This is a genomic window from Microcoleus sp. FACHB-1515, assembly GCF_014696105.1.
Taxonomy (GTDB): domain Bacteria; phylum Cyanobacteriota; class Cyanobacteriia; order Elainellales; family Elainellaceae; genus JAAUTJ01.
This window is the reverse complement of sequence record NZ_JACJPO010000038.1, coordinates 57157-287842: the sequence shown is the minus strand read 5'-3', so window position 1 is coordinate 287842 and position 230686 is coordinate 57157. Positions and strand designations below refer to the sequence as shown.

The 230686-nt window shown below is 53.1% G+C and carries 212 protein-coding genes, 4 tRNA genes, 1 pseudogene and 1 riboswitch (2 of these 218 running past the window's edge); of the genes and pseudogenes, 109 read left to right on the top strand and 108 right to left on the bottom strand.

All coding sequences use genetic code 11. The features are described 5' to 3' along the window. The 5 genes in view from H6F67_RS13870 to H6F67_RS13850 are tightly spaced (at most 18 nt apart) and all read right to left on the bottom strand, a layout consistent with a single transcriptional unit that may run on beyond the window. Positions 1–282: the beginning of a response regulator gene (locus H6F67_RS13870; RefSeq protein ID WP_190767186.1), read on the bottom strand. It extends 2394 nt beyond the left edge of the window; only the first 282 of its 2676 coding nucleotides appear in the window; it begins with the start codon at positions 280–282; the stop codon falls past the left edge of the window. 11 nt (positions 283–293) lie between these two features. Beyond that, positions 294–983 carry a chemotaxis protein CheW gene (locus tag H6F67_RS13865; protein ID WP_190767185.1) on the bottom strand — a complete coding sequence of 230 codons (690 nt, stop codon included), beginning with the start codon at positions 981–983 and terminating at the stop codon, positions 294–296. A gap of 1 nt (position 984) precedes the next feature. Beyond that, a complete protein-coding gene (locus tag H6F67_RS13860; RefSeq protein WP_190767184.1) occupies positions 985–2592 on the bottom strand; it encodes a methyl-accepting chemotaxis protein in 1608 nt (535 codons plus the stop codon). Between the two features lie 18 nt (positions 2593–2610). Then, entirely contained in the window at positions 2611–3810 is a 1200-nt protein-coding gene (locus H6F67_RS13855) for a protein-glutamate O-methyltransferase CheR (protein ID WP_190767183.1), read from the bottom strand. After that, positions 3791–4306 carry a chemotaxis protein CheW gene (locus H6F67_RS13850; protein ID WP_190767182.1) on the bottom strand — a complete coding sequence of 172 codons (516 nt, stop codon included), beginning with the start codon at positions 4304–4306 and terminating at the stop codon, positions 3791–3793. Before H6F67_RS13850 ends, H6F67_RS13855 begins: the two co-directional genes overlap by 20 nt. Before the next feature lie 239 nt (positions 4307–4545). On the opposite strand from H6F67_RS13850, the gene H6F67_RS13845 reads away from it, so the two are divergent. Beyond that, on the top strand, positions 4546–6771 hold the full coding sequence (locus tag H6F67_RS13845; protein WP_313926827.1) for a SulP family inorganic anion transporter: 2226 nt from the start codon (positions 4546–4548) through the stop codon (positions 6769–6771). A 301-nt stretch (positions 6772–7072) separates the two neighbouring features. Here the strand turns inward: H6F67_RS13845 and H6F67_RS13840 are convergent, their stop codons facing one another. Continuing rightward, on the bottom strand, positions 7073–7681 hold the full coding sequence (locus tag H6F67_RS13840; protein WP_190767180.1) for a MarC family protein: 609 nt from the start codon (positions 7679–7681) through the stop codon (positions 7073–7075). A 334-nt stretch (positions 7682–8015) separates the two neighbouring features. On the opposite strand from H6F67_RS13840, the gene rplI reads away from it, so the two are divergent. Beyond that, positions 8016–8474 (top strand): 50S ribosomal protein L9, encoded by a 459-nt coding sequence (gene rplI / locus H6F67_RS13835; RefSeq protein WP_190767179.1) that lies wholly within the window; start codon positions 8016–8018, stop codon positions 8472–8474. A gap of 45 nt (positions 8475–8519) precedes the next feature. Then, positions 8520–9869: a replicative DNA helicase gene (gene dnaB / locus H6F67_RS13830; RefSeq protein WP_190767178.1), complete on the top strand. Its 1350-nt coding sequence runs from the start codon at positions 8520–8522 to the stop codon at positions 9867–9869. Positions 9870–10085: 216 nt separating this feature from the next. Here the strand turns inward: dnaB and H6F67_RS13825 are convergent. Both H6F67_RS13825 and H6F67_RS28130 read right to left on the bottom strand, forming a co-directional pair. Continuing rightward, positions 10086–10158, bottom strand: a tRNA-His gene (locus H6F67_RS13825). A 53-nt stretch (positions 10159–10211) separates the two neighbouring features. Next, complete coding sequence (locus H6F67_RS28130; protein WP_277874590.1) at positions 10212–10343, bottom strand: hypothetical protein; 132 nt, start codon at positions 10341–10343, stop codon at positions 10212–10214. 103 nt (positions 10344–10446) lie between these two features. Between H6F67_RS28130 and H6F67_RS13820 the strand changes: the two genes are divergently transcribed. From H6F67_RS13820 to H6F67_RS13810, 3 genes are all read left to right on the top strand, one after another. Further along, a complete protein-coding gene (locus H6F67_RS13820) occupies positions 10447–11595 on the top strand; it encodes a histidine kinase (RefSeq protein ID WP_190767177.1) in 1149 nt (382 codons plus the stop codon). Between the two features lie 121 nt (positions 11596–11716). Continuing rightward, positions 11717–14392: a chloride channel protein gene (locus H6F67_RS13815; RefSeq protein ID WP_313926826.1), complete on the top strand. Its 2676-nt coding sequence runs from the start codon at positions 11717–11719 to the stop codon at positions 14390–14392. A 172-nt stretch (positions 14393–14564) separates the two neighbouring features. After that, positions 14565–15326 (top strand): DUF928 domain-containing protein, encoded by a 762-nt coding sequence (locus H6F67_RS13810; protein WP_190767176.1) that lies wholly within the window; start codon positions 14565–14567, stop codon positions 15324–15326. Between the two features lie 6 nt (positions 15327–15332). Here the strand turns inward: H6F67_RS13810 and H6F67_RS13805 are convergent, their stop codons facing one another. The 4 genes from H6F67_RS13805 to H6F67_RS13790 all read right to left on the bottom strand — a co-directional run bounded on the left by H6F67_RS13805 (position 15333) and on the right by H6F67_RS13790 (position 20323). Beyond that, on the bottom strand, positions 15333–16544 hold the full coding sequence (locus H6F67_RS13805) for a lipopolysaccharide assembly protein LapB (RefSeq protein ID WP_190767175.1): 1212 nt from the start codon (positions 16542–16544) through the stop codon (positions 15333–15335). 81 nt (positions 16545–16625) lie between these two features. Continuing rightward, positions 16626–18086: a glycosyltransferase family 2 protein gene (locus H6F67_RS13800; RefSeq protein WP_190767174.1), complete on the bottom strand. Its 1461-nt coding sequence runs from the start codon at positions 18084–18086 to the stop codon at positions 16626–16628. Positions 18087–18091: 5 nt separating this feature from the next. Next, complete coding sequence (locus H6F67_RS13795) at positions 18092–19546, bottom strand: acyltransferase (RefSeq protein ID WP_190767173.1); 1455 nt, start codon at positions 19544–19546, stop codon at positions 18092–18094. Positions 19547–20092: 546 nt separating this feature from the next. Continuing rightward, complete coding sequence (locus tag H6F67_RS13790) at positions 20093–20323, bottom strand: hypothetical protein (RefSeq protein ID WP_190767172.1); 231 nt, start codon at positions 20321–20323, stop codon at positions 20093–20095. On the opposite strand from H6F67_RS13790, the gene H6F67_RS13785 reads away from it, so the two are divergent. The 4 genes from H6F67_RS13785 to rdgB all read left to right on the top strand — a co-directional run bounded on the left by H6F67_RS13785 (position 20322) and on the right by rdgB (position 24201). After that, on the top strand, positions 20322–21875 hold the full coding sequence (locus tag H6F67_RS13785; RefSeq protein ID WP_190767171.1) for a sensor domain-containing diguanylate cyclase: 1554 nt from the start codon (positions 20322–20324) through the stop codon (positions 21873–21875). The two genes, H6F67_RS13790 and H6F67_RS13785, sit on opposite strands and share 2 nt — an antisense overlap. 13 nt (positions 21876–21888) lie before the next feature. Continuing rightward, entirely contained in the window at positions 21889–22023 is a 135-nt protein-coding gene (locus H6F67_RS28125; RefSeq protein ID WP_277874589.1) for a hypothetical protein, read from the top strand. A 13-nt stretch (positions 22024–22036) separates the two neighbouring features. After that, entirely contained in the window at positions 22037–23479 is a 1443-nt protein-coding gene (locus tag H6F67_RS13780; RefSeq protein WP_190767170.1) for a phosphoglucomutase/phosphomannomutase family protein, read from the top strand. 131 nt (positions 23480–23610) lie between these two features. Then, entirely contained in the window at positions 23611–24201 is a 591-nt protein-coding gene (gene rdgB, locus H6F67_RS13775; RefSeq protein ID WP_190767169.1) for an RdgB/HAM1 family non-canonical purine NTP pyrophosphatase, read from the top strand. Between the two features lie 69 nt (positions 24202–24270). Here the strand turns inward: rdgB and H6F67_RS13770 are convergent, their stop codons facing one another. From H6F67_RS13770 to smc, 3 genes are all read right to left on the bottom strand, one after another. Continuing rightward, complete coding sequence (locus tag H6F67_RS13770; RefSeq protein ID WP_190767168.1) at positions 24271–24609, bottom strand: P-II family nitrogen regulator; 339 nt, start codon at positions 24607–24609, stop codon at positions 24271–24273. A gap of 227 nt (positions 24610–24836) precedes the next feature. Next, positions 24837–25862: a PRC-barrel domain-containing protein gene (locus H6F67_RS13765; RefSeq protein WP_190767167.1), complete on the bottom strand. Its 1026-nt coding sequence runs from the start codon at positions 25860–25862 to the stop codon at positions 24837–24839. Between the two features lie 91 nt (positions 25863–25953). Further along, positions 25954–29568, bottom strand: coding sequence for a chromosome segregation protein SMC (smc, locus tag H6F67_RS13760; RefSeq protein WP_190767166.1), 3615 nt, complete (start codon positions 29566–29568; stop codon positions 25954–25956). A 260-nt stretch (positions 29569–29828) separates the two neighbouring features. Here smc and H6F67_RS13755 point away from each other — a divergent pair, with 260 nt between their 5' ends. Beyond that, positions 29829–30161 (top strand): hypothetical protein, encoded by a 333-nt coding sequence (locus tag H6F67_RS13755; RefSeq protein WP_199304400.1) that lies wholly within the window; start codon positions 29829–29831, stop codon positions 30159–30161. A gap of 23 nt (positions 30162–30184) precedes the next feature. Then, on the top strand, positions 30185–30751 hold the full coding sequence (locus H6F67_RS13750; protein ID WP_190767165.1) for a PepSY domain-containing protein: 567 nt from the start codon (positions 30185–30187) through the stop codon (positions 30749–30751). 7 nt (positions 30752–30758) lie between these two features. Here the strand turns inward: H6F67_RS13750 and pcrA are convergent, their stop codons facing one another. Then, positions 30759–33104, bottom strand: coding sequence for a DNA helicase PcrA (gene pcrA / locus H6F67_RS13745; RefSeq protein ID WP_190767164.1), 2346 nt, complete (start codon positions 33102–33104; stop codon positions 30759–30761). Here pcrA and H6F67_RS13740 point away from each other — a divergent pair. From H6F67_RS13740 to H6F67_RS13720, 5 genes are all read left to right on the top strand, one after another. Further along, positions 33075–33242, top strand: a complete 168-nt coding sequence (locus H6F67_RS13740) for a hypothetical protein (protein ID WP_190767163.1) — start codon at positions 33075–33077, stop codon at positions 33240–33242. The genes pcrA and H6F67_RS13740 overlap by 30 nt on opposite strands. A gap of 29 nt (positions 33243–33271) precedes the next feature. Beyond that, a complete protein-coding gene (locus H6F67_RS13735; RefSeq protein ID WP_190767162.1) occupies positions 33272–34450 on the top strand; it encodes a benzoate/H(+) symporter BenE family transporter in 1179 nt (392 codons plus the stop codon). A gap of 332 nt (positions 34451–34782) precedes the next feature. After that, positions 34783–35034 (top strand): hypothetical protein, encoded by a 252-nt coding sequence (locus H6F67_RS13730; protein WP_190767161.1) that lies wholly within the window; start codon positions 34783–34785, stop codon positions 35032–35034. Positions 35035–35043: 9 nt separating this feature from the next. After that, on the top strand, positions 35044–36174 hold the full coding sequence (locus tag H6F67_RS13725) for a murein transglycosylase A (protein WP_190767160.1): 1131 nt from the start codon (positions 35044–35046) through the stop codon (positions 36172–36174). Positions 36175–36319: 145 nt separating this feature from the next. Beyond that, a complete protein-coding gene (locus H6F67_RS13720) occupies positions 36320–38221 on the top strand; it encodes a sodium:proton antiporter (RefSeq protein WP_190767159.1) in 1902 nt (633 codons plus the stop codon). Here H6F67_RS13720 and H6F67_RS13715 read toward each other — a convergent pair. Next, a complete protein-coding gene (locus tag H6F67_RS13715) occupies positions 38218–38862 on the bottom strand; it encodes a cytochrome b N-terminal domain-containing protein (protein ID WP_190767158.1) in 645 nt (214 codons plus the stop codon). The genes H6F67_RS13720 and H6F67_RS13715 overlap by 4 nt on opposite strands. Before the next feature lie 241 nt (positions 38863–39103). On the opposite strand from H6F67_RS13715, the gene H6F67_RS13710 reads away from it, so the two are divergent. The 5 genes from H6F67_RS13710 (at position 39104) to H6F67_RS13690 (ending at position 44486) form a co-directional block, all read left to right on the top strand. Further along, on the top strand, positions 39104–39298 hold the full coding sequence (locus H6F67_RS13710; protein ID WP_190767157.1) for a DUF2795 domain-containing protein: 195 nt from the start codon (positions 39104–39106) through the stop codon (positions 39296–39298). Between the two features lie 71 nt (positions 39299–39369). Then, positions 39370–41031 carry an alpha-amylase family glycosyl hydrolase gene (locus H6F67_RS13705; RefSeq protein ID WP_190767156.1) on the top strand — a complete coding sequence of 554 codons (1662 nt, stop codon included), beginning with the start codon at positions 39370–39372 and terminating at the stop codon, positions 41029–41031. A 195-nt stretch (positions 41032–41226) separates the two neighbouring features. Continuing rightward, positions 41227–42684 (top strand): uracil-xanthine permease family protein, encoded by a 1458-nt coding sequence (locus H6F67_RS13700; RefSeq protein WP_190767155.1) that lies wholly within the window; start codon positions 41227–41229, stop codon positions 42682–42684. A 123-nt stretch (positions 42685–42807) separates the two neighbouring features. Further along, the gene (locus H6F67_RS13695) at positions 42808–43452 is read left to right on the top strand and encodes an RNA polymerase sigma factor (RefSeq protein WP_190767154.1); all 645 of its coding nucleotides are present in this window, start codon (positions 42808–42810) and stop codon (positions 43450–43452) included. Beyond that, entirely contained in the window at positions 43449–44486 is a 1038-nt protein-coding gene (locus H6F67_RS13690) for a tetratricopeptide repeat protein (protein WP_190767153.1), read from the top strand. Before H6F67_RS13695 ends, H6F67_RS13690 begins: the two co-directional genes overlap by 4 nt. On the opposite strand, the gene H6F67_RS13685 is transcribed toward H6F67_RS13690, so the two are convergent. Continuing rightward, positions 44483–44902 (bottom strand): hypothetical protein, encoded by a 420-nt coding sequence (locus H6F67_RS13685; RefSeq protein ID WP_190767152.1) that lies wholly within the window; start codon positions 44900–44902, stop codon positions 44483–44485. The two genes, H6F67_RS13690 and H6F67_RS13685, sit on opposite strands and share 4 nt — an antisense overlap. Positions 44903–45080: 178 nt before the next feature. Here H6F67_RS13685 and H6F67_RS13680 point away from each other — a divergent pair, with 178 nt between their 5' ends. Both H6F67_RS13680 and nadA read left to right on the top strand, forming a co-directional pair. Beyond that, positions 45081–45836 (top strand): hypothetical protein, encoded by a 756-nt coding sequence (locus H6F67_RS13680; protein ID WP_190767151.1) that lies wholly within the window; start codon positions 45081–45083, stop codon positions 45834–45836. A gap of 425 nt (positions 45837–46261) precedes the next feature. Beyond that, positions 46262–47224, top strand: coding sequence for a quinolinate synthase NadA (gene nadA, locus H6F67_RS13675; RefSeq protein WP_190767150.1), 963 nt, complete (start codon positions 46262–46264; stop codon positions 47222–47224). An 86-nt stretch (positions 47225–47310) separates the two neighbouring features. Here nadA and H6F67_RS13670 read toward each other — a convergent pair whose 3' ends face one another. After that, positions 47311–48237, bottom strand: coding sequence for a hypothetical protein (locus tag H6F67_RS13670; protein ID WP_190767149.1), 927 nt, complete (start codon positions 48235–48237; stop codon positions 47311–47313). A 258-nt stretch (positions 48238–48495) separates the two neighbouring features. Between H6F67_RS13670 and H6F67_RS13665 the strand changes: the two genes are divergently transcribed. Beyond that, positions 48496–49173 carry a TVP38/TMEM64 family protein gene (locus H6F67_RS13665; protein ID WP_190767148.1) on the top strand — a complete coding sequence of 226 codons (678 nt, stop codon included), beginning with the start codon at positions 48496–48498 and terminating at the stop codon, positions 49171–49173. A 23-nt stretch (positions 49174–49196) separates the two neighbouring features. Here the strand turns inward: H6F67_RS13665 and patD are convergent, their stop codons facing one another. Beyond that, complete coding sequence (gene patD, locus H6F67_RS13660; protein ID WP_190767147.1) at positions 49197–49556, bottom strand: heterocyst frequency control protein PatD; 360 nt, start codon at positions 49554–49556, stop codon at positions 49197–49199. Between the two features lie 309 nt (positions 49557–49865). On the opposite strand from patD, the gene H6F67_RS13655 reads away from it, so the two are divergent. Genes H6F67_RS13655 through H6F67_RS13645 form a run of 3 tightly spaced genes read left to right on the top strand, consistent with a single transcriptional unit; the run spans position 49866 to position 54007 of the window. After that, positions 49866–52139, top strand: coding sequence for a bifunctional (p)ppGpp synthetase/guanosine-3',5'-bis(diphosphate) 3'-pyrophosphohydrolase (locus tag H6F67_RS13655; RefSeq protein WP_190767235.1), 2274 nt, complete (start codon positions 49866–49868; stop codon positions 52137–52139). A gap of 2 nt (positions 52140–52141) precedes the next feature. Next, a complete protein-coding gene (locus H6F67_RS13650) occupies positions 52142–53125 on the top strand; it encodes an NADPH:quinone reductase (protein WP_190767146.1) in 984 nt (327 codons plus the stop codon). 51 nt (positions 53126–53176) lie between these two features. Beyond that, positions 53177–54007, top strand: coding sequence for a TlyA family RNA methyltransferase (locus H6F67_RS13645; protein WP_199304399.1), 831 nt, complete (start codon positions 53177–53179; stop codon positions 54005–54007). Here H6F67_RS13645 and H6F67_RS13640 read toward each other — a convergent pair. Then, the gene (locus H6F67_RS13640; protein ID WP_190767145.1) at positions 53979–54902 is read right to left on the bottom strand and encodes a DUF4432 family protein; all 924 of its coding nucleotides are present in this window, start codon (positions 54900–54902) and stop codon (positions 53979–53981) included. The genes H6F67_RS13645 and H6F67_RS13640 overlap by 29 nt on opposite strands. A gap of 181 nt (positions 54903–55083) precedes the next feature. Here H6F67_RS13640 and H6F67_RS13635 point away from each other — a divergent pair, with 181 nt between their 5' ends. Further along, positions 55084–55533, top strand: coding sequence for a hypothetical protein (locus H6F67_RS13635; RefSeq protein WP_190767144.1), 450 nt, complete (start codon positions 55084–55086; stop codon positions 55531–55533). A 150-nt stretch (positions 55534–55683) separates the two neighbouring features. On the opposite strand, the gene H6F67_RS13630 is transcribed toward H6F67_RS13635, so the two are convergent. The 6 genes from H6F67_RS13630 to H6F67_RS13605 all read right to left on the bottom strand — a co-directional run bounded on the left by H6F67_RS13630 (position 55684) and on the right by H6F67_RS13605 (position 61145). After that, positions 55684–56313, bottom strand: a complete 630-nt coding sequence (locus H6F67_RS13630) for a 2OG-Fe(II) oxygenase (RefSeq protein ID WP_190767143.1) — start codon at positions 56311–56313, stop codon at positions 55684–55686. Positions 56314–56349: 36 nt separating this feature from the next. Beyond that, entirely contained in the window at positions 56350–57063 is a 714-nt protein-coding gene (locus H6F67_RS13625) for an ABC transporter ATP-binding protein (protein ID WP_190767142.1), read from the bottom strand. A 19-nt stretch (positions 57064–57082) separates the two neighbouring features. After that, complete coding sequence (locus tag H6F67_RS13620) at positions 57083–58300, bottom strand: ABC transporter permease (RefSeq protein ID WP_190767141.1); 1218 nt, start codon at positions 58298–58300, stop codon at positions 57083–57085. A 359-nt stretch (positions 58301–58659) separates the two neighbouring features. Then, positions 58660–59991, bottom strand: a complete 1332-nt coding sequence (locus H6F67_RS13615) for an efflux RND transporter periplasmic adaptor subunit (protein ID WP_242020622.1) — start codon at positions 59989–59991, stop codon at positions 58660–58662. 32 nt (positions 59992–60023) lie between these two features. Then, the gene (locus H6F67_RS13610; RefSeq protein WP_313926825.1) at positions 60024–60545 is read right to left on the bottom strand and encodes a MarR family transcriptional regulator; all 522 of its coding nucleotides are present in this window, start codon (positions 60543–60545) and stop codon (positions 60024–60026) included. A gap of 246 nt (positions 60546–60791) precedes the next feature. Then, the gene (locus H6F67_RS13605) at positions 60792–61145 is read right to left on the bottom strand and encodes a helix-turn-helix transcriptional regulator (protein WP_190767138.1); all 354 of its coding nucleotides are present in this window, start codon (positions 61143–61145) and stop codon (positions 60792–60794) included. A gap of 281 nt (positions 61146–61426) precedes the next feature. On the opposite strand from H6F67_RS13605, the gene H6F67_RS13600 reads away from it, so the two are divergent. Continuing rightward, positions 61427–66646 (top strand): translocation/assembly module TamB, encoded by a 5220-nt coding sequence (locus H6F67_RS13600; RefSeq protein WP_190767137.1) that lies wholly within the window; start codon positions 61427–61429, stop codon positions 66644–66646. Here H6F67_RS13600 and H6F67_RS13595 read toward each other — a convergent pair. From H6F67_RS13595 to H6F67_RS13585, 3 genes are all read right to left on the bottom strand, one after another. Then, the gene (locus H6F67_RS13595) at positions 66643–67995 is read right to left on the bottom strand and encodes an EcsC family protein (protein WP_190767136.1); all 1353 of its coding nucleotides are present in this window, start codon (positions 67993–67995) and stop codon (positions 66643–66645) included. The two genes, H6F67_RS13600 and H6F67_RS13595, sit on opposite strands and share 4 nt — an antisense overlap. A gap of 104 nt (positions 67996–68099) precedes the next feature. After that, positions 68100–68444, bottom strand: a complete 345-nt coding sequence (locus H6F67_RS13590; RefSeq protein ID WP_242020621.1) for a hypothetical protein — start codon at positions 68442–68444, stop codon at positions 68100–68102. Positions 68445–68664: 220 nt separating this feature from the next. Continuing rightward, positions 68665–69513, bottom strand: a complete 849-nt coding sequence (locus H6F67_RS13585; protein ID WP_190767232.1) for a M48 family metallopeptidase — start codon at positions 69511–69513, stop codon at positions 68665–68667. A 157-nt stretch (positions 69514–69670) separates the two neighbouring features. On the opposite strand from H6F67_RS13585, the gene H6F67_RS13580 reads away from it, so the two are divergent. Further along, positions 69671–70201 carry a DUF4330 domain-containing protein gene (locus tag H6F67_RS13580; protein ID WP_190767135.1) on the top strand — a complete coding sequence of 177 codons (531 nt, stop codon included), beginning with the start codon at positions 69671–69673 and terminating at the stop codon, positions 70199–70201. Between the two features lie 95 nt (positions 70202–70296). Here the strand turns inward: H6F67_RS13580 and lipB are convergent, their stop codons facing one another. Next, complete coding sequence (gene lipB, locus H6F67_RS13575; RefSeq protein ID WP_190767134.1) at positions 70297–71001, bottom strand: lipoyl(octanoyl) transferase LipB; 705 nt, start codon at positions 70999–71001, stop codon at positions 70297–70299. Positions 71002–71163: 162 nt separating this feature from the next. On the opposite strand from lipB, the gene hpf reads away from it, so the two are divergent. Continuing rightward, on the top strand, positions 71164–71787 hold the full coding sequence (hpf, locus tag H6F67_RS13570) for a ribosome hibernation-promoting factor, HPF/YfiA family (RefSeq protein ID WP_190767133.1): 624 nt from the start codon (positions 71164–71166) through the stop codon (positions 71785–71787). 154 nt (positions 71788–71941) lie between these two features. After that, positions 71942–72613 (top strand): GvpL/GvpF family gas vesicle protein, encoded by a 672-nt coding sequence (locus H6F67_RS13565; RefSeq protein ID WP_190767132.1) that lies wholly within the window; start codon positions 71942–71944, stop codon positions 72611–72613. 13 nt (positions 72614–72626) lie between these two features. Here H6F67_RS13565 and H6F67_RS13560 read toward each other — a convergent pair whose 3' ends face one another. The 4 genes from H6F67_RS13560 to H6F67_RS13545 all read right to left on the bottom strand — a co-directional run bounded on the left by H6F67_RS13560 (position 72627) and on the right by H6F67_RS13545 (position 81691). Then, the gene (locus H6F67_RS13560; protein WP_190767131.1) at positions 72627–73685 is read right to left on the bottom strand and encodes a hypothetical protein; all 1059 of its coding nucleotides are present in this window, start codon (positions 73683–73685) and stop codon (positions 72627–72629) included. A gap of 94 nt (positions 73686–73779) precedes the next feature. Next, positions 73780–76476 (bottom strand): CBS domain-containing protein, encoded by a 2697-nt coding sequence (locus H6F67_RS13555; protein ID WP_190767130.1) that lies wholly within the window; start codon positions 76474–76476, stop codon positions 73780–73782. A gap of 163 nt (positions 76477–76639) precedes the next feature. Beyond that, a complete protein-coding gene (locus tag H6F67_RS13550) occupies positions 76640–79462 on the bottom strand; it encodes a DUF4347 domain-containing protein (RefSeq protein ID WP_190767129.1) in 2823 nt (940 codons plus the stop codon). A 552-nt stretch (positions 79463–80014) separates the two neighbouring features. Next, on the bottom strand, positions 80015–81691 hold the full coding sequence (locus tag H6F67_RS13545; protein WP_190767128.1) for a SpoIID/LytB domain-containing protein: 1677 nt from the start codon (positions 81689–81691) through the stop codon (positions 80015–80017). 175 nt (positions 81692–81866) lie between these two features. Here H6F67_RS13545 and H6F67_RS13540 point away from each other — a divergent pair, with 175 nt between their 5' ends. Both H6F67_RS13540 and H6F67_RS13535 read left to right on the top strand, forming a co-directional pair. Next, positions 81867–82538 (top strand): glutathione S-transferase family protein, encoded by a 672-nt coding sequence (locus H6F67_RS13540; RefSeq protein WP_190767127.1) that lies wholly within the window; start codon positions 81867–81869, stop codon positions 82536–82538. A gap of 123 nt (positions 82539–82661) precedes the next feature. Next, positions 82662–83561, top strand: coding sequence for a CPBP family intramembrane glutamic endopeptidase (locus H6F67_RS13535; RefSeq protein WP_190767126.1), 900 nt, complete (start codon positions 82662–82664; stop codon positions 83559–83561). A 63-nt stretch (positions 83562–83624) separates the two neighbouring features. On the opposite strand, the gene gyrB is transcribed toward H6F67_RS13535, so the two are convergent. Beyond that, positions 83625–85562 carry a DNA topoisomerase (ATP-hydrolyzing) subunit B gene (gene gyrB / locus H6F67_RS13530; RefSeq protein ID WP_190767125.1) on the bottom strand — a complete coding sequence of 646 codons (1938 nt, stop codon included), beginning with the start codon at positions 85560–85562 and terminating at the stop codon, positions 83625–83627. Positions 85563–85724: 162 nt separating this feature from the next. On the opposite strand from gyrB, the gene miaA reads away from it, so the two are divergent. Next, positions 85725–86714 (top strand): tRNA (adenosine(37)-N6)-dimethylallyltransferase MiaA, encoded by a 990-nt coding sequence (gene miaA / locus H6F67_RS13525; protein ID WP_190767124.1) that lies wholly within the window; start codon positions 85725–85727, stop codon positions 86712–86714. On the opposite strand, the gene H6F67_RS13520 is transcribed toward miaA, so the two are convergent. Next, the gene (locus tag H6F67_RS13520) at positions 86689–86919 is read right to left on the bottom strand and encodes a helix-turn-helix transcriptional regulator (RefSeq protein WP_190767123.1); all 231 of its coding nucleotides are present in this window, start codon (positions 86917–86919) and stop codon (positions 86689–86691) included. The genes miaA and H6F67_RS13520 overlap by 26 nt on opposite strands. Before the next feature lie 233 nt (positions 86920–87152). Between H6F67_RS13520 and H6F67_RS13515 the strand changes: the two genes are divergently transcribed. Beyond that, a complete protein-coding gene (locus H6F67_RS13515) occupies positions 87153–87341 on the top strand; it encodes a hypothetical protein (RefSeq protein WP_190767122.1) in 189 nt (62 codons plus the stop codon). Between the two features lie 110 nt (positions 87342–87451). On the opposite strand, the gene H6F67_RS13510 is transcribed toward H6F67_RS13515, so the two are convergent. From H6F67_RS13510 to H6F67_RS13500, 3 genes are all read right to left on the bottom strand, one after another. Next, on the bottom strand, positions 87452–88042 hold the full coding sequence (locus tag H6F67_RS13510) for a Uma2 family endonuclease (protein ID WP_190767121.1): 591 nt from the start codon (positions 88040–88042) through the stop codon (positions 87452–87454). 155 nt (positions 88043–88197) lie between these two features. Beyond that, a complete protein-coding gene (locus H6F67_RS13505; RefSeq protein WP_190767231.1) occupies positions 88198–88545 on the bottom strand; it encodes a YbaB/EbfC family nucleoid-associated protein in 348 nt (115 codons plus the stop codon). Positions 88546–88857: 312 nt separating this feature from the next. Further along, positions 88858–89067 carry a hypothetical protein gene (locus H6F67_RS13500; protein WP_190767120.1) on the bottom strand — a complete coding sequence of 70 codons (210 nt, stop codon included), beginning with the start codon at positions 89065–89067 and terminating at the stop codon, positions 88858–88860. Positions 89068–89448: 381 nt separating this feature from the next. Between H6F67_RS13500 and H6F67_RS13495 the strand changes: the two genes are divergently transcribed. Further along, a complete protein-coding gene (locus tag H6F67_RS13495) occupies positions 89449–89868 on the top strand; it encodes a hypothetical protein (RefSeq protein ID WP_190767119.1) in 420 nt (139 codons plus the stop codon). A 30-nt stretch (positions 89869–89898) separates the two neighbouring features. After that, positions 89899–90393 carry a thermonuclease family protein gene (locus H6F67_RS13490; protein WP_190767118.1) on the top strand — a complete coding sequence of 165 codons (495 nt, stop codon included), beginning with the start codon at positions 89899–89901 and terminating at the stop codon, positions 90391–90393. Here H6F67_RS13490 and H6F67_RS13485 read toward each other — a convergent pair. After that, positions 90390–91151 carry a hypothetical protein gene (locus tag H6F67_RS13485; RefSeq protein WP_190767117.1) on the bottom strand — a complete coding sequence of 254 codons (762 nt, stop codon included), beginning with the start codon at positions 91149–91151 and terminating at the stop codon, positions 90390–90392. The genes H6F67_RS13490 and H6F67_RS13485 overlap by 4 nt on opposite strands. A 370-nt stretch (positions 91152–91521) precedes the next feature. Between H6F67_RS13485 and H6F67_RS13480 the strand changes: the two genes are divergently transcribed. The 11 genes from H6F67_RS13480 to H6F67_RS13430 all read left to right on the top strand — a co-directional run bounded on the left by H6F67_RS13480 (position 91522) and on the right by H6F67_RS13430 (position 104043). Then, positions 91522–94158: a DNA polymerase III subunit alpha gene (locus H6F67_RS13480; protein ID WP_190767116.1), complete on the top strand. Its 2637-nt coding sequence runs from the start codon at positions 91522–91524 to the stop codon at positions 94156–94158. A 9-nt stretch (positions 94159–94167) separates the two neighbouring features. Then, on the top strand, positions 94168–95490 hold the full coding sequence (locus H6F67_RS13475; protein WP_199304398.1) for a hypothetical protein: 1323 nt from the start codon (positions 94168–94170) through the stop codon (positions 95488–95490). Positions 95491–95510: 20 nt separating this feature from the next. Beyond that, the gene (locus H6F67_RS13470; protein ID WP_190767115.1) at positions 95511–96095 is read left to right on the top strand and encodes a Uma2 family endonuclease; all 585 of its coding nucleotides are present in this window, start codon (positions 95511–95513) and stop codon (positions 96093–96095) included. A gap of 16 nt (positions 96096–96111) precedes the next feature. Then, positions 96112–97440, top strand: coding sequence for an OB-fold nucleic acid binding domain-containing protein (locus H6F67_RS13465; protein WP_190767114.1), 1329 nt, complete (start codon positions 96112–96114; stop codon positions 97438–97440). A 35-nt stretch (positions 97441–97475) separates the two neighbouring features. Then, positions 97476–98435, top strand: coding sequence for an ADP-ribosylglycohydrolase family protein (locus H6F67_RS13460; RefSeq protein ID WP_348251726.1), 960 nt, complete (start codon positions 97476–97478; stop codon positions 98433–98435). A gap of 272 nt (positions 98436–98707) precedes the next feature. Then, positions 98708–101227 carry a nitrite reductase large subunit NirB gene (nirB, locus tag H6F67_RS13455; protein ID WP_190767113.1) on the top strand — a complete coding sequence of 840 codons (2520 nt, stop codon included), beginning with the start codon at positions 98708–98710 and terminating at the stop codon, positions 101225–101227. Positions 101228–101298: 71 nt separating this feature from the next. After that, complete coding sequence (nirD, locus tag H6F67_RS13450) at positions 101299–101649, top strand: nitrite reductase small subunit NirD (protein WP_190767112.1); 351 nt, start codon at positions 101299–101301, stop codon at positions 101647–101649. A 77-nt stretch (positions 101650–101726) separates the two neighbouring features. Beyond that, positions 101727–101939 carry a hypothetical protein gene (locus H6F67_RS13445; protein WP_190767111.1) on the top strand — a complete coding sequence of 71 codons (213 nt, stop codon included), beginning with the start codon at positions 101727–101729 and terminating at the stop codon, positions 101937–101939. A gap of 69 nt (positions 101940–102008) precedes the next feature. Then, positions 102009–102758, top strand: a complete 750-nt coding sequence (locus tag H6F67_RS13440) for a WecB/TagA/CpsF family glycosyltransferase (protein ID WP_190767110.1) — start codon at positions 102009–102011, stop codon at positions 102756–102758. Between the two features lie 47 nt (positions 102759–102805). Further along, positions 102806–103522 carry a cell division ATP-binding protein FtsE gene (gene ftsE / locus H6F67_RS13435; RefSeq protein ID WP_190767109.1) on the top strand — a complete coding sequence of 239 codons (717 nt, stop codon included), beginning with the start codon at positions 102806–102808 and terminating at the stop codon, positions 103520–103522. A 47-nt stretch (positions 103523–103569) separates the two neighbouring features. Beyond that, positions 103570–104043, top strand: a complete 474-nt coding sequence (locus H6F67_RS13430) for a hypothetical protein (protein ID WP_190767108.1) — start codon at positions 103570–103572, stop codon at positions 104041–104043. 36 nt (positions 104044–104079) lie between these two features. Here the strand turns inward: H6F67_RS13430 and H6F67_RS13425 are convergent, their stop codons facing one another. Continuing rightward, positions 104080–105240 carry a helix-turn-helix domain-containing protein gene (locus H6F67_RS13425; protein ID WP_313926824.1) on the bottom strand — a complete coding sequence of 387 codons (1161 nt, stop codon included), beginning with the start codon at positions 105238–105240 and terminating at the stop codon, positions 104080–104082. A gap of 226 nt (positions 105241–105466) precedes the next feature. On the opposite strand from H6F67_RS13425, the gene H6F67_RS13420 reads away from it, so the two are divergent. Further along, positions 105467–107272: a M3 family oligoendopeptidase gene (locus tag H6F67_RS13420; protein ID WP_242020620.1), complete on the top strand. Its 1806-nt coding sequence runs from the start codon at positions 105467–105469 to the stop codon at positions 107270–107272. 10 nt (positions 107273–107282) lie between these two features. On the opposite strand, the gene H6F67_RS13415 is transcribed toward H6F67_RS13420, so the two are convergent. The 6 genes from H6F67_RS13415 to H6F67_RS13390 all read right to left on the bottom strand — a co-directional run bounded on the left by H6F67_RS13415 (position 107283) and on the right by H6F67_RS13390 (position 112246). Beyond that, the gene (locus H6F67_RS13415) at positions 107283–107435 is read right to left on the bottom strand and encodes a hypothetical protein (protein ID WP_190767106.1); all 153 of its coding nucleotides are present in this window, start codon (positions 107433–107435) and stop codon (positions 107283–107285) included. Between the two features lie 78 nt (positions 107436–107513). Next, complete coding sequence (gene uvrC / locus H6F67_RS13410; protein WP_190767105.1) at positions 107514–109421, bottom strand: excinuclease ABC subunit UvrC; 1908 nt, start codon at positions 109419–109421, stop codon at positions 107514–107516. Between the two features lie 103 nt (positions 109422–109524). After that, positions 109525–110244: an energy-coupling factor ABC transporter ATP-binding protein gene (locus H6F67_RS13405; RefSeq protein WP_190767104.1), complete on the bottom strand. Its 720-nt coding sequence runs from the start codon at positions 110242–110244 to the stop codon at positions 109525–109527. 23 nt (positions 110245–110267) lie between these two features. After that, positions 110268–111023, bottom strand: a complete 756-nt coding sequence (gene cbiQ / locus H6F67_RS13400; RefSeq protein ID WP_190767103.1) for a cobalt ECF transporter T component CbiQ — start codon at positions 111021–111023, stop codon at positions 110268–110270. An 18-nt stretch (positions 111024–111041) separates the two neighbouring features. Continuing rightward, positions 111042–111692, bottom strand: coding sequence for a cobalt transporter CbiM (gene cbiM / locus H6F67_RS13395; protein ID WP_190767102.1), 651 nt, complete (start codon positions 111690–111692; stop codon positions 111042–111044). A gap of 20 nt (positions 111693–111712) precedes the next feature. Further along, positions 111713–112246, bottom strand: coding sequence for a carboxypeptidase regulatory-like domain-containing protein (locus H6F67_RS13390; RefSeq protein WP_190767101.1), 534 nt, complete (start codon positions 112244–112246; stop codon positions 111713–111715). A 143-nt stretch (positions 112247–112389) separates the two neighbouring features. Between H6F67_RS13390 and H6F67_RS13385 the strand changes: the two genes are divergently transcribed. Next, complete coding sequence (locus H6F67_RS13385; RefSeq protein WP_190767100.1) at positions 112390–112782, top strand: VOC family protein; 393 nt, start codon at positions 112390–112392, stop codon at positions 112780–112782. Between the two features lie 99 nt (positions 112783–112881). Here H6F67_RS13385 and H6F67_RS13380 read toward each other — a convergent pair whose 3' ends face one another. Next, positions 112882–114273 carry a GTP-binding protein gene (locus H6F67_RS13380; RefSeq protein WP_199304397.1) on the bottom strand — a complete coding sequence of 464 codons (1392 nt, stop codon included), beginning with the start codon at positions 114271–114273 and terminating at the stop codon, positions 112882–112884. A gap of 164 nt (positions 114274–114437) precedes the next feature. Between H6F67_RS13380 and H6F67_RS13375 the strand changes: the two genes are divergently transcribed. Beyond that, complete coding sequence (locus tag H6F67_RS13375; RefSeq protein WP_190767099.1) at positions 114438–114632, top strand: heavy-metal-associated domain-containing protein; 195 nt, start codon at positions 114438–114440, stop codon at positions 114630–114632. A 71-nt stretch (positions 114633–114703) separates the two neighbouring features. On the opposite strand, the gene H6F67_RS13370 is transcribed toward H6F67_RS13375, so the two are convergent. After that, complete coding sequence (locus tag H6F67_RS13370; RefSeq protein ID WP_190767098.1) at positions 114704–115033, bottom strand: hypothetical protein; 330 nt, start codon at positions 115031–115033, stop codon at positions 114704–114706. Between the two features lie 399 nt (positions 115034–115432). On the opposite strand from H6F67_RS13370, the gene H6F67_RS13365 reads away from it, so the two are divergent. Next, positions 115433–116194 (top strand): SDR family NAD(P)-dependent oxidoreductase, encoded by a 762-nt coding sequence (locus H6F67_RS13365; protein ID WP_190767097.1) that lies wholly within the window; start codon positions 115433–115435, stop codon positions 116192–116194. A 53-nt stretch (positions 116195–116247) separates the two neighbouring features. On the opposite strand, the gene H6F67_RS13360 is transcribed toward H6F67_RS13365, so the two are convergent. Beyond that, positions 116248–116460 carry a helix-turn-helix transcriptional regulator gene (locus H6F67_RS13360; protein ID WP_190767096.1) on the bottom strand — a complete coding sequence of 71 codons (213 nt, stop codon included), beginning with the start codon at positions 116458–116460 and terminating at the stop codon, positions 116248–116250. Positions 116461–116629: 169 nt separating this feature from the next. On the opposite strand from H6F67_RS13360, the gene H6F67_RS13355 reads away from it, so the two are divergent. Further along, positions 116630–116812 (top strand): hypothetical protein, encoded by a 183-nt coding sequence (locus H6F67_RS13355; RefSeq protein ID WP_190767095.1) that lies wholly within the window; start codon positions 116630–116632, stop codon positions 116810–116812. Here H6F67_RS13355 and H6F67_RS13350 read toward each other — a convergent pair. The 4 genes from H6F67_RS13350 to rpsF all read right to left on the bottom strand — a co-directional run bounded on the left by H6F67_RS13350 (position 116809) and on the right by rpsF (position 119410). Then, positions 116809–117420, bottom strand: coding sequence for a hypothetical protein (locus tag H6F67_RS13350; protein ID WP_190767094.1), 612 nt, complete (start codon positions 117418–117420; stop codon positions 116809–116811). The two genes, H6F67_RS13355 and H6F67_RS13350, sit on opposite strands and share 4 nt — an antisense overlap. After that, positions 117421–117969: an Npun_F5560 family protein gene (locus H6F67_RS13345; RefSeq protein WP_190767226.1), complete on the bottom strand. Its 549-nt coding sequence runs from the start codon at positions 117967–117969 to the stop codon at positions 117421–117423. Beyond that, complete coding sequence (locus H6F67_RS13340) at positions 117963–118973, bottom strand: NAD(P)/FAD-dependent oxidoreductase (RefSeq protein WP_190767093.1); 1011 nt, start codon at positions 118971–118973, stop codon at positions 117963–117965. Before H6F67_RS13340 ends, H6F67_RS13345 begins: the two co-directional genes overlap by 7 nt. Before the next feature lie 122 nt (positions 118974–119095). Continuing rightward, the gene (gene rpsF, locus H6F67_RS13335; RefSeq protein ID WP_190767092.1) at positions 119096–119410 is read right to left on the bottom strand and encodes a 30S ribosomal protein S6; all 315 of its coding nucleotides are present in this window, start codon (positions 119408–119410) and stop codon (positions 119096–119098) included. Between the two features lie 140 nt (positions 119411–119550). Between rpsF and H6F67_RS13330 the strand changes: the two genes are divergently transcribed. Then, the gene (locus tag H6F67_RS13330; protein ID WP_190767091.1) at positions 119551–120336 is read left to right on the top strand and encodes a fumarylacetoacetate hydrolase family protein; all 786 of its coding nucleotides are present in this window, start codon (positions 119551–119553) and stop codon (positions 120334–120336) included. Here H6F67_RS13330 and H6F67_RS13325 read toward each other — a convergent pair. From H6F67_RS13325 to H6F67_RS13315, 3 genes are all read right to left on the bottom strand, one after another. After that, on the bottom strand, positions 120329–120811 hold the full coding sequence (locus H6F67_RS13325; RefSeq protein WP_190767090.1) for a Tic20 family protein: 483 nt from the start codon (positions 120809–120811) through the stop codon (positions 120329–120331). The two genes, H6F67_RS13330 and H6F67_RS13325, sit on opposite strands and share 8 nt — an antisense overlap. 84 nt (positions 120812–120895) lie before the next feature. Next, entirely contained in the window at positions 120896–121093 is a 198-nt protein-coding gene (locus H6F67_RS13320; protein ID WP_190767089.1) for a hypothetical protein, read from the bottom strand. A gap of 373 nt (positions 121094–121466) precedes the next feature. Further along, positions 121467–121853 (bottom strand): hypothetical protein, encoded by a 387-nt coding sequence (locus tag H6F67_RS13315; protein WP_190767088.1) that lies wholly within the window; start codon positions 121851–121853, stop codon positions 121467–121469. A gap of 299 nt (positions 121854–122152) precedes the next feature. Between H6F67_RS13315 and glyA the strand changes: the two genes are divergently transcribed. From glyA to larE, 6 genes are all read left to right on the top strand, one after another. After that, positions 122153–123436, top strand: coding sequence for a serine hydroxymethyltransferase (gene glyA, locus H6F67_RS13310; RefSeq protein WP_190767087.1), 1284 nt, complete (start codon positions 122153–122155; stop codon positions 123434–123436). Positions 123437–123698: 262 nt separating this feature from the next. Further along, a complete protein-coding gene (locus tag H6F67_RS13305) occupies positions 123699–124745 on the top strand; it encodes a glycosyltransferase family 4 protein (protein ID WP_190767086.1) in 1047 nt (348 codons plus the stop codon). Beyond that, a complete protein-coding gene (locus H6F67_RS13300; RefSeq protein WP_190767085.1) occupies positions 124732–125997 on the top strand; it encodes a competence/damage-inducible protein A in 1266 nt (421 codons plus the stop codon). The genes H6F67_RS13305 and H6F67_RS13300 overlap by 14 nt, the downstream gene beginning before the upstream one ends. A 166-nt stretch (positions 125998–126163) precedes the next feature. Further along, positions 126164–126301, top strand: a complete 138-nt coding sequence (locus H6F67_RS13295; protein ID WP_190767084.1) for a hypothetical protein — start codon at positions 126164–126166, stop codon at positions 126299–126301. Positions 126302–126307: 6 nt separating this feature from the next. After that, on the top strand, positions 126308–126748 hold the full coding sequence (gene aroQ / locus H6F67_RS13290) for a type II 3-dehydroquinate dehydratase (RefSeq protein ID WP_190767083.1): 441 nt from the start codon (positions 126308–126310) through the stop codon (positions 126746–126748). A gap of 71 nt (positions 126749–126819) precedes the next feature. Then, the gene (larE, locus tag H6F67_RS13285; protein ID WP_190767082.1) at positions 126820–127635 is read left to right on the top strand and encodes an ATP-dependent sacrificial sulfur transferase LarE; all 816 of its coding nucleotides are present in this window, start codon (positions 126820–126822) and stop codon (positions 127633–127635) included. A 127-nt stretch (positions 127636–127762) separates the two neighbouring features. Here the strand turns inward: larE and H6F67_RS13280 are convergent, their stop codons facing one another. Genes H6F67_RS13280 through H6F67_RS13270 form a run of 3 tightly spaced genes read right to left on the bottom strand, consistent with a single transcriptional unit; the run spans position 127763 to position 131147 of the window. Then, entirely contained in the window at positions 127763–129142 is a 1380-nt protein-coding gene (locus H6F67_RS13280) for a cytochrome c biogenesis protein (RefSeq protein WP_190767081.1), read from the bottom strand. A gap of 6 nt (positions 129143–129148) precedes the next feature. Continuing rightward, the gene (locus H6F67_RS13275) at positions 129149–129892 is read right to left on the bottom strand and encodes a cytochrome c biogenesis protein CcdA (protein WP_190767080.1); all 744 of its coding nucleotides are present in this window, start codon (positions 129890–129892) and stop codon (positions 129149–129151) included. Between the two features lie 25 nt (positions 129893–129917). Continuing rightward, positions 129918–131147, bottom strand: a complete 1230-nt coding sequence (locus tag H6F67_RS13270; RefSeq protein ID WP_199304396.1) for an FtsW/RodA/SpoVE family cell cycle protein — start codon at positions 131145–131147, stop codon at positions 129918–129920. Positions 131148–131311: 164 nt separating this feature from the next. On the opposite strand from H6F67_RS13270, the gene H6F67_RS13265 reads away from it, so the two are divergent. Both H6F67_RS13265 and H6F67_RS13260 read left to right on the top strand, forming a co-directional pair. After that, positions 131312–132493, top strand: coding sequence for an RtcB family protein (locus tag H6F67_RS13265; RefSeq protein WP_190767079.1), 1182 nt, complete (start codon positions 131312–131314; stop codon positions 132491–132493). Between the two features lie 39 nt (positions 132494–132532). Next, positions 132533–132606, top strand: a tRNA-Arg gene (locus tag H6F67_RS13260). A 22-nt stretch (positions 132607–132628) separates the two neighbouring features. Here the strand turns inward: H6F67_RS13260 and H6F67_RS13255 are convergent. Both H6F67_RS13255 and thiC read right to left on the bottom strand, forming a co-directional pair. Then, positions 132629–133729: an SMI1/KNR4 family protein gene (locus tag H6F67_RS13255; protein WP_190767078.1), complete on the bottom strand. Its 1101-nt coding sequence runs from the start codon at positions 133727–133729 to the stop codon at positions 132629–132631. 258 nt (positions 133730–133987) lie between these two features. Further along, entirely contained in the window at positions 133988–135355 is a 1368-nt protein-coding gene (gene thiC, locus H6F67_RS13250; RefSeq protein ID WP_190767077.1) for a phosphomethylpyrimidine synthase, read from the bottom strand. A 7-nt stretch (positions 135356–135362) separates the two neighbouring features. Next, positions 135363–135460: riboswitch (TPP riboswitch) on the bottom strand. 269 nt (positions 135461–135729) lie between these two features. On the opposite strand from thiC, the gene H6F67_RS13245 reads away from it, so the two are divergent. After that, positions 135730–136293, top strand: coding sequence for a hypothetical protein (locus tag H6F67_RS13245; RefSeq protein ID WP_190767076.1), 564 nt, complete (start codon positions 135730–135732; stop codon positions 136291–136293). Positions 136294–136360: 67 nt separating this feature from the next. Here the strand turns inward: H6F67_RS13245 and H6F67_RS13240 are convergent, their stop codons facing one another. Then, on the bottom strand, positions 136361–136927 hold the full coding sequence (locus tag H6F67_RS13240) for a hypothetical protein (protein ID WP_190767075.1): 567 nt from the start codon (positions 136925–136927) through the stop codon (positions 136361–136363). Positions 136928–137157: 230 nt separating this feature from the next. Between H6F67_RS13240 and H6F67_RS13235 the strand changes: the two genes are divergently transcribed. Then, on the top strand, positions 137158–137490 hold the full coding sequence (locus H6F67_RS13235) for a DUF565 domain-containing protein (RefSeq protein ID WP_190767074.1): 333 nt from the start codon (positions 137158–137160) through the stop codon (positions 137488–137490). Next, positions 137490–138497, top strand: coding sequence for a glycerate kinase (locus H6F67_RS13230; protein WP_190767073.1), 1008 nt, complete (start codon positions 137490–137492; stop codon positions 138495–138497). The genes H6F67_RS13235 and H6F67_RS13230 overlap by 1 nt, the downstream gene beginning before the upstream one ends. Here H6F67_RS13230 and H6F67_RS13225 read toward each other — a convergent pair. After that, positions 138433–139107, bottom strand: a complete 675-nt coding sequence (locus H6F67_RS13225; protein WP_190767072.1) for a bifunctional 4-hydroxy-2-oxoglutarate aldolase/2-dehydro-3-deoxy-phosphogluconate aldolase — start codon at positions 139105–139107, stop codon at positions 138433–138435. The two genes, H6F67_RS13230 and H6F67_RS13225, sit on opposite strands and share 65 nt — an antisense overlap. Positions 139108–139389: 282 nt before the next feature. On the opposite strand from H6F67_RS13225, the gene H6F67_RS13220 reads away from it, so the two are divergent. The 3 genes from H6F67_RS13220 to H6F67_RS13210 all read left to right on the top strand — a co-directional run bounded on the left by H6F67_RS13220 (position 139390) and on the right by H6F67_RS13210 (position 142117). Then, on the top strand, positions 139390–140448 hold the full coding sequence (locus H6F67_RS13220; protein WP_190767071.1) for a DUF2382 domain-containing protein: 1059 nt from the start codon (positions 139390–139392) through the stop codon (positions 140446–140448). Positions 140449–140591: 143 nt separating this feature from the next. Next, positions 140592–141575, top strand: a complete 984-nt coding sequence (locus H6F67_RS13215) for a DUF2382 domain-containing protein (RefSeq protein ID WP_190767070.1) — start codon at positions 140592–140594, stop codon at positions 141573–141575. Next, on the top strand, positions 141572–142117 hold the full coding sequence (locus H6F67_RS13210) for a YsnF/AvaK domain-containing protein (protein ID WP_190767069.1): 546 nt from the start codon (positions 141572–141574) through the stop codon (positions 142115–142117). The genes H6F67_RS13215 and H6F67_RS13210 overlap by 4 nt, the downstream gene beginning before the upstream one ends. A gap of 72 nt (positions 142118–142189) precedes the next feature. Here H6F67_RS13210 and ftsH3 read toward each other — a convergent pair whose 3' ends face one another. Beyond that, positions 142190–144028, bottom strand: coding sequence for an ATP-dependent zinc metalloprotease FtsH3 (gene ftsH3 / locus H6F67_RS13205; RefSeq protein WP_190767068.1), 1839 nt, complete (start codon positions 144026–144028; stop codon positions 142190–142192). A 131-nt stretch (positions 144029–144159) separates the two neighbouring features. On the opposite strand from ftsH3, the gene H6F67_RS13200 reads away from it, so the two are divergent. From H6F67_RS13200 to H6F67_RS13185, 4 genes are all read left to right on the top strand, one after another. Next, positions 144160–144306, top strand: coding sequence for a hypothetical protein (locus H6F67_RS13200; protein WP_190767067.1), 147 nt, complete (start codon positions 144160–144162; stop codon positions 144304–144306). A 37-nt stretch (positions 144307–144343) separates the two neighbouring features. Beyond that, positions 144344–145159 (top strand): FAD-binding domain-containing protein, encoded by an 816-nt coding sequence (locus tag H6F67_RS13195; protein ID WP_190767066.1) that lies wholly within the window; start codon positions 144344–144346, stop codon positions 145157–145159. 12 nt (positions 145160–145171) lie between these two features. Next, positions 145172–145585, top strand: coding sequence for a hypothetical protein (locus H6F67_RS13190; protein WP_190767065.1), 414 nt, complete (start codon positions 145172–145174; stop codon positions 145583–145585). 153 nt (positions 145586–145738) lie between these two features. Further along, a complete protein-coding gene (locus tag H6F67_RS13185) occupies positions 145739–146257 on the top strand; it encodes a vitamin K epoxide reductase family protein (RefSeq protein ID WP_190767064.1) in 519 nt (172 codons plus the stop codon). A 177-nt stretch (positions 146258–146434) separates the two neighbouring features. Here the strand turns inward: H6F67_RS13185 and arsS are convergent, their stop codons facing one another. The 4 genes from arsS to H6F67_RS13165 all read right to left on the bottom strand — a co-directional run bounded on the left by arsS (position 146435) and on the right by H6F67_RS13165 (position 149845). Then, positions 146435–147568 (bottom strand): arsenosugar biosynthesis radical SAM (seleno)protein ArsS, encoded by a 1134-nt coding sequence (arsS, locus tag H6F67_RS13180; protein WP_190767063.1) that lies wholly within the window; start codon positions 147566–147568, stop codon positions 146435–146437. A 2-nt stretch (positions 147569–147570) separates the two neighbouring features. Then, positions 147571–147903 carry an arsenosugar biosynthesis-associated peroxidase-like protein gene (locus H6F67_RS13175; RefSeq protein ID WP_190767062.1) on the bottom strand — a complete coding sequence of 111 codons (333 nt, stop codon included), beginning with the start codon at positions 147901–147903 and terminating at the stop codon, positions 147571–147573. Between the two features lie 85 nt (positions 147904–147988). Continuing rightward, positions 147989–149086, bottom strand: coding sequence for a septal ring lytic transglycosylase RlpA family protein (locus tag H6F67_RS13170; RefSeq protein ID WP_190767061.1), 1098 nt, complete (start codon positions 149084–149086; stop codon positions 147989–147991). 327 nt (positions 149087–149413) lie between these two features. Further along, entirely contained in the window at positions 149414–149845 is a 432-nt protein-coding gene (locus H6F67_RS13165) for a hypothetical protein (protein ID WP_190767060.1), read from the bottom strand. Between the two features lie 143 nt (positions 149846–149988). On the opposite strand from H6F67_RS13165, the gene H6F67_RS13160 reads away from it, so the two are divergent. Further along, on the top strand, positions 149989–150387 hold the full coding sequence (locus H6F67_RS13160; RefSeq protein ID WP_190767059.1) for a histidine kinase: 399 nt from the start codon (positions 149989–149991) through the stop codon (positions 150385–150387). Here H6F67_RS13160 and H6F67_RS13155 read toward each other — a convergent pair. Both H6F67_RS13155 and argJ read right to left on the bottom strand, forming a co-directional pair. Next, positions 150371–151231 (bottom strand): glycosyl hydrolase 108 family protein, encoded by an 861-nt coding sequence (locus H6F67_RS13155; RefSeq protein ID WP_190767058.1) that lies wholly within the window; start codon positions 151229–151231, stop codon positions 150371–150373. The genes H6F67_RS13160 and H6F67_RS13155 overlap by 17 nt on opposite strands. A 121-nt stretch (positions 151232–151352) precedes the next feature. Then, positions 151353–152693, bottom strand: a complete 1341-nt coding sequence (gene argJ / locus H6F67_RS13150; RefSeq protein WP_190767057.1) for a bifunctional ornithine acetyltransferase/N-acetylglutamate synthase — start codon at positions 152691–152693, stop codon at positions 151353–151355. Positions 152694–152837: 144 nt separating this feature from the next. Here argJ and H6F67_RS13145 point away from each other — a divergent pair, with 144 nt between their 5' ends. From H6F67_RS13145 to H6F67_RS13130, 4 genes are all read left to right on the top strand, one after another. Further along, on the top strand, positions 152838–154520 hold the full coding sequence (locus H6F67_RS13145) for a serine/threonine-protein kinase (RefSeq protein ID WP_190767056.1): 1683 nt from the start codon (positions 152838–152840) through the stop codon (positions 154518–154520). Positions 154521–154546: 26 nt separating this feature from the next. Beyond that, on the top strand, positions 154547–155677 hold the full coding sequence (locus H6F67_RS13140; RefSeq protein ID WP_190767055.1) for a hypothetical protein: 1131 nt from the start codon (positions 154547–154549) through the stop codon (positions 155675–155677). Between the two features lie 50 nt (positions 155678–155727). Next, positions 155728–155798, top strand: a tRNA-Gly gene (locus tag H6F67_RS13135). 266 nt (positions 155799–156064) lie between these two features. Then, on the top strand, positions 156065–156496 hold the full coding sequence (locus H6F67_RS13130; protein WP_190767054.1) for an SRPBCC domain-containing protein: 432 nt from the start codon (positions 156065–156067) through the stop codon (positions 156494–156496). Positions 156497–156651: 155 nt separating this feature from the next. Here H6F67_RS13130 and H6F67_RS13125 read toward each other — a convergent pair whose 3' ends face one another. Further along, positions 156652–157455 (bottom strand): WecB/TagA/CpsF family glycosyltransferase, encoded by an 804-nt coding sequence (locus H6F67_RS13125; RefSeq protein WP_190767053.1) that lies wholly within the window; start codon positions 157453–157455, stop codon positions 156652–156654. 95 nt (positions 157456–157550) lie between these two features. Further along, positions 157551–157775 (bottom strand): annotated as a pseudogene (locus tag H6F67_RS28500) (DUF3473 domain-containing protein); the annotation flags it as partial. Positions 157776–158646: 871 nt separating this feature from the next. On the opposite strand from H6F67_RS28500, the gene katG reads away from it, so the two are divergent. Continuing rightward, entirely contained in the window at positions 158647–160842 is a 2196-nt protein-coding gene (katG, locus tag H6F67_RS13115; RefSeq protein WP_190767051.1) for a catalase/peroxidase HPI, read from the top strand. A 130-nt stretch (positions 160843–160972) separates the two neighbouring features. Here katG and H6F67_RS13110 read toward each other — a convergent pair whose 3' ends face one another. Then, the gene (locus tag H6F67_RS13110; protein ID WP_190767050.1) at positions 160973–161158 is read right to left on the bottom strand and encodes a hypothetical protein; all 186 of its coding nucleotides are present in this window, start codon (positions 161156–161158) and stop codon (positions 160973–160975) included. Positions 161159–161400: 242 nt separating this feature from the next. On the opposite strand from H6F67_RS13110, the gene H6F67_RS13105 reads away from it, so the two are divergent. After that, positions 161401–162183 (top strand): M48 family metalloprotease, encoded by a 783-nt coding sequence (locus tag H6F67_RS13105; RefSeq protein ID WP_396797917.1) that lies wholly within the window; start codon positions 161401–161403, stop codon positions 162181–162183. Positions 162184–162234: 51 nt separating this feature from the next. Here the strand turns inward: H6F67_RS13105 and H6F67_RS13100 are convergent, their stop codons facing one another. Beyond that, entirely contained in the window at positions 162235–162816 is a 582-nt protein-coding gene (locus H6F67_RS13100; protein ID WP_190767049.1) for an Npun_F5749 family FMN-dependent PPOX-type flavoprotein, read from the bottom strand. Positions 162817–162970: 154 nt separating this feature from the next. On the opposite strand from H6F67_RS13100, the gene H6F67_RS13095 reads away from it, so the two are divergent. The 3 genes from H6F67_RS13095 (at position 162971) to nrdJ (ending at position 166493) form a co-directional block, all read left to right on the top strand. Next, a complete protein-coding gene (locus H6F67_RS13095; protein WP_242020619.1) occupies positions 162971–164170 on the top strand; it encodes a hypothetical protein in 1200 nt (399 codons plus the stop codon). A gap of 355 nt (positions 164171–164525) precedes the next feature. Further along, positions 164526–165416 (top strand): NUMOD3 domain-containing DNA-binding protein, encoded by an 891-nt coding sequence (locus tag H6F67_RS13090; RefSeq protein WP_190767048.1) that lies wholly within the window; start codon positions 164526–164528, stop codon positions 165414–165416. A gap of 9 nt (positions 165417–165425) precedes the next feature. Then, positions 165426–166493 (top strand): ribonucleoside-triphosphate reductase, adenosylcobalamin-dependent, encoded by a 1068-nt coding sequence (gene nrdJ / locus H6F67_RS13085; protein WP_206753908.1) that lies wholly within the window; start codon positions 165426–165428, stop codon positions 166491–166493. 88 nt (positions 166494–166581) lie between these two features. Here the strand turns inward: nrdJ and cpdA are convergent, their stop codons facing one another. Then, positions 166582–167382, bottom strand: coding sequence for a 3',5'-cyclic-AMP phosphodiesterase (gene cpdA / locus H6F67_RS13080; protein WP_190767047.1), 801 nt, complete (start codon positions 167380–167382; stop codon positions 166582–166584). 453 nt (positions 167383–167835) lie between these two features. On the opposite strand from cpdA, the gene H6F67_RS13075 reads away from it, so the two are divergent. Together H6F67_RS13075 and H6F67_RS13070 are read left to right on the top strand one after the other, a co-directional pair. Next, positions 167836–168684 (top strand): sulfotransferase, encoded by an 849-nt coding sequence (locus H6F67_RS13075; protein ID WP_190767046.1) that lies wholly within the window; start codon positions 167836–167838, stop codon positions 168682–168684. Positions 168685–168690: 6 nt separating this feature from the next. Then, entirely contained in the window at positions 168691–170109 is a 1419-nt protein-coding gene (locus tag H6F67_RS13070; RefSeq protein ID WP_190767045.1) for a sulfotransferase family protein, read from the top strand. Between the two features lie 61 nt (positions 170110–170170). Here the strand turns inward: H6F67_RS13070 and H6F67_RS13065 are convergent, their stop codons facing one another. From H6F67_RS13065 to bchL, 3 genes are all read right to left on the bottom strand, one after another. After that, complete coding sequence (locus tag H6F67_RS13065) at positions 170171–171577, bottom strand: ferredoxin:protochlorophyllide reductase (ATP-dependent) subunit N (protein WP_190767044.1); 1407 nt, start codon at positions 171575–171577, stop codon at positions 170171–170173. A gap of 15 nt (positions 171578–171592) precedes the next feature. Next, on the bottom strand, positions 171593–171988 hold the full coding sequence (locus H6F67_RS13060; protein ID WP_190767043.1) for a DUF5331 domain-containing protein: 396 nt from the start codon (positions 171986–171988) through the stop codon (positions 171593–171595). 64 nt (positions 171989–172052) lie between these two features. Continuing rightward, on the bottom strand, positions 172053–172919 hold the full coding sequence (gene bchL / locus H6F67_RS13055; protein WP_313926822.1) for a ferredoxin:protochlorophyllide reductase (ATP-dependent) iron-sulfur ATP-binding protein: 867 nt from the start codon (positions 172917–172919) through the stop codon (positions 172053–172055). Positions 172920–173519: 600 nt separating this feature from the next. Between bchL and H6F67_RS13050 the strand changes: the two genes are divergently transcribed. Next, entirely contained in the window at positions 173520–173750 is a 231-nt protein-coding gene (locus H6F67_RS13050) for a hypothetical protein (RefSeq protein ID WP_242020618.1), read from the top strand. A 303-nt stretch (positions 173751–174053) separates the two neighbouring features. Here the strand turns inward: H6F67_RS13050 and H6F67_RS13045 are convergent, their stop codons facing one another. Then, positions 174054–174323, bottom strand: a complete 270-nt coding sequence (locus H6F67_RS13045) for a GlsB/YeaQ/YmgE family stress response membrane protein (RefSeq protein WP_190767041.1) — start codon at positions 174321–174323, stop codon at positions 174054–174056. 366 nt (positions 174324–174689) lie between these two features. Here H6F67_RS13045 and H6F67_RS13040 point away from each other — a divergent pair, with 366 nt between their 5' ends. From H6F67_RS13040 to H6F67_RS13015, 6 genes are all read left to right on the top strand, one after another. After that, positions 174690–175658 (top strand): SGNH/GDSL hydrolase family protein, encoded by a 969-nt coding sequence (locus H6F67_RS13040; protein WP_190767040.1) that lies wholly within the window; start codon positions 174690–174692, stop codon positions 175656–175658. A gap of 30 nt (positions 175659–175688) precedes the next feature. Next, positions 175689–176747 (top strand): M42 family metallopeptidase, encoded by a 1059-nt coding sequence (locus H6F67_RS13035; RefSeq protein WP_190767039.1) that lies wholly within the window; start codon positions 175689–175691, stop codon positions 176745–176747. Between the two features lie 98 nt (positions 176748–176845). Continuing rightward, positions 176846–177310 carry a CBS domain-containing protein gene (locus H6F67_RS13030; RefSeq protein ID WP_190767037.1) on the top strand — a complete coding sequence of 155 codons (465 nt, stop codon included), beginning with the start codon at positions 176846–176848 and terminating at the stop codon, positions 177308–177310. A 46-nt stretch (positions 177311–177356) separates the two neighbouring features. Beyond that, the gene (gene nblB / locus H6F67_RS13025) at positions 177357–178016 is read left to right on the top strand and encodes a phycobilisome degradation protein NblB (protein WP_190767035.1); all 660 of its coding nucleotides are present in this window, start codon (positions 177357–177359) and stop codon (positions 178014–178016) included. A 304-nt stretch (positions 178017–178320) separates the two neighbouring features. Continuing rightward, positions 178321–178464: a hypothetical protein gene (locus H6F67_RS13020; protein ID WP_190767033.1), complete on the top strand. Its 144-nt coding sequence runs from the start codon at positions 178321–178323 to the stop codon at positions 178462–178464. A gap of 20 nt (positions 178465–178484) precedes the next feature. After that, positions 178485–178790, top strand: coding sequence for a hypothetical protein (locus tag H6F67_RS13015; protein WP_190767032.1), 306 nt, complete (start codon positions 178485–178487; stop codon positions 178788–178790). On the opposite strand, the gene cbiD is transcribed toward H6F67_RS13015, so the two are convergent. Next, positions 178776–179888 carry a cobalt-precorrin-5B (C(1))-methyltransferase CbiD gene (gene cbiD, locus H6F67_RS13010; RefSeq protein WP_396797946.1) on the bottom strand — a complete coding sequence of 371 codons (1113 nt, stop codon included), beginning with the start codon at positions 179886–179888 and terminating at the stop codon, positions 178776–178778. The two genes, H6F67_RS13015 and cbiD, sit on opposite strands and share 15 nt — an antisense overlap. Before the next feature lie 125 nt (positions 179889–180013). Between cbiD and H6F67_RS13005 the strand changes: the two genes are divergently transcribed. Both H6F67_RS13005 and moaA read left to right on the top strand, forming a co-directional pair. Next, the gene (locus tag H6F67_RS13005; RefSeq protein ID WP_190767029.1) at positions 180014–180475 is read left to right on the top strand and encodes a hypothetical protein; all 462 of its coding nucleotides are present in this window, start codon (positions 180014–180016) and stop codon (positions 180473–180475) included. Positions 180476–180533: 58 nt separating this feature from the next. Further along, entirely contained in the window at positions 180534–181520 is a 987-nt protein-coding gene (moaA, locus tag H6F67_RS13000; RefSeq protein WP_190767027.1) for a GTP 3',8-cyclase MoaA, read from the top strand. Positions 181521–181670: 150 nt separating this feature from the next. Here the strand turns inward: moaA and H6F67_RS12995 are convergent. Beyond that, positions 181671–181762, bottom strand: a tRNA-Ser gene (locus tag H6F67_RS12995). Between the two features lie 210 nt (positions 181763–181972). Between H6F67_RS12995 and H6F67_RS12990 the strand changes: the two genes are divergently transcribed. Beyond that, positions 181973–183841 carry a CheR family methyltransferase gene (locus H6F67_RS12990; RefSeq protein WP_190767025.1) on the top strand — a complete coding sequence of 623 codons (1869 nt, stop codon included), beginning with the start codon at positions 181973–181975 and terminating at the stop codon, positions 183839–183841. Between the two features lie 33 nt (positions 183842–183874). Here H6F67_RS12990 and H6F67_RS12985 read toward each other — a convergent pair whose 3' ends face one another. Both H6F67_RS12985 and H6F67_RS12980 read right to left on the bottom strand, forming a co-directional pair. Next, positions 183875–184804, bottom strand: a complete 930-nt coding sequence (locus H6F67_RS12985; RefSeq protein WP_190767023.1) for an alpha/beta fold hydrolase — start codon at positions 184802–184804, stop codon at positions 183875–183877. Positions 184805–185007: 203 nt separating this feature from the next. Next, entirely contained in the window at positions 185008–186117 is a 1110-nt protein-coding gene (locus H6F67_RS12980) for a glycosyltransferase (RefSeq protein WP_199304394.1), read from the bottom strand. Between the two features lie 394 nt (positions 186118–186511). On the opposite strand from H6F67_RS12980, the gene H6F67_RS12975 reads away from it, so the two are divergent. Further along, a complete protein-coding gene (locus tag H6F67_RS12975; protein ID WP_190767021.1) occupies positions 186512–187135 on the top strand; it encodes a TMEM165/GDT1 family protein in 624 nt (207 codons plus the stop codon). A 58-nt stretch (positions 187136–187193) separates the two neighbouring features. Here the strand turns inward: H6F67_RS12975 and H6F67_RS12970 are convergent, their stop codons facing one another. After that, positions 187194–187889: an aldehyde oxygenase (deformylating) gene (locus H6F67_RS12970; protein WP_190767019.1), complete on the bottom strand. Its 696-nt coding sequence runs from the start codon at positions 187887–187889 to the stop codon at positions 187194–187196. A gap of 222 nt (positions 187890–188111) precedes the next feature. On the opposite strand from H6F67_RS12970, the gene H6F67_RS12965 reads away from it, so the two are divergent. The 3 genes from H6F67_RS12965 to H6F67_RS12955 all read left to right on the top strand — a co-directional run bounded on the left by H6F67_RS12965 (position 188112) and on the right by H6F67_RS12955 (position 190529). Beyond that, a complete protein-coding gene (locus H6F67_RS12965; protein WP_190767017.1) occupies positions 188112–188909 on the top strand; it encodes a carbohydrate ABC transporter permease in 798 nt (265 codons plus the stop codon). Between the two features lie 7 nt (positions 188910–188916). Continuing rightward, on the top strand, positions 188917–189711 hold the full coding sequence (locus H6F67_RS12960) for an MOSC domain-containing protein (RefSeq protein WP_190767015.1): 795 nt from the start codon (positions 188917–188919) through the stop codon (positions 189709–189711). A 107-nt stretch (positions 189712–189818) separates the two neighbouring features. Then, the gene (locus H6F67_RS12955; protein ID WP_190767014.1) at positions 189819–190529 is read left to right on the top strand and encodes a tetratricopeptide repeat protein; all 711 of its coding nucleotides are present in this window, start codon (positions 189819–189821) and stop codon (positions 190527–190529) included. Positions 190530–190534: 5 nt separating this feature from the next. On the opposite strand, the gene H6F67_RS12950 is transcribed toward H6F67_RS12955, so the two are convergent. Further along, positions 190535–190798, bottom strand: coding sequence for a hypothetical protein (locus H6F67_RS12950; RefSeq protein ID WP_190767012.1), 264 nt, complete (start codon positions 190796–190798; stop codon positions 190535–190537). 796 nt (positions 190799–191594) lie between these two features. Between H6F67_RS12950 and H6F67_RS12945 the strand changes: the two genes are divergently transcribed. After that, positions 191595–194297 (top strand): response regulator, encoded by a 2703-nt coding sequence (locus H6F67_RS12945; RefSeq protein WP_190767010.1) that lies wholly within the window; start codon positions 191595–191597, stop codon positions 194295–194297. A 272-nt stretch (positions 194298–194569) separates the two neighbouring features. Here H6F67_RS12945 and H6F67_RS12940 read toward each other — a convergent pair whose 3' ends face one another. The 6 genes from H6F67_RS12940 to H6F67_RS12915 all read right to left on the bottom strand — a co-directional run bounded on the left by H6F67_RS12940 (position 194570) and on the right by H6F67_RS12915 (position 204848). After that, positions 194570–195208: a histidine phosphatase family protein gene (locus tag H6F67_RS12940; RefSeq protein WP_190767008.1), complete on the bottom strand. Its 639-nt coding sequence runs from the start codon at positions 195206–195208 to the stop codon at positions 194570–194572. Further along, positions 195205–196380: a transaldolase gene (locus H6F67_RS12935; protein ID WP_190767006.1), complete on the bottom strand. Its 1176-nt coding sequence runs from the start codon at positions 196378–196380 to the stop codon at positions 195205–195207. The genes H6F67_RS12940 and H6F67_RS12935 overlap by 4 nt, the downstream gene beginning before the upstream one ends. A gap of 335 nt (positions 196381–196715) precedes the next feature. Further along, entirely contained in the window at positions 196716–199253 is a 2538-nt protein-coding gene (locus H6F67_RS12930; protein ID WP_190767004.1) for a glycogen/starch/alpha-glucan phosphorylase, read from the bottom strand. Positions 199254–199467: 214 nt separating this feature from the next. Continuing rightward, entirely contained in the window at positions 199468–201099 is a 1632-nt protein-coding gene (locus tag H6F67_RS12925; protein ID WP_190767002.1) for an alpha-D-glucose phosphate-specific phosphoglucomutase, read from the bottom strand. A 157-nt stretch (positions 201100–201256) separates the two neighbouring features. Next, a complete protein-coding gene (locus H6F67_RS12920) occupies positions 201257–202120 on the bottom strand; it encodes a polyphosphate kinase 2 family protein (protein WP_190766999.1) in 864 nt (287 codons plus the stop codon). A gap of 283 nt (positions 202121–202403) precedes the next feature. Next, positions 202404–204848, bottom strand: a complete 2445-nt coding sequence (locus H6F67_RS12915) for a phosphoketolase (RefSeq protein WP_396797945.1) — start codon at positions 204846–204848, stop codon at positions 202404–202406. A 426-nt stretch (positions 204849–205274) separates the two neighbouring features. Here H6F67_RS12915 and H6F67_RS12910 point away from each other — a divergent pair, with 426 nt between their 5' ends. After that, complete coding sequence (locus H6F67_RS12910) at positions 205275–205877, top strand: superoxide dismutase (RefSeq protein WP_190766995.1); 603 nt, start codon at positions 205275–205277, stop codon at positions 205875–205877. A 194-nt stretch (positions 205878–206071) separates the two neighbouring features. On the opposite strand, the gene H6F67_RS12905 is transcribed toward H6F67_RS12910, so the two are convergent. Next, the gene (locus H6F67_RS12905) at positions 206072–206560 is read right to left on the bottom strand and encodes a restriction endonuclease (RefSeq protein ID WP_190766981.1); all 489 of its coding nucleotides are present in this window, start codon (positions 206558–206560) and stop codon (positions 206072–206074) included. Beyond that, on the bottom strand, positions 206557–206796 hold the full coding sequence (locus H6F67_RS12900; protein WP_190766979.1) for a helix-turn-helix domain-containing protein: 240 nt from the start codon (positions 206794–206796) through the stop codon (positions 206557–206559). Before H6F67_RS12900 ends, H6F67_RS12905 begins: the two co-directional genes overlap by 4 nt. Positions 206797–206876: 80 nt before the next feature. Here H6F67_RS12900 and H6F67_RS12895 point away from each other — a divergent pair, with 80 nt between their 5' ends. Continuing rightward, positions 206877–207908, top strand: a complete 1032-nt coding sequence (locus H6F67_RS12895) for a site-specific DNA-methyltransferase (RefSeq protein WP_190766977.1) — start codon at positions 206877–206879, stop codon at positions 207906–207908. Positions 207909–208371: 463 nt separating this feature from the next. Next, a complete protein-coding gene (locus tag H6F67_RS12890; RefSeq protein ID WP_190766975.1) occupies positions 208372–208686 on the top strand; it encodes a hypothetical protein in 315 nt (104 codons plus the stop codon). 137 nt (positions 208687–208823) lie between these two features. Here the strand turns inward: H6F67_RS12890 and rpsD are convergent, their stop codons facing one another. Next, positions 208824–209432: a 30S ribosomal protein S4 gene (rpsD, locus tag H6F67_RS12885; protein WP_190766973.1), complete on the bottom strand. Its 609-nt coding sequence runs from the start codon at positions 209430–209432 to the stop codon at positions 208824–208826. A 372-nt stretch (positions 209433–209804) separates the two neighbouring features. Here rpsD and H6F67_RS12880 point away from each other — a divergent pair, with 372 nt between their 5' ends. Beyond that, positions 209805–210026, top strand: a complete 222-nt coding sequence (locus tag H6F67_RS12880; RefSeq protein WP_190767221.1) for a DUF4327 family protein — start codon at positions 209805–209807, stop codon at positions 210024–210026. Between the two features lie 62 nt (positions 210027–210088). Here the strand turns inward: H6F67_RS12880 and H6F67_RS12875 are convergent, their stop codons facing one another. Further along, a complete protein-coding gene (locus H6F67_RS12875) occupies positions 210089–212299 on the bottom strand; it encodes an ATP-binding protein (RefSeq protein WP_190766971.1) in 2211 nt (736 codons plus the stop codon). Positions 212300–212393: 94 nt separating this feature from the next. Next, complete coding sequence (locus tag H6F67_RS12870) at positions 212394–214649, bottom strand: DUF3488 and DUF4129 domain-containing transglutaminase family protein (RefSeq protein WP_190766969.1); 2256 nt, start codon at positions 214647–214649, stop codon at positions 212394–212396. Positions 214650–214801: 152 nt separating this feature from the next. Between H6F67_RS12870 and H6F67_RS12865 the strand changes: the two genes are divergently transcribed. Continuing rightward, entirely contained in the window at positions 214802–215248 is a 447-nt protein-coding gene (locus tag H6F67_RS12865) for a response regulator (RefSeq protein WP_190766967.1), read from the top strand. Between the two features lie 26 nt (positions 215249–215274). Here H6F67_RS12865 and H6F67_RS12860 read toward each other — a convergent pair whose 3' ends face one another. The 4 genes from H6F67_RS12860 to H6F67_RS12845 all read right to left on the bottom strand — a co-directional run bounded on the left by H6F67_RS12860 (position 215275) and on the right by H6F67_RS12845 (position 222149). Further along, a complete protein-coding gene (locus H6F67_RS12860; protein ID WP_190766965.1) occupies positions 215275–215946 on the bottom strand; it encodes a biopolymer transporter ExbD in 672 nt (223 codons plus the stop codon). 24 nt (positions 215947–215970) lie between these two features. Continuing rightward, complete coding sequence (locus H6F67_RS12855) at positions 215971–216687, bottom strand: MotA/TolQ/ExbB proton channel family protein (RefSeq protein WP_190766963.1); 717 nt, start codon at positions 216685–216687, stop codon at positions 215971–215973. 253 nt (positions 216688–216940) lie between these two features. Next, positions 216941–218437: an MFS transporter gene (locus H6F67_RS12850; RefSeq protein ID WP_313926820.1), complete on the bottom strand. Its 1497-nt coding sequence runs from the start codon at positions 218435–218437 to the stop codon at positions 216941–216943. 208 nt (positions 218438–218645) lie between these two features. Beyond that, positions 218646–222149, bottom strand: a complete 3504-nt coding sequence (locus H6F67_RS12845; protein WP_190766961.1) for a response regulator — start codon at positions 222147–222149, stop codon at positions 218646–218648. A gap of 420 nt (positions 222150–222569) precedes the next feature. Between H6F67_RS12845 and H6F67_RS12840 the strand changes: the two genes are divergently transcribed. Next, positions 222570–223292, top strand: a complete 723-nt coding sequence (locus tag H6F67_RS12840) for an N-acetyltransferase (protein ID WP_313926819.1) — start codon at positions 222570–222572, stop codon at positions 223290–223292. Between the two features lie 386 nt (positions 223293–223678). Next, entirely contained in the window at positions 223679–224287 is a 609-nt protein-coding gene (locus H6F67_RS12835) for a hypothetical protein (protein WP_242020617.1), read from the top strand. Here the strand turns inward: H6F67_RS12835 and yvcK are convergent. From yvcK to lpdA, 5 genes are all read right to left on the bottom strand, one after another. Then, positions 224284–225633, bottom strand: coding sequence for a gluconeogenesis factor YvcK family protein (yvcK, locus tag H6F67_RS12830; RefSeq protein WP_190766959.1), 1350 nt, complete (start codon positions 225631–225633; stop codon positions 224284–224286). The genes H6F67_RS12835 and yvcK overlap by 4 nt on opposite strands. 230 nt (positions 225634–225863) lie before the next feature. Continuing rightward, entirely contained in the window at positions 225864–227054 is a 1191-nt protein-coding gene (locus H6F67_RS12825) for a hypothetical protein (RefSeq protein WP_190766957.1), read from the bottom strand. 150 nt (positions 227055–227204) lie between these two features. Further along, entirely contained in the window at positions 227205–227456 is a 252-nt protein-coding gene (locus H6F67_RS12820; RefSeq protein WP_190766955.1) for a DUF5340 domain-containing protein, read from the bottom strand. Between the two features lie 33 nt (positions 227457–227489). Next, positions 227490–228380: an indole-3-glycerol phosphate synthase TrpC gene (trpC, locus tag H6F67_RS12815; RefSeq protein ID WP_190766953.1), complete on the bottom strand. Its 891-nt coding sequence runs from the start codon at positions 228378–228380 to the stop codon at positions 227490–227492. Between the two features lie 4 nt (positions 228381–228384). Beyond that, the gene (gene lpdA, locus H6F67_RS12810) at positions 228385–229839 is read right to left on the bottom strand and encodes a dihydrolipoyl dehydrogenase (RefSeq protein ID WP_190766951.1); all 1455 of its coding nucleotides are present in this window, start codon (positions 229837–229839) and stop codon (positions 228385–228387) included. Positions 229840–230078: 239 nt separating this feature from the next. On the opposite strand from lpdA, the gene H6F67_RS12805 reads away from it, so the two are divergent. Further along, positions 230079–230255, top strand: coding sequence for a hypothetical protein (locus H6F67_RS12805; protein ID WP_190766949.1), 177 nt, complete (start codon positions 230079–230081; stop codon positions 230253–230255). Here H6F67_RS12805 and H6F67_RS12800 read toward each other — a convergent pair. Beyond that, a protein-coding gene (locus tag H6F67_RS12800) for an RNA methyltransferase (RefSeq protein WP_190766947.1) crosses the window boundary here: on the bottom strand, positions 230252–230686 show its 3' portion. Its footprint extends 345 nt past the window's final position; the window shows 435 of its 780 coding nt (coding positions 346–780); the start codon falls outside the window, past its right edge; the stop codon is at positions 230252–230254. The genes H6F67_RS12805 and H6F67_RS12800 overlap by 4 nt on opposite strands.

The following is a 230686-nucleotide window of genomic DNA, read 5'->3' as shown; positions in this document are numbered from 1 at the left end:
AATTTCAATTAGCCAATCACTTGCTTGTAGCAGTTGATCGATCGCCATTTCATCTAACAATTGTCCTTCTGCCAGTTTAGACTGCATCGCCTCAGTTAAAGTAACTGCTGCTTCGACTTCCACCATTTGAGCAATTCCCTGAATGGCGTGAAGCGCTTGCAGAGCATTTTGGCGATCGATCGCTTCCGGTTGCTGTTTCAGCATCGCCAATTGCTGCTTCAAGTTGGCAACTTGAATCTCTACTTCTTGACGAAATAAATCCAGCATCGAGTAGTTGGACATGGCAGCTTTTGCTAAAGCAGGCGGCGATCGATCGCGTCAAGCAAACGGGTCGCATCTAGATAATTGACTTTTTCTTGCTGCCAGTCAATGATGCCTTGGGTATAAGCTTGTGACGCCTTGGCAATTACAACGGGCACGGCTTGCAGTTCGCTGACATGAAATCGATGAACACGATGCACTTCATCAACCGGAAACACCCAACGGCTTGCTTGTCCAACGACGATCATGCACCGAAGATTAATTCGGCTGTAGGTCGGATCGATCGGCATCTCTACACTCAAAATCTGACTCAAAGAAGCACAAGGCAAAATTTCACCGCGAATGTTTACCAATCCTAAAAACAACTCATTGCTACGGTGCGGCAAAACGTGAATCTCAGCCGGACGAGTAATTTCTTGTAGAACAGAAACAGGCAGGGCAAATCGCTCGTTTCCCAAGCGAAAAATCATCACGGAGAGCGTGTCCTGATTTTGTCCAATCTTAAGCGAATCTTGCTGAATTGCTGTGGCGATCGCGCTCGTTTCAGTGGCTAATGCCTGCGTGGTTTCCTGAAGGTAATCGATCGGAATTTCACGATCTAGTAAACTGCGCCCGGCACAGATATAGACGGGGCAATTGAAGCAGTGCAAAGCGGTTTCGAGGCGATCGCACGATCGATCGCCATTCACGCCAATTTCATCCCAGCAAGCCTCCGTCTTCATCTCAAACCTTGAATTGAGAAATTTCTCGCTGCAATCCTTGTGCCGCATCATCTAACTGCGTCAAAGCCGTATTCGTTTCCTGCAAAGACTGCATAGTTTGATAGGAAGCATCACTGAGTTGGGCGATCGCCGTGCTAATTTGTTCGGCTCCGCGATACTGCTCATCCATACGCTGACTAACAGTTTCAAAGCGGGGTGACAGTCCTTGAACATCCTGAATGAAACTGGCAATCTGCTGACTAATTCCACCCACTTCTTCCACATATTTTGCAACTTCTCGGCTGAACTTATCCATTTCCATAACGCCTGTTGAAACCGATGTTTGCATTCCTTTCACCATCTGTTCAATTTCCAATGTGGAAACCGCAGATTGGTCAGCTAAACGCCGAATTTCTCTCGCAACAACGGCGAATCCGGCTCCATATTCTCCGGCTTTTTCAGCTTCGATCGCCGCATTTAATGATAATAAATTTGTTTGATCTGCAACTTTAGTAATCGTTGTCACAACGTTGTTAATGTTATTTGCCTTCTCATCCATTGCCTTCAACTTGGATGAGATAGAACTGGTCGCCAATACCAAATTTTGCATTGCTGACTGAATCTTATCCAGATTCGTTTGACTGTTAGAAGCAGCGAGTGCAGTAGCTTGCGCGGTTTCGGTAACTTCATCCATTGCCTGCGCCAGTTCGCCCGCAGTCGAAGCAATTTGTCGAGAAGTCGCTTTAACTTCATGCATTGATGCTGCCTGTTCGTTCACGGTTGCTTCAAGCTGTCGCCCTGCTGCCGCAATTTGCGTGGCTGAAGTGCTAATTTGAATGCCCGATCGCTGCGCCTGCGTAATTAGGCTGTTCAAACTTTTCACCATTTCTTGAAATGCATTTAAGAGCCGTCCAACTTCAGTTGAATCTTTGCCCGCTTCGATCGATTGCGTTAAATCTCCGTTTGCGATCGCTGTTGCTGCGTCCACTACTCTGGGAAGCTGTCGCCGCAGTGCCAATGTTGAAAATAGTCCGGTTAGCAGCGTAATTAGAATGGTTAATCCAGTGCCAATAATAATTAAACGCAGTAAGGCTTGCTGCGAATTGCGGACGGCTTGATTGTTTTGATCGAGTTCATCTTGCAGTTCACTGAGCAGGCGATCGCGCTGGGCGATGACTTCAGCAATTCTTGGTCTCGTTACTTCTTCTCGCGCTTGAGAAATTTGATTTTGGTCAACTAAACGAAATACATTTTGCAGTATTCGCTCGTATTCCTCGCCAAGCTGATTCAAATCGTTCACAAGTTCTCGCGTTTCAGGATCGGCAACGGTTGAAATCTCGTTAATGCTTTCAGTGAAATCTTCTTGCGCTTCATTGTAGGTTCTGACATAATTTTGCTCTCCTGGGAACAGCAAATAGGCACGGGCGCTTCCAATCATACGATTGAGTCCATCCACCATCAAATTTGTATTGCGGATGTACTGTTCGGTTTGATTGCTGATCTGCTCTTGTTGAAAAGCGCGAGTCGTAGAACTGTAAACAAAAGCGCTTAATCCTAATAGCGCCAACAGCGGAATAGAGTAACCTAACAGAATGCGATTCGTGACGCTATTCAAAATCGATCGAGCCATAATACCGCCCAATTCAACCTATTTTTGAGAGTTAACAAGCCGCTGTGCCCGCTGTTTCAATCGCTGTGCTGCCGATCGATCGCCCTGCTGCTCTTTTAATAATGCCAGATGAATGAGTGCTTCATACGCTTCAGGATTAAGATAAATTGCTTTTTGAAAATTCTGCTCTGCCTGTTTAGGCTGATTGAGACCTTGATAAACTTCACCCAACAGCAAATAGGCATTTGCCTGGGTTGGATTCGTTCTCAGAACCGCTTCACACAATTGAACAGCATCGCGAAGCTGTCCGCGATCGGCAAGCTGTTTTGCGGTTTCCAAGGATGAAAGTTCAGGCGGAGAATCGATTACTGGTGGTGCTGGAAGCTGCGGTAAAGGACGAATCGCTTTGGATGGAGCGATCGCTACTTTTTTGCTCGCCGGAATAGGCGTAGCAGGTCGTTCTTTGCGAAAGGCAAACGCAAAGGGATGGTCAATTGGTGTATAGGGTTTACCCCTAAGCTGCGATGTTTCTACTGCTCCTAAAAATAGAATTCCGTTATCCATCAAGGCAGTATCTAGTGACTGGATGAGGCGATCGCGAGCTACTTGGTCAAGGTAGATGAATAGATTGCGGCAAAAGATAATTTGATATTTCTTCTGTGTCAAGAACCGAGGTTCTAGAACATTTCCTCGCATGAAATCTACCGATTCTCGCACGATCGATTGCACCTCATATCCTGCCCCTACTTCCCGAAAATAACGCTGAATAGTTTGCGCCTCAACACCTCGAAAAGATGTTTTGCTATAAACGGCTTGCTTCGCTTTTGATAGGGCAACCTGGCTAATATCTACCGCATCAATGTGAAACTGACGAGGCGAGAGTCCAGCATCGAGCAGCGTCATCGCGATCGAATAAGGTTCTTCACCTGTTGAACAAGGAGCGCTGAGGATATGTAGCTTGCTAGAAGCGAGCGATCGCCATTCATGAACATACTGACGCAGATAAGCAAACGGTTCTTTGTCTCGAAAGAACCAGGTTTCAGGAACAACGACTGCCTCAATTAAACAGTTGAATTCTTGTGGAGAAGATTGTAGAAGTTTGAGGTAGGAAGCGCGATCGCTTAGGTGGCAAGCGGCCTGTCGCTGCTTAACAGCGCGATCGATAATTCGCGACCCAATGCTGTTCGGATCAAGTCCTAACTGCTGACGCAGAATTTCCTCAATTGCGTCCTGCACCATTCGCCTGATTTCCGCCTTCTGTCAACAATGCAGCTTGATGAGCTTCTGACACAAGATACTGCCAATGCACCTGTTGAATCATACCTTGCTCATCAAGAAATGGCTCGCTCAAGTAAGGAACTGTGCTAATTTGTTGAGCGTTTCCAAGATAATCCTCACTGATTTTCAATGTCTCCGTAACTCGTTCTGCCATCAGTCCGAGCAGGCGAGTAGCGAATTGGCGATCGCCTTTTCTTGTTGGTTCTACTTCCGCTGCTCCTGCAATCGAATTCACAATCACAACGCGGGTACTGTAACAAGCTTGGCAGGCAGTTCCTCGAATAAGTTGACACAAATCAATTACCGGAACGATGCTGCTGTGGTAGTTGAAAACTCCGGCAATGTGAGCAGGCGCAGCCGGAATTTTTGTCAGCAGTACCATCGGCACAATTTCAGCAATATCCGCCGTATCGATCGCATATCGATTTTCACCAAGCCGAAATAGCAGCAACAGCATCGCTTGAAATAGAGCTAATAGGAACAGCAGTAATGCGATCGCTCTTCTATCTTGTTACAGTAGCGAAATTGATTTTTTTATGCATCTTCCTAAGGTTCAAACTGGAAACAGAGCAGTTTTTGACTTCTCGATCGCCTTCATCTATCTCGAAAGTCAGAAGTTTGAGGTTGAGCGAAGTAAATTCCTACAAAGTTTTGTAGAATAAGGCTGCAATTTTTGCAATTTTATTCAAGCTAGAAGTGGCTCACATCGTATACCCTAAGCCTACTGCGAATCCTGTCGTCTCTGATCTGATTTCAGGCGGCATCATGGGGCTGTTGACTGTCACCAGTGCTGTATCGTTTGGTACGGTGATCTTCTCAGGCGATTTAGCACCTGCGCTGCCCTTTGGAATCGGGTTGCTGCTGTTTAGCTCGGTTGTGATTAGCGCGGTCATTACTTCCTTTAGTTCTTATCCGGCGATCGTCGCCACCATTGCTGAATCAACCGTGCCAATCTTTAGCCTGGTTGCGCGGCAGATTGTTGAGCTGATGCCGGACGCTCCGATTGAACAGAAACTGCTCACGGTTGTCGCGACGATCGCGCTCAATAGCTTGATTGTTAGTGCTATTTTTTTCGCGTTAGGCTTTTTCAAGCTTGGCAGTTTTGTTCGTTTCATTCCCTATCCGGTTGTTGGCGGTTTTCTAGCAGGAACCGGAGTGCTTTTATTAATCGCAGCCTTCCAATCTGTTTCAGAACTCAACTCATCCTCGATCGCGGCTTTTTTCCAACTAAATGCCCTGCTGCAATGGGTTCCGGGCTTAATCTTTGCTGCGGTCATGTTCTTAGTGCCTCAGCGAATCACGCATGTGGCTGTTTATCCGAGCATCTTGGCGGTTGCGGTTGCCCTTTTTTACATTGGACTCGCGCTCACGGGAACGCCGATCGCTGAGGCAAATGCCCAAGGTTTGCTGCTGGGTAGCGTTCCTTCTGGAGGGCTGTACCAATTCGCGACCTTCAGCGCGATCGCCCAGGCGGACTGGAACGTTGTGATTCAGCAAATTCCCACACTGGCAGCACTTTGGCTCGTAGCGACGATCGCGCTTTTGCTGCATGGAAACGGCGTTGAACTCGTCGCTACTCGCGACCTGAATTTTAATCGTGAACTCAAAGTAGCTAGCTTGGCGTGGCTGCTTTCGGGTGTAGGTGGTGGCGTGGGTGGATTTGCTAGCGCGGGTGAAAACGCATTAGCAAAACAGTTGGGAACAACCGGACGGTTGACCGGATGGATCGTTGCTGCCATTTGTTTAGCAATGGTGCTAGGCGGCGCACCGATTCTGTCCCTATTTCCCAAATTTATTTTGATTGGAATGCCACTGTTGGTGACGCTGGAGTTTTTCAACGAATGGCTTTACGAAGCCTGGTTCAAATTCTCACGTTCGGACTATGCAATTATCGTTTTAATTGTGCTGGTGACGGCAACGGTTGGCTTTCTGCAAGCGATTAGCGTTGGCCTACTGGCCGCGATCGTTTTATTTGTGATTAACTACAGCCGCTTAACCGTCGTTCGGCGCATTAGCACTGGAACCTATCATCACAGTAACGTTTTAAGAACTTCCGAAGAAATAGAAATTCTTGAAGCAGAAGGCGACCAAGCCTACATTGTTGAACTGCAAGGACTAATTTTTTTTGGAACTGCCAACAAGCTGCTAAATCAAGTGCGCGATCGCATCAATCACGCCGATGCAAAACCTGTTCGCTGCGTTGTTTTAGATTTTCGATTGGTCAGCGGACTCGACGCTTCTGCGGTTTTAAGTTTTGCCAAACTCAAGCAGGTTGCAACCCAAAAGCAAGTTCATCTGCTCTACACAAACTTGTCCGCTGAGGCAATGCAGCGGCTTAAGCAAGGAGATTGCATCGAGGAAGATGATCCCTACTGCCACATTTTTGCCGACCTAGATCGAGGCTTAGAGTGGTATGAACAGCAAATTTTGCAGCAGTACTACCAGCCTGAAGAGCAGCCACAGTTTGACTCGCCCGCAGCCGCTTTAGCTGAACAGTTAAAAACGGATTTCTCTGATCCTAAACAGGTCGATCGCCTCCTTTCCTACCTCGAAATTCATCACCTTGAAGCAGAAGAATATTTGTTTCATCAAGGCGATCCGTTTGATGGACTTTACTTTGTTGCTTCTGGGCAAGTTAGCGTCGTGCTGAAGCTGGGCGACCATACGACAAAGCGGATTCGCACCTACACGATCGGCAATACGATCGGTGAAATGGGACTCTATCGCAGAACGCTTCGCATGGCTTCAGTCGTTGCCGATAAACCCAGCACGCTGTATTTTCTCTCAACAGAAACGTTTGAAAAAATTGAAGCAACCGACCCGCTTTTAGCCTCCAATATTCATCGATTCATCGTCAATTTGCTGGCCGAACGTCTCCAGCATCGCGAACAGGAACTCAAGAACCTCTTGGAGTCTGCCTAACCAGCCTTAAAGCGGCTGCTTCGCAATTCGATCGATCGCTTCTAAAAATAACAATTACGCTTGAGTCTGTTGTACGAATCTGGATGAGTCGTTTGTAAAAGCTACGCCATTGCATCAGAAGCGGCTGCTTCGGCTGATGAATAAGCATCGATCGCGGCACGATTGACAAGACAGAGGGCGATCCGTAAACCTGCTCTAATGTCAGCACTGGAGAAGATTGAACAATGCTTGAAAGCGCTTTAGTACTCTACATAAGCTTTAGGTGTTAGGAATCGGCATATAATCTTTCCAACTTTATTCCTTAATTGAGCCATTGTTGAACACCGATCGCCTCCATAATGAGTTCGATAGCCAGTGCAGCTAAAATCATGCCTGTAACACGCTCTAAGATTGCAGCACCATTGTTGCCGATGATCCGTAAAATTGGTTCAGCCAGCAGCATCAATCCGTAAGTAATAGACATAATGCAGACAACAACACAAGCTGTTACTATCTGTGATGAAATTGAATAAATTTGATTGTCCGTTAGCAGAACTACAGCCATAATTGCTTCTGCTCCTGCAATAGACGGCACTGCCAGCGGAAAAACTGCAATATCGTGTCCCTTTTCAGGGGTTGTTGGTCGTTCGTGTGAGAAATCAAAAATCATTTGTAAGGCAAACAAGAACAAGATCAAACCGCCTGCAACTTGCAAAGAAATCAACCGAATTTGCATTGCTGACAGAATTGCTTGTCCTACCACAATAGATCCTAATAGAATGATTGTGGAGTAAAAAACAGCCTTAAACGCGACTCTACGACGCTGCGTTTGGGGTAGATGTGCAGACAATGCAGCAAAAAGAACAACCGTTCCAATCGGTTCGATTGTTACCCACAATGTCAGGAGATCGTTCAGCGCTTTATCAGCCATGTCCAAAGTTTACATGGTTTAGCCTTGGTAGGCTCTGGAAAGCTACGCACGCGAGGTAAAACGATGTAGTAAACCGTTATTCTCCAGCCACAGCCGAAGTGACTAGAGCAATTACTATTTATGGGGTTTGGTAAATTTAGCTGCGTTTGCCCTACCCCCGAACTCGATCGCGCTTGCCTTTGCGTCCCGAATTTCGCTAGGATAGTGTGTCTGCCTTTTCTCAAGGTCGAATGGGGGTTAAATCCCCCGAATTGCTGATCAGTCATTGGCTGTTTAACAGAATGGCTGAGCAGTCATTTCTTTTGTGTAAATCTTGCCCTCATCGATTAGAACAATGGCAAAGCGCGTTCAACTGGTCTTAAACGAATATGTCTACAAGCTGGGTCAGGCAGGCGATCTCGTCGAAGTCGCACCCGGCTATGCCCGCAACTTCCTGTTGCCCAAAGGTCTTGCTGTCCGCACGACTCCGGGCGTCCTCAAGCAGGTGGAACGGCGGCGCGAAATCGAGCGGCAGCGCTTAGCGGAACTGAAAGGCGAAGCCGAGAAAATTAAGGCCACGCTGGAAAAATCGCCGCGCTTCTCGATCTCCAAGCAGGTTGGTGAAAACGATGCAATTTTTGGAACCGTCACCGATCGCGAAGTGGCCGAACTGATTCAATCCGCCGTTGGGCAGGAGATCGATCGACGCGGCATCACCGTTCCCGAAGTTCACAAGCTCGGCTCCTACAAGGTGGAGATTAAGCTGCATCCTGAAGTGACGGCTACGGTTGAAATTCAGGTGGTTCCCAACTAAGCTAGCGAAACCCCTTGTCAACTCGCTCCCGGAATCGCGCTTGTTATGGTGCAAGAACTTAATTTTCAAGCTGCTAGCGATCGACTGCCGCCGCAAAACATCGACGCTGAAGAAGCGATTCTGGGCGGCATTTTGCTTGACCCTGAAGCGATCGGGCGCGTTTTGGAAATTCTGCGCCCCGAAGCTTTCTACATCAGTACCCATCAGGAAATTTTCAAGGCGGCGATCGCCCTCAATCAGGCAGGCCGACCGACCGACCTGATGAGCATGACCACGTGGCTGCACGATCAGAAATTGCTCGATCGCGTCGGCGGACAGGCACGACTGGCACAACTGGTCGATCGCACGATCAGCGCCGTTAACATTGACCAGTACGCCCAACTGGTGATGGACAAGTTTCTGCGCCGCAATTTGATTAAAGCGGGCAACGAAGTCGCGCATTTGGGCTACGAAACGAATACGCCGCTGGAAAAAATCCTCGATCAGTCCGAGCAAAAAATCTTTGGAATCACGCAGGCTCGCCCGAATCAAAGCTTAGTTGCCACTGCCGATATTTTGACTTCGACCTTCATGGATATCGAAAGTCGATCGCTCGGCATGGCGATCCCCGGCATTGCCTGCGGATTTTACGACCTCGACGCGCTGACGCAGGGCTTCCAGCGATCGGACTTGGTTATTGCGGCAGGAAGACCCTCAATGGGCAAAACAGCATTCTGTTTGGGAATGGCTCGCAACATTGCCCATCAGCTTCCGGTCGCAGTTTTTAGTTTGGAAATGTCGAAAGAGCAACTGGTGTATCGTTTGTTGTCAAGCGAAGTGCAAATTGAAAGCGGTAGATTGCGATCGGGTCGCATCTCTCAAACCGAATGGGAACCTTTGACGCACGCGATCGGAACTCTATCTCAGCTTCCAATTTTTATTGACGATACGCCAAATATTTCAGTTAGTGAAATGCGATCGAAAGCCCGTCGCCTTCAAGCAGAACAAGGCGGTACGTTGGGTTTAATTTTGATCGATTATCTGCAATTGATGGAAGGTACGGGCAGCGAAAACCGAGTGCAGGAACTGTCGCGCGTGACACGATCGCTCAAAGGACTGGCTCGCGAACTGAACGTTCCAATTATTGCGCTTTCGCAACTGAGTCGCGGTGTTGAATCGCGCACCAATAAACGTCCGATGATGTCGGATCTTCGTGAAAGCGGTTCGATCGAGCAGGATGCGGATCTCGTGATGATGCTGTATCGCGACGAATATTATAACCCAGATACGCCCGATCGCGGTATTGCAGAAATCATCATCACGAAACATCGAAATGGGCCAGTTGGCACAATTAAACTGTTGTTTGAACCGCAGTTTACGCGCTTCCGAAATTTGGCCGCTCCGAATCGACCTTGATTAACTTTAATTAGAAAGAATTGAGCGGTGGGCAGCCAGTTCGATCGAAAGTCAGCGCTTTTGTTGCGATCGATTCTGTGTTCTATCCAGCTAACGGATCGATCGCGCCCCCTTCTCCAGCGAGTGGATGAATGGATTCCAGCCTATTCCTACCTAATAGAGCCTAATAGAGAGCAGTTGGCTCTTAGGAACCATTGGCTTAAGAACCATTTAGAGGGCGAACGATGGGACTCGAACCCACGAGTGGCGGGACCACAACCCGCTGCCTTAACCACTTGGCTACGCTCGCCATTGCTCCGATTATAGCACTGCAAACCGCCACTCGATCGCCACAGCACTGAGTCAATCTTGATTCCCTTTTCGCAAACTGCCCGATCGCGATAGGCTATAGATGGTGAAGAAAAGCTGAAGTTTTTCGATCGAAGCGCGATGCCGCTGGGCGATCGAGCGGATGCTTTGGATGCCAAACCGCAAAGCGTGGCAGAAATTCGCACGCTGTCTCGCGCAATCCTCAAATCTTGCGGGATAACTGTTGGCTGTAGTTTTTTGCCGTTGCGTCCTGTTAGAGAAACTGTGCATGGAGGCTTCGCTCAAATTGGGTTCTGATTCGGATGCGCCTTTGCAACTGTTGCTGTTTGTGGACAAGCGGCCAACGTCGAGCGAAAAAATTCGCCGCATTCGTGCCTATCTGGATGAACTGCGAGCAGGCTATCCGTTCGATTTGCAGATCGTTGATGTTAGCGAACAGCCGCATCTGGCCGAACATTACAGGCTAATCGCAACGCCAACCTTGATCAAAGTTCATCCGGAACCGCGTCAAACCCTGGCAGGCAGCAACCTAGTTGCCCAGCTTGAAACCTGCTGGACGCGCTGGCAGCGATCGGCAGAAGAATTCACGGCGCAGCAAGCCGAGGCGATGCAGCCAATTCAGTCGATCGCGCTGTCGAGCGAACTGATGCGGCTTTCGGACGAAATTTTTCGACTCCAGCAGGAAAAAGAAGAACTCCAGGCGCAGGTGCAGTTCAAAGACCGCCTGATCGCGATTTTGGCGCATGATCTGCGTAATCCCCTGACTGCCGTGTCGATCGCGCTGGAAACGATGGCGATGGGCATCGAGCTAAAGCCGGATGGAACCGCGCGGCTCACGCCAACGATGAGCGCTCAACTGCTCAAGCACGCCCGCACGCAGACCAAAGCGATCGATCGCATGATCACCGAAATTTTGCAGGCGGCGCAGGGCGCAGAAGGCAATTTGCAGATTCAGCCGCAAAAGGTAGATTTGCGATCGCTCTGCCTGGAAGTTGTGGCTCACCTGCACGAGCATTTCCAGACCAAATCGCTGCAAATCCACACGGATCTGCCTAGCGGGTTGCCGTCGGTGCTGGCAGATTCGGCTCGCGTCCGTCAGGTGCTGATGAATCTGCTAGACAACGCAATCAAATACACGCCCGAACACGGCAAGATTCATCTTTCCACGCTGCACCGCACCACGCAAAAAGTGCAGGTGAGCATTTGTGATACAGGTCCCGGCATTCCCGAAGCCGACTGCGATCGCATCTTTGAAGACCACTATCGCCTAGAGCGCGATACCGACAAGGAAGGCTATGGCCTCGGATTGGCCTTGTGTCGCCGCATTATTCGTGCTCACTATGGGCATATTTGGGTGGATTCCACACCCAATCAAGGAAGCTGCTTTAACTTCACGCTGCCAGTTTTTCGCACTTGAGCGGAAGAATTGAGTGGAAGGCTTCTCGCGTCTTCGAGCGCAGGTGTGCGAAGTGACAACCTTGCCTCAGTAAAGATGCTGCTTTACCGTGAAGAGGAACGGAGCATCTAGAATTTGCGATGTGGAATTGCTCGATCGATCGAATTTCGCATCGGTGCGTATGAAGCTGACGGCCTTTTCTCGGCAACTTCCAAATCAACTGCGGCAACTGCTACTCGGATCACGCCGACTGGCAATTTTTGAGGCGATCGTCATCGGCATCGTTTCCGGCTTAGCGGCTGTGCTGCTGAAAAACGGCGTCGGCTGGATTGGCGGCTTTCGGGTGCAGGCGTCCTATGCGTTTTCAATCGCGATCGCCCTGCCTGCGATCGGGTTCGGCGGCGGCGCGATCGCTGGAGTGCTGGTTGAGCGATTCGCTCCTGAAGCGGCAGGCAGCGGCATTCCGCAGGTGAAAGCAGCCTTGGCGAACGTGCCGATCGCTTTGAATTTGCGCGTTGCCCTGGTGAAGCTCGCCAGCGTAATGCTGACGCTGGGTTCCGGCTTCAATTTGGGACGGCAGGGGCCAACGGTGCAGGTCGGGGCGGCTCTTGCTGCCCAGCTTAGCCGCTGGATTCCTACCTCGCCCGAATATCGACGACAACTGATCGCGGCAGGCGCAGCGGCAGGCTTGGCAGCCGGATTTAATGCACCGATCGCCGGAGTGCTGTTTGTGGTTGAGGAGTTTCTGCAAGATTTTTCCGGCTTGGCCTTGGGAACGGCGATCTTAGCTTCTTTTGTGGGAGCCGTTGTCTCGCGAGTGCTGGGCGGACAAGGACTCAGCCTCAATTCCGAAGTGACCAGCTTTCAGGCCGGAGCGTCGCTGCAAGATGTTCCGTTTTTTCTGCTGTTGGGCTTGCTGGCAGGTGGCTTGGGAGCGCTGCTGAGCGAAGGGATTTTTTGGAGCTTGGCGATCTATCGGCGATCGCGTCTGAGCCTGCCGCTGAAAATGGGATTGGCCGGATTGGTGTCGGGCACAATCGCGATGCTGCTGCCTGCCGCCTTTCGCGACAACACCAGCCTTCAAGATGCGGTGATTACCGGAGAAGCAGGCTGGCAGGTGACGCTGCTGACGTTTGGCGTCAAGTTTTTGCTGACGATCGTGGCCTTTGGGTCGGGTGCGCCGGGTGGCTTGTTTGCGCCTGCGCTGATTCTCGGTTCGGCCTTGGGCTATCTGGTCGGCCTTTCGGCGGGGGCGATCGAACAGTCGGTGGGCGCGGCGATCGGTTTGCCTCCGGGCGTCGGTTCGTCCACCACCTACGCGCTGGCCGGAATGGGCGCATTCTTCAGCGGTGTCACCAGAGTACCGATCACGGCGATCGTGATTGTGTTTGAGATTACGACAGATTTTAACTTGGTGCTGCCGCTGATGATCGGGTCAGTGGTTGCCTCGCTGGTGGCCGATCGGATCGGGCATCGCCACGAAGGATCAATCTACACGCGACTGCTCGCCTGGAACGGCATCAAGCTGGAACCCGCAGCAAGACGCGATCCCTGGCAGGAACTTACTGCCGCCGCTTTGATGCAGCCGCGCGTTGAAACGCTATCGAGTACGTTGCAGGTGAATGAAGTTGTGGAGGCGTTTGCCCGATCGCACCATCGCGGCTTTCCGGTCATGCAGGGCGATCGACTCGTGGGCATTGTGACGCAAAGCGATTTGGCCGATCGATCGCGCTACTTGAGCGGCGAAGCGACCACGCTGGCCGACTTGATGACGCCGCAGCCCGTCACGGTCAGCCCGCGCGATCCGCTCAGTCACGTTCTGTTTTTGCTCAATCACTTTAAGCTCAGCCGTCTTCCCGTCACCGAGGGGCAAAAGCTGGTCGGCATCATTACCCGTGCTGACATTATTCGTGCCGAATCCGATCACCTCAATCAGTCCGGGCAAAAACTAGGTCCCAAAGCCGAACCGTCGTATGTGGTTTATCAAACGCGATCGCCCGCAACGGGAAAAGGTCGCCTGCTTGTGCCACTGAGCAATCCGCAAACTGCGCCGATGCTGCTGAAGCTGGCGGCAGCGATCGCCCACGATCGAAACTATGAACTGGAGTGCCTTCAGGTAATGATTGTGCCGCGCAGCAGTTCTCCGGCTGAAGCTTCAGTCAGAACGACCCACAGTCGGCGGCTGTTGCGGCAGGCGGAATCGATCGCCCGCGAGTGGGAAATCCCGATTCACACGCAAATTCGCGTCGCGCATGATGCGGCACAGGCGATGCTGGAAGCGATTGGCGATCGACACATCAACTTGATTTTGATGGGCTGGAAGGGCAGCACAACCACACCGGGGCGCGTGTTTGGCAGCGCGGTGGATACGATCGTGCGGCAGGCAAGCTGTGAAGTTTTGCTGGTGAAGTTGGGCGATCGAATCGGGTACGATCGCTGGCTGGTGCCGATCGCAGGTGGTCCCAATTCGCAATTCGCGCTGCAACTGCTGCCCGCTCTAACGCAGATTAGCAAAACGCCGATCGTTCGTTTGGCGCAGGTGTTCGATCCGCTGCTGACCGCGCTGGATTTGAACTTGCTGCGGCAGGCGACTCAAACGATCGCGCCGCAAATCAACTGTCCGGTCATGCCGCGCCCGCTCCGGTCGATCTCGGTGGCGGATGCGATCGTGGATCTTGCTAAGCAGGACGGCTGCGACATTATTATGCTGGGTGCAAGTCGGGAAGGACTGCTTCAGCAAGCGATCAACGGCAATATCCCGGAGGCGATCGCTAGACAGAGCAACTGCACGGTGATTTTGGTACGCAGCCCTATCTAATGGAGCGGGAACAAAGTTGCGGCTTTCGGGTTCTGATCGACTCTTGACGATCAAGCGGATTGCCGTCGATTCGATCAACAGCGCGGTGCTGCATCCTCACGCAGAATTGCGCTTGCGAAATCGTCACCCCTTGAGCTTGTAGCATAAGTTATTGCATGGGAGGATTCTACAAGTGCAGCACACCTCAACGCCAAACTCTTCTGATCACAAGCGGCCTCCGATCAAACCGATCGCACTCGGTTTGGCGATCGCGCTGGCAGCCAGCTTTAGCTGGGAATCGATCGCGCTGGCGCAGGAGTATGTGCCGCCCCCAAACGTGGGCATTCCCGGACGCCGCCGCGCAGCGGGAACTCGCGCTCCCAGTTGTGTCACAGGCGACATTCCCCTGACCGCCTTGCAGCCAGAAAACAGCTACGGACTGAAAATTGGCGAGAGTCCGACTTGGTTTTGGTACAAGCCTGAGACGAGCGTGACGACAGCAGAATTTTCCTTGCTCGATGCAGCGGGCAATCCAGTGTATGAAACAACGCTGTCGCTGCCTGCTGAAGCACAAATTGTCAGCTTCACGCTGCCCGAAGCGGTTTCGATCGCCGCCGATGCCGAGTACCAGTGGTATTTTTCGATCGTTTGCAACCCGGACGATCGAGCGCAAGACATCTTCACCGAGGGCTGGATTCGCTCTGTCGCACTCAGTCCGGCATTGCTCGAAGAACTGGCGTCCGACACAGATGAAGTTTCACCAGAAAGCGCCGCCGCCAACGGCTTTTGGTACGACGCCCTCTTTGCGATCGCCGCTCAGCGTCGTCAGCCATCGCCGTTTGATTCGTCTGCTGAAACAGCTTGGCGATCGCTGCTTGAATCCGTTGATCTGGGCGATCTTGCTGATGTTCCGCTCAGCGAAACTGATCTATCCGTTCCGCCCGCTCAGCCCTAGCTCCCCTCACTGCGGTAAATTGGTCGGCGGCGAATTGATCTGCTGAATCTGCGTGGCGAAATAGGCGGTGCGGTAGTTTAGCTCCTGCGCTAGGCTGAGGCCGCGCTGGAAAGCCGCGATCGCCTGTGCAGTGTCGCCCTGCGATCGATAAAGCTGGCCGATTTGGTCATAGGTGTCCATCAGTCCGTAGGTGTTGTAGGACTGCTGATGCACGTCTAGAAGTAGCTGATACACCGTTAGCGCATCGTTGGGGCGATCGATCGATTGATACAGATTTGCCAGTCGTTGCAGCGCATCGGCAGCGTAGGCGTACTGCTGAGTCGATCGCGACACGGCAAACGCTTCTTGATAGCTGGGTGCAGCGAGATCCGGGCGATTCAGCGCGATGTAGCTATCGCCGATCGCCAGCTTCAATGGCGGAATTTCAACGTACTGCTCTTGCTGTTCATAGACTGTCACAAGCTGCTGCTGTGCGTCGATCGCCTGCTGCGGCTGATTGCCCTGCTGATAGCTGTAGGCAAGCTGCTGCAAGTACTGCGTTTGACGAAGGGGATCGTTGGAAACAAGGGCGAGTAGCTGCTGATAGACGTTGGCAGCATTGGCATAGTCAAACCAGGCCAGATGTAGCTGCGCCATTGCTTCTAGGGTTTGCAGTTCGCGATCGCGATTTTGCTCTTGCTGTGCCCGCACCAAAATATCTTGGTAGGCGGCCAAAGCCGGATCGATCGCCCGCATGGACTGATAGGCTTGGGCGATCGTCAGCAGCAAATCGTAATTTAAGGGTGTTTGCGCCCGCAAATCAACTTCGATCTGCTGAAGCCGCTGCGTGATCAATCGCACCTCGGTCGTTTGATTTTCGCGCCATGCGATCGCTCCCACGCGGCTGAGCGACTCAACTTCCTGCTCAGTTCCCAACACGCGCCGCAGCCGCAGCACGCGCAGCCACAGTTCAAACGCGCCTGCTGGATTGCCCGCATCGAATTCAAGCTGAGCTTGGCGATCGAGTTCATCAACAGCCGCCGTCAGCGTACTCAGCTCTTGCGGACTGAGCGGGCGATCGACCAGCAGGCGGGGCAACAGCGGATCAGGCTCGCTCATCTCTAAGGGATTCGGCGGAAACGTGTCTTGCGCTAAACTTGCGGCGGCTGTTCCGCCCCACAGCAGCATCAAGACGGCGCTTTGTGCGCCTACTCGTCGCCAATCGTTGTGCCACACCATTGCCCTTGCCTTTGCTTCTTAGAGCGCTAAAAGCCAAACTTCTTCCAGCCTATCCTCTGTCGAGTCGATCGCCTAGATCCGTTAATGGCGTCCGCCTGTGGTGAGCGCGGCTTCTCGATCGCGCAGCTTCGATCGCCCAGTTTGGCGACTGCGGGGCGTAATCAGCCAGGAGGTATTGCCTTTGATGTGGTCGTAGAAGCCGACGATCGCGATCGAATTCTTCAGCGCAACGAACAGGTAAATCAAAGCGGCGTGCTGAAGAAAATAGTAAAGCGGATAGCGTCGGGAAGCGATTTTGGCGGCGATGACCGTTTGATAAAGGCCGCTAAAAATCGCAATCACGCTGCTAAACCATAGGTAATGATTGTGTGACTGGGGGATGAAGCCGTGAAACAGCAATTCACTCAGCGAAATTGGAATAATTTGAATGGCAACCAGCGTATAAAGCTCGGCAAAATACAGCAAATATGTCCAGTAGGCTTTTTGTAGAAACGTGAATTGACTGGATTTCCAAATGCGTCGCTGATATTTCAAACTGACTTCTAGCCAGCCTTGCGCCCAGCGTTTGCGCTGAAACCAAAACGATCGCAAATCTGCCGGAGCCAGTTCGGTTGTGACAATGCTGCGATCGTGCAAAATCCGATAGCCGTTCAGCAAGGTTCGCATCGATGCATCAATATCTTCGGTCAGCATCGTCGGATTAAAGCGAATTCGCTTCAAAACCGAGGTGCGCCAGTAGCCATTGGAGCCACCAAAAATACTCGTATCGGTCAGAAATGATTTGGCCGGATGACACACGCCGTAGATCATTTCAAACTCGATCGCAATATTTTCAGTCAGCAAATTCTGGCGATGATTGCGAATAATATTGCGGCCTTGCACCACGTCGTAGCCGCGATCGAGCCAGCGCCACGCCCGTCGAAAGCAGTCGGCAGCCGGATGATGATCGGCATCAAGGACGCAAACAATTTCTCCGGTCACTTCATCCAGGGCAGCGTTGAGGTTTTCCGCTTTCGATCGACTGCCTTCAACGCGCAATAGCTTCAAATTCGGCTGACGTTCGGCCAAGCGTTCGAGGTCATCTTCAACGGGCAAATCGATCGGCGTGTTGTACGCCAAAATCACTTCCAGCCCGCCTGCGGGAATTTCAACTTGCTCTAGCAGATGTTTGAGCGTATCAAGAATAATGTCTTGCTCGTTTGGCAAATAGGCAGCCACAAGAAATGAGCATTTCGGGACAGGAACAGACGGCTCTGGCAGCCGCGCTCCGCCCACACCCAGCTTTTGCTTGAGGCGATCGAATCCTTTTTCCCAACTGGACTTTGGAACGGCTTCACGTGTGGCGTAGCGGCGAAAGCTCGATACGGTCGCTTCCACAATCAGCACGATCGAGCTGATCACATAAAAAGTGGCGATCGACATGTGGATGCCTGTTAAGCTCCAGCCGCCGCGCCTGAGACAGTAAAAGAAAATTGTCGGAATGCCGATCAGCACAATATGCGTGAAAATCAGCTTGTAAAGTTCAGCCGTCCACTTCCTCACTTGTATTATTCTCCAGATTCAGATGGATACGTTGGGTCGAAGGGGTTAGGAGCACGATTCGATCGAGCCGGAGAGCGATCGTCTTCGGGAAAAACGTCGGGGTCAAGCACAAGCTCGTCTTCGCTCTGCCACATTGTCCTATGCCCATCCCAGATTTGACATAGGTAGCAGGCGTGATCATCTAATAGCTGTTCCACTTTGATGATTGCCCAGCCAGATTCACCCCGATAGCGAACGCGATCGCCCACCTTGGGCTGCCAAATGCGCGATCGCGGCTTGGTTTTGCTCAAGACATAATCCAGGTCACGCCCGATTGCCGCCATCACTCGCTTGAGCAACGGCGTAATGGCATCGGCCAGCACAGCCAACACCAACGTTCCTGCCATCATCGCGGGCAGCAGCAGCCAAAAGCGTAAGACGTTGACGCCGACGATGAGATGAATCGTGCGATCGACCACGAAGTTGTGAATCAAAAAGTAGCTGTAGCTGTGCGCCCCCAGCCAGATCATTGCCGTCGCCAGTTTGCGATTTTGCGCGAGAAATCGAAAGATCACCATCGCACAAAGCAATAGCCCGATCGGAAGCAGCAAATCTGCAATGATCCACCCTGTCCAGTAGAACTGACAGATGAATCCAACAACATAGAAGCCGATTCCGTAGCGCAGAGCGCGACCTGCCGACCAAAAGATGGGACCGCGTCTCGCTTGATAGGCACGAGCGACCACCATGCCAACAACAAACGTGCTGAGCTTTGCCATGAATGACACGAACGGCAGCCAGCTTGAGGGCGTATCGAGCGCCACATAGGTCGGATGACCACCAAAGGCAAACACTCCCAGCAGGCGATACACGATCGTCACAATTACGCTCATGATCAGCAAATTGCGATCGCCCCAGCGCGCCTGCAAGTAACAGAGAAACGGAAAGACGATCGCAAAGCTCAAAATCAGCGGAATCGACCACCAGGGACCGCTAGTCGGCAGCAGCAAATCGCTGGCGTAGTCGAACAGGAGAGGAAAGCTAGCTCCCGCAAAGATGTGCCAGCGATCGGGAATGTAGCTGTTCGTTGCCGTGCCGATCGCCCACAAAACCGGATACGAGAGCCACGCAACCGTCCAAAACGGCCACAGGATACGGAAAAAGCGGTGGCGGATAAATAGCAGCGGATCGATCGATCGACTCCGGAGCGACAGCACCAAGCTAAAGCCGCTAATTAGCACAAACACATCCACAAACTGATAGCCAAACCACAGCGGAATGCTCAATCCACTCAGCGCTCCTAGGCGACTGCTCGCTTCACTGAGCGATGTAAGATTGCTGACAATTCCGGTCGGCTGCGGCGTAAAAGCATAGTTGGTGAAGAGAAGCTGAGCGTGGTAGGGCACGAACGCGATCGCGGCGAGAATGCGAATTCCCTCGATCCACGCAATGCGCTGTGATGTTGAGGCGGGGCTGGTCATGAACACTCCATCAAAAACTGCTAGCAATTCGCAGGTCGTTTCTCAGACGGTGGAAGCTCAAATCAATGCTTTCCAGTGCTTCTTAGGATGCGTTGGCTGTTACGCGAGCGATGCAATTTTGCTAAAGTTGCCCGCTCGCTGACCCGCCGATTTCAGCTAGCTTTTTTGATATCAAGCATTGTTAATCGATTGAATTGATTGAAGTCTCGGATGCAGCGCGATCGCGGTTCATCCAGTTTATCTTTCTTAATCTAGCGCTCTTGGCTGACAGGTTCGTGAAATTTGAGGGCAATTCAGGCAGTTTCAAGTGAGCAAAGCCGAAATTTCTATCTTTTGATTTAGCAAGCTGATTGACTGCGATCGATGCGCTCTCGTTCCACAAAGCAAAATGAGTCAGCGGTTGGCTCGACAACACATTCGATAGCACCGTTGTAGTAACAGACGATTGTGGAATTTACCTGTATGATTTGTAATATCGCTACAGCAAAGTGTTGAGTCTTGCTAGCGCTTTGGCGGGTCGCTGGGTTGTCTTCATGACCGTTGTTCTCATAAGCGATCGTGCCAGCAAGCTTGCCTCGGAATTGGTTTTGGCAGTGCAGTTGCGTCGCAGTTTGTGCCAACCGTAACACTATGAATCGTGAGCGGAAACTTATTGGGTCTTAGGGCGTGTCTTCCATTGTGTTCGGATTGTGCGATCGCCAGTCGATCGCAGCATTCTTCTTTATCAGCGTGCGGTAAAGTTTGAGTTTTACCGTCGGCGCTGTTCACTTTCTCCATGAAATCTACCTGGAAATCGATATATTCCGGCATCAAAGCGGCGGTCGTTGACCTTGATTCGATCGATTCACTTCTGCGGCAAACCGTTCGCTCGATCGCACTGGCCTATCGTGCCGACTGCCTGCTGTGGACAGTTCTAGAAGCAACGCCGCGCCTGTATGCCTCGCAGGGCTGGTGGGCTGCCCTGGAGCAGAACGCGATAGCTTCGCCTCTGGGCGCGATCGATTCAGCCAGCGATGTGCGGCTGTATGAAACGCAAACCATTCCCGCTTGGCTCACTCAGCATTCGCAGCTCCACGAAACCGCTGAAGGCGATTTGCTCGTGCCCATTCCCCAAGAATCGAGCGGCGAGCCGCTTCGCTTTGTGCTGCAAATTCGCCGTGCGGTCAGCCCAGGCTGGAGCAAGCCGGAGCTTGAATCGATCGAAATTGTGTGCAGCCAGCTTGAGATGGCCTACAGCGCGTTATTTTGGCGCGATCGGCTAGAACAGTCAAGAGCACAGGCGGCACTGGTCGGGCGGATTGCTCGGTTGCTCAACTCCAGCCTCAACCCGGATGAAATTGTGGAGCGCATTGTTGCGGAACTGGGACAAGGGCTGCACTGCGATCGCTGCGTTCTGATCGATTTGCGGCATGATCCGGTCAGCGTGTTGGCAGTTTGGGACGGCGACTCGGCGATCGAACCGCTGGAGTCGCGGCAGATCGATCGATCGGTGTGGCAAGAAGTGATCGAGATGTTTTTGCAGGCGGGCGCTTCGTTTCTCGCTTTTGATCTCGACAGCGAGCCTGACCCGCTGCAAGACTGGCTGCGCGACATTCAAGCCGCTTCAGTTCTGTTGATTCCGCTGTTTACGCAGTCGGAATTTTTTGGCGCGGTTGCCTTGCTGGAGTATGGGCAAACGCGCACCTATCAAATTGACGAACTGCAAACGATCCGCCAAGTTGCCGATCAAGCGGCGATCGCCCTGACAAACGCTCAGCACTATCAAAGCTTGTGGTTCAAGCAAGAAGCGCTGAGGCTGCAAAACAATTCGCTTCAGCAAGAAGTGATTCGCGATCAACTGACGCACCTGCTGAATCGGCGATCGCTAGAGCGCGAACTGTCTCAACTGAGCGCTCGCGCCGTTTGGACGGTGCAGCCCGCCTTTAGCATCATCGTTTGCGATATCGACTATTTCAAACTCGTCAACGATACGCACGGCCATCCGATCGGCGATCAGGTGCTACACAGCGTTGCGGCGCGACTGCAAAAACAACTCCGCCGCGAAACGCAAGCCTACCGCTATGGCGGCGAAGAATTTGTTGTGATTTTGACCGAAGCAACCTTGGAAAAGGCGATCGATGTCGCAGAACGCTTGCGGCAGGCAATCTGCACAACGCCAATCTCAACCAGTGTAGGCTCAATCCGCGTGACGGCTAGCTTTGGCGTTGCCCAGCAAGATTCGCTTGGCGATCGCACTGCTTGGGACGTGCTGCAACGTGCCGATCGCGCCCTCTACCTAGCAAAACGAGCCGGACGCGATCGCGTGGAGGCGTTGGGGCAACCTTGTTAAAATTCAAGCGGCTATGCCTGAAGGGGCGTCGAAATCGGAATCGGCAGAACAGCGCAGATCGCCCGAATTTGCTCAAGCAGTCGATCTGATGCGATCGCCCAAGCTGTTGCCGCCACCCGATGTCCAACACCTGATACCCAACACCTAAAATTCAACACCCTATGGCAGTTCCTCTTTCTCCTGCGCTGCTCGCCACCAAACCGATCGCCTTTGGCACCGACGGCTGGCGCGGCATCATCGCCGCTGACTTTACGTTCGATCGCGTCCGCCAAGTTGCGCCACTTGCAGCACAAGCCTTGGCCGAACAAGCTGGCGTCGAAAACGGCCTAATCATCGTCGGATACGATCGCCGCTTTTTGTCGCCAGAATTTGCTCAAGCCGCTGCCGAGGCGGTGCGATCGGCAGGCTTTGATGTGCTGCTCTCAGAAGGCTATGCGCCGACTCCGGCGTTTAGCTGGGCGGCCAAAGCGCAAGGGGCGCTAGGAGCGATCGTGATTACCGCGAGCCACAATCCCGGTATTTATTCTGGGCTAAAAGTGAAAGGGAGCTTTGGCGGTTCGGTTTCGCCTGCTGTCACCGAACGGATTGAGGCGATGCTGAAGTCCGGCGAACAAATCAGCGGCGAGGCCGGAACGATCGGCACGTTCAATCCCTGGACGAGCTATTGCCAAGAACTCCGCAGCAAGGTGGAAATCGATCGACTGCGCGAGGCGATCGCAGCGGGCAAGCTCACCGTTTTTGCAGACGTAATGCACGGTGCAGCCGCGACAGGACTCGAACAGTTGTTGGGCGTTCCGATTCGCGAACTGCACAGCAATGCCGACCCGCTGTTTGGCGGCGGCGCACCCGAACCCTTGCCGCGCTATTTGGGCGAACTCTGTGAGGAGATTCGATCGCACACGACAAACGGCCTAAAAGTCGGACTTGTGTTTGATGGTGACAGCGATCGCATTGCGGCAGTGGATGGAGCCGGAAATTTTCTCAGTTCGCAAATTTTGATTCCGATTTTGATCGACCACTTGGCGGCTCGAATGCAGGGCGAAGTGATCAAAACGATTAGCGGCTCGAATTTGATTCCGGCTGTTGCCAAGCTGCACGATCGCTCTGTTTACGAAACGCCGATCGGCTACAAATACATTGCCGATCGAATGTTGAGCGCTTCCGTCCTAATTGGCGGCGAAGAATCTGGCGGCATCGGCTACGGCAACCATATTCCCGAACGCGATGCGCTGCTGTCTGCCCTGTATGTGCTGGAGGCGATCGTGCAGTCCGGCCAAGATTTGTCCGATCGCTACCGTCAGCTTCAGGAACAAACCGGATTTTTCTCAGCGTATGACCGCATCGACTTACCGCTTGCCAGCATGGACGTGCGATCGCGCCTGATCGCACAGCTTCAAACCAATCCGCCAGCGGAAGTTGCAGGCGCAGCCGTGACGGACGTAAACGCGATCGACGGCTTCAAATTTCAACTGGCAAACGCTAGCTGGCTGCTGATTCGCTTTAGCGGAACGGAACCTGTTTTGCGCCTGTACAGCGAAGCGCCTTCGATCGAGCAGGTGCAGCAAAATCTCGCTTGGGCAGAAGCTTGGGCGAACGCGATTTAGGGCAACAGGGATCAGGTGTTGGATGAAGTGGATTTGCAGGATTGCCGTTGTGGATGTAGCGTTGAATTGCGGTTCAGCCTGCTTTTCGCTGGCGGTTTGCCGACGTTCAACACCTGACACCTGATACTCCCATGACTACCCTTGTCGTCGCCACTGGCAACCCCAACAAGGTACGCGAAATGCAAGCCTACCTGATTGATACCCACTGGGAACCTGTGCTGAAGCCGGACTCGATCGAGGTTGAAGAAACCGGGACGACCTTTATGGCAAACGCGCAGCTTAAAGCCAGTCAGGTGGCAGCAGCAACGGGGCAGTGGTCGATCGCAGATGATTCAGGAATGGCGGTTGAAGCCTTGAATGGCGCACCTGGACTGTATTCGGCTCGCTATGCGCCGACGCCAAAAGAAGCGATCGAGCGTGTTCTGCGCGAAATGGAAAACGAGACCAACCGCCACGCCAAGTTTATCTGTGCGCTGGCAGTGGCCGATCCGACTGGGGCGATCGTGCTTCAGGCGGAGGGGGTGTGTGAAGGTGAAGTGCTGACGGCTCCTCGCGGCAGTGGCGGTTTCGGATATGACCCGATTCTTTATGTGCCAGAGTATCAGATGACCTTTGCCGAAATGCCGCCCGACCTCAAGCATCAAGTCAGCCATCGTGGATTAGCTTTTGCTGTCTTGCTGCCGCAGTTGCGATCGCTGCACGAAGAAATTGGACGCAGTTAAAGCCAAAAAGCAAAAAGGGCACACAGTTGTGTGCCCCAGGCAAGCGGTTTGCGGAATTTACATTCAGCGTTAGATCGCTTCGAGATTCTTCTCGCCTGTGCGGATGCGGATAATCTGCTCAACGGGCGAGATGAAGATTTTGCCGTCGCCAATTTCGCCGGTGCGGGCAGCCACCACAATTTTGTCAACCACCATATCCACCTGGTCATCTTCGACCACGATTTCCACCTTGAGCTTTTGCAGAAATTCAACTGTGAATTCTGAGCCGCGATAGCGCTCGGTCTGCCCTTTTTGACGGCCAAAACCACGCACTTCTGAAACGGTCATGCCCACGATGCCCGCATTGACAAGAGCGATTTTGACTTCATCGAGCTTAAAGGGACGAATAATTGCTTCAACCTTTTTCATAAACTGTCCTCACTCCTTACCATCATCAATTCTGCTGATTTGTCGCATGAATGTTTCTAGCACCGCTGCCGCTCTAGATTAAGTAGCACAAGATACATTCTGTCTATCAGAAATTATCTCTCGATTGTGTCACGAGAACGGCCTGAGAAAAATCAAGAAATTCTGATAAATATCTCCACAGCAAAATGGGCGATGTTCGATCGAACATCGCCCGCTAGAAATCCAATTTAGTAGTCGGTTTCTTCTTCGTATTCGACTACTTTTTTGCGTTCAGGCAGATTGATTTCCGGAGCTTGATAGGGCTTCGGGTTTTCGTCATCTTGCCAAGGATCGTCGTTGCTCGCTTCCGGTTCGACCTCGGCCTGCTGATATTCCACATAGGGAACTTCTTCCACGTCGTCTTCCGGTGTCGTCAAAGGAGCCTGCATGTACTGATAGTCAGCTTCAGCTTCGCCCCAGTTTTCTTCTTCGCGATCGTCATAGTAGGCTGGCTCCGGCTCTGGCATCCGCTGGCGCAGCGGTTCACGGATCGGGCGGCGTTCGTCTTCGTAGGTGTCGTCGTCCCAAGTTTCCAGTTCGCGCTCTCGCACAGGCGCAACCGCTTGGAACGGCTTCGGCTCAACGCGCTGACCTGTGCCAAGCTGGTTGGCGGGCGAGGCGGGCATGACATAGTAGTCGTCTTCGCCGTCGCGATCCCAAGGTGGCCGACCGATGCCCAGACGTTCGAGCAGGCCGACTGTAAGCTGCTGAAGTTTTTCTTCTGACCCTTCAAAGACAATCAGGCGATCGGGGCCGCTGCTGACGACTTCATCGATCGAAAGCTCATAGGTGCTGACGACCTGATCGGGGATCAAGGGAATGCCGAGCGAGGCGATGACGAGCGAAACGAGTTTGCCGTTGTTGGCGTTGAAGCGGAAGCCTCGGACTTTGCCTAACAGTTCGCCCGTTTCGGTGATCACTTCGCAGTTGATTAGGGTGCTGTAGGCTTCAACATCGAGATCTTCTTCGATCGCCTCACTGTCATCGACGAGAACTACATCGCCAATCTGCCGGATGCTGCTGAGCAACATCATTTGCTGCGTGTTGGAGAGAACGCCAGAGAGCATACTTTCGCGCAGACCCAGGGCGACGACTTCGCGGCGATCGATATCCACCCAAAGCTGACTAATCACACCCAGCCGTCTGCCCCCTGTGCGGGTGATGACCTGGGTTCCCAAAAATTCCGAGCGTTGACGAAGTTGTTCAGATGTCATTTTCGAGTCCTAATCTCGAAGCGGGCTGAGGTATCCGATCTTTACAATATTGATACCCCATCGATACCAATATTAATAGATATTCATGAATTCATACTGACGCTGGCGAGCGCAGATTGATTCCCAAAACCTGGGTGTATGCGCCGCGAGCTTGCGTGACGCCGATCGTGCGATCGGCAGATTCGATCATCGGACGACGCAGACTGACGACGATGAACTGTGCCTGCTGCGCTTGGTGTCTGATCATTTTAGCCAATCGCTCGACGTTTGCCCCGTCCAGGAACATATCGACTTCATCGAAGGCGTAGAAGGGCGAGGGGCGATAGCGCTGGAGCGCAAAGATGAAGCTCAGGGCGGTCAAAGATTTTTCGCCCCCCGACATCGAAGCGAGGCGGCGAACAGGCTTACCCTTCGGATGGGCGACGAGGTTTAGGCCGCTGGCAAATGGATCTTGAGGATCATCAAGCTGCAAGTGTCCATCGCCGTCTGACAGTTCAGCAAAGATCGCCTGAAAGTTTTCGTTGACGGCATCAAACGCTTCTTTGAAGGCAATTTGCCGCAAAGTTGTAAAGTTTTCGATTCGCAGCAAAAGTTCGGTGCGTTCTTCTTCCAATGTGCCGAGCTTTTGGCTGAGTTCGTCCAGTCGAGCTTGAGTGCGATCGTACTCCTCAAGGGCGAGCATATTTACAGGCTCCATCGCCTGAAGCCGCTTTTGCAGCGATCGCAATTCTTGCTGTAGCTGCTCCAATCCCAAATCCGGCGGCACATCGGGCAGGGGATCGGGCAGTTCCGCTTGCTTTTGTGCCAGTTGTTCTTCAAGTTCTGCTAGCTGTTCGCGACGAGCTTGCAAACTTTCCTGGAGTTTTTGCCGCTGCCATTGCTGCTGTTGCTGCTGGGTTTGCTGATCGCGCAACTGCCGTTCGGCTCGATCGCGCTCTTGTTTCTCTGCCGCCAACGTTTGCTCAAGGTTGGCAATCTGCGTTTTCACCTGAGCAATCTGAGCGCTGATCTCGGACTGTTGCTGCGCGAAGGCGGCTTGCTGGTTGTGCTGATGGGTTTGCTGCGATCGCAATTCCTGCACTTTCTGCTGAGCCGTCTGAATCTTCTCCCCGATGCGCTGCTGCTGAAGATCCAGATCTTGCAGACACGATTCGACGTTGCGGAGGGCAAGTTGGCGATCGCTCAGTTCCCCTTCCAATCGCCGCAGGTTCGCCTGAATCTGCTGCCATTCGCTGTGCGCTTGAGACTGTTCGAGTTCTGCGAGAATTTGTCGCTGCTGCTGAAGGTCGGTTTCGAGGTTGGGGAGCGATCGATTTAGCTCATTGAGTCGATCTTGTGCCGTCGCGAGTTCTTGATTTTGCTGACCGAGTTGAGTTCGCAACTGCGCTTCTTGTGTGACAAGCTGGCGGATTTGCTGCTGAATTTGTTCGCTGCGAAGCTGAATTTCGCGCTGCTGCTGACGAGTTTCGTTGAGGGCTTGCGAGTGAGTTTTAACCGCAACGCTGGCTTTGGCAATCGCGCCTTCACAGCGTCCCAAGATGCGATCGATCTCCTGTAATCGATCTCTTAGCTGCATGGCCTCAGCCGATTCCGCAGGCGCGACCGTACCAAATCTCAGCGATCCCGATCGCCCCGATACGCTACCTCCGGTCATTGCGCCACTGGTCTCCAACAGTTCACCGTCCATCGTCACGATGCGGTATTGTCCCATCTGGCGGCGGGCGGCTTCCATGTTGGCAAAGACGACCGTGTTGCCGAAGACGTAGGCGAAAATGTCGCGGTAGCGATCGTCGCAGTCGATTAAATTGGCGGCGTAGTCGATGAATCCTTGCGGGCGGTTCCACTTGGAGACAGGGTTGAACTGCGGGGCGCGGATTTTGTTGAGCGGCAGGAAGGTGGCGCGTCCGGCGCGTTTGCGTTTGAGCAGTTCGATCGCTGCCGCCGCGATCCCGTCATCCTCGACAACCAGAAAGCCTAATCGTCCACCTGCTGCAATTTCGAGAGCAAGCTGATACTGTGAATCGACGCGACCCAATTGGGCGACGAGTCCGCAAATTCCCGGAATTCCGGCATCGATCAAGACTTGAGTTGCGCCTGTACCTTGAGCTTCCTGCATCGCTTGCCGCTGGGCTTCGAGCTTGTCAAGCTGGCGCTGTTTGTCGCGCTGTTCTTGTAGGAGTCGGGTTTGGGTTTCCTGCTGAATCTGCAATTCCTGTTCGGCTTGGGCGAGGCTGGCGGCAAGCGTTTGGACTTGCGCGATCGCCTCTCCTGCATTCACGCGATCGCCTTCCGCCTGCTTTTCCGCCAACGCCTGCACCACTTCGGTTAAGCTGGCCGATTGCGTCTGGATATTTTGCTGAAGCTGGCTCGATCGCTCTTGAAGTCGGGCTTGCTCTGTCCGCTGAGGTTCGATCGACTTCAGGAGCGATTCGATTTGCTTGCGGACGGCGGCTTGTTCTTGCACCGATTCATCGGAGGCAGACGCGATCGCATCGGCATCGGCACGGCGGCGATCGAGTTGTTCCTGCGCGGCTTTGCATTCGGCCTGACGTGCGCCGAGTTCGAGTTGTGCTTGCTGGCGGGTTGAGGCGAACTGATTGATTTGCTGCTGATGTTCGTGCAGTTCGCGCTGAGTGCGATCGATTTGCGTCGTCGTCTCTTGCGCTGTCCAGTCGAGGTCTTGGGCTTGGCGCTGGAGCGATCGCAGTTCGGCTTCTCTGGTTGCCAGCGTGGATTGCAGGGCTAACTGTTCTTCTTCACCCAAAGCTTTGACGCGCCGATTCAGTTCGTCAAGAGTCGTGGTCGATTGAGCAATCTGTAAGTTGAGCGTGTCGAGTTCCTGGTTGATTTGCGTGATGGCGGACAGGTCTTGGTTGATGCCCGTTGTGATGCGATCGCGCTGCTGCTGCTGCATCCGCCAAATCAGAACGCTTTCCCACTGCGATTTGTCTTGGAGTTCTTGACGCAAGCGCTGATATTTTTCGGCTTTGAGGCGGTCTTGGGCGAGGCGATCGCGCTGCACGATCAGTTCTTTTTCGACGATGCGGAATTTTTCTTCGTGTTCTTTGACGGCATCGAGCTTGTCTTTGGCCTGATTGATTTTGCGATCGAATGCGCCAACGCCTGCTAGTTCGTCAATAATTTCGCGCCGTTCTCGCGGATTCATCGAGATGATGCTGGTGACATCGCCTTGCAGCACGACGTTGTAGCCTTCCGGGTAGATGTGGAGGCGGTGAAGCTGCTCGTGCAGGTCGGTAAGGGTGCAGGGTTCGCCGTTGATGTAGTAGTTGGAGGTGTAGGTTCCCTGCTGGGTGACGCGCAGTTTGCGGGTGACACTCCATTCAAGGAGTTGGGGATCGGCGATCGAGTGTCCGTTGCCGTTGCCGTTGCCGTTTCCATTGCCGTTTTCGATTGCTTCTTCCTCATCTGCCTCCAGAAAATCTTCGTCGAGGGAGAAGGTGACGGTGACGCTGGCTTCGACGGTGCGGCCTCGACTGGATTGGTTTTGGTTGACCAGATCGGGGAGGCGATCGGCTCGCATTCCCTTAGAGCTTGACAGGCCGAGGGCGAATAGGAGCGCGTCAAGAATGTTGGATTTGCCGGAACCGTTGGGGCCGGAAATCACGGTGAATCCGGGCAGCAAGGGAACTTGGGTCGTGCCGCCGAAGGATTTGAAGTGGGAGAGTTCGACGCGCTTGACGTACACAAAAGCCTCTGGGAGCGGGGCAGTGGGACGCTTTAATACAAATATACTAGCTTGGGCGTCATTAACCAGTATTTTTAGCAGAAAAAGGAACTTTCTGCACGTGATTTTGAAATTGGATTGTGGTTCTGTAAGGAATTGATTGTTCTTTGAACTCCTTTCGATTTTCCGAGCCAGTGGAGGCTAGGGGCGTTGCCCCACACACACCTCCAAAATTAATACCTGAACTTGGAAAAGCGCAGTAGTCTGGAGCAATAGGTTGATTGACGTTGCGGCATTTGATTTTGATGGAAAATATTGATCTAGATACAACGATCGCCACTCTGAAAAATGGCGTTACCTCGCTTGCACCGGATGCGGCGTTTGGCATGATTGACGATTGGCAGCAGCAGTTGCAGGGCACTGAAATTGGTAAGTTGCTGGAAGAATTGAAAGCGACGTTGAACGGGTCGAGTAATCGACGGGCGCTCGCGGAAATTTTGAGCGAGTTGGGCGCACAAACGACGAGCGCGGCGGGAAATGCCAGCGGCGATTTGGCGGCCAAGCTTGCAGAATTAGGCTCGTTGCTTGCACAGGCGGGCACTTCGCTTCCCTAACCTCGTCTCGAACTTAAAAAACAATGCAGGATACCAAGCGCAATTTTCGGCAGTTTCATCGCAAAATCGCGCCGATCGTCTTTTTGCCTTTGCTGGCGACGGCGCTAACAGGCGTTGTTTATCGAGTCGGGAGAAGCTGGTTTGGCTTGCCCAGATCGATCGCTGGAGTGGTGATTTCAATTCACACAGGCGAGTTTTTGGGCGATCCGCTGGTTCCGTTTTATGTGGCGATCGTTGGCCTGAGTCTGATTGCCATGATCGCGACGGGTCTGACGATGATTCGCTGGCGGCGCGGCACTTCGCAAAAGCTGACAGGCCGCAAAATTCACCGTTGGCTCACGCCAATTTTGTTTTTACCGCTGGCAATTTCTGCCGTCACGGGCATCATTTATGAACTCGGTCAAGACTGGTTTGGCTTGTCTCCACAGCAGGCCGCGATCTTTTTAGGAATTCATCAGGGAGCTTACCTCGGTTCGTTCCTGCGGGTCGTTTACGTGCTGCTGATTGGCGTCGGACTAGTCGCCTTATTAATTACGGGAATCAACATGACGGGCATTTTTCGCCACAGGCGCAGATCGACCGAGACATAAAATCGCTTCACTCAACTCGCTGCAACGGTGTCAGCTTCGGGTCAACAATTTTTTGTCCAATGCCAGGGAACTTGACCGCCAGGCAAATCTTGTTTCCGGCTCCAAAAATATGCGTGACTTGACCTGCACCAAACGCTTTGTGAATGATGCGATCGCCCACCGTCCAATCATCTTCATGCGTATTTGGCAAGTCTTTCGCCTGCTCTCGAATCTCACGAATCGGTTTTGTAAAGCGGGTTGGAATTGCGGTTGCCGTATTACTTAGCAGCAAATCTCTAGGCAGTTCACCTAAGAACAAAGACGGGCTAGCAGGTTCGCGATTTCCATACAAACGACGTTCGCGAGCATATGTGAGGAAGAGCCGTTCTTGAGCACGAGTGATGCCCACATAGGCAAGACGGCGTTCTTCTTCGATCGCGATCGGGTCTTCAAGCGATCGAAAGTTTGGAAACAAACCCTGTTCCATTCCCACCAAAAATACAACCGGAAATTCCAGTCCTTTTGAGGAATGCAGCGTCATCAAAGACACTTGTTCTTTCGATTCTTTCAGGTTGTCAAGCTCAGAAGCTAGTGAAGCATTCGCAAGGAATAATGCCAAATTAGTTTCTTCATTTTCCTCTTCAAACTGCAAAACAGCATTGTAAAGTTCCTGCACGTTTTGAATGCGATCGGCAGCTTCATCGGTATCTTGCATCCGCAGATCTTTGAGATAGCCCGAATCCTCTAAAACCTCCTGCACAATTTGAGAAGCTGAAGTATTTTCCACCTGTTCTTGCAGTCGTGCGATCATACGAGCAAAGGCTATCACAGGCTTGGCCGATCGCCCCGCTAAAGACTGTACCGAAGTTTCATCCGAAATAATTTCCCACAGCGAAACGTTCAGTTCACGAGCGGCAGTTTCCAAACGATCGATCGTTGACTTACCAATTCCACGACGAGGCGTATTGATAATTCGCTTCAGGCTGAGCGTATCGGAGGGATTGGCGATCGCTCTGAGGTAAGCAAGCACGTCTTTGATTTCTTTGCGATCGTAAAAGCGCAATCCGCCAACTACCGTATAAGGAACTGCATAACTCACCAGCACTTCTTCAAAGGCGCGAGATTGAGCATTGGTGCGATATAAAATGGCAAAGCTGCCCCAATTGAGGTTGCGATTGGTGAGTTCAAGCTGACGAATTTGACTGACAACGTAATTGGCTTCAGCAATTTCATCGTCAGCACGATAACAGTAGACCGATTCGCCTTGGTCGCGAGTTGGACGCAGAATCTTATCGATGCGTTCGGTGTTATTTTCAATTAGGTGATTGGCAACTTGCAGAATATTTTCGGTCGATCGATAGTTCTCCTCCAGCTTCACCATCGTCCGCGTATCGTCATCAGGCAAGCCGTCGCCAAAGTCATCTTGAAAATCCATCAGAATGCGGAAGTCGGCCATTCTGAACGAGTAGATTGACTGATCCGCATCGCCAACGACAAAGATCGATCGATTATTCCAATCATGAAAGTTTTTCGAGTCTTCGCCATTCGTCACCAACAGACGAATTAGATCGTACTGCGTGCGATTGGTATCTTGATATTCATCTACCAAAATATGGCGAAAACGGCGATGCCAGTAGCCTAAAACCTGTTCGTTCTGGCGAAATAGCTGAACGGGAATAAGAATTAAATCATCAAAATCCAGCGCATTATTGGCAGCAAGTGCAGCTTGATATTCTGAGTAAACGTTGGCGATAACACGACCGCGATAGTTAGGCTGCTCGCGCTCTAGATCGCTGGGTGTCCAGCCTTGGTTTTTGGCGTTGCTAATGGCATAGCGAACCGATCGCGGGTCAAACTTTTTATCGTCCAAATTAAGCTGATTTTGCACAATATCTTTCACCAGACTTTGTGCATCCGATTCGTCAAAAATCGAAAAGCTGCGGTTCCATTTGCGGCCTTGGGCGTCCTGATATTTCTCAATGTCAAAGCGCAAAATTCGAGAGCAAAGTGCGTGGAACGTACCAATCCACAATTCTTTTGTAATCGATTTATAGACTTGCGATCGCAATCTCGTCTGCTCCAACATCGGCAATTCTTCCAGCCGTTTGCCGTGTTTGGAAAAAGCTTCTCGATCAGCAAATAGCTTTTCAATCCGCTCTTTCATTTCGCGGGCAGCTTTGTTCGTAAACGTCACCGCCAAAATATTTTCGGGATCAACGCGATGCGTCAAAACGAGATTGGCAATTCGATAGGTGAGCGCTCGCGTTTTGCCCGACCCTGCGCCCGCCACAACAAGCAGGGGGCCGCAAAAATGCTCGACCGCTTGCCGCTGAGAAGGATTGAGATGACTGAGGAAGCTGGTGGTTTGGGTCATGAATCGGAGGCGATCGCGTATCTAGTCAAGAGTATCGAAAATTCGGGCGAATTGGGCGCAAGCTGCGGTACGGTTCACCCACGAAAAGCGGCAAAAGACAGCAATTTTGTTCAATCCGATCGCGCTCGGTCTGCCTAGACTAACTTTCATTTGCTCGATCGAAAGACATGGCTTTCCTCAAAGATTTTTCAGCATCGGCAGCGATCGCAGGCTTCGTCACCGTCCTCGTCGGCTTCACGAGTTCCGCCGTGATCGTCTTTCAGGCGGCTCAAGCGTTGGGTGCTTCTCCTGCCGAAATTGGCTCCTGGATGTTTGCGCTCGGCTTGGGTATGGGACTCACCTGCATCGTGCTGTCGCTACGCTATCGCATTCCCGTCGTGACGGCTTGGTCTACTCCGGGTGCGGCGATGCTGATCACGGCGGCGGCAGGCATTCCTCTGACGGAAGCGATCGGTGCATTCTTGATCTGTGGCCTCCTGATCACAATCAGTGGCTTCACAGGCTGGTTTGAGCGGGCGATCGATCGCATTCCGATTTCGATCGCATCCGGAATGCTGGCAGGTGTCCTCCTGCGCTTCGGGCTGGATGTGTTCACCGCAATGAAAACGCAGTTTGTAATGGTGTTCGCGATGTTTTGCGTGTATTTGGTGATGCGCCGTCGTCTACCGCGCTATGCCGTTGTGTCCGCGCTGGCACTGGGGATCGCGATCGCTGCCCTGCAAGGACTCCTACACCTTGAAAATATCCGCTTACAGTTCGCCCAGCCGATTTTGACGCTGCCGCAATTTTCCTTTCAGGGACTGATCGGCATTGCCCTCCCCTTATTTGTCGTCACGATGGCTTCGCAAAACGTTCCTGGCGTTGCGGTAATTCGAGCATCCGGCTACTCCGTCCCGATTTCACCGCTAATTGGCTGGACGGGTGCCGCCACGATCGCCCTCGCCCCCTTCGGCGCATTCGCCCTCAATCTTGCTGCGATCACAGCGGCAATCTGCCTTAGTCGCGAAGCTCACGAAGACCCAAATAAACGCTACGTCGCCGCCATTTTCGCCGGACTTTTCTACCTGCTGGTCGGACTGTTTGGCGCAACCGTCACCGAAGTTTTCGCCGCCTTTCCCAAAGAGCTTGTATTAGCGATCGCCGGCCTCGCCCTTCTGGGCACGATCGGCAACGGCCTCGCCACCGCACTCACCCACGAAAAAGAACGCGAACCCGCCCTGATCACGTTCCTCGTCACAGCTTCCGGCGTCACGCTCTTTGGCATTGGATCAGCCTTTTGGGGATTGGTGGCGGGAGGGTTGGCGATCGCAATTTTGCAGGTGAAGCGATCGGGAAAAGCCCCCTAAATCCCCCACTGGTGGAGAACTTTGAGGATGGTTTGCTGGATGCAATGACCGTTGGGAAAGCAGATCGCACGAGGGTCGCGGCGGGTAAGCAGATGCGTAGCGCCACATTGACACTCATAGATATGACCTTTGGGAGTCCAGAGGGTGGCCTTTGGTCGGGGTTGGAGGTTTGTGTGGGGGTGGCCCTAGCCTCCAAGGGTTCGGAAAATCGAAGGCAAGTCAAAAGGCGATCGATCCCTCAACTTAAAGCAATCCATCACCAAAAAAACAATCCCTTCATTTTTTTCCCCACCTCTGGGAATATTGACTCCAGTGCCATACCGGAGGCAACCATGCCCAGAACCCCCAGCGAAATCGCCGTCTACATCATGATGGAAGGCGGCCACCGCGAAGAAGTCCGCTTTCCCACAATCGAAGACTTCCAAAAATGGTACAGCGGCCAGCTCGTACCCAAATCCAGCTCCGACGAATTCATCAGCGTCCCCATCCGCAACATCCAAGGCGAATACATGGTCGTGCGCCCCTCCCGCGTCATCAGCATTCGCGTGGAACCGATCTTCTCCGGCAGCGTCGATCGCTACTAAAAAACCGGAATGCTCAACCGATTCGCGCTGTTCACGCTTGGTCTGATTGCCGTCCTGCTGCTGGCGATCCCCGTTCGATCGCAAGCCCTGCTCGTTCTGCAACCTGCAACGCCTGCCATCGCGCAAGACACATCACTCATCGATCGATCGAGCCGTCCAGCCCTGATGCGATCGATCGACCACTCCCTCACCTACCTGCGGACAGCAAACGCCCAAACCGACTATCAAGCGTTGGCAATACCGGGGATCACTCGCGATCGTGTCCAGCGCAGCCTGATTCGCTTTCGGCAACTGCTGCAAACAACCCGCTCTCCTGCTGACCTGCAAGCCGCTGTGCAGCGCGAATTCGAGTTTCATCAATCGATCGGGCGCGACGGACAAGGAACCGTCGATTTCACAGGCTATTTTGAACCCGTTTTCGCGGCCAGCCGCACCCCAACAGCGGAATTTCGCTATCCGATCTATCGCGAACCGCCGGATCTTGCCAGTTGGCCGCAGCCACATCCGACACGCATTCAACTAGAAGGCGTAGACGGCTTGCAGGGATCGCAAGGGCGACTGCGCGGATTGGAACTGGTTTGGCTACGCGATCGCCTCGACGCCTTCCTAATCCAGGTGCAAGGCTCAGCAAGACTACAACTCACCGACGACAGCATCATGACAGTCGGCTATGCCGGACACACCAACTATCCCTATACGGGGATCGGGCGAGAACTCGTGCGCGACGGCAAGCTATCAGCGGAAGGCTTGACGCTGCAAAACGTGGTCGCCTACTTCCAACAGCATCCCGAAGAGTTAAGCCAGTATTTGCCCAGAAACGATCGCTTCGTCTTCTTCCGCTCCACACAAGGCGCACCCGCAACAGGAAGCCTCAACGTCCCTGTCACGCCAGAAAGATCGATCGCTACCGATCGATCGCTGATGCCTCCGGGCGCACTTGCCCTCATCCGAACCCAGATCCCTAACACGCAACTTCAACTCGAATCCGTCAGCCGCTATGTCCTCGATCAAGACACAGGCGGCGCAATTCGTGGAGCCGGACGAGTCGATATTTTTATGGGCAGCGGCGAATTGGCGGGCGATCGCGCTGGCCTAATCAACGCACCCGGACAGCTTTATTACCTGCTGCTGAGGGAATGAGGCTTTCAGAGGATTGAAAAAGCGAAGTACAATGAGGCTCGATCGCTTCAGCGCTCCCGGAACGGTATTGCTTTAGCGCTCTCGGAACGGTATCGCTCTCGCTTGCGGTACAAAATCGCTCCGCTCACCCTGACGCAGATTGCCGATGGATGCAACGCTTGAACTAACTCTGCAAATCGTTTTCACCGTTCTCGTCGGCATTGCGGCGCAAGTGGTTGGGGATTTTCTAAAAATTCCCAGCATTGTTTTTCTGCTGCTGTTCGGCATTCTGCTAGGTTCAGACGGCTTGAATTTGCTGCATCCGCAAATGCTGGGCGACGGTTTAGAAGTCATCGTCGGACTTGCTGTTGCCCTCATTTTGTTTGAGGGCGGCTTGAATTTGGAACTGCGCGATCTCGGTCGCGTGTCCGGCAGTCTGCGAAATCTAGTGACGATCGGAACGCTGATCACGCTGTTGGGCGGCGGCGTGGCAGCACACTGGCTCGGTGAATTCCCCTGGGGAATCGCCTTCCTTTATGCTGCACTCGTTGTTGTCACTGGCCCCACCGTGATCAGCCCGCTTCTGAAACAGGTGAAGGTCGATCGCCAAGTCGCCGCGCTGCTAGAAGGCGAAAGCGTTTTGATCGACCCGATCGGTGCAATTTTGGCGGTTGTCGTTCTGGATGTGCTCCTAAACGGCGATGCTGATTTTCAGCTTGTCATTGGCGGGCTGTTGGTGCGCCTGGGAATCGGCGCAAGCATCGGGGCGATCGGCGGCTGGCTGCTCAGCTTGTTTCTCAAACGCGCCAGTTTTTTAGCAGAAGAGCTGAAAAATCTTGTCGTTTTGGCAGGCGTCTGGGGGTTGTTTGGCTTGGCGCAGTCGATTCGCAGCGAAGCCGGACTGATGACAACCGTTCTGGCCGGAATTGTGATGCGGGCGTCATCGCTGCCGGAACAGCGCTTATTGCTGAGATTTAAAAGCCAGTTGACGATTTTGGCCGTGTCGGTGCTGTTTGTGCTGCTGGCAGCAGATTTGTCGATCGCCAGCCTCTTCGCTTTGGGCGGCGGCGCACTGCTGACGGTTGCCGTTCTGATGTTTCTGGTACGACCCCTCAACATCTGGATTTGTACTTGGAATAGCGACCTCAACTGGCGACAAAAACTTTTCCTGTGCTGGGTTGCGCCTCGCGGCATTGTGGCGGCTTCGGTAGCTTCGCTGTTCGCGATTTTGCTGACCGAGCGCGGAATCAGCGGCGGCGCGGCGATCAAGGCGATCGTCTTCCTCACCATCATTTCCACCGTACTGCTGCAAGGCGTGACAGCGCGATGGGTGGCGAAACTATTGCGTATCACGTCGTCTGAAGCCACAGGCGCGGTGATCGTCGGCTGCAATCCGCTCAGTCGCTTGTTAGCCCGATTGTTTCAAGAGCGGGGTGACTCGGTTGTCTTGATCGATACCGATGCGGAAGCTTGTGCCGAGGCAGAAGCAGAAAATCTCAAGGCGATCGCCGCCTCTGCCCTCGACACCGAAGTTCTTGAATCCGCCGGACTTGCCACAGTCGGCACTTTTTTAAGCATGACGAGCAATGCCGAAGTCAATCTCGTCCTCGCCCAGCGAGCCGCCGAAGAATTCAAACCGCCTCGCGTTTTTGCCTTGATGCCTGCCGAGGCTGCACCCTCCAGCAAAATTCAGCCCGCCTTTTTGCCACAGATGCCGCTGAAGATTTGGAATCAATATCTGCGCGATCGCACCGTCAAGCTGGGCGAAACCGTACTGCGGGAAATTGGCTTTGACTTTCAGCAGGTTCACTTGGAAGCTTTAATTCGATCGGGCGAACTCCTGCCCCTGCTAATCGATCGCGACGGATACCTACAGCTTGTGCCTCCGATCGAAGAGTGGCAGGCGGGCGATCGCCTCATCTATCTGCTGCATGACCCGAAACCGCTGCTGCTCCGCAGATTGGCAGGCGGCGTCAGCCAAGCGCCACTGACCGTCGAAAAACTTCCAGCGATCGAAGAAATTCCGGTTGCCAGTCTGCTGCCTCCCGTTGAAGAAGTCCGCTCCTAGCTGCCCACGCCAGTCGGCACAGGTGCGTCTTCCTGCACAGGAGAGGCTTGTTCTTGGGCAACCGGACGAGCAGCCAGAATCGATGCAGCAAGGTGAACGATCGCCAGCAGCACTGCGCCTGCCGACAGCAGGTAGCTGTGAATGGTGTAGAGATGTTCAACTGTTGTCGTGTTGACGCTGCCACCGCCGACGAGGATGTCGCGCAGCGTCCCGCCAATGACCGGAATCGCTTCGATCGTGCCCAGTTCAATGCGGAATCGCCAGTAGCCAAGCTGATCCCAGCCCAAAATCATCGCAGTCCAGCCCAGGCCGATCGCCGTCAGCGTCAGCAAAATGCCGCTAATCCAAGTGGTCAGCCAGCTTCTTGTAAAGCGGCGACCGAGAAACATTAAGATGATTTCGATCAAAGCTACACCAATTAGCCCATGCCCCGCATAGTTGTGCAAACCCAAGATGAGCTGACCATTTTGCACATCATTCACAATTTCTTGCAGCGAGGTGTAGGCTCGACCTGCGGCAGGCTCATAGTAAAACGCCAGCAATACGCCTGTCACGCCCGCTACCAATGTCAACGTCAGGACGATGACAGCAAGAACCGTTGCCGTCCGCCGCATCCCAAGCTCAAAAGAAAGATTCTGCATCGATCGCAACAAAGTTTAATAATCCACCTTTTCGTTTTAAGAAATGGTGAACTGACCAGCCTCAGTCGATCGAGAGAGATCGCGACTGAAATCAGAATTTGATTTTTCTAGCATCTGCATCGAGATAGACCTGCTTCAAACTGCAAACAATGCCTGAGAATGAAGCTTCTTAAACATATTAGCGTTTACATTTCTACTGTTCAGTTTCAGTAATGTATTCAATTGTTTTTAAGAGGCAAATATGGCAAAGGTGAACCCGATCGAACTGCAAAAGCACTTGAAAGGTCTTGACTATCCTGCAAGCAAAGAAGACGTGATTAATCACGCAGAAAAGAACGGTGCAGACAAAGACATGAAGTCGATTTTAGAGCAGTTGCCTGACGAAGAATTTGAAACACCAACGGATGTAAATAAAGCCGTTGGCGAACTCGAATAGATTGTTTTTAGCCCTTCAAGCAAATTGTTTGAAGGGTTTTTCAGCAACATTTACAGCAAAGGATTGGGTTAATGGCGGACGGAATTGAATTTCAGCTTTTTGCACCGCGTTTGTCTGAAGTGAAACTTATCGGTTCATTTTCCAACTGGGAAGAAATTCCGATGCAGAAAGGCGAAGACGGCACCTTTCGGACAACCATAAAGCTGGAAGACGGCGTTCATCACTACAAATTTCGCGTCCAGTCACTCACCGAACCCGCAGGCCGAACCGTTGAGGTCAACGATCCCTACGTCACAGCGATCGATCGCGAAACGCAAAACGGCACCGTTTTGGTGAAATCTGGCAAGCGATTTAGCGATACCTACACCTGGCAATATGACGATCGCGAACTTGCTGCCAACAAAGATTTAATCATCTATGAAATGCATCTGGCGGACTTTTGCGGCAAAGATTTGGGAACGCACAAAACGCGACTGCAACATGCGACTGACCGACTTGATTATTTAGCAGAATTGGGCGTGAATGCGATCGAGTTGATGCCCGTTACCGAGTATGCCGGAGATTACCGCTGGGGCTATTTGGTGCGTGATTATTTTGCTTTGGAATCGAGCTATGGAACGCCACAGGAATTCAAGCAGTTTGTGGATGAATGTCACGGTCGCGGCATTCGCGTCTTGATGGACGGAATTTATAATCACAGCGATGAAAATAATCCGCTGGTGCAGATCGATCGCGACTACTGGTTCTATCACGAAATGCATTATCCGGATGATCCAAACAACTATTGGGGGCCAGAATTTAACTACGACAATTATGATGAGCAGCTTGATATTAAACCCGCCTGGAAATACGTTGGCGATGTGGTGCGATTTTGGGTAAGCAACTACCATCTCGACGGTATTCGCTTTGATGCGGTGCGGCAGCTTGCGAACAATAATTTCCTCAAGTGGATTGCCCAAGAAGCCACGAATGCCGCAGGTGAAAAACCGTTTTACAACATTGCTGAACATATTCCTGACAGTCCAGCAATCACGACAGCACAAGATGGGCCACTAGAAGCTTGCTGGCATGAAAGCTTTCGGATTTTCGCGATCGATGCGATTAGCAACGTAGTCAATTTTGACAAACTGAAAGAATCAATGAATCCGCCGCAGCAAGGCTACAAAACGGCGGCGAATGTAATTAACTACATTGCCAGCCACGATCGCGAACATCCCTTGGTGGAGCTGAGCGATCGCCAAATCACCGGAAAAGAAGCATTCGATCGCGCTAAATTAGGTGTTGTCCTGCAAATGACGGCTGTGGGTGTGCCGATGATTTGGATGGGCGATGAGTTTGGACAAGATACGCGCAAAGCTGAGAACGTCACAAATCCAAATCCACTCAAATGGCATTTGCTAGAGCAAGAATTGAACCGCGATCTATTCGAGTTCTATAAACAAATCATCGAGCTACGCAAGCAAACTCCAGCCTTGCGAACCGACAATATTGACTTCTTTCACGAAGATGTTGATAACAACGTTTTAGCCTATCGTCGCTGGGATGATAGCGGTTCGCAGGTGGCGATCGTCGTCAACTTCTCTAACCAGGAGTTGAAGCGGTATCAATGTCCAAACTTCTTTGCAAATACAGTCTGGAAAGTTTGGCGATCGAATCATGAAGTGAAGTTAGAAGGCGAGCGTTTAACGATCGATTTGCCCGCATTCACGGCTGCTATTTTTGTCAACAGCTAGCAAAGTTGAGAATTTTAATACCTGCTAGTTAGGTACTGCCCAAAGCGATCGCTCTGGAAAACTGACGAGTACCGAGTTTGTTGTGTAGCTTGAGTTACTTTTCGAGTCTTTGCTCACCTTTACAATGCAAAGATTCATTTTTGACAAGCTTTTGCAACTCATTATTCGCAGCTATCGAGGAGGCGATCGCCCAATATGACGCAGCGTAACAAAATTGACGTATCACAAGCGCATGATCTACCCGAAGCGCAAGGATTTCCAGAGCTAAAAACAGGCTCAGAACTTATCTATGGACTGTACGATAAGCCACCCGTCGCAGAATCAATTTTTGTGGCGATTCAGCATGTGCTCGCTGCATTTGTTGGCATCGTCACACCGCCGCTAATTATCAGCACCAGTCTGGGACTCGATCCAACCAACACCAGCTTCATTATCAGTATGTCGCTGCTTGCTTCGGGCATTTGCACCTTCATTCAGTGCAAAACCTTTGGTCCTGTTGGATCAGGCTTGTTGAGCTTGCAGGGCACAAGTTTTGCGTTTTTGGGCGCAATTTTGGGCGTGGGCGGCACGGCAATTCAAGGCGGCAGAACGCCAGAGCAGGCGTTGGCGCTGATTTTTGGCGTTTGCTTTTTCGGCGCATTTGCGAATGTCATTCTCAGCCGCTTTTTGCATTTGCTCAGCAAAATTGTGACGCCGATCGTATCCGGAACGCTCGTGATGCTGATCGGATTAAGCTTGCTGAAAACGGGCATTACCAGCATGGCAGGCGGCACAGCAGCGTTGCAGAACAACACGTTCGCGAGTGCCCAAAACATTGCGCTCGGCGGCGGCGTTTTTCTGATTGTGATTGTGCTAACGCTGGCAAAAAATCAGTACATTCGTATGGGAGCGATCGCGATCGGTTTGTTGGTGGGCTACATTGCTTCTGCGTTTATGGGCTTAGTGGATTTTAGTATTTTTAGCCGACTTCCAATTATCAGCCTGCCCGTTCCGTTTCGCTACGGCATGAGTTTTGATTTTGCCGCCCTGATTCCCTTTTTGATTCTCTATCCGCTGACGGCGATCGAATCGGTTGGCGATATGACTGCCACTTCAGTAGTGTCCAAAGAGCCGATTACAGGCCCAGTTTACTTTCGCAGAATCAAAGCGGGCGTATTAGCCGATGGTCTCAATTCTTCGCTGGCTGCGTTGCTGAATACCTTTCCAATTACCACATTTAGCCAAAACACCGGAGTCATTCAAATGACAGGTGTAGGCAGTCGCTATGTTGGATTTTTTGTAGCTGGAATTCTGGCACTGTTGGGACTGTTGCCGATCGTTGGCGGTGCATTTCAATCGATTCCGCAGCCTGTTCTAGGCGGCGCGACAACGGTGATGTTTGGCTCGATCGCGGTTGCCGGAATTAAAATCCTAGCAACCGAAAATCTCGATCGCCGCGCCACGATTATTATTGCAGTTTCGCTGGGTTTGGGTCTGGGCGTCGTCTTTGTCCCCGAACTATTTAACAATCAGCCTGCGCTGATCAAAAACATGTTTGCCTCGGCGACCTCGACAGGCGGCCTAACGGCGATTTTGCTCAGTTGGCTGCTGCCGCAAAATCCGACTGCTGAAGAATCGATCGTGGCAGAAGATGGCGAAATTGTAGACGTTTAACCTTCTGCTGAACCTAGGGGCGGTTCGCGAATTGCCCCTCCAAAAATTTTTCTTTAAGATCTGTGCAGTCCGCGCGACAGTCTGTATATTGAGAGCTATTCTTTTCGCGTGGAATCGTCGCCTGTGCAAATTCCAACTTTCCCAGAGTGCAGCCATCCGCTGATTTCCTCGCTGGCGCACTATAGCGATCAAGAGCTTTTGACGCAGTTTCAGCGGCATCCGGAAACCGGACAGTATTTTACGGCGATCTTTTGCCGCTACAGTTCGATCGTCTACACGCTGATTCGCCACTCCGCCAAATCGCCCGTTCAAGCGGACTATTTGTTCGCAATTACTTGGCGGCACATTCATCACGAACTGGGCGGACTCGATTTGCGGCAGGCGTCCAAGCAAACCGAAATGACGCTGCAAAGCTGGATTATCAACCTTACCGCTGTCTGCATCAATCGCGCTGAGCTGCCGCCTGTCGAGGAAATCCACTATTCGCTGCAAGCCGCTCCGCCGCCCCTGTGGTGCTACGTTGAGCAGGCGCTTGACCAACTGCCGCCGACCCAGCGCTTAATTGTCGTGATGGCGCAGACTTTCCGCTGGAGTGAAACCCGCATTGCCGCTTACTTGCAGGCAGAAGGCGAAGTGATTTCGCCTAAGCAGGTGCGCGAGCAGTTGCGATCGAGCTACGAGCAGCTTGAGGCCGCTCTTCCCGAAGACATTCGCGCCATCTACCTCGAAAACCGCAGCCTCAGCGATCAATCTGTTTCCGTCTCATGAATTACCGTTTGCTGATCGCCCTGAGTTCGATCGCAATTGCCGTTCCCGCTCAGGCGCAAAGCCTCACCGAGCAGTTTGCACCACCGAGGGAAACGCTGACCGAGCAGTTGAATCGGCAGCCTCAGACCGATGAAATCTCGGTTGTGCTGCGATCGATCGCGGATCAAAATTTCCAGTACGGTCGCGAAGAAGCCGCAGTGGGACGGTTTGACGAAGCGATCGCCGCTTGGCAGCAGGCCGCGCTGGACTATGAGCAGCTTCAAGATGCTTCCGCGCTGGGCAGCGTTTACGAAAATTTGGCGACGCTCTACACGCAGCTTGGGCGATCGCTCGAAGCGGAAGATGTGCTGCGTCGGCGATTGGCGATTGCTCGCGACACCGAAGATGAACTCGGCCAAATCTTTGCGCTCAATCGGCTTGCTGCGATTCTGCTGGTGCGGGGAAATCCCGGTGCGGCGCAAATTCTTTCCCTGGAGGCAAACCGAATCGCGCAGCAGATTGGCGATCCGGCGGGTCAAGGTTTTGCGCTCAGCAACTTGGGCGCGATTTCGCTGCAACTGGGTCAAACCGAAGAAGCGATTAAACAGCTTGAAGTGGCGATCGACTTTCTCCGCCGCACCCGTGAAGCTGCCGTTGCCATCCGCGCTCGCAACGTTCTGGGCGATGCGTATCGCACGGCCAATCAGCCGCAGGACGCTCTGCGAAACTATTTAATTGCGCTGGATTTGTCAGAATCGATCGACGATCGCGCCAGCCAGTTTCGAGCGATCGATGGCCTGATTGCCGTCTACAGCACACTCGGACAACCGCAAACCGCGCTCGATCTTTTGCGCGATCGCCTCAACTTGGCACAGGCCAATTCGCAGCAGCAGCTTAACACCGCTCGCTTGCTGGCCGAATTTTTTGTCCAGCAGGGCGATCGCGCTCAGGCCACGCTATATTTTCAGGCGGCCATTGCGATCGCCCGCTACCTTGAAGACCGTCAGCAGGAAGGCTTGCTGGTTAGTCGGCAGGCCAGTTTAGGCTTGCGCTAGTTAAGAAACACGCCACCCTGTTCGTCGATCGTCAGCGCTGTGCGATCGCGACCAAAATCCGTTGTGGCGCTGAGGCGGAGTTCTAATCCCGTCGTCAGCGATCGCAGACTGGCCTGAAGCAAGCCGCCGTCTTGTCGGCGAAAGGTAAGCGTGGTCGGCGTGGCGAGGCTTTGCAGCGTAATTGCCTGATTGCCGCCCAGCGTTCGATACTGCGTGTCACCAATCACTTCGTAGTCGATCGCCGCTCCGGTTTCATTGATCATCCGAATCGAAATGCGAGCGTTCACCGGGGTCACGTTCAGCAGTGGTGGCGGCGCGGGTGCTGAAGGCACGATTTGAGGAAGCGTTTGGCTTTGGGCGATCGCAGGCAGCGGAATCAGCAGCAAGCCGCTCAGCAAACAGACGAAAGTTTTCATACAGCAAAAGAAATCGTTATTGGCAATTTACGCTGGTTGTGCGGTTTGAACCGTGCATTTCACAAAAATTTTAGGGACATCTACTGAACTAGCAGGGCGATCGCTTCGGCTAGATTACGTCTAAGGGCTGCTGTTCTACCGAACTGAGAAAAAGAATTGCACCCAGGAGATTTTTTCAATGTTGAATCGCTTAAAGATCGCTGGAATCGCGGTTGCGATCGCGTGCGCCAGCTTGATGCCCACATCCGCAACCGCTCAAACAGCCGTTCAAACTTCAGTCCGCGAGGCCGTCACCTTCTCCTGTCGCGATTCCGAAGCCGCAATTCGCCGTAAGGGTGGCGCAGTGGTCGCAGTCGGACAAACCCGCTTCTACATTGGCTACCAGCAGGTCAACGCCAACAACCAAAACCCCATCCTGATACGCTTTGACAACGGACGGCGCACCTGGTGTCAAACCACTTATGAAACCAGCAATGATGACAGTCGCGGCTACGGCCTGGTGTGGAACGGACAGGGTGTGCTGTATGCCGTCTTTTCTTCAACAGGCACACAAGGTACACCTAGCCAGGATTTTCGCCGTTTTGCCACACGTGGATGGCTGACGAGCTACGGCAACGGCGGCGGCGCAAAAGCTGCCGTCCTTGCTCGCATCAATCCTGCAACGGGCAACGTCACAGCCGCCACGTTTCTCTCCAGCGTCCTGACTTCAGGCCGTACAAATTCGATTCAAGTGACAGCGCTGAACTTGCGGGGCGATCGCGAAGCGCTCCCGGAACGGTATCGCCTCGTGGTCGAAGCCGACTCTTGGTTTGCACCACGCCGGATCGATCGCCAGCCAATGCAGTGTACAGGCTCATCTCCATTCCGCTATCGCCTCGAATTTAGCGGAAATTTGCAGTCGGTGATTCGGGCAAGTGCCGATCGCTGTTCTTAGCTCCAAGATCGGCCACCGCCACCAAAGCTGCCGCCCGTGACGCTGTGAGAATCGGAGATTGCAGGAATGACTTTTGTAAATTCCTGGTGATGGCCGTAATTTTGGCAATTTTTAATGCGAACTTCCAAATCAGTTTGGCTTTCCAGAAGGGGAAAAAGGTTGATTTCCGTTGTTTGCTCAACCGCTTCAATAAGTTCGATCGACTTGGAAGGGCGATCGCAACTCCGCTAGTCATCTGAACAGAATTTTGAGGGTGATGCGGAGGTGAATTCTCCTACTTCCGACAAACCTGCGCCTGATGCCCTCTGATTGTGGAACATCCAATCGGGCAGAGTGTTCCTGCTCGATCGCTCGTTTCATTTTTGGTGAAAAGAACTATAATTTGAACTTGGAATCCTAGTTCTTTTCACTCAAACTTAACCGTCGTGCTGATTACCGCTCCGGCTCGTGCCCCGATCGATCGCCTGCCCACCGATTTATTTGCTGCCATTGCCGACCTCAAGCGCGAACTGAATGCGGTCGTCCTGGCGCACTACTATCAAGACCCGGATATTCAAGATATTGCCGACTATCTGGGCGATTCGCTTGGTTTGTCTCAGCAGGCCGCGAGTACGGATGCTGATGTGATTGTGTTTGCCGGAGTGCATTTCATGGCAGAAACGGCAAAAATTCTCAACCCCGACAAGCTCGTGCTGCTGCCCGATCGCAACGCTGGATGCTCGCTGGCCGACAGTTGCCCGCCAGTGGAATTCGCTCAATTCAAAGCCGCGCATCCCGATCATTTGGTGATTTCTTACATAAATTGCACAGCAGAAATCAAAGCGATGAGCGACATCATCTGCACCAGTTCTAACGCCGTGTCGATCGTCAATCAGATTCCTGCCGACCAGCCGATTATCTTTGCGCCCGATCGCAACCTTGGGCGCTATGTCATGCAGCAAACCGGACGCGACATGGTGCTGTGGCAGGGAAGCTGCATCGTCCACGAAACCTTTTCCGAAAAAAGCCTGATCCAACTGCGAACTGAGCATCCCGACGCTGCTGTGATCGCCCATCCCGAATGCGAAGCCGCACTGCTGCGTCATGCGGACTACATCGGTTCCACAACCGCGCTGCTGAAATACGCGCAGACTTGCGATCGCGGCACATTCATCGTTGCCACCGAACCGGGCATTATTCACCAAATGCAGAAAGCCGCACCGCACAAACGTTTCATTCCCGCGCCTGCGCTCAACAACTGCGCCTGCAACGAATGTCCGCACATGCGCCTAAACACGATCGAAAAGCTGTATCTGGCAATGCGCGATCGATCGCCGGAAATCACGCTGCCCGAATCCATTCAGCAAGCCGCACTCAAGCCGATTCAGCGCATGTTGGCGATGAGTTGATGCAGAGCGCCAGGTCGCCAATGTCCAGAAATCCGCGTGATGGGTTGACACCACGCGGATTTTTATGAGCGATCGCAATTCAAACCTTAGGCAGCTTCTGCACTCGGCAGCGCTCTTTGAGCATTCCCAAGTCGATTGCCATAAAGATCAGCAAATCGCTTGAACAGCCACATGCTTTCGTGGTTGGACACTTTGCCCTGCTTGACGACGCGCTCCAAATTGCGCTCGGCCAGCTTTTGCATGTATGGCAGATCTTCAAACAGCGTTAAGCAGGCGGCAAAGTGCAAAATCGGCTGAATCAGCAGCTTCGGCCAGCCCAAATTACTGTAAATGTCGATGAAGAATTTGTGTTCGTTGTTGTTGAGCGGAATCGCATTAAAGATGACGACAATACGCTTGTCGTTGTAGACCGGAATGTTGAGTTCGACCGTATAGGGCGTAAGCAGCGTTAGCTCGACCTCAACGATCGGTTGTCGCCAGATTCGCAAAACGTTGTATGGCGACTCCAGAACCGTCTGAAATCGCACCTTGCCGCCCAGTGCGGTCGGCTCAGAATTCACAATCTTGACAACTTTCAAATTGTTGAGGCTGAAGCCATGCACGGTTTCGAGGTGTTTCAGGTTCAGCAAGTGATAGATCTGGCAGATGTAAGGAATCGGCAGAATGTATTCCTGCGTAATCAGGTGATGTTCTTGCAACTCGGTCATCCGCTGCTGTGCCCGCCGCAAATAAACATCGTGCTGAGGCAGAAGCGCGTCAGATTCACAAGCGGCCAGCAGCTCACTACTGCCACTGCTGAAGCTCGCTTCGGGCTTGAGATACAGCCAGCTAATGAAGAAGAACGAGGCCATCAGCAATTGAGCAAGCTCGATCGCCGTCAGATAGCCATCGGCAAAAGCGGCAACGGTGCGATCGCCCAGCCCAAACAGCCAAGAAGGAATGCCGATCGTCCAAATGTTGTTGCGGATTTTGGTGATAGAAAGGGGGATTTCTGCGAGCTGGTTTTGCATCATGTCACGATCGCCATTTCAGTAACGGACTGCCGGACTCCTCACGCCGCACTTGGGGAAGGCCCGAATGCAAACTTTTGTTGCATGTCTATTCACAGTAGCAACAGGATATGCTGTTCGCCCTCTACCGAAAGTAAAGCCGAATACCAATGAAGGGATTACCTGTCAAGTTGTCGATCGCAACTTGAAACCATTTTTAACCAAAGAAAGAGCAGACGGCGGACAAGATAGAGTGAAGACGGCGATCGAGCAATTCTACTTATGCGACCGAAACTTCTGCGCCTCCTGACGCATCTCAACAGCCTTGCCCTGCTGGTTCTGGCCTTGTGTTTGCTGACAAGCTGGCGACTGGTGCAGAACCGCAATCCGATCGACTGGATTCGATCGATCGCCGCGCTGGGTTTTGCTGGCAAGCTGGCCTATGTCGGAATTTTGATGCTGGCGATCGTCTTTAGCCCGATTCCCGGAACGCCAATCGTTGTGGCGGCGGGCGCAGTTTGGCAACCGTTGACAGCGGCAATTTACGGCACGATCGGCATTTTTGTCGGCTGCTTGATGGCTTACTTTTTGGGGCGGACATTGGGACGATCGGTGATTCGATCGCTAACGGGAAAAATGCTGCACCTCTCGACGCATCGCGGCGAACTTTACCTCGGCTGGGTGGTTTTCATCACGCATCTCTTGCCGATCGCGCCCTTTGACCTGATCAGCTATGCGGCAGGAATGGCCGGATTGTCATTTGGAATCTATGCGATCGCAACGCTGCTCGGCACAATTCCCTGTGTCTTTTTTCTTGCTTACATGGGCGCAAGTTTCACCGTCAATTTGACTGTGGGACTGGCGATCGCTGCCGTCTTCCTCATCTTGCTGGTCGTTTTGCCGTTCGGCGTGCAGCGCTACAACTGGTTTGGGATCAAGGACAGCATTCGGATTGAGTAAGTTGACAGAACCAGAAACAACAGTCAAGTCGGCTCAGCGGAAATTGCGGACAGCACCGTTTCACAAAAACCTTTCAGCATTTCCACGCGATCGAGCAGTTGCGATCGGCGATTGTCAGCAGTTGTTGACAATCTGGCGGCCTGCAAATACATCACGTCCATGCCGAGCAGTCGTAACTGTTTGCTGATCTCGGTTTGGCAGGCGGGGATCGGATGCGGCAGATCGATCGCGTCAAACTGCTGTACGATTTGCTGAAAGTCTTGCTGAATACGGGCGAAGCTGGTTCGCATCCACTGGGGATCGTCCTGCACCGCAATCGCCTGAAACTGCTCTAGCTGCTGGTGCAACGCGGCGTAGGACTGCCGAAAAGCGTCTATCGACATGGGTAGAGTCACTCGATCGAAAGGTTGTCAATCTCTAACTTGCTGAAGAATTAACCTGAGAAACATTGTCTATACTGAAATCAATCAGAAATTTCTCAATTTTCAATTGTCCGATAATCAGCGCTTTCGGCGTCGATTCTCAATCGATTTCAGGGTTTGAGCACAAGCGATCGCGCGACGTGCTGTTTTTTGCATCTCTGTCTTTCGACAGACGCAGATTTTATCAAAGCCGTATCCTGAATCACTTTAAATACCGTAAAATCAGCAACACATCTACTTGAAGCCCTCTTGAACAAAGGCAAGACCAGCATGAACGTAACGGCTTCCACGCTTCCGACTGATGTAATGCTTCCTGAATGGCTTCAGGACTGCTTGATCTCGCAGCGTTCCCCGATCGCCTGCGAAATCGATTCCAGCGAAGTCGATTCCACCCTGGTCTGTCAAGCCTTTGAGTTTGCCTACTGCCTCCACAAAGGTCAAACTCGCGCATCGGGCGAACCCTACATTGCTCATCCTGTCGCAGTCGCCGGACTGCTGCGCGATTTAGGCGGCAGCGGCGCAATGATCGCGGCAGGCTTTTTGCATGACGTGGTGGAAGATACCGACGTGACAGCCGACGAGATTGAAGAACGCTTCGGGATCGAAGTTCGTCGTCTGGTCGAAGGCGTTACCAAGCTTTCAAAGTTCAATTTTTCGAGCAAAACCGAACGACAGGCCGAAAACTTTCGCCGCATGTTTTTGGCGATGGCGACGGATATTCGCGTCATCGTCGTCAAGCTGGCCGATCGCCTCCACAATATGCGAACCCTAGAGCATCTGCCGCCCGACAAGCAAAAGCGCATCGCTCAGGAGACAAAAGAAATCTTTGCACCGCTGGCAAACCGCTTGGGGATCGGGCGATTCAAATGGGAACTGGAAGATCTGGCGTTTAAGTATCTCGAACCCGAAGCATATCGGCAGATGCAGCGGCTAGTGAGTGATAAACGGGGCGATCGCGAATCCCGCCTGAGCAATGTCACCGCCACCTTACGCTATCGCCTCGAACAGTTGGGGATCGAATGTTTGGACATCAGCGGACGCCCCAAGCATCTTTACGGCATCTACGAAAAGATGCAGCGGCAGCAAAAAGAGTTTCACGAAATTTTTGACATCGCCGCCATTCGCGTCATCGTCAACAGCAATGACGAATGCTATCGCGCTCTCGCCGTCGTCCATGATGCCTATCGCCCGATCCCCGGTCGCTTCAAAGACTACATTGGCCTGCCGAAGCCGAATCGCTATCAGTCGCTTCACACGGTTGTGATCGGCACGAGCGGACGCCCGATCGAAGTCCAAATCCGCACGCTTGAGATGCACCACGTCGCCGAATACGGAATCGCGGCACACTGGAAGTATAAAGAATCCGGCGGCAGCACCAGCCGCATGACCGCCACCGACGACAAGTTTACCTGGCTACGGCAGCTCCTGGACTGGCAAAGCGAATTCAAAGACGCGCAGGAATATCTCGAAAACGTCAAAGACAACTTGTTCGATGACGATGTGTATGTGTTTACGCCGCAGGGCGATGTCGTCTCGCTCAGTCGCGGCGCTACAACGATCGATTTTGCCTACCGCATTCACACCGAAGTCGGCAATCACTGCGCTGGCGCAAAAGTGAACGGGCGGATGGTGACGCTGGACACAACGCTGCACAATGGCGATATTGTCGAAATCATCACGCAGAAAAATTCGCATCCCAGCCTTGACTGGCTCAACTTTGCCGTCACAACCGGAGCAAAAAATCGGATTCGCCAGTGGTACAAGCGATCGCGCCGTGACGAGAATGTGCTGCGCGGACGGGAACTGCTTGAAAAAGAACTCGGCAAAAAAGGCTTTGAAGCGCTGTTGAAATCTGACCCGATGCAAACGGTCGCGCTGCGATGTAACTACCACAGCGTTGAGGATCTGCTTGCTGCTTTGGGCTACGGCGAAATGACGCTGAATCTGGTGATCAACCGTTTGCGCGAAACGATCAAAGCCAAGCAGACGATCGCCCCTGCCCCCGACAAAGATAAAGACAAGGACATCGCAACGCTGCTGCCGCCGCCGTCTGCGCCGCGATCGACTCCGCGCATCAGCGATTCTCCAATTTTGGGCGTCGAGGGCTTGCTGTATCATCTGGCGGGCTGCTGCAATCCGGTTCCCGGTGAAGCAATCATCGGTGTTGTCACGCTCAGCAGTCGCGGCATCTCGATTCATCGTCAAGGCTGTAGCAATACCGACAGCATTCCGGGCGATCGCTTGATCCCCGTGAGTTGGAATCCCAACGAATCCTGCCAGGGACGCAGCCAAACTTATCCGGTGCAGATTCATATTGAAGTTCTCGATCGCGTCGGCGTTCTCAAAGATATCTTGATGCGCTTAAGCGACTACAACATCAACGTCCGCAGCGCTCAGGTAAAAACGGTTCCCGGCCAAACCGCGATGATTCACTTGGGGATCGACGTACAGGATCATCAGCAGCTCGATCGCACCTTCAGCCAAATTCGCAAAATGAGCGACGTGATCAGCCTGCATCGCGTCAGTCAGGCTGAGGATTCCTAGCGATGCAAGCCGCTTGGTACACGCAGCTTGGTTCCGCTTCAGATGTTCTCACCGTTGGTGAAACAAATTTGCCTTTGGTGAATGCGGGCGAGGTGCGAGTGCGAATTCGCGCATCGGGGATTAATCCCTCGGATGTCAAGCAAAGAAGCGGTTGGGGCGGCTTGACGATGCGCTTCGATCGCGTCATTCCCCACAACGACGGCGCGGGGATTATCGAAGCGGTCGGCGAAGGTGTGTCGATCGATCGTCTGCATCAGCGCGTCTGGATCTACGAGGCGACTTTACGCAGCGGTCAAGGCACAGCCGCCGAATTTGTCACCGTTCCCGCCCATCAAGCCGTTCCGCTGCCCGACAACACTGATTTTGCGGCTGGGGCTTGCCTTGGTGTTCCCGCAATGACCGCGCACTACAGCGTTTTTTGCGATGGGGTGGTGAGCGGACAAACGATTTTGGTGACGGGCGGCGCAGGCGCAGTTGGCAACTACGCGATTCAGCTTGCCAAATGGGGCGGCGCAACCGTGATTACAACCGTGAGTTCACCAGAAAAAGCCGAAGTCGCGAAAGCTGCGGGAGCCGATCGCATCTTCAACTACAAAACCGAAGATGTCGCCGCTGCTGTTAAAAACGAGTTTCCCAAAGGCGTCGATCGCGTCGTGGATGTGGATTTTGCTGCAAATCTCGCTGTGAATTTGCAAATTCTCAAGCGCAATGGAGCGATCGCCTCCTACGCCTCCGACTCAAATCCACAGCCGCAAATTTCCTTTTACGACTTGGCCTACAAAAATTTGCGCGTCCACACCGTCTTGGTCTACACGATGAACTCAGCCGCTCACGCCGCTGCTGCCCGCGATATTACTGCCGCACTGACCGAGGGAGCGCTGAAGCATTCGATCGCTCAGCGTTTTCCCCTAGCGGAAATTGCCCAAGCGCATGAACTGATGGAGAGCGGACGAGCGATCGGCAACATCCTCCTCGAAATTCCCTAACCGCTTTGCGCTCAAACACAACGCTGACAAGAATGCGTAAGATCAAGCTGCATGATTTTGTGGCCGCTTGTGGTTAAAGTCCGACTGGATACGCTTTTGGTCGATCGCCAGCTTTGCACGTCTCGCCAACAGGCGCAGCGCTTGATTCGGGCGGGCGAGGTGCGCGTCAATCAGCAACTTGTTGATAAACCCGGAACGGAAGTTGCGCCCGAAGCTGAAATCGAGCTGAAAACGCGATCGCCCTTCGTGTCCAGAGGTGGCGAAAAGTTAGCCAAAGCGCTAGCGGAATTTGACATTGCGGCAGTCGATCGCATCTGCCTCGATGCCGGAATTTCAACGGGCGGCTTCACCGATTGTTTGTTGCAGGCAGGCGCAGCGCGAGTTTACGGCGTGGATGTCGGCTATGGGCAAGTTGCGTGGGAAATTCGTCAAGATGCGCGGGTGATTTTGCGCGAACGAACAAATTTGCGGCACTTGCAGCCCGATCAGCTTTATCCAGTCGGGGAACCGATCGCCGACTTGGGCGTGGCCGATGTTTCCTTCATTTCGCTCACCAAAATTCTTCCGGCTTTGTGGAATTTGCTGCGATCGCCTCGTGAAGTCATTTTGCTGGTCAAACCGCAGTTTGAAGTCGGGCGCGATCGCGTCGGCAAAAAAGGCGTTGTCCGCGATCCCCGCGATCATGCGGATGCGATCGATTCGGTGTTGAAAGCGGCGATCGCTCAAGGCTGGCGCTACCGGGGATTAACTTGGTCGCCGCTGGTTGGGCCTGCGGGAAATATTGAGTATCTGCTGTGGCTGAGCGAAACGGGAACAGAACCGCCAAATTTGCAGGCGATCGAGCAAGTTGCACTCAGCGCCCAGCAGCATTTTCGCAGTTAAATTCGCTCAATTCAACCGTCAGCGCAAGGTGTCGAGTCGCGTTTGGAGCAAGCTGGGCGATCGTTCCATTCTGGCTGGCAATTTCCAGGTCATACGGCATTGTCGTACAAGGTTCCATCACCAAAACATAGTGGTCTTGCCAGCCGCCGTAGCTCTGAAATACCCAAACATAGGGAAAATCCGATCGCTCAAATCGCATTCGCAGCGTTGATCCCGTCCGGGCGCGACGAATGCCGCATTCGCCTTTTGCCAAGTCAAAACTGTAGTAAAACTCTTGCAGCCCAGACGATCGACTCGGCGCAAACCGCAAATCCACTTCCTGCCCGTCCGCGCCGATCGCCTTGGGAAATCGCGTTTTTCCTTCCTGCCCGATAATTTTGCTAAAGCCCAGTGCAACAGGTTCGATCGTGCAGTCTGGAAGCAAGATTTCGTCGCCTGCTTCGATCGCGATCGCACAGTGCTGTTTGAGTAGAAACGGAATCGTCTCGTCGCTGTGATTTTGCAGATCGTAGTCGATGCGAAACTGCGGTTCGGTTGGATGAAGGGCGATCGATTTTGTCACCGTCACCGGGACGGTTTGGCAGTCGCGCACCAGCGTAATTTGCGTTTCAGAAGCATCCGCCACCTCCCACGCTTGCGACCAGAGTTCGCCGTGATCGACCAGTTGGCGACCTTGAAATTCTCCCGCTGCATCGTTAGGAAAGATTTCGTCCCAGCCGCCCGTCCAGTTAGCGTCAAACGATGCCCCAACTGCAAGCGAGCGCGTCGCCTCCTCGTAATTTGCTGGATGCCACAGCCAGTCTTGTTGAGATTTCAGAGAGTGGAGGCGATCGATCCGGCCACCGAGATCGGGACGAACGGTCAATTCCAGGTGTGGATTTTTTAGCGTCATCATCAGCGTTATCAATTCAGCCTTGCGAACAAGCGATCGAGTCCGGAGTACGGAGGCGATCGCAAACAAAATTATCAATCACTTTATGGAACCAATATCAAGAAGCTGTAGTAATTGACACCTTCTTCACAAGCACAATGCTAGTAATGAAGCTTCACCTGTAGTCTATACGTTCTCAAGACAGATGAATATTTTCAAAACTTCCGCTACCGTTTTCGCTGCTTGCGCGTTTGGAGCAAGTGCCGTTGTTGCCATGCCGCAAGCGGCTCGCGCTGACTATCAAAGCTTCAACCTTGCACCTGGATTTATGCCTGATCCCGCTGTGGGAACGGGACTTTCGGGGGGTAGCCGCGCCACAAACGACTGCGGCTATGTGGATGCTGCCAATGCGCCTGATCATGTGGTGACGCTGACTCGCCCGTTTCAGTTTTTGCGTGCCAGCGTCGAAGCAGAAGGCGACGTGACGCTGCTGATTACCGGACCAGATGGTCGCTACTGCTCAGACGATGCGAACGGCTTGATGCCGGAAGTGTCTGGCTTTTGGCCTGCGGGAACCTATCAGATCTGGGTTGGCGATTTTGTCGGCGATCGATCGGGCACATACCGCTATGAACTTTACCTGAGCGAAGAATAATCCGGATTTGCCGTTCAACCTGAGTGAAGAATGATCCAGGTTTGCTGCTAAAATCTCAGCTTCACAGCAAAAAGACATTAAATGCAATTGGGCAAACTGTCCACTTCAGACGTGCTGCGGCGCGTCTTTTTCATGGCTTGAAGTTCATGGTTAGGAGCGCCGCCCGTTCACCAGCTTCTTGTTGTTCGATCGCTTCACGGCTCTCGATTCGATCGCAAAGCTGGGAATTTGCCGCAGTTCCTCCGCACTGAGGCTGTACTGCTCACACACCAAACTCAAGCGCGTTCCAATGCTGTTCACAGCATTCACCGAATGAGTTAAATCGCCCTGAAAGTGAATCAGCAAGTTCGTTTGCGGCTTGATCTGTGCGATCGCCTGCTTACGATTTTTCAACATTAGTTCGCCGCCTTGCAGTCCAGTGGGAACCTGAACGTACAAAACGCTGACGATCGCGGGCGGCTCAACCGTTTTGCAGTAGGAGCGCAAGGATCGATCGATGTGTGGATCAACTCGCGACCCTTGCCTCAGCAGCAGCGGATTCAGGTAAAAAGCGTTGCACTCTGGCTCTAGGGCGAGGTTGAGATAGTCCGCGAAAAAGGGAAATTGTTCGGTGACGGTGGCGAGGTGCGATCGCCTGAACACGATCGAGAAGCCTTGGGTTTCCACAAAATCGCGATTCAAATTGTTGACCGCCAAGTACGGACAGGCCAAAATTTCGCCCTGCAACCTGTGCAGATATTCGGGTGGAAGAACGTTGGCTCGCTGACGATAGTAGGGCACGGCGCGATCGAGGAATTCACTATAGCAATTTTGACCTTAAACTGCTGCAACCTGCGCCAGTTCCGTCGGCGCGAGATGCGAGTGAATCACTTGACCATCACGGAACCAGACGACGCGATGCGTCAGGCGAGCGACTTCCGGTTCGTGCGTCACCATCACGACCGTCATGCCGCTGGCGTTGAGTTCGGCAAAAATGTTCATCACTTCTTGCGTCGTGTGCGAATCGAGTGCGCCCGTTGGTTCATCCGCCAGCAGCAAAACCGGACGATTGACGATCGCTCGTGCAATCGCGACCCGCTGCTGCTGTCCGCCCGATAGCTGATTGGGTCGATTGTTCAGCCGATTTGCCAATCCCACACGGGTTAAGGCTTCGGCGGCTCGATCGCGCCGTTCCTGCGTGGGAACTCCGGCATACACCATCGGCAGCATCACGTTTTCGATCGCGCTAAGCTGCGGCAGCAAATGAAATTGCTGAAACACAAAGCCGATTTTGCGGTTGCGAATATGGGCAAGCTGGTCGTCTTCAAGCTGGGCAACATCTTCGCCGTCGAGGTAATACTGGCCGTCGGTGGGGCGATCGAGACAGCCAATCACGTTCATCGCGGTTGATTTTCCTGAACCGGATGGCCCCATGATCGCGCAGTATTCGCCGGATTCGACGATTAAATTTACGTCTAGCAGGGCGCGGACTTCGGTATTGCCTGCACCGTAGATTTTGGAAATATGTTCAAGCTGAATGATTTTTTGCATGGCTGTTTGCTTAGAAGGCTTAGGCACTGCGAAGGGCAACGATCGGGTCAAGTTTTGCGGCTTGGCGGGCGGGCACAACGCCAAAGAATAAGCCGATGCCGCCAGAAACGCCGACTGCCAAGGCAACGGCGATCGGGGAAACGCCTGCTTCAAGCGGGGTGAACATGCCAACCAAGGTGACGCCACCAACGCCGATCGCAGTTCCGACCAAGCCGCCCAAGGCGGAGAGAATCACGGCTTCAATCATGAACTGCACCAGAATGTCTTGCTGGGAGGCACCGATCGCCTTTCGCAGACCGATCTCCTGCGTCCGTTCGCGCACGGAAACCAGCATGATGTTCATGATGCCGATGCCGCCGACGAGCAGGGAAATGGCGGCGATCGCGGCCAGCATTAGCGTCAAGGCGTTGGTGACGTTGCCGACAATTTCGAGCGCGTCTTGTTGCGATCGCACGGTGAAGTCATCTTCATTCACGATTTGGTGACGCAGGCGCAGCAAATTTTCGATTTGAAACTGTGCGGCTTCCATTGATTGTTCGTCGCGGGCGGTGGCCGAAATGAAGGTGACGGCGGTTCCGTAGGGCGACGTGTTTCCGGTAATTCGGCTGGTCATCGTCGTGATCGGAATGAAGGCAACATCATCCTGGTTGTCTCCCAAAAATGCGCCTTTCGAGGCCATCACGCCGACGACTTCAAAGCTGATGTTTTTGATGCGGATTTGCTCTCCGATCGGATTGGTGCTGCCAAACAAGTTGCGGGCGAGGTCTGAACCGAGGGCGACGACGCGATTGCTGCGCTGGACATCGAGATCGCTCAGGAAACGACCGCGATCGACTTCAAAGCTGCGGACGATCGAGAAGTCGGGAACGGTTCCGGTAATGATCGAACTGGTGGTTCTGTTGCGGAAGCTAAGCTGCTGTTGCGATTGAAGCTGCGGGGCGACAGCGCTGACGGTGGGAACTTGGGCGGCGATCGCGTTCGCGTCTTCAAGGGTGAGCGATCGAATTTCGTCGTTCGATCGAACATCGTCTTCGTCGCTGCCGGGAATGACGAACAGGACGTTTGGTCCCAAAGATTCAAATTGTCCGGCTGCGTAGCGCTGTGCGCCTTGTCCAACTCCGACCATTGTGATCACGGAGGCGTTGCCGATGATGATGCCCAACATGGTGAGGCTGCTGCGGACGCGATTGGCGGTCAAGGTTTTGACAGCCATTTTCATGCTTTCGAGGATGTCCATAGTGTGGCGACTTTTAAGAATTCACGTTCAATCAATTTCTTCCTGCAATCAAACAAATCTCAAGTTCAAAGTCCCCCATTCATGGGGGATTTAGGGGGCTTTCCAGGGTTTCAAACTTCAGATAACAAATTTTTCGAGGTTGGATTGCTTTTGGTTTCCGAGCCAGTGGAGGCTAGGGCCACCCCTCCTCCACACCTCCAACCCCGGCAGGGAGAGTCCTCCCATGCACCCTACGCAAGGGGCTACTCGTGGGTGGCAATGTGGCGCTTCGCATTGGCTGTGCCGACCGCGACCTGGGTTTTCCGAACCGTTGCCTGTTGGTCAGTCTGCCTTTACGCCCACACCCCACACCCACACCCCTACTCTTCCACCTTCGCCGGATCGATATCCTCAATGCTCCATCCGGGCGGCGGGGCGGTGAAGATGCGATCGCCCGGTTGCAGTCCTTCGAGGATTTGGGTTTGGTCTCCGACTGCCGTGCCGAGGGTGACGGGGCGAAAGGTGGCTTCGTTGTTTTCGTCGGGGACGAGGACTCCGGTTTGACCTTGGGCGGTGACGATCGCGCCGATCGGAACAGTAATCGCGTTATCGACTTCTTCGCCTAGGAAGGTGAGATCGACGTTCATGCCGGAGAGCAGTTTGTCTTGTCCGGTTTCGAGGGAAACGCGCACTTCAAAGGAGGTGACGTTTTGGCGAACGACGGCTTCGGGGGCAATCAGGCGGACGCGACCGCGAAAGACATCATCGGGAAAAGCATCCGCGACGATTTCGACGGGCTGATTGGGTCGAAGCTGCTGAATGTCAACTTCGGGGACTTCTGCAACGACTTCAAGCCCCTGGGCAAGGGCGACGATCGCGGTTGAAGTTCCGGACTGTTCGGCAGAAGCAGACGTGGCGGGCGAAACGAATGCGCCTTCGCTGGCATAGCGCTGGGTAATAATTCCCCCAAAGGGAGCGCGAATCACCGTGTCCGATTGGCGGACTTCGACGGTTCGCAGGTTGGCGATCGCTTCTTGCAGTTGCGCTTGGGCTTCTTGGATTTCCTCAGCGCGGCTGCCGCTTTGCAACAGTTGCAGGCTTTCGCGCGATTCGCGGACTCCGGCTTGCAGTTGGGTGACGGTGGCGCGGGCGGTTTCGGCTTCGCTGATCACCTGGTTGAGCGTGTCTTGCGAGATGGCTCCGGCGTCAGCAAGCGATCGATTCCGCTCAACGCGATCTTCGGCCAGCGCCAGTCGCGATTGCGCTTCTCGGACTCTCGCTTCGGCTTGGGCAACGGCGGCTTGGCCTCTGGAAATTTCTTCGGGTCGATTGCCCGATCGCACCTGACTGAGTCGCGCTTGGGCTTGGGCAACTCTGGCTCTGGCCTGCTCAATTTCAGCGACGATGTCTGCGTTTTCCATGCGGGCAATGATTTGCCCTTGGGAAACGCGATCGCCCTGCTGCACATAAAGCTCAGCGAGAATTCCGGCGCTTTTGGGACTGAGGTTGACGGTTTGGATGGGTTTCACGTCGCCGCTGGCCGTAATTCGCACGGTTAAGGGCTGCGACTGCACGGACTCAGTGAGCGCAGCAATGTCTGGGGTGGCGTTGCGGTTGCGAATCACGATCGCGCCAGTGGCGGCACTGCCAATCAGACCGATCGCCAGCAGACCCGCCAGCCAAGGAGTCGGGCGACGTTTTTTGTCAAACATAGAGAGTTGCATGAGCCGTGTGAGGTAGGGAATTATTGAGAGTCGGAAGTTTGCTCGCGCAGCCAGCGATCGTGCAGAAGCGGCAGTTCGCGCTCCCAGAACGCATGAATGTCGCGCATTTCTTGGAGTCGCATTTGCTGATGTGGGCCTTGGTCGGCCAGCAGAGCGAGTCCGCGATCGGCCAGTTCTCGAAAAGCGGTAATTTGCGTCATCCGCTGCTGCGACATCTGTGTCCAGGCGTGCGGTTTAATCTGAAAATAATCGCGGCGATCGCCGGGTAGACTAATCCGCTCGATCAGACCCACTTGAATGAGCAAGCGCGTCATCATGCTGATCGAGCCTTTGCTCGCCTGCAATACTTCGGCAATTTCGCTGAGCGACTGCTGAGCGGGAACTGAAACCAGCAGCCAGCCCAAAATTCGTCCGGCCATGCGCGGCAGTCCAACGGCTTCAAACATGACGCCGACATCTTCCACGAACTGCGCTTGCGGCGATCGTTCGGGTGGCGGCTCGATCGAGGCGGGTGCAACAGACGATAGCTCTACAGGCTTCACGTTAAAAATCTTTATAATTTGTGATGTTTCTATTCTAGCGATGTTCATTTCGTTCAGTAAATACTAAACGCATTGAATCTATCAATAGTTAGAATCATGCTGTGGCAGCAAAATTACGAACGCCCACAGGCGGAGATCAAGCGTGCAAGGCTCAACCTCTCATGAATTGATTGAATTGCAGCCGGAACGATCGCGCCTCACCTTTGCGAGAGACGCTTGCTGCTTTGGGGAACGAAACGCGATCGCTTACTGGTTGCGGCTGAGCGTAAAGGCGCGGAAATAGCGGGCTTGCTCTTCGATGCGGGTGGCAATGCGATCGCACACCAGGTTGCAAAGCTCAAAAATCAAATCGTCTTCTACTCGGTAATAGGCAGATGTGCCTTCGCTGCGCCGTGTGAGAATCCCCGCTTGCAGCATGACTTTGAGATGCTTGGAAACGTTTGCCTGACTGGTCGCGGTCGCTTCAACTAAATCCTGAACGCATTTCTCGCCGTCTCGAAGCAGATTGAGCAGCCGCAGTCGCATCGGTTCACTCAGAACGCTGAAATATTCAGCTACTTGCTGCACAACTTCTGACGGTACAGAATCGCCTGGTTCCATGCAATCTCCGACGTTTAGAGCGTTGATCCCCAGATTGTATCAGTCTACGCCTCGATAGCGATAGAGCGATCGATGACCCTTAGGAAAGATTTTGCAAGAAAAAACGCTTGCTCGACTGCCAGAATTCTTCAAACAGGTAAATTTCACTAAGTTGCAGAATCCACATGCAACGCGGCGTTCTAGGTTAAATTTTTAAGCGAATCGATTCATCACTCAATCGAAGTAGATTTAGTGTTTCGTTCCCCGGATGCCCGATCGTCTTCTGTTGATGTCCCAACCGCATGCCGCATTCTTCACCGCCTGACCAAGAGCCACAACCCCATTTCCATCGCTGGCGGCTGATGCTGCTGCGAGCCGCCCTGATTTCTGGAGGTGTAACGCTAGCTGCGGGCGCGATCGGCGCGTGGTGGGCATGGACGTTTATTCAAGAGCGCCTCGCTCCGCTGGTCGAAACCAATCTGTCGCAAACCCTCAATCGTCCGCTGGATCTCGGAGAAGTGGAGCAGGTAACGCTGACCGGATTGCGGTTTGGCGAATCAATTCTGCCGCCAACAGCGAATGACCGCGATCGCGTCACTGTCGATGCGGTTGAGGTCAGCTTTAATCTGTGGGATGTAATCTGGACGCGCCGCCTCGGTCTGGACATCACGCTGCTGCGCCCCGATATTTTTGTCGATCAAACGCCGGACGGTCGCTGGATCAGTACGCAGGTGACAACTCAAGATTCACGCGGCATCATCAAAACCGAACTCGACACGATTCGATTTCGTCAGGCCACCTTGACGCTTGAACCGTCGCCTGCCGTGAGTGCCGAGGCGAATGAACCGGGAGCAACCGCTCGCACCATCACGCTGCAAAACGTCAACGGCAGCGCCAATCTGCAAAACCAAAATCAAAAAATTTTCTTTGAAGCGAACGGCGCGATCGCGACGGGTGGCAGCTTAACCCTGAAGGGCGAAACCGATCGCACGATCGATCGCACTCGCGTCTCCATCCAGGGAGAAAACTTGCAGGCCGCCGATGTCAGCGCCTTATTGCCCCTGCCGATTCGCTTGCAGGCCGGACAGGTTGGCGGCAACTTGACGATCGACTATCAGCCCGACAATCCGATCGCCGTCAACGGCACGGTGCAGGGACAAGGCGTGTCGGCCAAAATTGCCGAAGTGCCGAACGAATTTCGGCAGGTGGCAGGCCGCTTGCGATTTGTCGATCAGCGAATTTTCTTTGAAGAACTGAGCGGGCTGTATGGCGAAATTCCGGCTGAACTCAGCGGTAGCCTTGACTTTGAGGAAGGCTATGACCTGAGGGCGCAAGCGGCATCGGTGACGGTTCCCAACCTGCTTCGCACCTTTAACTTGAAAACGCCGATCGCCCTTTCCGGTGTGTTTCAAGGCGATGTCCGCATCACGGGAGAAATTGATCGCCCGCTGCTGACCGGAACAGCGCGATCGATTCGTTCAGCTCAGGCCGATCGCCTCCGCTTCGATCGCCTCACCACCAACTTTCGCGTCACGCCACAAGCGCTAACGTTCGATCAAATTACGGCGGTTCCCAGCGGCGGCGGCGTGGTGCAGGGCAGTGGCACGATCGGCTTTCGCGACGAAACGGTTGCCTTTCGCTTCAACACGACCAACGCGCCCGGAGATGCGATCGCCCGCAGCTACGGCTTCAACAATCCAAATGTAAGATTAGGCGCGATCGCCGCCACAGCCAGCGTTGAGGGCACGTTCAGCAATTTTCAAACGAACGTGCGCTTTCAGGCGTTGCAGGCCACCTACCCGACAACGGGCGAAGCGCAAATTCGCGGCAGCAACGTCCGCTTTCGCAATACCGAAATTCGCGTGGCGGGCGGGCGCATCTTGGGCGAAGGCGAAGTTGCCAATGGTCGCTGGAATGCCAACGGCCAAATTGCCCAAGTGCCGCTGAATCAATTTCGATCGAACCTCTCTGGCGCACTCAATGGCGACTTTCAGCTTGCCGGAACGCTCACCAACTTCAGCCCCGACACGATTCGCGGCAGCAGCAACTTTCGCATTGACAACTTCGCAGGCGGACGCATCGTCGGGCAGGGCACGATCGCCAATGGCCGCTGGAATGCCGTTGCCTCTGCCAGCCAAGTTGCCCTCAATCGCTTTAATCCAAGCCTTGCTTCTGGCTCACTCGGCGGCAATTTTCGCGTCGCTGGACGGCTGAGCGACTTTTCGCCCAACGCAATTCAGGCGCAAGGCCAATATCAAATTGCGAACTTGGCAGGCGGGCGCGTAGCGGGCAATGTGGCGATCGCAAGTGGCCTCTGGAACGCGACCGTACAAGCGAGCAACGTCGCCCTTGCTGCTTTCTCTCCCAATCTGCGCGGCGAACTTGGTAGCAATCTACGTGTCAGCGGCACACTCGCAAATCCGTCTCTCGCAACGATTCGGGCGGCGGGTCAGGTGCAACTGTCGCAAGGCTTGGCACAGATTGATCGTCCGCTCACCGCTTCAATTCGCTGGCTGGGCGATCGGCTGCAAATCGATTCCGCCACCGCTCCCGGCCTCAGAGCCAATGGCGTTGTCTTTGTGGCAACCCAAACGCCCGCCATTTCTCGCTTTGACATCAATCTCGGCCTGCAAGATTACAACCTGGCCGATCTACCTGTCACCCTGCCCAACAACGTTCAGGTTGCGGGACTCGCTGATTTCCAAGGCCGGATCAGCGGCACACCTAGCGCACCTGCCGCCATTGGTCAGTTGGCTTTGCAAAATCTCGTCGTCAACAACAGCCTTGCCTTTGAAGATCGATTGGCGGGCAGCGTCCGCTATGGCGGACAAACTTCAGTGGTCGATTTGCGCGGCGATCGCGATCGCATCTATGCCCAGCTTGATTCACGCAACCGCCCGATCGAATTTCTGATTCAGCAAGACACGACGATCGCGCAGGGGCGCACAGTGGGCGATCGGCTGATTGCCTCGGTCGCAAACTTTCCGCTGGACGTGCTGAATTTGCGTCCTGTTGCAACGTTGGGCACAATTGGCGGCACGCTCAACGGCGACTTCAATGTCAACCTCAACACGTTTGCGGCAGAAGGCCGGGTGGCGATCGCACAGCCGCGCTTGGGCTATCTCAACGCGATTCAAGAGGAATCTACACCGGACAGCTTAGTGGCCGAATTTCGCTACGCCAACGGCGCGGGCGTCATTTCCAACGGAGAACTGCGCTTCAACAACAGCCGCTATTTGCTGGCCGGAAACTTTTCTGGCGGCAATGATCCACAGTTTCAAGGCAAAATCACTGCCGACCAAGGACGAATTGAAGATATTCTCACTGCCCTGCAATTTTTTGACTACGAAGATTTTGGACGCGGACTGGAACTGCCCACCTACGATTCCGCCGATGCGCTTGACCTTGTTCCAGTCGGTTCACCCGGCGCCGCGCTGATTACCCAACTGCGCCGCTTGGCAGAAATCGACGTTCTGCGAGCGCAGCGACAACAGCAAGAAGACGCGCAAATCCTGCCAGATCTGGCAACGTTGAACGGTGCATTCACAGGCGAAATTGACATCGCCGCTTCAGCCCGATCGGGCATTATAGCCAGCTTCAACCTGGAAGGTCAAGACTGGCGCTACGGCGAATATGGAGTCGATCGCGTCATCCTGGCAGACGGCACGTTTGAAAACGGCGAGTTGACCGTGTTGCCGTTGCGCTTGCAGGGCTTTAGCTATCTGGAGGCGGGCGATCGCGTTGAAAATCCCGATTCGTTCCTCAGCTTTTCGGGCAGCGTCGGCGGCGAAGCGCAGTCCGGACAGCTTCAGGCGCAGCAGGTTCCCGCCGCTTTAGTGCGCGACTTCTTTGACACGCCGCTGGATGTTGACGGTCAGATCAATGCAACTGCAACCGTTTCAGGCAGCTTCCGCAATCCGCAGGCAACCGGAGAATTTAGCTTGGCGGAGGGCAGCCTCAACGGTACGCCTGTCCAAGAAGCCACCAGCTTCTTTAGCTACAACGATGCGCGATTGAACTTTGAGGGGCGCGTGGTTGTCGAGGAACCGCAGCCCTTGACGATCGCAGGCAGCCTTCCCTACCGCTTTCCGTTCATGACCGTGTTTCCCGACAGCGACGCGATCAGCCTCGATGTGAACGTGCAGGATGAAGGACTCGCGCTGCTCAACCTCTTCCAAAATCAGGTGGCCTGGGAAGGCGGCGAAGGCAGCGTTAATCTGCAAGTGCGCGGCACGGCATTGAATCCGATCGCGGAGGGAACTGCCCGCTTCGAGAACGCCACCTTCACGGCTCAAGCCTTACCCGAACCGCTCACCAACGCTTCTGGGCGCATCCAGTTCAACCGCAGCCGCATTCAGGTGGAAGCCTTTCGCGGTGACATTGGCAGCGGCTTTGTTACCGCGATCGGTGTTTTGCCCATCTTCGATCCCAACGACGCTCCTACTTCCGATACCGTTTCGCCGCTTATTGTTAAGCTAAACGACCTCACACTCAACTACAAAGGACTCTACAACGGCAACGTCAGCGGAGAAGTCAACATTGCTGGAGCCGCGCTTGCTCCGCTGATCGGCGGCAACATCACCCTCAGTCAGGGGCGCGTTTCCCTGCCGGATACTGCCGCCCCCGCCACGACAGAAACCCCAACTGCTGAAGCCAACGCCCCGCTCTTTACGGCTCCCGCGCTCAACAATCTGCAAATCACCTTGGGCGATGCGCTGCTGATTACGCGTCAGCCCGTTCTAAATTTTCTAGCCAGAGGCGATCTGCTTGTCAACGGCTCGCTCGACAACTTCCGCGACCTCGAAGCCAACGGCACGATCGAACTGCGCGGCGGGCAGGTGAATTTGTTCACAACGCAGTTCAACCTCGATCGCCGCTTTCCCCAAACCGCCACTTTTACCCCGAATCAAGGCCTCGATCCAGAACTCAACATCACCCTCGTCACCTCTGTTCCCGAAGTTACCAGTACGCCCACACAGATCACGTCTTTCACGCCGTTTGCCTCGTCGGAAGTTAGCGCGATTCCCGCTAGCGAATTTGGCTCACTGCAAACGGTGCGCGTGCAGGCAAGAGTTACAGGCCGCGCCAGTCAGCTTGGCCGCAACTTGGAGCTAAGCAGCAGTCCGGGGCGATCGCAAAACGAAATCCTCGCCTTGATCGGCGGCAGTTTCGTCGATACGTTGGGTCGAGGCGACACGACCTTGGCACTTGCCAACCTCGCCGGATCAGCGCTGCTTACGCGCGTCCAAAACTTCATCGGCAACACGCTTGGCCTCAGCGAATTCCGCTTGTTCCCCACGTCAATCACCAACGACGAAGGCCAAGCCAACTTTGGCCTCGCTGCCGAAATTGGCGTAGACATCACGCCCAATCTATCCGCCTCCGTGCTGCAATTTCTCACCACGCCCGAACCCACTCAGGTCGGTTTGCGCTATCGCCTCAGCGATGAATTTCTGCTGCGTAGCTCAACGAATTTCTCTGGGGAATCGCGAGTCGTCCTAGAGTTTAACCGCCGCTTCTAAATCTGCTGCGGCAGATCAAAGCGCTGCTCGATCGCGCTCAAAATTTCTGCTTCTGCGGCATTGATCTCGCGATCCATCTGCATCACTCGTTGGCACTGAACATAGAGCGGCGCAGCAAATTCTGGATCAAGCTGGTCAAGCAGTTGATCGAGCGGTTGAGGAGAACGCAAACTATCAGAAATCTGCTGAATCGATCGATCGCTAAGCTGCAAGCGATCGAGTTCCGGCTGAATTTCTCGCCAGGTTTTGTTGGGATAGCTCGCTAACAGCATTCGGGCCAAAACTTGGTCAGTAATCTGCTGCTGCTCGATCGCCTTTTGCAAATAGCGATCGCTTTCCTGCTGCAAATTTGCCAGGTTCGCTTCGATCAATTCTCCGCTCTGCTTCGCTTCATAGAACCGACAGGCCGCATAGCCCAATGTATACATCATCGTCGCATTCGTTCCCGCCCCGATCATCGCTCCGGCCAGCGGCACATTGCGTAGAAAACCCAGCCCTGCCTGAAGCGCTTTGCTGCCGCCCAGAGCCAGCCCAAAAATCGCCAGAACTTCACCTTTACGGCCTGGATCTTTCAAATCCAGGCCATAAGCAGCAGCAATTTGATAAACCATTTCGGTTTGCAGTGCAGTCGTCGCCGCCAGATCGATCGCCAAAAGTGCCAAAGCCGCACCGGGAACCAAGCTGCTGACCACACCTGTTCCTGCCGCATACATTGCCTTCTCAACCATGATGCGATGCGCGATTTCGCGGGATGACTCGTCCGGATATTTCGCTTGCAGTTGTTCGACAACCGCTTGCGCCTTTTGCAGGTCAATGCGATCGCTGATGCCTACCAGCCAGTCGATTCTCAGCAAGCCCGACAGTCGGCGCACCAAGCTGTTGTTGCCAAGTGCGGTAACGGCGTACCCTGTACCCTTGGTCGCTTGGTCAACCCACTGATAGCCTTGCTTGACCGTAGCCTCGCCCATCCAAACCACGAGATCGCTCGCCCAAGTTGCAAAATCGATCGCCGTTTGGCCGACATGCGTCGAGGTTTTGCCGACGATCGAACCGATGGCGGCAGCAGTGTCGATCGCGCTTTTGCTCGTCTGAGCGGTCGTGTGGCCTAAAATTTCGCCCAGTCCGGCAGCGGTTTCGACAACAGTTTTGCCCGTTTGCTGCGCGGTTGCGGTCATGGCCGTACCGAGTCCCGCCGCTGTTTCAACCGCAGCTTTCCCCATGCTCAAGGCAGTGCTGCCAACTGTTTCACCCAGCTTCGCGCCCAAGGATACGATCGATTCCGACTCGGCCTTGGGCGGCTGGGATGCGATCGGGTCAGTCGAATTGCTAACATCTGGTTCCCGATTCATAAGTGTTTGAAGTTAATGTGTTTGTGCAGAGAATACTCTCTGATTAATGGGTGAAAATATAAGAGAAGCAAACTGCGGCAGCATCAACTCCTGCCGCTTCAGCATTAGTGCTGATCGCCTAAATCGCCAGGTTCGTTGACATAAATTTGCGGTTCAACGGCGAAATTGTTGATCAAACCGCCTTCATCAATCACGTAGCCATGCGTCGTGTGAATCGGTTCGGGATCTTCAGCTTCTTCTTGAGCGTCTTCAGCTTTAATGTTTTTGATGTTTTTCTCAACATCCACATTGTTGGGAATAATTGCATCCGGCGCATTCACATCGGTCGGCTGAGCCGTTTGCACACCAAATTGGTCGCCAGGTGCGCCACGTCCGGGTTCAGCTTCAGTCGGGTCGCCAAGGCGAACATCCTGCATTTCTTTTCCGGTCATATCTGCTTCATTTGCCATAGTTAAACTTCCTGTGTATCAATTTGCTGTTAAACAACTCTGCTTGAGTTGATAGCCATAAACTACCCTGTTTCGATCGCTCCTCGATTCCTTCTAGAGACAGGAACCCGAAGCGCGATCGCTCTTTCCTGCGGAGAATTTCGTATTGAATCGCACCCTCTGTAGAATCAGCCTGTGGTGCGATCGCAAGCGTGAAGGAGCGATCTTGTTTTGCTAAAGCTTACCGGAGTGCCTGAATGCGCGATCGATAGGCGGCATCATCCTGACCGATGCCTTGATCGGCAGTAGCCGGATTGATTTGGCGCTGGAGGGCAGCGATGCGATCGCTCGTCGCCGGATGCGTACTCAAAAATGTGGGCACAGAACCTTGACCGACCAGCTTTTGCATGAAATCAACCATTGCCCCCGGTGCATATCCAGCACTGGTGATGTTTGCCAAGCCGAGCTGGTCAGCTTCCAGTTCCGCTTGACGACTGTGGGGACGACGGATTGCCAGTTCGACACCCAAGTTGACCGCAGTGTTGCGATCGAGTCCCGCCGCAGTGACTAGGCCAGAAGCGATCGCCGCTTCGCGCATTTGTTCGACTGCATGACGAGCGGCAATGTGGCCGATTTCGTGGCCGATGACGCTGGCAAGTTCCGCTTCGTTGTCAGCTAGACGCATCAAGCCTGTGGTGACGTAAACATAGCCGCCCATCGTGGCGAACGCATTCACCTGCTCGCTTTCAACGGCTTGAAAAACATAGGGAATGTTCGGGCGGCTGCTGGACGGTGCGAGTCGCTGGCCGATTTGATCGACGTAGTCGCGAATGTTGGAGTCGCGGACAAGGCGAAATTCTTGGCTGGTGAGCTGGTCGTTGATGCGGCGACCAAGTTCGACTTCTTGGCGATCGCCCAAGTTGGAAAGCTGAATCACCTGGACGCCGCGCAAAATCAAGTCTAGCCAAGGAATTGCTGGACTCGGCTGAGCCGTTGACAAAATCAAGCTCAGCGCTACTAAAGCCGAGACCAAGCCGTACAGCCAGCGGCGGCGCAGTCGATCGATCGATCCAAGCAGAGTTTGAAGCATCATAGACTGTTGGCTGAAAGTTGAACAGGGGAAACGATAAGCAGGGCGACGATCGCGATCGCGATTTTGTTGCCTGTCAAATTTCACAAAATTTGTGCGCTCTGCGGAGCAAAGCTGCTAGAGTGCCTTCTGGAGATGCATGTTTTGGTAAAGCGGTATGGCAATTCTCGATTCTCAAGGACGACTATTCGGCAAAGTTAGCCTGCTCGATATTGGCGCGGCACTCGTGATTTTGCTGGTCATTTTTGGCGTGTTCTTCTACCCTGGCACGGCTGGCTCAGTGGCGCAAGTGGGCGCTCAAACCAAAGCGATCGAAGTGGATGCCGTCGTGCGCGGTTTGTCGGTGGCGCAACCCCAGCAGCTTATGACCGACATCAAAACAGCCCAAAAAACAAATATCATCATCCGCAACCAGCCCTACGGCCAAATCAACGTCAAGGATGTCAAGCCACTACCGCGCACCGTCACGGTTTCACAACCGGACGGCAGCGTGAGAGCTTTGCCCGATCCACGTCCTGAAATGGCCTACAGCACCGACATGTTAATGACTTTGGGTGGCAACGCAAATATTACGGACGATGGTCCGGTTTTGGGAAACAACAAAATCAAAATTGGCACACCGATCGAACTCGAAGGTCAAACCTACCGCTTCAACGCCACCATTGTCGAAGTCCGCATTCCCCAGTAGCGATCGAGACCCCTCGATCGATCAGGACACTCTCGATCGCTTTGAGCCACTGCTGCATCTGGAACGGATTCTTGACAAAGAACGCAGCAATACCTTTACCAGCGCTTTGTCTCAAACGGCGATTCAACAAGCTGCACTTCAAACACTTCGCTAAAAGCACGAGCGACCTGCTGCTGAACGGCAGCAAACTCGATCGCGCCAAACTGCGCTAGGCTGCCGACGGGTCGATCGTCAATGCCGCACGGAACGATCGCGCCAAATCCAATTAAATCTGGACACACGTTGATGGCGAAACCGTGCATCGTAATCCAGCGGCTGACCTTGATGCCGATCGCCGCCACCTTGTAGCCTTCTACCCAAACGCCTGTTAGTCCAGAAATGCGCTCACCCACCAAACCAAACGGGGCGATCGATCGAATCACGACTTCTTCAAGCTGACGCAAATACCAGTGCAAGTCCGGCTGATAGCGACGCAAATTCAAGATCGGATAGCCGACAAGCTGCCCCGGACAGTGATAGGTCACTTCGCCGCCGCGCTCGACTCGACACACTTTTGCCGCCGACCGCGTGGCATCAAATTTGACAAACTCCCAGCTTGCGCCTTGACCGAGCGTGTAGACGGGCGGATGCTCCAGCAAAATGAGTAAATCTTCAAGGTCAGGATTCGATCGCCGCTGCTCGACAAGCGATCGCTGCCACTGCCAAGCGGTTTCATAGTCCATCAATCCGACCTGGTAAAGTTGGCAGCGCAGTTGCGATCGAATCAGTTCGTGCGGAGAAGACGTGTTTTTTAGCACCATTCAGTAAAATTTCAAGCGGGATTTAACACAATTTTCGGTTCAAGCGCTGAGCAACAAATCAAGAATAGTGAACAGATGCAAATGATTCTAAAGTGGTCTGTTCTACAGAATACAAAGTGTTAGGGTAAAAGTATCACCCCCATCCTCTAGGGAGGCAGCTTTATGAAGCTTGTGATTCAGGGCAAGAATATCGAAATTACTGATGCAATCCGCGAATACGTCCATCAGAAAATCGAAAAGGCCGTCAACCATTTTCAAAATTTAACCACAGAAGTTGACGTTCACCTTTCTGTTGCCCGCAATCCTCGAATCAATCCTCGCCAAACCGCAGAAGTGACGATCTATGCTAACGGTGCAGTCGTCCGGGCTGAAGAAAGCAGCGAAAATCTTTACGCCAGCATTGACATGGTTGCCAACAAGATTTGTCGCCAACTCCGCAAATACAAAGAAAAGCGCCAAGAGCAAATTCAAGCACCCGTGAAAACCGTTGAAGTGCTGGACGAATCAGCCGTTGGTGATTTGGTGAGCGATCGCGCCCCCAGTCTGCCTTCCCAAGTCGTGCGAACCAAGTATTTTGCGATGCCACCCATGACCGTTGAGCAAGCTCTAGAACAGCTTGAACTGGTGGATCATGATTTTTATATGTTCCTCAATGCCGAAACGCACGAAATCAACGTGATCTATGAGCGCAATCACGGCGGATATGGCGTAATTCAACCTCGTCATCCCAACGGCAAAGGCAAGGTTGAACACAGCAAGTCAGCCGTTCATGCGGCCAAACGCTAGCAGCGAAACATCGATCGACAGGTCTGCGCTAGCGCCATTTGCACAGTAGAAATCCTGTTTTACGATGAGTAATCAAACGTGCCGATTTCACCTGCTGACCAGGCAAAATCGGCACGTTTGATCGCGTTTCATCATCACTAACGGTGCGAATCGAGTGATATATGCCTACACCTTTTTGGCGAGTTCCACCCGATCGATTCTGACGTTGCCAGCCGGATTTGCGGGGAATTTGGCGATCGTTTCTGCGGCTGAATTGGTCGCCGTTGTTGAACCCGAATTAGATTTGGAAATGCTTCAGCGCAGCGACGAGCAACTGATGCAGGCCGTTTTGAATCACGATCGCGTCATTCGCGAACTATTTGAGCAAACAACGCTGCTGCCTTTACGGTTCGGTACTTGCTTTGTCTCAGAAGCCGGACTAGTTGAGCATTTGCACACGCACCAGCAAGCCTATCTGAACAAGCTCGCCGCGCTGACCAATCAAGTGGAATACAGCCTGAAATGCTCGCCGCTTGCAGCCTCAGACCGGGCGATCGAGCCTGACCTGAAGGGCAAAGATTACTCTCTGGCAAAAAGCGCTGGTTTTTTGCAGGAAACGCAGCGGCAGCAAATGCAGCAATCGCAGTTGCGATCGCTTCAGGCCACGATCGCGCAATCCTATCCGGTCACGATCGGTGAGGTGCAAGATGGCGTGGAGCGATTGTATTTGCTGGTGGATCAATCGATCGATGCACAGCTTCAGCAGCAGTTTCAGCAGTGGCAAGCTGACGCTTTCCTGTGGCAGTTGAGTCTGGGAAACGGGTTGCCACCCTATCACTTTGTTTAGCGCCATAGGCCGTCTACTGCGAAATGGGTTCGGCAGGTGGTGCAAGCTGAACTTTGGGACTGGGAACTTCGACAGGATCGGGCGCGGGCGGTTCGGGCGCAACCGGAGTCGGATCGGGCAGAGGTGCTTCCGGCTGTGGAACTGGATCGGGCAAGCTTTCGACCTTTGGCGCTTCGATCTCTGGCTTGGATTCGACCTGTGGCTGATCTTCGACTCGCGATCGCGATCGCTCTGGTTCAGACCGCTCGACTTGGCGAGAACGCGATCGCGGGCGCGGCTCATAATATTCGGGTTCCGGTTCGATCGCTCGTCGCTGCCGCGTGGTGCTGCGCCGCTCGATCGCTGGACTTGCTGAATCAAAGGAATCGTCTCCGCTGTCGCTGTCGGCATATGGATCTTCGCCGAGCCAGTCAGTTTTCTCAGGAAAAGACTGTTCGCGACTAAACAAAGCAGGTGCGCTTGCCGATGCCGCACCGTTGCGGAGCTTCCAGCCGATCGCAGCTCCGCTCAAGCCTGCGAAACCTGCGGTGAGCAGCAGGGCGATCGGCAGCCAGCGCGAAAAGCGAGAAGTCGAAGGTGCGGGAACAACGGGTGGCGGTGGCGGCAGTGGCGCGATCGCCTGAGCGGGCAGTGAGGGAAGCTGAGGCGCAGCGGCGACAGGAGCGGGAGCAGGAGCAGGCGGAGCGATCGCTGGAACCGCGATCGAAGGGGCGGTATTGCCACTTTCGGCAGGCGCACCCAAGACGGCAGGCGTCAAAAACGGCATCCAGTCTGTGAGCTTGATGGGAGTTGAAGCGGGTTCCAGGACAACGTAGGGCAGGTTGTTTTCTTCAAAGCAGTCCCGCACGATCGCAGCTTTGAGTTTGCCCTGCTTCACAGTGGCGAGAAATTGCTGCCGCAGCGCATCAAATCGGAACGACTGCTGCAAGCTCGGATTGAGCGTGTGAATCACGACGGGATGATTCAAGCTAGTGTGGGTCGCCTGATAGCTGACGGTGGCATCGGTTTGATGCAGCAGCTTGTGAATCAAGTATTTGCCGTTTTGCAGCGTTGCGCCAGCCGTCAAGCTCATACAGAAATTTTGTGAAATGGCTCTGCCGATTCTACCTTATGGGGCTTGGAGATTGAGCGTCAACTATCGGGGATTGACCGTTCCCCTTGCGCCCTCAAAGCGGAAACCGTTCTGCCAAAAACGCTTCGGCTGAAGCGCGATCGCTCACCTCACCATCCAGCGTGGCGGCTTGCAGTTCACTCAACATGAATTTGAACTGTTGACCCGGACGGTAGCCAAGCTTTCGCAAATCGTTTCCGTCGAGCGGTGGCTTGATGGTTGACCAAACGGTGAGATATTGCCAGATCGCTCGGCGGATCGATCGCGAACTGCGGACGGCAACGAGAACGAGCGTCGCGATCGACAACGCCTGTAGCTGCTGCACAATTTGGCTGGGACGATATCCTGCGGGCAATTCGGCCTGCAAGCGTGCTTCGATCGCGTCAAGCTGAGTCAGGCGATCGATCGTCTCAGCGGGAAGCTGAAGATTTTTGGCAACTGGGGGGCGGTCGGGCGGCGAAAGCTGAGCGAGCAGCACTTCGAGCAGAACGAGCCAGTGTTCCAGCGATTGAGCGCGATCGAAGCGTTTGAGCCAGCGATCGGCACGGCGAAGTTGCAGATGCAACTCAGGCGTCATTTCCAGGTCGGGATGCAAACAGCGCAGTCCACCCAAATCCGAGAGCAAGCTGAGTGCAGGCTGCCAGTAGGCCGCTTCGAGCAAATATTTAAGTTCGCGCCGCAGTCGAGTTTGCAGGGCAGGCGTTTTTTCCATCTCGGCCTGGATGCGATCGAACACGCCGCTGGCGATCGCGTGGCGGATATAGCCTTCGGTTTGCGGATCGATCGTGAAGTGTAAGCGGGTGGCAAAACGAACGGCGCGGTAGATGCGCGTCGGGTCTTCAATGAAGCTGTTGCTGTGCAGAACGCGAATGCGCTTGGCCTGCAAGTCGAGCAGGCCGCCAAAAAAGTCGAGCAGTTCACTGGTGCGGGGAGCCGTCAGGCGAATTGCCAGCGCGTTAATGGTGAAATCGCGGCGGTATAAATCTTGGCGAATCGAACTGGCTTCGACTTCCGGATTGGCAGCGGGATACGGATAAAACTCGGTGCGGGCGGTGGCAATGTCGAGGGCAAGATTTTTCTGTGAATCGGCGGAGCGATGCGGCCACAGCAATGCTGCCGTCTGAAATTTGCCGTGTACCTGAAGTCGCGTGTCGGGAAAGGTTTGCTGAAGGGCGCGAGCCAGTTCTACGCCTGCTGCGGCATCTGCCGATCGATGAAAGCCATCCACAACCAAATCGATATCGACCAGTTGCAGCGCTCCCGAAGCGGGATCGCTCAGCAGCAAATCGCGCACTGCGCCGCCCACCAGGTAAAGCTGCCAGCCGCGCTGTTCGGCTTGATTGGCGGCCATTTTGAGGACGGCTTGCAGTTCTGGTGAAAGCCGCTTCAGCAGTTGCGCGATCGCGGCAGGTGGCGGGACAACAAGTCGGGCAGTCGGGCGATCGATCGTCCTGCCCTGATGCAACTGCCGCAACACATCAGTGCGCGTCACAATTCCCACAAGCTGGTCTTGGTCAAGAACGGGCAAACGGCCAATGTCATACGTCACCATCAGCGCTTCGATTTCCGGCAGCGTACTGTCGGGCGCGATCGTTTTGAGATTCGTACTCATGTAGCCTTTGACGGGCGCGTGGCTAAAGCCGTGATGCAGGGCGATATCGAGATCGCGTCGCGAAATCACGCCAACTAGTCGATCGCTCGCATCCACAACCGACAGGCCAGCATGTCCATAGCGCAGCAAAATTCGCTGCGCCTCAGCGATCGTCGTGTCAGGGCGAATCGTCCGCACTGGAGAAGACATGATCTCGCGAGCGGTCAAAGGGTGCGGCAGGCGATCGCGCAAATCTTGCCGCAGTTGCGCCATCACCGCTTCAGGATCTTCTGTTCGCAAAGAAGCCGAAGCCGCTTTTGCATGACCGCCGCCGCCGAATGGTTTCAGCAGTGCCGCGAGATTTACGTCTGCGCGGGCACGACCCACGATCGTCATGCGGCACTCTGCCTCGGTGCGATCGCTGGCAGCAGCAAACAGCAGCACGTCCGCTTCCGTCAGGCGCATCAGGCGTTCCGTCACGCTCGACAGTCCGATCGGCAAGGTGGGCAGATGCAGCAGGACGGAGGCGAGGCTGAGGCCGAATTGCGTTTCGGTTTGAAGCTGTTCGATCGCACAGGCCAGCACCTCTTGCAGTTGTGGAGAAAGGCCGGGTTGGGCGTACTGCGCGATCGCGCTGATGCTTGCACCTTGCGCCATCAGCCAGGTGAGCGCCGCCGCATCGCGGACAGTGGTTTGATCGAAGGTGAGCGATCCGGTGTCGGCATGAATGCCCAAGGCCATCACGGTTGCTTCGCTGACGGTGAGCGCAATTTCGGCAGCCTGAAGCTGCTCGGCAATAAAGGTGGTGATCGCCCCGACTGGCTCTTGATGCAGGCAGGCAGTGGGAATGTCGCCTGCTGAGGCCAGGTGATGATCGTAGATGCTGATTTTAACGTTGGGCAAATCCAGCCATTCTGCCGCCACCCCAACGCGATCGCGCCACTGCGTATCCACCAAGGCGATCGACTGAATCTCGTCTACGTTGACAGAACGGCGATCGATCAAAGCGTATTCGTCGCGATGCAATGCCAAAAATTCGCGCACGATCGGGTCGCAGCCGCCCGTCAGCACAATTCGGGCACCGGGACGCAGCCGACTGAGGCCGACGGCAGCACCAAGCGTATCAAAATCGGCGTTGATGTGGCAGCAGATTAACTCCATGCGGCGAGCAGGTGATGGGGCTGTCGGGGATCGAGTGTGAGCGATGAACTTCTGTCGATCGCCGTCGATCGATTTTGGTCACAATCAGCCTGTCCATTATGACGGTAGACAAGCGGATTGCGACACGATCGCGGCGGCTTGACCCGCCCCCTTTTCCACCAAGCTAGACGATGAAGTTGCGAGCCGACATGCTGCTGCGGTTGACGCCAGCCAGCGTGATGAAGGTCTCGAAGCCGCTGCTGCGATCGCCATTCACATCGAGCAAAACGAGCGTGTCTGAGCCGGACTGCTGAAGGCGGACATATTGACGGAACGGACGCTCGCCACCGTAGCCGCTGCGGGCAAAGATGCGGCTTAAATCAATTTGGTCGGCTGCACTAGCAAAGTCCAAAACGCGATCGCCGCCTTCATCCGTATTGCGATATTCAAAGCGATCGCGTCCGCCACCTCCTCTGAGCGCATCGGTGCGTCGTCCACCAATTAGTCGGTCTGCACCGCCACCGCCAATGATGCGATCGATGCCCAATCCGCCGTTGAGCACATCCGCTTGCGCGCCGCCTTCCACGCGGTCTGCACCGCCACCCGCAATGATCTGATCGCGTCCGGCTCCACCAAACAGGCGATCGGCTTGTGCCCGCCCCAGCAAGCTGTCATCGCCATTACCCGCCACAAGCACATCCAGGCCTAAGTCGCCATTCAGCCTGTCGTTGCCATTGCCGCCAAACAGAACATCATTGCCGCGCCCGCCCTCTACCAGGTCGCTGCCTGCACCGCCGCCCAAGCGATCGCGTCCTAAATTGCCGCGCAGCCTGTCGTTGCCGCGATTGCCGTTGAGCCGATCGTTGTCAAGCCGCCCGAACATCACGTCGTTTTCGCGGTTGCCGCGCATCACGTCATCGCCGTTGTTGCCCACCATGCGATCGGCTCCGGCTCCACCCAACAGGCGATCGCGCCCGCTGCCACCGCGCAGCGAATCGTTGCCAATGCTGCCCAGCAGGGTGTCGTTGCCCAAACCGCCATTGAGTCGATCGCGTCCTTCACCGCCATTGAGTCGATCGTTGTTCTGGTTGCCTTGCAGGTTGTCTCTGGCGTTGCCGCCGCGCAGCAGGTCGCGCCCGCGATTGCCAATTAGCGTATCGGGACAGCCAAAGCCGCGCAGGACATCTCTGCGACCACCTCCGGTCAAGCGGTTGATGTCGTTGTCGCCCAGCAAGCGGTTATCGCGATTGTTTCTGCCGCGCCGATTGATGCCGCGAACGCAACCAATATCTGTTTGGTCGCTATCAGTGTTGTCCTCTGGATTGGGATCAATCACACCCGGTGGAACAATCACTTGAGCCGTATTTTCGAGCGTGGTGCCAATCAGCGCATCGGGGTCAACCGTGCCGCGCACCGTGTAGGTCAGCGTGGCCTGCGCTGCCAGGTTAAATCGCACGTCGATGTCGCCCGTACCAATTTCTGCGCCAGGGAAGAAGCTGTTGAGATCACCAGGAATTCCACCTGTAAATACACCTGACCAGGTGACACCGTTGACTCCGGTGATGAAATCGGTGAGGCGAATGTCTGCCAAACTGCCAGTGGGAGATGTGTTGGTGACGGTGATGGTGTAGACAATTTCTTCGCCTGGTTGAATCGAGTCTAGCCCGTCTGTTTTGGTCAGCACCAAGTCAACTTGCGGCGTGACAGTCGGCAGCGTGGCAAAGTCATTCAGACGAGCGATCGGACGAACGCGATCGGCATCGACAACGATTCCAGTGTCCGGATCAACTTGAAACAAACGACTACTAGCCGTTATTTCACCGATATCTGATGTGAGGTAGAGAAAGCCATCTTGCCCAAACGCAAGCGACCCCGATCCGGCATCACTGAGAACAATTCCATTTGGCAAGCGTACATCGCCCACAAAGGTTGCAGGCAGACCTGGAGCACTAACATCAACCGTGTAGAGTTGAAAAACATTGGTACTGCTGTCAGGCCGCGTCACCGTCACAAACAAACGGTTTGGATTTTCGGGGTCAAAAGCAATATCACCGCCACCAAACGGCAGCGGATCACCGTTGGCTAGGGTGATTGCCCCCAGATTTGTTGCAATTCCGGCAGTGTCTCCTTCAACCGCGATCGAGAACAAATTCGGCGTCGAACTGTTCATCGCGTAGATGATGCCGCTGCCCGCCTGCTGCGCCAGCTTGACAAACTGGGACGGTGGCGCTCCTGCTCCGGCATCGTCAAAGACGCCTGTGCGGTTCAGCAGCGTCACGTTTTGTCCGGTTCTCGTATCGTAATAGGCAACCCGACCGTTTTCCCCAGTTTCCACGTAGTAGAGGCGGCCTGTTCCAGCTTGCCGAGCCAGGGCAAACGTTTGAAACGCGAGCGGTGCAATGATTTGGGAATCTCCCGTTTCTAAGTCAACCACGCGCAATTGTGAAGGTTGTGCAACGTTGCCTTCGTCTGTCGTGGCTGGGGCAAACAGCAAATTTGGAATCACAAATTCCAGCGTTGAATCATACTGCGCCATCACGTCCGGATGCAGAATGGGCACGGGTTCGATCGCCCCGATGCGCCACTCCAAATTCCAATCGCCGCCCTGCGCTGCACTTCCCGTTGGCGTGACAGTTGCGGCAATGTTTGCTCCGGTGCGCTGATGTAATTCCTGCAAGAAGCGATCGCCCACCGCGCCTGAGGCAACGCGACAGCCGTAGATGAGCAGGTTGGCGTGGCGCAGGGCTTGCTGCCAAGGTGCGAGGTCGTAGGCGGCGAGTGAGTCGAGGGTGAGGGTCGTTGCGCCAAGCTGAAGCGTGCCGGGTGCGCCGTGTGAAAAGAGATGAACCGCCTCGATCGACGCTTGGGCAGCGAGAACTGCGCTGATTTGGGCAACGCCGTCCTGTTGCGAATCGAGAACGACGACCGTTGCAGTCGGGTCAATGCCGTTCGCGAGAAACTGATACTGGTCGATCGCCTGATCAACGAAAACAAAGGAAGATGACATAATTTACTCTCTCAAACACCGGAAAATCACAGCTTGGCGAGCTGCAAACCGAGCACCCGTCGTCCGCAGCTTATTTCTCGAAATAAAATCTCCAGAAATATAAGGTCGATTATGCCTAAACTGCGTCAAAATATTCCATTCATTCGCAAAAATCCATTTGTAAATTTAGTTCACGCTTCGATCGCGTTTTGGAAACTCGTCGCCGCTTCGATCGCTTCGACCCCATAAAGCTGACGGTTGATGTCCCGTAGATTCTACGTCAGGCCAACTTTCGGATACCGATTTAACTTCTCACTCATTCAGTAAAGATTGGATTTGAGTTTTGAGACCGAACAACACTTGAGAAATTGAAACGATTAAAGTCGATGAGGCAGATTTCACTGCTCACCAACTTTTTAAACAATTGCTTTTACTCCAATGAAATTCGCAGAGATAAGTGCGAGCTTTTACGCAAATGCTCGATCGAACTCTATTTCAATTTATACTTTTATTGGATCCAAAAAGCGAAGAGTTGAGCGCATTAACCAATCGAGTGCGCTTCAACTGATACTTTTATGATTCGCCTTCCGGCCAAAATACGATCGCAGTGTTGAGCCGCTGAAGTTGCGTTCCTGGATAGTAGAAATTGAGAATTTGGGCGTTCGTCCAGCCAATTTCGCCCAGATGGTAAGACCCCGCCTGACTCATGCCTACTCCGTGTCCTAAACCTCCGCCCACAAAGGCATAGCCTTTCAGTGTTCGTTGCGGGGGTGGCGCATCGGGAGCAGGAGTCGGCGCGTTTGCTGGAAGCGGCTCATAAACCGGATCGAGGTAAAACAGCGTGCTAGTCGGTGGAAACAGCGCCCGCAGAATTTCGTCTTTTTGCAGTTCCACTGTGCCTACGTCAGTGGCGATCGCGATTCGCTGCACTCGTCCAGCAGGCGATCGCTCCAGAATCCGCAGTTCTCGCACCTGCGTCAAATTTGCCAAAGGCTGCTGCGTGTTTTGCAAATACTGTCGCAGTCCGGCAGCGATTTCTGCCAAGGTGGTTTCGCGTCGCCAGCGGAATTGCGCCCAGCCGTTTTCGTTGAAGCCATCTGGCGATCGAGCAATGAACTGCCGGAAGTTATTTTCGTCCGACAAGGGGAAGCGGGCAAGATCCCAAATCGGCTGCGGTGAATCCACAACGGCTTGCAGATACGGGCGATCCGCGCCGTTCCACACATCGCTAAACGGCGCAGTGATGCCGCCTGTGGTCGAGGAATAAAGTGCATCGACCAGTTCATTATTGTGGGTCAGCACCAAGCCGCGTGTGCTGGCAATGGCGCGATCGGTATTCGGAGCCGCACCGCCAATGCCCTCATACACCTGACACTGCGTATCCGCACAAAGCTGATAGCCATCGATCGCAAATCGCCGCAGATTCCGCAAAGCATAGGTGCGAGCCAAAATTGCCTGCGCTTCGATCGCAGGCTGCGGCGCACCCGTGCCAATTTCGTGCGGAACGACGCCGCGCAGATACGCTTCGATCGGCACAGGATTGACCAGCGTGTAGGTTCCGTAGGCGTTGGGCTGAAGCCGCAGACTGCCTGCATACAAACGGCGATTGCGCTCTTGATCGCGCGTCACAAATAAGCGCTGGCTGGGAATCGTGATTTCGACGCGATCGCGCTGATAGCGAAAGCCATTCAAAACAAAGGCCGCTTTGGGAATGGCCGTGACGGTTTGCGAATCGATGATGGCAGTGCGTGAGCCGTTCGCCTGCAAGTTTTGCAGCAGCAGGCGTCTGAGCAGGGGCGTACTGTAGGTGTCGCGCTTTGCCCACACCTGCCAGCCGCGCGGCTGCGCGATTTCGACCTCGACACCTCTTTCTCGCCAGCGGTTCGCACTGTATTCGGCGCTTTCAAAGCTGCGGTGCGAACTGAGCACGACCCGCTCGATCGACTGCGGCTGCGGCAACGCCAACATGCCAATTTCAAACTCGACCGGATTGGCAGTTGTAATCGTTTGTTCGCGTCCGCTCGTTTCAAACTTCAAGGTCATGTTTTGACCAGCGGGCGGCTGAATCGTCAGTGTTTGAGTTGGCTCAGCGCCAAATCGCTGCACCACGCCGACATCAATCACCGGATCGTCGATCGGCTGCGGAGCCGACTGCGCCATTGCCCTCTGCGGCATTAACTGAGTCGCACTGCCCCAGCAGAGGGAAGCGATCGCCACCGCTGCTAGCGATCGTTGGTATGTTTTCCGCATGGTGTTCAAATTGCCAACCGTCGCATCGAAACTTATTCTAGACAATTTCTGATCAATCACTCTTGCGAGGGTTGATGAATTAATGAATATCTAGCAATTTCTTTTTGCTAGGATAGGGCGATCGCTTCTTAGTCGATCATTCGGATTATTTTGTTCCCGCTTCATCCCTCGATCGATGGCTCTCATCCTCATCATTGGCAATAAAAATTATTCATCCTGGTCGCTGCGGCCTTGGCTCGTCCTCAAGCAGTCTGGTTTGGAGTTTGAAGAAGTTCGCATTCCGCTCGATCTGCCAGACACGACCGAGCAGATTTCGGCATATTCGCCTTCTGGTCGCGTGCCTGCCCTGCAACATGACGGTTTAACTTTGTGGGAATCGCTGGCAATTTGCGAATACATTGCTGAACTTGCACCCGATCGCCACCTTTGGCCTGCGGAGGCGGCGGCCCGTGCGGTTGCGCGTGCGGTCAGTGCTGAAATGCATTCGGGCTTTAGCAGCTTGCGATCGCAAATGCCTGTGGACTGTCGCGCCCGTCGTCCCCAGACTGCAACTCCTGCCGTTCAGCGCGATATCGATCGCATCTGCAATCTGTGGCAAACCTGTCGGCAGAATTTTGGCGGCACAGGTGACTTTTTGTTTAGCAGTTTTTCGATCGCCGATGCCATGTATGCTCCGGTTGCGACGCGCTTTGTCACCTATGCCGTGCCGCTGCCGCCTATTGCACAAGCTTACGTTGATGCGCTCTGGCAGCTTCCGGCCATGCAGGAGTGGCTTGCAGCGGCAGCAGCGGAAACCGAAGTGATAGACACAGATCAAGACGCTTTTCGCGATCGCAATTCGGATTAGCGATTTTCAGCGGTCAGGATGAATCGCCCTGTCGAAACGCGAGATATCCTGCCCCGACAAACGGCTGTAGGCATGTGGTGCGATCGAGTTAAAGTAAGGACAATTTCTCATCACCACAAACTGATGAATTCTGGTCAGATCAATCCTGCGGAGAATCCGTTTGTTCATCTTAAGGTGCGGCGTTTGGTGCTGTGGCTGCTTTTGATTTCGCTGCTGCTGGGCATTGCACAGGGAATTTTGTCGAGTGCGCTGCAAATTGAACCAACCGATGCGATTTGGACTTGGATTATATACATCGGTTTGATGGTGTCGCTGTGTCTGCTCGTCTTGCAGCAGTTCGATCGCTTGCAGGTGCAGCTTGAAGATGTCGTTGGACAGTGGCGCCGCGCCAACTGGCTTAGGTTGACGGGTTTGGTGGTGGCTGTTTTGCTGTCGTCGCTGGGCTGGTTTTTGGTGTCGTTTTATCTGCTGTCGCTGGCTGCACCCTCACTGGTGGACGCGCTTTTAGAGCAGATCAACAGCAGCAGCACAACAGAAACTGCTTTTCCGCTGCTCGACACCATTCTGGGACCGATCGTGCTGGTGGGATTTGCGCCGATTACCGAAGAATTTTTGTTTCGCGGCATCATCCTTCAGCGCTGGGCAACCAAGTGGGGAATTCGTCCGGCTTTGATTGCTTCTTCGATCGTGTTTGGCATTTTGCACGCCAACTTTGTCGGTCTGTCGATCTTCGGTTTGGTGATGGGGTTGCTGTATCTGAAAACGCGATCGCTGGCCGTCCCGATCGTCTGTCATGCCTTGAACAATGCGCTGGCGGCAGTCTCGCTTTTTGCTCCTGAAACTGAAGATTCCGCCAGCGTCACCGATTTGGCATGGCTTCAGCAAAACTGGTGGGTGGGCTTGGTGCTGATCGCGATGAGCGCTCCGTTTTTGCTGCGATTTATCTTCAAAAACTATCCGCGTCGCGATGCAGAACTTCCCTATTTTCTAAATCGATCGCAGCGTTTAGATGGGGAAGCATAGGGCGACAAAAAAACACGGGCAGGCGATCGACGCCCAACCCGTGCTGTGGCAAAACGGCCTGGACTAGATATCGAGATCGGCCAAATCTAATCTTGAGCCATAGGTTTCGATGAACTCGCGACGAGGAGCGACGCGATCGCCCATCAGGACGGTGAAAATGCGATCGGCTTCTGCCGCATCTTCAATTTCGACTCGCTTGAGCGTCCGGGTTTCCGGATTCATCGTCGTGTCCCAAAGCTGCTGCGGCATCATTTCACCCAGACCTTTGAACCGCTGAATTTCATATTTGGCGTTCGGCGGAAATCCTGATGTAATCTGGTCGCGTTCGCGATCGCTGTAGCAATAGTAGTGGTTGCGACCGCGCTCAACTTTGTAGAGCGGCGGGCAGGCGATGTAAACATAGCCTTGATCGACCATTTCGCGCTGATAGCGATAGAAGAAGGTCAACAGCAACGTGCGAATGTGTGCGCCGTCTACGTCTGCGTCTGTCATAATCACAATGCGGTGATAGCGCAGTTGCGAAGCGTCAAATTCTTCGCCTTTGATGCCCAATCCAAGGGCGGTAATCAGCGCTTGAATTTCCGTATTCTTGTAGATCTTGGCATCGTCGGTTTTCTCGATGTTGAGAATTTTGCCGCGCAACGGCAAGATCGCTTGGAAGCGGCGATCGCGTCCCTGCTTGGCTGAACCACCTGCCGAGTCGCCTTCCACAATGAAGATCTCGGACTCAGACGGATCGCGAGAACTACAGTCAGCCAGCTTGCCCGGAAGCGTCGAAGATTCAAGAACCGACTTGCGGCGGACGAGTTCGCGAGCGCGGCGAGCGGCTTCTGCGGCGTTGAAGGCTTGAATCGCTTTGTCGAGAACAGCATCCGCAACGGCAGGCCGAAATTCCAGATATTCGGTCAAGGCTTCTGCGACGATCGAATCGACAATTCCGCGCACTTCCGGATTGCCCAGCTTCGTTTTCGTTTGGCCTTCAAACTCCGGGTCAGGCACTTTGACCGAGATCACGCCCGTCAGGCCTTCGCGGATATTTTCACCCGCAAGGTTGTTGTCACCTTCCTTAATTTTCTTGCGCTTGCGGGCGATCGAGTTCATCGTTCGCGTCAGCACGGCTTTGAGTCCGTCCAAGTGCGTTCCGCCGTCGATCGTGCGAATGTTGTTGGCAAAGCCCAGCAGGTTATCGGTGTAGGCATCGACGCACCATTGCAGCGCAACTTCGACCTGAACATTGTTGCGCTCGCCCTGCATAAAGATGATTTCTTCGTGCAAAGGCTGCTTGTCTTTGTTCATGTATTCGATGTACTCGCGAATGCCTCCCGCATAGTGGTAGGTTTCAACGTGCGGTTCATCAGCTTTGATGACATCGAGGCGGCGATCGGTAAAAGTGATTTGAACGCCTGCATTCAGGTAGGCTAGCTCGCGCAGTCGTCCGGCTAGTGTTGCATAGTCGAACTGCGTTTCGGTGGTGAAGATCTGCGCGTCGGGAAGGAAAGTGACCGAGGTTCCCGTTCGGTCTCCACTGTGCGGTTTTGCTTCCAATCCGGTCACGGGAATGCCCCGCTCAAACCGCTGCTTGTGGATTTTCTTTTCGCGCCAAACCGTCACTTCCACATATTCTGAGAGCGCGTTGACGACCGAGATGCCGACGCCATGCAGACCGCCAGATACCTTGTATCCACCGTCGCCAAATTTGCCGCCTGCGTGCAGCACGGTCATCACCGTTTCGAGAGCAGATTTTCCGGTTCGCGGATGAATGCCTGTAGGGATGCCGCGTCCGTCGTCTGTCACCGTCACCGACCCGTCTGCATTCAGGTCAACTTGGATATGCTTACAGTAGCCTGCGAGTGCTTCGTCTACCGAGTTGTCTACGACCTCATATACTAGGTGGTGCAATCCACGCGGCCCTGTGCTGCCGATATACATGCCGGGGCGCTTGCGGACAGGTTCTAGTCCTTCTAGAACTTGAATCTGTTCGGCGCCATAATTTGTTGTCATGAAACACTCCCTATAAGTGGTACGAAGCTCGCTTTCACTCCGAAACACCAAAATCTATCAAAATTATAGCACATCTGGCTTGGAGGCGATTTTTGCCCAATTTCAGCCGCAGTTTTCAGCCGGGATGGATCGCTACTCAAACCCTGTCTACTTCATCGCCCAATGGATTCGATCGCAAAGCGCTCCCGGAACGGTACCGAATCTTTCACCCTCCATACATCTGTACTACTCAATCCTTCTCCTATTCTAATCGTCATTTGCGGCGCAACGGCAACCGGAAAAACGGCTCTGGCGATCGCGATCGCCCAACGTCTTTGCACGCCGACGCGCATCCTCAACGCTGATTCGCGCCAAGTGTATCGCGAATTTGACATCGGCACGGCAAAACCCACGCCTGAAGAACGCCAGCTTGTCCCGCACGAACTCATTGATATCTGCGACCCAACTGAAACGCTGACAGTAGCGGATTATCAGGAGCGGGCGCGATCGATTATTCGGAAGTCAGGATCGCTCCCCCTGTTTCTTGTCGGTGGAACAGGTCTCTATATTCGATCGATCGTCCGAGGCTTGAAAATACCGCGTGTGCCGCCGCAGGCTGAGTTGCGATTCCAGCTTGAATCGATCGGTCAGGCGCAATGTTACGCGATGCTGCAACAGGTGGACGCGATCGCCGCAGCAAAGATCCACGCGAACGATCAGGTCAGAACCTTGCGGGCACTCGAAGTTTTTTACGTCACGGGCAAACCGATCTCGACGCAGCAGGGCGAAGATCCGCCGACCTATCCGATTTTACAAATTGGCTTGGACTGTGAGGATTTAGAAAATCGCATCCACCAGCGCACGAAAAACATGGTTGCAGTGGGATTTGTTGAAGAGGTCGATCGACTTTGCCACAAATACGGCGCAGATTTGCCGCTGCTCAATACGCTGGGCTATGCAGAGATGAAACAGTATTTAGCCGGAAAAATTTCGCTGGAAGATGCGATCGAGCTAACCACCATTCACACGCGCCAATTCGCCAAACGGCAGCGGACTTGGTTTCGGGCAGATGATTCGATCGAGTGGTTTGATTCTAATGATTCGGAGTTGATCGATCGAGTTTGGGCGCGAGTGGTGGGGTTTTTATCTAGTCGATCGAACTCGAAGGTCTAAAATCATCCGGCAAATCTTCTAGCGTCCAGTTCAGCAAACGACACAAAGCTTTAATTTGTGTGAGCGTCAACTTCGCCTCTTGATAGCGACCTGTTTCCCAATTACTAACAGTTTGAACGGAGATATCGACTGCGACAGCAACATCTCTTTGAGTCAAACCTAATTCTTCTCTGCGCTTCTTGAGAGGCGATTCTTGTTCAGACATTCCAGCAAAACTATAAGATTCTTGTACAAGCCGCTTGACTACAGAGTTATAAGCGCCTTATAGTAAAGTCACACAGCAGAAGAAGCAGGCGGCTAAAAGCTTTGACCTGCTCTCCTTTTAGTGTCTCACCAACCAGCCTTCTAAACTCGGTCTGCCAGTCAACTCGACTGGTAAATTTTCCATTCGTTTCAATTTATCTACCGTCAGGCGGCGCAAAGCCGTCAGGAGTTTTCATGTCTTATCGTCAGCAGCTATATCCTTGGTGCGTCGTGCGCTGCCTGCCCAATATGCAGAATGCGATTGTCGCTCGGTGTCGCAGTCGCAACGAAGCTGAAGAACATTTGAAGGTGCTGCGGCGGATCATGCGCGACGGGGAATTTGCGATCGCCTTCGATCGACCCCGCCCCGATCCGCTGGCGTGAATTGCCCTTTCACGCAAAAATCGATCGCAATCGATGTCGGAGACACCCTGCGATCGATTTTTGGCCGTCCGGCAAGAGTAATCAGATCTTTACTTAGAAGCTGCTAGAAGCTAGTCGTCGTCAAAGCGATCGATCACTAAGCGAAATCCGGGTAAGACCAACTCACCTGAAAGCTCAGTCGGCAGTGGCCGCACTTCCTTTGCTTCACCCTGCCGATAAATCTCGACCTGCTGATCTTGCGGATTAAACAGCCAGCCCAGTCGCACACCGCTATCAAGATACTCCTGCATCTTCTGTTGCAGCATCTCCAAACTATCGGTGCGCGATCGTAGCTCCATAACAAAATCTGGCGCGATCGGCGGAAATTTCTGCCGCTGAGTCGGCGTGAGTGCCTGCCAGCGTGAAAGCTCCACCCACGCCGCATCCGGAGATCGATCGCCTCCACCCGGCAGCTTGAACAGCGTCGAAGAACTAAACACCTTCCCAAGCTGCGTCTGTCGATTCCAATTGCCTAAATCAATTCCAAACTCCAGTTCCCGATTCCCGCTGCCTCCACCCACAGGCGACATGACAATCAAGGCTCCTTGCGAATTGCGCTCAAAGGGAATTTCAGGATTACTCACACAAAGCTGATAAAACTGCTCATCCGTGAGATGAACGCCATCGAGATTCAGCACCAGCGGGACACTTAGCACACTCATTTCGATCGCTCCAGCCTCAATTCACTCGATCATGCCGCATTTCTCACCCGGCAACGCGATCGCCCTTTCGCGCAAAAATCGATCGCAATCGTATGGAGACGCCTTGCGATCGATTCTGTGCAGTCCGGAAAGAAAACCAGTCCGGTGAGAAAAACCTACATTCCCGGCAGATTCAGGCCGCCCGTGAGTTCTTCCATCCGTTCGCGCATCGTGGCCGTCGATTTGTTGTAGGCATCTTTCATCGCGGCCAACACGAGATCAGAAAGCACTTCTGCGCCTTCGCCCAGCACATCCGGCGACACTTCCACGCGACGCGGTTCCTGGTTGCCGCTCAGCACAACCTTGACCAAGCCGCCGCCAGCCTCGCCCTGAATCTCCATGTTTTCTAATTCTTCTTGCAGCTTTTTCGCGCCTTCTTGCACCTGCTGCGCTTTTTTGAAGGCATCGGCAAGTTCCTTCATTTTGCCCATGCCGAAGCCGCCGAATCCTTGACCTTTTGACATAACTTCCTGTGACGCTAGATGTGTGATGATGGGCGTTTCCAGTGTTTGGCGATCGACTGTTTGGCGATCGACCCATCCAGACAGCGGCAGCAAAAACCGCCTTTTCTATTGTGCCTTCTCAAGCTAGGATTCCCGCAAAAGCAGAATCATTGCAAAAGGATTGCGTTGTTCGCAGCACTTCTACCAGTTATATCTCATCTGGTGCCGATCGCTGCTTTGCCGATGCGCTTTTCTGGCGATCGATCTCAGAAAAATTTAGCTCTCCAGCAATCTCCAGAGAGCTAAACCACAATTGCATTTAAAGTAGGCTGCTTAATGCGGATCGGTTGTTCCGTTGGGATGACGCATTTCACGCAGACAGTCCGGGTCAACATAGTGACAAGTAGCATCATCCTGGCAAATTAACGCCCAGCCTGCATCATTAATTTCGACCAGTTTGTAAACCGTGTGTCGAACAAAAGCGCCCTTATGATTGCGCGTACCCGACTGAACTCCAAAGGCATAAACATCTTTGCTGGACATCTGAATCTCCTAATTTATATTGGTAAACGGCTCAAACAAGCGAAACCAAACTGACAAGAATTAAACCGCAATCAAACAAAGCGAAGCGAAAATCTTTTGGTAGCTTAAAGCGTATCACTCGCAATTGTGAGCTGACATAAAGTTCTGCGAACAATTAATACCCTGGCTTAACTTTGATCGCATTTCGATCGACCTGAACTGCCCAAAATGCGATCGATCGACCCGCTCAACTCAAGAATTTGTCCAAATTTAACTAAACTTAAAATTACTGCTCTCATCTCGCTGCGATCGCTTCAGCCAGTCTGAAATGTACGGATTTTAGAATTTGAGAATGTCCCAGTGCAAGATCGAAGGTAGGCCGAAACTCATCCTCGTTTGATCATGACCGACAGCAAAACTCCGTTTGACTATCGTCTCCGCCTGCAAGTCCCCGCCGACAGTTCCGATCGCGTGCTGCTCGAATATCTCAAAGCCGAGTCGCATCCAACCTATTTGGAAAAAGAAATGGTGCTGGCTGCGCTGCGGATGTGCTGGCTTCCATTAGCCTATGAACAGTCGGATGCTTCTTGCGAAGAAGTTCAGCGCCTTGCTCACGACGCAATTTTGCGGCTGCGCGAACAAATTCAATATCTCGCAGCGATCGCCGGAATTTCAACTTCAGTGCCCGCCGAGTCTGCCTTTCCCCAAGCGGCTTCTGTTTCCAGTCCTCGCGTCGAATCAGTGCGCCTGTCGCGTCCGGCGATCGCCTCCGCACCGGGCAGCGAAGATGGTTATGAAGAAGATCTGTTTGGAGACGATTAGATTGCTGCAATTTTGGGTAGATTAGTCGGCATGAAACGATTGATTTTGATAGGGCTGCTGTGTGTTTTCCTAGCCGGATGCTCGATCGCCCAAGCATTTCTAGGAACCAGCGTCATCTCAACGGGCGACGGTGACACGCTGCACGTGCGGCAAAACGGCCAAGATGTCACCGTTCGACTTGCCTGCATTGACGCGCCCGAACGCCGCCAACCCGGAGGACAAGCGGCCAGCGATCGCCTCCGTCAACTGCTTCCTGCCGGACGCCGTGTGCAACTGCGGACGGTCGAGACCGATCGCTATGGGCGCACAGTCGGCGAAATTTATGTCAATGGGCGATCGGTCAATCTGCAACTGGTGACGGAAGGGCAGGCCGTTGTCTATTCGCAATATCTCAGCGGTTGCCGTGACGATCGAGCCGCTTACCTGCAAGCTGAACAAACCGCCCGCCGTGCCCGACGCGGCTTTTGGGCGCAGCGCAATCCCGTCATGCCTTGGGACTGGCGACGACAGCATCGATCGTCTTAATCAAAATTCGCGTCAAACACTGTTGTTCCATCCGTTTGCACGACGATGTAGCGATATTGACGCGGAGCCGCGCCCCAGAAACGGCTTAGCTGCTGCACGTTGTAGCCATTGGGCACATTGATTTCAAAGTAGCCCTGTTCGGGAACCCAAGCGATCCACATGCCGCTGTTTGCCTGTGCGTAGCCCATCCGATTCCAGAACAGTGTCCGCACCGATCGCTCGGTCGCGGCTGTGATTGGATAGCGCACCTGCCGCCAAGCCGGACGCCCAACATTTCGCAACTGATCGCGGGGCGTGTTGGAGGGGAGCGATCGCCCAATTTCGTTGAAGTAGTAGCCGTAGCGTGCTCGTTCGGTGAGCGTGTCGAAGCGCGTACAGCCGTCATATCGGGCAGAGAGCAAGCGGCCATCGCTGGCGTAAGCTCGGAAGGGAGAACTGCCAAGCTGAAGCATTTCGATCGCCTGCTGCTTTTGCGTTCCGCGAAGCTGGTTGAAGTTGGCATTGAACCAAACCTGACGGCGATCGACATCCAAGCGGTCATACACTCGCGCTGTTCCCCAAGGATAAGTCTGCATCCGCTGCAATTCCTGCCAGCGCTGCTGCACCAGCGGCACAACGACTTCATCTGGCGGTTCGCCCGCGCAGTTTGCCAACGCCGAGTATGGCGCGATGAAAATGCTGGTAGCAGTCGCGACAGGCATCAAGGCCAGCAGGATCAGTCGGCGGAGCGATCGCTTCAAGTCATGTTTTGCTTTCATAAAGCTTTCTGTAAATTCAACGGCAGTAATTTCACTGAACGGCTCGACGGTTTCCGAAAATCGCGGTTCCGCCTGTGCCAGTTCGATCGCTGCAACAGGAAAAACAGCGGCGGATGGCGGCGCAAAAACTTTGTTGAGAATTTGCTAAAAGTTTAGAGTTTTTCCAGCGTTTTTCTGGTACATTAGTATCAAGAAATTAAACAAATATTAAGAACACGGTGCATTCGCAGGAGCAATATTGTCGCCTGTGCAGGGCTTGCCTGTCTCAAAACTCTAGTTCCAGATGTAGAGGCAAGATCCGCAAAATCAGGCGAAAAACTCCAGGTATAGTGTTACGCTTAGCTAAATTCTGAATTCCGGGCTTGGTGTGATGTCTTCCTTCGTCGGCTTGCATATTCACAGCGACTACAGCTTACTCGATGGCGCGAGTCAACTTCCCGATCTGGTCGATCGCGCCGTTGAACTCGAAATGCCTGCGATCGCCCTCACCGATCACGGCGTCATGTACGGCGCGATCGAACTGCTCAAGGTGTGCATGGCTCGCAACGTCAAGCCGATCGTCGGCAATGAAATGTACGTCATCAACGGCGACATCACCAAGCAAGAACGCCGTCCGCGCTATCACCAAGTCGTTCTCGCTAAAAATACGCAAGGCTACAAAAACCTCGTCAAGCTCACTACCATTTCGCACCTGCAAGGCGTTCAGGGAAAAGGCATTTTCTCACGTCCCTGCATCAACAAAGATTTATTAGAAGAATACCGCGAAGGCTTGATCGTCACGAGCGCTTGTCTGGGCGGAGAAATTCCCCAAGCGATCATGCAAGGCCGGATGGATATTGCTCGCGATCGCGTCATATGGTATCAAGACCGATTCGAGGACAATTTCTATCTCGAAATTCAAGATCATGGCTCGCAAGAAGACCGAATTGTTAACGTTCAACTGGTCAATTTGGCTCGCGAATATGGCGTCAAGCTAATTGCAACCAACGATTCTCACTACATTTCTTGCTATGACGTGGAAGCGCACGACGCACTACTTTGCATTCAAACCGGAAAGCTCATTTCTGAAGATAAACGCTTGCGATATAGCGGCACAGAATATCTAAAATCTCCTGAAGAAATGCGCTTGCTGTTTCGCGATCATCTGACGGAAGATGTCATTGAAGAAGCGATCGCCAACACGCTCGAAGTTGCCGCAAAAGTTGAACCCTACGAAATTTTAGGCGAACCGCGCATTCCCGATTATCCCGTTCCCGCAGGCTACACCGCTGAAAGCTATCTGGAGAAAGTGACCTGGGAGGGACTGCTCGAACGACGCAAAGTAACGAGGCGTGACCAGATCGATTCGACTTATTGCGATCGCCTCAACTACGAACTGCAAATGATGCAGCAGATGGGCTTTTCCACTTACTTTTTAGTCGTGTGGGACTACATCAAATATGCTCGCGACAACAATATTCCCGTTGGCCCCGGTCGCGGTTCTGCTGCTGGATCGCTGGTTGCTTACGCATTGGGAATTACGAACATTGATCCGGTTCATCATGGCTTACTGTTCGAGCGATTCTTGAATCCTGAACGAAAATCGATGCCGGACATTGACACCGATTTTTGTATCGATCGCCGCGATGAAGTCATTCAATATGTCACCGAAAAATATGGAGCCGAGCGCGTCGCCCAAATCATTACCTATAACCGCATGACATCCAAAGCGGTGTTAAAAGATGTGGCGCGAGTGCTAGATATTCCTTATGGAGAAGCCGATCGCATGGCAAAACTGATTCCGGTTGTGCGCGGCAAACCGACCAAGCTTAAAGTGATGATTTCTGACGAAACACCTGCGCCGGAATTTAAAGAAAAATACGAAAAAGATGAGAAAGTTCGCCACTGGCTCGACATGGCAATTCGCATCGAAGGCACAAACAAAAGTGTTGGCATTCATGCCGCAGGTGTCGTTATTTCTGCTCAGCCACTCGATGAAATTGTGCCGCTTCAGCGCAACGCCGACGGCAACGTTTTCACACAATATTTCATGGAGGACATTGAAGCGCTGGGACTGCTGAAAATGGACTTTTTAGGATTAAAAAATCTGACAATGATCCAGAAGGCGATCGATCTGATCGTCCAGCATCGTAAAGAATCGATCGACCTTGACAACTTACCGCTTAACGATCCCAAAGCCTATCAGCTACTTGCAAGAGGCGAGCTAGAAGGCATCTTTCAGCTTGAATCATCAGGAATGCGACAAATCGTTCGCGAACTCAAACCGGATGGGCTTGAGGACATTTCCTCGGTTCTTGCACTCTATCGTCCTGGTCCACTTGACGCTGGCCTCATTCCACGATTCATCAATCGCAAACACGGACGCGAAAAGATTGAATACGATCACCCAATCCTAGAAACGATTCTCAACGAAACCTACGGAATCATGGTCTACCAAGAGCAAATCATGAAGATCGCGCAGGACATGGGTGGCTATTCGTTGGGACAAGCCGATCTGCTCCGTCGAGCAATGGGCAAAAAAAAGAAATCCGAGATGGAAAAGCATCAGGAAATCTTTGTTGGTGGGGCATCAAAGAACGGCGTAAAACCCAAAGTTGCTGCCGAGCTTTTTGACCAAATGGTGAAGTTTGCCGAATATTGCTTGAGCTACGATACTGAAATTTTAACGATCGAACATGGCTCACTTCCAATCGGCAAAATTGTTAAAGATCGCTTTCCCTGCACTGTCTACAGCATCAATCAAAACGGCTGCATCTACGCTCAAAAAATTGCTCAGTGGCACGATCGCGGCCTGCAAGAGGTGTTTGAATATTGCCTCGAAGACAACACCAAAATTCGCGCCACGAAAGACCACGAATTCATGACAACAAAAGGCGAAATGGTAGCGATCGATCGAATCTATCGTCAAGGATTAGAACTGAAGCGTGTGGAGGTACGATCCCTAAGGGATCAGCTTTGCTGGCCGCCCGTTACAACCGGAAGCACGCTGGGCACACTGCAAAGGTAATTTCTGCTGATGGGGTCAACGATCGTGAATACACTGACGACAACCTTTGTTTTGCCTCAAGCGATCGCTGAGGGTTTGATGAATGGCAGCTATGAGCGTGTTGGCGGCGTGGTGCGTGATGCTGTAACTAAACAAGTTGTGGTTTGGCTCAGGGAAGTGGGCAAGAATGGTTGTGCAACAGGTTCTAACGGCGGGTGGCTCATTGACCTAGCAAAAGCACTGCAATCGCTCCCCGTGAACCCTGCTGTAGGTGTCGCTAATTTCGCAGTTTCAGCAGTCAATACTGGTGTTTCTGTTCACGGTTTTTCAAAAGTGAACGGGCGGCTTGATGGCATTGAGCAACAGTTGAGCGCGATCGAAAACACGATGCAGAATATGCAGGGCGTTTTGCAGGTGACATCTGCGGCCAGCATTTTGAATTTGGGTGTTTCAGTTGTTGGATTCACTGTCATTTTGCAGCGGTTGGGCGAGCTTGAGGAACGTTTGCAGAAGTCTCAAGAACTGTTGAGCAAGATCGATCGGAAAATCGACTTGAGCTTCTATGCAGAGTTTCGAGCCGCGCTGGATTTGGCAATGAATGCCTTCACCATGAGCAAGCCCGAAAACCGCAGAAGCAGCGCTCTCTCAGCAATCAACCGTTTCCTCAAAGCTGAGCATATCTACTTGGGCTTGGTGCAGCAGGAACTAGAACAAAAAAGCCCAATCATTGACGAATATTTGCTCACCTTAGCGCTAGCTTACATCGCTGAGGCGCGTTGCTATCTCGAATTGGAAGAATTTGACATTGTGCCTCAACGCCTACAGACTGGCGCAGAAAAAATTCGAGCTTGCCTGCAAAAGTACGTTCAAATGCTTCTGACTTCAAATCCTGCGGCTTATCTGCATCCTGATTTCAAGGAAAAAATCGATCTCAAGCGGCTCACAAAGGTTTATCAGTGGCTCGATCCAGCAATGAATGAAAACGCTGTTTTTGAGCTACAGCGCGACAATTTGTTTAACTTGATGGATGAGCAAAATGCTAGGAGAGGCTACAAGTGGGTTGAGTCTTTGCCAGCAGCAATTATTACCCAAAACGAAGTGAAAGGCAGCATGTTTGGTAATCGAGAAGAAACCAAACAGGAAACAATGAAACGGCTTCCGCAAGCAATGGAAATGATGGAATCAATGATCGAAACGCAGCAGCGATTTGAAGCGTATCAGGTTGAAGTGCAGGCGATCGCGCAGCTTGGGATCAGCTTTCATGAATGGCTCAAGCTTGAACCCGCAGAACCCCAACCGGAAGGAGCAAATTTAATGTATATTCTGCCTTCCCAGCCTCTAGAATTTGCATAAATTGAGTTGAGGAATCGAGTATGTCTGCGATCGAAATTGACCTCCAACCCATTGTGAAGCTGACCGACGATCAGTACTTCGATCTTTGTCAAGTAAATCGCGATCTCAAAATTGAGCGAACAGCACAGGGAAAGCTGATCATCATGCCACCAACAGGCGGAGAAACTGGAAACCGAAACATGAAAATCGCCTTTCAGCTAGAAAGCTGGAATCAGCGGACGAATCTCGGACTTACCTTTGATTCCTCAACTGAATTTAAACTGCCAAACGGGGCGAATTATTCACCGGATGCAAGCTGGGTACAGCGGGAAAAGTGGAATGCTTTAACGCCAGAGCAGCGACGCAAATTTCCACCGCTTGCGCCGGATTTTGTGGTTGAATTGCGCTCAGAAACTGATTCAATGATGCAACTTAGAAAAAAGATGCAGGAGTACATCGATAGCGGTGTGCGATTAGGTTGGCTAATTGACCCAAAAAATCGACAGGTTGAAGTTTATCGAGCGAACCAACCTCCACAAATTCTTCAAAACCCAGAATCACTATCTGGCGAAGATGTTTTATTTGAATTCGTATTAGATTTAAAGCCGATTTTTGCCAATATCTAGCTGTGAGGAGCGATCGATGAAAATTGTCAGCCGTGAATCTTTAGGCGTTCAACCTGTTTTTGATATTGGCGTGATCGAAGATCACAATTTCCTGCTGGAGAATGGTGCGATCGCCTCCAACTGCTTCAACAAATCGCACTCAACCGCTTACGGCTACGTCACCTATCAAACGGCGTTCCTAAAAGCCAACTATCCGGTTGAATACATGGCGGCGTTGCTGACCGCAAACAGCGGCGACCAAGACAAGGTGCAAAAATACATTGCCACCTGCATGAACATGGGCATTCAGGTAGAGCTGCCGGATATCAATCGATCGGGCATTGATTTTACGCCTTTGCAAGACAGCATTTTATTCGGTTTGTCTGCTGTTAAGAATGTTGGCTTAGGGGCGATCGAACATCTTCTATCTGCTCGCGAAGAAGGCTTGTTTCAATCATTGAGTGATTTGTGCAGTCGAATTGATTCACGCACCGTCAACCGCCGCGCTCTGGAAGCATTGATTCAGTCGGGCGCGTTTGACTGTCTTGATCCAAATCGCAATCAACTCATGCATGATCTAGATCTTGTGTTGGACTGGGCACAGTCGCGAGCAAAAGATCGAGCAATTGGACAAGGCAATCTATTCGATCTATTTGGCAGTTCTAATGAATCATCTACCAGTTTTGAAGCCGCACCAAAAGCTGCATCTGTTCCTGATTTTCCGCCGCAGGAAAAGCTGAAGCTAGAAAAAGAACTGTTAGGCTTTTACATTTCTGATCATCCCTTGCGGACGATTCATGAAGCTGCAAAAATTCTTGCGCCAATTAGCCTGAGTGAGCTAAGTCATCAAGCGGATAGCTCAATGTTGAGTGCGATCGTTATGGTGTCAAGCATCAAGCCTGTAACGACTAAAAAAGGCGAACGGATGGCGATCGTGCAAATTGAAGATCTCACCGGACATTGCGAGGCGGTTATTTTTCCCAAGGCATTCGATCGAATCAATTCAGTAATTGAGATTGATGCGCGGCTGATGATTTGGGGAAAAGTTGATACTCGTGACGATCGAGTGCAGTTGATTATTGAAGATGCAGAACCAATTGAAACGGTGCAGATGGTGTTAGTTGAATTGGAGCCGCGAACAGCCAGCGATATTACTAAACAGCATCAGCTTCGTACTGTTTTACTCAATCAGCGTGGCGAAGGTGACAAGGCAAAAGTTCCGGTTGTTGCGGTCATCTCTGCAAAGGAACATCGGCAATTTGTGCGGCTAGGTGCTCAATTTCGTGTGTTAGAACAACAGTCTGCCGTGAATGCTTTGCTTCAGGCAGGATTTCAGGCAAGAGCTACGGCACTGACAGGCAGTTAGTGTCAGTTTGACCGAAAATTCGATCGCCGCCTGCTATGATGCTTGGCAGCGCGATCGAAGCTGAAATTATGTCGATACTTGCAGGATTGATGGGGCTGTGTGTGGGAGATGCACTTGGCGTTCCGGTCGAGTTTACGAGTCGATCGCAACGTCAAATTCAGCCTGTCACCACAATGCAAGGCTATGGAACTTGGAATCAGCCACCAGGCACTTGGTCGGATGACAGTTCGCTAACTTTTTGCCTTGCGGAAAGCTTGTGTCAAGGATTTAATCTCGCAGATATTGGCGATCGCTTTTGTCGTTGGTATCAACAAAGCTACTGGACGGCGAGAAATGAAACATTTGATGTGGGTGACACAACTGCACAAGCCATCAATCGAATGCTTCAAGGTGTGCCGCCATTGGAAGCAGGTGGAACAAGTGAACGAAGCAACGGCAACGGCTCACTGATGCGAATTTTACCGATGGCGTTTCTGCATTCAAAGCTGAATTTTCCTGATTTGATCGATCGCGTCCATCAAGTTTCCTGCATCACACACGCGCATCCACGATCGCAAATGGCCTGCGGGATTTACGTGTCGATTGCGATCGCTTTGCTGCAAGGTGACGATCCACACACGGCCTATCAAAAAGGATGCAATCGGATTTCACCGCTGTATAAATTGCCGTTTTTTCAACCAGAATTGAAGCATTTCGATCGCCTTTTTCAGGACGAAATTCACCAGCAATCGATCGATTCGATCGGATCGTCAGGCTACGTGATTGATACGATCGAAGCTGCTTTGTGGTGTTTGCTGAATGGCAAGACCTACGCAGAAACGGTTTTAACAGCGGTGAATTTAGGAGACGATACAGATACAACGGCTGCGGTAACGGGCGGCTTGGCCGGAATTTATTATGGCTTTGAGGCGATTCCAAAAGATTGGATAGAGGCGATCGCTCGCCGCGATGACATCATCGATCTCGCTACTCGATTCGCGGCAGTGTGTGGGTAAAGCAGAAAAAACACAATTTTGAATTACCGCCTAATCCTTTAATAGTTTTCCTATGCTTTGCAGCCGCTTTTCGGCAACTTAATTATTTCAAAGCTGTTACAAATTGAGCTTTGTGGCATTAAAACTTCGACTGATGCAAGAACAGAATTGACCTGATGCAGAACGTGAATCGATCGACCCGATTCCGTATCGAAAGCTACAAAATGCCGCTCGCAACTTTTAGAAACTCTCGATAGGCTTAGCAAGCGAATGGCACTACACGAGAGTTCACGATGTCCCGAAAAAATCTGGTTGTGATTGGGAATGGCATGGTCGGCCACCGCTTCATCGAGCGCATGATCGCTCAGGGCGCGACCCAAGAATGGAACTTGATTACCTTTTGCGAAGAATCGCGACTAGCCTACGATCGCGTCAATCTCAGCGGCTTCTTCTCAGGAAAAACGGCAGAAGATTTATCGCTGGTTGTGCCCGATTCCTATCAAGATGTGCAGGTTTATCTGAATGACAAAGCTGTGGAAATCGATCGCGAATCGCAAACGGTGCGATCGCAAAATGGCAAAGTGGTTCATTACGATAAGCTTGTTCTAGCAACAGGTTCCTATCCGTTTGTGCCGCCGATTCAAGGTAAAGAAGCGCAAGGAACGTTTGTCTATCGCACGATCGATGATTTAGAAGCAATGTCTGCCTACGCGAAAGACTGTCGCGTTGGTGTTGTGATTGGTGGCGGATTATTAGGTCTAGAATGTGCCAATGCCTTGAAAAACTTGGGTTTAGAAACTCACGTTGTTGAGTTTGCACCGCGCTTGATGCCTGTGCAAATTGATGATGTCGGCGGTTCAATACTCAAGCAGAAAATTGAAGCGCTGGGTGTTCAGGTTCATACGAGCAAATCGACGACTGAAATTGTTAGCGAAGCGGGTCGCGTTAGCAAGATGAAATTCGCGGACGGGAGCGAACTAGCAACTGAGATGATCGTGTTTTCGGCTGGCATTCGTCCCCGTGATGAACTCGCCAGAAATTGCGGTTTGGCGATCGGTGAACGCGGCGGTATTGTGATTAATGAAGCCTGCCAAACTTCGGATGAAAATGTGTATGCGATCGGGGAATGTGCCCTCTACCAAAATCGCATTTACGGCCTGGTTGCTCCGGGCTACACGATGGCAAGCGTCGCCGCCGATCACATTTGCGGACGCGCGGCCAGCTTCACCGGAGCGGATATGTCCACCAAGCTGAAGCTGCTGGGTGTCGATGTTGCCAGCTTTGGTGATGCATTTGCTAAAACAGCGGGCGCAACTGAGTTTGCGATTACCGATGCGCGGCAGGGAACCTACAAAAAGCTGGTGATGAACGAGGCGGGCGATCGCTTGCTCGGCGGCATTTTGATCGGCGACGCTTCGGCCTACGGAAATCTGCTGCAACTCGTGCAAAATGCGATCGCCCTCCCACCGCATCCCGAAGATTTGCTGTTACCACCTCGGACGGGAGCGCCTGTTGCGATGGGCGTTGAGAGTTTTCCCGATGCCGCTCAAATCTGCTCGTGCAACAACGTGACGAAGGGCGACATCTGTACGGCAATTCAGGCGAACGGCTTTACGGATGTCGGCAGCGTCAAAGCCTGCACCAAAGCGGGAACTGGCTGCGGTGGCTGCGTTCCGCTCGTCACCGATCTGCTGAAGGCAGAGATGAAAAAGGCGGGGATCGAAGTGAAGAATCACCTGTGCGAGCATTTCGCCTACTCGCGGCAGGAGCTTTATCACATTGTGCGATCGAACCAAATCCGCACCTTTGACGAACTGCTACAGTCACATGGAACCGGACGCGGCTGCGAAATCTGTAAGCCCACTGTTGCTTCGATTCTTGCGTCCGCTTGGAACGACTACGTTCTCAACGCGCCACATGTCGGACTGCAAGATACGAACGACGCATTTCTCGCCAACATTCAGCGCGACGGCACGTACTCGGTTATTCCTCGCGTTCCCGGTGGTGAACTGACGCCCGATCAGCTAATTGCTTTGGGCGAAGTGGCGAAAGAATTTGGCCTCTACACGAAAATTACCGGAGGTCAGCGGGTTGATTTACTGGGCGCAAGAGTCGATCAGCTTCCGCACATTTGGCGGCGACTGGTGGATGCTGGATTTGAGTCGGGTCACGCCTACGGGAAAGCACTGCGGACGGTGAAATCCTGCGTTGGCAGCACTTGGTGTCGGTTTGGCGTACAGGATTCGACCAGTTTGGCGATCGAACTGGAACTGCGCTATCGCGGCCTCCGCGCTCCTCACAAAATCAAGTCTGCTGTGTCGGGCTGCACCCGCGAATGTGCCGAAGCCCAAAGCAAAGATTTCGGCGTTATTGCAACGGAAAAAGGCTGGAATCTGTATGTTTGCGGCAACGGCGGCATGAAACCGCAGCACGCGCAACTGTTAGCAGAAGATTTGGATAAGGAAACTTTGATTCGTTTGATCGATCGCTTCTTGATGTTCTATATCCGCACCGCCAATCGGCTTGAACGGACTGCAACTTGGCTGAACAAATTGGAAGGCGGAGTGGACTATTTGAAGCAGGTTGTTGTGCAAGATTCGATCGGCATCTGCGCTGAACTTGAAGCCGAAATGCAGCACCAGGTGAATACTTATGCTTGCGAATGGAAGACAACGATCGAAAATCCGCAAGCCCTTCAACGCTTCGCGCATTTTGTCAACATCGAGTCGCCTGATCCCAGTTTGATGCAGGTGGAAGAACGCGGACAAAAACGCCCTGCATACGAGCATGAACGCCTGATGGCAATGAACTAGGCGATTGACTGAATTTTGGAGAGGCGTGGTTCACGTCTCTCCAGCTAATTATTTTGAGAGTGGACAAAGTTATGGTTTTTGCACCTTCGATTACCGAGACTCAATGGATTACGGTTTGTTCGATCGATCGCGTTCTTCCCAATACCGGAGTTTGCGCTTTGGTGAATGGTGAACAGGTCGCCATCTTTCGCGTTGATGATAGCTTGTATGCCATTTCTAACTACGATCCGTTTAGCAAAGCGTTTGTTTTGTCGCGGGGAATTGTGGGCGATCGCAACGGTCAACCGAAAGTGGCTTCTCCAATCTACAAGCAAAACTTTTGCCTCAGCACAGGGCAATGTTTCGACGATGAATCAATCAGCCTTCCCATCTATTTAGTCCGCATTGTTGAAGATCAAGTGCAAATTGGCGTAGGCTCTTAATCGCTGCTGACTATGATCGAAGAAGCCGCTGAAATCTAAAATCGGCGGCTTTCAACGTATCAGGCGGAACGATCGAGATGTTGGAATATCGCAGCGTTGTTTGTGTCTTTCATGGAATTGGCGTAAGTGAGGAAATTCGCATCCTGCGAATCAATGGACAAGAGCAGCCGGAATGGAAAGGTAGGCGCTGGGTGGACTATTTGAATACATCGGCGCGTGACGGCTGGGAACTGGTGACGGTTAATCATCTTGGCGGTGGTCTCCTTGTCCATTTCAAGCGAGAGATTTAATGATTGACTTTTCTGGAACCAGACAAGCTAAAATCCCTGCTGTATCGATCGCTTTTGTGAGGAGTGTAGATGGAAGTATCGCGATCGCAGGCGAACGCTGAGTCGTCCCAAGCAACAGTGCTGGGTTCCCCAATTCATTTGCTCAATGACTATCCACAGTGGCTGCTCGATCGAGTCCACCATCAGGGCGTGCATGTCGTGACATTGAATGCAGAAATGGCAATGCAGGCCGAGCAAAATTCCGCTTTGGCGCAGGTGATCGATCGCGCTGAACTCGTAATTCCCGATGGGTCGGGTGTCGTGCTGTATCTGTGGATGCGCGGGCACAAAGTGCAGCGCTGTCCGGGGATTGAACTGGCGGAGACAGTTTTGCGGCGGTTGCCTGCGGATGCAACGGTTTTCTTTTATGGCGGTGCGCCCGGAGTGACCGAGCAGGCGGCGATCGAGTGGCAGCGTCGCGATCCCAATTTGACGATCGCGGGAACCGCACACGGCTTTTTATCGAGCGAAGAACAAGCCCAGCTTTTGAACCAACTGCGGACGCTTCAGCCGAGCGTGATTTTGGTGGGCTTGGGCGTGCCGCGCCAAGAGCTTTGGATCGCGGAGCATCGATCGATTTGTCCCAAGGCAATTTGGATTGGCGTTGGCGGCAGCTTTGACATTTGGGCGGGCACGAAAGATCGCGCTCCAGGCTGGCTGCGCGACAATCATCTCGAATGGACGTACCGACTTTATCAGGAGCCTTGGCGCTGGCGGCGAATGCTGGCTCTGCCGAAATTTGCCTGGAAATCGATCGTTTCGCTGCGATCGCTTCCCTAAGTTCCAGCTTGCCGCTACAATGACCTGCCAAAGTTTCTAGATTGGCTATGCCGTTTGCAACACCGACTCAATCTCCTGATCGCACCGAAACCACCGCCCCGATCGTGCGACTGCAACAGGTAACAAAGGTTTACCCGAACGGTGCTCGCGGTCTGATCGACGTAAATCTGCGCGTGCATCAAGGCGATTTTATTTTCATCACGGGGCCATCGGGATCAGGCAAATCCACGCTGCTCAAACTCTTGTATGGAGCTGAACGCGCGACGCAGGGCGATGTGCAGGTGCAAGATTGTGACCTGATGCGGATTCGATCGCACCAACTCGCGCTCTTACGCCGTCGCATCGGTGTCGTCTTTCAAGACTACAAGCTGATTCCCCGCCGCACAGTCGCCGAAAATGTTGCGTTTGTCTTGTGGTCGCAGGGCTTCACGCGCAAAGAAATTCAGCGCCGTCTCTTGCCCACGCTGCGAATGGTCGGCCTGCAAGATAAAGGCGATCGATTTCCCGATCAGCTTTCGGGCGGCGAACAGCAGCGCGTCAGCATTGCTCGTGCGATCGTCAGTACGCCCCCCTTACTGTTGGCCGATGAGCCAACCGGAAATCTTGACATGGACAACGCCGCGCAGGTCGTGCAGATTCTCAAAAAGCTCAACGGCATTGGCATCACCGTAATTATCACCACGCACGATGAGAATCTGGTGCGTCTGCATCGCCATCATGTCGTGCAGCTTCGCGACGGCAGATTGTTTCAGCCGCTGCGGTAATCGATTTATCTAGATAGATTAAAGCAACCAGTCAATAAGGTTTCAGTATGCAGGAGACTCCTGAACCAGATAAACAGCTTGCGGTTGAAGTGCTGTTGAAAATGTACGAAACCAGATACATGCTGGCTAAACAAGCTGAAGATCAAAGAGCGACAATGAGTAATTTCTTAATTACAATTGCCGCTGTCATGTTCGCTTTCATTTCACAACAAGGGTTCTCAAGAAAAACGATTATTATCAGTTTTTTAACAATCTTGCTTGGTTTGTTTGGTCTATTTATGTCAGCGAAGTATTCGCAGCATTACATAAAAAATGATAGGGTAGCTAGGTCAATTAGAAATCGTATTTCTCAGCTTTGCCCAGAAGCACAGCTACGAGAAATCGAGCATAAAGCATTAGATGAAAGCGCACAGCAGAGCTTGTTTTTTAGCAAAGTGCCGACTTTATATCTTTGGTCTACACTGCATGTCTCGATTTGCTTGATCGGAGCATTATGTATATTGCTTGCATTACTACAATAGGCAGTCGAAATTAGTAACATCAGTGCGATCTAATCATTAGAGCGAACTTACGGGCTGAACTTCGGCAAGCGATCGCAGCACCAAAGCCAAGCGCATCTGCACAGCATCGTCAAAGCGGCGCGGCTCCAGTCCGGTCAATGAGGTGATTTTCTCCAGGCGGTAGCTTAGAGTGTTGCGATGAATCGAAAGGCGTTTGGCGGTTGTCGAGGGGCAGCAGTCCTCGGTGAAAAAGGCGTTGAGTGTGGTGAGCAAATCCGGCTCGTGGTCGAGCGGGCTGAGCAGATATCGCGCCAGTTCGATTTTCGTGCGCTCGTCGGCAATCCCGACAAAGGCGGCGATCCCCAAGCGACCGAGGCAGTAGACTTGATTGCAGCCTTGAAAGCGACTGCCCAAGGATAAAGCGGCCTGCGCGTCTTGATACGATCGCGCCAAACCCCGCACCCCCGGATGATAGCGGCCAATGCCGACGCTGATTGCGGCTCGCGTGTCGTTACGCAGTCGCAGCAGCAGTGCATCCGCCGCTCGTCGCAACGCCGTCAGGTTTGTCCAGGATGAAGTGCATTCGCCGCTGGGCGGACAGTCTGCCCATAGCTCTAGGTTTTTGCTGTCGCTGGCTTTGAGGACGGCAACTTTGCCTTCTCCCAAGTCAGCGCAGATCGTGTCGCTGGGCAAATGAAAAAAGCTGACGACGCTGCCAATCACAAGCTGAGCACGGCGGCGTTCGGTTTCGCTGTTGCCGCCTGCTAAGACGAAATTCGCCGCATCAATCAAAATAACGGCTCTGGGCGGCGACAAATCGATACCGAGCGGTTTGGCCTGATCGATCGCTACCTCGTCGCTCAATCGCCCGTGCAGCAGATCCGCCAAAAACTGATGCTTGACTTCTGGCGAGTAAATCGATCGCGCCTGTCCCGTAGTTTGATGGATGACCAGTTCCACCAGCACTTGCGCCAGTCGGGGTGAAATGGCTTCATCGCCGCTGGGTTCCCCGACGATCACTTCGCCCGTCTGCGCCTGCAAGCGAAACGGCACGCGCAAAAACTGACTGACCTGATCAGAAGTTGAACCAATCTGATCGCGATCGCTGCTGGTGATCACGATGCCGCGATCGTTGGTGACGCAGACTGGAGCGAACAGCAGTTCGGAAACTCTCCCTGTCACTAGATTGGCGACACGAGCAAAATGAGGCGAAATCACAAGCGAAGATCCTAGGAGTTGGCGTCAATCGATCAGGCCGAGAATAGGTTCGTAGTTTCGGTTAAACTCCCACCAAAGTACATCTGTCCGAGGGGTCAAAAAGTTTTCAATCTTTGGATACAAGAACGGCTGGATCAGTGCGAGGAACGGCTCAATTGAAACACGATCGCGTCAGCGCTCCCGGAACGGTATCGCTACCATGAAGAAAACGACAAAGGAGCCTATTTTGGTTGACTCTCTCACATCTGCCACTCAGCTTGATGCCCCTCAAGAATGGAACTTGAGCGATCTCTATCAAGGTTTTGACGATCCACAATTCACAGCAGATCTTGACAATTTGCGGCACAGTGCGATCGCCTTTCGCGACCAGCATCGCGGCAAGGTCGGTGAACTGGATGCGACGGCACTGACGGCGGCACTGAGGGAACTGGAAGCGATCGCCGAAAAATCCGGCTATCTCTATGCTTTTCCCTCGCTGGTTTTTTCTGCTGACACGCGCAATACCGAAGCCAAGCAGTTTCTTGACAAGGTGATGGAAGCCTTGACCGAAGTTGAAAATCAACTGCTGTTTTTCGACTTGGAACTGCAAGAAATTCCCGCCGATCGCTTCACCACGCTGCAAGCTGATTCCGCTTTAGCAAACTATCAGCACTATCTCGATCGCATTGCCGCATATCGTCCGCACAAACTGCCCGAAGCCGTCGAGCAAACGCGCAATCAAGACAGCTTGACCGGACGGCAGGCGTTTATCAATTTGCGATCGGTTCATTTGGGTGAACAAGAATACACCCCTGTCGAAACGCCGGAAGGCAAAACCGCTAGTTCTGAGGCAGAATTGGGTGCGCTGCTCTTCCATCCGTCACCGGATGTGCGCTTGGCGGCTTATCAGTCTGTGCGGCAAGTGATGCGCCAGCACAATTCCCTTTATGGCTTCATCCTGAATACGGTTGCACAAGACCACCGAATTGAAAGCCAAATTCGGCAGCATGAATCGACGTTGCACAAGCAGCTTTTGGCCGATCAGGTGTCGGAGCCTGTGTTTCGAGCGATTATGCAGGGAACGGGCGATCGATTTGAGCTATTTCAGCGCTACTACCGTTTGAAAAGTCAGGCGATCGGACAGTCGATTCGCATTTGTGACATCTATGCACCCTGGTCAGATGCTGCACCGGAACCGATTTCCTATCAGTCTGGTGTCGAAACATTGCTGTCTGCGCTGGAGCAATTTGACGTGAATTATGCGCGGCGGGCAGAAGAATTTTTTGTCAAAAATTGGGTGGATGCGAAAGTGCGTCCGGGCAAGCGCGGCGGTGCATTTTGCGCTTATACCTACGGAAAGCACAGCTATTTGCTGATGTCCTACACCGAAGATTACAACTCGCTATTCACGCTGGCGCACGAAATGGGGCACGGACTGCACTTTGCTTGGATTGGCGATCGCCAATCTTATTTCAACAGCAATCCGCCGATGGTGCTGGCCGAAATTGCTTCAACGTTCAACGAATTGCTGCTGCTCGATTATTTGCTTGCTCAGGCAAAAGATAACAAGACGTTGAGCAAAACGCTGATCACGCGCCAGCTTGAGGATCAGCTTAATTTGCTGTTTCGACAAAGCACAATCAGTCGGTTGGAATTGGCGATTCACGATCGCGCTCAGCAAGGCAGTTTCAATCACGAATTTGTGAATGAGCAGTGGATGTCGCTGTATCAAAATTTGTGTGGCGATGCGGTTGAACTGCTGCCAGAACATCAATATGACTGGGCGAGAATTGGTCATATTTACTTCAAGCCGTTCTATTGCTATCAGTACACGGCCTCCAATATTGTCAGCCTGGCTTGCTATCAAAAATATCGCGAAGTGGGCAAAGAGTTTATTCCAGGATATTTGGAGCTGTTGGCTTCAGGTGGTAGTCAGGATCAGGTAGCGGCGTTGCGGCAGTATGTTGGCGTGGATATCGAAGATCCCACTACGATTCGGAATGCCTTGAATTATGTGGAAGGGTTGCTGAATCAGCTCCAGGCAACGCTGTAGGGATCGATTCCTACGGACAGCGCTTCGCGGCCAGCAAAGCTGATCCGGAACGGATCGCCTTTTGACGACATTCGATCGCGCCCCGCAAAAATACGGCAAAAATTTCTCCGATTTCTTCCGGATTGCTACAGGCACTTAGGGAAGAAGGGAATGGTAGATGCACCCTGATTCATTCCCCTGGCGGTTCGCCGTCAGGGGTTTTTTTTGCGAATGGGGAGGAAGCAAATTGCCACAGCAATCATCAAGAAACGGAGGTTTCTTCGGCGGGCGTTTGCGGATGGAAATATTCGTAGATTTGCTGTGCCATTTTGGGGCCGATGCCGGGAACTTCGGCAATCTGCTTGGGACTGGCTTCGCGCAGATAATCGATCGATCGAAAATGCGCCAGAAGTAATTTTTGGCGATGGTGGCCGAGTCCGGGAATTTCTTCGAGGCGCGATCGACTCATGCGGGCGCTGCGCTGCTGACGGTGGAAGCTGACGGCGAAGCGGTGTGCCTCGTCACGTAAACGGCGCAACAATTGCACTCCGGGCTGTTCGGCCTCGGTGGTTAAGGGCAGCGATTCACCGGGGAGAAAAATTTCTTCGCGCTGTTTGGCAAGGCTGACGACTTTCACGTCCTCCATCAGGTTCATCTCGCGCAGCACTTCCACAACAGCGGAAAGCTGGCCTTTGCCGCCATCGATCATGACCAGATCGGGAAAGTCGGGATTGCCGACGCGCTGCAAATTTGGATCTTGGGCATAGCGACGGAAGCGGCGGCTGATCACTTCGGCCATGCTCGCGAAGTCGTCGGAGTGACCCGATCGCACAGTCGGATTTTTGATTTTGTAGTGCCGATAGTGCTGCTTGCCCGGAAGTCCGTCGATGAACACGACCTGCGAAGCGACCGCATCCGAGCCTTGCACGTGCGAAATGTCGTAGCCTTCGATGCGGTGCGGCAAATCGGGCAGATCGAGAATCTGCGCCAGATCGAGCATGGCGGCGTTGTTGCGATCGCTAAATTTGCGCGTCCGCGCCAGTTCATACTCGGCGTTGCGCTCGACCATTTCGATCAGTTCCGCTTTGGTTTGGCGCTGCGGCTCAAAAATCGACACCTTGCGGCCTTTGCGATCGCTCAAGAATTCGCTCAAAAATTCCTGCTGCGGAATGGCGTGCTGCACGAGAATTTCGGCAGGAATCTCGACCGGATCGACCATCTGATAGTGTTCTTCTAGGACGCGCTGCAAAATCGCGCCCGCTGTGCCCGACTGAGCATCGGCGACAAAGCCCAAGCGTCCGACCAAGCGACCTGCGCGAATTTGGAAAAGCTGAATGCAGGCGTGCTGCTCGTCAGCGGCAAGGGCGATCGCATCTCGCGAAACCGTATCATCCGGCAGGGCAACTTTCTGATCGGCACTAAGCGACTGCAAGCCACGAATTTGATCGCGCAGTCGGGCAGCATACTCAAAGTTCAATTCTTCAGCCGCTTTTTCCATCTGCACCTGAAGGATGTCCTCAAGCTCTTTCGTGCGTCCCTGGAAGATCATCGCCACGCGCTGCATCATCTTTCGATATTCTTCCACCGAAACGAGTCCCTGACAGACGCCCATGCAGCGGCCAATGTCGTAGTTGAGGCAGGCGCGGTCTTTGAACAGCGGTTGCGATCGCTGCTTGAGCGGAAAAATCCGCTTGACCAGCCGCAACGTACTCCGCAGCGCATACACATCCACGTAGGGGCCATAGTACCGATCTTTTTCTTTGCCTGCGCGTCGATTGCGCGTAATGAAAATGCGCGGATATTCCTCGCTCCAGGTGATGCAAAGATACGGATATTTCTTGTCGTCTTTCAGCAGCACGTTGAAGTGGGGCTGATGCTGCTTAATCAAGTTCGCTTCGAGGGCGAGCGCTTCTGCTTCGGTGTCGGTGACGATAAATTCAATCTCAACAATCTGCATCACCATCAGGGCAATGCGCGGATTGCGATCGTGGTCTTCGCGAAAATACGATCGCACCCGCGATCGCAAACTTTTCGACTTGCCGATATACAAAATATTGTCGCTGGCATCGCGCATAAAGTAGACTCCCGGTTCTTGGGGAATCTCTTTGAGCCGCGCCTTGAGGCGATCGGGGTCTTTGACGAGCGTTAGCGGCTTAGGGGATGTCGTCACGGGTGCAAAAGGGGCGATCGATCTACTTCTAGAATACTGCGCTCCTCTTTCCCCAGCGGGAGAATATCCGAATTGGCAAGGGTGAATCTACCGACAAACTGCGTTATTCAGCCGCGATCGAAGCGGGAACTTCCAATTCATAAGCGGTCATCAAAGCGCGATCGCCCATAATTTCCTGTGGCGTTCCATCTGCGATTACCTGACCGTTTGACATGAGAATAATGCGATCGCAAACTTCCAGCAAAAACTCGAAATCGTGAGAAGTAATGACGGTCGTTTGAGGCGCGGTTTTGAGGAATTCAATCAGGCGACGACGGGCGCGGAGGTCAAGATTCGCACTGGGTTCATCGTAGAGGATCACCTGCGGCTGCATGGCGAGAATGCCTGCGATCGCCACCATTCGCTTTTCACCCCCGGAAAGATGATGCGGCGGACGCTGCGCCAAAGCTTCCACTCCGGTACAGCGCATCGCCTCACCAACACGGCGATCGATTTCGGCTGCTGACAAGCCCAAATTCTGCGGCGCAAACGCAATATCGTCCCAAACGGACGTGCAAAATAGCTGATCGTTGGGATTTTGCAGCACCAGACCGATATCCGGGCAAAAGGCTCCGGGCTGCACCTGTTTTTCAAAGACGAAAATCTCGCCAGATTGTGGAATCAAAACACCGCAAATTAACAGAAATAATGTGGTTTTGCCGCAGCCATTATGTCCGATCAGGCCGACGCGATCGCCCTTATGAATCGTCAAATTCACCGATTTCAAAACCGGATCTTGATTTGGATAGGCAAAGGACAAATTCGAGACGGCGATCGCATCCATGCGGCAACTTCAGGCAACGTTTCTCACCATAAAGCATCCGCCACGACAAAGCCAATTGCGATCGTCAGGGCAATCGCCAGCTTGAGACGGCTGGCAAAATCGATCGCAGGCAGACTCGATCGCACAGGCTGACCGTAGCCGCGCAGTCGCATCGCCTGATAGACGCGATCGGCCTGTTCATAGCTGCGAATCAGCAAAGTTCCAATTAAGGCGGCGATGCGCGGCCAGTCGCGACGCGGACGCTTAAGCGTAAATCCCCGTAGCCGCATCGCCTGCTGCATCTGCGCTAAGCTGGCGCTCAGTTCAAACACATAGCGGTAGGAAAGCAGCAGTAAATCGGTGAGAATCAGCGGCAGTCCGATCGCCCGCATCGATCGCACCGTCACCAGAAACGGCGCAGTGCCCAGCCAGATCAAGCTGATCGTGACGATCGCCAAAAATCGCCCGACAATCAGCAGCATCGCCATCATGCCTTCTTGACGCAGACTCAAAATTCCCCACTGCCACACAATCGTTTCGCCGGAAATGAACGGCAGCAGCAGCACGATCGCCAGCAGCATTCCGCCCGGATAGCGAATCCGGCTCGTCCAAAAGTCGATCGGCAAGCGGGAAACGACGTACAGCAGCAGCGTGACGCTCAGCATCCAGGGAACGAGCCACAGCGTTTTGACGGTTGCGAAGGCAAAGGCGATCGACAGCAAACCAATCAGCTTACAGCGCGGCTCCCACTGGTGAATCGGGGATTTCAGGCGGGCGAATTGGTCAATTTCAGGCTGCATCGTTTTCCAGGTGCATCGTCACGATCGCGAATCGATCGCGGGAACCAGTTCCGGCTTGACGCGCTGCAAAAATCCGATTAGCAAGGCGGTGAAGATGCCTTCAATCAGCATCAGCGGCAGGTTGGTGACAAGCAATCCCAAGATTGCGGCTCGTTCCGTTGCCACATCCAGACCTGCGGGCAGAAAAGCGATCGTCAGCGTCGCAAACAGCAGCGTGGACAGGCCAACGCCGATCGCACCTGCCAGAAATGCAAACAGAAGAATCGCCCACCGATGTTTCGAGAATCGCGAGTGCAGCTTGAACAGTTGAGCAGCAGCGATCGCTGGCAGTCCCATCACGAGCGCATTCAGGCCGAGCGTCGTCAGTCCACCATGTCCGAACATGACGGCTTGCAGGAATAAGCCGACCAAAACCGCCGGAAACGCATAAGCACCCAAAACCGCACCCAGCAAGCCGTTGAGGATCAAATGCAGGCTGGTGGGCGGCAGCGGAATGTGAATTGAAGAGGCGACGAAAAAGGCGGCTGTCAGCAGGGCGGCTTTGGGAACTCCGGCTGTGGGGTTGGGCTGACGGTGAATCGATCGCAGCGAAAGCCAAGTCGCCAATCCGGTCAGGCCAAAACCTGCCGCGCAAATCGGAGCCGAAACTAAACCGTCAGGAAGGTGCATCGATCGCCTCTGATAACGTGCTAATTTTGCGGCTGCTGACGCTTAGAATTTCGCGAGAAAAACAGCGCCGTGCCAATACAGCCCCAAATCACTGAACCGATCATGACACCCTTTTGCAGGGGCGAAGCCGTTGCCGCCGTCATCGGAACGGAAGCAGGCTGATCAAGAATGGGCGCATCTGCATGAGCAGGCTGATCAGCGGCAGCAGTGGTGACAGACGCAGTTGGCGCAGTGGTGGCAGCGGCAACGGGAATCGTCAACGCTGCGCCGTGTCCGGCCTGCTGAATCTTGACTTGCCAGTTGCCCGATCGAGTCGGAACGAAGGTGAAGCGGCCTTCAGCGTCGGTCTGGACGGTTTGCCAAGGAGTCGAGGAATTGTCGGGTGAGAAGATGATCACCTGCGCGTTCGCCATTGGTTCGCCAGAATCGTAAGCGGCGGACACCTCAAACCCTTGGCGCGGCTGATACTGCACTTCGACACCATGCGCGATCGCCTTTTGCGACACCAACGTCAGGCCAGCCGCGATCGTCAATCCCAAAAACTGTGACTTCATCGTTTGCAGGGCATGAAAATCTTTCTCATCTTAGCGCTGCGATCGACTCGCGCAACTTGAGATTGAGCATTTCTACAGTGGCTAACTCATAGTCATTATGAGTATGATTAGAGCATCCCAGCGGGCACTGCCAGGAGGCAACCATGTTCCACCGTTTTGAGCATGTCAATCTTTCGTGTCACGATCTCGAAGCCAGCCACCAGTTTTATCAAACGCTATTTCCTGACTGGATGGTGCGAGCAGAAGGCGAAACTTCAGTGAGTCGCTGGATGCACTTTGGCGATCGCCAGTTCTATCTCGCGCTCAATCATGCGCCTCACGCCAAACGCGATCATCACGCTTATGAATCGATCGGCGTGAATCATGTCGGCTTTGTGATCGACGATGGCGACAAAATGAAAGCGCTGCTCGATCGCGCCGGAATTGAATATTACACTTACGATTCGCCGGAGACCAAGCATCGCATTTACGTGAATGATCCCGACGGTAACGAAATTGAATTAGTCGAATATCAAGCCGATTATGCGCTGAAATAGCGTGAGAAAAGCCAGGAAATAAATTTCCAGCTTAACTCTCCATTTGAACGGGTTAGGGCGTGTTTGAGACGGTGAGCGAGTCTGGCGGTAAACGCTCGATCACTCTCCGGTTAATTCGCGGCGCAAGCGCTGCACGATCGAATCTGGTTCAACCTGTGACAGAATTTCTTGAATGACGGTGCTGGCTCCTTCTTGTCCCCAAGAGCAGCCTTGTTCCAGGTAGACTTGGGCGGCTTTGCCGACTCGGTAGGTTCCGTATCCAGCCAAGGTAGCCTGAGCGATCGCGGCTCCACCATAGGCGGCAATGCCCGATGCGCCGTCGAAGGCGGTGGCGACGGCTGAGGCGCTTTTGCCAGCACCGAGCAAAAGGCCGCTGCCAATCTCGCCAAGCAGCAGGCCGCCAGAACTAAGCAGGATGGTGTTCCAAAGTTTGCTGGCTTCGTAGCGGGTCATGGGTAGACCATAGAGTCGGGCAAGCGATCGAATCATCACCAAATCGGTAACGGCTCCGCCTATCAAGTCAAGGACGGCGATCGGGTTGAGGCCGACGGCGATCGATTTCCATTTGGCGAACTGCCAGATCAAGTCATCCGCTTCGGCTTTGTGCAGTCTGAGGCTCGTTTGGGCGATCGAATTTTCGCTGCGGCGGGCTTGTCGCAAAGCGGTGAGGGCAAGCAGCGATTTACCTTCGCGTCCGACAATTTCGATCAGTTTGCTCCTCAGCGGATCGATTTGTGTGGGTGGCGCTTCCCATTCGTGAACGATGCGTCCGTCCGGATATTCAACGCGCACTTCGATCGGCGCAGGCTCGGCAGCGACAAACACAATATCTTCGGGCGCAATCCGTAGCCGTTCACCAGAAAACTGCTGCTTCAGCTTGAGGTAGATCGTCTGTCGGTCTTGATCGGGATACAAATCGGTTTTGTTGAACACCAAAAGCAGCGGCTTGTGCGCGTCTTGCAGTTCGGCTAGGGCGCGATATTCCGTCCGCGTGATGTCTCCCGCAATTACAAACAAAATCAGATCGGCCTGTTCAATCACTTCTCGCGCCATTGCTTCGCGCAGTTGTCCGCCGACTTCATCAAGTCCGGGCGTGTCAATCAGTTCAACGTTGACGTTGAGGCCAGAAGTGTCGGGCGGCCAGTAGATCGATCGCGGATACTGCGTCACGCCATGCAGCGGTCCGGTTTGCAAAATCTTTTGCCCCAGCAGCGCATTGAGGACGGCAGATTTGCCGCGACTGACAAGCCCAAACACGGCAATGCGAAAAATGCCGCTGTTGAGCTTGTCAAGCGCACTGGAGATCTGATCGAGATCGGCTTTCAGGCTGGCTTGCAGTTCCACGCCTTGCGGTTGCCGGGCGGGAACGCGCAGCGCTTGCCGATAGCGATTGAGCGTTTGGCGCAAACTGGTACGGGCACGATCGAAATGTCCCTCTTGGGAACGAGCGGGAACGATCGCAGAATCAGACGAACGAGAAGGCGCACTCAAGGTATCACACCAAGAACATTGCACTTCCTATTCTCACTCATGCCGATCGCTCAAACGTTGGCGGAAAACCGAATCTTCGGCTTGACCTTCTACTCGACTGGAGGCTTCAAAATGAAAGCAAATAGCTTTGAGCAATCAACTGTTAATAATTCCCAATTTCTACCATGACGCTTCAATTTACGGTTCCCGATATGGCCTGCTCTGCTTGTGCCACCACCATTAGCCAAGCGGTCAACGCGATCGACCCTGCTGCTAAAGTTTCTGCCGACACCAAAACCAAACAGGTGCAGATTGACACCATTGCCGATGAAACAACGGTGAAGCAGGCGATCGTGCAGGCTGGATATTCACCTGCCTAGCTGAGCGCTTAACCTTTAGATTGAGTTTGCGGGGACGCGATCGCTGCCGTCCCTTCCATGATTGAATAACACTACTCGTCAACTTCTTCTGGCACTTTAGCGTTGCGCTTTCTTGCCGTGCGTTCTTTAGTGGCTTGCCGTTTGCCAGCGGGCACATAGTTTTTCAACGTGGAAGCGCTAATATCAATGCCGCGATCGCCCAAAATTTTCGCAATATCCTCGTAACTATAGCCTTTTGCTAAGGCGGCTTTTATTTGGTCTTGTATTTGTGTAATGGCTTCCCGCAGCGATAGCTTCTCTTTCGGTTTCTCTGGCAGTTCTGCTAAGAAAGCGCCTGCCTGTTCCACTGATTTTTGAGAAACAATCGAGGTTTTAGGACGCTTCCCTGTCGCGCTCATCATTCTTTTGACCGAATTATTAACTGTAATTATCCTATGCCTTGATCGGGCGGCGATCGAATTGCAGAAATGATCTGTTGTGGTTCAAGTTCTGCGGCTTGCTGCGATCGCTGCGCCTGAAGTGTAGCAAAAATCCGGGTTAAAGGCATCCTGTCCACTGCAAATATCATTCAGCAGAATGAGAATTATTCCTAATAGGAATTTAGAAGGATTTTGCCTTGCTGCTGATGAAGTAAATTCGATTCAGCATTGTTTTGGCTAATTATCTTCACCGAAGAAGCTGTGTGTTCAAGCGATCAGTTGCAAAAAACTTTGGATAGTAAGAATCTGTCGCCAGCAAATGTGCGATCGCGCGATTCAAATAAATTACTGTTAAGAAAAAATCGCTTTGGACAAGTCAAAATGTTGAGCTTTGCAAATAAAACGGTGCTGGTGACGGGCAGCGATCGCGGCATCGGTCGAGCGGTTGCGGTTCAGTTTGCCGCAGCAGGAGCGCGGGTTGCCCTGCACTTCCACTCGCAGCAGGACGCGATCGAGCAGGTGCAATCGCAGTTAACCGGAAGCGGGCACATCACCGTGCAGGCAGATTTGGCGGATGTTGCGGCGATCGATCGAATGGTGAACGAGGCGATCGCGGCTTTTGGGCAAATCGATATTCTCGTCAACAACGCTGGAATTTATCAGACGCATCCGCTTGACGCGACGAAGTTTGATGAGTGGCAGGCCGTTTGGCAGAAGACGATCGCCGTGAATCTACTCGGCAGCGTGCATACGGCTTACGCTGTGGCGCAGCACATGATTCCGCGTCGCCAAGGCCGAATTATCAACATCACGTCTCGCGGGGCGTTTCGGGGTGAGCCGACTGCGCCTGCTTATGCAGCAAGTAAGGCGGGGTTGAATGCGTTTAGCCAGTCAATCGCTCAACACCTTGCGCCGTATGGAATTAGCGTTAGTGCGATCGCACCGGGATGGGTAGAAACGGAAATGTCGCGATCGACGCTCGAAAGTCCTCAAGGCGAGGCAATCCGTGCTCAAAGCGGCTTCAATCGAGTTGCCCGTCCAGAAGAGATCGCCCATACGGTTTTGTTTTTGGCCTCAGAACAGGCGGAATTTCTGACAGGCGCGATCGTAGATATCAACGGCGCAAGCTACCTCCGCAGCTAAAAATCCTCAAAGTCCCCCAGAATGGGGGATTTAGGGGGCTGTCACAAGGCAATCTACTCTTCCAAGACTTCCACTAAATCCTCGATCGCCACATCAAAAGCACGAGCAATTTTCTGAACTGCCGCATAGTCAATCATTGCCATCTTGTCGCGACGAACGTAACTTCTAATTGTGCTGTAAGCAACACCAGAGCGATCGGCAACTTGCTTGTATGTCCAGCCTCGTTCTTCCGAAAGTTCTTTAATCCGCAGCCTAACCAGCCCCATTTTCAGGTGTTGACTTTTGATGCAATTGCATCGATGATAAATTTACACTGAATTGATGCAATTGCATCAGCGGTGGATCTAAACAAACAAGAGCGATCGATCGCCTTGCCTGGAAAACGAGAGATCGATCGCTGTTCCTCAACCCCGCAAACGCGGGAAGGATTGCCCTATGATATCAAGCTTCCAACGCAATTCCAAACTCTATCCTTGGTGCATCGTTCGGCAGTTGCCAAATATGCAGCGAATTACGATCGCCCGCTTCCACCACCGCAGCAACGCCGACGGATATCTCAGCGTCTTACGGCGAATTGAACCGGAAGCGAATTTTGTTCTTGTGTTTGCACCAAATTAGGAAACCGTTTTGTAGTCTGCTGAGCCTGCGATCGCCAAATCTACGATCGCCTGATGCGATAAACACTTCCAATGACATTCATACAAGTTCGGAAGCTGAACGCCAATGCTGGCGATCGCGGGTGCAGCGGGAAACGGCCACAGTCGATCGAACACGACTGCGTGATCAGCAAGGCCAAACTGAAGCAGATAAACGGATGGAGGCGCAGCCAGTTCACGCATCAGGATTTGCCCCAGAGCGTAGAGCGGCTGGCGGAGGCGATCGCTCAGATGCAAAGGCTGCTGGTAGGCGTCTGCAACAGTTGTAATGACTTCGCCGTATAAAGTGCCTTTGGCGGTGTGGACGATCGGGAGCCAGTGCGACCCGGAGCCGATGCCATAGTCGAATTTGCGGACGCGATCGCGCATTCCATCGAAGTCACAACAGGCTTGAAAGACCGCTTGACCGGGAAACTCAACATCCGGCAGATTAAAGGTGAGCGGACAGATCAGATCGGCAGGAACGGCAGTCGCGATCGAGCCGCCGTCCGCTTCAACTGCTTGACGCAAAGCTTCGATCGCCGTTTGCTGCCAAGCTTCGGCGCGGGTGAGGACAAGAACCGATTTCACTTAGATGTCGCCAAAGGTGGGAATGGCAGGCGATCCCATGCGGGGAAAGCTGGGCAGGTCGATATGTGTGGTGCGACGGGTGCGAACCGCCAGTCGATAGCTGACGCTTTGCAGTTCGGCCTGAAGCTGACGATTTTCTCGCTGGATCAGCGCCATTTTTTCTTTCACCGGGGCGAGTCGTTCGGTGAATTTCTTCTTATAGATCTGCGGAAGTTCCTGCACGACCTGTTCGAGCATTCTGGATCGATCGGTCAACTCCTGCACCGATTGGCGAAGCTGATAAATTTCACCGTCGCGGGCGGCGATTTGCTCTTGATAGAACATCACCTGCTGCTCGACGCCCTGAAGCTGTTCACGCAGCGATCGCATTTCGCTCATGTGGCGTTCCGACACTTCCGGGCTGGGCATAAAGCCTGTATTGCCCTTGACGAGGCGAAACAGTTCTTGCGAAAGCTGCTGCACAAGCTGGTCGCGCATTTCCAGTTCGTCATGCAGGCGCGTCACTTCGGTTTGTAGTTCTGGCAGATTGGGGACAGGCTGATTCACGATAAGGCTCCGATCGGCTCAACGATGTTTTCTTGCCAGCGGCGCGGCGGAGAAGCCCGACGAATTTCGCGCCAAATAGCGGTAGCAGCTAATGTACCATCTGCAACGGCAATTGACACCTGATTTATCCCTTCTTTTAAATCTCCGACTGCAAAAATGCGCGGATGCGAAGTTCGACACATCGAATCGGTGACAAGATTCTCGCCTTTCCAGGTCAAATCGAGGTTCTTGAGATAGCCGTTGTGGTACTGCGACCCCATCGAAACCAGTCCGGTTTCCAGTTCAATCTGCTTGCCGTCAATGAGTTCCACGCCCGTCATCGTGTGCTTTTCACCCAAAAAGCGCTGGATTGGCGTTTCAACTAAGGGGAAGCCATATTCTTTCAGCTTTTGCCGCATCTCGTCACCGACTTCGCAAAGTCCATGCGTGAACACGGTGATGTATGGCGTGAACCAGTTGAGAACGAAGGCCGTATTAATCGCGTTTTCCGTGTTGACAAACAGGCCGCACTTGAGATCGGCCATTTCGTAGCCGTCACAGATCATGCAGACATGCAGGTTATAGCCTGCGTAGTCAAAGACGTTCTGCATGTCCTCAAGCTGCGGCAAATTGTCGATGATGCCGCTGGCGGCGATTAGATATTTCGATCGAAACGTCACGCCTGTAGCATCTTGCTTACCGACTTTCACATTCACAGCAAAGGTGTCATCTTCGGCTTCCTCAACACTCTCTACAAAGCCGCGCAGATGATCGCCTCCCAGCGAGAGGAAATGCTCTTGCCCCTGATTGAGAACGTCACGACCGGGAGTTTCCGGCGTTTGGCCGAGGAAGTTGCGGACATCTTGCATCCAAAACGATCGCCCCTTTCCTTTTTCAATCACCAAACACGACAAGCGATAGCGCTGAAGATAGATCGCTGCCGACAAGCCGCCCATGCCGCCTCCAACAATGATCACGTCATACAGATGATCAAGCCGCTGATCGAGATTCTTCCTAGAGAGTTTCATAAAGCTCGTTCCCTTCAGAAAAATGACAAAAGCTGGAAGTGCAATTACCTCCAGCCTAACGCTACGTCAGTAGATTTTCGATATCGGATCTTGCGATCGAAGCAATCGGTTTTGCGATCGCGCTATGCTTCAACTGCTTCTGTCGCTTCTACTTCCTGCTTAACGGTCAAATAGCGAAGCACCTCTTCGCTCAGACGCATTGCCCGCTCCAGAACGGCTACGGCAGTTCCCGGCGCTTTGTAGTTCATCTGAATGTAAACACCTTCGCGCTGCCGCTTAATTTCGTAAGCGAGGCGACGCTTGCCGCGATGCTGCGTTTCAATATCTGACGCACCTTGTTCAGCCAAGATGTTTTGATACTTGGCGATCGCCGCATCGGTTTGTTCTTCGCCCAAATCGGTACGCAGGATGTACATCGTTTCGTAAACAAAAGCCATGACAAAAATCTCCTTGTGGACAAAATGGTCTTTCATGGCACGATCGCCTCACGGACTCGCTCTAACTTGAAGCCGAAAGGTCGATCGCACGGAAAAGACAAGGAACTACAATCATATACCAGGTTCAGGACAATCGGCTTATGGCACAGCGCTACGTCCGCATTCAAACTACGTCAGGTCAGCTTTTCTATGGCTTGCTGCTGCTCGATCGCCAAGTGCAGATTCTCGATGCTCCACCTTGGCTGGCCGGACAACCCACCGAGCAAACGATCGCGCCCGACGACTATCACCTGCTTGCACCCTGTGCCCCGTCCAAAATTATTGCGATTGGCAAAAACTATTTGAAACACGCGATCGAAATGGGCGGCGAAGTGCCCAAAGAACCGCTGCTGTTCATGAAGCCTTCGACGGCTGTGATTGCCCCGAATGCTCAAATTCACTATCCGCCACAGTCGCAGCGAGTTGACTATGAAGGCGAATTGGCGTTAGTCATTGGCGATCGCTGTGTGGACTGTACGCCCGAACAGGCACAAAGCAAAATTTGGGGCTATACGATCGCCAACGATGTCACCGCCCGCGATCTGCAAAAGTCCGATGGGCAGTGGACACGCGCCAAAGGCTTCGACACCTTTTGCCCCCTGGGACCTTGGATTGTGCGCGAACTCAATCCGGGCGCAAAGCTGCAAACCTTTTTGAACAACAATCTCGTTCAGTCTGCGCTAATCAGCGAGATGAATTTTCCGCCAGATGTCCTGGTTTCTTACATCAGCCAGGCGATCACGCTGCTGCCTGGAGATGTAGTGCTGACGGGGACACCGGAAGGCGTGGGGGCAATGCAGACGGGCGATCGCGTCCGCATCGAGATTGAAGGAATCGGCTCACTAGAAAACTTGGTTGTGCCGCGCCAAACCCCCGTGCCTATCTAGGCAACTGCATGTAAACCGCATCCGAAAGCGTCGGAATTTCGGCAAAGCGACCCATCGCCGTCTGAGCGATTGAGTAAACGACAGCAGCGATCGTTCCCAGAAAAATCACGTTGTACAGCGTTTGCATCAGTAGGCCACCTCCCAAAATCGGAGCCAGCGCCAAATTCAGCACAATGCCACACAGCGCCAGAATAATGCTGAGCAAAATTGCCTGCATCGCATTAAAGCGAATGAAGTAAGGAATGTTGTCGTTGCGAACAACCAGCAGAAATACGGCGAAAAAGATAATCAAGCTGGCAAAGGGAAAGCCGTGATAGATCGCCAGCAGCGGTGTGATCGGCAGCAAGAGCGCATTCAAAACGGGAAACTGAGCGAACAGCACTTGCCCAAATGGAATGCCATCGAGCAGCGGCAGCAAATAGGGCAGCGAAGCGTAAACTCGATCGAGCGGAGTCGAAGAACCGCGCCAAGTCATTTCCAAATCTCCTGCTTTGAGCTAGTCCAGGCAGCGATCGCCACCAAGTTTCTAGGATAGCGTAATTGCTCAAGCGGGCGACTCTCACTCGATGTTGGCGATCCGAAAGCCCATCTGACACTCAAACTGATCGGGCAGGCGATCGCCCAGCTTGACAAGTGCACGACCACAGCGCAATTGGCCTTCTGTCCAGCGCGGCTGTCCGCTCGGATCTGCCATCAAACAGCTTTGACAAACTTGTTTAGGCTGTAATATTTGATTTTCCATCAAAATCACCAGCATAAAGCACCTCCCGCGATCGATTCACTTCACGCTGCTAGAATGCTCTGAAGCCTTTTGTACTCTCAGTTTAACGGCTCTCCCTCTACCTTGCTGTAACCTCGACAGCACTCTTAATGAATTCTGCCAACCGTCTATCGAATTCATTATTAAATCTGTCTGCGATCACTTTTTGGCTAGGTAGTTCTACTTCATGGAATCTAGCTTTGGCGCGATCGCTTTTCTGCTGTTGTTTCCTTAAAAACAAAGAAAGAGAGCGGGGTAGTTTTGCGGTTGCCTACCTTGCTCTCCTCATCTTTGAAGTAGCTACATTGCAATCTTGAGCTTGTTGTGGAGTGTGGCGCGATCGCCGTACAGGATTCAACTGACCAACGCCCTAGCCAAACAAGCTAATCGAAGCGGCAAAAGTTGCAAATTGACCGGAATTTGCAGGGGCAGGCGTTCCCGAAATTTTGATAAAGAAAGTTCCTTGGGGAAGCGATCGCCGCACCGAGCTATTCACGGTATCCAAGCGAGCAATTCGTTTTCCGGGTCGATTTCCGGCGGCTTGAAACACTTCCATTCGCGGCACAAACTCGCCTCCTGCAAATATAAGAAGTGGTGTCGTTGGTAAGGATGAACTGCCCCGAATCCGAAACCGATACCACTCTGCTCGCTCTCTGCCTTCGATCGTGTCTCCTATCTGAACTGAGGGTGAATTGCCGTTTCCAAGTACAGCCGTGCCCAGAAATTTGGCTTGTCGAAATGTATTTCCACCGTCCATTGTTGTCCTCCAAGAATGAAGTATGGGAATTAATCAGCGTGATTTGTGACGCAGGGCGATCGCACGATTGCCGCTGCCTCAGAAAATTCTCGCCACAAGATTCTATCCAAACGAAACCGGATCGCCAATTTTTGGTTGCAGGAGCGATCGAGTCTCAGCCGCCGCTAGCTGCGATTGCCAAATTATCCTGGAGTGGATCAGCGCTATGATCGATAATCTGGAAGGCTGTTTGTGCGGCGAGGCTGTTTTGTAGCGTTATTGAGTGCCCGTCGAAATCGTGATTTTCTTGAGGATGACTTGTGAGCGAAACCAATTCAGAAATTTTGGCGAAACGTGATCCGGCGATCGCAGCCTTGATCGATCAAGAGCTTCAAAGGCAGCGCGATCACCTCGAACTGATCGCTAGCGAAAACTTTACGTCGCCTGCGGTGCTGGCCGCTCAAGGTTCCGTGCTAACGAACAAATACGCAGAGGGCTTGCCGCAAAAGCGCTACTATGGCGGCTGTGAATTTGTCGATCGCGTCGAGCAAATTGCGATCGATCGTGCCAAAGAACTCTTCGGTGCAGCCCATGCCAACGTGCAGCCGCATTCGGGCGCACAGGCGAACGCCGCTGTCTTCCTAGCTCTGCTGCAACCGGGCGACAAAATTATGGGCATGGATTTGTCGCATGGCGGCCACCTGACGCACGGTTCGCCTGTGAATCTGTCAGGCAAATGGTTTGAGGTTAGCCACTACGGAGTCAGCCAGGAAACCGAGCAGCTTGACTACGACCAAATTCGCGATCTCGCCCTCCAGGTGCGCCCCAAGCTGATGATCTGCGGCTACTCGGCTTATTCGCGGGTGATTCGGTTTGACCAGTTTCGGGCGATCGCGGACGAGTGCGGAGCTATTCTGATGGCCGACATCGCTCACATTGCCGGACTTGTGGCAACCGGACATCACCCCAGCCCGATTCCCTACTGCGATGTCGTCACGACCACGACGCACAAAACCCTGCGCGGTCCCAGAGGTGGGCTGATCTTGACTCGCGATGCAGAACTGGGCAAAAAGCTCGACAAAGCCGTCTTTCCCGGTACGCAAGGTGGCCCCTTGGAACACGTGATCGCTGCCAAAGCCGTTGCTTTCGGTGAAGCGCTTCAGCCGGAATTCAAAACTTATTCCGGGCAAGTCGTGAAGAACGCCCAAGCCCTCGCCGCTCAGCTTCAAGAGCGCGATCTCAAAATCGTGTCGGGCGGAACCGATAACCACGTGATGCTGGTGGATTTGCGATCGATCCCGATGACCGGAAAGCAAGCCGATCAGCTTGTCAGTGCAGTCAACATCACCGCCAATAAAAACACGGTTCCCTTCGATCCTGAATCGCCGTTTGTCACCAGCGGTCTGCGCTTGGGTTCGCCTGCAATGACGACTCGTGGCATGGGCACAACCGAGTTTCGCGAAATTGGCAACATTATTGCCGATCGCCTGCTCAATCCCGACGATGAGTCGATCGCGCAGCAGTGCCGCCAGCGCGTTGCCAACTTGTGCGATCGCTTCCCGCTCTATCCCCATTTGAGCGTCGGAACGCCTGCACTGGTGTAGTGCAATTTAGTTTCTGAAAAAATCCGATCGATTCTCACGGGTCGATCGGATTTTTTGTTGCAGAATGAGTCAGATCGTTCTCCGGATCAGTGTGATTTCGGATCGAAGCAAGCACTATATCAAATGAGAGCAGCCTGGGCTGGCAGCGATCGAGCAATTCTGACTCTAAAGATAAGAATTAAATTTCGTGAAGCTCTAGCGTTAGTGCAATCATTCAGGTAGACTTTGGCTGAAACTAATCCACCTTGCCACTTGAGTTCTGATGCCTTACCAGCTCTATCACCTGGCTGCGTTTTCCGTTGCGGCGATCGTCGTTCTCGTCAGCACCCCCACGATTAAAGAAATTGGCCTTAAAAGCGGACGAGTTGATCTGCCCAATGCTCGCAAAATGCACCAGCGTCCGATGGTGCGATTGGGCGGCGTCTCGATTTTTCTAGGAACGCTGACTGCCCTGCTGGTAGTTTGGAATCTCGGTGGCTTCGGCGTTTTGCCACCGGAAAAGGAATATCAAATTTGGGGCGTGACGATCGGTGGTCTCGCGTTTTTTCTGATTGGCTTGGCTGATGATTTGGTTAGTCTGCCTGCGATCGCCCGCCTCCTGCTGCAATCCGCAGTGGCAGCAGGAGCGTGGTGGGTCGGTGTGCAAATCAACTTTCTCACCGTGCCGTTTCATGGCCTGATGCAACTGCCTGTTTGGGTCAGCTTGCCTGTCACGATCATTTGGCTGGTCGGCATGGCAAACGCGATCAACTGGATCGACGGACTCGATGGACTCGCCGCAGGCGTATCGGGAATTGCCGCTGTCGTCATGCTGATCGTCTGCCTATTTATGGATCAGCCCGCCGCCGCTTTGATCGCCGCCGCGCTTGCCGGAGGAGCATTAGGATTTTTGCGCTATAACTTCAATCCGGCTCAAATTTTCATGGGCGACGGCGGCGCGTACTTCATGGGCTTTACGCTGGCGGGAGTTGGCGTAGTCGGACTGGTTAAAAGCGTCACGACCGTCGCCGTTTTGCTGCCGTACTTGATTTTGGCGGTTCCAATTCTCGATATGTCTGCCGTCATTCTCGATCGCCTCCGCAACGGCAAATCTCCCTTTGTCGCGGATAAGCGACACCTCCACCATCGCCTTCTGCAAGCGGGACTCTCGCATCGCCTCACGGTTCTGTTCATCTACTCGCTAACGCTCTGGGTGGGAACGCTGGCTCTCGCCTTTTCAGGAATTCCCAGCGGGCTGGTGTATGCGATCGCCGCCACCGCGCTTTTGAGCTACACCAGTTGGAAAGTCATGCGTCATGCCCGCTCCTAGCGCCGAAATCATCTGCGTCGGAACCGAATTGCTCTTGGGCGAAATTCTCAACAGCAACGCGCAATTTCTCGCCCAGCAGCTTGCCGAATTGGGTATTCCTCACTTTTTTCAAACGGTCGTTGGTGACAATCTCGATCGCATCCATCAGGCAATCGCCACTGCCTGCGATCGATCCACACTCCTGATTTTTACAGGTGGCCTAGGTCCAACGCCCGACGATTTGACGACCGAGGCGATCGCCACTTTCTTTCAGACACGGCTGATTGAGCGATCGGAAGTAATTGAAGATCTCGATCGCAAATACGCTCAACGTGGCCGCGAACTCACGGCCAGCAATCGCAAACAAGCCCTTTTGCCCGAAGGCGCAACCATCCTGCCCAATCCTAGCGGCACGGCTCCCGGCTTAATCTGGGAACCGCGATCGAACCTCACACTATTGACCTTTCCAGGTGTTCCCAGCGAAATGCGGCGAATGTGGCAGGACGCAGTTCCATTCCTCAAGCAGCAAGGCTGGGGACAAACAGTGATTCTCAGCCGCACCCTGAGGTTTTGGGGAATCTCTGAATCTGGCCTTGCTGACAAAGTTACAGAATTTCTTAATCTTGCCAATCCGACCGTCGCGCCCTATGCGGCTCAAGGTGAAGTGCGGTTGCGCGTCACGGCAAAAGCGGCAACGGTTGAGGAGGCTAAAAAGGTAATTGACCCGATCGCCGCCCAACTGATCCAAATCGCTGGAGCCGACTACTTTGGCTCAGATGACGATACCCTAGCCAGCGTCGTAGCCGCGCTACTCAAACAGCGACAGGAAACCGTGAGCGTGGCGGAATCCTGCACAGGCGGCGGTTTGGGCGAAGCGCTGACGGCGATCGCAGGCAGTTCCAGCTACTTTGCAGGCGGCGTAATTTCCTATAGCAACGAGGTCAAGCAGTCGCTTCTCGGTGTGACTACTGAGGCACTGACGCAGCATGGAGCCGTCAGCGACATCGTGGCGCAGCAGATGGCAGCAGGAGTGCGCGATCGACTCGGTACAACCTGGGGCGTTGGCATTACCGGAATCGCGGGACCAGATGGCGGAACGGCAGCGAAACCCGTCGGACTAGTTTACATTGGGCTGGCAGGTGGGAATGCTGTAACCAGTGTGCGCTGCCAGTTCAGTTCACATCACGATCGCGCCCTTATCCGCCGCCTCAGCGTTTGCACCGCCCTCGATCTGCTGCGTCGCCAGCTTCTACCTTCGGAATTCACCGTCTAGAACTCGCGGAAGATGAAGTTGCCTTGATCATTTTCGATGATTGGTTATGATCAGATAAACGACAGTTGTTGACGTTTTTAGGCTAGGCGCTTCAGCACCGTTGAAATCTGATTGAGATCTTGGTCACGCTGCTGGTCTAGTCTATAAAAAAGGAGCTAGCTGATTGATGGATTACATCGAAAAGGTACTGGAAAAGCTAAAAGAATGGGCACAGCGCATCATCGACGCGCTGCTCGGCCCCGAATCGCAACCGGAACCCGAACCGATTCCCATTCCGGTGAACGATCGCCAACGTCGCAGATAACGATCGTTGCTTCGCATTCTCGTTCTACACGGCCCCAACCTTAACCTGCTAGGTCAGCGTGAACCGGGCGTGTATGGTAATGCCACGCTCAGCGATGTCAATGCGCTGCTTGAGCGAGAAGCCGATCGCCTTCAGGTGAAACTGGCGACGCTGCAATCGAACCATGAGGGCGCAATCATTGATGCGATTCATGGCGCGATCGATCAGCAGGACGGCATCGTGATCAATCCGGGCGCGTACACGCACACGAGCGTCGCCATTCGTGATGCGATCGCAGGTGTAAAAATCCCGACTGTCGAAGTCCATCTCAGCAACGTCTATCAGCGTGAGTCGTTTCGCCATCATTCGTTTATCGCTCCGGTCGCGATCGGTCAGATCAGCGGCTTCGGCGTGAATAGCTATCTCCTCGGTCTCCAAGCGATCGTTCGTCATCTCCAGCTCGCGTAGTTGCTACGCTAGATCGGTAAGGACTGGGTTTGCCGCAAGCGAATCCAGAATTTTCGATTGGAGTTGAAGCAATGACGCTGTTAGGAACGCTGGAACAGTTGCGATCGCTGTTTGCTGAAATGGATCGCGCTCTGATTGCCTATTCGGGCGGCATTGACAGTACTTTGGTCGCCAAAATTGCATATGACGTGCTGGGCGATCGCGCCTTGGCGGTGACGGCGAATTCCGCTTCACTGCTGCCGGAAGATCTCGAAGATGCCCGCATTCAAGCGGCAGAAATTGGCATTGCCCACGAAGTGGTTGAAACGCACGAAATTGACAATCCCAACTACAGCGCCAATCCGATCAACCGCTGTTATTTCTGCAAAAGCGAACTGCACGATACCTTGAAGCCGATCGCGATCGATCGCGGCTATCCCTACGTCGTCGATGGAGTCAACGCCGATGATTTGTCCGATTATCGTCCGGGCATTCAGGCGGCAAAAGAGCGGGGAGCGCGATCGCCTCTGGCCGAGGTCGGTATCACCAAGCTGGAAGTACGCGAACTCGCCAAGCATCTCGGTTTACCCTGGTGGGACAAGCCCGCGCAGCCCTGCCTCAGTTCGCGCTTTCCGTATGGCGAGGAAATTACGATCGCCAAGCTTCAGCGGGTTGGACGGGCAGAGCGCTATCTCAGGCAGATGGGACTGAAGAATTTGCGGGTGCGATCGGAAGGCGACACGGCACGAATCGAGCTGCCGCCCGCAGAAATCAAAACCTTTGTCCTAACTACTGACCTCGAAACGCTGGTTTCCGCCTTTCAAACCTACGGCTTTCGGTTTGTGACGCTGGATCTGGAAGGCTTCCGCAGCGGCAAATTGAATCAAGTGCTGGAGTTTGCCCGTTAGAGTGTGTTTTCAAAGCTCTAGAAGGAAAGGAGTGAATGGTGTGCGATCGATCCCCCAAATCCCCCTTGAGAAGGGGGACTTTGAGGGGTGGTTCGGCTCCCTCCTTTCCAAGGAGGGTTGGGGAGGATCAGGCGGTGACGCGATCGCCCACCGTCGATTCAGCCGGAGCCGCATCAAGGCGATCGAGCAATGCCAGCAGTTCGCGCTCAAACGTCACCTGAGCGCGATTGGTTTTGCCGCCGATGTAGAGTTTGCCGTCTTGCTGAAGCGCCCAAATTTGCGAATGCGAAATGTAGCTCATCATCACGCCCGCCATCAGCAGCCCGAATCCGGCATAGACGATCGGAATGCCCGGATCGGCTTTAATTTGCAGTCCGGTACTGCCCACCACTTCGACGATCGCCAAATTGACGCCGTTCACAGTGGTTGACATGCCTTGGCGGACGGTCGAGATCAAGCGTCCGGTTTGGTCGTAAATCAGCAGCGTTCCCTGTAGATCTTTGGCGACGATCGAAACGCCTTCACTTGCATCCGGCTTCGTCGGCAACCAAGTTCCCCAAAGTCGTCCGCCCGGAACGTTAAGCTGCTGCATCGGCAGTTCAAGCGTTGGACTGGCGTTGAGATGAAAGCGAACGGCGGCGATTCCCCAGTCTGCCTGATACATCGTCACGCCCCGATAGCGAAGCGGTTCGTTGACGTGGATCGTTTTGCGCTTGACTTCTTGGCCTTCCGAGTCGAGGACGGACAAATCCGAGTAGAACTGGTCGATCGCGCCTTCGGGCGTGTAGTCGATCCAAAAGCGATTCACCTTCACGCCCCAATCAGTGGGAATCTGCGACGCCGACCAAGGACCCGCATCAAAAATATTATGAACCTGAAAAATTTGGCCGCTCGGCACAATTTCTTGGGCGAAAAATCCGGTCATTGCGCCGACGATCGCGCCGACCAAAATCAGCAGCATACTGGCATGAACGACAATGGGACCAATCCGACCGATCAAGCCTTTGTGCGCGTAGATCGCATCATCCTGGCGAAAAATCCGGTAGCCTTTTTGCTGCAAGATTGGTTCAAGATCTGCGATCGCATGATTCACTTCGGCACTCAGGGCAAGCTTTTGAAACTGGCGCGGCGATTTGTAGAAATTCCACGTCCGCGAAAACCAGCGCAGCGCGGGAATTTGGCGCGTGAACGTGCAGGCGGTTAAGCTGGCTCCAAAGAAGATCAGCAGCGACAAAAACCACCAGGTTCGATAGACGTGATCGAGTCCGATCGTCAGCAATACTTTCCAAGACAAAAAGCCAAACAGAGCCGGATCTTCCGGGTAGTTTTCCTGATAGAAAGAAAGCGATTGTCCCTGCTCGATAACTGTTCCGAGAATGCTGAAAGCGGCGATCGCCAGCAGCAGCACGATCGCCAACCGCAAATCAGAAAGCAGGGGCAACAGTTCGCGACGAAAGTAATAGCGAATGGCGAGTTTGGCGCGATCGAAAAATGAAGAATCACTCATAACAAATTAGTACGCGCCAGCGGGAAAAAAGCGAAACAGCAGGGAAAACACGCCAAAGCCGACCAATAGCGCCCCACTCGCAGGCGTAATCCAGCTTGACCAGCGACGCAGTTCTAGCAGCTTTTTGATCGAAGCGGTGAAGGTTCCGGCCAAAATCAGCGGGGCGACATAGCCCGCCGTGTAAGCTAGCAGGAGAACGCTGCCCAAGATTGGATCGTGCGTGGTGGAAATCCAAGCGAGCAGCGTCGCAAGAACCGGAGTGCTGCAAGGTGACGCGACCACGCCAAAGGTTAGGCCGATCAGGTACGATCGCAACCCTTCCGGCAGTTCTTTTGAAACCCATTCGATCGATCCCCAAGCGGGGAGTTGCAGCGGTAGGGCTTCCAGCAAATTCAGCCCCATCAAAATCGCGATGATGCTGACGGCGATCGGCAATCCTGTGCCCACTTGACCGTAAACGCCACCCAGGACAGCGGCCAAAATTCCTAAAATCGCCAGCGTCGTTGCTAGACCAAGGGAAAACCAAAGTGATTGTGTAGCCGCTTGGAGGCGCGATCGAGCTTCATAGCCGCCAATGTAGCCTAATGTAATCGGCAGCATCGACAGCATACAGGGTGTGAGGCTGGTCAGCAGTCCGGCGAGGAAAATTGCGCCGACGCTGAAGAGCGTCAGATGGGTTAGCTGCGTGGCAACGATCGAATTGGCGAACTGTTGAAGAAAATAAAGCTGCTGCTGAACAAATTCGAGCATGGAGGCGAAAAGGAGTGCGCTACCCTTATTCTACCGAAGTGGGGAAGGCGGACTGAGAGGAGCGATTGCGCTGCGATCGGCGTTTATCGAGCGACAGCACTTCTGCCTCGCTGCTTTCTCGCGCCACGCGAATCAGAATGCCCGCCGCCAGCAAGCTGGAAATAACCGAGTTGCCGCCATAGCTGAGCAAGGGAAACGGTAGTCCGGTTGTGGGCAGTGTTCCCGTCACCACGCCGATGTTGAGGAGCGATTGACCGACCAAGAGGACGACGACACCGATCGCCACCAGTTGATGAACACTATTTTTGGCACGAATCGCGACGCGCAAGCCAACAGTCGCATAAGCACCGAGCAGCAGCAGCAAGAGCAAACTGCCGACCAAGCCAAACTCTTCGGCAAAGACGGCAAAGATGAAGTCGGTGTATTGAATCGGCAGATAAAACAGCTTTTGCTGAGACATGCCGTAGCCTGCGCCCCAAAAGCCGCCCGACCCGATCGCCAGCAAACTCTGAATTAGCTGATACCCGTCTCCCGCCGGATCGCTCCAGGGATTGAGAAACGACATCAACCGTCGGCGCTGATATTCCTTGAAGCTGACGCTGATCACGGCCAACATCAGTCCGCTGCCCGCTGCGCCACTCAGATATAGCCAAGGCAACCCCGCCGCCAGCGCAATCAGCCAGATCATCATGCCGCACAGTGCCGCCGTACTCAGGTTCGGCTGAAGCAAAATCGCCGCCAGCGTTAGCGCAAAAATGGAGATCCAAATCAGGCGCGTTGACCATTTCAGCCGTTCCCACTGGCCGAAGATGCGAGCGCTTTGCAGCACCAAAAACGGCTTAATCAGTTCTGAGGGTTGAACCAGGAACGAGCCGATCGCCAGCCAGCGCGTCGCCCCGTTGACGGTCGTTCCCAGTCCGGGCAGCAGCGTCGAGGCGATTACGCCCAGCAGCAAAATCACGAACCAGTCCGCGATCCCCAAAACGTAGCGCAGGGGAGAATAGACAATGATGTTAAAGCCGATCAGCGCGATCGCGATCGCCCCAATCTGCCGCTTGAAGTAGAACAGCCCGTCGCCCGTTTCGACATCGGCAACGGCATAGGAGGCGGAAAACAAAATTGCCAGACCGACAAAAATCCACAGGAACGTCAGCCAGCGCAAGAGACGCGCTTCGATCGCCCAGTCTTTATCAGAAGCAAACCACAGCAGGCGGCGCAGATTCACAGGGGGAGGCGGGTAAAAGTTGCTTGTCATCCTACCGCAAGTTCGATCGAATGGCGATCGGGTGTCGGGTGCGAACTAATCTTTGGAATGGGCTTGACGATCGTGTAGTATATTTGTAGTATAAGTAGTATGACAAGCCAATTCAATGATTGCTTGTTTCCATCTCGACCATTTCACGATAAGGACACGATTCTATGCCTTACGAAGCGGTTAATTTTTCCACTGAAAAGCCTGTTTTGTCCTGGGCAAACCACGACTTAGGCTCCGAAGAAATCAAGATGGCAAAGAACGTTGCTTCGCTGCCATTCATCTTCAAACATGTGGCTTTGATGCCGGATGTTCACCTGGGTAAAGGTGCGCTGGTTGGCTCAGTTGTGGCAACCAAAGATGCGATCGTTCCGGCTGCGGTTGGTGTTGATATTGGCTGCGGAATGTGTGCGGTGAAAACGCCGTTCAAAGCGGAACAATTGGAAGGCAAGCTGAAGAAAATCCGGCTGGATATTGAAGCTGAAATTCCGGTTGGCTTCAACGAAAACAAAGACGCAGACAAAACGGTTTCCAACTGGCAAGGCTGGAATGATTTCAAGAATTTGCATTCCGGTGTGCAAAATTTGCAGACGAAAGCCATGCGGCAAATGGGATCGCTCGGCGGCGGCAATCACTTCTTGGAAGTATGTCTGGATACCGAAGATCAAGTTTGGCTGATGCTGCACTCTGGCTCGCGCAACATTGGCAATATGCTCGCTCAAAATCACATCAGCACGGCAAAGCATCTGGCGAAGATGACGGATACTCGTTTGCCCGATCCAGACTTGGCCTACTTTGTGGCACGATCGCCAGAATTTGATGCATACTGGCGCGATCTACAGTGGGCGCAAGACTACGCCCGCATGAATCGCGAAGTGATGATGTCGCGCTTCCAAAAAGTGGTGGAAAAGCACTTGGCAGGCGGCAAGCCAACCAAGCCGTTGCTGCAAGTCAACTGCCACCACAACTACGCTGAAAAGGAAGTCCACTACGGCGAAGAAGTAGTCGTGACGCGCAAGGGTGCAGTCCGGGCGCAGGAAAACGACTATGGCATTATTCCCGGTTCAATGGGCGCAAAATCCTTCATTGTGAAGGGCAAGGGAAATCTGGAAAGCTATTGCTCTTGCTCGCATGGTGCGGGACGATTGATGTCAAGAAATAAGGCAAAAAACGCCTTTACGCTTGATGACTTGATCGCTCAGACAAAGGGAGTGGAATGCCGAAAGGATGAAGGCGTTTTGGATGAAATTCCAGCAGCCTACAAGTCGATCGATCAGGTGATGGCGAACCAGTCTGATCTGGTCGAAGTCGTGGCAACACTCAAGCAGGTTGTCTGCGTCAAGGGTTAAATATTTGCGGGCAGAAGCCTTCTTTTGTCCGCAACTTGTGAGAGTGTAGCTTAATCGAATAAAGCATCTGCCTTCTAAGCAGAATGATGTAGGTTTGAGTCCTACCACTTTCGTTTATGGGTTTGTCGATCGACCTTAAACTAATTTATTTTCAAGTCGTTGTAGCAGCGTTTCCATATCTTGATTTCCCGGAAATTGCTGTAGCATTTGTCGCAGGCGATCGATCATCTCCAAATCTTGCTGTCCTGCTTCGTAAACAACATCTCGATCGCCAATATTTTGATTTAACTGCCTAATAATTTTCTGTTGGCCTTGTAGATCACTCGATTTGAACAGGTCGAATAGATAACGAATGGCCTCGATCGAATCAATTCTTCTAATTGAATCAAGCGGCCTGAATTTTAGGCTCGGAATTTGAGGAGGAGATTCGATCGCCTCCAGCTTTTCAGACAAAGTTAGTTCAGTTTGATTTACCTCACTAATGGCGCGAAGATGCTCATATTCTGCTTGAGCTTCTTTATGCTTCTGAACAAAGAACGGTAGCGCTTGCGGATGCTGACTGATCGCGAGATCAAAGCAGGCTCGCTGCAATTCTTGTTCTGATAAATCTTGAATTTGATTTTGCAGCAGTCGATCGACATTCACAGCATGATGAGGCTGATACTTCAACCAAATTTGCTTTTCTTTCGCATTGTTCCAATTGAACCAAGTATCGTTCAATTCAAGATAATAAGCGCCTGTTTCAAAGCATTCTGCGATCGCTTGAATGAAATCCGCAAGGCTGTCGAATTCAAAACAGAATTCATCTGAATAAACATTAGAACTAAATATTGTCGCAGTTGTCGATCGATTGTCGCCTTTTGCTAAGTAATAGTTTGCCGAATCTGCCAATAGCGGAAGGTAATGATTACTATCTGCTCGATCGCTGTAGATTTCGCAGAAGGTTGTATATTCATCGATCGCTTCTTCGAGCGACAGTAATCGATGAATCGGCAATAGTTCGATCGAGGTTTGATGGGATTTTCCTTCTACTGTTACTTCGATCGAGCTACCGTTGCGCCACTGATAAAACTGATAAACTTCTTCAGGCGGACGGAATGGCAAGGCTTGAAGCTGGGTTTCAATTTGCTCACGAGTGAGACCGGGCTGGAGCGATTGAGCGATCGCAGGTGCGTTGATTTCCAACCAGTTCAATAATCGTCCTAACGCGAAAATGAGCGATGATTGCGAATTCATAATAGCCTTGAACTGTTTTGGGCTGATTTTATCGGCAGTCCAATCAAAAAAAAGCCTTTACCTTCCAAAACCAAATCATCACACCCTCTGACAGAAATGAATATTATTAATACTAATTTCAGATACGGTTCAGCATTCTTCTGTTGATCGCTCAGTTTCGATACAGCTTCTAGCTAACCCATAATAGAAAAAATGAGTACATAAAAAACGGGATGCAAAGTCGATCGACCTGCACCCCGTTTAATTATTTGAGAACCGTTAGCCGACTGGAGTTTGCGCCAAGAACTTCTCCAATTCCGTCAGTGCATCCGCATCGACTTTCGTCTGCATCGGGCAGAACTTGGGGCCGCACATCGAGCAGAATTCCGCTGTTTTGTAGATGTCGGCGGGCAGAGTTTCGTCGTGATATTCGCGGGCGCGATCGGGATCGAGCGACAGTTCAAACTGGCGATTCCAGTCGAAGTTATAGCGAGCGTGGGATAGCTCGTCGTCGCGATCGCGTGCTCCAGGACGATGCCGCGCAATGTCCGCTGCATGAGCCGCAATTTTGTACGCGATCAACCCAGTGCGGACATCTTCGGCATTCGGCAAACCCAGGTGTTCTTTGGGTGTGACGTAGCACAGCATGGCGGTTCCGTACCATCCGGCCATCGCCGCTCCGATCGCGCTCGTAATGTGGTCATAGCCCGGAGCAATATCCGTCACCAATGGCCCCAAAACGTAGAACGGCGCTTCGGAACACTCTTCCATCTGCTTGCGGACGTTGAACTCAATTTGATCCATTGGCACGTGACCGGGACCTTCGACCATCACCTGAATGTCATCTTCCCAAGCGCGGCGAGTTAGCTGTCCCAGTGTTTTGAGTTCCGCAAGCTGAGCGGCATCGGAGGCGTCATGCTGACAACCGGGACGGAGGGAATCGCCCAAGCTGAACGAAACGTCGTAGCGCTTGAAGATCTCAATAATGTCTGCAAAGTGCGTGTAGAGCGGATTTTGCTTGTGGTGATGCAGCATCCAGCGGGCGAGAATGCCGCCGCCACGAGAGACGATTCCGGTGATGCGATCGCGCACCAAGGGCAAATGCTCGATCAAAATTCCGGCGTGAATCGTCATGTAATCGACGCCCTGCTGCGCGTGTTTCTCGATGATGTGGAGAAAATCATCGGGCGTGAGCTTTTCGATCGCCCCATGCACACTTTCCAAGGCTTGATAGATCGGCACGGTTCCGATCGGCACGGGCGACGCTTGAATAATCGCGCTGCGAATTTCGTCGAGGTTGCCGCCTCCGGTCGATAGATCCATGACCGTATCGGCTCCGTATTTCACGGCTAGCCGCAGTTTGTCGAGTTCTTCTTCAATGTTGGAAGAGTTGGGCGACGCGCCGATGTTGGCGTTGACTTTGCACTTGGACGCAATGCCGATCGCCATCGGTTCCAAATTTGTGTGGTTAATGTTGGCAGGAATGATCATCCGGCCTCGCGCCACTTCTTCGCGAATCAGATCAACGGGCAGATTTTCGCGGCGAGCCACATAATGCATTTCTTCCGTGACAACGCCTTGACGCGCATAGTGCATTTGAGACACGTTGCTGTGTCCCTGTCGCTGAGCGACCCAGGTTTGACGCATGTTCGGTTCCTCAAATAAACAGCTTCCCTCCGCTGGTATTACCCAGTCTCAGGTTCTTAGGGTCTTTCTCAGCCTGAGATAGCTCAGACACCCCTAGCTTGAGTGCTGATTCTACCATTCGAGCAAGGCGCGATCGCCCACATTGCCGAAAATTGACTGGCCGGAAAAAATCGCAATCTTGCAACGAGACTTTCTAAAGGGACACGAATTTCTGTAAACTTGAATTGCAGTTGCCGCCGCGCAGTTTGCATTTATTCATTGGATTGTTAAATAATTCCGATAGATTTCCACCCCAAGGCTTTATCTGCGCTAGTCCGCTTTCGCCTTATAATTTTGCGTATACAAAGAACCGCAAAATGCTGATTTGAGGCGATATGGCAACATCAGACGCAGATACGGGTACGCGCAACGGGCGGAGGCGAACCACGAAGGAGACGACGGTGGAACAAGCGGAAAGCAAAAAAGAACAAGCAGCAACAACCGAATCTGCTGCCAAAGAATCTGCGAAAGAGTCAGCCAAAGAATCAAAGGAATTTACAGCCATGCCTCAATCAGAAACAAATTTACCTGCTCCCTCGCTTGGTGGACTTGCCACCCGTCCGGTTGACACCAGCGGCATCGAAATCGTCGAAAGCATGATGGTGTCCGGCGAACGCCCGATCGCAGCCAGCCACCTCGAAGTCTACGGCACGATTCTCAACAACCGCCCGATCGAAGCGAGCCACCTGAAAGTTTTGGACTCTGACACGATTCCCGGCCACCGTCCAATTTTCGCGAGCGCACTGCAAGTCCTCGACACCGACACGCTGCCCGGACATCGCCCGATCGTCGCGAGCGATCCGCACCTGATGGAGTCAAGTATGCTGCCGGGTGGTCGTCCGATCGCCTCCAACGACATTGACGAAGATAGCGCTGGTCTAATGGGCTATCTCGACTAAGCCATCATTCACCTGTAACTTGTTGAAGCGATCGTCCTGGTTGGGGGCGATCGTTTTTTTTGCAATCCTATTCCGGCTGCAAGACAAGCTGCCATTCTCGCGAAGCCGACACCCAGCGCGGCAAATTGGTTTTTCCCAGCACATACGGCCCCCAGTAGCGGCGCGATCCGTCTTGGGCAAAAGCAACGAGAACATCGCCATCGCGCACCTGCAAATCACCTTCGGGTAGAGAAAGCTTCAAGCCACGATCGCTGCCTTCCTCCGGCGCAAAATCCCACTGCACAGGCTCTCGATACTGCCCTCCGACGGCAGGCAGTAGGGCAACTCGAAGCGGCTGCGCGGTGCGATTGCTGACGCGCAAACTGCCAATTCGACTGGAGGACGTGGGGGCGATCGCTTCGCCTCCAGGCGGACTGGGGCTAGAACTAGGCGACGGCTCGACGGCAGTTGGTGAAGGAGTCGGTGATTGTATGGGTGTCGGACTGGGCGCGATGGCTTCACTGCCTTCGGGCGAAGGAGTGGCGGCGGGTTCAGTTTCGATCGAGATTTGCCAGCGGCTCAGCAGGCTTGCTCCCAGCGCGACCATCAGCATGGCGATAATTGCCGGATAAAGCTTGTGCCGAATGTCCTTCATTTCCCACCCTTTGCGATCGCCTATCTCTACTCTAGGCAGCAAGAACCATCTTGGGGCAAGAGATTTCGCTCGATCGAAATTTGCGAAATTTCATAAATCAATTTGACCGGAAGTGATGTGATTTCGATCGCCCTAGTGCGGCTTGCAGTTTGATCAAGCAAGTGCAAAACTGAATCACTGATTGTTCCCAGGCTTCGATCGAAATCGATCGATTTGATCAGGAGATTTCCATGCAAGATACGCGCCTGACGCGCTTGGTGAATGGCTCGATCGATTCGCTCGGACGCTGGCTGCAAAATCCTTGGCGGCGAACGTCGCTGCTGCTGATGAGCGTGCTGTTTGGCAATTTTCTCGCGACGGCGATTTCGACCACGACAGGACAGCAGGCCGATCTGGATATTTTGATTGCTGCTGTTCTTGCGGGGTTCACTGAACTGAGTAGCTGGCTGGTGTACCGAGTGGGGCGCGTGAACGATCGCCCGTTGCCCTTTAATCTGCTCAACGCGCTCAAGATCGGTTTAATCTACGGTCTATTTGTCGAATCGTTTAAGCTCGGTAGCTGATGAATGACGAACTGCGGCAATCTTTGGAAATTGCGCTTTCACAGCCAGAATCGCAAATTGAAACGCTAATTTCCCTATCCAAAGCAGCGGAAGCAACCGTGATCGATCGCCTCCAGCGCTTACGGCATGTTCAGCCCGCACTGCAAACGCTTTGCCGATCGATCGGTTGGACAGAGGTTCCACTCGATCTGGCTTGGCAGTTGTGGCTACCGCTGGCGATCGAACTCATGCAGGAGCGCGATCGAATTAGGCGACCGATCGTGCAGGGCATTTTGGGCGGACAGGGAACCGGAAAAACGACGCTGGCGCTGATGGTCAGTCGGATTCTGCAACAGTTTGGGCTGTCGGTGGCGCGATTGTCGATCGATGATTTGTACAAAACCTATCGCGATCGCCAAATTCTTCAGCAGCAAGATCCGCGTTTGCGCTGGCGCGGTCCTCCCGGAACGCACGATGTCGAGTTAGGGCTGGAAGCGATCGAACGACTGCGGCGCGGCGAATCGGCGGGGCTACCGCGCTTCGACAAATCGCTGCATCAGGGAGCAGGCGATCGCATCGATCCTGAATGGGTTGAACGGGCGGACGTGATTTTGTTTGAAGGCTGGTTTGTCGGAGCGCGTCCGATCGATCCGCAAGCGTTCGAGGATGCGCCTTGGCCGATCGAAACTGAGAGCGATCGCGCTTTTGCCCGCGACTGTAACGATCGCCTCCACGCCTATTTGCCGCTGTGGAATTTGCTCGACGCGCTGATTGTTTTGGCTCCCATTGATTTTCGCCTCAGTCTGACTTGGCGGCAGCAGGCCGAGCAGCAGATGAAAGCGCAAGGAAAAGCCGGAATGAGCGCAGCGGAAATCAAGGAATTTGTCTTGTACTTTTGGCGATCGCTGCATCCGCAACTGTTTATTGCGCCGCTAATGGCGAAAGCAAATTGGGCGATCGCACTTAATGCAAATCATCAGATTGAAACGATTTCACGCGCTCGATCAAGCCTTCTGCGCGACGAGTAATTTCCGCCCAGTTGCTGCTGGCGATCGCTTCTTGAGGAAAAAGCTGGCCGGACAGTCCGACGGCGATCGCACCTGCGGCCAAAAAACTCACCGCATTGTCGGGCGTGACGCCCCCAGTTGGAATCAAAGGAATGTCGCCCAGCGGCGCTTTGATCGCCCGAATATAGCTAGCTCCACCGACTGCTTGGATCGGAAAAACCTTGACGCTGGCGGCTCCAGCTTGCCATGCCGTCAGAATTTCAGTCGGCGTTAAGGCTCCGGGAATCAGCGGCACACCGCGATCGATCGCGTCATGAATCAACCGAAAATCCGTGTGCGGCGAAAACAAAAATTCGGCTCCCGCTGCGATCGCCTCACCCACTGCCACCGTAGAAACGATCGTGCCCATACCGATCGTGCAGTCGGGCAACTCCTGCCGCAGACGGTTCACGAGTTCAAGAGCGCGATCGCTATTCCAGGTAATTTCAATTAGCGACATGCCTCCGGCTGCCACCGCTTTTGCCATTGCCAAACCTTGATCCAAAGTATCAGCCCGGATGACTGCGATCGATCTGACTTTTTGCAGTTGCTTTTGCCAGGATTGTCGAATCAAGAATATTTCTTTAACCATCTGATAATGTAAGCGAAACTATTTCAGCCTATCAAGGTTGCGACAGTGGCTAGCATTTTGCAGCGATTTGTAGAACAGTGTTACCGTTTCAAATCTCGCTTCGATCGAGCGGTCTGTCTTTTGATAGAGAAGCACATGATTTAGATTTATCAATAGCAGCAAATGCTCTTTCGATCGCAGTATTTGATGCAAACTCAGTCAATAGAGTGAGGAGGATAGTGGATTGAATTTTCTACTTTATATGAAGAGTTTGATTGAACCGTTAAGAGGACAGTAAATAACATGGCACTCTACAAACTTCACGATTTTGATCCTAGCTACACCGACACCCTCGAAGGCGATGACATCAAAGGCTTTGATGTTTACACCGACATGGGCGATGAAAAACTCGGTAAGGTCTACGATGTGCTGGTCGATGAAGACGGCACGTTCCGCTATCTGATTCTCGACATGGGATTCTGGGTGTTTGGGAAGAAAGTGCTGTTGCCGATCGGCCAAGCCCGCATGGAGTATCCAAACAAGCGCGTTTACGCCAAGCTGAGCAAGCAGCAAGCCGAGTCGCTGCCCGAATTCACTGACGATCTCAAGATCGACTACGACTACGAAGAAAACGTGCGCGACGTGTATCGTCCGGGTGTGACAGGTGCTTCCACAATGCGCATGGGCGCTTCGACGATCGACCCCCTCTATTCGACTTCGCCCGCCGTTGATGCCACCTCGACGGGTGCGCTGATCGATCGCGACCCCTTGGATGCTGGCACGATGAACACGGCTCCGGTGTCGGGCAGCTACGACTATGATCGCACCGATCGCGTTGATGCCGACCGTCCAAACTTGGGCGACAAAATCAAGAATGCCGCTGCCAACGTAGGCGATAAGCTGACAGGCAATCGCGACTACGATCGCGACACCTACCAATACGATCGCGATCCGGCTTTGTTCGGCCACGAAGATGCCACGCTCAAGCTCTACCAAGAGCGTTTGCTGGCAAACAAAACTCGCCGCAAAGCAGGTGAAGTTGCGGTCGGCAAGCATGTCGAAACCGAAACTCAGCGCGTTGCGGTTCCCGTTGAGAAAGAGCGCGTCGTGATCGAGCGCGTCACGCCCGGAACGACCGAAGCCGTTGCCCCTGGAACGGTTGATTTCAACGAAGGTGAAGTGGCTCGCGTCGAAGTGTACGAAGAAGCCGCCGACATTCACAAAGAAGCCTTTGTGCGCGAAGAAGTGCGCGTCCGCAAGGAAGTCGATCGCGAAACGGTAGAAGCCGAAGAAACCCTGCGTCGTGAAGAACTCGACATCGACACGCAAGGCAATCCCGTCATCAACCGCGACCAACTCTAACAGCGGCTTTCGTTCCTAAAGTCGGTTAGGTAATCGATCGAGCGATGCAGGTAAAGCCACCATACTTTGCCTGTTCGCTCGATTTTATGCACAAGTTTTATTCACAAACTGTTAATAAAATCGTTTCGCTTGGAGCAAAACAAATGGTGCTTTATCGCATCTCAGAAACCGATTATCAAGATGCTCAGTTGGGGGGTGAACAGATTAAAGGCTTTAGTGTTTACACCCGCGATCAGCAGAAAATTGGCAAGGTCAACGATATTTTGGTAGACGAAGCAGGGCGCTTTCGCTATCTAATTTTGGAAACGGGATTTTGGGTGTTTGGCAAAGAAGTTCTGCTGCCCGTTGGACGGTTTCGTAGTGCTTCTGGCGAGCATCGTATCTACGTTGACTTGACCAAACAGCAGGTTGAAGCGCTGCCCGCCTTTGATGCCACCAAACCGATCGATTACGGCTACGAAGAGCAAGTGCGGCAAGTCTATCGCATGGCTCCGCTAGAGTCTGCGGTTCCGCTCGAAGCATCGGGCATGATTTCCAGTGTGCCGCTTGGCAGTGCCTCTGCTCATGCAGAAGTGCCGCCTGCTGCCCCGATCGAAGTCACTAAGTCCTTGGAGCCGGACGTGAAGGCGATCGAAGAAATTCCCACTCCTGCCGCACCTGAATACAGCTACGAGCAAGAGCCGGATTTGTACGCCATGAAGGAAGAGGACAATTCAACCTTCAAGCTGTACCAAGAACGCTTGGTAGCGCACAAACAGCGCGTTAAAGCGGGCGAGGTTGTCGTTGGCAAGCATGTTGAAACTCGTCAGGCGCGCGTTTTGATTCCGCTCGATCGCGAGCGAATCGTCTTCTACAAAGGCACAGTCAGCAATCCAGTCGTCACGCCGGGAAGCAGTGCGTTTCAGGCGGGCGAGGTGCTGCGGTTTGAACTGTACGAAGAAACGGCAAATGTCCGCAAGCAGCCTGTCGTCCGCGAACAGGTGAAAATCCGCAAGGAAGTTCAGCAGGAAGTCGCGCAGCTTGAAGGCCAAATTCGCAGCGAACAGCTTGACGTGCAGGCAGAAGGCTTTTCGTCTGATTCAACTGATTCGATCGCAACTCATCATCCTGAGATTTACAACCAATGAACTCCGATCAAAACTTGCAAAACAACCCGCACCTTCGTCCCACTGGCAATCCTGAACCGTTTGCCAGCTCGATCGATCCGCTGCAATCTGCTGATGTGCAAACCGATATGCGCGAAGAAGTGCTGCAACTGCTGGAAGAGCGCGTCGTGGTCGATCGCAGCAAGCGCAAAGTCGGCGAGGTGATCGTCCGCAAGGAAGTCGAAACCTACATGGTGCAGGTTCCCGTCCGTCGAGAACGCCTGATTGTCGAGCAGGTCGGCGCCCAAAACAAGCAACTCGCCTCGATCGATTTGTCCCAAGGCGAAATCAGCGGAGTGGAACTGAGCAACGGCGAAGTCAGCAACGGTTCGATTGGCAATCTGACTTCGCAACCTGCGTCCTCAATGGTGACGGTCAGCTTTAGCTCGATCGAAGCCGCACATCGAGCCTTGGCCGAACTCGCCGCCCAAACCTCACACGACCAGCCGACGCGCATCGATATCAGCCTGCCGAGCAGCGATGCTTTTCGCTACCAAAACTGGATCTCGCGATCGCGCCAGTAGAATCGATCGAATTTTGGCATGAAAAAACCGGAGTCAATTGACTCCGGTTTTTTCGTCTCAGCAGAATGGAAGCTACGCGATCGCCGCAATCTTCACATCGTTGCTGGCAAGCAAATCTTGCAGTTCTTCGGCATCGACCGTTTCGCGATCGATCAGCATGTCGGCCAACTGGTCGAGAACCGATTTGTTTTCAGTCAAGACGGCTTTGGCGCGACGGTAAGCTTGCTCGACTAAATTGCGAACTTCATCATCGATCGTGGCGGCGGTTTCTTCAGAGAAATCGCGCTCCGAAGCAATGTCGCGTCCCAAGAACATGTTGCCTTGCTGACGACCGAGGGCAACGGGACCGAGGCGATCGCTCATGCCAAAGCGCGTCACCATCTGCCGAGCCACACGAGCCACCTGCTGCAAATCGTTCGAGGCTCCGGTTGTGACTTCTTCTTCACCGAAGATGATTTCTTCAGCAATGCGTCCGCCCAAGGCAACCGCCATCTGATTTTGCAGATAAGCGCGAGAGTACAGACCCGAATCCATGCGGTCTTCCGACGGCGTGAACCAGGTCAAACCGCCAGCGCGACCACGCGGAATGATGCTGATTTTCTGAACCGGATCGTAATCGGGCATCAGCGCACCGACGAGGGCATGGCCTGCTTCGTGGTAGGCAACTAGGCTCTTGCGCTTTTCGCTCATCACGCGGTCTTTCTTTTCGGGACCTGCGAGGACGCGATCGATCGCATCGTTCACTTCGTCCATCGAGATTTCCGTCAGGTTACGACGAGCAGCAAGAATGGCGGCTTCATTTAGCAGGTTTGCCAAGTCCGCACCCGTAAAGCCGGGAGTCCGACGAGCGATCTTTTCGAGATCCACGTCTTTCGACAGGGTTTTGCCTCTGGCGTGGACGTTGAGGACTTCCAGCCGTCCAGCGTAATCGGGGCGATCGACCACCACTTGACGGTCAAAGCGACCCGGACGCATGAGAGCGGCATCCAGCACATCCGGGCGGTTGGTTGCCGCAATGATGATGATGCCTGTGTTGCCCTCGAAGCCATCCATTTCGGTCAGCAGTTGGTTCAAGGTTTGTTCGCGTTCGTCGTTGCCGCCGCCCAGACCTGCGCCACGCTGACGACCGACCGCATCAATTTCATCGATGAACACGATGCAGGGTGCGTTCGCTTTGGCCTGCTCGAATAGATCGCGGACGCGGGACGCACCGACACCGACAAACATTTCGACGAATTCAGAACCGGAGATGCTGAAGAAGGGAACGCCTGCTTCGCCTGCAACCGCTTTGGCAAGAAGGGTTTTGCCTGTTCCGGGAGGTCCTACTAGAAGAACGCCTTTGGGAATTTTGGCTCCGACTGCGGTGAAGCGATCGGCGTTCTTTAAGAAGTCCACCACTTCACTGAGTTCCAGCTTGGCCTGCTCGATACCTGCCACATCGCCAAACGTGACTTGCGTTTGCGGCTCCATCTGCACTCTGGCCTTGGATTTGCCGAAGTTCATCGCCTGCGAACCGGGACCGCTTTGTGCCCGTCGCAATACGAAGAACAGCACAACCAGCAGCAGGAACGGAATCAGCAAGGTGCTAGCCACGCGCACCCAAACGTTATCGTCGGTTTGCGGCGTGACGGAAATATCCACACCGTTGTCGATCAGGATGTTCACCAGACCGGGATCGTTGGGCAGGTTGACGAGAATCTTGCGACCGTCTTGCGCCGTGACGAGGGCACGAGTGCGATCGGCACTGATGCTGACCTTATCAACGCGATTTTGCTCGACTTCTTGAACGAACTGACTATAGCGCCAGGTGTCGCGGCTCTCGGAGGGGTTATCTAGCAAGGCCGTTGCTAGAAACACCACCACGACGACCAAAAGCGCATACAGCCCCGCATTTCTCCACCGCTTATTCACCGAGGGTAGTCCTCCTAATGTTGTTCTGTGCGAGACAAATGAATCTTATTGTTAAATAATATTAACGCAATTTCAGATTCATCGCGTCTCGCGCTTCGCATGGCGATTACTCTTCATTTTGGCATCTGTGCGTGGGGATCGGGTGTTTAGTGCCGGATGTCGTCAGTGTGCAGCTAGCGATCGCTCCGTCCATCCTCACTGGGCTAGATGAACCGCTGAGCGATCGCCGTTTAGCTAGGAGAATCGCGCTTCAGGTCGGTTCGCATCGTTCTGACTAAGCTAGAATCGTCAATACATTAGATATAAATCTTTACAATGCAGCAGCTTCGTACTGATCTCACGGATCGCCAAGCGATCGCAGACTATCTCCTAGAGGAATTTAATTTTCTTGAAGATCCAGGCGTTTTGTCGCCCCATGAAGGCGGGCGATCGAAAGGACTCCAGCGGCTAGAGCATTTTCCGGTTGAGAAATATGCCAAGCAGCGCAATTTTCTCGACGGCACAGTCAGTGTGTTATCGCCATATATCAGTCGCGGCTGTTTGGAACTGGAAGAAGTGCGGCAGTGGGCGCTGAATCGATCGAAATACAACGCGCTTGAAAAGTTCATTTCGGAATTGGCGTGGCGAGCTTTCTTTCGCTTGATTTATCTAGAAGAGGGCGATCGCATTCTCCAAGATATTGAACAGCCAAAGGTTTCCATGCGCGAACATCGAACCACGCTGCCTGACGATATTGCAAATGCAGAAACAGGAATTCCTTCAATGGATACCCTAATTCAACTGCTCAAAGATGAAGGCTATTTGCATAATCACGCTCGCCTTTATCTTGCTAGCTACATTGTGCATTTTCGTAAGGTTTCTTGGCGTGTCGGAGCCGACTGGATGTATAGCCTGCTGATTGATGGTGATATGGGCAGCAATCATCTCTCTTGGCAGTGGGTCGCCTCGACTTTTTCTAATAAACCATACATCTTCAATCGTGAAAATCTAGAGCGCTATGGTGGCTCAGTTCTACCTGGAGATCCGCGCCGAAACGATCCGTTCAACTACTCCTATGAAGAGTTAGAAGAACGCTTATTTGGTGGCAGCTTCGTTTCTCAACCTGCTCGCAGTACCGGAAAATATCGTTAATCTTGATTTGACATGACAGCTTTAATCTGGTTGAACGAAGACGGCATTAATCCTGATCACGAAATGATTAAAGATTATGTCGATGCACCGAGAATTTATGTTTTCGATCTGTCCTATCTCCAGCAGTGGAATATCAGCAAGCATCGAATTCAATTCATCTACGAGTCGCTGCTTGAGATTCCTGACATCCAAATCTACAAAGGCGAAACGGTCGCGATTTTGCAGCAGCTCATCGCTCAGCACCAGACGCGAGAAATTGTGACCAGCGAAACGCCAAATCACATCATTCGATCGCACCAGCGCGAAGTGAGCAAGTTTGCCAAACTCGTCGTTTACGATGAAATTTATCCGGGCAAAGAAGCAACTGTTTCTCGACGTTTTTCGCGCTACTGGAATAAGCACGATCGCGAGTGGATGGCGCGATAAGCAAGCATCGATCGCTTTGTGAGGCAGGTCAGAGCGATCGAATTTGAACTTTTTCTCGACACAATAAATCTCTCGATCGGTGTACGTCTTGCGTTAGGTGTTGCTGACCGAACCGCTCTCCAAAATGAAGAAAATCATTGCGGAGTGTTCATCATGGAGCCGAGCCAACTGAGCCGAGAATTGCGAGAAGGCAAAAATCCCGATCTTTCTCGTCGCCGTTTAATTATTGGTCTATCGGGGGTCGGGGCACTGATGGGCGAAGCCGTTTCGCTATATCAGGTTGGCATGATTAAAGAACTGCCTGATCCGCCAATTCCGCTGATCGATTCGAGCAAAGTGGATGCCTCAAATTATGCCTACAAACGCTTCGATACGCCCGACGGCTTCATGATGGTGACGAACTATTCGATCACGGCTTTAATTGCAGCGGCAGGCGGCATGAATCGCGCTACGCAAAATCCAATTCTGCCGATCGCCCTTGCGATCAAAACATTCTTTGATTCCGCGCTTGCCCTTTGGCTGGCTCGCGAAGAGTGGGACGAAAATCAAGCTTTCTGTGCTTATTGTCAGGTGGCGACTTTGTGTTCGATCGTCTCGTTTGCGCTGGCAATTCCTGAAGCATTAGCTGCGACTCGCTACATGCTCGGCAAACGCAAGCCTGAGAACGCATAGGCCACGTTTAAGGTAAAACTATTTCTCTTTCTGCCACTTCACCGAGTAAGGGTTGTGATCTGTAGTATCCGCCGCCCTGCTCACTAAAGTTAAACGCGATCGAGTGGTGGTTTGTGCTGAGGCATGAAGTGGAGCAGCGCTTAGATAAGAATGAGATTGAAAGCAATTTCGATCGCCCTACGCGATCGCACCGCCGCAGGAACTTCCTGCCCCTGCCGTACAGCCGAAGCAGTGTCGTCCAGTGACGATTTGCCGCTGGGCGAGCCGTTGCAGATCGAAATCGCGAATGTTTGGACGCTGGCCGTCAACAGGCTGCACTTCGAGATCCAGCATTTGATTAAAGTCGCAGTCGAAGAGTCGCCCATCCCAGGAAATCGAAATTGTGTTGCGACACATCAAGCCTGCGATCGTCCCCGGATTAAACGCATTCACAAGCAGTTCCATGTACTGCTGCAAATTGCCCGATCGCTCTAGCCATTCTAGATAGCGCGAGATCGGCATGTTGTTAAGCGTGATCAAGCGATCGAACGTAACCTCATGATTGCGCTGTAGCCCAACTTTCCACTCTTGCTCTAGCTTTGCCTGACCGGAGGACAAAAACGCCCCGACCGGATTTGACATCAACGTAAGCTGTCGCTGGGGATTGCCCTGTCCATATCCGGCAGCATTGAGGCGGCGCAGGGCTTCGATCGATTGCTCAAATGTGCCGTCGCCGCGCTGTGCATCGGTATTGCGCTGGCGATAATGTGGTAGCGAGCAGACGACTTCAACGCCGCGATCGCCAAGCCACTGCGGTAAATCTTGGCGTCCGGGCAGCAGCAGAACCGTGAGATTGCAGCGATCGATCACGTGTTTGCCGCGCTGAACGCATTCCTCCACAAGATAGCGAAAGTGCGGATTCAGTTCGGGTGCGCCACCTGTGATGTCAACGGTGTGCGCTTCAGTTTGGTCGAGGGCACGGAGGCAGGCGTCGATCGTGTCGCGATCCATGTTTTCGCGAGTGCGATCGGGACCGGCATCAACGTGGCAGTGGCGACAAGCCATGTTGCACAGTTTGCCAACGTTGATTTGAAAGATTTCGATCGCGCTGGGTGTCAAACGGTTCCAGCCATGCTGTGCGATCGCCTTGCCAAAATTGCCGTCGGGTAAATCAAGCTGATTGAGCGTCGCCAGTTGCGTTTGCGGATCGGCAAGCGACGATCGCTGCTGAGAAAGCGAAGTCGTGGCGCGGATCGATCGCGCAGCGCTGCCGGAATCGGGTCGCGCAGTGCTGCCGGAATCGGGTTGCGGCTTGATGTCGGTATTTGTCATGACTACATGCCCAACTGCCGAACCTGATCGAGCATTTGCATTCCGTGTACGAGTGACGACCCGCCGCGAATTGCCGTTGCAACGTGGATCGCCTCGGTCATCTGCTCCAAATCAGATCCTTGCTGAAGCGATTCTTTTGTGTAGGCGTCAATGCAGTAGGGACACTGAACCGTGTGGGCTACCGCAAGCGCGATCAGCGCTTTTTCGCGAGCCGAAAGCGCACCTTCGGCAAACACGGCTCCATAGTAATCAAAAAATTTTTTGGCAAGTTCTGGCTGACCCTCGCTGATCTGGGCGAATTGGGCGAGGTGTTCGGGCTTGTAGTACTGATCCATTGGGGCTTGAGGAATACCACGCTGCCATTCTAGCGAGAACGCCGCGATCGCACCTGGAGCGATCGCGGCAGTGCGACACAGCTTCCTAGCGAGAGCGGCGATTCACGACTGGCGTGTCTAGCACATCAATGCTGACCGGAGCCACACCCGATTGCATCAGACCCACCGCACGCGCGGCAGCAGCCGACAAATCGATAATGCGTCTACCGCTGAACGGGCCGCGATCGTTGATTCGCACAACCACCGATTGTCCCGTCCGCAAATTTGTCACGCGCACTTGCGTTCCAAACGGCAAACTGCGATGCGCCGCAGTCAAAGCGTTTTGGTTGAAAATTTCTCCGCTGGCGCTGCGACGACCATTGAAGCCAGGGCCATACCACGAGGCAATGCCGCGAATCGTGCGCTGCACGATGTTTGGCGATTCAGGTTCAAGCTGCGGCTGTGGCCGACCAATGATTTCTTCTAGGGGCGGCGCATTGCCCAACAGTCGCCGCAGTCGATTGGCGGCTTGCAATGCATCATTGGCCGGATCGCGAGTTGTGTCTGGCAAAATTGTGTCGGCGTTGATTTCGACCAGTTCTTCGTTGTTGACTTGGATCACGTAGTTCTGGCGATCGCCATTCCAGTTCACGGTAATGGCAGAGGCATCAACGCGATCGTGGTGAAGCTGATTGAGGCGAGCGGCGATCGTCGTGGCTCGCCAGGTCGGGTCGTTGCTTTGGGCTGCGGGCGTTGGAGCGGCGGTCGGTACAACGCCGCCTGCTGGTTCATCGGGAGTGGCAACCTTCACTTCCGGATCGGCAGAAGCAATCTCGTTGGAAGAAGTGCCCAAAAAGGTGAGAACGGGAATATCGCGGACGTAAACGGTAGCGGCAGAGCGTCCCTGCATCTCGTGTGGCTGGATCTGGGCGATCGTTTCGGCAGCCGCTTCGGGTTCGTCTTGGGATTGGTATTCTCCGACTTTGACCGCATCTGCTTCGGTGGAAGATGCGCTGTCGGCAGTCAAGCGATCGGCGGAAGAAACTGGCTGGTTCAGTTCAGGAATTTCGCTTTCGAGCGAAACATTTGCGTCAGGGATGTCGTCTTGAGATTGAGACTGCTGTGCGCTGCTAGCAGAGGGAACACTCAAGCTGGCAAGCAAAAAAGCAGTCGTGGCTAAACCGCTCCAAAGTTGTTGATTCATACAATCCAACGTGAAGGACAAAGCGAGTGCGAGTTAGGAGGAAGTGAAAAAAGTGGGTTGCTCGGTGGCACACCCCGGTTTGCCTCAACTCGGACTCGTTACATATTCACTTTTCGGGCTTCAGACCTCGATCACCCTATCACGAAGATTTCCGATCGGGGATCAGGGATCCACGAAGACGAGCAGTAACTTTGTGGAAACTTGGATGAGCTATTTTGTAACAAAACCGAGACCAAAAGCGGTTTTCAGGTCGATCGCGCAATTCCAGAAACTTTACTAAAATCTTAACAAAACTTTACAATTTTTTTGGCAATTCGAGGCGATTGCTTAGGACTTTGGCGAACCGTTGAACAGTTCCAGAATTTGTACGCAAAACGCCTTGAACTGTTCAGCCCTTTCCGACTGCGGACAGGCGTTTCCAGAAAAGCGCCACTGCTCGATCGTTGAAAACTGCCACTGCCGACCGCGATAGTCAAATCCTGCTGCCTCTACACCGATCGCACGGTGCGAACCAACCAGCGGATCATCGTGAAAGCGAATTTGCAGCAAAATACTTTGGCACTGCCAAAGCCGCGATCGCCCCGGAAAGTGAAACCCCAAGTCGATCGATTCGGGGTCAATCAGTTCGCGCGTGTCGCGATCGTTCGTCCAGGGTTTCAGGTCAGCGCGGATATCCGGCAGTTCACTCTTGATCAGGTTGACGATCGCCGCAATTTTGCTGGCAAGTTCCACGTTGGTCGCTCGTTCAGCCGCATTCACCGATCCTTTTCCTCCGTTGGGTTCACTCGCTCAAGTTTGGGCATTGTGTGCAGAACAGGCAAAGATTGTGTAGTGTGAATCACGTTATGCGCGTGCCCCACACGATAGCGTGGAGGTCGAGCAGTTCGTTAGAAGGAACGGCAATGTCCCAGCCCTGTCACATCCTGGTCGAAGGCAACCCCGCCTTGATTTACGCCAGCCGCAACGGTTCACCTGCAAAAATCCTGCCCGTCTTGACTCGTTTCTTAGAAAAATTTTGGCAAGAAAGAGAAGCGAGTGGTGAATCTTCTGATACGCCAGAGTGCCTTGTTGCCCAAATTGTGGTGCGCTTTGGCTTTGAAATGTGCGAAGACGACTTTTCCAATCTGCGCGTGGGTACAAGCTATCACCCAGATGTTGAGTATTTATACTGGATTGACACGGTATCCAATCATACCGTCCAGGTTTGGGTTCCCGATCGCGCCTATCGAGAAAATCCGAGTATCGGTTTGTCTGGCTGTCGGCAGCAGGCGATCGAACCGATCATCAGCGCAGTGTACTAATATAGCGACGCAAATCGTTATCGCGATTGAGCCATCCGGCGAGAAATACCCGCTGGCTCGGACTTTGCTGAACCCGGCGGTAGCGATAGTCGATGCGGGCTTGGCAGTAGCGTTGTGCCGTTTGTGAAGCGTTCGCACGAGCAAGTGCGGCACGAGTGGCAGATCCATAAACGCCATCGGCAGCAATGCCAAGCGCTTCTTGCAGAAAGAGCGTGGAACCACCGACGCCGAAATTCACGGCAGTATCGAAATGGACGATCGCCAGAGGTCGAGCTTTCGCACCACACTGGGCAGGTTGCCAGTACATGTCGCGATAGATTTCGTTGACTTCTGCATCCGTGATATTCCGGACGCTGCGCGGCGCTAAACCTTTTCGTCTGCGATAGGCCGCATAGGTATTTGCCGTCACACCTTTGTTTGTTTCACCACCGGGATCGTTTGGATGGTTGACGTAGCCGCCTTCCCAGCGCAATGAAAACCGCAGTGCTTCATCAAAAAAATCTGCTTGCACGGCGGGCGCAGGTGCAGGGCGCGGCGTCGGTTGTGGAACCGGAATCGGAATCGGTGCAGGGGTGGGCGTGGGGGCGGGAATTTCAATCACGCCGACTGAAGAAACGAGAAATCGAGCGATGCGCGGCGACAGCCCATCCGATCGAAAGCCGTATTCGCGAGTGAAGCGTTCGTAGGCATCGATCGTATCGCTGTCCCAAACGCCATCGACGCTGCCAGCGGCAAAGCCCATGCGGTTGAGCGAGGCTTGAATGGTCTGCACCAGTCGGCGGTCTTGCCGCACGGTGGTAATCGGGTAGGTGGTTGCGCCTTGCGCGATCGACTGTAGATCCATTGCTGATGGTGAAGTAAAAGAACGGGCGCAGCGGTTTTGTTGATCTGGAGTGCTTTGAACAAAAGTTCAAGGCTAAAAGCTTTAGTCCGTTTCAACGGACTAAAAGAATTCCAAGTTTCGATTAGGTAGTGTATTCGGCGTTGATTTTCACGTAGTCATAGCTCAAGTCGCAGCCCCAAGCCGTGCCAACGCCATTACAGCTATTGCCCAAATCGATCGCAATCACAACCGGATGATCGATCGACTGCGTGTTTGCCAACCGATCGATCGGCTGGTGTGTATCTGCACTGACGACATCATTCCCCGCTTCCGTTGCCGTCAAGACAGGTTGCGGCGTTACGGTACTCAAATCGGCCTGCCGCTTCAGGTAGGCGCTGGCTCCGGCGCGATCGAACGGCAAGGGCTGACCGTGTTCCATCAGCAAAAAGTTGCCCATCTGGACGCGCAACTGATTTTGCTCGAATGGAATTCCCGCTCGTCCGGCAGCAGCGGCAATTCGTCCCCAGTTTGGATCGCGGCCAAAGATGGCGGATTTGAACAAGGCTGATCCGGCGATCGTCCGAGCAACCTGCCGCGCCGACTCGTCATCCGGTGCGCCCGTCACCTGCACTTCGATCAGACAGGTAGCGCCTTCACCGTCGCGGGCGATCGATTTTGCCAGCCGAATGCAAACCGCCGTCAGCATCGCCTCTAATTTCTCAGCGTTTGCGTCCATTTGCGTAATGGCCGGAGTGCGCGATTGACCGTTTGCCAAAGCGATCAGCGAATCGTTTGTGCTGGTGTCGCCATCGACAGTGATTTGATTAAAGCTTTTGTCGGCAGCGCGGCTGAGCATTTCCTGCCACAGGGGAGGCGAAACGGCAGCATCGCAAGTGACGAACGCTAGCAGTGTTGCCATGTTGGGATGAATCATGCCCGATCCTTTGCAGATGCCGCCGATGCGGACAGGGCGATTGTCGATCGAAGTTTCGAGCGCGATCGATTTCGTTACGAGATCGGTAGTCACAATCGCCTTGGATGCCGCCTCTGATCCGGTGTCGGACAAAGCAGCAATCAGGTTGGGCACGTTCGCCGCCAGATTTTCCATCCGAATGCGCTGACCAATGACGCCTGTTGAAGCGACAAGGACAGCAGTTGAATCAACGCCCAACGCTTCGCCGATCAATCGGGCAGATTCGATCGAATCTTGCCAGCCCTGTTCACCTGTTGCGGCGTTTGCCTGACCTGCATTGCACAAAATGGCGCGAGCGTTCGGTTTGGCTTCGAGTCGCTGACGGCAGTAATCAACCGGGGCGGCTCGGACTTGACTCGTGGTGAACACGCCTGCCGCGATCGCTTCCACATCCGAAACGATCAGCGCTAAGTCCGGCGCACCCGAAGGTTTTAGCCCGGCGGCAATGCCCGCCGCCCGATAGCCTTTTGGAGCCGTGACGCCACCCGGAATTTCCTGCCAGTCTGCCATATCGATCGCTCTTTGCACGTTTGGGTGAATCTTACCAGAGCAGCTAAGACGTAGCTCAACGATTTTCGCCTTTCAAGTGTCCGCCCTCGTCGAGCAAGTACCTCAATCTGCGCTAAGGTAATGTCGTCTCTTGGTTTGCAATTCGTGCTTCAGCCTGCACAGCTCTACTGCATTAATTCGGACTGTCGCCAGCCCCACCAGAACGCAGGCAATAAGTATTGTCAGGCTTGCGGGACACCGTTGCTGCTGCGAAATCGCTACCTCGTGCGGCAAAAATTGGGCAGCGGCGGCTTTGCGATGACGTTTGCCGTGTGGGATTTTCAGTTGCAGCGCGATCGCGTCCTCAAGATGCTGACCGAAACCGCGCCCAAGGCGATCGAACTGTTTGAGCAAGAAGCGCAAGTGCTGGCACGGCTGCGGCATCCGGGCATTCCGCAAGTTGAACCAGACAGCTATTTTCAGGTCGCCAGTCCGCAGCGCCGCCTGCCCTGTTTGGTGATGGAAAAAATCAACGGGCAAACGCTGCAAGATTTGACCGAGCAGTATCCGCAGGGCTGTCCGCCAGAGTGGATTGTGGACTGGCTGAGGCAGGCGATCGACATTCTGCAACTGCTCCACCAGCAGCAGATTATTCACCGCGACATCAAGCCGAGTAATTTGATGCTGAGGCAGGGCAGCGGTCAACTGGTGATGATCGATTTTGGTGGTGTCAAGCAACTCCACAGTTTTGCGCCAACTAGTTCGACGCGCCTGTTTTCTCCGGGCTACAGTCCGCCCGAACAGTCCGCAGGGGCAAGCGTGAATGGCACGGCAGACTTTTTTGCTTTGGGACGAACGCTGATCCAGTTGTTGACCGGACAATCTCCCGCCGCGATCGAAGATCCGCGCACTGGCACACTTCACTGGCACTCCTACGCCCAAGTGTCACCGCGACTCGCCTCGCTGCTCGACGACATGACGCACCCTGATCCGCGTCGTCGTCCTCCATCTGCCGAAGCGATTCGATCGCGCCTTTTGCCCATCCTCGATTCCTACACCCGCACAGGTGCGACGGCAGCAGTTGCGATCAAACAGCGGCGATCGATCAAGCTGCCAAATTTAGGACGCAGTGTTCTCTGGATGCTGCGGTCAATCTGGTGGATGGTCACGGCAGTTTTTGCAACGCTGTGGAGTACCGTCCTAGCGGCGATCGGAGCGATCGTAGGAACAACCATTGCCTATGGCATGGCGTTCTACACCGATTGGGGAACGAATCTGATCGCTTGGCTGTCGCAACAGTTGAGCGATCGCTCGCCCAGCTTTGAAATAGCGATCGGAGTCGATCTGCTGATTTTTGCGCTTGCCGGATGGGGTACGGCTTGGGGCTTGACGGCAGCAGGCGGACTCGGACAGCGCAGGCGCATTTGGTCAGGCGCGATCGGGGCTTTGGCCTATTCGATCGGCTGGTTCAGTTTGCACCGTGTTCAGCCAGAAGGGGCAACAGCAGGATTAACCATGTTTGCCGCGATCGCGCCTCCGCTGCTTGTGCTGGGGTTGGGCATGACGCGCTATGCGCTACTGCGATCGATCGCCGCGATCGTCGCCATTCCTCCCTGCATCGCAATTTTGGCAGCCCATTCCTCTGCCACGTTTAGCCTGTGGCAAATGGTGACAACCGCCACCTTAGACAATTGGACATTTTGGCCGTGCCTATTGTTTTTCGGACTGCTGGCCGTATTGCTGGCGGCTTGCCTCAGCATCACTCATTATCTTCTAGTGCCGATCGTGGACTGGCTGATCCATCCGTCTGCAAGTCGGCCCAGATCACGATCCGCCGCCCATCGCTAGAATCATGAAGGTTTATTACTGTGGGCATGACTTCTTTAAAGGACACGAAGCAATCGGCGATCGCGCCCTTTCGTCAGCAGCCAACCGAATCACGACGATTTTGGCTGATCTTGGGTGGCGGATCGATCGCGCTGCATCTTGTTCTGCTGCTGGGCTTGCGCTGGATGAATTTTCGCGCCACCGTTGCCACCGCCACTGCCGATCCCACATCGATCGAACTGGTTGAACTGGCTCCAGCACCCGAAGTCGGCGAAGCCATTGCGCCTGCCGATGAAAGTGCTGCCCCCCTGCCCCCACCGGATCAACCTGTTGCACCGTCTGCGCCCGCCCCATCCGCTGCGCCGCCTGCGCCGCCTGTCCCAGAAATTGCTGTCGCACCCCCTTTCATTCCAGAACCATCGCCCGTTGCACCTCCGCTCCAACCCGCTCCGATCCCTGGTGAGGTAACACCTTCTCCTCTGCCCACTCCTTCGCCTTCCCCGCCTCCCGCTCCGCTTCCTTCGCCCACACTTTCTCCAACGCCACCTTCTGTTCCGTCTGCTCCTCCAACGCCAGAATCAACGCCTACCGAGCCTGCTCGCCCCACACCCACCACACCGGAAACAGTAGCGCCACCCCCTGCCCAATCTGGCGAATCACCGTCTGCTCCATCCAACGAATCTGAACCATCCGGCCAGCCAGAGCAGGACGGCAGCAGCGAACCTGGAACGGGCGAATCGCAAGGCGGCATCCTTGAAGGTTTGCCGCCTGTACCAGAATACGAAGCGCCGCCGAGCTTTACGGCAAGCGTTATCAGCGTCAGTCCGCCCTCGACTGATATTCCCCAGCAAATTGCTCAACCGATCGTAGCGCGTCGAGATTTTCTTAACGATGGTTCTGAAACCGCTTGCAGTGCAACTCCTGGCGTTATTGCTGCTTGGGGAACGCCCGTTCAGTTTCGCGTCCGTGTCGATCGCAGTTCTAACAATCCGGATATTGGACGTGTCGGTTCAGATGGCGTAACAACCTTACAAAGAAGCGGCAACAATGAGTACGACGCCCTCGCGGATTGCCTCGTTCGTGAATGGGAATTTCGCCCACCCGATACGGAGGCGGCTGCCGAGAACGAAGCTCCTTCGAGCGAGGTGATCGTCACGATGCAGATTAATCCCGGATAGCACGGTCAAGATGTGCTATCTTAGTACAGGTCGAGAGTTCGATCGCCTTTGCGGGTGTAGTTTAGTGGTAAAACCTTAGCCTTCCAAGCTAATGATAGGGGTTCGATTCCCCTCACCCGCTTTGATGTTGTCATTTGTGAATGAGCGGCGTTATGCCGCAAAGTTAACTTCTGTGAACATTTTAGGCGTGTGACCTAATTGTTAATCAGTGCGGTTTCACCCCAGTTCATCCCCAGGTATCGGTCACCAGAACGCTGACCCATTGCGTCACTCTTTTGTTGCCCAGCTTTTGCAAATTGCGCCACATTTTCTGCTCACTCGCACAGGCAGAAAGAAAGAGAATTGTTGATCTAAATTCAGCACCCAGCCTGTGTTTATGATGAAATAATGCCTAGCCTTTATGCTGAAATTGAAATCAATGGAAGTCGCGATCGCGCCTGGGAGGCTTTGATTCACAAAGAGCGCTGGCGCGAGTGGAATTCATTTCTGTTCGATCGCAGTCCCGATCGAGAGTTTCAACAGAATCGATCAGTGATTTTAGCAGTTCAGCGGCTCAAAGGCGAACCAGATACGGTGTTTGAGGCGATCGTCACGGTTTTGCAACCGAACGTTTGTTTGCAGTGGCGGTCGATCGCTCCGGGCTACCGCAATGAACACACGCTTGAACTGCAAGATGTCGGCTGGCAGCGCATCAAGTTCACCTACCGTCAAACGTTTTCAGGACGCTTGAGCGGCTTATTTCTGCCGTTTTTGCGACGGGATGAACAGCAAGGCATCGATCGAATGGCGCGAGAACTCAAGTATTACGTTGAGCGCTAATTTGGAAACAGCAGTAACAGGAAAAGCGCAGATAGAATTAACCAAATGTAAAGCGTAGAAATTTCTTGATGCAGATTGTAGCTCATGCTGTTTATGAGTTGAACGGCATTGCTTTTGTTTCTGATAAATTAAGTCGTTTCCCTTAATCAAATGCGCTATGGCTTAAAGCGTTGAATCAGCGATACAGCGAATAGCTGAACTACAAAAATCGGACCATCCAGCAGATAGCGTCTGGCGAGGCGACGAGGTTCTTGAATCAGCCGATAAAGCGTTTCAACGCCAAGATTTTGCGCCCAACGTGGCGGGCGTTTAATATCTCCAACCACATAGCTGAAACTAATACCAACGCCGATCCACCAGGCATTTGGACAAAGGTGACGAAGCTGTGTAATTAACTGTTCTGATTTCGGAAAACCTAGGGCTACGTAAATCACGTCAGGCTGAGCAGCCTGAAGCATATTTTTGATTGCCTCAACTTGACTTGGATTTCGCTCAAAACCGAGCGGAGGACAGTAGGTTCCAGCAATTTGAAGACCAGGATTGTCTTGCTGAAGTCGATGAGCCGCTTTATCGGCAGTGCCTGGATTTCCGCCTAACAGAAAAATCGATCGACCCTGAGCAGCGATCGCACGAGTGAGGCTGTGAATCAAATTAGAACCACACACCCGCTCTGGCAATGGTGTTCCTCGCAGCCAACTCGCCCAAACAAGCGTAATGCCATCGGCAACTCGAAGCGTGCTGCTTTCCACAAGCTGATGCACTTTCGGGTCTGCAACGGCTTTACGCAGATTTTCCAGGTTGACCGTTACACACCAGCCGCCAATTCCCGACTCGATCGCATCAACGATGAGATCAACACACTGAAGCTCATCGATCGCGGCAAGAGAAGTATTGTACAGGCGAACAGAATGGATGCTTGTTTGCTGTGGGACGCTACCTGATTGTAATGATGAAAACATTGTGATTGGTATTTGATGTTTTTTTACTGCTTTAAGCGGTGGAGATCTGCAATTTTCAGCCAAACTTAACTTTGATTGCTGTTAGAAAATTAACACTATGCAGCTTGCGGTTCAGCTTGGCAAGTTGAGATCGCAGCAGGAACTAAATTGAGCACTGCGGCACAGCAAGCCCATTGAAATTCGCGCAGCAGAAACTCAAGCTTGAACTGTGTTGAAGTAATCCCGTGATAGGTGCGAAAGCGTCGCAGTGCCGATAGCTTGATTCGAGGACAATCCACCGCAAAATCGCGAGGATGCAGGTAAATAACGTTTGGCAACCTACGCTTGTTTTGCTTGAAAGGGCATTCATTACAATTGTGTGGTAATACTTAGCCGCAGGTGAATTTCCGTTGAATTTAGAATGATGTGCTGTGAAACTTCCGTAAATTTACGAGTAATTTACAGGAAATTTATCGAAATACTGCAAATATGAAGACCGAGTAAAGTTGAATAGAGATGAGATACAGGGGAATTGCAACATTCTGTATCCACTACAGCAATGTTCAAACTTTTTATCAATCTTAAGATAAGTTTTAGAGAAGTTTGAGCAATTCTATGCTTCAGCACGCGATCGATCGCTGCATCTGAACGCTGATTGCGTAGTCGATCGCGACAGCAACATTAATGCTGCCGACTTTGAAGTTTAGGCTGAAATGAATCAGAAGCAGATCGGCCTCATCCTAGAACTCGTCAAAGCTACCCTAATTTCAAATTAGGATGACGATACCCTCTGAAACTAGAGTTGGTTCAGTAACGGCTAAATAGGAATTTTATCTGCTTTTAACGGTGACACTGGGGATTAGCGCTTTGCTAATGGAGAGAACAAATAACTTTAGAATCTTTTACAGCGATCGCCACTAGCTTTTGATAGCTGAGAAGTTCTAGGTAACAAGCTATTCTTCAATGCTAGCTTGCACTTCAATCTTAGCATTTTATAAATTTGTATGCTTGGACGAGTTCACTTTTGGGCTGTTGATATAACTGATTGTTTCAAATCATAACGTTGTTTATATTTCTCCTAGATTATATTTCTCATCGATTATCCAATAACTACCATAGTTATCAATGTGCTACTTGTTTGCAGTACCTGCAAATACATAAAAAATCCACACTACATCACTCGACAGGAGATACATCTCGATAGGAGATATTATGAGCAGCGAAAGTGGATGCCCCTTTACGGGCAGAGGTCAAAAACCTACACCTCGTCACAAGCCGTCGAACCGAGACTGGTGGCCGAACTATTTGAATCTGAGCATCCTCCACCAGCATTCACCCCAATCTAATCCGATGGGTGAGGCGTTTAACTACGCTGAAGAGTTCAAGACGCTTGACTTAGATGCCGTCAGGAGAGACATCTACAACCTGATGGTCACTTCTCAGGAATGGTGGCCTGCCGACTATGGACACTATGGCCCGCTCTTCATTCGGATGGCGTGGCACAGCGCAGGCACATATCGAATTGGCGACGGGCGCGGCGGTGCGGGCGCGGGTAGCCAGCGGTTTGAGCCGCTCAACAGTTGGCCCGACAATGCCAACCTCGACAAGGCGCGGATGTTGCTTTGGCCGATCAAGCAGAAATACGGCAAGAAGATTTCTTGGGCTGATCTGATGATCTTCGCGGGCAACTGTGCGCTGGAGTCGATGGGCTTCAAGACGATCGGCTTTGCGGGCGGGCGCGAGGATGTCTGGGAGCCAGAGCAAGACATCTATTGGGGATCTGAGAAAGCCTGGCTCGGTCGCGAACGCTATGACGACGATCAGGTGCTGCTGAATCCCCTCGCCGCCGTGCAGATGGGTTTAATCTACGTCAACCCGGAAGGACCAAACGGCGAGCCTGATCCGGTTGGTGAAGGGCGCGACATTCGCGAAACCTTTGGGCGGATGGCGATGAACGATGAAGAAACAGTCGCGCTGACTGCGGGTGGACATACCTTTGGCAAATGTCACGGAGCGGGCGAATCGTCGCACGTCGGGGCTGATCCGGGAGGTGCCACGATCGTCGATCAAGGTCTTGGCTGGAAGAACACCTTCAACACGGGGGTCGGCGTCGATGCGATCACCAGCGGCATCGAAGGCGCGTGGACGCCGACACCGACGCAGTGGGACAACAGCTATCTCGAAACCCTGTTCAAATATGACTGGGAGCTAACCAAGAGTCCGGCTGGCGCGTGGCAGTGGAAGCCTCAGGGCGATGGGGGTGCGGGTACCGTTCCCGATGCCCACGATCCGTCAAAACGGCACGCTCCGATGATGACGACAGCGGATATGGCGATGCGGATGGATCCCATCTACGAGCCGATCGCACGGCATTACCGCGACAACCCGGATGAATTCGCTGATGCGTTTGCTAAGGCGTGGTTCAAGCTGACGCATCGCGATATGGGTCCGCGCGTTCGCTATTTGGGTAAAGAGGTTCCGCAAGAAGAGTTCCTGTGGCAAGATCCGATCCCCGCAGTCAACCATGAATTGATTGATGAGCAGGACATCGCCGCCCTCAAAGACAAGATCCTCGCGTCGGGACTGTCGGTTTCCCAACTGGTTTCGACTGCCTGGGCATCGGCGTCAACGTATCGTGGCTCTGACATGCGCGGTGGAGCGAACGGGGCACGCATTCGCCTTGCACCTCAAAAGGATTGGGAAGTCAATCAGCCGACCCAACTGGCAACCGTCCTGCAAACCCTGGAGGGAATCCAGCAGGAGTTCAATCGCTCGCAGTCGGGCGGGAAGCAGGTTTCGCTTGCTGACCTGATCGTTCTGGGCGGATGCGCGGGCGTCGAGCAAGCGGCGAAGAACGCGGGACAGGATGTCAAGGTTCCCTTCACGCCGGGACGGATGGATGCCTCGCAAGAGAAAACGGATGTCGAGTCTTTTGCGCCCCTGGAACCAAAGGCAGACGGGTTCCGCAACTACATGCACGGCAGACACAGCGAATCGCCTGAGGAACTGCTGATCGATCGAGCGCAACTGCTCACTCTGTCAGCCCCTGAGATGACCGTTTTAGTCGGCGGCTTGCGCGTCCTGGGTGCGAACGTTGGAGACTCGCAACACGGTGTCTTTACCGATCGCCCCGAAACGTTGACCAATGACTTCTTTGTCAACCTGCTCGACCTGGGCACAGGCTGGAAGGCAACTTCTGAAGATGAATATGAGTTCGAGGGCAGCGATCGCAAAACGGGCGAACCCAAGTGGACGGCGACCCGTGTTGACCTCATCTTCGGCTCAAATTCTCAGCTCCGCGCTCTCGCAGAAGTCTACGGATGCGTGGACTCGCAGCAGAAGTTTGTACGTGACTTCGTGGCGGCGTGGGACAAGGTGATGAACCTCGATCGCTTCGACCTCAAATAGTTTCAGCGCAAAGGGCTACAAGGGTTTTTCAGCGTAACTTCCACGCTCATTAAGTGATCACAGGTTAAGGCGACGCAAACCTGCGGAAATCCTGAACGCGAGTGGAAGCCAGAAAACAAGGGGCGGCGTTTCAACTTGTCTTGAGACGCCGCCCTAGTCTATAGGCGCTTACCTCAAATCCCGACTCGATCGCATCTGCCTCGCTGATTAACTCGCCTGAAGTTTCTGCACAATCTGTCGGCACCGGACGCATGGCAGTTTGGAAGTGGTTGGCCTCTAGTTCTGCATCTAGAATCAGCCGAATAGGATATTTCATTCCACACGCATCAAAGTATGATGCAAGCAATAGTGATATCGACTGCTCACGCTCACAGTTCATTATCTGGAGAGCTTTCTTACAACATTACTGACTTCTCAAACGTCCTTTAAAGTTGATTCAACATTCGATCGCGAGTGCAATGATGCTAGGAAATCAAATTAAAACGGCTGCGCTGCTCGGCTTGCTCAGCGGCCTAATTGTATTAGTAAGCTACTACTTAAGTTGGCGATGAGTCCGGCTTGATTCTCGGCTTTGTGTTTGCTGCGCTGTCGAGCATCGGCTCGTGGTACTACTCGGACAAAGCAGCACTGGCGGCTTACCGAGCGCAGCCGATCGATCGCGCTCAGGCTCCAGAAATTTACGATATGGTGGCGCGGCTGTGCGATCGGGCTGAACTGCCGATGCCAAAGGTCTTCGTGGTTCCCACAAAATCGCCGAACGCTTTTGCGACCGGACGCGACCCCGAACACGCTGCGGTTGCGGTTACGGAGGGAATTATGGAACTGCTGACGCCGCAAGAACTCGAAGGCGTCCTCGCGCATGAACTGACCCACGTGAAAAATCGCGATACGCTCACGCAAGCCGTCGCCGGAACGCTGGCCGGAGCGATCACCTATTTGGGACGCATTCTCACTTTTGGAGCGCTGTACGGCCCCGTGACGACAAATGGCCGTCGGGGAACCAATCCGATCGGTTTGATTTTCCTGATCGTGCTGGCTCCTTTGTCTGCCGCGCTGATTCAGTTTGCAATTTCCCGCACTCGCGAATTTGCTGCCGATCAAGGTTCCGCAGAAATCACCGGAAATCCTTTGGCGCTGGCGAGTGCGCTGGAGAAGCTAGAGGCGATCGGTCAGCAAATCCCGATGAACGGCAATCCGGCCATGTCGCCGCTGCTGATCATCAATCCGCTTTCGGCAGAAGGCTTGCAAACCCTGTTTCGCACGCATCCGCCGACCGCCGATCGAATTCGTCGCCTGATGGAACTGGCACAGCAGCGTCCGCTGACAACGGCAAAAGCTTAATTTAACGAGCAAAATCTGTGAGGACAAGGGGCAAACGCCTCCTGTCCTTTTTCATGGGTTCACTTCGATCTTGTGCCACTCGCCATCTTCGGCTTTGTCATATTTGTAGCGATTTTGAGGATCGCCGCGCAGTTCTAGATGATCGACCTGTGTGGGATCAAGCAGCAGCAGGCAGAAGTTGCACGGAGGCTCGATCGCATCCGGCGGATTCGGCGAAAAGTTGGCGTTGGGCGATCGCACCTCCCCCGAAGGCGGCCAAACAAACTGAAGCCGCGCTGCATCCGAAAGATTTTGCCACATCGTTTGACGTGCCTTGCGTAGCGTTTCATTCGGTTCATCAGCGGCAATCAGGCTCAGCAGTCCAGCGATCCGAAATTGCTCTCGCGTGATGGGAAAGTACCAGCAAATTTCGCCGCAGGGCTGGTGCTGAATTTGAACAATTTTCTCGCTGCGATCGTCCGTAATAAATTCAAGCTGATCGCTGTCCTCCAAAAAGCCGCGAAAGACGATCGTGCGATTGGCGGGTCGTCCATCCGGTCGGACGGTGGCGAGCTGCAAGTAGCGGGCGTAAACGAGCGATCGATTGCGGTGCAGGGCGCGGGCAAGGCTCGATCGCCAAGGAGCAAGAGACATTGAATTTGAGGTAAAACTACTTCTATTGTGCTGCCTGAGAGGAATCTAACCGCTGCCAGATTAAAAGCTAGATTTTCTGTGTTTTAACGTATATAGTGTTCAAACAAAACGACGTAACGCTAAATCTGTTTTTCAGCCAGTGAGATTTTGACCTATGGTTCGCGACCTTGAACGTACTCGATCGACCAGTCCGTTTCCAACTTCGGCTCCTGCCGCAAATTCTGTCTTCTACCGCACCTACAGCCGCAGAGGTCTTAAGGACAAAAATCTGCGCGAAACCTGGGGCGAAGTCAGCGATCGCGTCCTGGAGGGCTTAATTGAACTTGGCAAGCTCACGCCCGAAGAAGTTAGCTTGATCGAGCGGATGCAGCGCGAACTCAAAAGCTTAACGTCGGGTCGCTGGCTGTGGGTCGGCGGCACAAACTGGATTCGCAAGCCGGAAAATTATTCGGGTGCTTACAACTGCACCAGCACCAACGTCACCGACTGGCGATCGTTCGGCCTAATGATGGATCTCGCCATGATGGGCAGCGGCACGGGCGCAGTGCTTGAACCGAAATACATTTCTCAACTTCCCGCCATCCGCAATCGCCTCGAAGTCACTCTGCGCGGCGAAATTGGCACGACTCCGAAAGAGCAAAGGCGCGATCGCACCACTGTCAACATCTGTGGTAATCAAGTTGAAATCTTCGTCGGTGACAGTCGCCAAGGCTGGGTGTCGTCCTATCAAACCTTGCTGGAATTATCGAGCGACGATCGCTTCACCGATACTGTGCAAGTGGCGATCGATCTCTCGGACGTGCGACCCGCAGGTGAAACCCTGTCCGGCTTCGGGGGCGTTGCCAATCCCGTCCGGCTACCGGGACTATATGAGCGATGTGCAAAGATTTTGAATCGGGCGATCGGGCGTCAGCTTACTTCAGTCGAATGCTGCTTGCTGATCGATGAAGCGGCTGTAACCATTGTTGCAGGCAATATCCGCAGATCTGCGGGTATGAGGCAGGGATCGAGCGAGGATGCTGCCTTTGCAGGAGCAAAAGAAAATCTGTGGCAGCAAGACGCTGAAGGAAACTGGCGGATTGATCCCGATCGCGACTCGTTGCGAATGGCAAATCACACTCGCGTCTTTCACCGCAGGCCAACCTTGGAGGAATGCACTGAGGCGGTTCGCAAGCAGTATTACTCTGGCGAGGGCGCGATTCAGTGGGCAGGAGAAGCGATCGCCCGCTCCAATGCAGATTTGCTCGACACCCCGGAAAAGAAAGAAACATTCGTTTCCCTGTATCAGGAGTCACGCGAGCAAGCGAAAGATTTCCTGAGAACGCTGCTGATCGAGCAAAAGTCCAAAGTTTAAACAAGGAGGAATCAAATGACTGCAATTGACATGAACGCGATCGAACAAGAGCTAGAACATCGGCTGTCTCGCTATGGCCTAAATCCGTGTGGTAGGTAATTTTGCCTCACGTTAAAAACTCCGCAAAATCGGTGAAGGCTGCGATCGCTAATACCGAGGTAAGTAGAAGAACTAAAGCGCTTCTGCCACCGTACAGCGTAGAGAGTGAACCTAAAATTTGTACATTTGTACTTAATCAGAATATAATCTCTCCAAGAGTGCGGAGCTACGTATGGCGAGTACCTTTTACGGCTACTCAGGGTTCTATAAGGGCTATTGTTTGAGGTCAAGTCTGGAATACATCTACGCGAGGTATTTGGACTACAAAGAGATTACCTGGACTTACGAAAGTGCAACCTATACGCTATCCAATGGCGTCAGGTATAAACCAGATTTTCTACTCGAAACTGGTGAATATGTTGAAATCAAAGGCGTTTTCAACTATGCACACGACCTGCCCAAGATTCAGCAATTCAAAGCCGAATTCAAAGCAGAAGTCATCGTGATTCAGGAAAAAGACCTCAGATGCTTGATCAAGTCAACTCCGTTTGTGTTTGAACAGCTTAGGCGAGAATGGAAATCTCAAGCAAAAGTTCGTGGAATGGACACTTCCGGGCAGAGAAACCCGATGTATGGCGTTACTCAGTCAGAAAGCACCAGAGCGAAAATTGCAGCAAAGGCGAAAGCCAGATTTCAAGATCCCGTCTTTCGAGCAAAGTTCATAAACAGCGATCGCAAGCGACAATATCACGAGTCTCGAAAAGGAATTAAAACAGGTCCTTTAGTTGAACGGGTTTCTCTCGTTTGTAAGTTTTGTGGAACAGAATTTTCGGTAACGCCAGGAATGGCGCGAAGAAAAGGAAAGCAGTTTTACTCCTATACCTGTTCTGTCAACGCCCAACACGGAAAAACCGTGACAACCGATCGAGAAATTCGTGAACAAGTTCTTGCTTTTGCGGTTAGCCATTCGGAAAAGATATTCAGCGTCAAGCTCAACAGGCTAAAGCCCTTATTTGAACCGCTTTACAACTCGATCGCCCAGCAGTACGGCATCATCGACATCCGTACAGTCTGTCAAACCGTAGTTGGAAAACCTTGTAGTCGAAAAAATCTCCTTTTCTTTCTAAGAACTTACGTAGAAAATGTACGCGGAACTAATGCGAATTCGGAAGCATTAGAGCTAGGGGATAAAAAGCCTCTAGGGTAACAAAATATATTGGAAATTATCGGCACTGACTTTCACTGCAATTTAGCGGAGGTTCATCTTAACCAGCTTGATCCGATCGATCGCCAATCCCAAATCGATGCCTTCCGCGCCGGAGCTTTGTCGGTTGCTGTGCTGCTGCATCACCGCTTTCAGGAGCCGCGCTATCAGTATTCGCGGGAGCTAGACCCGATCGTCGGCGTTTCGTTCACCGGACTGTTTGACTTCTTTGTTCAGGCGTTTGGGGTCGAGTGGCTGCGCTGGTGGGAGCAAGGCCGACCGGATACGATGCAGGGCTTGGAATTTAAGCAAAAAGAGCAGGAATACCTCAGTTTTTGGCGAGATACCGTCCATCAGACGGTGTGGGAGTATTGCGATCGCAATCATCTTAAGCGCCCCAACCGCTGCACAACGGTTCAGCCCGCCGGAACCAAGTCGCTGCTTACAGGCGCATCGGCGGGCTGGCATCCGCCCAAAGCGCAGCGCTTCATTCGCCGCATCACGTTCCGCAAAAATGATCCGGTTGCTTTGGCCTGCCTCGATTACGGCTATTCGATCGTGCCTTCGCAGTCGGATAAAGACGAGCAGGGCAACTTACTGAACGATCCGTTTGATCCGCGCTGTACCGAGTGGCTGGTTGAGATTCCGGTTGAAGTGCCTTGGGCGAATTTGCCGGGAGCTGACGAGATTGCGATCGAACAGTTCTCTGCCCTTGCTCAGATGGACTTCTACATGCAGGTGCAGCGGCACTACACCACGCACAATACAAGCGCCACAATCGAACTGCGCGAAGACGAAATCGAGGCGCTGGCCGAGCGAATTTATCGAGCGATCGAGCAGGATGAAGGCTACATCAGTGCAGCATTGCTGGCTCGATTTGATGCGCCGTTTCCACGTTTGCCGTTTGAGAAAATCGATCGAGCGACTTTCGTTCGATTGCAAAATGAGGTGCGATCGCGCCAGCAGACCCATAATTTCTATGCGGCTCTAGCCCGCTACGATTCGGGTGAAACGGTTGTCGAAGGACCTGCGGGCTGCGACAGTGACAAGTGCATGATGCCTGAGAAGAAAGGCGAGTAGAGATTCGCGAAAGGGCAAATCACAGAACAATTGACAGAGAAGGGGCGTACTTATCTCGCCCCTTTTGCTTGTCCAGTGATTTGCCAGTTCAGTATCCGGTTGCGGTCAAATCTAGCGGCGGACAGTCTTGAATGCGTTGCACTTGTGTGGCGATCGAACCATCAGGATACAGCGAGAGCAAGCGGAATCCTGGCTTGAGTTCGTCCACCGTAAAATCGCGGCTTCGGGGCTTGAACTGTACGCAAGTTGAGGGCGCTCCGAGATAGCGAGCATTGCGCCGCTGCTGGTCAAATTCTTGGTGAATGTGGCCGAACAGCACCACTTTTACCTGTGGATGCCGATCGATCGCATCAATCAGGGCAGCGGCATTTTTCAGATTGATGTTGTCCATCCACTCTGAGGCGATCGGCAGTGGCGGATGGTGTAGCGCAATCAGGGTCGGGTGTGGATTTGCTTCAAGCTGTGTTTCCAGCCAGTCGATCGATTCGTTGCTCAGTTCGCCGTGTACGCAGTTGAGCGCGGCAGAATTGAGCAGCAAGAAGTTCCAATCGCCTTGAAAAAACTGCTTGTCGGCAGAAAACGGAGCGATCGCCAAATCCGGTATCCACTGCACGAGCGCAAGCTGGTCGTGATTGCCCGCCAGCCAATAGGTCGGCAGTCCAAGCGGGGCAACCAGTTTTCTTAATCGCTCATAGGAGGTCGGCGTTTCATCTTGCGATAAATCTCCGGTCAGCAGCAGCAGATCCGGTTGCGGCTGCAATTGCTTGATCTGCTGCAACACGCCTTCGAGCGATCGCGCAGTGGACAACCCCAAAAGCGTCTGATTGCGATCGGCAAACAAATGAGTATCAGAAAGCTGGGCAACGACAAGCGGCGAAGTTTTCATCATGTTCGGGTTCAAATCAGGCGGTGACACTCATTCAGCAGCGTAGCGTAGGAGACGATTCGCAGTTCGTTAGATTCAGAGCAGCGGCTTTATCAAAATACCAAGTTGAGCACTTAGGCTGAAGCGATCGCACGCAGCCATTATATGTGATTTTTATCACACAGAGAAATTATAGGCTCTGCTATCGATTGTTGTATTTATGTTTCAATTGTCCAAACTAATTGAACAGATCGAGGTTGGCAGTACGACTGACTAGGTTTGCGATCGAGTTGAGGTTAAACTGCGGAAGCGCGAAAATATTTGTGTAGTTAAGGCTGTAGCGGGTCAAAATTTCATAAAACTTCGCCCTTTTGCTTGTTACATCTATTGATCCGGCTGGGCACTTTAGGGCAAGGCGATTCACGGACGGTTTGCCTCCAGCCGTGTATTGTTTGGCTTGAACATCGAAATTATTTCATGCAAAACACTTCTCGAATCAGTAGGAAAGTTTGTCTTATTGCTGGGGCTGGACATTCTGGCTCAACGCTGTTAGGCTTCATCCTCGGTAGTCATTCTCAAGGATTCTACTGTGGCGAAGCTGCCAAGACGCGCTATTTGCAAGATGACAGTAAAAAGCTGATTAAAAGAGTATGCAAACTCTGTGGCGAAGACTGTCGAATTTGGGGCGATTTTCACGTTTCTGAAAACCTTGATCTCTATGAACAAGTTGCACTCAAGGTTAACAAACCGCTGATAATTGATTCTTCTAAAAATGTGGATTGGATTAAACAGCAGGTACAGTCAATCGAAGCTACTAGCACTCAGTCCTACCTGATTTTTCTGGGACGAGATGGCCGTGCGGTGATTAATTCGCGCATTCGCAAATATCCCAAAAAGAATGTGAAGGATTTAATTGCAGATTGGTCTGAACAAATTCAGCTTACGAGCGCTTTGTTTGATGCGTTTCCCCACAAGAAGCTGAAGATAAGCTATGAGGAATTAGCGACTAGGGCTGAGGCGATCGCTCACCAAATCTGCGACTTTTTGGAAATTGACTATGAGCCGGAAATGCTGAATTATGGCGCACATGAACATCATGTTTTAGGTGGCAATAACGGTACGCAATTTCTGGTTGCTCAGGCGCAATCGGAGAAGCTGAAAAATCCGTTTGTGCAAATTCCAGAGCGCAGCAAATCTTTCTATCAAAATTTGGGTTCCAGCATCAGTTTAGACCTACGCTGGAAACAAGAACTTGATCCGGCTGTTGCGAATTTGTTTGAAGAGATGGCCGGCCGAATTAATCAAGAACTCAAGTGGGAAGTGTGAAGCAAAATGAAAAAAGTTGACCTGGTTTTTCGGACAGTTGGTGAAAGAACATCAGACATTGCGCTGAATTTGGCAATCAAAAATATTCAGCCAGATCATGTTCACGTCATTGAGAATGTGAAGCCGTTTTCGGAAGCGGTCGATCAGATGCTCAAGATTGAATACGACTGTGATTTTGTCGTGTTCATGGATGCCGACTGTTTGATCATGGAAGATATGCGGCCATTTCTGGAGCAGAATGAATATCCCTATGTGGATTGCTATGTTTTAGACAAGTTTCGCGGGCAAATTCATCAGGGCGTTCACATTACGCGGATGGATGTGGTGCGTGAGATGCAGCAGGTGGAAGTGCCGGAAAACGACATGAAATATGTGTTGCGGCCTGAGTCGCGGTTAAGGTCGATCGCCCTGTCGAAACTCAAAGCCGCTAAACACTTCAAGCATTTCCGCATTTTCCACGATCATTTTCAGTGGTATCACGATGTTTTTGTGAAGTTTGGCTTGCGCGAACTGCGAAGCCGCACGCATCACACGAAGGTTCAGCTTAAGTCGGCACAAAAATACTGGCAGACGCAGCAGGGCGATCCCGATTACGAAGTGGCTCGCTATGCGGTTGAACACACGAAAGCCGCAATTTCTCAAGATGCGACTCCAGCAGAAGTTGCCGCCTATATTGCCCGACTGCCGGAAATTGCCGCGATCGAAGTTCCCAAGCTCAACCTGCCTGCTCAAGCTCCGCTGACCGTCGAGGAAGTTGAGCAGAAAGCCGAAAAGCAGTGGCACTGGCAGCTTCATCGCACGACGCCCACTGTTGTTCAAAACGGTCGCAAAGTGTTTGGGATTGGCCTCAGTCGGACGGGAACGAAAAGCCTAACCAGCGCCTTGTATGCTTTGGGCGTGAATGCTGTTCACTATCCGGATGATGAAACGACCTTGCGGGAATTGGCTGCGGGCAACCACAATTTCTCGCTGCTGCAAAAATATGATGGCATCACGGATATCACCGTTTCGGTGTTTTATCCGCAGCTAGATAAGCTGTTTCCTGACAGCAAATTCATCCTGACGGTGCGCGATAAGGAAGCTTGGCTCAAATCGATGGAGCAGCACTGGAGCGGCAGACCTGCGTTTGCGGATGTGGATGAAAATGGATTTGGTAAAGAAACGCACATGCAGATTCGGCGGTTGCTGCGGGCCACTGTGTATGGCTGCTACGAGTTCAATCGCGATCGAATGTCTTACGTGTTCGATCAGCACATCAAAAACGTGACGGAATACTTCAAAGATCGGCCTGATTCACTGCTGGTTCTCGATATCTGCGGCGGTGAAGGTTGGGAAGAACTTTGTGCGTTTTTGGGAACTCCGGCGATCGATCAGCCGTTCCCCTACACAAAGAAGCAGTCTGCGCTAGCGGCGTTGGTTGGCTAGATCAAGCAAAAGGCAGAAGGATGAATTATTACCCTTCTGCCTTCGATTTTTGGCCTGGAAATCACACTTTCGCTTCGTCGCGAACGAGTTTATCCCAGCCTAAATCCTTGAGGTTGTTGTTGCGGCGTAAGGGGCGCGTCACCAGTTCGAGGATGTCGCGGGCATTGGTGAAGCCGTGAATTTGGGCGAAGGTGAATTCGACTGACCATTTAGTGTTGATGCCGCGAGCTTCGAGCGGATTGGCGTGTGCCATTCCGGTGATCACCAGATCGGGCTGATGTGCTTTGATGCGCTGAAGCTGATTGTAGTTGTCGGGTTTTTCGATGATTTTCGGCAGCGGCACGTTCATTTCGTGGCAGGTTTTTTCTAACAGGGCGAGTTCTGCCGCCTGATAGCGCTTGTCCATGTAGGGAATGCCGATTTCGGGAACGGTCATGCCGCAGCGGATCAAGAAGCGGGCGATCGAAATCTCCAGCAAATTGTCGCCCATGAAATAGACTGACTTGCCGCGAATCAGCTTCACGTAGTCTTCCAGGTTTTCCCAAATTTGGGCTTCGCGCTCATCGAGTCCTTTCGGTTCGATGCCGAAGACCGAGCAGATTTTTTCGATCCAGGCGCGAGTTCCATCGGGACCGATCGGGAAGGGTGCACCAATCAGCTTGCACTTCCGACGCCGCATCAAAGTCGTTGCAGTCCGCGAGAGGAAGGGGTTGACGCCTGCGACATAGTAGCCTTCTTCGAGAACCGGAAGTTCGGTGTAGCGTTTGGCGGGAAGCCAGCCGGAAACTTTAATCCCTTGCTTTTTGAGTTCCAGGGTTAGCTGCGTGACCACCGGATCGGGAAGAGAGCCGAAGAGAACGAGCGGCGGATGGTTGACGTACTCGGATTCTTCGATCGCCACCTCTTCCTTCTTGCGCCCAAAGTTCAGCAGTTTCGAGATGGCGTTGCGTTCTTCCTTCTCCGCTTCGGCAACAGGTGCTTTGTCGGGACAGCGAGCCGCCATTGCTGCCAAAACCGTATCTTCACCCTGCGTGAAAGCGTAATCGAGACCGTTGGCGCGGGCAACGACGATCGGAATGCCAATCTCCGATTCCAGCTTGGGGGCGAGTCCTTCGAGATCCATTTTGATGATCTCAGTGGTGCAGGTGCCGATCCAGACGATGACGCTGGGGTTGCGATCGCGCTTAATCTGCGTACACAGTCGCTTCAGTTCTTCGTAGTCGTTTAGCTGAGCGGAGATGTCGCCTTCTTCAAGTTCGGCCATTGCGTAGCGTGGTTCGGCGAAGATCATCACGCCCATCGCGTTTTGCAGAAAATAGCCGCAGGTTTTTGTGCCGATCACCAAAAAGAAGCTGTCTTCGATTTTTTGGTAGAGCCACGCGACGCAGCTAATTGGGCAAAAGGTGTGATAGTTTCCGGTGTCGCACTCGAACTGGAGTGATTGGGGGGTGGTGTCGGTGGATGTCATAGCGGTTTGTAGAGATTATTCGCGAGGGGGCAGTTCGTCTTTGCGTAAGGGGCGGCAGTCGTCTTCAGGGTCGATCGATTCACTGGCGGGAATGGTGACAGCGCGGATGCTCGGCAACATCAGGGGCGAATCCGCTTCGGGCAGTCGATCGAGTTCCTTGTCGGGATTGAAGTTGAGTCCCAAGGCGCGAACGATGCGATCGGGGCTGCTGCTGAGATCGACAATCAGCGGGAGTAGCTGCGTCAGTTGCGGTTCCAGAACCGAGAGCGTCGCCAGGATGAAGCTCGATGAGGGGCGACGCTGGCCTTCAGAATCCACCCAAACGCCCAATCGGACGAGCCAGGAGCGATTTTCGCGGTAGTAAGTGAGCCACGCAGTTTTGAGCGATCGACGCAGTTCTTCAGTGTTCATTGGGGGCAAAAGTTAGGTGTTGGGTGTTGGCGAGCGATTTTGATGCCAAACACCCGATACCCACCTATACCATCATTAGATCGAGTTCTTCGTCCTCCGTTTTGGCTTGCGGTTTGGTGGGGTTGAGGTAGAAGTCCGAGAGGAGCGAGAAGAGTTCGCGATCGGGCGCATCGTTCGGCACGACACCTTCGGGACGCGAAAGAATCTGGTCGGCAATGTTGAGGTAGTAGTCGCAAACGTAGTTTAGTGAAGGATCGGATTCCGCCATTTCAAATAGGGTTTTGCCTTTGACGCGAGAAACGCGGATGTCTTCGATCAGCGGCAAAATTTCCAGAACGGGCATTGGCACGGAATCGATATATTTATCGATGAGATCGCGCTTGCTGGTGCGGTTGCCAATCAGTCCGGCGAGGCGCAAAGGATGGGTGCGGGCTTTTTCGCGGACGGAGGCGGCGATCCGGTTGGCGGCAAACAAAGCGTCGAAGCCGTTATCCGTGACGATCATGCAGTAGTCGGCGTAGTTGAGCGGAGCCGCGAAGCCGCCGCAAACCACGTCGCCCAGCACGTCAAACAGGATCACGTCATATTCGTCAAAGGCGTTGAGTTCTTTGAGCAGCTTGACCGTTTCCCCGACGACATAGCCGCCGCAGCCTGCGCCTGCCGGAGGGCCACCAGCCTCAACGCAATCGACACCGCCGTAGCCTTTATAGATCACGTCTTCCGGCCAAACGTCTTCGTAGTGATAGTCCTTTTCTTGCAGCGTATCGATGATCGTGGGAATCAAAAATCCGGTCAGGGTAAAGGTGCTGTCGTGCTTGGGGTCGCAGCCGATTTGCAATACTTTTTTGCCGCGTCGGGCTAAAGCGACTGAGATGTTGCAGCTTGTGGTGGATTTTCCGATCCCGCCTTTTCCATAGACTGCTAGTTTCACGCGGGTTGTCTCCTGTTGAGTGTTGCTGATCGCCGCTGGTCGCGTCTTCACAAGTGGTTATGTCTGCATTATTGACAAAGTTGGCTGCGATCGAAAGCGATCGTTACAACAAGTAAGAGTGCAATTAAGCGATCTCGAAACTCAGGCAAAGACATCGTCACATAGATTGCTCAAAACCCGCATTCTTCGCTAATCAAGCAAAACTTCTGAATTTGCTCTAACTATTTCGATTAATTCGGAACAATATGCAAACTTGTTGAGATCATAAAGCCGGGACGTTTCAGCTTCGATCGAGCAGACGTAAGAACTCGACTTTCAACGCTGAAACGACGCTTTTGGCCGATCGCACCCTTATCATGAATCGGGCGACCAGAGGGTTGCGGTTGTTGAATCGTGGTTTGGGTTCAATTTTTGCGAGGTGGTTGACTCGATTTATCAAAAATCATTAATTTTGTGGAGATTGCTGCCGCAGTCGGAAGCTGACAAAGGCACATGAAATTCATGCGATCGCAGAGACACGACTCCCCATCCTGGTTTAGAATGAGCAAGACGATCGCTAGAACAGTTCCTCACCCAACGCATCCATCTATGGATAGAAAAATGACTCGCTTTTGCTTGCTGGTGACGCTTTGCAGTTTGACTGGCCTTGTTGTCGGTGGAACGGCGAGCCATGCTGAGATGCAGCAGTGTCTTGGCAGCGATTCTCCCACGAATGCCTGTTTAACCGCAGATCCAGCTACCAAAACGGTTGAAGGTATGGGCATGGGCATGGTTGCCGGAGCAGGTGCAGCGATCGGTGCAGTATGGCAGTTGCGACAGAATAACGATTGATTCGCTGATCATAGCGACTTTGTGGGTCGCGTCAGTCTAAAATTCTAAATTTCCGTTCAAGCAAGGAAATCGAAATAGTTTTCCTTGCTTTTTGCTGTCGATCGCCGTTGACTGGCAATGTCCTAATTTTCGGGTGAGACGGTTTGGTAGAAAGTTTAATTTTGCTTGAGATTAGCTGAGGCGATCGCTTCAGGCTGGAAAGAGTGAATTTTTCAATGGAAAAAGCGGATGTTGCCACCCGCTTGAAACCCCAAAAACGAACTTATCTCAACCTGAAATCATTTGTGCAGAAAAGACTGAATTTTACGCAGCGCGGCGGGTGAACAAGCCCCACAGGAAGATGAGGATGATTGCGCCCACAACGGCCATTGCAATGCTGCCAATGCTCAGTGCACCAACCGCAGCACCCGTTCCGACCCCTAAGATGTTGTTACCGATCCAACCACCCAATAGCGCACCCAAAATACCAAGACCAATCGTTGCGAAGATGCCGCCGCCTTGATCGCCAGGGTAGATCAACTTGGCAAGTGCACCAGCAATCAGACCCAAAATAATCCAAGCAAGAATTCCCATGATTGTATTCTCCTTAACAAGTTTTTGTTGGCGTTGCTTTTAACAGTTTCAAGATATCAATTGCTTTGAGGAAAGCACTTCTGTCTAGAGATGGAACTCAATAATTCTTCTATCGGTAGACTCAAAAAAGCTGAAATGACTAGCTAAAGGCAGAGTGAATTGGAGCACTTTTTCTGCTTTAGCTCAAGCGATCGAAAGCAAACGAGATTTGCGATCTCCCGCCTAGAATGAAAAAGAAGCCACCCCTTATAAAGAATGTTCCGTCGATCGACTGCTCACAGGCGGCAGAGCAGACAGATGCAAGCAATTCAATGCGATTTCACTAGCTTGCGGTCTCGTTTTGCCAGCCGACTTCGTTTTAGCGCTGTGGCTGCTTTGGTCATGTTGTGCTGTTTAGTTCCAGTCATTGCCAACAGTCAAACTGCCGCTCAAAGTATTTATGTATTTGGCGATAGCTTATCGGATACGGGAAATTTGTTTAGCCGGACTGGACAGCCGACGCGCCCTTATGTGAATGGTCGGTTTTCTAACGGGTTATTGTGGGACGATCGCCTTGCCAATCAGCTACAGCTTACGCTGACACCCGTGACTCAAATGGCGGCGGGAGAAACGGCTGCGAGCATTAATTTTGCATTTGGCGGCGCAACGACCGGAGTTGATCAAACCCGCGATCGCTTGGGATTGCAGCAGCAGGTCGCGCTATTTCGCGAGCAGCAAAGCGGACGGGCGGCGAATCCGAACGCTGTTTATCTGGTGTGGGCTGGGGCAAATGATTATTTAAGTGGTCGATCGACGGATGCGGCTGAACCGATCGCGAATTTACGCAGCGCGATCGAAACGCTAATTGCGGCAGGCGCACGGCATCTAGTCGTGGGGAATTTGCCGCCGCTCGGTCAACTTCCGGCGACCCGCGATCGCGACAGTGCAGGCGTGCTCGATCGACTGACGACCAGCCACAATCAGCAAGTTGCAGCACTGGTGGCGGAAATGGAACAGCGCGATGGCGTGACAGCACGACTGTTAGAGGTGAATGATTTGTTTGAGCGGGCGATCGCAGGCGAATTCGATTTCACCAACGTTACGGAGGCCTGCCTTGATTCGCAGCGAGGAACAATCTGTCCTAATCCAAACCAGTACCTATTTTGGGATGGCATTCATCCAACCAGTGCCGCCCATGAGCGCATCAGCGCCGCCGCTTTGCCGCTGAGCGTTGCAATTTCAAATCCTGGCGAATTTAAGCGTCCAGTAGCACCATCTTTGCTGAGAATAGGTGTATTGGGGCTGGGCAGTTTAGTGGCGATCGCCATCGCGATTCGAGCTAAAAAACAACGCTAAAGCTATCAGCAAAACTGTAAAACAATCCTCATGAAAAAAGGAAGCAACGCTGTGGAGTTTGATCAGTTATTTGCCTCGATCGCATCTTTGGTGATGTGTCATTCACCGAGCGGAGCCGAAGCGGAAATCAATATGTTCTTACGAGAACATATTGAAAAACTGAAATACAACTGCTGGGTGGACGCTGCCGATAATTTAATTGCGAAAATTCCTGGACGCAATGCGGCACGATCGATCGCGATTACCGCTCACAAAGACGAGATCGGCGCGATCGTCAAACGAATCGGAGATGCCGGAAAAGTCGAAGTTCGTCGGCTGGGCGGCGCGTATCCTTGGGTTTACGGCGAAGGCGTGGTGGATTTGTTGGGCGATCGCCACACGATCAGCGGCATTCTCAGCTTTGGGTCGCGCCATGTGTCGCACGAATCGCCGCAGAAAGCGCAGCAGGAAGATCAGCCTGTGCGCTGGGAAGATGCCTGGATTGAAACGAAGTGTTCGGCGCAAGAACTGGAAGCAGCAGGAATTCGACCGGGAACGCGCATGGTCGTCGGCAAGCATCGCAAAGCGCCGTTTCGCCTGGGTGACTACATTGCGAGCTACACCCTGGACAATAAGGCATCGATCGCCATCCTGCTTGCTCTGGCTGAACAACTCCAAAATCCCGCCGTTGATATTTATCTGGTTGCCTCCTCCAAAGAAGAAGTCGGGGCAGTTGGGGCAATGTATTTCTCGCAGCATCAGCAATTGGACGCTTTGATCGCGCTGGAAATTTGTCCGCTGTCAGCGGAATATCCGATCGCAGACGGCGCAGCTCCGGTTTTACTAGCGCAAGATGGCTATGGACTGTATGATGACGCGCTGACCCAACAGCTTCAGCAGGCGGCAGAGCAGGTCAACGTTTCCGTGCAGATTGCGACGATTAGCGGATTTGGCAGCGATGGCTCGATCGCAATGAAAAACGGTCATGTGCCCAAAGCCGCCTGTTTGAGCTTTCCGACGCAAAACACGCATGGATTTGAGATCGCGCATTTGGGCGCGATCGCCAACTGCGTCTCGATTTTGAAAGCGTTTTGCGAGTTGAGCGAGTGATGAGCGACGAGCGATCGCAGGCGTAACAACCTGTAATGACCGGGGATTGCCTGCCGCGTCCTAAAATGAGCCTTACGTCCATTTGGATTCATTTCACTATGACTACAACTGTTGCTGACCTGATGACCCGCGATCCGGTCGTCGTGCAGCCGGAAACTGCGTTAAAAGAAGTGATAAAGATTTTGGCAGAGAAAAACATTGGCGGTTTGCCCGTTGTCGATTCGTCCGGGGCGATCGCCGGAGTGATTTCCGAAAGCGATTTGATGTGGCAGGAAACCGGAGCAACGCCGCCGCCCTACATCATGCTGCTCGATGCTGTAATTTATTTGGGCAACACGGCTCGCTATGAGCAAGAATTGCACAAAGCGTTTGGGCAAACGGTCGGAGAAGTAATGACCAAAGAGGCGATTACAACAACGAGCGATCGCACAATCAAAGAAGCCGCGCAACTGATGCACGATCGCCGTGTGCGCCGTTTACCTGTGGTGGATGGAGGTGGCAAAGTCATTGGCATTTTGACTCGCAGTGACATTATTCGCTTCATGGCAAATCGACCCGACTAAATTTTTGTTGAATTTTTCAATTGTTGCCTCGGATGGAATTACAAAAATGAGCATTACCCCAGATTCGGTAAAAGAACTTTTACAGTCTGAAGATTTTGGGCAGCGGCTGAGCGCCGTCAATCAAATTCGTCAGCTTGAAGATCCGGCAGCGGCGTTTGAACTGGCGAATGCGGCTACGAGCGATCGCTCTGCTAGAGTTCGCTATGCGGCTGTGAGTCAGCTTTCTTCGTTAGGACAGCAAAACCGTGAGGCCGCACTGGTGACGCTGCGCCGCTGTTTGCTGGAAGATTCTGAACCGGATGTGCAGGCGGCGGCGGCAGATTCGATCGGGGCGCTGAAGATGACGGCAGCTTTTGACGACCTGAAGCATCTGTATGAAAGCACGTCGGAATGGCTGGTACAGTTCAGCATCATTGCCGCGCTGGGTGAACTCGGTGATCCCCGCAGTTTCGAGCTGCTGCAATCGGCGCTCAATTCCGACATTGAACTGGTGAAGACGGCGGCGATCGGTTCACTGGGCGAACTGGGAGACGATCGCGCCGTGCCGTTACTTGCACCGTTTGCAACGAATTCTGACTGGCAAATTCGCTATCGCGTTGTGCAGGCACTCAGCCGCATTAACAATTCGCAGGCGCGGGAACTGCTGCAAACGCTGGCAAACGATTCGGTGGAATCGGTAGCGCAAGAAGCGAAGCAGAATTTGTGAAGGATGAAGAATGGCGTTGCGGTGATTGCGTTTCGCTGCGGCGGCTTTTTGGGTTAGCAGCCTGAAGGGGCGATCGCCATTTCCGATCATCCTGCCGATCGGCTGACGCACCCTGACGAGTTGCCGCTTGGTCAGCGTCAGCCGATCGGCGTTTTGGTGAGGCAGCTTGCAAAGCGATTTATTAAACTTTTATGGCGGGCTGTAGCCGAATGAAGAAATCGTTAATGTCGCTGTGAAATACACGGATTCACTGAAATCTGTGAGCTAAATAGCGATCGAAAGCGAAGTTCAATTGGTTACAGCAATGGGATCGGAAAAAGCGCTAGTGGCGATCGTGATTGTCGGCATGATTTGTTTCGCGGGATTTGCTGTTTCGCGGGCGGATGTTTGCCGAGCGGCAGGCAACAAATCGCTCGCCTGTGCGATCGGGCTGGAGTCAGTCCAGTAGCCAATTGCTACGATCGAGAAATGTCGGATTTGCGCGATCGCTACCTCGAACTGACCAATCAGACGCTGCCAGATCTGGCAAAGCAGCGGCGGTTTCCGGTTCGGTTCAATCACTGCTTTCAGCGGATTATCCTGGATAATTTGTTTGGTGGCTGCTGGTATGACAGGCTCGATCGCAAGCAGGGCGCGGCCTATCGGCAGTTGACTGAGGAACAGCTTGAGCAGGCGATCGCGATCGCCGAAGCCATCATCGCGCAGCCGGACGAGTACTTAATTGAACTGAATCAAAATAGCTTGCGCTGGCGCGGCAAATCAAAGCGGAGTTAAGCATTGGTCAAGCAGCGATCGCCCGATTTCGCTAGTGGTGATGATCGATCGATTGCGATCGAACAGGACGCAGCCGACGCGCACCACTCGATCGCTGTGCGCTTTGATGTAGTTGGCGGCGCGGCGATCGATCTGGGCAGCGATCGTGCTGTAAACTCGATTGACCCAATCGCAATTTGTGGTGCGATCGAGTTGACGCAGATGACCCAGCGCGGCTTCGGCTGTGGGACTGGCAAGAAGTTGGGGCAAATCAGGTACGCCGACTTGAGCGCAGTAGGCCGTGAAAATTTCCTGACGGGCATCCGCGACATGATGATGCGTGTGGAAGATGCCGCCCGCCAGCTTAATCAGCTTGCCGTGATAGCCAAACAGCAAAATTGCCGGAATCTTTTGCAATCCTGCTTCGACCAGCATTGGCCCCAGCCAGTTCGCCGTTTTGATCAGGCGATCGCGCTCAATTCCCAATTTTGCCGCCAAATCCAAGCCATTTTCACCAACGCAAAACACCAAACAGTCCAATTGCGCCTGCTGCAAAGTAGCTCGAAATGCCTCAAGCTGACCGGGAGCGCTGAGCGGCTGCGAGATGCCGGACGTTCCCAGCAGCGACAAGCCTTCGACCACGCCAAAAGCGGCGTTGGACGTGCGTTCGGCCAGCGATCGACCTTGGGGCAGCACGATCGACACGCTAATTTTTTTATTCGCGATCAAAGGCCGCAAATTAACGTCAAAAAGCCGCCGTGCATAGCCGTAGATCGCCGCTTTTCCTTCAGCGGTGCGTCCGATGCCCTCGCCGCCTTGCAGATCGATCGCCTCGGTTTGTTCGGGTGGCGCGATCGAAACGATCGCCCAAATTGGCGTGTTGCGCGTCAGGTCAAGATTGTCGCCCGGATCGCTGCGAGTGATGGCAAGGGCAGAAGTGGGCGAGAGATGAGCAACCTGCTCGATCGCAATTTCAACGGTTTCGGCTGGCGTGACCAAATCGATCGCAACGGTTTCGAGCTTGACAAGATCTTGGCTGAGCCAGTGCCAAGCGGCGATCGCGGCGGCACAGGCAAAAACAGGCAACGTATATCCGGAACGGAGATCAATCAAGTGGATTCCATCTGAAACTGCATATCGTGGGGGTGTTGCCCCCCTTCCCGCTTTTAGCAGATTTGCTGCATTTTTGAAACTAATCGATCGCGAGCCGATCGAGCATTTGCTGGTCACTCACCTGATGAATTATGAATTCACCTTCTGTTGCGATCGCTGCTTCCCCAACGGCGGTTCAGCCCGGTCATCATCCCGCTGTGCTTCAGCCGCGCCTGCTCGATCGATCGCCGCTCAAGCTACAGGCCGATTTGTATCAAGCGCTGCATCAAGCTCCGGCTGTGATTGTGGATTTAATTTGGATTGATGCGATCGACGCCAGCACCGTTACTGTCTTCAGAAATGCGCTGCATCTGGCCGCTCGACTGGGCAAATCGATCGTCTTTCACGGTGCGAATCGGCAACTGTCTCTGCTGCTTGCCCAAGAGCAAGACCAACTGAGGAGTCAAAGTTTAGGGAACTGGCAGCCAGAGCCGGAACCGGAATTTGACGATTTTTTGCGCGATCGCTCTAGCTGGCTGAGCGAGGCGGCAACGATTCCGGATGGGGAAATTATCTTTCCGCGCTTTGGTCTATCGTCCTCCCAGATTGCTTAATCTTCCGCAATCGATCGCAGTCGGTAGAATCAAGACATAACCTACCGATACAAGCGGCGTGAATCAAATTGACTATCTGCGGATCAGCCTGATTGACCGCTGCAATTTTCAGTGTCAGTACTGTATGCCCGAAGGTGCAGAGCTTGCCTATCTTCAGCGGCAAGAAGTCCTGACGCTGGACGAATTGATTTTGCTGCTGCGCGAAGTGTTCATTCCTGCGGGATTCACGCGCTTTCGGTTGACCGGAGGTGAACCGCTGCTGCGTCCGGGCGTGGTGAATTTGGTGCAGGCGATCGCCGCTTTCCCTCAAACCCAAGATTTATCGCTGACCACAAACGCCTTTTTGCTGGCGGGCATGGCGCAGGATTTGTATGACGCTGGCCTGCGCCGTCTCAATATCAGCCTCGATTCGCTAGAGCCGGAAACGTTCGATCGCATCATTGGCAATCGCGGCAGGTCGCGCTGGCAGCAAGTTTGGCAGGGCATCCAGGCCGCGCATCAAGTTGGATTTGACCCGCTGAAGCTGAATGTTGTCGTGATTCCCGGTGTCAACGACCACGAAATTCTTGATCTCGCTGCTCTGAGCAGCGATCGCGCTTGGCATGTCCGATTCATTGAGTTTATGCCGATTGGCAATGCCGGATTGTTTGGCGATCGCGGCTGGGTGGCCTCGGAAGAACTGCGGCAGCAAATTCGCGCCCGCTGGGGTCTGGAGGCGAGTGCGGTGCGCGGCAACGGCCCCGCTGATGTGTTTCGCATTCCTGGCGCGAAAGGCACGCTGGGCTTCATCAGCCAAATGTCTGAGTGCTTTTGCGATCGCTGTAACCGAATGCGCCTCTCAGCCGATGGTTGGCTGCGCCCCTGCCTGCTGAACGAAACCGGACAGCTTGATTTGAAAACGGCGTTGCGATCGCACCTGCCGCTGTCTGAACTGCGCCAGCAGGTCGAAAACCTGATTGCCGCGAAGCCTGAAATTAACTACAAGCAGCGCGAATCTGGCACAACCGGAGCGTATGCCCGCACGATGTCGCAGATTGGTGGCTAGCCGAGCCTAGAACAGTTGTTGCTGCACTAATGGCTTGTGAGGACATATCAGCGCATTTCAGTTCTGCTTCAGCGTTGTGGAGTAGCCGACAGGACAGCGGCAAAAGCCGTAAAACCAATTTTCGCCTGCAAGCTGAAACCCACTTTAGAACGGAGAGGGAGGGATTCGAACCCTCGGTACGGAGTTACCTGCCGTACAACAGATTAGCAATCTGCCGCTTTCGACCACTCAGCCACCTCTCCAGATGACCGCTAACCAATATAGCAGATTTTCGACGGCGATCGAAGCACTTGGCAATTTCTCGATCGCTACAGACGCAAAAACGTTATCAGTGGGCAGAAAACCTATAGAATTCTAGAGCGTTAAAACGCTCTAGAATTCTATAGGTTGACAAAATTTTGTGGTGATCGGCTGCGGTCAGCGCGTCGTCCAAAATTCGAGATTGGCAAGAGATGAGTGATATTAACCCAGCCTTTGAAGCGCTTTTGGAATATCTCAAGCGTACCAGGGGCATTGACTTTACAGGCTACAAGCGATCGAGCTTAATGCGGCGCGTCAACAAGCGGATGCAAGCGGTTGAAATTGAATCGTATAGTGACTATCAAGACTATCTTGAAGTGCATCCCGAAGAATTTTTGCACCTGTTCAACACGCTGCTGATTAATGTCACGAGTTTCTTTCGCGATCGCCCTGCTTGGGACTGCATTCGGACGCAAGTTCTGCCACAAATTCTGCTGCGTAAAGCGGAAAATGAGCCGATTCGCGTGTGGTCGGCAGGCTGCTCATCTGGTGAAGAGCCTTGCACACTAGCCATACTGCTGGCTGAGCTTTTGGGCGTGGAGTCGTTTCGCGAACGAGTCAAAATTTACGCAACTGATATTGATGAAGACGCTTTAAGTCAAGCCAGAACCGCAACGTATGAGGAGCGTGCAGTTGCAAGCATTCCTGAAGAATATTTGAGCAAATATTTTGAGCAGGCTGACGATCGATTTGTGTTTCATCGCGATCTGCGGCGATCGATTGTTTTTGGGCGACATGATTTAGTTCAAGATGCCCCAATTTCTCGCATTGATCTGTTGGCCTGCCGCAACACTTTAATGTATTTCAATGCTGAAACTCAAGCTCAAATCATTAATCGGTTTCATTTTGCATTAGTCGAAGAGGGAGTTTTATTTTTAGGTAAAGCTGAAACACTGCTTTCGCAAAACAGCAACTTTGCTTCAATAGAGCTAAAACAGCGAATTTTTACAAAGGTTTGTTCTCCCAATTCGCGCGATCGCCTGCTGCTGTCATCTGGAGAAAATGGTGAACTTGTTCATTCTATGTCAAACCAAATTCGCACTCGTGAAGCCGGATTTAATGCCGTTCCGATCGCACAAGTGGTTGTGGATGTGAACGGAATCGTTTTGCTCATTAACGAACGTGCCCGCAATTTGTTTAACCTGAGTCGGCGTGATGTGGGGCGTCCACTGCAAGATTTAGAACTATCTTACCGTCCGATCGAATTGCGAGCGCTGATTAGTCAAGTCTATGCCGAACGACGAGCGATCGTGCTGCGAGATGTTGAGTGGGCGATCGGCACTGTGCTGATGAATCTTGAAGTGCAAATTTCGCCTTTATCGGATGGAAACGGAACGCTGTTAGGTGCAAGCGTAAGCTTTACCGATATGAGTCGCTACACGCAGCTTCAGCGCGACCTGGAAAACTCTAATCAAGAGCTAGAGATGGCTTATGAAGAGTTGCAGTCTACCAATGAAGAACTAGAAACAACCAATGAAGAATTGCAGTCTACGGTTGAAGAACTAGAAACAACAAATGAGGAATTGCAGTCTACCAATGAAGAACTGGAGACGATGAATGAAGAACTGCAATCAACCAATGAAGAGCTATATACAATTAATGAAGAACTGCGAAGACGCAGCATTGAAGTCATTCAGCTAAATGCATTTCTCGAATCAATTCTCACCAGTTTGCGAAGCGGCGTAGTTGTCATCGACTCGAATCTTTATGTACAAGTTTGGAATCAAGAAGCTGAAGAACTATGGGGGTTGCGATCGGATGAAGTGCGCGATCAGCATTTTTTCAATCTTGATATTGGCCTGCCCGTTGCACAGTTGTATCAGCCTATTCGCAATTGTTTAACTCAAGAAACAGAACTGGAGGAAATCTTACTGGATGCGGTGAATCGACGGGGCAGATCGATTCAATGCAAAGTTACCTGTTCGCCGCTGTTTGGAACAGAACGCGAACCGCAAGGCGTCATTTTGCTGATGGAACCGCTCAATGCCGCATCTGCGGACAGCGCGGTGAGCGATGCGTAGGGCGTGGTTCAGCAGTGCCAAGGACTAATCTCGTTACGCTGTTCCATGATGGGCAGCGAGGATCGATCGCATCTGTGCGACAACGGCTTCGGGCTGTTCCACCATCGACAAATGCCCGCAGTCGGAAATTTCATAGACGTTTTCGCCGCGATCGCAAAACAGCGGATGAAAGCTGGCAAGGTGGCGCACATACTGCGGCTCCATGATCGTGTCTTCTGCACCCGCAATGAAGTAGACGGGCTGCGTCAGGCGCGAAACCACCTGCGGCAAACAGTGAACTTCAGTTTCGGTCGTGGAGTCGAGCAGCGTTCCCAAAGCGGCTTCCAGATTAGCGTTGACCAGATCGAGCAGGCGTTGCCGTCCCCAACTGCGGGCGATCGGACGTGCCACATTCAAGCGTGTCATCAGCAAATCGATCAGCGGCAGCGACCCCAGCCAGCGCGGACGCATCTGCACAAGCTGCTGACCTGCTGTGCGAAACCGCTCGAATTCTTCTTTCAGGTAAATGCCGCCGCCGGAGTTGACACAAATCACGCCGCGAATCAAATCAGGTGCGAGATCGGCTGCCCACAGCGAGATGCTGCCGCCAAGCGAATGACCGACCAGCCAAGCATTCGAGAGGTGAAGCTGGCGCAGTAAATCGATTAGATCTTGAGCATAAGCAGCGGGCGTGTATTCTGAGGCGATCGCCGTTGCCACGCTGCCTTGGGCATCCGCTTCGATCGCCTGCTCCAGTGCGGCAATTTTGCCGGCAGTCGATCGCGTCGGAAGCTGAGAATCGCCAAAGCCGCGCAGATCGTAGGCGAGGCACTGGTAGGTCGAGGCAAGCTGATCGATCGCGGGCTGCCAGTAGCGACGGCTCAGCAGCCAGCCATGCACAAATACCAAGACACAGTTTTTATCAGTCGGAGTCGTCAACTCGTAGACGTGAGGAACTCCGCGAATCTCAACCGTTCTAGCCATGCTTACTATCGTATCTTGAAGTGTTGAGCGGAATCTAGAGGGATTAGGGCGTGTTTTCAAAGCTCCAGAAGGGTGCATTGTTTGCGATCGATCCCCCTGTCCCCTTGGTAAGGGGACTTTGAGCGGTGGTTTGGTTCCCTCCTTGTTATGGGTTGGGGAGGATCATCCGGTTTGACATCACGCCCTAGGGTGTTGAGTCGTGGTTAGTCGCGGGGGCGGGGGACGCGCAGGCGGGGAGCGGGCGATCGCGCACAAATGGTTTGCCACAGCTTCAGATAGGCGTCGGCCATCCGATCGCTGGTGAAGTGGGTCTGGGCGATTTGGCGAGCCATGTTGCCCATGTGCAGGCGCAGGTCGGGGCGATCGCAAAGCTGTTGCAGGGCGGCGGCTAAGCCGTCTACGTCGTCTTTTTCGACCAAGAGGCCAGTGCCGTCCGTGACGGCTTCGGAAACGCTACCGACTCGCGTCGCCACAACCGGACGCGCCGCCAGCATTGCTTCGACGATCGCCAGCGGAAAGCCTTCCGATCGCGAGGGCAGCGTGAAGATGTCAAATTCGGCCAAGAGGCTGCGGGGATCGTCGCTCCAGCCGCGCAGTTCAACGCGATCGCTCACGCCCAGATCGTTCGCAAGCTGCTCTAGTGCCGATCGTTCGCTGCCTTCTCCGACAATCACGACTCGCAGGTTTTTCACCTGTGCAATTGCTTGAATCAGAACATCGTGCGCCTTCATCCGATCGAGCCGTCCGACGCTGCCAACAACCAGCATTCGATCCGGTTGGGCGATCGGGGGTGAGGGTGCGATCGCGTCGGGCACACCGTTGGGAATCGAAAGGACGCTGTGCCGCCCCAGCGCGTAGAAATCTTCCATGCGGCGAGCGCTCGCTTGTCCGACGGCAACATGAGCATCAACGCGCAGCGACAGGGCACGAGTCCGCCAAAGCTGAACGGCGTCTGTGGTGCGTAGCGGTAGCTGATCGACGCGCACCACGCGCATATCCGGTAGGCTCAGAGCCGCAGCCAGACCGATCGCGCCTGCCCAAGGGGTACACAAATTGCAGTGAATCACCTGCGGGCGTAGCTGCTGAAACATGCGACGATGAGCGAAAAAGCTTTGGCCGACGATTTGCGATCGCGCCTTTGGGTGACGGGAGGCGATCGCGTCTACTACGTCCGTATGTTCCCCGACAACCGTGATTTCAACCGATGCGCCCACAGCGGCGACCAAATGACCCAGACTGATTTCAGCACCGCCAACGCCAGCGGCATCCGTGTAAGCAACGACGCGCAGCGGCATCAAAGAAGTGAATTGCATTTCCGAATCGCGCTTTTGCTCAGTCGTCACAGTTGCCCAATCGTCACAGTAGCACGATCGAAAAAATGTCGCCTCAGCAGCGGTTTTTCCAGATTCAGGAGGATTTTCTAAATCTTTTGTGAAACCCCTTGGCTTTTGTCCCCTTTAACCTGTATTATTGCCTATGTCTGAAGGGGAGTAGCTGCTGGTTCATCCAGCCCGATCGAGTCAACATACTGGGGATGACCCTGGTTCGATCGACAGAGATTTAGCTTTTGTTAAAACTTTTGGAAGCGAGACCTTCACTGAGTTCACGTCTGATGTGAGCTTGGTGAAGTGCGATCGGTTCTTCCTCCAAGCTCACTCAGAAAGATTCCTTTCTTTTTCTGAGCGATTTTGAGGAGAACATCGATCGATGCTGACCGCTTTTACCGCAAGCCTGCTGCTGATTACCATTTCCGAAATTGGCGACAAATCGTTTTTCATCGCCATGTTTTTGTCGATGCGCCACCGTCGCCGCTTTGTGTTTGCGGGCGTTGTGGCTGCGCTGGCGATCATGACCATCCTTTCGGTGATGATGGGGCAGATGTTCCGATTTTTGCCAGAGCGCTATGTGGACTGGCTGGAAATTACGCTGTTTCTGGCATTTGGCTTTAAGCTTTTGCGCGATGCCTACTGCATGGCAAGCGGCAACTGTAGCCCGACCGAGCAAAAAGAAGCCGCAGAAGCAGTCGAAGAGTGCGAAGCCAAATTGCAAAAGCGCACGATGCTGGCCGTTTTGTCGCAGGCGTTTGTGATGACGTTTTTGACCGAATGGGGCGATCGCACTCAGTTCGCCACGATCGCGCTGGCCGCTTCGGGCAATGCTTACGGCGTCACAACCGGAGCAATTTTAGGTCATGCCATCTGTGCGGCGATCGCCGTGATCGGTGGCCGACTGGTGGCCGGACGGATCTCCGAGCGGCTGGTGACAGCGATCGGCGGCGTGTTGTTCTTGGTATTTGCGATCGTGGCTGGCGTGGATATGGCCTATCAGTAAAAAAACGGGGGACGTATGTGTGTACGTCCCCGAATCGATCGTGAATTGAGCGATCGTGCTATGCGGCAGCCAATCCGTAAGCTGACATCCGCATAATGTCGCGAGTTGTGAAGCCGATGTTGCTCAGGGCTTCCCCGTAGCTGATCATGAAGTCTTCCACCAAGGCTTCTTTTTCCATGCCGAGGACGGCTGCATCTTGCTCGACCTGATTGAGCATCCGCCAGACCAAGGGCAGGTTTTGGCGATTGGCATCTTCGAGTTCCGCTTTCGCTGTTTCGTAGTTGGCCTTCAGCCATTCTTCGCCGAAATTGAGGTGAAGATATTCATCTTTCACCACGCCCTCAGTGATTTTGCGGGCGAAGTCGTCCGCAACGGGAATGTAGATGTTGTAGGCCGAAATTGCAAAGCACTCAATGATGAGCGATTGAATCAGCAAGCAGGTGACGAGTTTGCCTTCTGCTGCCGCTTTTTGGAAATTGCCGTGCAGATCGGCAAAAAACTCGCGAGCAAACTCCATGTCTGGCTCGACGCTGAGGTTGCGTCCGCAAGCTTGAAAGCCTTTTTTGTGGCGGTTTTCCATCTTCGCCAAGTTCAGCAAGTCGGCTTGCGCGTCGGGCAGCATTTCGGCGAGCCGCTGATAGTTTGCAAAAGCTTCTTGCTCGCCTTCAATTACGATCGCATTGATGCGGCTGTAGGCGTCTTTATATTCTTCACTTTGAAAATCGAGATCGGCAATTGCCTCAAGCTGGGGCATAAGTCAGTTGTCTCCTAATCAGAACGCAGCCGTTGCAGGTTTTGGGAAGCTCTACGCTAACACGCGACTAACCTCCACCCTACTGTTTGCACCCCTAAATTTACAAGAACTCCGCAGGTAGAATAAGCAAAATTACTTCTTGCGGAGGAGAAGTCATTAGTTCGATTATCAGTCTGTCAGCAGTTCCCTTCTATCATCAATCTTTACGATCGCATTTCCTCTATGTTTCGCTGGATTACTTCACTTTTACTGCTGCTTGGCGCGGCGATCGTCCTCCTCCCTTTGGGGATCGTGCTGCTGGCTTCTTTCGCGCCACCGGGATCGATCGCACTGGGCGAAACTGGGCGATGGTCGATCGTGAATTACGAGGCTGCTTGGTCGCAGGGAAATTTTCTGCTGGCCTTTGCCAATTCTGCCTTGGTTGCCTTAGCGGTGACGGCGTTGCAGATTGTCACGTCTGCTTTGGCGGGCTATGCCTTGGCGCGGTTTCAGTTTCGGGGACGGCGATCGATCCTGCTGATCGTGCTGGCAACTTTGGTAATTCCGTTTCAGTTTCTCGTCATCCCCGTCTTTCTCGTGCTGAAGTGGGGACATTTGATCAACACGTATGGCGCGTTGATTTTGCCGACAGCGGCGAGTGGATTCGGAATTTTTCTGATGCGACAGTTTTTCCTGACGATTCCGATCGAACTGGAAGAAGCCGCCACGCTCGACGGGGCAACGCGACTGCAAACGCTGTGGCAAATTATGCTGCCCCTAGCGCGTCCGGCTCTGGTGACGCTGTTTCTGTTTACGTTCATTGGCGAATGGAATGATTTGTTCAAACCGCTAGTTTTCACCACCCGCCCCCAACTGCGAACCGTTCAGCTTGTGCTGGCCGAATTTCAAGAGCAATTCACAAATGATTGGTCGCTGCTGATGGCGGCTGTGGTGATTGCGACCGTTCCGGTTGTGCTGCTCTTTCTGGTTGGACAGCGACAGTTTATTCGCGGGATTGCGGCGACGGGAATCAAAAATTAGGAGAGCGATGACTTTGACTTTGACTCAATTAAATATTTATCCGGTGAAGTCGGCGGCGGGGATTGCCTTGCGATCGGCTCAGGCGCAACTGCGGGGACTAGAGTTCGATCGCCGCTGGATGATCACCGATTTGCGGGGAAAGTTTATGACGCAGCGGCAGTTTCCGCGCATGGCGCTGATTCAAACGCAGATCGAGGCGGGAAAACTGCATCTTTCAGCAGCAGGAATGGAATCGATCGCCGTTGTGCCAACCGAAAATTCACCTGTGAAAGTGGAAGTTTGGGGCGATCGCTGTTCGGCAATTCCCGCTGATGATGTGGTCAACGGTTGGCTGTCGAAATTTCTCGATCGCCCGTGTCAGTTGGTCTACATGCCCGATGATGCCGTCCGGCCTGTCGATCGCAACTATGCGGTAGACGAACGCGATCGCGTCAGCTTTGCGGATGGCTTTCCCTACCTGCTGATTTCGGAAGCGTCGCTGGCAGATTTGAACAGCCGCCTGGCAACGCCACTGCCAATGAATCGCTTTCGACCGAATTTTGTCGTGTCCGGCTGTGAACCGTTTGCGGAAGATGGCTGGCGCAAAATTCGCATCGGTTCGATCGGATTTCATCTGGTGAAGCTTTGCTCTCGCTGTGTCATTACCACTGTCGATCAGGCAACGGGCGATCGCGGTCAGGAACCGCTCGCCACGCTGGGAAGCTATCGACTGCGAAAAGGCAAAATTCTCTTCGGCCAAAATCTCGTGCCCGACAGTGAAGGAACGATCGCGCTTGGAGATGCGATCGAAGTTCTTGAATAACATCCGCAACTTCTCGCAGGCTGTACTTTGGGTAGAGCGGATTTTGCCGAAGCTTACGGTTGAATAAAGGCACAGGCTTTGATTCACTTTGCGGCGGAGAAAACTGCATGAGACAAAATTTTGCAACGGTAGTGGCGGCGATCGCGCTCATCGGTAGCCTGACTCCGCCTGCGCTGTCGAGTCGTCCGGTCGTCACGGAACAGGGCATGACGGCCTACCATCCGCAAGATGTGCTGTCAACGGCAGAAGATTTCTTTCAGCGCGGCGTCGATCGCATCCAAAGCGGCGATACTGTCGGGGCGATCGAAGATTTCACCGCAGCACTGGAACGGAATCCGAACGCGATCGAAGCGTACTGCAATCGCGGCATCGCTTACGCGATGATGGGCAACTTTGCTGCCGCCGAGCAAGACTTGAATGACGCTTTGCAAATTGATCCGCAGCACGCCGACGCTTACGAAAAGCGCGGAACGGTTGCCGCCCAGCAGGGACACTTTGAAGCGGCACTGACCGATTTTAACCGAGCGATCGCCATCGACCCGACGACGATCGACTCTTACTACAATCGTGCAATGGTGTTTCAGCTTCAGGGCAATGCCGAAGCTGCGATCGCAGATTTTTCTCAGGTGATTGCGATCGACAATTCAGTTGCCGAGGCTTACGGCAGTCGCGGCCTCTTGTTAAACGAGCAGGGCGATCGCGATTTGGCACTGAGCGATCTGCAAACGGCGGCTCGTTTGTTTGAGGCACAAGGCGATCGATCGGCCTATGAGCAAACGCTCGAATTCATCGAGGCAATTCAGGCGGCTGCACCCTGAGCAAGCTAGCAGGCCAAACAGCGATCGCGGCTGCGAATTTTCATCCAGACGCAGTAGTGGGTGGCGCTGGCCGTCATCACGATCGCCTCGTCGTCGTGCTGCTGCGCCAGTTGCCAAGCCAGTTCAAAGGCTTTCTGTCGCTGAATTAAGGCGAACTCGGCCACTGACTGAAACAGTTCGTTGCGAAACTGCATTCCGGTTTGAATGCGGCCTTCATGCCAAAACTTAAACGGGGTAACGAACTGACTGCTGATGAGTGGCGTTAGCATACCGCGATCGCGCTGCGTGCAGCGGTGATGGGCCAGATGAAATCAAGAAAAATGAGGTTCGAGGGCTGTCTTGTGTAGCCGGAACATGACGGCTTTGAAACAAGACCGCTAAGAGAAGTAAGCTTCCCGCTCCTGGGAACCTTTGGAGCGGGAGCAGCCGTGTCACTCTTGAACTATGTTTTAATGTAGCGAGCAAAAGTGCAAAACCTGGGGAGACAGTTCGCAGGCGATCGAATTAATTCCGCACATCACAAATTGTATTGGCAGATACAGTTCGCTTCGTCCCGCCCCGCTTGTAATAGATGAGGAGCAAGAAAATTTCAGCATTGCAGCAACTTTAAATCGAAATCAAGAATCGGTGAAGCTGAAACGACCCAGGCGGAATTGAGTAAACTAGCTGCGTAAGGCTTTGCGCTTGCCGCATTGTGCAGTTCTTGCCTGTGCTGGCTGCTAGGGTGTGTTTTAAGAGCTTCTGGTGAATCGCATGGCCGTTGTTGATCCCCCTAAATCCCCTTTAACAAGGGGGACTTTGAGGATGACTCCCTCCTTGGTAAGGAGGGTTGGGGAGGATCATAGGGTTTTAATACACAGCCTAGCCTGTGCCGTCACAGTGACAGGGCTGTTGTTGTGGGGTAGGACTATTGTTGTGACAGTGTCAGCAACCTGAGACGGGCGCATGAATACTATCAGGCCGAAGTATTTTTCTTTGTTCGTAACAAAATGCACAACCGCTTGAGCGCGATCGAACTGTTGTCCTGGATTTCTTGAAATGTCGATCGCACTTTCTAATTAGGGTATGCGGATTCTGCTCGTTGAAGATGATCAGAGCATTATTGAGGTTTTAACCGCCGTTTTGGTGGAACAAAACTATGTCGTTGATGTGGCAACAGACGGCGAAGCAGGCTGGGAACTAGTCGAAAGCTATCCGTATGACCTGGTGCTGCTGGATTTGATGCTGCCCAAAATCGACGGAATCAGCTTTTGTCGGCGACTGCGGCAGCGCAAAAGCCAAGTGCTGGTGATGCTGCTGACCGCTCGCGATACGACGACCGACAAGCTGATGGGGCTGGACAGCGGCGCAGATGATTACGTCGTCAAGCCGTTTAACGTGGAAGAACTCGCCGCCCGAATTCGCGCCCTGTTGCGACGGGGCAGCACGTCCGTTTCACCCGTGCTGGTTTGTGGCGACTTGCGGCTTGATCCCAATACGCGCGAAGTGCGCTATGCCGGATCGCTGCTTCAGTTTAGCCGCAAGGAATATTTGCTGCTGGAACTGTTTATGCGGCAGCCGCAGCGCGTATTTAGCCGTCGCGAAATTGTCGATCAGCTTTGGTCGGTGGGCGAAGATCCGCCGGATGAAGATACGGTCAAATCGCACATCAAGAATATTCGCCGTGAACTGAAAGCCGCTGGCGTTCCCGATTTGATCGAAACGATCTACGGACAAGGCTATCGCCTCCATGCTGATGAACCTGTGGCGCGGACGGAACCTGCGATCGCTCCCGCCCCAACGCTTGACGTTGCCGTTGCTGAAATTTGGCAGCGCACCAAAAGCGTTAGTTTCGAGCGTGTCCGATTTTTGGAGCAGGCGATCGCGCAGTTGCGATCGAGCAGCATGGATGAAGCGCAGCGGCAAAAAGCGAGTCAAACCGCGCACAAGCTGGCCGGATCGCTGGGCACGTTCGGCTTTGAGGAAGGATCGCGGCTTGCCCATCAGCTTGAAGTGCTGCTGGAATCGGAACTGCACGATTTGGTGCAGCAGTGGCGTTGGGCAGACCGCGCCGCACAGCTTGTGACCGCTTTAAGTCAAGAACTCAGCGGCCAGCGATCGCCCACTGTGCCCGAAGAATCGACCGATCAGCCCCTCCTGTTGATTGTGGATTTTGAGGCGGAGCTGGCGCAAAGCTTGGTCACGGAAGCGGCAATTTGGAAAATTCGCGCGCTTGTTGCCACCGATTTAGCAATGGCGCAAACGCATTTGCGGCAGAATCCGGCTGTCGTCCTGCTCGATCCGATCGTGGCGCGATCGAACGCCGAACAGTTTGCGACGCTGTTGGATGCAGTGCGGGCAATGGAAACCGTCCTGGTGATTTTTTCCGCCCAGGATCGATCGATCGATCGCGTGGCGGCAGTGCAGCTTGGCGGCAAATTATTTCTGCAAAAGCCGATGCCGCCTGCTCAAGTGTTGCGGGCGGTCATGGATTTGCTTCAGCCTGAGCCGCATCCGATCGCCACGATTCTTGCCGTTAATGCGGATGCTAAGCAACTTGCCCGACTAAAAACAATCTTGGAACCGCACGGGCTGCAACTGGCCGCCCTCGCAGATGCCACGCAGTTTTGGGAGCAGTTGAAGGCGATTCAGCCGGATTTGCTCATTCTCGATGCGGCTTTACCCATTGTGAGCGGCGTTGAACTTTGTCAGTCGGTGCGGCAAGATTCGCAGTGGAACTGGCTGCCGATCGTGTTTCTCGTCGCCACAAACGATGCAGCAATGGTGCGGCAAGTGTTTACAGCGGGTGCAGACGACTGTTTGTTTGAGCCGATCGATCCTGCCGAAATTTCGCTCCGCGTCCTCAACCGCCTCAAGCGCAGTCGGCTCTTGCGGACGCAGGCCGAAATCGATGTGCTGACGGGCATCGCCAATCGCCAGCAGGCGACGCAGGCGTTTAACCAACTGCTTCAGCTTGCTCCGCAGTCGCAGCAGCCGTTGTGTCTCGCGGTGCTTGATCTTGACCACTTCAAGCAGGTGAACGACAAGTACGGCCACTTGCAGGGCGATCGCGTTTTGCGGCAGTTTGCTCAGTTTCTCAAGCAGAAGGTGCGATCGGGCGATGTCGTGGCGCGGTGGGGCGGTGAAGAATTTGTCGTCGGCATGTATGGAATCGAGCGTGCTGCTGGACATGAGCGACTGGCAGAAATTTTGGAAGAGTGGCGATCGCTCTCGCTCGAAACGCTGAGCGGTGAATTGCTGTTTGTCACGTTCAGTGCAGGCATCGCCCAATATCCCACAGACGGCACGAGCCTGCAAATGCTTTATCGCACGGCGGATGCCGCACTGTATCGCGCGAAGCTGGCCGGACGCGATCGGGTGCTTTCGGTCGAGCGGCATCCGTCCCCTGTCAGTGAAAATTGGGTGGATGTCCTGCTGGTTGCGCCCGATGACGACACGACTCGCGCCTTGCTGCAAGCTTTGGAAACACGGGGCTATCAAACGCGCTGGCTGCAAAGCGGCAAAACTGCGGCGGATCAGCTTAAAGGTCGATCGCCCCAAGTGAAAGCGCGAATTCTGCTGCTGGCTGAACAGCTTGCGGATGGCGACTGCGTGAATGTGCTGAAGCGGCTTGGAGCCAAACTGCTCAAGCAAACCTCGGCAATCGCCCTGCTGAATCGCCCGGATCTAGCTGAATCAGTCAAGTCGATTGGTGCGTTTGACTATGTGCTGATGCCATTTCGTCCCTCGGTAATTATGCAGCGCATCCGGCAGGCATTGGGCGGATAGCAATTTCATCGGCGATCGCTACTGCAAGATGCAGAGGATGCCGCTTTGGGAAACAGGAGATCGGCCATTTTGAGCCGCTATTTGTCACAAGCAAGCTGTCAGCGCTTAACCGTGCAGTGCCTCGATCGCTCAGATCCTCACGATTCATACGATGCGCTGTAATGAATTTTCAGAAGGAGCGATACCGTTCCGGGACGCCACGATCGCCAACTGTAATCATCGAAATTCAGTTTAGTTAAGGGGAACAGAAGATTTCTGCTCCCCTTTTTTGTTTAGGTACCGGGGAGTTCACGCAGTTCGACGCCCAAGTGGGATCGATCGCCCAGCACTTCGAGTAATGGCCCATGTTCAGCAAATTTGACGATGCTGATCGAGGCGGCGAGGGCGTTGATGCGATCGCGATAGCGTCCGATGTCGATTCCCATCAGGCTGCACAGAACGATGCGGATCGTGGCTTTGTGCGAGACGATCAAGACATTGCCGTCTTTGTACTTTTCCTCGATCTCCGCGATCACGGGCATGGCGCGGCTGGCGATTTGGACGGAGGTTTCGCCGCCTGTGGGAGGGTTCCAGGCAGGTTCCGTCAGCCAGCGCACGTACTCTTCGGGGTAGTGTTCCTTGACGTATTCGGGCGTTTGGCCTTCCCATTCGCCGTAGCGAATTTCTTTGAGGCCGTCGCGGAACTGCATTTCCATCCCGATCGCGTCACACAGCGGTTTGGCAGTGGCGATCGTCCTCGTCATTGGACTGACGTAGATCGCTTCCCAAGGGATGTTTTTGTAGGCGTCGGCAAATGCCTGAGCCATTTGGTGGCCTGCTTCGGTCAGATCGGGATCGATTTCGCCGCAGTAGCCTCCGGTTTGGCTGAACGTCGTTTCGCCGTGCCGGATGAAGTAGACTTTCAGGCTCATGATTCGTTGGCGGCAACTTGCAAAATCGCTCCGAGTCCGGCTTCCATTTCTTTGAGCGAAACTTTGCCGTCGTGGTCGGAGTCGAGGGCGTCGAATACGGCATCGGTTCCGAGCCATTCATCGCGGGTGATGTAGCCGTCGCCGTTCATGTCGTAGACCTGGAAGAGGTCGCTTTGCACGTGGTTGTTGTCTTTGCCTTCGAGGAAGGAGAGGCGATCGGCCAAGAGAGTTTCCAGCGTTTCGAGCGCTTTGGAGAAGCCTTGGATGCCTTCGTCGAGTTTGTCTTTTGCCATCCGGTCTTCGGCGTGCATTCGATCGAATGTTTCCTTGTCAATGGAAATCTTTTCGATCTCCATCGATTCTGCGGCTTGGGGATCGAGTTTGCGGGGGAGATCGCCTTCAGTTGAATCCAATTCACCGAGCAGTTTGGGTGAGATCGTCAGCAGGTCACATCCGGCGAGTTCGATGATTTCGCCGATGTTGCGGAAGCTGGCTCCCATGACTTCGGTACGGTATCCGAATTTTTTGTAGTAGTTGTAGATCGTCGTGACGGATTGGACGCCCGGATCTTCGCTGCCCGTGTAGTCTTTCCCGGTTTCTTTTTTGTACCAGTCCAAGATGCGGCCAACGAACGGAGAGATTAACGTGACTCCGGCTTCGGCGCAGGCGATCGCTTGATGCAAACCAAACAGCAAAGTGAGGTTGCAGTGAATGCCTTCTTTTTCGAGGACTTCGGCGGCTTTGATGCCTTCCCAAGTTGAGGCGATTTTGATCAGGATGCGATCGCGATCGACGCCTGCTTTTTTGTATTCTTCGATGATGTAGCGGGCTTTGGCGATCGTGGCTTCGGTGTCGTAGGACAGGCGGGCATCGACTTCCGTCGAGACGCGCTTGGGGATGATTTCGAGGATTTTTTTGCCGAAGGCGATCGCGAGGCGATCGAAGGCTAAATTCGCGATGTCTTTTTGCGTCGCTCCTTGTCCGGCGTCTTGTTTGGCTTGCAGCAGGGTGTCGTCAACAATCTGCTGGTATTCGGGCATTTGGGCGGCGGCGGTGATCAGGGAGGGGTTGGTGGTGGCGTCGCGCGGGGTGAATTTTTCGATCGCTTGGATGTCTCCGGTGTCGGCGACGACGATCGTCATTTGGCGGAGTTGTTCGAGCAGTGTTGCCATGTGGTTTTCCTTTTCTTCAAAAAGATTGTTTTTGGTTTCGATTGCCTTTGGTTTTCCAAGCCATTGGAGGCTAGGGGCGTTGCCCCTCCTCCAAACCTCCAACCCCACCAAAGGGCGGCTGCCCTCTGGACTCCCGCAAGGGCTTACCTGTGAGCGTCAATGTGGCGCTACGCATCTGCTTACCCGCCGCGACTTGGGTTGTTTCCTCTGTTCTAGCGTCTCAAGTTTCGCTCTAGTGCGATCGCGTAGCGCTCCCGGAACGGTATCGATCGCCCTCCCACGAGCCTCAAAGTCCCCCAATATTGGGGGATTTAGGGGGCAAAAAGCCTCGCCTCTCACAAATCACACCGAACGCCGATACCTTCCTGCGATCCATCGTAGCCGCACAATTTAACGGCGATCGGTTCGGCTTTCCAGATTTCCTGACAATATTCGCGAATAGATCGATCGCTGGAAAACTTGCCCATGCGGGCGGTGTTGAGGATCGACATGTGTGACCAGCGATCGAGGTCGCGATACGCTTGGGAAACTTGGTCTTGGCAGTCGATGTAGGCTTGGTAGTCGGCGAGCAGCAGGTAGTCGTCGTGGTTGAGGAGGGAATCGACGAGGGGTTTGAAGAGGTTGGGATCGCGTTGGGAGAATGTGCCGTTGGCGATCGCGTCAATCACCGCTTTTAGCTCTTCGTTGTGGTGATAGTAGTCCCAGGGGTTGTAGCCTTTGGCTTTGAGGTCGGAAACTTCTTTGGCATCGAGTCCGAAGAGGAAGAAGTTTTCTTCGCCGACTTCTTTGCGAATTTCGATGTTTGCGCCGTCCAGTGTGCCGATCGTCAAGCTGCCGTTCATGGCGAATTTCATGTTGCCTGTGCCGGATGCTTCTTTGCCTGCGGTCGAAATTTGCTCGGATAGGTCGGCGGCGGGATAAATGCGCTGGCCGACTTTAACGTTGAAGTCTGGAATAAAAACGACTTTGAGGCGATCGCGCACGTCGGGATCGTTGTTCACCACGTCGCCAACGGACGTAATTAGCTTGATAATCAGCTTCGCCATGAAGTAGCCCGGAGCCGCTTTGCCGCCAAAAATAAAGGTGCGTGGCGTAATGTCGATGTCGGGGTTTTGCTTGATTCGGTTGTAGAGCGTGATGATGTGCAGAACGTTGAGGTGCTGGCGTTTGTATTCATGAAGCCGCTTTACCTGCACGTCGAAAAGCGAGTGGGGGTCGACTTCGATGCCAACGCGATCGCGGATGTAGCCTGCGAGGTCAGCTTTGATGCTTTCTTGCGTCTTGCGCCAAAGTTTGCGAAATTCGTGGTCTTCGGCGAACGGTTCAAGGTGGCGCAGTTCGTCGAGATGGGTGATCCAGCGATCGCCAATCTTCTCTGAAATCAAAAAGCTCAAGCGCGGATTGCTCAACACCATCCAGCGGCGCGGCGTCACGCCGTTTGTGACGTTGGTGAATTTGTCGGGGAACCACTCGTAGAAATCTTTCAGGGTCATTTCTGTAAGTAGCTGGCTGTGCAGTTCGGCGACGCCGTTGACTTTGTGGCTGCCGACGCAGGCAAGATAGGCCATTCGCACCGATCGCTCTCGTCCTTCTTCAATAATCGACATGCGGGCAAGGCGGGCGGTGTCGTTGGGAAATTTCTCGCGCACCTGCTGCAAAAAGCGGCGATTGATTTCGTAAATAATTTCCAGATGGCGCGGCAGCAAACTTCCAAAAATTTCGACTGACCAGCGTTCTAACGCTTCGGGTAGCAGCGTGTGATTGGTGTAGGCAAACGTGTTGGAGGTAATATGCCACGCTTGATCCCAGCCCATGCTGTGTTCGTCCACCAGCAGGCGCATCAGTTCGGCGATCGCGATCGTCGGGTGCGTGTCGTTGAGCTGCGCGGAAAATTTTTCGTGGAAATTGTCGAGCGAATCGCCTTCGTGCAGATGCGTCCGAATCATGTCTTGTAGAGAGCAGGAAACGAAGAAATATTGCTGCTGAAGCCGCAGTTTTTTCCCTTGAATCGGCTCGTCGTTTGGATAAAGAACTTTGCTGATATTTTCGGAAATCGTTTTGTCTTCAACCGCGCCGTAATAATCTCCGGTATTGAATTTTTGAAAGTCAAACGATTCGGCAGCTTCGGCTTTCCACAGGCGCAGCGTATTCGCCGTGTTCTTTTTGAAGCCCAAGATCGGCGTGTCGTAGGGAACGCCTTCAACTTGGCGATCGCTCACCCACCGCACTTTATACTGTCCCTGCTTGTCCGTGTACGCTTCGGTATGTCCGCCAAACTGCACGGTCACGACTCGATCGGGTCGAGCAATTTCCCAGGGGTTGCCGTTTCGCAGCCAGCGATCGGTAATTTCGTGCTGCCAGCCGTCTTTGATCTCCTGGTCAAAAATGCCGAATTCGTAGCGGATGCCGTAGCCGATCGCCGGAACTTCCAAACTAGAGAGCGAATCGAGGTAGCAAGCCGCCAGCCGTCCTAAGCCGCCATTGCCTAATCCCGGTTCTTCTTCCTGCTCGATCAGCTCGTCCAGGTTCAAGCCGGATTCTTCGATCGCCTGCCGCACCGCATCGTAGATATCCAGATTGATCAAATTGTTCACCAGATGCGGCCCCACCAGAAATTCTGCTGACAGGTAGCACACAACTTTCACATTCTGCTGCCGATAAAGCTGAATGGTGCTGAGCCACCGCTGAAGGAGGCGATCGCGCACCGTATAAGCCAGCGCCATATAAAAATCATTTTGCGAAGCGGCAACTGGAAATCGACCGACGGTATAAAACAAGTTGTCAGCAAAGGCGCGTTTGATCGTTTCCACACTGAGGCCAGTGCGATCGTCTTCAACTTGAATTTCGACTTGCGGATTATCTTGAGTCTGCATTGGATGGTTTTGTTAAAGGTGTGCTACGGACAGTGCGATCGCTTTAGCGCTCCCGGAACGGTATCGCAAAGCTTGCGGAACAGTATCGATTTTGCCCCCTAAATCCCCCAATACTGGGGGACTTCATTGTGCCGTAAGGGTTTGTTCCATCAGTTGAAACCCCTACGAGTTCAAAGTCCTCCATGAATGGGGATTTAGGGGGCTTCCAACGTCCTTAGGTAATCACGGTCGGCTTGTCCATTCCGGTCAGTTCGCGAATTCGGGCGGTTTGGTCGGCGATAGAAATCAACTCACCCAAAGCCTGCTGCACCTCCACATCTTGCTTTGCGGAATCAGGCTCGTAGCTTTCAAAATACGCCCGCAAGGTTGCGCCCTGCGTCCCCGTTCCCGACAGGCGAAACACAATTCGCGAGCCATCTGTGAAGCCGAGTCGAACGCCTTGCTTTTGGCTGACGCTGTGATCGATCGGGTCGGTGTAGCTGAAATCGTCGGCGTAGTCCACTTCGTAGGAGCCGAGCTTCTGACCTTTCAGCGACGGTAGTTTAGCACGCAGATCCGTGATCAAGGTGTTGGCGCGATCGCTATCCACCGCCTCGTAATCATGCCGCGAATAGTAATTTCGTCCATACGTCCGCCAGTGATCTTTCACAATCTGCTCCACCGACTGACCCTTGACGGCCAAAATATTCAGCCAGAACAGCACCGCCCACAGTCCATCTTTTTCGCGAATGTGATTCGATCCGGTTCCAAAGCTTTCTTCACCGCAAAGTGTCGCTTTACCCGCATCGAGCAGATTGCCGAAAAACTTCCATCCGGTCGGCGTTTCGTAGCAGTCAATGCCGATTTGAGCCGCGACGCGATCGGCAGCTTGGCTTGTCGGCATCGATCGCGCCACGCCCGCCAGTCCGCCGCTGTAGCCCGGAACGAGTTTCGCGTTTGCCGCCAAAATTGCGAGGCTGTCGCTGGGTGTAACGAAGAAGCGGCGACCTAAAATCATGTTGCGATCGCCATCTCCATCCGAAGCCGCCCCGAAGTCCGGCGCGTTGTCGCCAAACATGATTTCGACCAGATCGTGGGCGTAAACCAAGTTGGGATCAGGATGTCCGCCGCCAAAATCTTCGAGCGGAATGCCATTTTGAACCGTTCCCGCAGGTGCGCCCAATCGCTGCTCGAAAATGGCGTGAGCGTAAGATCCCGTCACGGCGTGGAGCGAATCCATGCACATGCGGAACTGGCCTGTAAGCAGTTGGTGGATGCGATCGAAATCAAACAGCGACTCCATCAACGCCTGATAGTCGCGCACCGAGTCGATCACTTCGACCACCATGTTGCCCAGCTTCGATTCGCCCAGCGTATCGAGATCGACATCCGAGGCATCCAGAATTTTGTATTCGGTGATCTCCTTGCTGCGGGCGTAGATCGCTTCTGTCACCTTTTCGGGTGCGGGGCCGCCGTTGCTCGTATTGAACTTGATCCCAAAGTCGCCATTTGGCCCGCCGGGATTGTGGCTCGCTGACAGAATGATGCCGCCGATCGTGTCGTATTTGCGAATCACCACCGAGGTTGCTGGCGTTGACAAAATACCACCCTGTCCGACTTTGACGCGCCCAAATCCGTTTGCTGCCGCCATTTTGAGAATGATTTGGCAGGCTTGGCGGTTGTAGTAGCGACCGTCACCGCCAAGGACAAGGGTTTGACCTTGGAAGCGATCGATCGAATCGAAGATTGACTGGACGAAATTTTCTAGATAGTTGGGCTGCTGAAAGGCAGGAACCGCTTTTCGCAGGCCGGAAGTTCCCGGTTTTTGATCAGAAAAGGGCGTTGTGGCAACGGTACGAATATCCATAAAAAGCTTCAGCGTGAATCAAGGTCAAAATAGAGTTGCCCTAGCAGCAATCCTCCAGAAACCACATTACGGCAGGGCAGACCGAAAGTCCCAGTACACTTTCAGCACTTACTAGAAAATTACACTCAGATTAAGAATAGATTCAGTCAGAAAATTATCACTCACTCTCAAGCATTTCCTTAGCTTTGATCAAATTCTCTTTCTGTCGATCGCTGAGCGTCGGATAAGTCAATTTCATTGATTTGAGCTTTGTGCAGATGACATTTGCCACCGCCAAATGCATAAACCATTTGTGATCAGCCGGAATCACATGCCAAGGAGCCGCCTCGGTACTCGTGTGCGACAGCATATCCTCATACGCCTTCATGTAGTCATCCCACAGCAAGCGCTCCTTCGCATCGCTGGCCGAAAATTTCCAGTTCTTTTCCGGCTCATTAATGCGAGCCATAAACCGCTTTTTCTGCTCGGCTTTGGAGACATTTAGAAAAAACTTGAGAATCACAATGCCGTTGCGCGTCAAATATTTTTCTGAATTGTTAATATCTTCAAAGCGATGTTTCCAAATGTTGTCATCCACCGTTGACTTCGGCAGTTGCTGACGCTCCAGCAATTCTGGATGAACGCGCACGACAAGAACTTCTTCGTAATACGATCGATTGAAAATGCCAATTCGTCCGCGCTCTGGCAAACAGCGATTCGTCCGCCACAAAAAATCATGATCCAAATCTTCCGCTGACGGTGCTTTGAAGCTATACACCTGACAGCCTTGCGGATTAACGCCCGACATCACATGCTTGATTGTGCCATCTTTTCCGGCTGCATCCATCGCCTGAAAAATCAACAGCAGCGCATAGGTGTCTTGAGCATACAAAACATCTTGATACTCTTGCAGCCTTGACAAATCCTCTTTCAGCTTTGCAGCCGCTTCCGCTTTATCTTTGTATTTATCCGTGTAGCCCGAATCAAAATCTTTGAGCGAAATCTTCGTTCCTGGTTTCACAATGAGGCGATCGTGATTCATATGAGTAGATGTAGTTTGCTTTACATCTAGCCTAAAAAGCTAAACTGAATCTGAGCAATACGATTTGTAAAAAGCGATCGCGTTAGAGAGTGTTTTCAATCCGCATGATCCTCCCCACCCCATCACAAGGAGGGAGCCGAACCACCGCTCAAAGTCCCCTTGCTAAGGGGAATCTCAGTAGAGACATCTAACCACTAGGAGGTTTTAACACACCCTAGCCCCTTCTCTCACGGGTCAACGAGTAAAGCAGCAAATGAGAACCCCTCTTCAGAAAAGAAAAAGATTACTCATGTGCATCATCCTTTGACACAGCCGGACTTTTCATCTGCCGTGCATACGGCCACTTCCAATCCAAAATTCCCGGCGCATCAACGCCATATTCATACGCATACTGCCGACACTCAATCTGCTGATTGCGAAAACGCTCCTTTGCATGAGCGCCAATCACCTGAAGCCGAGGAACCCGATCGATTACATCCATTGCTAACGAAAATCGATCGATCTGATTATTAATCGCCAACTCCAGCGGCGTATTGATATTTCCCTTCTCCTTGTATCCCCGCACATGCATATTTTCGTGATTGTGCCGACGATATGCAAGGCGATGAATCAGCCAGGGATAACCGTGAAAATTAAAAATCACAGGCTTATCCACCGTGAACAAACTATCAAAGTCGCGATCGGACAAACCATGCGGATGCTCAGTATCTGGCTGAAGCTTAAACAGATCAACAATGTTGATAAAGCGAATTTTGATATCCGGAAACTCCTCGCGCAGCAAAACCGTTGCCGCCAACGCTTCCAGCGTGGGAATATCGCCCGCACAGGCCATCACCACATCTGGTTCGCTGCCTCGATCGGTGCTTGCCCAATCCCAAATGCCCAGCCCTTTTGTGCAGTGAATTACTGCCTCATCCATATCCATGTACTGCAAATGCAGTTGCTTATCTGAAACGATTACATTCACATAGTTCGTGCTGCGTAAACAGTGATTCGCCACCGACAGCAGCGTATTCACATCCGGCGGCAAATAAATCCGCGTCACGCTCGGACTTTTATTTACAACGACATCCAAAAAGCCCGGATCTTGATGCGTGAAACCGTTGTGATCCTGTCGCCAAACCGTTGAAGTGATCAGCAAATTCAAAGACGCAATATCTTCCCGCCAAGAGATATTGTTGCAAATCGACAGCCATTTGCAGTGCTGATTCACCATTGAATCGATGATGTGAACAAACGATTCATACGTCGAGAAAAAGCCGTGTCGTCCCGTCAGAATGTAGCCCTCAAACCAGCCTTCCAACGTATGTTCGCTGAGCATTTCCATAACGCGGCCATCCGGCGCAAGTTCGCCACCGTCGCTATCTTCTGGAAAATATTCTGCGATCCAAAACTTCTTGCTTTCCTCGTAGATGGGCGAAAGCTTATTCGAGGAGTTTTCATCCGGACTAAAGACGCGGAAATTGTTCGGATTATGCTTCATCACGTCGCGCAAAAATACGCCGAGCGGACGAGTATTTTCCACTTCAACCTGTCCCGGTTCCGGCACGTCCACTTTGTAGTCGCGAAAGTCAGGAAGCCGCAGATCTTTTCGCAGTTCGCCACCGTTTGCATGAGGATTCGCGCTCATCCGGCGATCGCCCACTGGCGCAAGCTCCCGCAACTCCGCAATCAGTTTGCCGTTTTCATCAAACAGTTCCTCTGGCTTATAGCTCCGCATCCACTGCTCCAAAAGGCGGAAGTGGTCTTCATTTTTCAACACATCCGCCATCGGCACCTGATGCGCCCGCCACGAGCCTTCGATCTTGCGCCCGTCAATTTCAGCCGGAGCCGTCCAGCCCTTCGGAGTGCGAAGGACGATCATCGGCCAGCGGGGACGAAACGCTTGTCCGGTTGAACGAGCTTTCTGCTGAAACGATTGGATCTGGTCGATGCAGCGATCGAGTGTTGCCGCCATCGCCTGATGCATCGATTCGAGGTCAGAGCCTTCGACAAAATACGGCGTGTAGCCATAGCCGACGAACAAGCTTTCCAGTTCTTCGTGCGAAATGCGAGCGGGAATCGTCGGATTGTTGATCTTGTAGCCGTTCAGATGCAGAATCGGCAGCACCGCGCCATCGCGAATCGGATTGATGAACTTATTCGAGTGCCAAGAAGTCGCCAACGGTCCCGTTTCCGACTCGCCATCCCCGACCACAGCCGCCACGATTAAATCGGGATTGTCATAAGCTGCGCCGTATGCGTGAGATAGGGCATAGCCAAGTTCGCCGCCTTCGTGAATCGATCCGGGCGTTTCCGGTGTGCAGTGACTGCCAATTCCACCAGGAAAGGAAAATTCCTTGAAAAACTTCTGCATCCCCTCAATGTCTTCGCTTTTGTCCGGATAAAACTCCGAATAAGTTCCTTCCAGATACGAGGGACCCAGAAATCCCGGTGCGCCATGTCCAGGACCCGCGATGTAAATCATGTTCAGGTCGCGCTGCCGAATGACGCGATTCAGGTGTGTCCAGATGAAGCTCAAGCCCGGACTTGATCCCCAGTGACCGAGGAGCCGCCGCTTGATGTGATCCGGCTGGAGCGGTTCGCGCAGCAAAGGATTGTCGCGCAGATAGATCATGCCAACGGCAAGATAGTTGCAGGCATCCCAAAAGCGCTGAATTTTGTCAACCGCTTCGGCACTGAGCGGCCTTTCCTCGACGGTCGATCGCGCCTGACCAAATGCACTGATCGAGGCGGAATCCTGCAAGGGCTTCTCAGGCGTGGCTACCACTGTTTTTCCTCCGGATTGGGCGGCAAATGATCCTGCCAGAACAAATCGCGATCGCTGAAATCTTTGCGATTCCCAATGAGCCGATCGCAAATTGCTAACCATTCTAGTCAACTGCTTCGCGATCGAACGTCGCCCACACCACACAAGGCGAGGATTATGTCTTTTGATAGATCGACTTGAGAGGGAACTTGATGGATGTCCAAGGTTGCTGCCACAGTACACTCACTTCAGCCTTTCCTCATCCTTCCTCTTGCTATAAACTACCGTCAGCAGGCGATCGCAGCGGCATATCACAGCGATCGGGCTTCATCTCCCGCTCCGATATCCTCCTGCCTTGCCTCGCGGTTACTTCCTATCGCAGTATCCCTAAGAGAGACGGACACTATGCCTTATGAACTAGCGCCTTTGCCCTATGACTACGAGGCACTTGCGCCCCACATTTCTGCTGATACGCTCAAGTTCCATCACGACAAGCACCACGCCGCTTACGTCACCAACTACAACAAAATGGTTGAAGGCACGGAATATGCGGACATGCCGATCGAAGATGTGATTCGATCGATCGCAGGCGATGCTTCCAAATCTGGCATTTTCAACAACGCCGCCCAAGCTTGGAACCACACTTTTTACTGGAACTGCATGAAGCCGAGCGGCGGCGGCACACCAACAGGCGCACTGGCCGACAAAATCAATCAGGATTTCGGCAGCTTTGACAAGTTCAAAGAAGAATTCAAAACGGCGGGAACTACGCAGTTCGGCAGCGGCTGGGCGTGGCTGGTTCTCGACAACGGTACGCTGAAAGTCACCAAAACTCCCAACGCCGACAATCCGCTAACGCACGGTCAAGTGCCGCTGCTGACAATGGATGTTTGGGAACATGCCTACTATCTGGATTTCCAAAATCGTCGGCCTGACTACGAACAAACTTTCATCGACAACTTGATCAACTGGGACTATGTGGCTGAACAAATGAGCGCGGCTGCCTAGTTTAGATTACGAAGTTATCGGTCGAAACATCTCCTGGGGCGATCGCTTCAGGAGATGTTTTCGATTCTAGAAAAGGGGGCGATCGTGCAATGGACTTCTGAAATTAACGACCCCGTTCACCCGCCGCAGGCAACTTCTCGGACTCAACGAAGAGACTCTGCACGGTCGGTGTGCAACGGGATTGCTAGACGGTGTTATTTGTCGGCTGCATACAAAAGATCTCCATGTTCCATTACATACCTCAACGGAATTTTAGGATTGTTGATATCTTTTCCACCTCTGCTATGCCAAGTTGTTTCCCATTGGCTATAAAAAAATTCAAGATCAGTTGGCGTAAGCTTATATATCGCAATGAGATTTATGCTTCTGTAAACGGCAAAAATCCAGTTTACTTGCCTGTATTTATGAATAATTCTTGGATTGATATGGTGATGGGTCGAGAAGCTTTTGGTCAGCTCTATATTTACCGATTTTAATTCATACTCATTACCCTCTTCGTCTATTGCATCATTCCCCTCTCTACCAGGCAGGATAGTCAAGCCAGTTACAAGCAGCACTTGCAGAATCTTACCTCCGTTGTCCTGGAAGATGTCATTGATGCCATGTCTGCTTGCAAGCTCTTGATACCTCTGAATATAGGGAAACAGCTCATCAAGAACTGCTTTGTCTGGATGAGGTATCATTCTGGTTCGTCCCTTAAAAGTTCAACAATGTCAACCCCTAAAGCTCTAGCGAGACGTTCCATGTTATCGATTGACACATTCCGCTCGCATCGCTCAATAGAACCTACGTATGTACGATGCAAGTCTGCAAGATCAGCAAGGGCTTCTTGCGACAGACCTCTTACCTGACGTAGTTGTCGCAACCTCTTAGCAAAAACTTTTCTAGCATCAGACGACACAGACTTGGTGATTGACATAATCTCCATCATTGAGATAATGATGACAATAGGTCTACAGACTATAAGTAGCGTCTCAGAGTGGCTCCGCCTTACAACTAATGAACTTTCCTATAGATATTGAAATTCTTAAATGTGCGCCAGCGTATCTAACAGATATGGGTGCAGCGTTTTGTGGCGATTCGCTAGAGCTACTTAGTAGATTGCCAGATGAAAGCGTCAATCTAGTTGTGACAAGCCCTCCATTTGCTCTTCAACGAAAAAAGGAGTATGGAAACAAAGACCAAGATGAATATATTGAGTGGCTCACAAAATTTGCCATATTGGTTTATCAGAAGCTGAAATATGATGGAAGTTTTGTCCTTGATCTAGGTGGTGCTTATGAGAAGGGCAAACCTGTAAGGAGCCTTTATAATTTCAGAATTCCAATTCATTTTTGTGATGAAATTGGCTTCTTTTTGGCAGAAGATTTTTACTGGTTTAACCCTTCAAAATTGCCTAGCCCTATTGAGTGGGTTAATAAGAAAAAAATTAGAGCAAAAGATTCTGTAAATACAGTTTGGTGGTTCAGTAAGTCTGAGTTTCCCAAATCTGATGTAACTAAAGTTTTAACTGAGTACAGTTCTAGAATGAAAAAACTGTTGGAAGATCCAGAAAAATTTTATGATCCTAAAAAACGTCCATCTGGTCACGATATTAGTAAGGGCTTTGGAAAGGATAATGGAGGAGCGATTCCTTCAAACCTACTTCAAATACCCAATTCTGACTCTAATAGCCAATATCTTAGAGGATGCAAAGCTTTAGATTTGAAAGCTCATCCTGCCCGTTTTCCTAGTAAATTACCAGAGTTCTTCATTCGTTTTTTAACAGAACCTGGTGATCTTATCGTTGACATTTTTGCTGGTTCTAATACAACTGGCTTTGTAGCTGAACAAGAAAATCGTCATTGGCTAGCATTTGAACAAGAACTTCAATATCTTGCAACTTCATCTTTCAGGTTTATGGCAGAAGATACTGATGAAGATTGTATGAAATTCTTACATGAAGAAATCACTTCAGGTGAAACGGTTGAGATTGTGCCGAACTCAAAACAATTAAGGCTCTTTGAGAAAGCAAGCCGCTATCAAGCGTAGCGAAAAAACTTGCGGCACTCACCGTCTAACAAGTTATTAGGCGGATGCTTTCCGTATAAAATCCCGTAGCGGATGAATAGGCAGAATGATTCTGCATAACATCCTAAATCTGGCAATTAGACCGAAAGGTTCGCTTTTCTTAATTGCCTTTGCCCCAGTTCGATACCGTTCCGGGAAGCACGATCGCCCCACACGCTTGCAAAAATTTTCTAGCCGTTGTAGCCTCAGTTATCGCCATTTTTCCGATGCGCCGAAGCGTTCCAAGGGAGTGGTACCAACACACCCAAGGAACTAACCCTCAAAACTGACTTTCCCAGCCTGAAGGCTAGCTTCGATTGTATCTGCTAGTCGTCTTGCTGTTGCAGTGAGGCGGCTTTGTTGTGCATGGAGGCGGTGGTGCAGCGGGCGGGTGCGGTCTGCCCCTGCGTTCTTCTGTGCTCACTTTTCAGCAGATACAACGCTCATGAATTACAGAAATTACAAGGAATACGAAGACTACGACGCGATCGAACCGTTTAACCCCGATCCGCTCGTACCGCTTGAACCCGAACCGCCGCGCCCGATCGCGCTGCCGCCTGTCCATGACCCAGAAGTGTTGCGTATTCTTGCCGTCGGGTCGCGGCCTGTGGTGAATCGGTTTGTGCGGCTGCTGCATCGATCGAACATCGCCCACTCCAGCGAGTGGACGCAGTTGATTCCGACGCCAAATCCGGGTGAGTTTATGCGGATGTTGACCAAGCGGATTCCGCTTCAGGCCGACGATTTCGATTTGCCCTGATCGCTTCGCTCAGTCAATCGGTTTTTAAACAAAACAAGCTTCCTGAACTGACGGATTCCAGGAAGCTTGTTTTGCAAATCTTGGTTGAAGCGGAACCGAATCGATCGCAGCCGCGCAAAATCGAATCGGACGCAAATTTACGCTTGACGCGAGTAGTATTCTACGACGAGCAGTTCGTTCACCTGAAGGGCAACCCATTCGCGTTCAATCACGCTGTTGACCTTGCCTTCCATTTTGTTTTTGTCAAACTCTAAATGGCTCGGCAGGTGAGCCAAACCGGGAAACTGAAGGTTTTGCTCTAGCAGCTTGCGCGATCGATCGCTGTTGCGAATGCTGATCACGTCTCCGGGTCTGCACTGATAGCTGGCAATATCCACCACGCGCCCATTCACCTGCACGTGACCGTGATTCACCAGTTGACGCGCACCGGGAATGGTGGGAGCCATGCCCATGCGAAACACGGTGTTGTCCAAGCGCATTTCCAGCATTTGCAGCAGCACTTGACCTGTGGAACCTGCGGCACGACGCGCCTTGCGGACATAGCGAAGGAGCTGCCGCTCTGACAACCCATAGTTGAAGCGCAGCTTTTGCTTTTCTTCTAGACGAACGGCATATTCCGATCGCTTCTTGCGAGCTTGCCCGTGCTGTCCGGGCGGATAGGCACGTCGGGGACTTTTGCGCGACAGCCCTGGTAACTCTCCTAAGCGGCGCACCACCCGCAGGCGTGGCCCTCGATATCGAGACATCTTGCTTCCTCTTGCGAAAAACCGACCCAAAACTATAATTATAGGAGCAATTTTGCCGATTGCAAGCAGCGCTTCGCTAGTGGTGCGGATTTCCTCACTGGAGCCGATCGTTTGCGTGTTGCTACGCTAAACTAAATCGGAGCTTCATGAAAATCGATCGCGGTTCAGTAAGATTTACTCATTTGTTAAAACGCAAATGATAGAAAACCTGAATCATCCAATTTTGTCTACAGCAAGAACACGGAAAAACCTGTGCTAGTATGAATACTCGGAAGAGGTGACGGCACTGGTAAAGCTCCATAGACAGTGCAGCGCAAACTTTTCTCACTGAATTTCTCAGGATTTCAAAAATTCGTTATGGCTAGAGGTGTTATGAACCAGCAGGTTGTTCACCCAATGGTGAAGCTCCAGCGTCAGGTGCGATCGCTTGTTGACTCCAAGATGATCAAGCCCACAGACAGCATTTGGAAAATTGCTTTGCTCTACGGAGACGACTGGGCGTACTGGAAAAGCGAACTGCTCGAATTTGAATTCTCCATGCAAGATCCGGTCAGTGATTTGCTGGCCGTTGAATCTTGGGAAGAAGACAGCTAGAAGCTAGCTGCGACCCGGATCTCTTCAGTCCCGCCCGTTGCGGCGGGCAACGTTCAGATCCGCTACTGAGACAGAGGCAAATCTGGCAGATGCAGCGTGAAGCAGCTTCCCTGGTCGATCGCTGACTCTAACGTGATTTCACCGCCGTGAATCTGCGCGAGTCGCTGCGAGAGCGCAAGGCCAAGGCCGCTGCCCTGCTGCGTTGCGTTGCCAATTTGCTCAAACGGTTGAAATAAACGAGCCTGGTCTGCTTTTGAAATGCCGCTTCCAGTGTCGATGACGGCGAATTGCGTTTCGCGATTCGATCGCGAAACGTTCAACCTGATCGATCCAGTCTCGGTAAATTTGATGGCGTTTGAGAGCAGATTCATGAGAATTTGACGCAGACGGCGGCGATCGCCGATGCAGGTTGTCACCTCTGGCGCAACATTCAAAACCAACTCAAGTCCGCGATTGCGGGCGCGTTCTTGCAGCAGCACAATGCAGGATTCGCACAGTTCAGAAACCAAAATTTCTTCTAAATTTAACTCTTCGCGGCCTGCTTCAATGCGCGACAGATCCAGCACATCGTTAATCAGCTCCAGCAGATGTTCGCCGGAAGACAAAATCGTTTCAATATACTGCTGCTGCTTGGGATTGAGCGGGCCAAATAGCTGCTGCACCAAAACGGTTGAAAAGCCCAAAATACTCGTCAGTGGCGTTCTCAGTTCGTGACTCATATTTGCCAAAAATTCGCTCTTGGCTTGATTGGCAGCTTCCGCAAGCTGCTGCTGTTCAGATAAAGCCTGAGTGCGCTCTTGAATAAGGCGTTCCAAATATTCGTAGCTGCGGGCGCTGTGCAGCGCGATCGCCGCCTGTTCTGCAATTTGCTCGACAAATTCAATTTCCTCGCAGGCAAAAATGCGCGGTTCGCTCGTCGTATGCAAAGAAAGGTGGCCGAAAAATTCGTTGCGGACAAACAGCGGCACGCGCAACAGCGATCGAATCTGCGATCGCCGCACCAGTTCAACATCCGCATCAGGCAGCGATTGCGCTTGCAGGTCAACAATTTGTAGGCTGCTGTGCTGCCAAGTTTCTGCATCCGGATTGGCGATCCGAAACCAGGCGGCCAGCGGCAACTGAACGCCCAACATCTCTGGAACGCGCAAGTTCGATCGCCATTCTTGAATCACCTGTATTTGTTCTGCACAAATATTCCAAATGACGACGCGATCGACCCGCAAGCCTTCTCCGGTCAGGCGAACAATTTCAGCCAGTACCGAACTGGGATGAAGCTGTGAATTGAGCGATCGTCCAATGCGGCTGAGCAGTTCGGCGCGATCTGCCTGCTGTTGCATTCGCTGGAACGCCTGAAAGCGGCGGGTAATTGTCGATCCCAGCAGCAGTGCCGTTTGTGACAGCGCCAGCATATAGAACTGCACCTGTGCAAGAGCAAATCCAATCTCAGGTGGTCTGGTCTGAAACGCTTCAATGTAGCCCGCTCCCAAATTGAGCAGCAGCGTGGTGATGGTGGCTCCGGGCAGGCCATAGCGCACAGTCAACCAGATCATCGGCAAAAATCCGATGTAGGAGAAATTCGGATAGCCCTGAATGCGAACTCCAAACGCAAGCCAGAGGCAAATCAGCAAAGTGGTACTTTCCATCAGCAGCCGCAAGAGGACAAACCCCGCTACGCGCAACTGTCGCCACTTGTGCCGCTGCCACGCACGCATCGCAGGCGCAATCCAAACCAGTGAAAACGGCGCAACTGAGGCGATGCCAATGCTATCTCCCACCCAAACATGGAGAATGTGCAGTCCCCAGCTTGACCAGTCGATCGCACCCGCAACCGCCAGCGTTGTCACGCCCAAAATCGCAAACAAAAGCGGTGCAAGCAGCGTTGCCACAAACACAAACCGAAGCGTATCGCGAAATCGGCGCAGGTTTGGTTCAACTCCAAGATGCATCAGCAATACGCTGGCACCGCCATAAACGATCGTTGTCAGCAGCGCAAACACCAAGCCAACCAGCGGCGAGAGTCGGTGTGGCGGAATCACCACAATGTCTAGCAGCACAGGCAGGCCGATGGCAAGCACGTAGACTTTGCCAAAGACCAGCGGCAGCACAAAAGTCAGCGCCGAAGCTGCATAAAACAGCGAGACTTCTGGAGCCGTTTCAAAAATGTCGGTCACGCGATCGAGCAGCAGCCAAGCAATTGTGTAGCCCGTCACAATTAACGCCGATCGCGTCGCCTGCCTCACCTGTTCCGTTTGCGATCGCGGCAGTGTCATCATCAGGAAATTCTTGGGCTGCACTCAATCAGCGGCCATGCATCCCTAGCTAGCCTAGCAGTCGATGATATCGCGCTCGCAGTTCAATTAAAATTGGTTAGACGGAACGCCGCCGTAGCTGCTGCAACGCTTGCAGTAACGCATCTGGATTGGGCGGCTGTTTGCCGTAGCGCCAATCTACATAGGCTTGCGTAATCACCGCGATCGCGTCCGCTTTTTGGGGCGGATGGTGCGGCTGAATCGATTGGGCATATTCGATCGGCGTTTGGGCGTTGTGTTTCGGCCAGCCCTGCGCGGTGAGGCGGCGCACCATCTGCACATAGATTGATTCGGCCATTGGTAGGCGAGCTAGCCAGCGGCGATCGCGCCATTGTCGCCAACCGCTCCAGCCCAGCCAACCGAGAAATGCAACGACAATTAGCCCGACTAAATTCAGCAACAGGCCGACCCAGCCTTGACCAAAACGAGCGGCAATCCATCCCAAAACAGAACCGATCGAACGAGCGATCGCGCCAAACAAGCCGTTTAGCCAGCCTGCGATCGGCGAGGGCAGCCAGCCCGCCACCCAGTTCCACACCTGCCGCAACACGCCAAAGGTTTCAACTTCTTCAACCGAAGGCGGCAGCACTTCCTGCCCAGGAATCGGGTTGAACGCAAACCAGCCGTATTTGGGAAAGTACACTTCCGTCATCGCGAAAGCGTCGGTATTTCGCACCACGTAGTAGCCCGTAAACGGATTGAATTCTCCGGGTGCAAATCCGGCAACAAGGCGACTGGCAATCCCGATCGATCGCAACATCACCGTCAACACCGTCGAAAAGTGGTCGGGATAGCCGCCCTCATAGCGAAACAAAAACGCTTCGACCATATCTTCATCTGCCCCAAAGAACGGCAGTTCTGGCAAAAGCTGATAGTTCTGCTTGAGATATTGCGCTAGATACAGCACGCGCTCGTAATCGTTGGTGAGCGGACTGGGCGATCGCGCTAAAATCTCCTCGGTGCGCTGCCGGACGCGATTGCGAATTTCAGCCGGAACGTTCAGATAAGCATCGCGAATGTACGGTGCATAGTTGCGCGTTGCCTGGCGAAGCTGAGTGCGATCGCGATAGGGCACTTGCGAGACGACCGTGTAGGTGACGCCTTCGGCCAGAACGACCGGAGATCGCAGACCGCCTTCGGAATCGATCGCCACCTGTTCAGTTGGAAAGTAAAGTTCTTCAGCCGCAAACAAAACGGGGATCAAGTTCGGCATGTCGGCCACGATCGTATAGGTCTGAATCACTTCTTGCGTGCGGCTCAGCGTCACCTCGACAGGCAGCGAAAAGCGAAACGACCACGACGATCGATCGAGCGTTTTCAAATCGCTATCGTCATTGCGCGACACTTCCCAGCCTTGTCCTGTATAGCGATCGAACGCCAATACGCGCCAAAATCCCGGAGACTGCGATCGCACCCGCATCACAACAGCAGGCGTCAAATTGCCGCGCAAATTTTGATTGATCTGCGTGTTGAAGCCGTAATAGTTGCGATCGTCTACTTCACCAGGGCCAGTGGTTGCCGTGCCGCTCGTCCCTCCGGTTGTTTGTCCCTGCTGCCCTTCACCCGGCGTAATCACCGTGCGACCATTAAAGCGGCCTTGAAAAGGAATGGTGGCGCTAATTGGAAACGTGCGGACTTGATATCCGGGTAGGCGCGGCAGGCTTGCAAAGATGACTAAACCGAGCGCGATCGTCATCAGCAGAACGGCGGCTAAGCGGCGCAGCGAAAGATTCACTCGCACCTGCTGCCAGCTCCCGCTCGCTAAACCGAGGCGCGATCGATAATCCAAAATCAAGACAGGCAGCGCGATCGCCAGAAACAGCAGCAGCAGCGGCGCAAACACCAAGGTTTGACTTAAGGTCGCAGCCACGCCCAGCAAGATTAAGCCGATGATCATCGAGTAGCCCAAGTCTTTGCGGCGCGGCAAATCAAAGCTGTGAAAGACCTGAAGCTGAATCAACAGTTCGGCCAAGGCGATGCGCGTGTCGTTGCGCTCGGCCACAATTCGCATCAAAAAAATTGCCAAGGCAAGCAGCATCGCGATCGCAATGCAGAACTTGACGGCGATGTTGCGCTGTCGGCGGCGCGACCAACTCCAAGCCGCACCGACAAAGCTCAGCGGCACTGCCCAAAAGCTCACGCCGATCGCCTGCACCGCATCCGCCGCTGCAACATCAGTGGCAATAATGCCAACCGTCACAAGAGCTTGAACCAGGATGCGAAAGGCGATCGAATCTTCGGGCGCTTCAGTGGGCGGTCGATCGAGCCGTTGCTGAATTCGCGCCAAAAGCGGCAGACGCAGTTGATTTGACATGAAGGCGATTGCGGCAATTCGCTTCTATTATGCCGCGATCGCCTTTGAGCCGCGTGATTTCTCGATTCCCTCAAGCGAACAGTAAGATATTTCTATCTGGGATAGCGTTTGGAGAAGATTGCGATCGCGCTGCCCACTACAAAGGAACGACGATGACCGATCAGGTGATTTTGCTCGTCGAAGACAATCACAAAGATGTCTTCCTCATTCAGCGAGCCATTCGCAAAGCTGGAATTACAACTTCGGTGCAGGTCGTCAACGATGGCGATGCCGCGGTGCAATATCTCGCTGGAGAATCGCAGTTTAGCGATCGCACCCTTCACCCGCTGCCCGTTTTGATTTTGCTTGATCTCAAGCTGCCACGCCGTTCTGGAGCCGAAGTTCTCATGTGGCTGCGCCAACAGCCAGAACTTAAACGCTTGCCCGTCGTGGTACTCACTTCCTCGCAAGAATATACGGATGTCAACCAGCTTTATGACCTGGGCGTCAATGCCTACATGGTGAAGCCGCCGACATTCGACAATCTTGTGGAAATCATCAAAACGCTCAACCTGCACTGGATCGTCTTCAACGAAAAGCCGCAGACCAATAGCGCCTAGGAGCGCTTTGAACCCAGTAGACCCTACTAATTTTTTGGCAGTGGATTGGTCGGTGAAGCTCCGGGTGCGGCGGTTCTGGGCGTGGCGGTTCCGGGTGCGGTAGGAAGCGTGGGGACTGGGGAGGGCGTTGCGCTGCCCGGAGTCGGAAGCGGAGATGCGCCAGGAAATAAATTTTGATTGGGATCGAAAGGATCGATCGCTCCCCCTGGAATGTTTGATCCCGGTAGTCCTGCGCCCGGAGCGGTTTGCGGATTGGTGGGCAGAAGTGGCTCGTTGGGCGTTGCGATCGGCGTTGAGCCGGGCAGCGTGGCGAGGGCAACGCGATCGCCCCCAACCGATCGCAACAAATCCAGCACACCCACAACATCACTATATTGCGACTGCTGCGAGGCATACAGCACAATTAGACCGTCGGGCTTTTGCTGGTTATATTCGGTCAGCGCTTGCTGAAGCTGGTCGCGAGTGACGGGCTGCTGGTCAATGTAGGTTTGGCCGATCGGGTCAACGCTGACGATGAATAAATCGCGCATTTGAGCAACGCCTGTCGAAGCTCTGGGCAAATCAACGTTGATTGCCTGCTGGCGCGTTAAACCGAGCGCAGCCAAAATGAAAAACGTCAAAATGCAGAAAACCACATCGATCAGCGGAACAATTTCGATGCGGACATCGGGGCCGGAGGTGTCTTGCTTGAGCTTCATGGCGATCGGGTGTCGAGGGTCAGCTTAGATAGGTTCAGTGCCTTCAATGCGGGTTTCGGGATCGAGGGGGGGAAGGACGCGATCGCCCGAATCAAAGTTGCGATCGCGTCTGCGGTGGCTGCGTGCCCAGTGGTTGCGGTAGAGCAGTTCTAGCTCGTTGCCGGACGATCGAAAAATTTTGGCCTGACCGTAGACAAAGCTTTGAAACAGGCGGTAGAAAGCGAGAGTGACGATCGCCACAATCAAGCCGCTTGCCGTACTAATCAGCGCTTCCGAAATGCCCAGCGTTACGCCTGCGGTTGAAGACGTTCCCAAGTCGCCCAGCCGAACTGAACTCAAGGAAGCAATCAGGCCAAGCACGGTTCCCAACAGGCCAAGCAGCGGCGCGATCGCGATCGTAGTTTCCAGCACTTTGTCGCCTCGGTGCATCGCGGTCAGTTCTTCATCTGCACTCGCTTCAAGCGCAAGCTGAAACACTTCTGGCTCTGGATCTTCTAGCTCCAGGGCGGAATAGAGGAAACGTCCGACTGGCTGATCGCTCGACTTGCGCGAAATTTCGGTAGCGGCCTGCCAATCGTTGCGGGCAGCGTCGATCACACGTCCGGCGATCGCCCGCTGGCGGCTGAGAATTCGCCACCAAAACCACAGCCGCTCGATGATCGTGCCCAGCGTCAAAATCGACAGCACCAGCAGCGGCCACATGGCAATTCCGCCCCGCTGAAACGCTTCAGTAATATTCATGTTCTACCTCCCTCACTTCGCTCGCGTCCCTTTCCAAGGCATTTCAATTTTAGAGACTTAATACCCCGCCCGACGCATCATTTCCGGTTCGATTTGTTCTAATTGTCACTTTCCGCAGAATTTAAATGGTGCAATCGCGCCGCGCCTGCCGATTCATCTGCTGCTGATCTCGACCGTTGGAGCACGTGGAGGTTCCGATCGCGAAATTAGGATCGCGATCGACCTGACAAGTTCAGCTCTTTGCCCTTAGTTTTCAATCTTCGTTCACACGCTCTAACTTCTTGCCCGGAAAAAGCACCTGCATCACCTGGTTCAGCGATTGACCGTGCCGCTCATGCACAAAAATCAGCGGCAGTAGGGCAACCAGTCGCACCACGCTTGAGAGGGCAAACAGTCCGGGCAAGCCGCCGTAATTTGCAAACTGCGTGAGTAGGCCGCCAGTCGTTGTGCCGATCGCTCCGCTCACGCCTGCCACTGCTGCGGCGATCGCAAAAAAGCTGGCCTGATTGCGCGTCGGAGCCACGCCAATCTGGAGATTGTTGCTGCATAGATCGATCGCCGCCCAAGTGCCGCCTGTGAACAGATGCAGCGCAGGCAACCACAGCCACAGCGACCAAGCATTCGTACTCGTGCCCAGCCACAAAAGCGGCGTGATCGCCACCAAAATGCCGCTCAGCAGCAAAAGCGGACGGTTGCCGACGCGATCGGCAATGCGCCCCCACACCACCAGCATGATCATGTTTGCGCCTGCGGCAAGGCTGTTGTAGAGCGTTACCCAGCGAATATTCAGGCTGAGATTATCAAGCAAGTACAAATTGAAAAAGGGCGCGCTCAGATTCACCGCAAACATCCAAACGCTGATGTAGAGCAAAAATCTGAGGAAGTTTGCATCTTTGACAACATCGAACCAGACCGGGGAATTGAGCGTTTCGGCTGGTTCTGATTGCGCGGAAACTTGATGCTGCACTTGTGGATTGACATCCACCATGAAAAACTGAAAGCTCAAGCTGACGATTCCCGCCACGATGCCGAACAGCAAAATGATTCCGTAGCCTGCAATGCTGCCACCGCGCCATGCCGACACCAGCCAGCCTAAAATCGGCACGGATAAAAGATTGGTGAGACTGGCCGCACTGTTGCGGAAGCCAAAATAGCGACCGCGCAAGCGCCGAGGAACGAGAACCGCCAGCCAGCTTAGCCAAGCCGCACTGCCAAATGCGCCTAGGAAATGAGTGACAAAGACGATCGCCAGCGTCCAGTTGACAAGCTGATGCGTGTCAACTTTGCCCCAGCTAAACAGGGCGATCGCCCCGACCAGAATTAGCCACAGCAGGCGCGAGGGGCCGTAAATCCACAGGCAGTAATAGTGGCGGCTGGTAGAGCGTTCTGAAAAATAAGCACCGATCGGCTGCAACAAATTCGCCAGCATCGGAATCGACGCGAGCATTCCAATTTCGACCGGGGTCGCGTGCAGTTCAACCAGAAAGTTGCTCAGCAGCACACCGCCCGCAATGTTCGAGAAAATAGTGGCAAACACGCCGTCTGCGGTTGAGGCGCGAAGGCTGGTGCGAATAGCGGCTTTGGACGTTGCAGGGCTGAGTGCAACGGGCGGCGTAGTGGAAATCGATCGAGACACAATCGCGCTATTCTTGGGCGAAATCACGTCAGCGGGCAAAACATCCATGCTTATGCTTAAAAGTTGACGGAGCGGCATCGCCTCAAGCTGGCCTGGCACCAACCTCAGCCCCACAAGGCTTTAGATTGGTCAATACAAATCATAGACGAAGTAAGATATCAGCCAATACTTAGTCTACTCACCTTGACGACCCTTGCAGCATAAACGGGGATCACTGAATTTCACACCTGCCTATTGAAAGGGATATCGACTGTATCGATTGAACGTTAGAGTGGTGTGTCCGAAGACAAAGTGGCAAGTTGGCTTTGCCTCAGATGCAAGATCAAGATGCGGCTTTGGCCGTTGCTTCAGAGGGTGTGGCCTCTTCAGAAACGGCTTCATCGACATGAATTGCAAAGGTGAGCACCGTTTCATCCACGCCTTTCAGTTCAAGCGGGCTGAACTTGGTGATCGTGTCTTGGTCGAGGTAGTCGGCAACCGCAGCGGAAACGAGGATGCAGCTTGGTTCAGCCGCTTCTTGGATGCGAGCCGCAATGTTGACGCTGGGGCCGATCGCCGTGTAGTCGGCACGTTCTGCCCCGCCAAACATGCCAACCACCGCTGTTCCCTGATGAATGCCGCAGCGAAACTGGACGCGATCGATGCCCAGCTTTGCCCAGCGGTCGTTGAGGCGATCGAGGGCGCGATACATCTGACGAGCGGCGGCGATGGCACAGCGAACTTGCTCATTGGGGCTGGTTTCTTCAGGAGCGCCAAAGATCGCCAAAATTGCGTCGCCCATGAACTTATCGACCGTGCCGCCCTGCTCAAAAATGGCGTGCGTCATTTCGGTGAGATATTCGTTGAGCAGTTCGGCGACGCGGCGCGATCGCAAAGTATTCGAGAGCTGCGTGAAGCCGATGATGTCGCTAAACAAAATCGTCACCATGCGCGGCTCCGGGCGTAAATCAAGCGCGAGTTCGCCCTTGGCGGCTTTTTCCACCAACGAGGGCGGCAAGAATCGCTTCAACACCGATTCAGTCAGGTAGGTATTCAGTTCAGCGACGCGCCGTTCGTTGGCTTTGAGCGCAAGCAGATTGCGAACTTCGGCCAAGAGTTCGCGAGCGTTAAACGGCTTCGACAGATAGGCATCTGCGCCTTGCTCCACGCCTTCGAGTCGCGTGTCTTCGTCAGCTTTAGCCGTCAGCAGCACGATCGGCGTGCCCTGCGTCGTTTCATCTTGCCGCAACATTTGGATCATTTCCATGCCCGACACTCCCGGCATCATCAGGTCGGTGATGATCAATTGCGGACGCTGCGACTGAGCACAGTTGAAGCCTTCTGCCCCGTTGCGAGCCGTCAAGACCTGATAGCCCTGCTGCTGCAAAATGCTGGCAACATAGTTACGCAAATCGGTATTGTCATCGACAACGAGAATCTGGGCGCTGGTGTGGCTCAGCGGCGTTGCAGGTGAGAGAATCACAGGCACGCTGTCGGGCACGACCTCAGAAGATTCAAATTCAATGTCGGCCAGTTCGATCGCTGCTCGGCTATGTTCAGTTTCAGCAGGCACTTCGATCACCTGCTCGGCAGGCAAATGGGCGATTCCGGTTTGCAGCCAGACGGTGAAAACTGTCCCTTGGCCGTAAGCCGATTCAACCGACACTTTGCCGCCGTGCAGTTCCACGAGTTCCTTGACGAGCGCGAGTCCCAAGCCGCTGCCTTCAAAGCTGCGATTGGTCGAGCCATCTGCCTGCCGAAAGCGCTCAAACAGATAGGGAATCTGGTCAGGCAAAATGCCGATTCCCGTGTCTTTCACTTGAATCAGGCAGTGTTCGCCTGCGGGTCGCACCGTTACGATGATGCTGCCGCCTGCGGGCGTAAACTTCATCGCGTTCGAGAGCAGGTTGTAAATCACCTTGTCGAACTTTTCCAAGTCTAAGTAAACGGTTGGCGCATCAATCAGTTCAGTTGAGAGCGCGATCTGCTTTTTCTCGCAGTAGTGCTGGAACGAATCAACCACCTGAGAAACGAATTCCACCAGGTTGGTTGGGCGAAAACTTGGCTGCATCCGGCCTGCATCGAGCCGCTGCAAGTCCAAAAGCTGATTCACCAGCCGCAGCAGACGGCGTGAATTTCGCAGAGCAATGACAGATTGATCGTGGGTCAGTCCTTGGCCTTGGGCGACTGCCGACTCCAGCGGCCCGATCGTCAAGGTCAGCGGCGTGCGAAATTCGTGCGAAACATTTTGGAAAAACTCGGTCTTTTGGCGATCGAGTTCCAAAAGCTGCTCGGCTTGCTGGCGCGTTTTTTGGTAGAGGCGCGATTGCTGCACGGCGATCGCCGCCTGAGCCGCCACCGCCTGCGCCAGTTCGATTTCTTCCGGCTGCCAGTGGCGCGATTGCTGCGTTTCGCGCAGCGAAATACTGCCGATGATTTTGCCGTCCGAAAGCAGCGGCACGACCAGTAGAGCGCGAGCAGGCGATCGCAGCGGTAAATCCTGCACGTTCATTTCTGGGTGCAAGCTCAGATCGTCAATGATGACGGGAAACTGCGTTGCCAAAAGCTGCTGCGAGACGGGATTGCCTTCGATCGGCACTCGCGACTGTGGCAACTGCTGCGGGCGCTGCGCGGCCTGATCGTCGTGCGTGTAGCTGCCCGTTTCCGAATTCCAGCCGTGCCACTCGATCGGCATGTCGTGTTCTTGGCTGGCGTCATATAGGCCGACGCACTGCACAAACTCATCGTCTTCTGTCCACAAAGACAGCGCACAGCCGTCTGCGTGCAAAGCTTGACAGAGCTTTTGGGTAATGGCAGCGAAAATATGCTGGGGATCAAGGCTCGATCGAATCGCCGTCGTGATTGTATTGACAAGGGCTTCTCGCTTTGCCAGAGCTTGAACGCGCTCATAGGTGCGAGCTTGCGAGAGCGCGAGGGCGGCTTGGTCGGCAACGAGTTTGACAAGCTGCACGTCGTGCGATTCCCAGGTGCGGAGGCTGTATTGATGCAGGGCAATGACGGCCATCAGTTCTTGCTGACAAATCAGCGGCACGACCAAGCTCGATCGAATCTGGGCAGCTTGATAGGCTGAAATGCGATCGATTTGCTGGGGATCGCTTGCCAATTCCTGCTCGGCGTTGTTGATGACGTGAATTTCTTGCGTTTCCCAAATCGTGTGCGCCAGCGTGCCGATCGTCTGAGTCGATCGCACTTCGGCAGGCGTTGCGGCTGCTTCAGCCGATTCTGACGCAGTGTAGACAAACCATTCTGGCTCGGTGTTCGCTTCTTGAGCAGGCTTGAGCACGCAGCAATCGACTTCGAGCGTTTGGCCGACAGTGGTGGCGATCGTTTGCAGAATTTCGCGATAGCTCAGCGCACTGCGAATCGTGCTGGTAATGTCGTTGAGCAGCGATTCTTGACGCAGCGTTCGGCGGAGCTGCTGCGTTTGCGTTTTGAGGACGTGGTGCGCGGCGGCAGCTTGGCGAACAACGGCTTTGAGTTCTTCGTCATCCCAAGGCTTGGTGACATATTTAAAGACTTTTCCGGCGTTGATCGCTTCAACCAAATCTTCAACGTCGGTGTAGCCCGTCAAAATGATGCGGATGATGTTGGGATATTTGGTGGCCGTTAGCCCCAAAAATTCTGTGCCGCTCATCGAGGGCATCCGCTGGTCAGAGATAATGACCGCGACTTCGCCTTCTTGCTCTAATACTTCAAGCGCGGCAGGGCCACTTTCTGCCCGCAGCACTTTGAACTCACGGTGAAAAGTGCGGTAGAGCAAATCCAGGTTGTCGGGTTCGTCGTCAACAACCAAAAGTTTAGGCTTATTGTTAACTGGGGATGTCATGCACCGCGCTCCTGCCCGACGGCAGTTGAATATAAGATTTTCCGCCGAACTGAATGTTGCCCAGGCCGATCGATCGATCGTGCCAAGCACAGCGTCTTTAATAAACTTAGGTTTCCCATTTTTGAGCAAGCGGTAGCTGGCTCAAGCGAAGTTCCAAGACGATCACGATCGGCAGCGCACCCCATCAACCCCGATGCCCTTGTGACAGGTCGGATAAACTTTGTTCTACACCCATTCTGATCATAGACACAAAGATTTGCCAAACCTGCCAGTGCGATCGCGCAAAAGGAATTTTTCGGTTGAACATTCAGCGATCGCTAGCGATTCTAAACTCGTTGTAGCCAAAACGACCAGAATCGACAAATCTCGCTGCCGATTGCTCGATCAAACAATCGGTAGCCGATACACTAGGAAATCAAAGTGCTCGGTCTGGGCGGCGATCGCTTCAGCCAGCAAGAAGCACTGCTCTGTTCATCACTATCTCCATACCGTTTTCGCGATCGCTGCTCCGGATGGCAGCAACGCAACTTTACCCCGATGGCAATTTCCCCTCAAGATATTTCTGCGGCAAATGCCGATCGTCCTGCGTTTTTGATTCGGGCAGCCCGTCCGCAAGATCTGCACAACCTTACAGATCTGCTCGCTCGCAGCTTTCACTCGCAAGATGGCTTTTGGGGTTGGACTTATCCGCTGCTGCGGCTGGGTATTTACGAAGATTTACGCAATCGCATTGCTGCGCCTGCCCCGCATCAGGTGTTTCTCGTTGCCGTCCCCCCGATCGTTCAGATCGAGCGATCGAACGCTGCCGTGCCGCTGGCAGGCGGCGTGGAAATTGCCCAGCGGCGATCGCTGTGGCACTCGCGCCCCGATCGATCGCTGTATATCTCAAATTTGGCAGTGGCAGCGGACTATCGGCGGCAAGGCGTCGCCACGCAGATGCTCGCTGCCTGTGAGCGAATTGCGGTACGCTGGAAAATTCCAGATTTGTATTTGCACGTGATGGAAGACAACCATGCTGCCCAGCAGCTTTACGATCAGGCGGGCTTTGAACTGCTGCGAGCCGATGGTGCACTGGCAAGCTGGTTCGGTCAACCCCGTCAGCTTTATCTACACAAACATCTGCCGAGATCGCTGTTTTCTTAAGTATTTTTTCGAGGTTGGCGATCGCGGCGGTTTCACGTAAATTCCGCAAGCCGCTCCGCCGCAAAGTACGGCATAAGAAGTTTTTACACACCTCGATGAAGATTTTATAGACTCTTCATCTCGCCTTCAAATTCCTTGACGGTCATTGCGCTCCAGCTTTATTTTGTTTCCATAAAATAGGAATTAGGACGGAAATCAAGTTTTGTATCTACCAGTTCAATCCACTCGATCATTTCAGCCAGTGCTGTTGTTCTCGTTCATTCTCGGCTCCGTCTGAAATTGTCTAATTCCGTTGACGCCCACTCACTGTGTGCCGCCGATTTGCCCCAGCGCAATTTGCGAATAGACAGCTAGAAAGTCAGCAGCGCTACCTCACTGCTTCCGCAATGGCCCAAATTTTTCTTTCGCATCAAACTACGCCCCCATCCGCCTCGTTCGATTTGTCCAATAGCGGTGCTAATTCCCGCACGGCTGTGGCACAATCCGAAGCAAAAACCGACCCCAAATTTGCATCCAACCGTCATGATGAAGAGGCATCGATTGCTGAATGTGTTGAGGTGACAGACATCTTGAGCCGAATCAAAAGCGGTCAGTTGCTGCTGGTGAACAGTCGCCGCCGCAACGGGCTGATTTTGTATAAAAGCTACTACGCCGAATTTGCAGGGCCAGGAGCCGTTGTGGGCGGTGTGTTTGACAAAGACTGCCAGAAAGTGATTGCCGTTGGCGATCTATCGCTGGTTCCGCCGGAGTCGCACGAAGAACGCCAAAAAGCCTATCTGATTCGCCGTCAGTGGATTCGCTTGACGCAGCAGTTTACCGACCAGTCAGTGCCGCTCCAGCGTGCCCAGATGATTTTGACTCAGTTTGAAAACTATTTCGATGCGGGCACGATCGCCAGCATTCCCGACGAAGCCTTTGCCCTGCTGGTTGGCGTTTTGCCGCAAACCGTCCGCAGAGCGCGTCGCCCGCCCCGCCAAATTCGCCCATTTCGCTAGCTGCGGCTGTACCAGCGCAGCAAAATTCTTGCCAGTCGATCGCTGTCGTGCCTGAGCTGTCCGGTACGATCGTTTTCCTGCATCACGTTGGCAATCACGATTCGCCGTCCGGTTTGCAAAACCGCTTCGCGATCGAAATAAACCGGATGCGAATTTTCCTGTGCATAGCGAATCAGAGCTTGCGCGGAAGGCGTTTTTTTCTGAATCAAAACGGCATCAAACAGCTTTTTGCCACAGGTGCGATCGATCGCCGCAATGTGATCCGAGACGGTGTAGCCCTGCGTTTCACCGTGCTGCGTCATGATGTTGCAGACGTAAATACGCGGCACCTCGCGACGGGCGATCGCCTCAGTAATCTCTGGCACAAGCAGATTCGGCAACACGCTCGTGTAGAGCGAACCCGGCCCGATGATGATGTAGTCCGCTTCTTCGATCGCTTGAACGGCGCGGGGCAAGGCAGGCGGATTCGCAGGCGTACAGCCAAAGCGGGCGATCGTTCCTCCCGCCTCGGTGATGTTCGATTCGCCTTCGATCAAGCGGCCATCCGTCAATTCTGCCCACAGGCGCACGTCGGCCAGCGTTGCGGGCAACACTTGACCGCGCACGGCGAGAACTTTCGAGATGGCGGCGATCGCCCGCTCCAGATCTCCGGTCACTTCGCTCATCACGGTCAAAAACAAATTGCCGAAGCTGTGCCCGCTCAGCCCGTCTCCGGCCTGAAAGCGATACTGAAACAGTTCAGTCAGTAATTTTTCCTCGTCCGCCAGTGCCGCGAGACAGTTGCGAATATCTCCGGGCGGCAAGACGCCGATTTCGCGCCGCAGTCGCCCGGATGAGCCGCCGTCATCCGCAACCGTGACGATCGCCGTAATGTTCGCACTGTAAGCCTTCAGCCCGCGCAGCAAGGTGGAAAGTCCAGTTCCGCCGCCCAGCACGACGACCTTGGGACCGCGATGCAAGCGGCGATGCGTCATCAGCACATCAATCAGTTCTGCATCGCCTTCAGGCATCAGCACTTCAGTAATCGCGCCCAGGCTGCGCGTTTGTCCCCAGAAGATGAACAACAGGCCAATGGCGATCGCGATCGGTCCGCTGACATGGCTGGGCAGCACATTGGTGATTGTATTGAGCAGCCGACCGATGAACCGCGTCAGATAAAAAACCGGAGTTTGGTTCGTCCAAATTGCCGCGCCCAACGCGACCATCAGCACGCCCGCCACGCTCATCAGCAGCCAGCGCTTCACCGACAGCCCTGGCGCAAGCCACTTAAACCAGCGCTGCACGCGCCCGTTTGACTCGCGCGATTGCCTTAACGCGCGAAGCGCTTGTTTAAGAATGCTAGACATTGCTGACACACGCAAAGAAAAGAACGCTCAACGATACGCGACTTGCACCCGATCGATCGCTGCCAAAACCGTAACTCAATTTCGGTGAATTTTGCCGCAGCGAATCACAGAGATATTAAAGCCTGGGCGATCGATTGCAAAGGGGAAATGGAAATTGAATGTCGAACGTCGAGGATCAGCACAGAGGAGCGATTGTGGCTGGATGATGGGGACTAAGTACTCTAGCGCATTTAGGATTTGCTGCGATAGGCTCGTCGTCGTACCAGAAAATCGGGCAGATCGATCGACTGAAATCGAGGTTTAGTGGACGGTAGCTCGTCATCGGCAGCGGGCAACAGCGGCTCGATTGCCGCCCACACGCTTGCCACTGTGCTGCCCGAATCGATCGCGCCTCGCAGCAGTTCGCGTAGCTGCAAAAGCTGAGTTTGACTGGTCGTGTAGCGGTCTTTCCAGTGCTGCACGGCAGTTTCGTATTCTTCGGCTTGCCGCGCTTGTTGCAAAATTTGCTCTTGCATTTCTGCCGCTTCACGCTCCATTGCTTCGATTCTGGCGTGATTGCCCGCGCGATCGCCTTCTAATTCCTGATAGTTTTGCTGCCAGACCGCTTGCTGCTTGAGCAAGCGATCGAGTTGCGTTTCAAGTTCTTCGACTTTGCCTTGCGCGATCGCCAATTCCTGCTGCAACTCAGTTTGCATCAGCGGTTCAAGCGAAAGCTGCGTGACGCCATTCGCGGTGAGTTGCGCTTCCAGATTCGCGAGGCTGGCCTGATGCTGATTCAGACTAAGGCAAAGATTGCGAATTTGCTGCTGAGCGGCGGCAAGCTGCACTTCTAAACTGGCCGTTGTCATGCGGCTGGTTAGTGATTCCGATTCGAGTTCAAGAATGCGCTGCTGACGCGAATCAAGGGCGATCTGCAAATCTTGAAGCTGCTTTTCCAAGCGGCGGCGATGGGCGTAAACTTCGGCTTGATCTTGGGCAAGGCGCGATCGCAACTGCTCTAACACGTCCTGCTGACCTTGGGCGATCGATTCGGTCGTACTCAAAACTGACTGCACGGCCTGATCGCGAAGTTCGCCTTCGCTGGCTTGCGCTTCAATCAGTTGCCGCTGCTGATTCAGTTGCAGTTTGAGACGCGCGATCGCCTGCTGCTGCACATAGGCAAACTCCTCTGTCGTTGCCAACTGCGCTTCAAGAAACGCCTGATCGTGAACTTGCAGCTTCAGATCTTCAATGCAGGCCAAAGCTTGGTCAAGCGCTTGTTCAAGGTGATAGATGCGGCCAACCCGCTCATGGTCGAGCGTTTGCGCCTGCGCCAGGTCATCGAGCAAAGCTTGATAGGCGGCGGCAGAAATCGCACCGTCAGGCGGCAACTCGATCGCCACATCGTTTGTAGACCAAACCGCTTCGTCCGGGCGTGACACTCCACAACCTCCCACAAGCACCGCACTTCAATCCAGCAGCCACAACGGGCACATCACTTTCGGCGCGGCACAAGCCAAAAGTCTTCGCTACAGTCTACAGGATTGTTTCAAATCTTGGGCGATTCTACGGAAGATTTTGAAAACTGCGCGTCACACCGATTTTGGCGGCAGGGGTGCGGGTTTCTGCTCGTTCAGCGACCAGCGGTAATCGATCGGTAAATTGGCGCGGCGGCAGCTTTCTTCCAGGTGCTTTTGCTGGGCGAAGGCTTTGCGTAGCGTGATAATCAGTTCTTGTACCTGTTCTTGCTGGGGCGATCGATTCAGCGCGAACATCGTTTGCCGCTCCAAAAGTTGCAGCACCAGTTCGTAGTGGATATGAGAGGGAAGAGGAATTGGCTCCATGAAACCCAACGATGTTCCTAAGAATGATTGAATCTAGGCGGAAGGCATGAACAGCGATCGAATCGCCGCAGCACAATCAGGTTGCTTGACGATGGATTCGCCAATCAGAACCGCAGTTGCACCAGCTTGGGAAACCTGCTGCAAATCCACTGCGGTGTGCAATCCCGATTCGCTGACAACGGTAATTTGGCGAGCTTGCAGGTCAGCGGCGCGATCGCGCAACAGATCGCTTGTTGTTTGCAGGCTGACTGAAAAATCTTCTAGGTTGCGATTGTTGATTCCGACCAGTTTCACGCCCTCAATGGCAAGGACACGATCGAGTTCGGCTAATGTGTGCACCTCCACTAATGCCGTCATGCCAATTGCATTGACGATCTTTACAAAGTATTGCAGATCTTGGTCGGATAAGATGGCTGCAATCAGCAAAATTGCGTCTGCACCCGCTGCTCGCGCTAGATAAATTTGATACGGGTAGATGACAAAATCCTTGCACAATAAAGGAACTGAGACGGCAGTGCGAATCTGCTGCAAATACTCGAAACTGCCTTGAAAAAAGCGCTGATCGGTCAAAACGGAAATGCAGGCTGCGCCGCCTTGCTCGTAGGCTTGAGCGATCGCGACGGGATCAAAGTTCGGCTGAATGACGCCTTTGCTCGGTGATGCTTTCTTGACTTCGGCAATTAGGGCAGGCTGCGTTCGGGCATTTTTCAGGGCGGCAATGAAATCGATCGCAGGGGCAGTTTTGGCGACTTGCTTTTGCAGTTCGATTAACGGAACGCGATCGCGCCGTTGCGCCACTTCGACTTCTTTGTGCCACACAATTTCTTCGAGAATATGGCGCGGTTCCGCATCCGGCATCGCGACCTGATAGCGCAAAATATCGACCGCAACAGCGGGATTGGGAGGACGACGACGAATTTGCATTGATTTAATGAGTAGTGACGGCGCGTTTGTAGGCTTCGTCGAGGACTTCTGAAAGGGTTGGGTGCGTGTGGACAAGAAAAGCCAGTTCGTGAACGGTGCGCCGCTGAGCGATTGCATTGGCCGCTTCTTGAATCAAATCTGAGGCGTGAAGCCCAAAGATATGAGCGCCCAACACTTCCCCGGTATCTTGACGGTAGATCACTTTGGCGATGCCGTCCGTTTCGCCTTCGGCGATCGCCTTGGAATTGCCCTTGAAGTACGTCCGCACCGTACCCACTTTGAAGCCTTCTTCCTTCGCGAGTTCCTGCGCGGCAGGTTCGCTCAAGCCAACAAAGCTGACTTCGGGATGCGTGAAAGCAGCAGCGGGAATGCTGCGGTAGTCTACCTGACGAGCGCGTCCGCAGATATTTTCAACAGCGGTGATTCCCTGGGCAGAAGCGGCATGAGCCAGCATCAGCTTTCCGGTCGCGTCCCCGATCGCCCACAGATGCGGCACAGGCTCTCCGTCACTCAAAACGGCCATTTCGTCGTTGACCGTGATGAAGCCGCGTCGATCGGGTTCTAGCCCAACCGATTCCAACCCTAAATTCTGCGTCGCGGGAATCCGACCTGTCGCCACCAGGCAAGCGTCTACTTCCAAAATTTCAACAGTTTCTTTCGTCTTTGCATCCGCCAGTTCAATCACGACGGGCGATCCCGGTGTGACTTTTTTCGCCAGCAGTCCGACTTTGGTTTCAATATCGCGGGGCGCAATCAGCACGCGCTGGGCAAGCTTGGCGATGTCAGGATCAAATCCGGGCATCAGTTGCGGCAGCGCTTCGATCATCGTCACTTCGCTGCCGAGTGCCGTGTAGATGTCAGAGAATTCCAGACCGATGTAGCCGCTGCCGATAATTGCAACCCAAGGCGGCAACCAGTCCAATTTCAGGCCATCGTCGCTGGTGAACACGGTTTTGCCGTCGATTTCAATTCCCGGTGGCACAAACGGCACGGAACCCGGAGACAAAATGATGTCTTGTGCGGTCAACGTCTTTTCGCCTTCCGCCGTTTGGACGGAAACTTTGTGCGGTGCGGCCAGCTTGCCCCAGCCTGTGATTACGTCTACGCCCAAGCGCTTGAGGCTGTTGCTCATGTCGCCGCGAATTTTTGAGACGAGGTTGCTGGCGTGGTTGGCGATCGCTTCCCGCTCAAACACCACATTCTCGACTTGAATGCCAAACGATTTGAGATGATGGGCATTTCGCAACTCGCGCACACGACCCGAAGCCGCTAGCAGCGCTTTGGAAGGAATGCAGCCGCGATTGACGCAGGTTCCGCCCATGTCTGCCGCTTCAATGATCGCCGTCTTCAAACCGCAGCTAACAGCGTGCAGGGCGGCTCCATGTCCACCCACGCCCGCGCCGACAATGATCAAGTCGTAATCAAATCCGTTCACTGCTATTCCCCGTAGGTGTTGCATTCCTTCATTAATTTTCAACTGGAGACGGTCAATTCGACAATGGGTGTCGGCGGGTGGGTATCCGGCGGCGGCAAGCGTCTTCTTTCCAAACCTTCTGCCTTTCCACGCAAGCTTGCCACCATTCGATCGCGACATTTCCGAAAATTTTCGCTACTTTTAGAACGAGCGATCGCCGATAACAGAATTACCTGTGCGTTCAGGTGATCTGCCGTGTCACTTTTTGCTTGGGAGAAGTTGCTTTGACCAACAATCCGCGTGAATTGCGTCGTGCTGCTGCCCGCGAGTTTCAGCAGTCGCTTGAACAGCTTGAGCGCAATGTGCAGCAAACTAGCCCCGCGAAGGCAAAAAATCAAGAAGCAACGATCGACGAGGTACTAGCCGACATTGAGCAGTTTATGCAGCAGCGCAATTCTTAGCTTTGTCGCTGTCGTTGCGCTTCATAGAGAATCAGAGCGCAGGCGATCGCCACGTTCAAAGATTCCACGTTTCGCGCTAGGGGAATGCTCACCGCAAGGTCAGCCATTGCTGCCAGTTCTGGCGAAAGTCCTGCGCCTTCGTTTCCGAGCAGGAGGAGCGTGGGCGATCGCAAATCTGCCTGCCAGTAGAGGCGGTCGGCATTCGGCAGCGTTGCCACAATCTGAACGCCCTGCCGTTTCTGCTGCTCGATCAAAGTCGGCAAATCGTCAGATTCGGCCATTGGCAGACGAAACCACTGTCCAGCCGAAGCCCGCAGCACCTTCGGATGATCGAGATCGACGCTGTTGCCGCTCAGCCACAAGCCATCAACGTTTGCAGCCGCAGCCGTGCGAATAATCGTACCGAGATTTCCGGGATCTTGCAGCGTATC

Bases quoted from the DNA above. Each gene is read 5' to 3' on its own strand.
- H6F67_RS13280 (WP_190767081.1), bottom strand. From the start codon at position 129,142: ATGAGTGATTCTTCATTTTTCGATCGCGCCAAACTCGCCATTCGCTAT.
- H6F67_RS13315 (WP_190767088.1), bottom strand. From the start codon at position 121,853: ATGGACGGTGGAAATACATTTCGACAAGCCAAATTTCTGGGCACGGCT.
- H6F67_RS13710 (WP_190767157.1), top strand. From the start codon at position 39,104: ATGGCAAAGGTGAACCCGATCGAACTGCAAAAGCACTTGAAAGGTCTT.
- H6F67_RS13715 (WP_190767158.1), bottom strand. From the start codon at position 38,862: ATGCAGAATCTTTCTTTTGAGCTTGGGATGCGGCGGACGGCAACGGTT.
- H6F67_RS12960 (WP_190767015.1), top strand. From the start codon at position 188,917: ATGACTTTGACTTTGACTCAATTAAATATTTATCCGGTGAAGTCGGCG.
- H6F67_RS13030 (WP_190767037.1), top strand. From the start codon at position 176,846: ATGACTACAACTGTTGCTGACCTGATGACCCGCGATCCGGTCGTCGTG.
- H6F67_RS13555 (WP_190767130.1), bottom strand. From the start codon at position 76,476: ATGGAGTTAATCTGCTGCCACATCAACGCCGATTTTGATACGCTTGGT.
- H6F67_RS13535 (WP_190767126.1), top strand. From the start codon at position 82,662: ATGAATTCTGGTCAGATCAATCCTGCGGAGAATCCGTTTGTTCATCTT.
- H6F67_RS13795 (WP_190767173.1), bottom strand. From the start codon at position 19,546: ATGACCAGCCCCGCCTCAACATCACAGCGCATTGCGTGGATCGAGGGA.
- H6F67_RS13385 (WP_190767100.1), top strand. From the start codon at position 112,390: ATGTTCCACCGTTTTGAGCATGTCAATCTTTCGTGTCACGATCTCGAA.
- H6F67_RS12980 (WP_199304394.1), bottom strand. From the start codon at position 186,117: ATGCAATTCACTTCTTTGATGCCGCTGCGCGTCGTTGCTTACACGGAT.
- H6F67_RS13440 (WP_190767110.1), top strand. From the start codon at position 102,009: ATGGAAGTATCGCGATCGCAGGCGAACGCTGAGTCGTCCCAAGCAACA.
- H6F67_RS12965 (WP_190767017.1), top strand. From the start codon at position 188,112: ATGTTTCGCTGGATTACTTCACTTTTACTGCTGCTTGGCGCGGCGATC.
- lipB (WP_190767134.1), bottom strand. From the start codon at position 71,001: ATGGTGCTAAAAAACACGTCTTCTCCGCACGAACTGATTCGATCGCAA.
- H6F67_RS13005 (WP_190767029.1), top strand. From the start codon at position 180,014: ATGAATTCACCTTCTGTTGCGATCGCTGCTTCCCCAACGGCGGTTCAG.
- lpdA (WP_190766951.1), bottom strand. From the start codon at position 229,839: ATGCAACACCTACGGGGAATAGCAGTGAACGGATTTGATTACGACTTG.
- H6F67_RS13230 (WP_190767073.1), top strand. From the start codon at position 137,490: ATGAATGACGAACTGCGGCAATCTTTGGAAATTGCGCTTTCACAGCCA.
- H6F67_RS13685 (WP_190767152.1), bottom strand. From the start codon at position 44,902: ATGAAAACTTTCGTCTGTTTGCTGAGCGGCTTGCTGCTGATTCCGCTG.
- H6F67_RS12910 (WP_190766995.1), top strand. From the start codon at position 205,275: ATGCCTTATGAACTAGCGCCTTTGCCCTATGACTACGAGGCACTTGCG.
- H6F67_RS13765 (WP_190767167.1), bottom strand. From the start codon at position 25,862: ATGACATCTGAACAACTTCGTCAACGCTCGGAATTTTTGGGAACCCAG.
- H6F67_RS13520 (WP_190767123.1), bottom strand. From the start codon at position 86,919: ATGTCTGAACAAGAATCGCCTCTCAAGAAGCGCAGAGAAGAATTAGGT.
- H6F67_RS13405 (WP_190767104.1), bottom strand. From the start codon at position 110,244: ATGGATGCGATCGCCGTCTCGAATTTGTCCTTTGCCTATCCAAATCAA.
- H6F67_RS13210 (WP_190767069.1), top strand. From the start codon at position 141,572: ATGAACTCCGATCAAAACTTGCAAAACAACCCGCACCTTCGTCCCACT.
- H6F67_RS13245 (WP_190767076.1), top strand. From the start codon at position 135,730: ATGGCAACATCAGACGCAGATACGGGTACGCGCAACGGGCGGAGGCGA.
- H6F67_RS13790 (WP_190767172.1), bottom strand. From the start codon at position 20,323: ATGGAGAAAGTGAACAGCGCCGACGGTAAAACTCAAACTTTACCGCAC.
- H6F67_RS13670 (WP_190767149.1), bottom strand. From the start codon at position 48,237: ATGATGCAAAACCAGCTCGCAGAAATCCCCCTTTCTATCACCAAAATC.
- H6F67_RS13185 (WP_190767064.1), top strand. From the start codon at position 145,739: ATGGAGCCGAGCCAACTGAGCCGAGAATTGCGAGAAGGCAAAAATCCC.
- H6F67_RS13475 (WP_199304398.1), top strand. From the start codon at position 94,168: ATGGGGTCAACGATCGTGAATACACTGACGACAACCTTTGTTTTGCCT.
- H6F67_RS13125 (WP_190767053.1), bottom strand. From the start codon at position 157,455: ATGTTTTCATCATTACAATCAGGTAGCGTCCCACAGCAAACAAGCATC.
- H6F67_RS12985 (WP_190767023.1), bottom strand. From the start codon at position 184,804: ATGGCTAGAACGGTTGAGATTCGCGGAGTTCCTCACGTCTACGAGTTG.
- H6F67_RS13305 (WP_190767086.1), top strand. From the start codon at position 123,699: ATGCCTTACCAGCTCTATCACCTGGCTGCGTTTTCCGTTGCGGCGATC.
- H6F67_RS13225 (WP_190767072.1), bottom strand. From the start codon at position 139,107: ATGGTTAAAGAAATATTCTTGATTCGACAATCCTGGCAAAAGCAACTG.
- H6F67_RS12925 (WP_190767002.1), bottom strand. From the start codon at position 201,099: ATGGATATTCGTACCGTTGCCACAACGCCCTTTTCTGATCAAAAACCG.
- H6F67_RS13680 (WP_190767151.1), top strand. From the start codon at position 45,081: ATGTTGAATCGCTTAAAGATCGCTGGAATCGCGGTTGCGATCGCGTGC.
- H6F67_RS12890 (WP_190766975.1), top strand. From the start codon at position 208,372: ATGAATTACAGAAATTACAAGGAATACGAAGACTACGACGCGATCGAA.
- H6F67_RS13295 (WP_190767084.1), top strand. From the start codon at position 126,164: ATGGATTACATCGAAAAGGTACTGGAAAAGCTAAAAGAATGGGCACAG.
- H6F67_RS13020 (WP_190767033.1), top strand. From the start codon at position 178,321: ATGGGATCGGAAAAAGCGCTAGTGGCGATCGTGATTGTCGGCATGATT.
- H6F67_RS13190 (WP_190767065.1), top strand. From the start codon at position 145,172: ATGACAGCTTTAATCTGGTTGAACGAAGACGGCATTAATCCTGATCAC.
- H6F67_RS13665 (WP_190767148.1), top strand. From the start codon at position 48,496: ATGCGACCGAAACTTCTGCGCCTCCTGACGCATCTCAACAGCCTTGCC.
- H6F67_RS13585 (WP_190767232.1), bottom strand. From the start codon at position 69,513: ATGCTTCAAACTCTGCTTGGATCGATCGATCGACTGCGCCGCCGCTGG.
- H6F67_RS12930 (WP_190767004.1), bottom strand. From the start codon at position 199,253: ATGCAGACTCAAGATAATCCGCAAGTCGAAATTCAAGTTGAAGACGAT.
- H6F67_RS12950 (WP_190767012.1), bottom strand. From the start codon at position 190,798: ATGCTAACGCCACTCATCAGCAGTCAGTTCGTTACCCCGTTTAAGTTT.
- H6F67_RS13035 (WP_190767039.1), top strand. From the start codon at position 175,689: ATGAAAAAAGGAAGCAACGCTGTGGAGTTTGATCAGTTATTTGCCTCG.
- H6F67_RS13370 (WP_190767098.1), bottom strand. From the start codon at position 115,033: ATGATGAGCGCGACAGGGAAGCGTCCTAAAACCTCGATTGTTTCTCAA.
- H6F67_RS12880 (WP_190767221.1), top strand. From the start codon at position 209,805: ATGAACCAGCAGGTTGTTCACCCAATGGTGAAGCTCCAGCGTCAGGTG.
- H6F67_RS12975 (WP_190767021.1), top strand. From the start codon at position 186,512: ATGCTGACCGCTTTTACCGCAAGCCTGCTGCTGATTACCATTTCCGAA.
- H6F67_RS13750 (WP_190767165.1), top strand. From the start codon at position 30,185: ATGCAGGATACCAAGCGCAATTTTCGGCAGTTTCATCGCAAAATCGCG.
- H6F67_RS13390 (WP_190767101.1), bottom strand. From the start codon at position 112,246: ATGAAGTCACAGTTTTTGGGATTGACGATCGCGGCTGGCCTGACGTTG.
- nirD (WP_190767112.1), top strand. From the start codon at position 101,299: ATGGTTTTTGCACCTTCGATTACCGAGACTCAATGGATTACGGTTTGT.
- thiC (WP_190767077.1), bottom strand. From the start codon at position 135,355: ATGCGTCAAACCTGGGTCGCTCAGCGACAGGGACACAGCAACGTGTCT.
- H6F67_RS13060 (WP_190767043.1), bottom strand. From the start codon at position 171,988: ATGAACACTGAAGAACTGCGTCGATCGCTCAAAACTGCGTGGCTCACT.
- hpf (WP_190767133.1), top strand. From the start codon at position 71,164: ATGAAGCTTGTGATTCAGGGCAAGAATATCGAAATTACTGATGCAATC.
- H6F67_RS13650 (WP_190767146.1), top strand. From the start codon at position 52,142: ATGCAAGCCGCTTGGTACACGCAGCTTGGTTCCGCTTCAGATGTTCTC.
- H6F67_RS13140 (WP_190767055.1), top strand. From the start codon at position 154,547: ATGACTTCTTTAAAGGACACGAAGCAATCGGCGATCGCGCCCTTTCGT.
- H6F67_RS13360 (WP_190767096.1), bottom strand. From the start codon at position 116,460: ATGGGGCTGGTTAGGCTGCGGATTAAAGAACTTTCGGAAGAACGAGGC.
- H6F67_RS13690 (WP_190767153.1), top strand. From the start codon at position 43,449: ATGAATTACCGTTTGCTGATCGCCCTGAGTTCGATCGCAATTGCCGTT.
- ftsE (WP_190767109.1), top strand. From the start codon at position 102,806: ATGCCGTTTGCAACACCGACTCAATCTCCTGATCGCACCGAAACCACC.
- trpC (WP_190766953.1), bottom strand. From the start codon at position 228,380: ATGCAAATTCGTCGTCGTCCTCCCAATCCCGCTGTTGCGGTCGATATT.
- nblB (WP_190767035.1), top strand. From the start codon at position 177,357: ATGAGCATTACCCCAGATTCGGTAAAAGAACTTTTACAGTCTGAAGAT.
- H6F67_RS13850 (WP_190767182.1), bottom strand. From the start codon at position 4,306: ATGCTGTTGCTGCTATTTCGGCTTGGTGAAAATCGATATGCGATCGAT.
- H6F67_RS28125 (WP_277874589.1), top strand. From the start codon at position 21,889: ATGCCTGAAGGGGCGTCGAAATCGGAATCGGCAGAACAGCGCAGATCG.
- rpsD (WP_190766973.1), bottom strand. From the start codon at position 209,432: ATGTCTCGATATCGAGGGCCACGCCTGCGGGTGGTGCGCCGCTTAGGA.
- gyrB (WP_190767125.1), bottom strand. From the start codon at position 85,562: ATGACAACAAATTATGGCGCCGAACAGATTCAAGTTCTAGAAGGACTA.
- H6F67_RS13240 (WP_190767075.1), bottom strand. From the start codon at position 136,927: ATGAAGGACATTCGGCACAAGCTTTATCCGGCAATTATCGCCATGCTG.
- H6F67_RS13780 (WP_190767170.1), top strand. From the start codon at position 22,037: ATGGCAGTTCCTCTTTCTCCTGCGCTGCTCGCCACCAAACCGATCGCC.
- H6F67_RS13600 (WP_190767137.1), top strand. From the start codon at position 61,427: ATGCCGCATTCTTCACCGCCTGACCAAGAGCCACAACCCCATTTCCAT.
- H6F67_RS12955 (WP_190767014.1), top strand. From the start codon at position 189,819: ATGAGACAAAATTTTGCAACGGTAGTGGCGGCGATCGCGCTCATCGGT.
- rplI (WP_190767179.1), top strand. From the start codon at position 8,016: ATGGCAAAGCGCGTTCAACTGGTCTTAAACGAATATGTCTACAAGCTG.
- H6F67_RS12920 (WP_190766999.1), bottom strand. From the start codon at position 202,120: ATGAATCACGATCGCCTCATTGTGAAACCAGGAACGAAGATTTCGCTC.
- H6F67_RS13490 (WP_190767118.1), top strand. From the start codon at position 89,899: ATGAAACGATTGATTTTGATAGGGCTGCTGTGTGTTTTCCTAGCCGGA.
- H6F67_RS12905 (WP_190766981.1), bottom strand. From the start codon at position 206,560: ATGATACCTCATCCAGACAAAGCAGTTCTTGATGAGCTGTTTCCCTAT.
- H6F67_RS13860 (WP_190767184.1), bottom strand. From the start codon at position 2,592: ATGGCTCGATCGATTTTGAATAGCGTCACGAATCGCATTCTGTTAGGT.
- H6F67_RS13540 (WP_190767127.1), top strand. From the start codon at position 81,867: ATGGCTCTCATCCTCATCATTGGCAATAAAAATTATTCATCCTGGTCG.
- H6F67_RS13220 (WP_190767071.1), top strand. From the start codon at position 139,390: ATGGCACTCTACAAACTTCACGATTTTGATCCTAGCTACACCGACACC.
- H6F67_RS13855 (WP_190767183.1), bottom strand. From the start codon at position 3,810: ATGGTGCAGGACGCAATTGAGGAAATTCTGCGTCAGCAGTTAGGACTT.
- H6F67_RS13510 (WP_190767121.1), bottom strand. From the start codon at position 88,042: ATGAGTGTGCTAAGTGTCCCGCTGGTGCTGAATCTCGATGGCGTTCAT.
- H6F67_RS13705 (WP_190767156.1), top strand. From the start codon at position 39,370: ATGGCGGACGGAATTGAATTTCAGCTTTTTGCACCGCGTTTGTCTGAA.
- H6F67_RS13735 (WP_190767162.1), top strand. From the start codon at position 33,272: ATGGCTTTCCTCAAAGATTTTTCAGCATCGGCAGCGATCGCAGGCTTC.
- H6F67_RS13340 (WP_190767093.1), bottom strand. From the start codon at position 118,973: ATGAAACTCTCTAGGAAGAATCTCGATCAGCGGCTTGATCATCTGTAT.
- H6F67_RS13620 (WP_190767141.1), bottom strand. From the start codon at position 58,300: ATGGACATCCTCGAAAGCATGAAAATGGCTGTCAAAACCTTGACCGCC.
- miaA (WP_190767124.1), top strand. From the start codon at position 85,725: ATGGATTCGATCGCAAAGCGCTCCCGGAACGGTACCGAATCTTTCACC.
- H6F67_RS13635 (WP_190767144.1), top strand. From the start codon at position 55,084: ATGAATATTTTCAAAACTTCCGCTACCGTTTTCGCTGCTTGCGCGTTT.
- H6F67_RS13175 (WP_190767062.1), bottom strand. From the start codon at position 147,903: ATGGATCAGTACTACAAGCCCGAACACCTCGCCCAATTCGCCCAGATC.
- H6F67_RS12895 (WP_190766977.1), top strand. From the start codon at position 206,877: ATGAACTTTCCTATAGATATTGAAATTCTTAAATGTGCGCCAGCGTAT.
- H6F67_RS13615 (WP_242020622.1), bottom strand. From the start codon at position 59,991: ATGTTTGACAAAAAACGTCGCCCGACTCCTTGGCTGGCGGGTCTGCTG.
- H6F67_RS13460 (WP_348251726.1), top strand. From the start codon at position 97,476: ATGATGCTTGGCAGCGCGATCGAAGCTGAAATTATGTCGATACTTGCA.
- H6F67_RS13700 (WP_190767155.1), top strand. From the start codon at position 41,227: ATGACGCAGCGTAACAAAATTGACGTATCACAAGCGCATGATCTACCC.
- H6F67_RS13265 (WP_190767079.1), top strand. From the start codon at position 131,312: ATGCCTTACGAAGCGGTTAATTTTTCCACTGAAAAGCCTGTTTTGTCC.
- H6F67_RS13430 (WP_190767108.1), top strand. From the start codon at position 103,570: ATGCAGGAGACTCCTGAACCAGATAAACAGCTTGCGGTTGAAGTGCTG.
- H6F67_RS13640 (WP_190767145.1), bottom strand. From the start codon at position 54,902: ATGATGACGCTAAAAAATCCACACCTGGAATTGACCGTTCGTCCCGAT.
- H6F67_RS12940 (WP_190767008.1), bottom strand. From the start codon at position 195,208: ATGAGCCTGAAAGTCTACTTCATCCGGCACGGCGAAACGACGTTCAGC.
- H6F67_RS13560 (WP_190767131.1), bottom strand. From the start codon at position 73,685: ATGAGCTTGACGGCTGGCGCAACGCTGCAAAACGGCAAATACTTGATT.
- H6F67_RS13770 (WP_190767168.1), bottom strand. From the start codon at position 24,609: ATGAAAAAGGTTGAAGCAATTATTCGTCCCTTTAAGCTCGATGAAGTC.
- katG (WP_190767051.1), top strand. From the start codon at position 158,647: ATGAGCAGCGAAAGTGGATGCCCCTTTACGGGCAGAGGTCAAAAACCT.
- H6F67_RS13215 (WP_190767070.1), top strand. From the start codon at position 140,592: ATGGTGCTTTATCGCATCTCAGAAACCGATTATCAAGATGCTCAGTTG.
- H6F67_RS13155 (WP_190767058.1), bottom strand. From the start codon at position 151,231: ATGGATCTACAGTCGATCGCGCAAGGCGCAACCACCTACCCGATTACC.
- H6F67_RS13095 (WP_242020619.1), top strand. From the start codon at position 162,971: ATGGTTCGCGACCTTGAACGTACTCGATCGACCAGTCCGTTTCCAACT.
- H6F67_RS13045 (WP_190767041.1), bottom strand. From the start codon at position 174,323: ATGGGAATTCTTGCTTGGATTATTTTGGGTCTGATTGCTGGTGCACTT.
- H6F67_RS13355 (WP_190767095.1), top strand. From the start codon at position 116,630: ATGATATCAAGCTTCCAACGCAATTCCAAACTCTATCCTTGGTGCATC.
- H6F67_RS13170 (WP_190767061.1), bottom strand. From the start codon at position 149,086: ATGAATCAACAACTTTGGAGCGGTTTAGCCACGACTGCTTTTTTGCTT.
- H6F67_RS13515 (WP_190767122.1), top strand. From the start codon at position 87,153: ATGTCTTATCGTCAGCAGCTATATCCTTGGTGCGTCGTGCGCTGCCTG.
- H6F67_RS13300 (WP_190767085.1), top strand. From the start codon at position 124,732: ATGCCCGCTCCTAGCGCCGAAATCATCTGCGTCGGAACCGAATTGCTC.
- H6F67_RS13235 (WP_190767074.1), top strand. From the start codon at position 137,158: ATGCAAGATACGCGCCTGACGCGCTTGGTGAATGGCTCGATCGATTCG.
- H6F67_RS13015 (WP_190767032.1), top strand. From the start codon at position 178,485: ATGTCGGATTTGCGCGATCGCTACCTCGAACTGACCAATCAGACGCTG.
- H6F67_RS13070 (WP_190767045.1), top strand. From the start codon at position 168,691: ATGAAAAAAGTTGACCTGGTTTTTCGGACAGTTGGTGAAAGAACATCA.
- H6F67_RS13655 (WP_190767235.1), top strand. From the start codon at position 49,866: ATGAACGTAACGGCTTCCACGCTTCCGACTGATGTAATGCTTCCTGAA.
- H6F67_RS13075 (WP_190767046.1), top strand. From the start codon at position 167,836: ATGCAAAACACTTCTCGAATCAGTAGGAAAGTTTGTCTTATTGCTGGG.
- H6F67_RS12870 (WP_190766969.1), bottom strand. From the start codon at position 214,649: ATGTCAAATCAACTGCGTCTGCCGCTTTTGGCGCGAATTCAGCAACGG.
- argJ (WP_190767057.1), bottom strand. From the start codon at position 152,693: ATGGCAGACTGGCAGGAAATTCCGGGTGGCGTCACGGCTCCAAAAGGC.
- H6F67_RS13580 (WP_190767135.1), top strand. From the start codon at position 69,671: ATGGCAATTCTCGATTCTCAAGGACGACTATTCGGCAAAGTTAGCCTG.
- H6F67_RS12990 (WP_190767025.1), top strand. From the start codon at position 181,973: ATGAGTGATATTAACCCAGCCTTTGAAGCGCTTTTGGAATATCTCAAG.
- H6F67_RS13485 (WP_190767117.1), bottom strand. From the start codon at position 91,151: ATGAAAGCAAAACATGACTTGAAGCGATCGCTCCGCCGACTGATCCTG.
- cbiM (WP_190767102.1), bottom strand. From the start codon at position 111,692: ATGCACCTTCCTGACGGTTTAGTTTCGGCTCCGATTTGCGCGGCAGGT.
- pcrA (WP_190767164.1), bottom strand. From the start codon at position 33,104: ATGACCCAAACCACCAGCTTCCTCAGTCATCTCAATCCTTCTCAGCGG.
- H6F67_RS13130 (WP_190767054.1), top strand. From the start codon at position 156,065: ATGCCTAGCCTTTATGCTGAAATTGAAATCAATGGAAGTCGCGATCGC.
- H6F67_RS12820 (WP_190766955.1), bottom strand. From the start codon at position 227,456: ATGGAGCCAATTCCTCTTCCCTCTCATATCCACTACGAACTGGTGCTG.
- H6F67_RS12970 (WP_190767019.1), bottom strand. From the start codon at position 187,889: ATGCCCCAGCTTGAGGCAATTGCCGATCTCGATTTTCAAAGTGAAGAA.
- H6F67_RS12875 (WP_190766971.1), bottom strand. From the start codon at position 212,299: ATGATGACACTGCCGCGATCGCAAACGGAACAGGTGAGGCAGGCGACG.
- H6F67_RS12935 (WP_190767006.1), bottom strand. From the start codon at position 196,380: ATGGCAACACTGCTCGAACAACTCCGCCAAATGACGATCGTCGTCGCC.
- H6F67_RS12865 (WP_190766967.1), top strand. From the start codon at position 214,802: ATGACCGATCAGGTGATTTTGCTCGTCGAAGACAATCACAAAGATGTC.
- H6F67_RS13605 (WP_190767138.1), bottom strand. From the start codon at position 61,145: ATGGAACCAGGCGATTCTGTACCGTCAGAAGTTGTGCAGCAAGTAGCT.
- H6F67_RS13270 (WP_199304396.1), bottom strand. From the start codon at position 131,147: ATGACAAGCAACTTTTACCCGCCTCCCCCTGTGAATCTGCGCCGCCTG.
- H6F67_RS13050 (WP_242020618.1), top strand. From the start codon at position 173,520: ATGACTCGCTTTTGCTTGCTGGTGACGCTTTGCAGTTTGACTGGCCTT.
- rpsF (WP_190767092.1), bottom strand. From the start codon at position 119,410: ATGGCTTTTGTTTACGAAACGATGTACATCCTGCGTACCGATTTGGGC.
- H6F67_RS13500 (WP_190767120.1), bottom strand. From the start codon at position 89,067: ATGTCCAGCAAAGATGTTTATGCCTTTGGAGTTCAGTCGGGTACGCGC.
- H6F67_RS13465 (WP_190767114.1), top strand. From the start codon at position 96,112: ATGAAAATTGTCAGCCGTGAATCTTTAGGCGTTCAACCTGTTTTTGAT.
- yvcK (WP_190766959.1), bottom strand. From the start codon at position 225,633: ATGTCTAGCATTCTTAAACAAGCGCTTCGCGCGTTAAGGCAATCGCGC.
- H6F67_RS13445 (WP_190767111.1), top strand. From the start codon at position 101,727: ATGTTGGAATATCGCAGCGTTGTTTGTGTCTTTCATGGAATTGGCGTA.
- H6F67_RS13480 (WP_190767116.1), top strand. From the start codon at position 91,522: ATGTCTTCCTTCGTCGGCTTGCATATTCACAGCGACTACAGCTTACTC.
- H6F67_RS13595 (WP_190767136.1), bottom strand. From the start codon at position 67,995: ATGAATCGGGAACCAGATGTTAGCAATTCGACTGACCCGATCGCATCC.
- H6F67_RS12945 (WP_190767010.1), top strand. From the start codon at position 191,595: ATGCGGATTCTGCTCGTTGAAGATGATCAGAGCATTATTGAGGTTTTA.
- H6F67_RS13785 (WP_190767171.1), top strand. From the start codon at position 20,322: ATGAAATCTACCTGGAAATCGATATATTCCGGCATCAAAGCGGCGGTC.
- H6F67_RS13110 (WP_190767050.1), bottom strand. From the start codon at position 161,158: ATGAAATATCCTATTCGGCTGATTCTAGATGCAGAACTAGAGGCCAAC.
- H6F67_RS13160 (WP_190767059.1), top strand. From the start codon at position 149,989: ATGTCCCAGCCCTGTCACATCCTGGTCGAAGGCAACCCCGCCTTGATT.
- H6F67_RS13740 (WP_190767163.1), top strand. From the start codon at position 33,075: ATGACTGAGGAAGCTGGTGGTTTGGGTCATGAATCGGAGGCGATCGCG.
- H6F67_RS12855 (WP_190766963.1), bottom strand. From the start codon at position 216,687: ATGAATATTACTGAAGCGTTTCAGCGGGGCGGAATTGCCATGTGGCCG.
- H6F67_RS13255 (WP_190767078.1), bottom strand. From the start codon at position 133,729: ATGAATTCGCAATCATCGCTCATTTTCGCGTTAGGACGATTATTGAAC.
- H6F67_RS13730 (WP_190767161.1), top strand. From the start codon at position 34,783: ATGCCCAGAACCCCCAGCGAAATCGCCGTCTACATCATGATGGAAGGC.
- H6F67_RS13645 (WP_199304399.1), top strand. From the start codon at position 53,177: ATGATTTTGTGGCCGCTTGTGGTTAAAGTCCGACTGGATACGCTTTTG.
- H6F67_RS13065 (WP_190767044.1), bottom strand. From the start codon at position 171,577: ATGACATCCACCGACACCACCCCCCAATCACTCCAGTTCGAGTGCGAC.
- dnaB (WP_190767178.1), top strand. From the start codon at position 8,520: ATGGTGCAAGAACTTAATTTTCAAGCTGCTAGCGATCGACTGCCGCCG.
- H6F67_RS12845 (WP_190766961.1), bottom strand. From the start codon at position 222,149: ATGACATCCCCAGTTAACAATAAGCCTAAACTTTTGGTTGTTGACGAC.
- patD (WP_190767147.1), bottom strand. From the start codon at position 49,556: ATGTCGATAGACGCTTTTCGGCAGTCCTACGCCGCGTTGCACCAGCAG.
- H6F67_RS13805 (WP_190767175.1), bottom strand. From the start codon at position 16,544: ATGGTGTGGCACAACGATTGGCGACGAGTAGGCGCACAAAGCGCCGTC.
- H6F67_RS13495 (WP_190767119.1), top strand. From the start codon at position 89,449: ATGACCGACAGCAAAACTCCGTTTGACTATCGTCTCCGCCTGCAAGTC.
- H6F67_RS12860 (WP_190766965.1), bottom strand. From the start codon at position 215,946: ATGAAGCTCAAGCAAGACACCTCCGGCCCCGATGTCCGCATCGAAATT.
- nirB (WP_190767113.1), top strand. From the start codon at position 98,708: ATGTCCCGAAAAAATCTGGTTGTGATTGGGAATGGCATGGTCGGCCAC.
- H6F67_RS13325 (WP_190767090.1), bottom strand. From the start codon at position 120,811: ATGACTTGGCGCGGTTCTTCGACTCCGCTCGATCGAGTTTACGCTTCG.
- H6F67_RS13545 (WP_190767128.1), bottom strand. From the start codon at position 81,691: ATGCGGAAAACATACCAACGATCGCTAGCAGCGGTGGCGATCGCTTCC.
- H6F67_RS13375 (WP_190767099.1), top strand. From the start codon at position 114,438: ATGACGCTTCAATTTACGGTTCCCGATATGGCCTGCTCTGCTTGTGCC.
- cpdA (WP_190767047.1), bottom strand. From the start codon at position 167,382: ATGATGAAAACTTCGCCGCTTGTCGTTGCCCAGCTTTCTGATACTCAT.
- cbiQ (WP_190767103.1), bottom strand. From the start codon at position 111,023: ATGCAGCCTGAAATTGACCAATTCGCCCGCCTGAAATCCCCGATTCAC.
- H6F67_RS13330 (WP_190767091.1), top strand. From the start codon at position 119,551: ATGGCACAGCGCTACGTCCGCATTCAAACTACGTCAGGTCAGCTTTTC.
- H6F67_RS13100 (WP_190767049.1), bottom strand. From the start codon at position 162,816: ATGTCTCTTGCTCCTTGGCGATCGAGCCTTGCCCGCGCCCTGCACCGC.
- H6F67_RS13470 (WP_190767115.1), top strand. From the start codon at position 95,511: ATGTCTGCGATCGAAATTGACCTCCAACCCATTGTGAAGCTGACCGAC.
- H6F67_RS13865 (WP_190767185.1), bottom strand. From the start codon at position 983: ATGAAGACGGAGGCTTGCTGGGATGAAATTGGCGTGAATGGCGATCGA.
- H6F67_RS13820 (WP_190767177.1), top strand. From the start codon at position 10,447: ATGGAGGCTTCGCTCAAATTGGGTTCTGATTCGGATGCGCCTTTGCAA.
- H6F67_RS13720 (WP_190767159.1), top strand. From the start codon at position 36,320: ATGGATGCAACGCTTGAACTAACTCTGCAAATCGTTTTCACCGTTCTC.
- H6F67_RS13275 (WP_190767080.1), bottom strand. From the start codon at position 129,892: ATGCTCGAATTTGTTCAGCAGCAGCTTTATTTTCTTCAACAGTTCGCC.
- H6F67_RS13550 (WP_190767129.1), bottom strand. From the start codon at position 79,462: ATGTCATCTTCCTTTGTTTTCGTTGATCAGGCGATCGACCAGTATCAG.
- H6F67_RS12900 (WP_190766979.1), bottom strand. From the start codon at position 206,796: ATGTCAATCACCAAGTCTGTGTCGTCTGATGCTAGAAAAGTTTTTGCT.
- H6F67_RS13505 (WP_190767231.1), bottom strand. From the start codon at position 88,545: ATGTCAAAAGGTCAAGGATTCGGCGGCTTCGGCATGGGCAAAATGAAG.
- H6F67_RS13725 (WP_190767160.1), top strand. From the start codon at position 35,044: ATGCTCAACCGATTCGCGCTGTTCACGCTTGGTCTGATTGCCGTCCTG.
- larE (WP_190767082.1), top strand. From the start codon at position 126,820: ATGACGCTGTTAGGAACGCTGGAACAGTTGCGATCGCTGTTTGCTGAA.
- H6F67_RS13840 (WP_190767180.1), bottom strand. From the start codon at position 7,681: ATGGCTGATAAAGCGCTGAACGATCTCCTGACATTGTGGGTAACAATC.
- arsS (WP_190767063.1), bottom strand. From the start codon at position 147,568: ATGACAAATACCGACATCAAGCCGCAACCCGATTCCGGCAGCACTGCG.
- H6F67_RS13590 (WP_242020621.1), bottom strand. From the start codon at position 68,444: ATGGCAAATGAAGCAGATATGACCGGAAAAGAAATGCAGGATGTTCGC.
- rdgB (WP_190767169.1), top strand. From the start codon at position 23,611: ATGACTACCCTTGTCGTCGCCACTGGCAACCCCAACAAGGTACGCGAA.
- H6F67_RS13365 (WP_190767097.1), top strand. From the start codon at position 115,433: ATGTTGAGCTTTGCAAATAAAACGGTGCTGGTGACGGGCAGCGATCGC.
- H6F67_RS13195 (WP_190767066.1), top strand. From the start codon at position 144,344: ATGCAGCAGCTTCGTACTGATCTCACGGATCGCCAAGCGATCGCAGAC.
- H6F67_RS13625 (WP_190767142.1), bottom strand. From the start codon at position 57,063: ATGCAAAAAATCATTCAGCTTGAACATATTTCCAAAATCTACGGTGCA.
- H6F67_RS12835 (WP_242020617.1), top strand. From the start codon at position 223,679: ATGGCCCAAATTTTTCTTTCGCATCAAACTACGCCCCCATCCGCCTCG.
- H6F67_RS13320 (WP_190767089.1), bottom strand. From the start codon at position 121,093: ATGCTGGTGATTTTGATGGAAAATCAAATATTACAGCCTAAACAAGTT.